At 48.8% G+C, this 205,786-nt stretch carries 188 protein-coding genes and 28 pseudogenes; 64 read left to right on the plus strand and 152 right to left on the minus strand.

The window, feature by feature from the left end; genetic code table 11:
* Positions 1-699 precede the first annotated feature (699 nt).
* The 7 genes and pseudogenes from ACMYSO_RS24985 to ACMYSO_RS25015 form a co-directional block, all read right to left on the minus strand.
* On the minus strand, positions 700-1,182 hold the full coding sequence (locus ACMYSO_RS24985) for a GNAT family N-acetyltransferase (protein ID WP_434670884.1): 483 nt from the start codon (positions 1,180-1,182) through the stop codon (positions 700-702).
* Positions 1,173-1,451 carry a DUF1778 domain-containing protein gene (locus ACMYSO_RS24990; protein WP_004902250.1) on the minus strand — a complete coding sequence of 93 codons (279 nt, stop codon included), beginning with the start codon at positions 1,449-1,451 and terminating at the stop codon, positions 1,173-1,175. Before ACMYSO_RS24990 ends, ACMYSO_RS24985 begins: the two co-directional genes overlap by 10 nt.
* Positions 1,452-1,572: 121 nt before the next feature.
* The gene (locus ACMYSO_RS24995) at positions 1,573-1,785 is read right to left on the minus strand and encodes a hypothetical protein (protein ID WP_434670885.1); all 213 of its coding nucleotides are present in this window, start codon (positions 1,783-1,785) and stop codon (positions 1,573-1,575) included.
* A gap of 107 nt (positions 1,786-1,892) precedes the next feature.
* Positions 1,893-2,234, minus strand: a complete 342-nt coding sequence (locus ACMYSO_RS25000) for a hypothetical protein (RefSeq protein ID WP_434670886.1) — start codon at positions 2,232-2,234, stop codon at positions 1,893-1,895.
* Between the two features lie 1,008 nt (positions 2,235-3,242).
* The gene (locus tag ACMYSO_RS25005; protein WP_434670887.1) at positions 3,243-3,800 is read right to left on the minus strand and encodes a thioredoxin fold domain-containing protein; all 558 of its coding nucleotides are present in this window, start codon (positions 3,798-3,800) and stop codon (positions 3,243-3,245) included.
* Positions 3,797-5,892: pseudogene (locus ACMYSO_RS25010) on the minus strand (peptidase domain-containing ABC transporter); the annotation flags it as partial. The pseudogene ACMYSO_RS25010 and the gene ACMYSO_RS25005, both read right to left, overlap by 4 nt.
* Positions 5,887-6,611 (minus strand): annotated as a pseudogene (locus ACMYSO_RS25015) (HlyD family secretion protein); the annotation flags it as partial. The pseudogenes ACMYSO_RS25015 and ACMYSO_RS25010, both read right to left, overlap by 6 nt.
* A gap of 188 nt (positions 6,612-6,799) precedes the next feature.
* On the opposite strand from ACMYSO_RS25015, the gene ACMYSO_RS25020 reads away from it, so the two are divergent.
* Both ACMYSO_RS25020 and hha read left to right on the plus strand, forming a co-directional pair.
* Positions 6,800-7,339, plus strand: a complete 540-nt coding sequence (locus ACMYSO_RS25020) for a hypothetical protein (RefSeq protein WP_434670888.1) — start codon at positions 6,800-6,802, stop codon at positions 7,337-7,339.
* A gap of 110 nt (positions 7,340-7,449) precedes the next feature.
* A pseudogene (gene hha, locus ACMYSO_RS25025) lies at positions 7,450-7,649 on the plus strand (hemolysin expression modulator Hha).
* A 71-nt stretch (positions 7,650-7,720) separates the two neighbouring features.
* On the opposite strand, the gene ACMYSO_RS25030 reads toward hha, so the two are convergent.
* The 5 genes and pseudogenes from ACMYSO_RS25030 to ACMYSO_RS25050 form a co-directional block, all read right to left on the minus strand.
* Positions 7,721-8,620, minus strand: a complete 900-nt coding sequence (locus tag ACMYSO_RS25030; RefSeq protein ID WP_434670889.1) for a DUF6685 family protein — start codon at positions 8,618-8,620, stop codon at positions 7,721-7,723.
* A gap of 328 nt (positions 8,621-8,948) precedes the next feature.
* The gene (locus tag ACMYSO_RS25035) at positions 8,949-9,200 is read right to left on the minus strand and encodes a colicin E3-like toxin immunity protein (protein WP_434670890.1); all 252 of its coding nucleotides are present in this window, start codon (positions 9,198-9,200) and stop codon (positions 8,949-8,951) included.
* Between the two features lie 12 nt (positions 9,201-9,212).
* Positions 9,213-10,105: pseudogene (locus tag ACMYSO_RS25040) on the minus strand (S-type pyocin domain-containing protein); the annotation flags it as partial.
* Positions 10,105-11,049, minus strand: a complete 945-nt coding sequence (locus tag ACMYSO_RS25045; RefSeq protein WP_434670891.1) for a hypothetical protein — start codon at positions 11,047-11,049, stop codon at positions 10,105-10,107. The gene ACMYSO_RS25045 and the pseudogene ACMYSO_RS25040, both read right to left, overlap by 1 nt.
* Positions 11,046-11,312 (minus strand): annotated as a pseudogene (locus ACMYSO_RS25050) (tail fiber domain-containing protein); the annotation flags it as partial. The pseudogene ACMYSO_RS25050 and the gene ACMYSO_RS25045, both read right to left, overlap by 4 nt.
* Before the next feature lie 299 nt (positions 11,313-11,611).
* On the opposite strand from ACMYSO_RS25050, the gene ACMYSO_RS25055 reads away from it, so the two are divergent.
* Positions 11,612-11,662, plus strand: a complete 51-nt coding sequence (locus tag ACMYSO_RS25055; RefSeq protein WP_434671033.1) for a hypothetical protein — start codon at positions 11,612-11,614, stop codon at positions 11,660-11,662.
* A gap of 73 nt (positions 11,663-11,735) precedes the next feature.
* Positions 11,736-12,170 (plus strand): cell envelope integrity protein TolA, encoded by a 435-nt coding sequence (gene tolA / locus ACMYSO_RS25060; protein WP_434671034.1) that lies wholly within the window; start codon positions 11,736-11,738, stop codon positions 12,168-12,170.
* Between the two features lie 226 nt (positions 12,171-12,396).
* Here tolA and ACMYSO_RS25065 read toward each other — a convergent pair whose 3' ends face one another.
* From ACMYSO_RS25065 to traM, 45 genes are all read right to left on the minus strand, one after another.
* Positions 12,397-12,882: a hypothetical protein gene (locus ACMYSO_RS25065; protein WP_434670892.1), complete on the minus strand. Its 486-nt coding sequence runs from the start codon at positions 12,880-12,882 to the stop codon at positions 12,397-12,399.
* A 170-nt stretch (positions 12,883-13,052) separates the two neighbouring features.
* On the minus strand, positions 13,053-13,310 hold the full coding sequence (locus ACMYSO_RS25070) for an immunity protein (protein ID WP_434670893.1): 258 nt from the start codon (positions 13,308-13,310) through the stop codon (positions 13,053-13,055).
* Entirely contained in the window at positions 13,310-15,706 is a 2,397-nt protein-coding gene (locus ACMYSO_RS25075) for a colicin-like bacteriocin tRNase domain-containing protein (RefSeq protein WP_434670894.1), read from the minus strand. The genes ACMYSO_RS25070 and ACMYSO_RS25075 overlap by 1 nt, the downstream gene beginning before the upstream one ends.
* A 106-nt stretch (positions 15,707-15,812) precedes the next feature.
* Complete coding sequence (locus tag ACMYSO_RS25080; RefSeq protein WP_434670895.1) at positions 15,813-16,964, minus strand: tail fiber domain-containing protein; 1,152 nt, start codon at positions 16,962-16,964, stop codon at positions 15,813-15,815.
* 894 nt (positions 16,965-17,858) lie between these two features.
* Positions 17,859-19,124 carry a type II toxin-antitoxin system HipA family toxin gene (locus ACMYSO_RS25085; protein WP_434671035.1) on the minus strand — a complete coding sequence of 422 codons (1,266 nt, stop codon included), beginning with the start codon at positions 19,122-19,124 and terminating at the stop codon, positions 17,859-17,861.
* The gene (locus ACMYSO_RS25090; protein WP_047722710.1) at positions 19,114-19,434 is read right to left on the minus strand and encodes a helix-turn-helix transcriptional regulator; all 321 of its coding nucleotides are present in this window, start codon (positions 19,432-19,434) and stop codon (positions 19,114-19,116) included. Before ACMYSO_RS25090 ends, ACMYSO_RS25085 begins: the two co-directional genes overlap by 11 nt.
* 162 nt (positions 19,435-19,596) lie before the next feature.
* Positions 19,597-20,457 (minus strand): plasmid replication initiator RepA, encoded by an 861-nt coding sequence (repA, locus tag ACMYSO_RS25095; protein WP_434670896.1) that lies wholly within the window; start codon positions 20,455-20,457, stop codon positions 19,597-19,599.
* A gap of 199 nt (positions 20,458-20,656) precedes the next feature.
* Positions 20,657-21,193, minus strand: coding sequence for a phospholipase D family protein (locus tag ACMYSO_RS25100; RefSeq protein WP_434670897.1), 537 nt, complete (start codon positions 21,191-21,193; stop codon positions 20,657-20,659).
* 3 nt (positions 21,194-21,196) lie between these two features.
* Positions 21,197-21,985, minus strand: coding sequence for a DsbA family protein (locus ACMYSO_RS25105; protein ID WP_434670898.1), 789 nt, complete (start codon positions 21,983-21,985; stop codon positions 21,197-21,199).
* A 118-nt stretch (positions 21,986-22,103) separates the two neighbouring features.
* Positions 22,104-22,697 carry a fertility inhibition protein FinO gene (locus ACMYSO_RS25110; RefSeq protein ID WP_434670899.1) on the minus strand — a complete coding sequence of 198 codons (594 nt, stop codon included), beginning with the start codon at positions 22,695-22,697 and terminating at the stop codon, positions 22,104-22,106.
* A gap of 156 nt (positions 22,698-22,853) precedes the next feature.
* On the minus strand, positions 22,854-23,579 hold the full coding sequence (gene traX / locus ACMYSO_RS25115; protein ID WP_434670900.1) for a type-F conjugative transfer system pilin acetylase TraX: 726 nt from the start codon (positions 23,577-23,579) through the stop codon (positions 22,854-22,856).
* Between the two features lie 83 nt (positions 23,580-23,662).
* Positions 23,663-28,921 carry a conjugative transfer relaxase/helicase TraI gene (gene traI, locus ACMYSO_RS25120; protein WP_434670901.1) on the minus strand — a complete coding sequence of 1,753 codons (5,259 nt, stop codon included), beginning with the start codon at positions 28,919-28,921 and terminating at the stop codon, positions 23,663-23,665.
* Positions 28,921-31,221 carry a type IV conjugative transfer system coupling protein TraD gene (gene traD / locus ACMYSO_RS25125; protein ID WP_434670902.1) on the minus strand — a complete coding sequence of 767 codons (2,301 nt, stop codon included), beginning with the start codon at positions 31,219-31,221 and terminating at the stop codon, positions 28,921-28,923. The genes traI and traD overlap by 1 nt, the downstream gene beginning before the upstream one ends.
* 246 nt (positions 31,222-31,467) lie before the next feature.
* The gene (locus tag ACMYSO_RS25130; RefSeq protein ID WP_434670903.1) at positions 31,468-32,139 is read right to left on the minus strand and encodes a hypothetical protein; all 672 of its coding nucleotides are present in this window, start codon (positions 32,137-32,139) and stop codon (positions 31,468-31,470) included.
* A 16-nt stretch (positions 32,140-32,155) separates the two neighbouring features.
* Entirely contained in the window at positions 32,156-34,981 is a 2,826-nt protein-coding gene (gene traG / locus ACMYSO_RS25135) for a conjugal transfer mating-pair stabilization protein TraG (RefSeq protein WP_434670904.1), read from the minus strand.
* Complete coding sequence (gene traH, locus ACMYSO_RS25140) at positions 34,981-36,351, minus strand: conjugal transfer pilus assembly protein TraH (protein WP_434670905.1); 1,371 nt, start codon at positions 36,349-36,351, stop codon at positions 34,981-34,983. The genes traG and traH overlap by 1 nt, the downstream gene beginning before the upstream one ends.
* Positions 36,338-36,907 (minus strand): type-F conjugative transfer system pilin assembly thiol-disulfide isomerase TrbB, encoded by a 570-nt coding sequence (gene trbB, locus ACMYSO_RS25145; RefSeq protein ID WP_434670906.1) that lies wholly within the window; start codon positions 36,905-36,907, stop codon positions 36,338-36,340. The genes traH and trbB overlap by 14 nt, the downstream gene beginning before the upstream one ends.
* Positions 36,882-37,118 (minus strand): type-F conjugative transfer system pilin chaperone TraQ, encoded by a 237-nt coding sequence (traQ, locus tag ACMYSO_RS25150; RefSeq protein ID WP_434670907.1) that lies wholly within the window; start codon positions 37,116-37,118, stop codon positions 36,882-36,884. The genes trbB and traQ overlap by 26 nt, the downstream gene beginning before the upstream one ends.
* Before the next feature lie 10 nt (positions 37,119-37,128).
* On the minus strand, positions 37,129-37,881 hold the full coding sequence (gene traF, locus ACMYSO_RS25155) for a type-F conjugative transfer system pilin assembly protein TraF (protein WP_434670908.1): 753 nt from the start codon (positions 37,879-37,881) through the stop codon (positions 37,129-37,131).
* Between the two features lie 20 nt (positions 37,882-37,901).
* Complete coding sequence (locus ACMYSO_RS25160) at positions 37,902-38,228, minus strand: hypothetical protein (RefSeq protein ID WP_434670909.1); 327 nt, start codon at positions 38,226-38,228, stop codon at positions 37,902-37,904.
* A gap of 44 nt (positions 38,229-38,272) precedes the next feature.
* Positions 38,273-38,515, minus strand: a complete 243-nt coding sequence (gene trbE / locus ACMYSO_RS25165) for a conjugal transfer protein TrbE (protein ID WP_434670910.1) — start codon at positions 38,513-38,515, stop codon at positions 38,273-38,275.
* The gene (locus ACMYSO_RS25170; RefSeq protein WP_434670911.1) at positions 38,505-39,116 is read right to left on the minus strand and encodes a hypothetical protein; all 612 of its coding nucleotides are present in this window, start codon (positions 39,114-39,116) and stop codon (positions 38,505-38,507) included. Before ACMYSO_RS25170 ends, trbE begins: the two co-directional genes overlap by 11 nt.
* Positions 39,109-39,369 (minus strand): hypothetical protein, encoded by a 261-nt coding sequence (locus ACMYSO_RS25175; RefSeq protein ID WP_434670912.1) that lies wholly within the window; start codon positions 39,367-39,369, stop codon positions 39,109-39,111. The genes ACMYSO_RS25170 and ACMYSO_RS25175 overlap by 8 nt, the downstream gene beginning before the upstream one ends.
* 31 nt (positions 39,370-39,400) lie before the next feature.
* Positions 39,401-41,356, minus strand: coding sequence for a type-F conjugative transfer system mating-pair stabilization protein TraN (traN, locus tag ACMYSO_RS25180; protein WP_434670913.1), 1,956 nt, complete (start codon positions 41,354-41,356; stop codon positions 39,401-39,403).
* Positions 41,357-41,670: 314 nt separating this feature from the next.
* Positions 41,671-42,081, minus strand: coding sequence for a hypothetical protein (locus tag ACMYSO_RS25185; protein WP_434670914.1), 411 nt, complete (start codon positions 42,079-42,081; stop codon positions 41,671-41,673).
* Positions 42,078-42,725, minus strand: coding sequence for a type-F conjugative transfer system pilin assembly protein TrbC (gene trbC, locus ACMYSO_RS25190; protein ID WP_434670915.1), 648 nt, complete (start codon positions 42,723-42,725; stop codon positions 42,078-42,080). The genes ACMYSO_RS25185 and trbC overlap by 4 nt, the downstream gene beginning before the upstream one ends.
* A gap of 12 nt (positions 42,726-42,737) precedes the next feature.
* Positions 42,738-43,697 (minus strand): conjugal transfer pilus assembly protein TraU, encoded by a 960-nt coding sequence (traU, locus tag ACMYSO_RS25195; protein WP_434671036.1) that lies wholly within the window; start codon positions 43,695-43,697, stop codon positions 42,738-42,740.
* A gap of 43 nt (positions 43,698-43,740) precedes the next feature.
* Positions 43,741-44,367, minus strand: a complete 627-nt coding sequence (gene traW, locus ACMYSO_RS25200) for a type-F conjugative transfer system protein TraW (protein ID WP_434670916.1) — start codon at positions 44,365-44,367, stop codon at positions 43,741-43,743.
* Entirely contained in the window at positions 44,364-44,753 is a 390-nt protein-coding gene (gene trbI, locus ACMYSO_RS25205) for a type-F conjugative transfer system protein TrbI (RefSeq protein ID WP_434670917.1), read from the minus strand. The genes traW and trbI overlap by 4 nt, the downstream gene beginning before the upstream one ends.
* Positions 44,753-47,392, minus strand: a complete 2,640-nt coding sequence (gene traC, locus ACMYSO_RS25210; RefSeq protein WP_434670918.1) for a type IV secretion system protein TraC — start codon at positions 47,390-47,392, stop codon at positions 44,753-44,755. The genes trbI and traC overlap by 1 nt, the downstream gene beginning before the upstream one ends.
* 91 nt (positions 47,393-47,483) lie before the next feature.
* Positions 47,484-47,870, minus strand: coding sequence for a hypothetical protein (locus ACMYSO_RS25215; RefSeq protein WP_434670919.1), 387 nt, complete (start codon positions 47,868-47,870; stop codon positions 47,484-47,486).
* A gap of 5 nt (positions 47,871-47,875) precedes the next feature.
* Positions 47,876-48,175 (minus strand): hypothetical protein, encoded by a 300-nt coding sequence (locus tag ACMYSO_RS25220; protein ID WP_434670920.1) that lies wholly within the window; start codon positions 48,173-48,175, stop codon positions 47,876-47,878.
* Positions 48,172-48,573, minus strand: a complete 402-nt coding sequence (locus ACMYSO_RS25225) for a hypothetical protein (RefSeq protein ID WP_434670921.1) — start codon at positions 48,571-48,573, stop codon at positions 48,172-48,174. Before ACMYSO_RS25225 ends, ACMYSO_RS25220 begins: the two co-directional genes overlap by 4 nt.
* 2 nt (positions 48,574-48,575) lie before the next feature.
* Complete coding sequence (locus ACMYSO_RS25230) at positions 48,576-48,854, minus strand: hypothetical protein (protein ID WP_434670922.1); 279 nt, start codon at positions 48,852-48,854, stop codon at positions 48,576-48,578.
* Between the two features lie 113 nt (positions 48,855-48,967).
* Positions 48,968-49,552, minus strand: a complete 585-nt coding sequence (traV, locus tag ACMYSO_RS25235) for a type IV conjugative transfer system lipoprotein TraV (protein WP_434670923.1) — start codon at positions 49,550-49,552, stop codon at positions 48,968-48,970.
* Positions 49,553-49,574: 22 nt separating this feature from the next.
* Positions 49,575-49,799 (minus strand): hypothetical protein, encoded by a 225-nt coding sequence (locus tag ACMYSO_RS25240; protein ID WP_434670924.1) that lies wholly within the window; start codon positions 49,797-49,799, stop codon positions 49,575-49,577.
* Positions 49,780-50,376, minus strand: coding sequence for a conjugal transfer protein TraP (locus ACMYSO_RS25245; protein ID WP_434670925.1), 597 nt, complete (start codon positions 50,374-50,376; stop codon positions 49,780-49,782). The genes ACMYSO_RS25240 and ACMYSO_RS25245 overlap by 20 nt, the downstream gene beginning before the upstream one ends.
* Positions 50,369-51,784 carry an F-type conjugal transfer pilus assembly protein TraB gene (gene traB, locus ACMYSO_RS25250; RefSeq protein ID WP_434670926.1) on the minus strand — a complete coding sequence of 472 codons (1,416 nt, stop codon included), beginning with the start codon at positions 51,782-51,784 and terminating at the stop codon, positions 50,369-50,371. The genes ACMYSO_RS25245 and traB overlap by 8 nt, the downstream gene beginning before the upstream one ends.
* The gene (gene traK / locus ACMYSO_RS25255) at positions 51,784-52,518 is read right to left on the minus strand and encodes a type-F conjugative transfer system secretin TraK (protein ID WP_032736867.1); all 735 of its coding nucleotides are present in this window, start codon (positions 52,516-52,518) and stop codon (positions 51,784-51,786) included. Before traK ends, traB begins: the two co-directional genes overlap by 1 nt.
* The gene (gene traE, locus ACMYSO_RS25260; RefSeq protein WP_423270206.1) at positions 52,505-53,071 is read right to left on the minus strand and encodes a type IV conjugative transfer system protein TraE; all 567 of its coding nucleotides are present in this window, start codon (positions 53,069-53,071) and stop codon (positions 52,505-52,507) included. Before traE ends, traK begins: the two co-directional genes overlap by 14 nt.
* 19 nt (positions 53,072-53,090) lie before the next feature.
* Positions 53,091-53,396 carry a type IV conjugative transfer system protein TraL gene (traL, locus tag ACMYSO_RS25265; RefSeq protein WP_053390196.1) on the minus strand — a complete coding sequence of 102 codons (306 nt, stop codon included), beginning with the start codon at positions 53,394-53,396 and terminating at the stop codon, positions 53,091-53,093.
* Positions 53,397-53,409: 13 nt separating this feature from the next.
* Positions 53,410-53,778 carry a type IV conjugative transfer system pilin TraA gene (traA, locus tag ACMYSO_RS25270; protein WP_060415470.1) on the minus strand — a complete coding sequence of 123 codons (369 nt, stop codon included), beginning with the start codon at positions 53,776-53,778 and terminating at the stop codon, positions 53,410-53,412.
* 60 nt (positions 53,779-53,838) lie between these two features.
* Positions 53,839-54,003, minus strand: coding sequence for a TraY domain-containing protein (locus tag ACMYSO_RS25275; protein WP_434671037.1), 165 nt, complete (start codon positions 54,001-54,003; stop codon positions 53,839-53,841).
* A gap of 195 nt (positions 54,004-54,198) precedes the next feature.
* Positions 54,199-54,873 carry a conjugal transfer protein TrbJ gene (locus tag ACMYSO_RS25280; protein WP_434670927.1) on the minus strand — a complete coding sequence of 225 codons (675 nt, stop codon included), beginning with the start codon at positions 54,871-54,873 and terminating at the stop codon, positions 54,199-54,201.
* A 200-nt stretch (positions 54,874-55,073) separates the two neighbouring features.
* Positions 55,074-55,469 (minus strand): conjugal transfer relaxosome DNA-binding protein TraM, encoded by a 396-nt coding sequence (gene traM, locus ACMYSO_RS25285; RefSeq protein ID WP_434670928.1) that lies wholly within the window; start codon positions 55,467-55,469, stop codon positions 55,074-55,076.
* A 424-nt stretch (positions 55,470-55,893) separates the two neighbouring features.
* Here traM and ACMYSO_RS25290 point away from each other — a divergent pair, with 424 nt between their 5' ends.
* Positions 55,894-56,373, plus strand: a complete 480-nt coding sequence (locus ACMYSO_RS25290; protein WP_434670929.1) for a transglycosylase SLT domain-containing protein — start codon at positions 55,894-55,896, stop codon at positions 56,371-56,373.
* Between the two features lie 37 nt (positions 56,374-56,410).
* Here the strand turns inward: ACMYSO_RS25290 and ACMYSO_RS25295 are convergent.
* From ACMYSO_RS25295 to ssb, 14 genes and pseudogenes are all read right to left on the minus strand, one after another.
* Positions 56,411-56,997 (minus strand): annotated as a pseudogene (locus ACMYSO_RS25295) (antirestriction protein).
* Between the two features lie 621 nt (positions 56,998-57,618).
* Positions 57,619-57,930 (minus strand): helix-turn-helix domain-containing protein, encoded by a 312-nt coding sequence (locus ACMYSO_RS25300; protein ID WP_434670930.1) that lies wholly within the window; start codon positions 57,928-57,930, stop codon positions 57,619-57,621.
* Positions 57,930-58,268 carry a toxin gene (locus tag ACMYSO_RS25305; RefSeq protein WP_047047906.1) on the minus strand — a complete coding sequence of 113 codons (339 nt, stop codon included), beginning with the start codon at positions 58,266-58,268 and terminating at the stop codon, positions 57,930-57,932. The genes ACMYSO_RS25300 and ACMYSO_RS25305 overlap by 1 nt, the downstream gene beginning before the upstream one ends.
* A gap of 128 nt (positions 58,269-58,396) precedes the next feature.
* A complete protein-coding gene (locus ACMYSO_RS25310) occupies positions 58,397-58,540 on the minus strand; it encodes a hypothetical protein (protein WP_434670931.1) in 144 nt (47 codons plus the stop codon).
* 13 nt (positions 58,541-58,553) lie between these two features.
* On the minus strand, positions 58,554-58,766 hold the full coding sequence (locus ACMYSO_RS25315; RefSeq protein ID WP_434670932.1) for a hypothetical protein: 213 nt from the start codon (positions 58,764-58,766) through the stop codon (positions 58,554-58,556).
* Positions 58,767-58,827: 61 nt separating this feature from the next.
* Entirely contained in the window at positions 58,828-59,100 is a 273-nt protein-coding gene (locus ACMYSO_RS25320) for a hypothetical protein (protein WP_434671038.1), read from the minus strand.
* An 818-nt stretch (positions 59,101-59,918) separates the two neighbouring features.
* The gene (locus ACMYSO_RS25325; protein ID WP_434671039.1) at positions 59,919-60,056 is read right to left on the minus strand and encodes a type I toxin-antitoxin system Hok family toxin; all 138 of its coding nucleotides are present in this window, start codon (positions 60,054-60,056) and stop codon (positions 59,919-59,921) included.
* Positions 59,995-60,135, minus strand: a complete 141-nt coding sequence (locus tag ACMYSO_RS25330) for a DUF5431 family protein (protein ID WP_434670933.1) — start codon at positions 60,133-60,135, stop codon at positions 59,995-59,997. The genes ACMYSO_RS25325 and ACMYSO_RS25330 overlap by 62 nt, the downstream gene beginning before the upstream one ends.
* Positions 60,136-60,293: 158 nt before the next feature.
* Positions 60,294-60,620: a theronine dehydrogenase gene (locus ACMYSO_RS25335; RefSeq protein ID WP_434670934.1), complete on the minus strand. Its 327-nt coding sequence runs from the start codon at positions 60,618-60,620 to the stop codon at positions 60,294-60,296.
* Positions 60,617-61,345 (minus strand): plasmid SOS inhibition protein A, encoded by a 729-nt coding sequence (locus ACMYSO_RS25340; RefSeq protein ID WP_434670935.1) that lies wholly within the window; start codon positions 61,343-61,345, stop codon positions 60,617-60,619. Before ACMYSO_RS25340 ends, ACMYSO_RS25335 begins: the two co-directional genes overlap by 4 nt.
* Positions 61,342-61,773, minus strand: a complete 432-nt coding sequence (gene psiB, locus ACMYSO_RS25345) for a conjugation system SOS inhibitor PsiB (protein WP_434670936.1) — start codon at positions 61,771-61,773, stop codon at positions 61,342-61,344. The genes ACMYSO_RS25340 and psiB overlap by 4 nt, the downstream gene beginning before the upstream one ends.
* A 43-nt stretch (positions 61,774-61,816) precedes the next feature.
* Positions 61,817-63,874 (minus strand): ParB/RepB/Spo0J family partition protein, encoded by a 2,058-nt coding sequence (locus ACMYSO_RS25350; protein ID WP_434670937.1) that lies wholly within the window; start codon positions 63,872-63,874, stop codon positions 61,817-61,819.
* Positions 63,875-63,946: 72 nt separating this feature from the next.
* The gene (locus tag ACMYSO_RS25355) at positions 63,947-64,180 is read right to left on the minus strand and encodes a DUF905 domain-containing protein (protein WP_434670938.1); all 234 of its coding nucleotides are present in this window, start codon (positions 64,178-64,180) and stop codon (positions 63,947-63,949) included.
* Positions 64,181-64,230: 50 nt separating this feature from the next.
* Positions 64,231-64,779, minus strand: coding sequence for a single-stranded DNA-binding protein (ssb, locus tag ACMYSO_RS25360; RefSeq protein ID WP_434670939.1), 549 nt, complete (start codon positions 64,777-64,779; stop codon positions 64,231-64,233).
* Between the two features lie 338 nt (positions 64,780-65,117).
* On the opposite strand from ssb, the pseudogene ACMYSO_RS25365 reads away from it, so the two are divergent.
* Positions 65,118-65,339 (plus strand): annotated as a pseudogene (locus tag ACMYSO_RS25365) (hypothetical protein); the annotation flags it as partial.
* Positions 65,340-65,612: 273 nt separating this feature from the next.
* On the opposite strand, the gene ACMYSO_RS25370 reads toward ACMYSO_RS25365, so the two are convergent.
* The 4 genes and pseudogenes from ACMYSO_RS25370 to ACMYSO_RS25385 form a co-directional block, all read right to left on the minus strand.
* The gene (locus tag ACMYSO_RS25370; protein ID WP_434670940.1) at positions 65,613-66,176 is read right to left on the minus strand and encodes a methyltransferase; all 564 of its coding nucleotides are present in this window, start codon (positions 66,174-66,176) and stop codon (positions 65,613-65,615) included.
* A gap of 47 nt (positions 66,177-66,223) precedes the next feature.
* A complete protein-coding gene (locus tag ACMYSO_RS25375; protein ID WP_434671040.1) occupies positions 66,224-67,606 on the minus strand; it encodes a DUF3560 domain-containing protein in 1,383 nt (460 codons plus the stop codon).
* A 50-nt stretch (positions 67,607-67,656) separates the two neighbouring features.
* Entirely contained in the window at positions 67,657-67,887 is a 231-nt protein-coding gene (locus ACMYSO_RS25380; protein WP_032700845.1) for a hypothetical protein, read from the minus strand.
* Between the two features lie 824 nt (positions 67,888-68,711).
* Positions 68,712-68,865, minus strand: a pseudogene (locus tag ACMYSO_RS25385) (DNA polymerase III subunit theta); the annotation flags it as partial.
* Between ACMYSO_RS25385 and ACMYSO_RS25390 the strand changes: the two are divergent.
* Positions 68,865-69,005, plus strand: a pseudogene (locus ACMYSO_RS25390) (DUF4113 domain-containing protein); the annotation flags it as partial. The pseudogenes ACMYSO_RS25385 and ACMYSO_RS25390 overlap by 1 nt on opposite strands.
* A gap of 80 nt (positions 69,006-69,085) precedes the next feature.
* Positions 69,086-69,199 (plus strand): annotated as a pseudogene (locus ACMYSO_RS25395) (type II toxin-antitoxin system Phd/YefM family antitoxin); the annotation flags it as partial.
* A gap of 815 nt (positions 69,200-70,014) precedes the next feature.
* Here the strand turns inward: ACMYSO_RS25395 and ACMYSO_RS25400 are convergent.
* The 3 genes and pseudogenes from ACMYSO_RS25400 to ACMYSO_RS25410 all read right to left on the minus strand — a co-directional run.
* On the minus strand, positions 70,015-70,923 hold the full coding sequence (locus ACMYSO_RS25400; RefSeq protein ID WP_434670941.1) for a LysR substrate-binding domain-containing protein: 909 nt from the start codon (positions 70,921-70,923) through the stop codon (positions 70,015-70,017).
* Between the two features lie 277 nt (positions 70,924-71,200).
* A complete protein-coding gene (locus ACMYSO_RS25405) occupies positions 71,201-71,395 on the minus strand; it encodes a hypothetical protein (RefSeq protein ID WP_434670942.1) in 195 nt (64 codons plus the stop codon).
* Between the two features lie 343 nt (positions 71,396-71,738).
* Positions 71,739-71,917: pseudogene (locus ACMYSO_RS25410) on the minus strand (IS3 family transposase); the annotation flags it as partial.
* 301 nt (positions 71,918-72,218) lie between these two features.
* Between ACMYSO_RS25410 and ACMYSO_RS25415 the strand changes: the two are divergent.
* Entirely contained in the window at positions 72,219-72,827 is a 609-nt protein-coding gene (locus tag ACMYSO_RS25415) for a glutathione S-transferase family protein (RefSeq protein WP_434670943.1), read from the plus strand.
* A 274-nt stretch (positions 72,828-73,101) separates the two neighbouring features.
* Here the strand turns inward: ACMYSO_RS25415 and ACMYSO_RS25420 are convergent, their stop codons facing one another.
* From ACMYSO_RS25420 to ACMYSO_RS25430, 3 genes are all read right to left on the minus strand, one after another.
* Positions 73,102-73,587 (minus strand): GNAT family N-acetyltransferase, encoded by a 486-nt coding sequence (locus tag ACMYSO_RS25420; RefSeq protein WP_434670944.1) that lies wholly within the window; start codon positions 73,585-73,587, stop codon positions 73,102-73,104.
* Complete coding sequence (locus ACMYSO_RS25425; RefSeq protein WP_132731181.1) at positions 73,575-73,862, minus strand: DUF1778 domain-containing protein; 288 nt, start codon at positions 73,860-73,862, stop codon at positions 73,575-73,577. The genes ACMYSO_RS25420 and ACMYSO_RS25425 overlap by 13 nt, the downstream gene beginning before the upstream one ends.
* Before the next feature lie 107 nt (positions 73,863-73,969).
* The gene (locus ACMYSO_RS25430) at positions 73,970-74,269 is read right to left on the minus strand and encodes a putative quinol monooxygenase (protein ID WP_434670945.1); all 300 of its coding nucleotides are present in this window, start codon (positions 74,267-74,269) and stop codon (positions 73,970-73,972) included.
* Positions 74,270-74,494: 225 nt separating this feature from the next.
* On the opposite strand from ACMYSO_RS25430, the gene ACMYSO_RS25435 reads away from it, so the two are divergent.
* Entirely contained in the window at positions 74,495-75,163 is a 669-nt protein-coding gene (locus ACMYSO_RS25435) for an epoxyqueuosine reductase QueH (protein WP_434670946.1), read from the plus strand.
* A gap of 321 nt (positions 75,164-75,484) precedes the next feature.
* On the opposite strand, the gene ACMYSO_RS25440 is transcribed toward ACMYSO_RS25435, so the two are convergent.
* Both ACMYSO_RS25440 and ACMYSO_RS25445 read right to left on the minus strand, forming a co-directional pair.
* Positions 75,485-76,009, minus strand: coding sequence for a cysteine hydrolase family protein (locus tag ACMYSO_RS25440; protein ID WP_434670947.1), 525 nt, complete (start codon positions 76,007-76,009; stop codon positions 75,485-75,487).
* 319 nt (positions 76,010-76,328) lie between these two features.
* Positions 76,329-77,765, minus strand: coding sequence for a PLP-dependent aminotransferase family protein (locus tag ACMYSO_RS25445; protein WP_434670948.1), 1,437 nt, complete (start codon positions 77,763-77,765; stop codon positions 76,329-76,331).
* A gap of 98 nt (positions 77,766-77,863) precedes the next feature.
* On the opposite strand from ACMYSO_RS25445, the gene ACMYSO_RS25450 reads away from it, so the two are divergent.
* On the plus strand, positions 77,864-78,652 hold the full coding sequence (locus ACMYSO_RS25450) for an arylamine N-acetyltransferase family protein (RefSeq protein WP_434670949.1): 789 nt from the start codon (positions 77,864-77,866) through the stop codon (positions 78,650-78,652).
* A 229-nt stretch (positions 78,653-78,881) separates the two neighbouring features.
* Positions 78,882-80,017, plus strand: a protein-coding gene (locus ACMYSO_RS25455; RefSeq protein ID WP_248228910.1) for an IS3 family transposase whose coding sequence is annotated in 2 segments (ribosomal slippage) — positions 78,882-79,128 and positions 79,128-80,017 — 1,137 coding nt in all. Because the reading frame shifts where the segments join, the coding sequence is not laid out codon by codon here.
* Positions 80,018-80,113: 96 nt separating this feature from the next.
* On the opposite strand, the gene dosP is transcribed toward ACMYSO_RS25455, so the two are convergent.
* Entirely contained in the window at positions 80,114-82,654 is a 2,541-nt protein-coding gene (gene dosP, locus ACMYSO_RS25460; RefSeq protein WP_434670950.1) for an oxygen-sensing cyclic-di-GMP phosphodiesterase DosP, read from the minus strand.
* Between the two features lie 1,401 nt (positions 82,655-84,055).
* Positions 84,056-85,819: an SgrR family transcriptional regulator gene (locus ACMYSO_RS25465; RefSeq protein WP_434670951.1), complete on the minus strand. Its 1,764-nt coding sequence runs from the start codon at positions 85,817-85,819 to the stop codon at positions 84,056-84,058.
* A 144-nt stretch (positions 85,820-85,963) separates the two neighbouring features.
* On the opposite strand from ACMYSO_RS25465, the gene ACMYSO_RS25470 reads away from it, so the two are divergent.
* Both ACMYSO_RS25470 and ACMYSO_RS25475 read left to right on the plus strand, forming a co-directional pair.
* The gene (locus ACMYSO_RS25470; RefSeq protein ID WP_434670952.1) at positions 85,964-86,788 is read left to right on the plus strand and encodes a shikimate 5-dehydrogenase; all 825 of its coding nucleotides are present in this window, start codon (positions 85,964-85,966) and stop codon (positions 86,786-86,788) included.
* A gap of 94 nt (positions 86,789-86,882) precedes the next feature.
* Positions 86,883-87,905, plus strand: a pseudogene (locus ACMYSO_RS25475) (fructose-specific PTS transporter subunit EIIC); the annotation flags it as partial.
* A gap of 36 nt (positions 87,906-87,941) precedes the next feature.
* On the opposite strand, the gene ACMYSO_RS25480 reads toward ACMYSO_RS25475, so the two are convergent.
* Complete coding sequence (locus ACMYSO_RS25480; protein ID WP_434670953.1) at positions 87,942-88,190, minus strand: Txe/YoeB family addiction module toxin; 249 nt, start codon at positions 88,188-88,190, stop codon at positions 87,942-87,944.
* Positions 88,187-88,438 (minus strand): YoeB-YefM toxin-antitoxin system antitoxin YefM, encoded by a 252-nt coding sequence (yefM, locus tag ACMYSO_RS25485; protein WP_434670954.1) that lies wholly within the window; start codon positions 88,436-88,438, stop codon positions 88,187-88,189. Before yefM ends, ACMYSO_RS25480 begins: the two co-directional genes overlap by 4 nt.
* Before the next feature lie 261 nt (positions 88,439-88,699).
* Between yefM and ACMYSO_RS25490 the strand changes: the two are divergent.
* Positions 88,700-88,801: pseudogene (locus tag ACMYSO_RS25490) on the plus strand (hypothetical protein); the annotation flags it as partial.
* Positions 88,802-88,839: 38 nt separating this feature from the next.
* Here ACMYSO_RS25490 and ACMYSO_RS25495 read toward each other — a convergent pair.
* From ACMYSO_RS25495 to uidA, 8 genes and pseudogenes are all read right to left on the minus strand, one after another.
* Positions 88,840-88,965 (minus strand): annotated as a pseudogene (locus ACMYSO_RS25495) (integrase core domain-containing protein); the annotation flags it as partial.
* A 71-nt stretch (positions 88,966-89,036) separates the two neighbouring features.
* Positions 89,037-89,825, minus strand: a complete 789-nt coding sequence (gene uxuR, locus ACMYSO_RS25500; RefSeq protein WP_044715335.1) for a Uxu operon transcriptional regulator — start codon at positions 89,823-89,825, stop codon at positions 89,037-89,039.
* Positions 89,826-90,042: 217 nt separating this feature from the next.
* A complete protein-coding gene (gene uxaC / locus ACMYSO_RS25505) occupies positions 90,043-91,473 on the minus strand; it encodes a glucuronate isomerase (RefSeq protein WP_434670955.1) in 1,431 nt (476 codons plus the stop codon).
* 19 nt (positions 91,474-91,492) lie between these two features.
* A complete protein-coding gene (locus ACMYSO_RS25510; protein WP_434670956.1) occupies positions 91,493-92,962 on the minus strand; it encodes a fructuronate reductase in 1,470 nt (489 codons plus the stop codon).
* 106 nt (positions 92,963-93,068) lie between these two features.
* The gene (gene uxuA / locus ACMYSO_RS25515) at positions 93,069-94,253 is read right to left on the minus strand and encodes a mannonate dehydratase (protein ID WP_434670957.1); all 1,185 of its coding nucleotides are present in this window, start codon (positions 94,251-94,253) and stop codon (positions 93,069-93,071) included.
* Positions 94,254-94,553: 300 nt separating this feature from the next.
* Complete coding sequence (uidC, locus tag ACMYSO_RS25520) at positions 94,554-95,819, minus strand: glucuronide uptake porin UidC (RefSeq protein WP_434670958.1); 1,266 nt, start codon at positions 95,817-95,819, stop codon at positions 94,554-94,556.
* A gap of 49 nt (positions 95,820-95,868) precedes the next feature.
* Positions 95,869-97,242 (minus strand): glucuronide transporter, encoded by a 1,374-nt coding sequence (uidB, locus tag ACMYSO_RS25525; RefSeq protein WP_434670959.1) that lies wholly within the window; start codon positions 97,240-97,242, stop codon positions 95,869-95,871.
* On the minus strand, positions 97,239-99,050 hold the full coding sequence (gene uidA, locus ACMYSO_RS25530; RefSeq protein WP_434670960.1) for a beta-glucuronidase: 1,812 nt from the start codon (positions 99,048-99,050) through the stop codon (positions 97,239-97,241). The genes uidB and uidA overlap by 4 nt, the downstream gene beginning before the upstream one ends.
* 374 nt (positions 99,051-99,424) lie before the next feature.
* Here uidA and ACMYSO_RS25535 point away from each other — a divergent pair, with 374 nt between their 5' ends.
* A complete protein-coding gene (locus ACMYSO_RS25535) occupies positions 99,425-100,033 on the plus strand; it encodes a TetR/AcrR family transcriptional regulator (protein ID WP_058656692.1) in 609 nt (202 codons plus the stop codon).
* Between the two features lie 208 nt (positions 100,034-100,241).
* On the opposite strand, the pseudogene ACMYSO_RS25540 reads toward ACMYSO_RS25535, so the two are convergent.
* A pseudogene (locus ACMYSO_RS25540) lies at positions 100,242-101,339 on the minus strand (IS3 family transposase).
* A gap of 375 nt (positions 101,340-101,714) precedes the next feature.
* Positions 101,715-101,945 carry a hypothetical protein gene (locus ACMYSO_RS25545; protein WP_434671041.1) on the minus strand — a complete coding sequence of 77 codons (231 nt, stop codon included), beginning with the start codon at positions 101,943-101,945 and terminating at the stop codon, positions 101,715-101,717.
* A gap of 202 nt (positions 101,946-102,147) precedes the next feature.
* Between ACMYSO_RS25545 and ACMYSO_RS25550 the strand changes: the two are divergent.
* A pseudogene (locus tag ACMYSO_RS25550) lies at positions 102,148-102,425 on the plus strand (S24 family peptidase); the annotation flags it as partial.
* Positions 102,426-102,488: 63 nt separating this feature from the next.
* Here ACMYSO_RS25550 and ACMYSO_RS25555 read toward each other — a convergent pair.
* The 5 genes and pseudogenes from ACMYSO_RS25555 to sopA all read right to left on the minus strand — a co-directional run.
* Positions 102,489-102,578 (minus strand): annotated as a pseudogene (locus tag ACMYSO_RS25555) (DNA-binding protein); the annotation flags it as partial.
* A 45-nt stretch (positions 102,579-102,623) separates the two neighbouring features.
* Complete coding sequence (locus tag ACMYSO_RS25560; RefSeq protein WP_434670961.1) at positions 102,624-102,914, minus strand: hypothetical protein; 291 nt, start codon at positions 102,912-102,914, stop codon at positions 102,624-102,626.
* 65 nt (positions 102,915-102,979) lie between these two features.
* On the minus strand, positions 102,980-103,498 hold the full coding sequence (locus tag ACMYSO_RS25565; RefSeq protein ID WP_434670962.1) for a hypothetical protein: 519 nt from the start codon (positions 103,496-103,498) through the stop codon (positions 102,980-102,982).
* 865 nt (positions 103,499-104,363) lie between these two features.
* On the minus strand, positions 104,364-105,335 hold the full coding sequence (locus ACMYSO_RS25570; protein ID WP_434670963.1) for a ParB/RepB/Spo0J family plasmid partition protein: 972 nt from the start codon (positions 105,333-105,335) through the stop codon (positions 104,364-104,366).
* Positions 105,335-106,501 (minus strand): plasmid-partitioning protein SopA, encoded by a 1,167-nt coding sequence (gene sopA, locus ACMYSO_RS25575; protein ID WP_418343676.1) that lies wholly within the window; start codon positions 106,499-106,501, stop codon positions 105,335-105,337. The genes ACMYSO_RS25570 and sopA overlap by 1 nt, the downstream gene beginning before the upstream one ends.
* Positions 106,502-107,277: 776 nt before the next feature.
* Here sopA and ACMYSO_RS25580 point away from each other — a divergent pair.
* Entirely contained in the window at positions 107,278-108,279 is a 1,002-nt protein-coding gene (locus tag ACMYSO_RS25580; protein ID WP_434670964.1) for a RepB family plasmid replication initiator protein, read from the plus strand.
* Positions 108,280-109,513: 1,234 nt separating this feature from the next.
* On the opposite strand, the gene ACMYSO_RS25585 is transcribed toward ACMYSO_RS25580, so the two are convergent.
* Entirely contained in the window at positions 109,514-110,272 is a 759-nt protein-coding gene (locus ACMYSO_RS25585; protein WP_418343678.1) for a tyrosine-type recombinase/integrase, read from the minus strand.
* Between the two features lie 599 nt (positions 110,273-110,871).
* On the opposite strand from ACMYSO_RS25585, the gene ACMYSO_RS25590 reads away from it, so the two are divergent.
* The gene (locus tag ACMYSO_RS25590; RefSeq protein ID WP_434670965.1) at positions 110,872-112,302 is read left to right on the plus strand and encodes a BglG family transcription antiterminator; all 1,431 of its coding nucleotides are present in this window, start codon (positions 110,872-110,874) and stop codon (positions 112,300-112,302) included.
* A gap of 63 nt (positions 112,303-112,365) precedes the next feature.
* Positions 112,366-112,776: pseudogene (locus ACMYSO_RS25595) on the plus strand (PTS sugar transporter subunit IIA); the annotation flags it as partial.
* A gap of 101 nt (positions 112,777-112,877) precedes the next feature.
* Here the strand turns inward: ACMYSO_RS25595 and ACMYSO_RS25600 are convergent.
* The 8 genes from ACMYSO_RS25600 to hpxD all read right to left on the minus strand — a co-directional run bounded on the left by ACMYSO_RS25600 (position 112,878) and on the right by hpxD (position 122,298).
* Complete coding sequence (locus ACMYSO_RS25600; protein ID WP_434670966.1) at positions 112,878-114,218, minus strand: carbohydrate porin; 1,341 nt, start codon at positions 114,216-114,218, stop codon at positions 112,878-112,880.
* 459 nt (positions 114,219-114,677) lie between these two features.
* On the minus strand, positions 114,678-114,938 hold the full coding sequence (locus ACMYSO_RS25605) for an HPr family phosphocarrier protein (protein ID WP_434670967.1): 261 nt from the start codon (positions 114,936-114,938) through the stop codon (positions 114,678-114,680).
* A complete protein-coding gene (locus ACMYSO_RS25610) occupies positions 114,931-116,379 on the minus strand; it encodes a glycoside hydrolase family 1 protein (protein WP_434670968.1) in 1,449 nt (482 codons plus the stop codon). The genes ACMYSO_RS25605 and ACMYSO_RS25610 overlap by 8 nt, the downstream gene beginning before the upstream one ends.
* Before the next feature lie 14 nt (positions 116,380-116,393).
* Positions 116,394-116,726: a PTS lactose/cellobiose transporter subunit IIA gene (locus ACMYSO_RS25615; RefSeq protein WP_434670969.1), complete on the minus strand. Its 333-nt coding sequence runs from the start codon at positions 116,724-116,726 to the stop codon at positions 116,394-116,396.
* Positions 116,727-116,765: 39 nt separating this feature from the next.
* On the minus strand, positions 116,766-117,974 hold the full coding sequence (locus tag ACMYSO_RS25620) for a PTS transporter subunit EIIC (protein ID WP_434670970.1): 1,209 nt from the start codon (positions 117,972-117,974) through the stop codon (positions 116,766-116,768).
* A gap of 1,095 nt (positions 117,975-119,069) precedes the next feature.
* The gene (locus ACMYSO_RS25625; protein WP_434670971.1) at positions 119,070-120,023 is read right to left on the minus strand and encodes an NAD-dependent epimerase/dehydratase family protein; all 954 of its coding nucleotides are present in this window, start codon (positions 120,021-120,023) and stop codon (positions 119,070-119,072) included.
* A 307-nt stretch (positions 120,024-120,330) separates the two neighbouring features.
* Complete coding sequence (locus tag ACMYSO_RS25630) at positions 120,331-121,305, minus strand: PDR/VanB family oxidoreductase (RefSeq protein WP_434670972.1); 975 nt, start codon at positions 121,303-121,305, stop codon at positions 120,331-120,333.
* A 12-nt stretch (positions 121,306-121,317) separates the two neighbouring features.
* Complete coding sequence (gene hpxD, locus ACMYSO_RS25635) at positions 121,318-122,298, minus strand: molybdenum cofactor-independent xanthine hydroxylase subunit HpxD (protein ID WP_434671042.1); 981 nt, start codon at positions 122,296-122,298, stop codon at positions 121,318-121,320.
* 184 nt (positions 122,299-122,482) lie between these two features.
* Here hpxD and hpxR point away from each other — a divergent pair.
* Positions 122,483-123,399 (plus strand): annotated as a pseudogene (gene hpxR, locus ACMYSO_RS25640) (LysR family hpxDE operon transcriptional regulator HpxR).
* Here hpxR and hpxO read toward each other — a convergent pair.
* A complete protein-coding gene (hpxO, locus tag ACMYSO_RS25645) occupies positions 123,380-124,534 on the minus strand; it encodes an FAD-dependent urate hydroxylase HpxO (protein WP_434670973.1) in 1,155 nt (384 codons plus the stop codon). The pseudogene hpxR and the gene hpxO sit on opposite strands and share 20 nt — an antisense overlap.
* A gap of 467 nt (positions 124,535-125,001) precedes the next feature.
* Here hpxO and uraD point away from each other — a divergent pair, with 467 nt between their 5' ends.
* A complete protein-coding gene (uraD, locus tag ACMYSO_RS25650) occupies positions 125,002-125,502 on the plus strand; it encodes a 2-oxo-4-hydroxy-4-carboxy-5-ureidoimidazoline decarboxylase (RefSeq protein ID WP_434671043.1) in 501 nt (166 codons plus the stop codon).
* The gene (locus ACMYSO_RS25655; protein ID WP_434670974.1) at positions 125,499-125,804 is read left to right on the plus strand and encodes a hydroxyisourate hydrolase; all 306 of its coding nucleotides are present in this window, start codon (positions 125,499-125,501) and stop codon (positions 125,802-125,804) included. Before uraD ends, ACMYSO_RS25655 begins: the two co-directional genes overlap by 4 nt.
* A 188-nt stretch (positions 125,805-125,992) precedes the next feature.
* On the opposite strand, the gene ACMYSO_RS25660 is transcribed toward ACMYSO_RS25655, so the two are convergent.
* Positions 125,993-126,610, minus strand: a complete 618-nt coding sequence (locus ACMYSO_RS25660) for a TetR/AcrR family transcriptional regulator C-terminal ligand-binding domain-containing protein (RefSeq protein WP_434670975.1) — start codon at positions 126,608-126,610, stop codon at positions 125,993-125,995.
* 51 nt (positions 126,611-126,661) lie between these two features.
* Between ACMYSO_RS25660 and ACMYSO_RS25665 the strand changes: the two genes are divergently transcribed.
* Positions 126,662-127,498 carry an N-acyl homoserine lactonase family protein gene (locus ACMYSO_RS25665; RefSeq protein WP_434670976.1) on the plus strand — a complete coding sequence of 279 codons (837 nt, stop codon included), beginning with the start codon at positions 126,662-126,664 and terminating at the stop codon, positions 127,496-127,498.
* Between the two features lie 194 nt (positions 127,499-127,692).
* Here ACMYSO_RS25665 and ACMYSO_RS25670 read toward each other — a convergent pair.
* The 4 genes and pseudogenes from ACMYSO_RS25670 to ACMYSO_RS25685 form a co-directional block, all read right to left on the minus strand.
* Positions 127,693-128,801 (minus strand): IS3 family transposase gene (locus ACMYSO_RS25670; RefSeq protein WP_434670977.1). Its coding sequence is split into 2 segments (ribosomal slippage): positions 127,693-128,540 and positions 128,540-128,801, totalling 1,110 coding nucleotides; the frame shifts between segments, so codons are not numbered across the junction.
* A 192-nt stretch (positions 128,802-128,993) separates the two neighbouring features.
* Positions 128,994-129,224 (minus strand): annotated as a pseudogene (locus ACMYSO_RS25675) (transposase); the annotation flags it as partial.
* A 332-nt stretch (positions 129,225-129,556) separates the two neighbouring features.
* On the minus strand, positions 129,557-130,822 hold the full coding sequence (locus ACMYSO_RS25680) for a hypothetical protein (RefSeq protein ID WP_434670978.1): 1,266 nt from the start codon (positions 130,820-130,822) through the stop codon (positions 129,557-129,559).
* 213 nt (positions 130,823-131,035) lie between these two features.
* Positions 131,036-132,283, minus strand: a complete 1,248-nt coding sequence (locus ACMYSO_RS25685) for an MFS transporter (protein ID WP_434671044.1) — start codon at positions 132,281-132,283, stop codon at positions 131,036-131,038.
* Between the two features lie 369 nt (positions 132,284-132,652).
* Here ACMYSO_RS25685 and ACMYSO_RS25690 point away from each other — a divergent pair, with 369 nt between their 5' ends.
* The 6 genes from ACMYSO_RS25690 to ACMYSO_RS25715 all read left to right on the plus strand — a co-directional run bounded on the left by ACMYSO_RS25690 (position 132,653) and on the right by ACMYSO_RS25715 (position 138,269).
* Positions 132,653-133,501 (plus strand): dihydroorotate dehydrogenase electron transfer subunit, encoded by an 849-nt coding sequence (locus tag ACMYSO_RS25690; RefSeq protein ID WP_434670979.1) that lies wholly within the window; start codon positions 132,653-132,655, stop codon positions 133,499-133,501.
* A complete protein-coding gene (locus tag ACMYSO_RS25695) occupies positions 133,494-134,435 on the plus strand; it encodes a dihydroorotate dehydrogenase (protein ID WP_434670980.1) in 942 nt (313 codons plus the stop codon). The genes ACMYSO_RS25690 and ACMYSO_RS25695 overlap by 8 nt, the downstream gene beginning before the upstream one ends.
* Positions 134,436-134,471: 36 nt before the next feature.
* The gene (locus ACMYSO_RS25700) at positions 134,472-135,728 is read left to right on the plus strand and encodes a Zn-dependent hydrolase (protein ID WP_434670981.1); all 1,257 of its coding nucleotides are present in this window, start codon (positions 134,472-134,474) and stop codon (positions 135,726-135,728) included.
* On the plus strand, positions 135,725-136,801 hold the full coding sequence (gene pyrC / locus ACMYSO_RS25705; protein ID WP_434670982.1) for a dihydroorotase: 1,077 nt from the start codon (positions 135,725-135,727) through the stop codon (positions 136,799-136,801). The genes ACMYSO_RS25700 and pyrC overlap by 4 nt, the downstream gene beginning before the upstream one ends.
* A gap of 164 nt (positions 136,802-136,965) precedes the next feature.
* Positions 136,966-137,862 (plus strand): helix-turn-helix domain-containing protein, encoded by an 897-nt coding sequence (locus ACMYSO_RS25710; protein ID WP_434670983.1) that lies wholly within the window; start codon positions 136,966-136,968, stop codon positions 137,860-137,862.
* A gap of 80 nt (positions 137,863-137,942) precedes the next feature.
* Positions 137,943-138,269 (plus strand): hypothetical protein, encoded by a 327-nt coding sequence (locus ACMYSO_RS25715; RefSeq protein WP_434670984.1) that lies wholly within the window; start codon positions 137,943-137,945, stop codon positions 138,267-138,269.
* A 440-nt stretch (positions 138,270-138,709) separates the two neighbouring features.
* Here ACMYSO_RS25715 and ACMYSO_RS25720 read toward each other — a convergent pair whose 3' ends face one another.
* The 6 genes from ACMYSO_RS25720 to ACMYSO_RS25745 all read right to left on the minus strand — a co-directional run bounded on the left by ACMYSO_RS25720 (position 138,710) and on the right by ACMYSO_RS25745 (position 146,437).
* Complete coding sequence (locus ACMYSO_RS25720) at positions 138,710-140,035, minus strand: alginate export family protein (protein WP_434670985.1); 1,326 nt, start codon at positions 140,033-140,035, stop codon at positions 138,710-138,712.
* A 49-nt stretch (positions 140,036-140,084) separates the two neighbouring features.
* The gene (locus ACMYSO_RS25725) at positions 140,085-141,527 is read right to left on the minus strand and encodes an aldehyde dehydrogenase (protein ID WP_434670986.1); all 1,443 of its coding nucleotides are present in this window, start codon (positions 141,525-141,527) and stop codon (positions 140,085-140,087) included.
* 9 nt (positions 141,528-141,536) lie between these two features.
* Positions 141,537-142,922, minus strand: coding sequence for a flavin monoamine oxidase family protein (locus ACMYSO_RS25730; RefSeq protein WP_434670987.1), 1,386 nt, complete (start codon positions 142,920-142,922; stop codon positions 141,537-141,539).
* Between the two features lie 20 nt (positions 142,923-142,942).
* Positions 142,943-144,415, minus strand: a complete 1,473-nt coding sequence (locus tag ACMYSO_RS25735) for an amidase family protein (protein ID WP_434670988.1) — start codon at positions 144,413-144,415, stop codon at positions 142,943-142,945.
* Between the two features lie 23 nt (positions 144,416-144,438).
* A complete protein-coding gene (locus ACMYSO_RS25740; RefSeq protein WP_434670989.1) occupies positions 144,439-145,794 on the minus strand; it encodes an APC family permease in 1,356 nt (451 codons plus the stop codon).
* A 139-nt stretch (positions 145,795-145,933) separates the two neighbouring features.
* Positions 145,934-146,437, minus strand: a complete 504-nt coding sequence (locus tag ACMYSO_RS25745; RefSeq protein WP_434670990.1) for a MarR family winged helix-turn-helix transcriptional regulator — start codon at positions 146,435-146,437, stop codon at positions 145,934-145,936.
* A 585-nt stretch (positions 146,438-147,022) separates the two neighbouring features.
* On the opposite strand from ACMYSO_RS25745, the gene ACMYSO_RS25750 reads away from it, so the two are divergent.
* Positions 147,023-147,355: a response regulator gene (locus ACMYSO_RS25750; protein WP_434670991.1), complete on the plus strand. Its 333-nt coding sequence runs from the start codon at positions 147,023-147,025 to the stop codon at positions 147,353-147,355.
* Between the two features lie 12 nt (positions 147,356-147,367).
* On the opposite strand, the pseudogene ACMYSO_RS25755 reads toward ACMYSO_RS25750, so the two are convergent.
* Positions 147,368-148,485, minus strand: a pseudogene (locus tag ACMYSO_RS25755) (IS3 family transposase); the annotation flags it as partial.
* Between the two features lie 64 nt (positions 148,486-148,549).
* Between ACMYSO_RS25755 and ACMYSO_RS25760 the strand changes: the two are divergent.
* Positions 148,550-149,635, plus strand: a pseudogene (locus ACMYSO_RS25760) (ISNCY family transposase); the annotation flags it as partial.
* On the opposite strand, the gene ACMYSO_RS25765 reads toward ACMYSO_RS25760, so the two are convergent.
* The 8 genes from ACMYSO_RS25765 to ACMYSO_RS25800 form a co-directional block, all read right to left on the minus strand.
* Positions 149,608-149,892 carry a type II toxin-antitoxin system RelE family toxin gene (locus ACMYSO_RS25765; protein ID WP_004187019.1) on the minus strand — a complete coding sequence of 95 codons (285 nt, stop codon included), beginning with the start codon at positions 149,890-149,892 and terminating at the stop codon, positions 149,608-149,610. The pseudogene ACMYSO_RS25760 and the gene ACMYSO_RS25765 overlap by 28 nt on opposite strands.
* Entirely contained in the window at positions 149,882-150,130 is a 249-nt protein-coding gene (locus tag ACMYSO_RS25770) for a type II toxin-antitoxin system Phd/YefM family antitoxin (protein ID WP_004187025.1), read from the minus strand. Before ACMYSO_RS25770 ends, ACMYSO_RS25765 begins: the two co-directional genes overlap by 11 nt.
* Positions 150,131-150,640: 510 nt before the next feature.
* Positions 150,641-151,840 (minus strand): alpha/beta hydrolase-fold protein, encoded by a 1,200-nt coding sequence (locus tag ACMYSO_RS25775; protein WP_434670992.1) that lies wholly within the window; start codon positions 151,838-151,840, stop codon positions 150,641-150,643.
* 217 nt (positions 151,841-152,057) lie between these two features.
* Entirely contained in the window at positions 152,058-153,587 is a 1,530-nt protein-coding gene (gene abgT / locus ACMYSO_RS25780) for a p-aminobenzoyl-glutamate transporter (protein ID WP_434670993.1), read from the minus strand.
* Between the two features lie 213 nt (positions 153,588-153,800).
* On the minus strand, positions 153,801-155,108 hold the full coding sequence (locus tag ACMYSO_RS25785) for a M20 family metallo-hydrolase (protein ID WP_434670994.1): 1,308 nt from the start codon (positions 155,106-155,108) through the stop codon (positions 153,801-153,803).
* 318 nt (positions 155,109-155,426) lie between these two features.
* On the minus strand, positions 155,427-156,299 hold the full coding sequence (locus ACMYSO_RS25790) for an ROK family protein (RefSeq protein ID WP_434670995.1): 873 nt from the start codon (positions 156,297-156,299) through the stop codon (positions 155,427-155,429).
* 18 nt (positions 156,300-156,317) lie between these two features.
* Positions 156,318-157,784: a glycoside hydrolase family 1 protein gene (locus ACMYSO_RS25795; protein WP_434670996.1), complete on the minus strand. Its 1,467-nt coding sequence runs from the start codon at positions 157,782-157,784 to the stop codon at positions 156,318-156,320.
* 179 nt (positions 157,785-157,963) lie between these two features.
* On the minus strand, positions 157,964-158,887 hold the full coding sequence (locus tag ACMYSO_RS25800; protein ID WP_434670997.1) for an AraC family transcriptional regulator: 924 nt from the start codon (positions 158,885-158,887) through the stop codon (positions 157,964-157,966).
* Positions 158,888-159,210: 323 nt separating this feature from the next.
* Between ACMYSO_RS25800 and ACMYSO_RS25805 the strand changes: the two genes are divergently transcribed.
* The 3 genes and pseudogenes from ACMYSO_RS25805 to ACMYSO_RS25815 form a co-directional block, all read left to right on the plus strand.
* Positions 159,211-160,386, plus strand: a complete 1,176-nt coding sequence (locus ACMYSO_RS25805) for an MFS transporter (protein WP_434670998.1) — start codon at positions 159,211-159,213, stop codon at positions 160,384-160,386.
* 86 nt (positions 160,387-160,472) lie between these two features.
* A complete protein-coding gene (locus ACMYSO_RS25810; RefSeq protein WP_434670999.1) occupies positions 160,473-161,615 on the plus strand; it encodes a porin in 1,143 nt (380 codons plus the stop codon).
* A 284-nt stretch (positions 161,616-161,899) separates the two neighbouring features.
* A pseudogene (locus ACMYSO_RS25815) lies at positions 161,900-162,505 on the plus strand (IS5 family transposase); the annotation flags it as partial.
* A gap of 16 nt (positions 162,506-162,521) precedes the next feature.
* On the opposite strand, the pseudogene ACMYSO_RS25820 reads toward ACMYSO_RS25815, so the two are convergent.
* Positions 162,522-163,046: pseudogene (locus ACMYSO_RS25820) on the minus strand (aldehyde dehydrogenase family protein); the annotation flags it as partial.
* A gap of 9 nt (positions 163,047-163,055) precedes the next feature.
* Entirely contained in the window at positions 163,056-163,232 is a 177-nt protein-coding gene (locus ACMYSO_RS25825) for an FAD-dependent oxidoreductase (protein WP_434671045.1), read from the minus strand.
* A gap of 319 nt (positions 163,233-163,551) precedes the next feature.
* Here ACMYSO_RS25825 and ACMYSO_RS25830 point away from each other — a divergent pair, with 319 nt between their 5' ends.
* Both ACMYSO_RS25830 and ACMYSO_RS25835 read left to right on the plus strand, forming a co-directional pair.
* On the plus strand, positions 163,552-164,304 hold the full coding sequence (locus tag ACMYSO_RS25830) for a response regulator transcription factor (RefSeq protein WP_434671000.1): 753 nt from the start codon (positions 163,552-163,554) through the stop codon (positions 164,302-164,304).
* The gene (locus ACMYSO_RS25835; protein ID WP_434671001.1) at positions 164,292-165,656 is read left to right on the plus strand and encodes an ATP-binding protein; all 1,365 of its coding nucleotides are present in this window, start codon (positions 164,292-164,294) and stop codon (positions 165,654-165,656) included. The genes ACMYSO_RS25830 and ACMYSO_RS25835 overlap by 13 nt, the downstream gene beginning before the upstream one ends.
* Here the strand turns inward: ACMYSO_RS25835 and ACMYSO_RS25840 are convergent.
* Positions 165,646-167,580, minus strand: coding sequence for a TonB-dependent receptor domain-containing protein (locus ACMYSO_RS25840; protein ID WP_434671002.1), 1,935 nt, complete (start codon positions 167,578-167,580; stop codon positions 165,646-165,648). The two genes, ACMYSO_RS25835 and ACMYSO_RS25840, sit on opposite strands and share 11 nt — an antisense overlap.
* Positions 167,581-167,916: 336 nt before the next feature.
* Here ACMYSO_RS25840 and ACMYSO_RS25845 point away from each other — a divergent pair, with 336 nt between their 5' ends.
* On the plus strand, positions 167,917-169,077 hold the full coding sequence (locus ACMYSO_RS25845) for an IS30 family transposase (protein ID WP_434671003.1): 1,161 nt from the start codon (positions 167,917-167,919) through the stop codon (positions 169,075-169,077).
* Between the two features lie 115 nt (positions 169,078-169,192).
* Here ACMYSO_RS25845 and ACMYSO_RS25850 read toward each other — a convergent pair whose 3' ends face one another.
* Together ACMYSO_RS25850 and ACMYSO_RS25855 are read right to left on the minus strand one after the other, a co-directional pair.
* The gene (locus tag ACMYSO_RS25850) at positions 169,193-169,507 is read right to left on the minus strand and encodes an ArsR/SmtB family transcription factor (protein ID WP_434671004.1); all 315 of its coding nucleotides are present in this window, start codon (positions 169,505-169,507) and stop codon (positions 169,193-169,195) included.
* Positions 169,508-169,522: 15 nt separating this feature from the next.
* The gene (locus ACMYSO_RS25855) at positions 169,523-170,641 is read right to left on the minus strand and encodes an alkene reductase (RefSeq protein ID WP_434671005.1); all 1,119 of its coding nucleotides are present in this window, start codon (positions 170,639-170,641) and stop codon (positions 169,523-169,525) included.
* 964 nt (positions 170,642-171,605) lie between these two features.
* Between ACMYSO_RS25855 and ACMYSO_RS25860 the strand changes: the two genes are divergently transcribed.
* The 9 genes and pseudogenes from ACMYSO_RS25860 to ACMYSO_RS25900 all read left to right on the plus strand — a co-directional run.
* Positions 171,606-171,800: an acinetodin/klebsidin/J25 family lasso peptide gene (locus tag ACMYSO_RS25860; RefSeq protein WP_434671006.1), complete on the plus strand. Its 195-nt coding sequence runs from the start codon at positions 171,606-171,608 to the stop codon at positions 171,798-171,800.
* Between the two features lie 88 nt (positions 171,801-171,888).
* Positions 171,889-172,524 (plus strand): lasso peptide biosynthesis B2 protein, encoded by a 636-nt coding sequence (locus ACMYSO_RS25865; RefSeq protein ID WP_434671007.1) that lies wholly within the window; start codon positions 171,889-171,891, stop codon positions 172,522-172,524.
* A gap of 14 nt (positions 172,525-172,538) precedes the next feature.
* Positions 172,539-172,805, plus strand: coding sequence for a hypothetical protein (locus tag ACMYSO_RS25870; protein WP_434671008.1), 267 nt, complete (start codon positions 172,539-172,541; stop codon positions 172,803-172,805).
* 230 nt (positions 172,806-173,035) lie between these two features.
* Positions 173,036-173,494, plus strand: coding sequence for an asparagine synthase-related protein (locus ACMYSO_RS25875; protein WP_434671046.1), 459 nt, complete (start codon positions 173,036-173,038; stop codon positions 173,492-173,494).
* 149 nt (positions 173,495-173,643) lie between these two features.
* Positions 173,644-173,952 (plus strand): hypothetical protein, encoded by a 309-nt coding sequence (locus ACMYSO_RS25880; protein ID WP_434671009.1) that lies wholly within the window; start codon positions 173,644-173,646, stop codon positions 173,950-173,952.
* A gap of 205 nt (positions 173,953-174,157) precedes the next feature.
* Entirely contained in the window at positions 174,158-174,952 is a 795-nt protein-coding gene (locus ACMYSO_RS25885; RefSeq protein WP_434671010.1) for an ABC transporter transmembrane domain-containing protein, read from the plus strand.
* Positions 174,876-175,859 (plus strand): ATP-binding cassette domain-containing protein, encoded by a 984-nt coding sequence (locus ACMYSO_RS25890; protein WP_434671011.1) that lies wholly within the window; start codon positions 174,876-174,878, stop codon positions 175,857-175,859. The genes ACMYSO_RS25885 and ACMYSO_RS25890 overlap by 77 nt, the downstream gene beginning before the upstream one ends.
* Before the next feature lie 842 nt (positions 175,860-176,701).
* Positions 176,702-177,049 (plus strand): annotated as a pseudogene (locus ACMYSO_RS25895) (helix-turn-helix domain-containing protein); the annotation flags it as partial.
* A gap of 1 nt (position 177,050) precedes the next feature.
* Positions 177,051-177,560 (plus strand): annotated as a pseudogene (locus tag ACMYSO_RS25900) (ISNCY family transposase); the annotation flags it as partial.
* 53 nt (positions 177,561-177,613) lie between these two features.
* On the opposite strand, the gene ACMYSO_RS25905 reads toward ACMYSO_RS25900, so the two are convergent.
* The 3 genes from ACMYSO_RS25905 to ACMYSO_RS25915 all read right to left on the minus strand — a co-directional run bounded on the left by ACMYSO_RS25905 (position 177,614) and on the right by ACMYSO_RS25915 (position 179,233).
* Positions 177,614-177,676, minus strand: a complete 63-nt coding sequence (locus tag ACMYSO_RS25905; RefSeq protein ID WP_434671047.1) for a DUF7706 family protein — start codon at positions 177,674-177,676, stop codon at positions 177,614-177,616.
* A 124-nt stretch (positions 177,677-177,800) separates the two neighbouring features.
* The gene (locus ACMYSO_RS25910; protein ID WP_434671012.1) at positions 177,801-178,445 is read right to left on the minus strand and encodes a hypothetical protein; all 645 of its coding nucleotides are present in this window, start codon (positions 178,443-178,445) and stop codon (positions 177,801-177,803) included.
* A complete protein-coding gene (locus tag ACMYSO_RS25915) occupies positions 178,445-179,233 on the minus strand; it encodes a hypothetical protein (RefSeq protein ID WP_434671013.1) in 789 nt (262 codons plus the stop codon). Before ACMYSO_RS25915 ends, ACMYSO_RS25910 begins: the two co-directional genes overlap by 1 nt.
* Positions 179,234-179,669: 436 nt before the next feature.
* Between ACMYSO_RS25915 and ACMYSO_RS25920 the strand changes: the two are divergent.
* The 3 genes and pseudogenes from ACMYSO_RS25920 to ACMYSO_RS25930 all read left to right on the plus strand — a co-directional run.
* Positions 179,670-179,849, plus strand: a pseudogene (locus ACMYSO_RS25920) (ISNCY family transposase); the annotation flags it as partial.
* Between the two features lie 213 nt (positions 179,850-180,062).
* A pseudogene (locus ACMYSO_RS25925) lies at positions 180,063-180,361 on the plus strand (fructose-specific PTS transporter subunit EIIC); the annotation flags it as partial.
* A 143-nt stretch (positions 180,362-180,504) separates the two neighbouring features.
* Entirely contained in the window at positions 180,505-181,155 is a 651-nt protein-coding gene (locus ACMYSO_RS25930; protein ID WP_434671014.1) for an HAD family hydrolase, read from the plus strand.
* Positions 181,156-181,183: 28 nt separating this feature from the next.
* Here ACMYSO_RS25930 and ACMYSO_RS25935 read toward each other — a convergent pair whose 3' ends face one another.
* The 7 genes from ACMYSO_RS25935 to ACMYSO_RS25965 form a co-directional block, all read right to left on the minus strand.
* Positions 181,184-182,425: a VWA domain-containing protein gene (locus tag ACMYSO_RS25935; RefSeq protein ID WP_434671015.1), complete on the minus strand. Its 1,242-nt coding sequence runs from the start codon at positions 182,423-182,425 to the stop codon at positions 181,184-181,186.
* An 84-nt stretch (positions 182,426-182,509) separates the two neighbouring features.
* Positions 182,510-183,085 carry a TerD family protein gene (locus ACMYSO_RS25940; protein ID WP_434671016.1) on the minus strand — a complete coding sequence of 192 codons (576 nt, stop codon included), beginning with the start codon at positions 183,083-183,085 and terminating at the stop codon, positions 182,510-182,512.
* Positions 183,086-183,162: 77 nt separating this feature from the next.
* The gene (gene terD / locus ACMYSO_RS25945) at positions 183,163-183,741 is read right to left on the minus strand and encodes a tellurium resistance membrane protein TerD (protein WP_434671017.1); all 579 of its coding nucleotides are present in this window, start codon (positions 183,739-183,741) and stop codon (positions 183,163-183,165) included.
* A gap of 59 nt (positions 183,742-183,800) precedes the next feature.
* Complete coding sequence (gene terC, locus ACMYSO_RS25950; protein ID WP_434671018.1) at positions 183,801-184,841, minus strand: tellurium resistance membrane protein TerC; 1,041 nt, start codon at positions 184,839-184,841, stop codon at positions 183,801-183,803.
* Between the two features lie 23 nt (positions 184,842-184,864).
* Positions 184,865-185,320 carry a tellurium resistance membrane protein TerB gene (gene terB / locus ACMYSO_RS25955; protein ID WP_069476615.1) on the minus strand — a complete coding sequence of 152 codons (456 nt, stop codon included), beginning with the start codon at positions 185,318-185,320 and terminating at the stop codon, positions 184,865-184,867.
* 22 nt (positions 185,321-185,342) lie between these two features.
* Positions 185,343-186,527: a TerD family protein gene (locus tag ACMYSO_RS25960; protein ID WP_434671019.1), complete on the minus strand. Its 1,185-nt coding sequence runs from the start codon at positions 186,525-186,527 to the stop codon at positions 185,343-185,345.
* Complete coding sequence (locus tag ACMYSO_RS25965) at positions 186,524-187,108, minus strand: TerD family protein (RefSeq protein WP_434671020.1); 585 nt, start codon at positions 187,106-187,108, stop codon at positions 186,524-186,526. The genes ACMYSO_RS25960 and ACMYSO_RS25965 overlap by 4 nt, the downstream gene beginning before the upstream one ends.
* A gap of 313 nt (positions 187,109-187,421) precedes the next feature.
* On the opposite strand from ACMYSO_RS25965, the gene ACMYSO_RS25970 reads away from it, so the two are divergent.
* From ACMYSO_RS25970 to ACMYSO_RS26005, 8 genes are all read left to right on the plus strand, one after another.
* On the plus strand, positions 187,422-188,480 hold the full coding sequence (locus tag ACMYSO_RS25970; protein ID WP_434671021.1) for an ATP-grasp domain-containing protein: 1,059 nt from the start codon (positions 187,422-187,424) through the stop codon (positions 188,478-188,480).
* A gap of 11 nt (positions 188,481-188,491) precedes the next feature.
* On the plus strand, positions 188,492-189,634 hold the full coding sequence (locus tag ACMYSO_RS25975) for a phosphoribosyltransferase domain-containing protein (RefSeq protein ID WP_434671048.1): 1,143 nt from the start codon (positions 188,492-188,494) through the stop codon (positions 189,632-189,634).
* On the plus strand, positions 189,627-190,400 hold the full coding sequence (locus tag ACMYSO_RS25980) for a hypothetical protein (protein WP_434671022.1): 774 nt from the start codon (positions 189,627-189,629) through the stop codon (positions 190,398-190,400). The genes ACMYSO_RS25975 and ACMYSO_RS25980 overlap by 8 nt, the downstream gene beginning before the upstream one ends.
* Position 190,401: 1 nt before the next feature.
* A complete protein-coding gene (locus ACMYSO_RS25985) occupies positions 190,402-191,481 on the plus strand; it encodes a cysteine protease StiP family protein (protein WP_434671023.1) in 1,080 nt (359 codons plus the stop codon).
* Complete coding sequence (locus ACMYSO_RS25990; RefSeq protein WP_434671024.1) at positions 191,481-192,437, plus strand: HpcH/HpaI aldolase/citrate lyase family protein; 957 nt, start codon at positions 191,481-191,483, stop codon at positions 192,435-192,437. The genes ACMYSO_RS25985 and ACMYSO_RS25990 overlap by 1 nt, the downstream gene beginning before the upstream one ends.
* Positions 192,438-192,447: 10 nt before the next feature.
* On the plus strand, positions 192,448-193,671 hold the full coding sequence (locus ACMYSO_RS25995) for a DUF4236 domain-containing protein (RefSeq protein ID WP_014839881.1): 1,224 nt from the start codon (positions 192,448-192,450) through the stop codon (positions 193,669-193,671).
* A 2-nt stretch (positions 193,672-193,673) separates the two neighbouring features.
* Positions 193,674-194,147: a tellurium resistance protein TerW gene (locus ACMYSO_RS26000; protein WP_069476609.1), complete on the plus strand. Its 474-nt coding sequence runs from the start codon at positions 193,674-193,676 to the stop codon at positions 194,145-194,147.
* Between the two features lie 116 nt (positions 194,148-194,263).
* Entirely contained in the window at positions 194,264-195,049 is a 786-nt protein-coding gene (locus tag ACMYSO_RS26005) for an ATP-grasp domain-containing protein (protein ID WP_434671025.1), read from the plus strand.
* Positions 195,050-195,291: 242 nt separating this feature from the next.
* Here ACMYSO_RS26005 and ACMYSO_RS26010 read toward each other — a convergent pair whose 3' ends face one another.
* Positions 195,292-195,912 carry a hypothetical protein gene (locus ACMYSO_RS26010; protein WP_434671026.1) on the minus strand — a complete coding sequence of 207 codons (621 nt, stop codon included), beginning with the start codon at positions 195,910-195,912 and terminating at the stop codon, positions 195,292-195,294.
* Between the two features lie 468 nt (positions 195,913-196,380).
* On the opposite strand from ACMYSO_RS26010, the gene ACMYSO_RS26015 reads away from it, so the two are divergent.
* The 6 genes from ACMYSO_RS26015 to ACMYSO_RS26040 all read left to right on the plus strand — a co-directional run bounded on the left by ACMYSO_RS26015 (position 196,381) and on the right by ACMYSO_RS26040 (position 202,735).
* Complete coding sequence (locus tag ACMYSO_RS26015) at positions 196,381-197,019, plus strand: vWA domain-containing protein (protein WP_069476606.1); 639 nt, start codon at positions 196,381-196,383, stop codon at positions 197,017-197,019.
* A 24-nt stretch (positions 197,020-197,043) separates the two neighbouring features.
* Complete coding sequence (locus ACMYSO_RS26020) at positions 197,044-197,685, plus strand: TerD family protein (RefSeq protein WP_069476605.1); 642 nt, start codon at positions 197,044-197,046, stop codon at positions 197,683-197,685.
* A gap of 1 nt (position 197,686) precedes the next feature.
* Entirely contained in the window at positions 197,687-198,325 is a 639-nt protein-coding gene (locus tag ACMYSO_RS26025; RefSeq protein WP_069476604.1) for a vWA domain-containing protein, read from the plus strand.
* Between the two features lie 94 nt (positions 198,326-198,419).
* On the plus strand, positions 198,420-199,460 hold the full coding sequence (locus ACMYSO_RS26030; protein WP_069476603.1) for a TerY-C metal binding domain-containing protein: 1,041 nt from the start codon (positions 198,420-198,422) through the stop codon (positions 199,458-199,460).
* Positions 199,460-201,208, plus strand: a complete 1,749-nt coding sequence (locus ACMYSO_RS26035; protein WP_434671027.1) for a PP2C family serine/threonine-protein phosphatase — start codon at positions 199,460-199,462, stop codon at positions 201,206-201,208. The genes ACMYSO_RS26030 and ACMYSO_RS26035 overlap by 1 nt, the downstream gene beginning before the upstream one ends.
* Positions 201,209-201,235: 27 nt before the next feature.
* The gene (locus tag ACMYSO_RS26040) at positions 201,236-202,735 is read left to right on the plus strand and encodes a helix-hairpin-helix domain-containing protein (protein ID WP_434671028.1); all 1,500 of its coding nucleotides are present in this window, start codon (positions 201,236-201,238) and stop codon (positions 202,733-202,735) included.
* Positions 202,736-202,869: 134 nt separating this feature from the next.
* On the opposite strand, the gene ACMYSO_RS26045 is transcribed toward ACMYSO_RS26040, so the two are convergent.
* The 4 genes from ACMYSO_RS26045 to ACMYSO_RS26060 all read right to left on the minus strand — a co-directional run bounded on the left by ACMYSO_RS26045 (position 202,870) and on the right by ACMYSO_RS26060 (position 205,437).
* Complete coding sequence (locus ACMYSO_RS26045; protein ID WP_434671029.1) at positions 202,870-203,517, minus strand: EcsC family protein; 648 nt, start codon at positions 203,515-203,517, stop codon at positions 202,870-202,872.
* 23 nt (positions 203,518-203,540) lie between these two features.
* Complete coding sequence (locus ACMYSO_RS26050) at positions 203,541-204,299, minus strand: DUF2971 domain-containing protein (protein ID WP_434671030.1); 759 nt, start codon at positions 204,297-204,299, stop codon at positions 203,541-203,543.
* A gap of 38 nt (positions 204,300-204,337) precedes the next feature.
* Complete coding sequence (locus ACMYSO_RS26055) at positions 204,338-204,793, minus strand: hypothetical protein (protein WP_434671031.1); 456 nt, start codon at positions 204,791-204,793, stop codon at positions 204,338-204,340.
* Positions 204,794-204,897: 104 nt separating this feature from the next.
* A complete protein-coding gene (locus ACMYSO_RS26060; RefSeq protein WP_434671032.1) occupies positions 204,898-205,437 on the minus strand; it encodes a hypothetical protein in 540 nt (179 codons plus the stop codon).
* Positions 205,438-205,786 lie beyond the last annotated feature (349 nt).

Here is a 205,786-nt window from a genome sequence, read left to right on the forward strand (position 1 = left end):
GCTATGTCGTTCACGTCTGACTAAGTTTAGTTGGATGGTAAACACAAGAGTGGGTACATACTCCCCTATTAATATCTGGCTCACTTAGAGGTTAAGCGTCAACCCATGGGAAGATTGTCTAATGCATTACTCATTTCCCTTATGTACACGGCACTAGTGATTATTTTTGATGCAGTTTCCATCTGCTATTTCAAGCTGAACGCCCCTGTAACTGTCGTAATTACGACGTTTTTGGCGGTATTCGGTTTAGCGTTCGAATACCTGCATGCGACAAAGAGATCAGAGCTGCGATTCGCTGAGAGACGTAAATCACAGGCGGAGGGCGCGAAATTTTCCATGATGTGGGATGTACTAGATTCGGACACGAAACTACGTTTTTACCAAAAAGTCGATGAGAATAGTGAATCCAGTGAGTTTAAGCACAGATACCAGCTATTGCAGAACGAAATTCGATATTGGGAAAAAGAAATAGAACGGCTACGTTAATCAGATTAAGAGTGACAGGGGTTCGCCTGACACTAAGCCCATTTCTTCCATAACGTGGATAATGTCCCACTCCATGCAGTGCAGAGGAAAATGCATCGATAACTTCAACGGCTCATTTCTCAACAGCACGCCGTGGACTCCGAGTCGCACCAGAAACGCCCGATCGTAAGAGACTGTTGGCCGTTCACGTACATACTCACCACAGAAAACCATTCAGACTTTTATCGGGAATAACAATGTCAGTGTGTTGACTATGGAAGGCTCAAAGCCAAAACGGGTGTAAAAACATTTAACTTCTTCATTCAGCGCATGCACGGCCAGTGCTCTCACCCCGACCTGAAAGGCAATGTTTTGCGTACGGTATATAGCATCCTTAAGAAGTGCGGCACCAAGCCCATTCCCGGACCAGGCCTGGTCGATGGCAAGCCGTCCCAGGACAATGACTGGAATGACATCAGGCGCGTTGCGTCTATAGGCCCCAGGCACTGTGTTACGGTGGACGCTACCCGAAGATAAACAATAATAACCGATGACTCGGTTCGTGTTTTCTGCGCAGACGACATAGACACGAGAAATGCCGGTACTGTGGTTTCTGAGAGCCTTCTTCTTTAACCACTCATTAAGGGCAGGTTCCTGGCAGCAGAACTCAGCGATGTTATGTTCAGTAGTCAGGGATTCAGGCGCTCTCATTCCCATGGTGATTTGCGGTTCATCAGGTTATCGATTCGCGCCTGGCGCTCCGGCGTTATTGGGGCGTCAAGCTCTTCAATAAACGCCTCAAACTGATTGTCATTGAGGAGGAACAGGCGTTGATCAAGCAGAATGTCCTGTGCTTCCCTGCAGGCAACCTCAAGCATAAAATCAGTCCGTGATTTTGAGACCAGGCTTGCGGCCATGTCGATCAGGTCACGCTGTGATGTTTTGGCCCGGATATTAATCGGAGCTTCACGAACGTCTGGTTTCATAGATACCTCATGTGTAGCAGATTTATATACGATTATAGCCTTTGTATATAGAAACGCTATACAAATCTGGCATGCTTTCGTCGGTTAGAAACACGAGCCGCGTTGTATCATCATGCATCATTCAGGACTTATAAAGTTGTATCCAGCGGATAATGTCATCGAGCTGCTGGTTGTCCAGTTGGCCGCAGTTTTCAAAAACAGCTGCAGCGACGTAGCCCTGCATTTTCTCGGTAGAAGAGCCTACACCAGCAACTGCTCCCATTCCCTGCCTGCCATCATCTGTCAGCACTCTTCTGCTGGTACTGGTAAGAAACTGCTTTGCTTCGATGCTCATATATTTTCTCCATGACACAGTCGTTGACGATTCTGTTAAGGCATTCGCACATCTGGCCTGTTCGCAACGTGAGGAGAGAAGCGTGAGAACAAGCCGGGTAGTCACATTCAGAGAGACGGGATCTCTGAAAATTTATCCATGGTTCGTTTTTTATCGATACGTGCCTGCCGCCACGCCTGAAAGTCCGGGCGTGTTTCCGCCATCCTGACATCCTCGACAGAGAAAACCTTATATTTGCCCTGCTGCAGGGGCACGCCAAGCCAGCGGCGTATGGCGGCGTCTGTCCACAGACGGGAGTTCTTAAGCCTGAAGACGGTGATCCATTTTTCTGACCATGCATCAAATTTCTGGCAACGCAGCTGATACCGTCGCTCTTCTTCCCGTCTTTTCCAGTCGCTGTCTACAGCAAACTTTCGGTGACCAACAAAAATCCCCTGGACTTTGCCCATGTCCTATCTCCCCCAATATGCAGTCATTATCCAGGGTAACAGTTCAGAGCCGTAACGACCAGCAGCTCCGGGCAGAATAGTCCGGTGGGTACCGGCACCTGATCCCGGGGAGGTGTCTACTGTATGCGACAAGGTGGGCAAACACGGAGATGGCCATCTCCATAATTTCTGAATGCCGGCACGACGATCAGTCGATAAAATAGCAAGCGTAAGACAACATACCTCAAAGTCTGTGGACCTTTACCGTGCCCGGCCCGCCCCTCGCCGCGCGTGTGAAAAAAAGAGAAAAATGAAAAAAAAGAAAAAAAGAATATGCCGAAAATGTGCACAGTCGTGACTCACGCAGAGCGTGACGCTCCGGGGCAAAGGCTTTGCAGGACTAAGAGGCATGTTGTCTTACGTTTTTGTGTGGTTGTCCGTCCCTCCCGTTTTCAGTGATTGTTTAGCCTGACCTCCCCCCTTTAACATTCATCGCTGGTGGTCCCGCCGTCCCCCGTCACGGCGAAATTTCTTACTGAGGGAGGTTTGTATGAGCAACAGAGGCAGAGAAGACAGCGATACCGATGTGTTTAAATCTCAGGTGAAGCAAAAGTTCTGAGGCCGGATCAGAAGCTTCAGACGGTGTATTTTCTGCGGGAGGCTTTTCGTATCAGTGTCCGACCTGGATGTGGACTGTTGATGCAGAACAGAACTGTTTACCACTGGCAGAGTCGTCGGGATGATCGGGCTATTGACCATGGCTTCGACGGTAGACTGATACTGCTGTCGGAGTGATTGCGGTAATGGGGGTCTGAGGACCAACTGTGCGAAAAACCACGTTAAGAGACTAACGTTCTGAAATATAAAATTTTTAGGCTTCTTATTTGGAGCAAAATCGGTTTTTATCCGTCATAACCGGCCAACTGGATGGCCGGGGCCGACGAAAAAACCAGTACTGCGCCAGTTCTCTTTCGTCTGCTATCCCGGATAGCCCTGTCGGCATCGCTATTGTCTCTCATTTTCTGTTCCTTACTGTTGTTTTACGCCTGAACCTAACTGCATTCTTAATATATTTTCTGGCTTAGCATTGCCTAAAAAGACGGTGGGAGGGGCCTTCAGTACAACCATTACGGGAGTGGCCTGAATGCCCAGACGATCTGACAGTGCCGACTGTTGTTCAATCAGATGCACGCATTTAGGAGTACTGTCATTGTCAGGCAGAAAAACTTTCATGGTGTTCTGAAGACTCCGGGCCGGGTCTGGCGCACACCAGACCCGGGACATATCTTCAATTACGCTGTCCCGAATGCTTTTAGGGGCTGCCGTCAGAAAAGACATTGTCAGTACGGCATCAGTGTATTTTTTAATGTTTTTAAGAACATCAGCACAGTATCCACACTGGTTTTCGATAAAAACCACAATATGGTATTTTTCATCTGAAGCCTGATAGGTGATGGGTTTGAGGGCTGGAAGTTGTTGTATGAGCGTCTGAACGTCCTCTTCCGGTGTCGAGGCGTACACACCAACCGGTAATGCCAGGGCTGTGAGCAGACAAAAAGAAAGAGTAATACGGTTACGTAGGATCATGTTTTATTCCTGTGATTATCTGAGCTGAGAGACATAGTGGTCTTTGTCGCAGGGTGGTTCTGGTCTGTATTTTCTGAAAGCGTCCCTGTATCCAGATAAAACACTCTGTCTGCAGAGGCGATCGTCTGAGGGCGGTGGGCGATAAGCAGTACCGGAATACCAAGTTGACGTAATGTCTGGCTGATGATGACTTCACTTTCCACATCCAGATGGCTGGTCGCCTCATCGAGCAGCAGAAAACCCGGTTTTTTGTACAGCGCCCGGGCCAGCAACAGGCGCTGCTTTTGTCCTCCGGATAATCCGCCGCCGGTTTCGCCAATCAGTGTCTGATAACCCATCGGCATCGCCATAATCTCGTGGTCAATCAGGGCCAGTCTGGCGCACTGCACCATCCGTTCATGACTGCGCTCATCATGAAAGAAGATGATGTTGTCCGCCACTGAGCCCCGAAACAGATGGTCATCCTGCAGTACGGTGCCAATCTGCTGGTGCACCCTGACGTAATCCTAGTGAGTATGTGCAATGCCAAACGCCCGGACGGTGCCGGCATCCGAGGTATGGATACCCAGAATGATATTGACCAGGGTGGATTTTCCGGTGATGGCCACCACTTCACCCGGGTTGAGAACCAGCGAAATCCCGTTAAGGAGCGGAGCATTACTGCCCTGGTGGCTGAAGGCAACCTGCTCCAGCGACAGAGGAGGCTGCCCCTCTTCAGCGAGCGCCGGTTGTATCACAGGGAATGTCCTGTCCTGCAGCGCCCCGGAGGTCTTCGGCTGCTGAGTACCTTCCTTCGGAGTCAGGACAATGTCAGCGAGACGTTCGTTATAGACATCGAGCATGCGCCAGGAAAAGAATTTATCCGTCAGGCTGCTGATGCTGTCCGAAAAACGCCCCTGATAGGACAGGTATGCCACGAGCATCCCGACGGTGAAGGTGCCGTTCAGCACCTCTCCGGCGCCTTTCCACAGCACAAGTGCCGAGACCAGACTGCCGGTCAGGGTATGGGCGATGCCATAACACATTCCGAGCCGGCTCTGGCGTAACTGGGTATTCCGGCGGCTGACATTGAGGTTAAGCCAGGTAGCTTCACGCTGTGCGGTGACGCCATTGATGCGCAGACTCAGTATTCCGTTGAGGGTTTCAAGAAAATGCCCGGATTCTCTGGCACTGGCATCCCAGGCGTCTTCGGTTGCCTGCAGGAGATGCGGGTACCAGAGGGCCCAGAGCAGTCCGTAAACAACAGAGGCCAGCACGGCAATCAGGGTCAGCAGCGGGCTGTAAAGCAGCATCATTCCCAGGGTGGTCACGACCAGAAGCACATCCAGAATGCCTTCCAGCACCAGGGTGGTCAGCGCCTGCTGAATGGTATCGACGGCGCCAAACCGGGCGCTGATACTGCCCTTACTTCGGGCGTCATACCAGCCAAGCGGGAGACGGATAAGGTGGTGAAAAAACCGGGCAGTCCACTGCATGTTGAAATTCACAGACAAGGTAATACTGGCCCACTGTCGGGCCAGGGACAGCAGCATCTGGGTCAGGGACAACAGCAATAAGGCAATGATGATGACGGTCAGCAGGCTTTTATCCGCGGCCACCAGAACCTCATCAATGACCATCTGGCTGATATCTCCAGCGCCAGCGCAAACACGATGATGCGCAGCATGGCCGGCATCAGACCAGGAGTTGCCCCGGTAAGCTCCCGCAGGCGGATTTTTTTCTTTTCATTGCGCGGCACAAAATCACTGGCGGGGGTCGTTTCCAGAGCTATGCCGGTGAAATGCTTTCCTGCTTCCTGCAGAGTGAGGATCAGCTTGCCGCGGCTTGGGTCATGTATGGTCAGCCGGTTACTGCGCACTTCGTGCAGTACCACGAAATGGTTCATGTTCCAGAGCAGAATGCAGGGAAGAGACAGGGATTTCAGGTATTCCGGATCCAGACGGACGGCCCGGGTGGTCAGTTTCATCCCGGCAGCACATTCCATCAGCCGCTGCAGGGTCATCCCTTGCGTACTGATGCGAAAACGTTCGCGCAAAGCGGGTAAATCAGTCTGCAAACCATGCCAGCAGGCCATCATCGCCAGGCAGGCCAGAATAAAATGATGCTCAGGGGCGACAATGACGCGATAGTGACCTTCATTCTCCTTCCTGGTGATGGGAGAAACGGAGAGCAAATCGGAAAGAGGTTAGCGTCGTGCGGCTGATTTCACTGATAGTGCCGTACTGGACGCCAAATTTCTGGTAAGGAAAGACGGCGAAACGCAGCGCCACCCGCTGTCCTGGCTGAATAAAACCGGCGTTCTGACTTGTTGCATAGAGCTCAACCTGCAGTCGGGCGTTATCAGGTACCAGAGTCATAACGGGTTCGGCTGCCTTGACTGACTGTCCCTGGTGAATAAGGACGGCGGCCACGGTACCGGAGACCGGTGAGGTCAGTGTGAAACGTTGCTGGCCTGCCAGCTCCACCTGCTGCTGCCGGATACCCTGCAGTTGCCGGTCCAGTTCGGTTTGCCGGCTTTTACCCTGGACGATGAGGTGCTTCAGGTCATCCTGCGCGGTATCCAGTGCCGTATGTAGCTGCAAAAGGGCCTGGCGCTGGTTTTCAACGTTCTCCTGTGCCGAAGACACCTCGATTTGCTTCTGCTGGTACTCAATATCGGAGACATCATGGGTGGCAATCAGTTTGCGGTAACGGCTCATAACGGCCGTAGTCAGACCAGCCTGACGTTGTGCCTCGGTGAGGCGCTGCTCTGCGCTGTCGGGTTGCCTGCTGCTGTTGCGTGTTATCGTGCTGTTCCAGTGTCTGTTGGGATACTTACAGTCCGCTCCGTGCCAGGAGCAGACGTCGGCGTACTATGACAATTTAACGATAATTAGGGGTGACCCTGGCTGCTGAGATAACGTTTCAACAGAATACCAGGTGCTTCGAAATGGGCTATTTAGTAATATGTCAATCAGATTACCAAGAAAGATGTCTCTGAATTCTCGAGGATTAAAACAATGCCACTGCCGGAAAGGATGAAACCAACCAAAGTCAGTAGTAAAAAGATTAATGAACTGGCAAAGAAAGCTGAAATGATACTTTCCAAAATTGATGAAGGTGCAGAACAGGACGATGCTGATCTGGCGGCTATGGTGGTCGAATGGAATAACCAGGTTGTGCACCCCTATACATTTTCTGATTTCAGAGACTTCTCCTCCTGGACCAATGCCAGAGAATTTACAAGGATGGCTTTTAATCTGGATAAATTTTACCCTGACTTTACGTGGGAAGAATTGCTTCAAACAATAACATTCATATGTGTCTGCGAGGGCAAGGAGTCCGAACAAAACTTCGCACTTTCATTACTTGAATGTAATTTTTCAGGTAATCCATCTGACCTAATCTTCTGGCCGGATAGTTGGTTCCAGAATCCTGAAATGTTACATGCTAACCTTAGTGTCGAGGAGATTGCCGGGTATTTAATGGCCCGCTCAGGGCGGAGTTTAACGGATGCGCCTGATATAGAGTTGAAATATTCAATACCGGATAATAATTGATTATTGCATAGCCGCTACACCTACATTTCCCTGGCTGTATTTTTGAGAATGGTTGCAGGGCAGCGTCCACTTCTCGCTCATAGCTGGTAAATTTAACCTGCAGAGAAAAAATGACCAAAAATGAATGGGTTTTACGATTGAGACGCTGTACTTCAGGGGAAACCCTGGAAAAGGTTATTGAAAAAAATAAGTATTTACTTTCAGATTCTGAACTTGAGCATTTTAACGCTGCCGTGGATCATCGCCTGGTAGAGCTGATAATGGGGAAATGGTATGACACCCCCCTGGTGTATGGAAATTTGTGAAATAGACTAAACACAGCGGCGACGACCTCGCCCCTGTGTTTATCCTGGTAAAAGTTACTTTTGCCCGTGCCCGGGACTATTTCAACTCACTCAACTGCTGGCTGAGTGAGGGAAATCCTGCCTGCGCCAGCAGGCGTGATACGCGCGCCGGAGTCGTTTGGTGCCGTTCCAGCCAGATAACCCGGAAACGCCGCTCATCTCCATTTTCCCACTGAGGTGGATTGGATACGCCAAACGGGCATTTCACCCGCAATAGAGCATCTTTAAATTCGCCATAGACAATTCCCTCCGGTACCAGGAACAAATCCCACTGCGCCGTCAGCTGCCGTATTTTTTGCGGATTTATACTATAGGTGTTCAACTGGCCTGTCAGAGAAACCGGCTGACTCAACTGTGTTGCCAGGAAACGGGCTGCTGCAAAATGGTGGGCGCCGTCGACATTGTTCCAGTAAAGCCGGGCAGGCATCCAGGTAAACTGGCTGAATACCATCTCTGACAGCCGTAAGCCGTGGTGGCTGAGATTACGGTTTAACCGATCTCCGGTCACTGGAATTGCCAATTCCTGGCAACACTGTTGCGCAAACGCATCCAGGCTGGAGAGCTCCTGGTCACAATCACTCGATGCACTCAGTCCCCCAACGGCCGTAATATCACAACAAAAACTTTCTGAGGTCTCACTGTTTATCAGACCATCCAGCTGGGGAATATGGCGCTGGAGGTAATTAAAATCACCGTCGTGGCCGAGACGCAGGTAGCGAATACAGTGTTTTTCGTATTCGAGCCAGGTTTGCCAACAAACCACAGAACGCAGCCAGAACGTGTTCCGCAGTTGCGGGTGACTTACTGGCAAGCTCCCGTTTTTTAAGCGACGGTGCAATGTTGCCGGATATCCCAGCGAATTTAGCAAGCCATCCTGGAAGCCCTGGAGGATTTTACGCCACAGGGGCGGTGAGCTGCTTATTTCGTTATCCATCATATCAATGATCCCAGTTCTCTTCAGTTGCAACGGACCAACAGTTGTTGCTGGCCACCACAACCAGACTACCGCAGAAAAATTTAGGCCGAAGGGCCTCCAGACTCTAAAAGTTACTTTTAGAGAAATTTATTTTTTGGCATTATGCAATTAACATAACTAGCTGATATTTAACATAAAACGAACTTATCGTACGATTTCGTACTGTTGGGCTTCAGACCCCATAAAGCCTCATACTCATTAAAATAGGAGCTAAAAAACCAGCCCGTCAGGACTGGCTTCTAAAATAAAGCATATCAAGGATATCTATAGGACTATTCGGTATTTACCATTAATCCAGGTAATCAAATGAAATCTGATAGAGGTATTTATTCAAATCTATTTTATGGTTTACATGTTTCTGAATTGCTGGAACCCATTCGATCCTCAAATCAAAAACCCCATTATTTATAACATTCTCATCATTCGGTTTTATCGTCTCATTAATAAGGGTGTCATTATCACCGAGGTCTTTTGAATATTCATCACCGATAATTTCCTCACTGACTTTATCAAACCATTGAGTATGTAATTTCAAGCCCATATTTCCAATCTCCTACAAATACTTTTTAATATTACGTTTAGGATCAGCGGGTTTTAATTGCTGACCCGTTTTCGGATCAAAAGCCCCCAGATGAGAGCCATCACTGGCACGGTAACCTTCCATCTCACCATGCTGAGAATCCCATTCGTAGATTTTTCGACCTTTATCGCCTTTCCAGCGATTACGCCTTCCAGCCCCACCTTGTTTTGGCGTCTTGCCAACAACAGCTATAAGCTCACCTAACCCTTTAATATCTTCGGCTCTAGGTGCGGGATGATACTCATGACCCTTTTCTTTAACTCCCTGGCGGGGCTTGCTCAGCATCACATAGATCGGCTCAACACCGCTTCCGGTCGCATCGGGCTGCCAGTAGATAAAGTCCTGCAGTGGCGGCATGTCTGCGGCCGGGAACGTGGTGGTGACGATACTGTCCGCCTGTTTCACCTCTGTCCCGGTGTGTACCGGCGTCACCGGAACCGGCGTACTGTTCCCGGTATGGGACGGTGCAGCAGGACCGACCGGTACGGGGTTCACCAGAATGGTCCGTGACGGAGCGCCAGCCACGGCCGGTACCGTGATTTTATCCAGGCCGGTGCTTTATCGCGAACGGCATTCAGGACAGGAACCGTGGGGGAAACACCGCCTGCGCCGGTTTTCACCAGTACCACAGACTGATTTCCGTCCTCATCCGTGGTGATAAAACCGCGGACTGGCAGTTCAACTGTCTTCGTTCCCGGCCCGATACCCCTCAAGCCAGCAGTGTACAGGCTGGCCTGGCTGGCCATCGCCGCAATATCACGCCCGGGAACCCGACTGTCTTTACCACCGCCTGCGCGAGGCGAAAAAAACAGCGTTGATGCAGCGGCCACCATCGGACCCACGGTAGTCGCTGTAGCTGTTCCTGCTACGCCCACAACACCCCGCCACAGGGCTGAGGACATCCAGCCCGCGAGAATTCAGCGGTTGCAGCCATCACGGCACTGATCGTACCGGGAAGTGTCGAATGGAGCTGAGCAGCCACGGCGGACAACTGTATCATACCCGGAACCCGGCTCAGTAACGCCACACCGGGAGTCATCATCAGCGTGGTGGCCGCCTTCACCATTTCCGGTGTGTAAACCGGGGTGTCCAGTATACCCGCCTTTGCATACAGGGCCTTTCTTGCTTTTTCTGCCTGTTCCCTGGCTTCAGCGTCGGCTTTATCTGCCGCCGCTTTGTCCGCATCGGCTTTGGCTTTTGCCGCCGCTTCACGCTCCTGCGCTTCTTTCAGTTTGCGGTCGACCTCTGCCTGCTGTCGCTGCGCTTCTTCCTGTGTCCGCAGAGCGGCCTGATATTCCTTTTCTGCCTTTTCTGCTTTTTTTCTGGCCTCCTCCTCTGCTCTTGCTGCCCCTTGCCGGGCAGCTGCAGCCGCCATCTCGGCGTTGTTAGCATGAGCAAGGTCAGTGACACTCGGTCCCTTGCTGTTATTCTGAAGCGCATTATTGACAATGTCTTTCAGACGCTGCGTGAGATTATCCCGTGATACCTTTGCCTTCTGCTGTGCCGCAATCGCAGCACTGACCTGCGCTGCCTGTGCGGCCTGTGATTTTTTCAGTTGTTCCGTTGACCTTTTAGCGGTGGAGTGAATAGCCGCTGAATTTTCTGCCTGAAGGCGGGAAAGCGTTTTGTTGCCCGTGTCGGCCTGCACGCTGCCGCTGCCCGGCACAATATTTGTCTGCGCCCCGGAAAAGCCTGTGCCACCATCCCCGCCAACAACGGTCATCTCCTCTTCACCGTCTGCGTTAACACCGAGGGAAACCATTCCGGGAGGCGCGGGAGTGAGCGGAACTGGTTGATTATCCGCCATCATTTAGTCTCCTGTCCGATACGGAGCTCCAGCTCATCCAGACGACGTTCGAGAGCCTGTCGCGACTCCCGCTCTTCTTTCAACGCTTCAACCAGCAGGGCCACCACGCCGTTGATGTTAACGGCACGCGCATCGTCAAGCATGCTGCCGTCATTGAGCGTCAGCGTTGTCTGTGTCACAGACTGTGGCAGTACGGTCTCCACTTCCTGGGCAATCACGCCGGCTTCCGGCACCCCCTGTTTGAGGTAGGTGTAACCGCTGATTCTGGGGTCCGCTTGGAATTCGGAAATTATCCTACGTTAAGCATTTTGAGCTTAACGGGTGATTTCGTTCCATTGAGCGCGAACCCTGACCGTTAGGGATGTACGGAACGTTCTGGCTGTCCGTTAAAGGTTTTGCTTACTTTCGTACACGGTATCCACATGGTGTACGCAATCGCTCGGTTTCGGACACAGAAACGTTGTAGCCCCGCAATCCGACGGATTGCCAATAGCTGCCTGGTTAAAAAATAGTCTTATCGTAGGTTGTTTTCCCTTTTCCAGGCGGACCCCTAGATCATTTCCTGGTGGAGCTGACAATGGGAAAATTGTATGGCAAGGTTCCCCAGGCGTATTGAAATTGGTGACGCAGGAAAAAGAGGGGCGATCTCGCCCGGATGGTTACCTATAGATGAAAACAGGAGTTATAACATGTATTTAAGAGTGTTGTCAGCGCCCATACTCACCCTTGTGCTACTTATAACAGCCTGTTCAAACCATACTCAAAAAACAAACGTCAGGGTTATGCCCGACAACGATAAATTAGCGGAAGTCGATGCTCTTTTAGGTGGCCTACGGTCTCCAACAGTTCCCCCAGAGCATTCAAAAATACTCGTATATGCAACACAAATACGGAATGCCATTTTTGCTGAAATGTACGAACCCGATGCGTATAAAGGAAAAACCTGCTCTATCCGTATCTCTCTTCAGCCAGATGGTTCAGTGAACGGTGCGACAGCAAATGATGGTGATGAAAAATTGTGTAAAGCGGCTATTGCAGCGATTACACGTGCAAAAATCCCAGCCGCACCAGATAACGAAACATACCAAAGGTTCAAAAATGCCGCTCTTGATTTCAGGCTATAAAATGAATTATTAGGTGGTTTTTGATGAAATACTTTGGTGTGGGTTGCCCATATTCCGTTTTTTCACCTTAAATGTGGAATTGTTGTGGCTACACCGCAATGCCGCTGCCAGTCTTGCGGCGATTATTCAACTTATTGATATTTAACACAAAACGCATTAAGCGCATCACTTGGAAGCAGCTAAATTGAGATGTCCGTCTCGGGGCTGCGGATGCTTTCCTGGACTGTTATGTTGTGATCCCAAGATGCTGTCGGTACTTCACGGGACTCATTGCACCTAATATTTCATTCTTTCCTCTAATCACATCAAAAAACTTATCCGCACCACTATCAGATAACATTCTTTTTCGCCCGTCAAAAGTTGTAATTTCAAGAGAAAGTGAATCTGTATCTTTTGGCAAATTCAACTTAACATCATCAGTCCAAGATATAACTCCTGACTCAGTGGGGTTTGTTGTGGTTGTAGAGGCCATCTGATAAATAGGCCCTACAACAGAACAATTTTGCCATCCAGGGCCATATACCCATCTTGTTAGATGGAATTCCTGTATTCTATCAAGATGGGCGGTATGAGTTATTCCACCTGGAGTAGATTCATTAGCCCTGATCCCATTACAATGTCCGGCTTCACCACCAGATCCTTTTTGGTGAAACGCATTTACTCCTTGTGACCAATCCCATCGCCAGCCCTCTGGAGGTCTCGCAATTTTCACATCATCTCAATATTGAGGGGTACCTTCAATTTGGTGTAAGTTCCGGAAGTGATCTACTATTAGGAACAGTTATTTAGTCACGAATTTTGCAACAGTGCCTGCGACAGAGCAGCTAACACAAAGAGAGCCAGCAGAAATCTGCCGGCTCCTCTCCACTTCATACGGAGAAATTATTTAATGCCATATTTTTTTTCAGTCACGAATTTGGGTTCTTTCCAGTTAGGCCCTTTCACGACTTTACCATCCTGATCCTGAAGCACGCCAGTTCGAAACAATTTATCGTACACTGACGAAAGCTCACCACTGGCGATAGCCTCAAAGTTATTATAAGTATACAATCGATCCAGCTTACGGTAGTCGGATGTTGGCCCAAGAAAAGTTAATACATCCGCTATACTTTCGTTTTTGACAATATCTTTCAGGGACATTATTTATTTCCTCCAAGAGCCTCTTTTAATTCCTGTTCATATGCGGCTTGTAGAGCCTCATCAGTATAAAGAGCCTGCTCTTTTTCGTTAATTTTGTAATCCTCAAGAGTCGCTGTATGCGTATTATTCCATACAGATTTTTGCTCCAGAACACTTTTAGGAATCTCGCCATCTTTTATGCCCAGGTTACGATAACGCTCAAGTTCCCTGATTTCGTGGGTATAAAAACGCTTGTCAGTGTCTGTTACTTGTAACTCACCCTTCAGGATTTTCTCCAGACGATCGATCATCACCTTATTTTCCGGTGTTGACTCAAAACGTCCGGTATGCAGTTTCACTTTATCCACACCCGCACGGTCAATAACAGCCGTTTTCCAGTCCAGATTCTGAATGGGACCGCCAGCTCTGTCGGTATGATAAGGGCGTCCACTGTATTTACCCTTTGCGTTAGTTTCACCATAAGGACTGTTCAGAATAACATAGATGGGCTCCACGCCCGTCCCGGTCGCATCGGGCTGCCAGTAGATGAAGTCCTGCAGTGGTGGCATGTCCGCGGCCGGGAACGTGGTGGTGACGATGCTGTCAGCCTGTTTTACCTCCGTACCGGTATGTACTGGCGTCACCGGCGCCGGCGTATTGCTCCCTGTATGGGACGGGGCCGTTGGACCGACCGGTACCGGATTCACCAGAATCGTCCGCGACGGGGCCCCAGCCACCGCCGGCACCGTGACTTTATCCAGGCCGGTAGCCTTGTCACGCACGGCGCTCAGAACCGGTACTGTGGCAGACACCCCGCCGGCGCCGGTCTTCACGAAGTTCACGGACTGTCGCCCGTCGCTGTCCGTGGAGATGAAGCCACGTACCGGCAGGTTGACGCTGTTCGTGCCTGGCTCGATACTGACCTTCCCGGCCGTGAACAGCCGGGCCTGAGCGGCCATCATACTGATATCACGCCCGGGAACCTCGCTGTCACTACTGTGTCCGGCCGGCAATGGCATAAACCCGACCACAAAGGCACCAACAGTCGCCCCTGCGGTACTGGCTGTAGCGGCTTCGGCCACCGCCACGGCTCCCCGCCACAACGCACCTGCTATGGAGCCCGCCCACTCGCCGACCGCCGTGATAACCCCCTCACCGACAGCGGACAACTGTATCCCGGCAGGGGCCCGGTTCAGCATCATCGCCGCCGGCGCCGCCAGCAGGGCATTAGCAGATTTCACCATTTCCGGCGTGTAAACCGGCGTATCCTGAATGCCCGCCTTCGCATAATTTTCCCGACGGATGGCTTCTGCCTGTCGCGCCGCTTCGGCTCTGCGGGCTTCTTCTTCCCGCCTGGCAGCATCTTCTTTCGCTCTCGTTTCAGCCTGATTCCTGAGCGTATTCTCTGCCAGTTGCCGCTGATTCAGCGCCTCCTGGTCAAGTACTTTAACAGTAGAAACATATACCGGACTGGCCCCGCTACCTGCCGGAAAACGAATTATTACATCTCCGTTATTTACTGCGGAGGTATAGCCAGTCGGACCATATTTACCGGTTTCTGCCTGCATTCCACTTGTATCCGGAGCGTATGGCCGGGGAAGGAGGCGAGTGTTGTGTAACCGGTCCGTGGCAAACATCATTGGCGGCAGACCCGGAGCCACGACAGCCTGCCAGACATCGGGAACATTTCGGTTAGTCTGCGGTGTCTGGTCTTTCACCGGGGCGGCATCCACGACGGGAACTGAAAAGGGTTTTCCACCATTCATCACCAGATATTGCGTACCATTCTGTACGATATCTGACACGCTGCGTTGTACATTCACCGTCCCCGGCATGGCCGGCAGGGAAGCCGCCGGCACATCGCTGACAACATTGAGTGGCAATACCGTCATTATCCGGGTGACTTTCTCAGGATTAGATGGGTCAGGTGTCAGACGGGCAAAGGGTACCACGCCGGCTCGCAACGGGTCCGGAAGACCGGACGCCAGTCCCTGCTCAAGCGCATTCCTGGCCGCAGCCGTCACATCATTTTCTGTTGTGCCTTCATAGAGATAGACCGTCCAGCCGGGTGGTTCGCCCAGCTCAACTTCCCGGTTAAGAGTCACGCGGAGCGGGAAACTTTGCACAACGGTGTACTGTGCGTTAGCTACCCCGTTCAGACTGTAGTCTGACCAGCCAAAGCCCAGTACACCGCCCTGATAGCCCTTAGGGTCATACCATTGCTTAATATCATCAGGACGTTTTGGCCAGACTATCATGCCCGGGTGATTAGTTCCCTGTCCCGGGGGCGTATCGACACCTGTCGTTTCCCAGCTCCAGCGCCCGGGCCCCTCGGCATCAGAAGGCTCCCACACCAGCCCGTTCCGGGGAGGGATGCCGTGGTTATAGTCGTACTCATTAAAATTACTGTCGCTCATAAAAACTCCCTGTCATCTTCCTTTGCAGGAGATGGCTGATAACCAGACTGTGATGTACAGGCCGCAACGGAGTCTGTACATCCTCCTTCATTTCAGATTTCTGGTGCTATTTCGCAAGACCGGCAGTCTTTTCAAGTTCAGCCAGGCGCAGTTCCAGCGATTCTCTGGCCTCCTGCTCTTTCCGGAGTGTCTGACTTGTTTCCTTGAGCGCTTCAACCAGCAGGGCCACCACGCCGTTGATGTTAACGGCTCGTGCATCGTCAAGCATGCTGCCGTCATTGAGCGTCAGCGTGGTCTGAGTAACGGACTGTGGCAGCACTTTCTCCACTTCCTGGGCAATTACGCCCGCTTCCGGCACGCCCTGTTTGAGGTAGGTGTAGCCCCCGATGCTGTCGAGTTTGTCCAGCGCATTGCCGATTTTTTCGATATCCGTTTTCATGCGGGCATCAGAGCTGCTGTGCCAGCCGCCATTGGCAAACGCGTTACCATCCTGGCGAAATTCGTACCAGCCATTAGCACCACCATTGCCGACATGGACCCCCATGAAATGGTTTTGTCCGATACGTTCATAGTGGTAGACGTTGGCAAACAGGTCGCCGGCGCCCTGCAGATGCACCCCGTTAGTCACCCGTTCAGTACTGCTGTTATTTTTGTTTCCCTCCGCCCAGAACCAGCCATCGGGATTACGTTTTTTAATCTGGCCAACCGTCAGCTCGGCACTGGGCTTCAACTGCAGTTCGTTCCAGTTTCCGCCCTGGTCACGGTATGAAATGAGGCCGCATTCCTCCTTCCCGGGAATAATCCTTGACCCCATCAGCATTCTTGTCGTGACATTTCCTGTCGTGAAATCGGTGAAGACAGACGCGGCATTATAAATCTGACCTGAAATGAGTGGAAAGGGGCCTGTGGTTGATGTACTGATGCCGGCGTTATGCGAGACCACTGCCCCGCCTGAAATATCGACACCGTTGCGCAGGGAGACGCGACCTGTGGACAGACTGAATGAAAACGGTCGAAGCGTGTTCCACCCTCCGTCCTGAGCCTGACCATTGCCCGTGGTCAGAGCGTAAAAATCGCGTCCATCGTTACGGAGAATGACGCCGGTATTGCCGTTAGCAAGCCGGAATCCGTTTGCCGCTTTTGACACGATTTCCTCATCGCTGACAAGTCGCTTGCGTAGTTTGCTCAGGGATTTGAGTTCAGTGATGTCATCGTTGACGCCATTCAGTACCAGGGCATTTGTCTTCTGTTCAGCCATTGTGAGGTCCTTTTTTTAGCTGGATAGGTGAGATAAACTTCATTAATGCTGTATAAATACACAGTATTTGAGTTACATTACTCCCGCCCTGTTGGGCTGTCAACAGATGAAACTCATTCGCATTTGCCAGTCGGGGTGTGCCGCTCAGCGGCACAGAAGGCGGCGCACAAAATTGAAAGAAAATACAGAAGTCAGTCCGCCGGAGCCCGGCGTAGCCGGCTGCCTTTTGATAGGTTCTGCCAATCCTCCACCCTGCCCTGATAAGCTATACCCGCGAATACCGCTTCAGGAGCCTCTGTACGCGGTCGGAGTGAGCTCGTCGAGGGTTTACCCGAAGACGGGCTGTATCTCCGCGTTAGCGCCGTTCAGGCGCTTACGAGCGTGTACCCCTGAATTCACCGCAGTACTACTTACAGAGATAACTAACTAATAGTTACAACACCCACTATTAAAAGCGATGTCTTTCCCCGGCCTTCGGCCGGGGGCGGCGGCGCTTTTCAGTGGTGGGATGGGGTCTGTGGTTGCAGCTGTGCTCGGTATTGGATTGTGGCCAGAGAGGGGCTCGGGGTTGAGAAAAGGCAGCGGGCTTTCAGGGTCAGGAATGAAAACTACTATATGAGTGTTGTAACTAATAGTTGTCCTCATAACGGACCATGAACAGGTACTTAGTTTAAAAGAATGCAGTTAAAGGGTTTTTAAAAGAATACTTGCAGCCTGGACAGGCCCCGGTTGTCAGTTAGCCAGTCTGGTCTCTTGCAGTTAAGAGTGGATATGTCATTCCGCAAAGAGAATTGAATGTGGACAGCCATCGATGCTGTTCTGTGACATGACTGAAGACGGCGGTGGCCCGAGATGCAGGAAGCCCTCGCCGTTTACCATGGATGTAGTAACAGTTCAGGATTTGATACTGCTAATGTTTTCATTAATGCGAGTCTGGATATAGCTCATGGTATCCCTGGTAACCTTTCCTGGAAGGAGCTCATGACATTTCTCCGAAAATGTCGTTGCCACACTGGCTATCCGGTCGATAACTTCATTCACCTGTTTTTCGTCCAGCTCAGCTTCCCGGATCCCCAAAGCCATCAGATGCTTATGTTCTATAGTAAGTGCTTCTCCCATGACATCCATCTGGTGGTATCCACCAGGACCGTCACAGAATGTAATGTCAAAGGCAGGTGCAAGCGACCAGTTCCCGTTTGCTGACATCAGGTAGGCAAAGTTTTTGGGATGATCATCTCTGTTATTAAATATGACGTTAAATACAACTCGTTCGAATGCGCGTTTTTTTTCACGGACATCATTTGTACAAAGCTGTGTCGCCCGAAGAAAACTAGCATAGTCCATTGAACCCGGAACCTGATAATTTGCACCAGTAAAAGCAGCAAGACTTTGCATAGGGACTTTCATTCCCCGTTCTCTGTCAAATCTCCTGGTTGCAAACGCAGCCTGCTCGCCAGGCAATTCAAAATATTCCGTCTCAGGAGTGTCAATCCCGCACTCTCTCAGACACTGTGCGTAAATCATTTCTACGGCACAAACTTCAGGATGTTCCTGCCTTGCCGGAAATTTTATTAGCCATGGTTCATGCCCCAGAGCAGGTACTGTTGTAAACTCACCGGTCCCGGAGTGCCGGTATAGAAGGGCTTTTGGCCTCGCTCCCTGGGGTGATCCCCCCATAAGCAGGAGTCGGTTGAGAAACTCGCCCCCTTCCCCCTTCAGAACTTCCTGGACCTCTGCTGCCAACTGACTAATCGGGATATTGTCCTGGACAGATAAGACGTCCGGTGATGCCGGCATATATGACATCGCGCCCATGGCATTGCTGCCGATGTACGTGAGACGTTCAAGAGGACCAATTCTTGCGCTGCTCAGTCCGCGTTTACGGAACAGTCTGTCCATAAGTAACATTCCCCACCCGTCAGGTAGTGAATCATAGACAGGTCCAGGGAGCCCCAGTTGGTGCTGTGGAAACTCTCTCCGGAGACTAGGACCAGAAAGCGGCAGCGTATAACGTGCCAGTTCCAGTCCTTTCTCACGGGCGGCAGGACTGTATTCAAAAACAATAACTGGTCGTCCCGTCAACGCAGTCGTACTGACCAGGGTACCCCAGAGCCAGCGTTCTCCCCAGCCTTCATAAAAAACCTCAATGCTATTCATTATGGCCTCCCTTACTTCTGATGCGTTTTCGGGTTAAGGTGGACTCATAGCGGCGTAGATCTTCGAGGCTTTCAAGTCTGGGTTTGAACAGTCCTTCCAGTTCGGCAGTTCGTCCCAGGACCATGGCTACACGGATAATATTCTCAAAACCAGTATTTTTACCCGACTCCAGATTTGACAACGTATTCACCCCAATGCCCGCCCTTTTGGCCAGTTCTGACTGGGTCATCTGCTGATTGATTCGTTCTTTGCGCAGTCGGTCGCACAAGAGAGAAACCATCTCGTCAGGCTTTGCAAACGATAAATCCAGCATAACGTGAACTATCTCTGAAAAATACGGTTAACACACAATATTATGGAATTATAACATGAGGAGCGGTGAGCGCAAACCTGAGCGAGGTAATGGCAAGGCAATAACAGTCGTTTGGTCATGGAGACCTTAGTGGCCATGAGGTGCCGAAAAAAACAGTTGGTTCTATATCCGTGTACATAGACTACGTGAAAGAATCATCCTCTCTTTTACTCTTTTCTTAATTTCATCGCGTATCCGGGATAAATCAGCAATAAACAGCCCTTTTGCAATCTCCAGCGTAAGCTCCTTCCTCACGCGTTCGGATATCTCCCGGAAGGTCAGTTGAGCTTCTTTTCTGGCTCTGCACCGTTTCTCTCCATAAGCTTTGCGCATTAGTCTGTACGCTTTAAACCGGGCACGGAATTCCCCCCAGGCAAAAGTGATTAACTCGCTGAGGCATAGTCTGCTCCGCCCTTCTGAAAGTCTCCGCAGATTAAGATATTCAGCCCGGCTTCTGCGTGCGGCATCAATCGATTCAGGCGAAACATCAAGAACCTCAAACAAGCGTGGCAGGAATGTAATATCCGTCGGCAAATAACAACCTGCATCTGAATCATACTCCGTACGATAAGTTATCAGCCCAAGCTCCTCTGCCAGGTAGCGTAAGGCCCGTGTAGCCCGACAGATTGATAAATTGCCCTGTTTCGATTCAGTAGCAAGTCCACATTCAGAGGCCAGTGTGGTCATAGTGACATTTACCCGATTGGCAAGGGGATCATAATGGAAGCACAATCCCTGTATTAGTGCGTCTATAGCGCGGCATCTGAGTGCTGGCGGTCGCCGTTTCCTGTAGCCGTTAGCTCGTGTATCAGCCACAAGCACAGAGAAGATAAATGTATCCGTAAAACCCACAACTTTTGACATCAGTTTCTTGTTAAACGGCAGTGTACGTTTAGGTGTTTGCGTTCCCTTCTTACAAGGTACAGTAAACACCGGATAAGGGTTATGTACTTGCATATAGTTAGAGCAGGAAACCTTATCCATTGACTACATCTCCCTTGCCAGATATATCATGCTCAAAAATCAACCGATATTCTTGTAATACCTTTTCCATGGGGGTAATCTCCGTACGTTGTGTTCATAAGCAACAGCATCCAACCCCGCTTATTTTTCCTGGTAGAAAAGTGGTAAGCGGGGTTTTTAAATGTCTTCTCAATTAGTTGAAATCTGCGGCAATGAAAAATCAGTATGCATACACCCAGTTAGTCCCCGTCTCCCATCTGGACTGCCAGTGCTGCAGGTAGGTATCCGCCAGCACCGGGTAATCCCGGATAACCAGCGCGTTTTCTGAGTTACTGCGCGCCGCAGCGCGGGAAAAGTTGAATGACCCAGTTTCCACATTACGGCCATCAGTGATGATGACCTTGTCATGCATAATGCTGAACTTGCTGACTGTGCGCACCGGAATGCCGGCGTTGACCAGCAGATTCATCGCCGCTGGGCCAGCACTGCCTTTTGCGCTGTTCGCTTTCCAGTCGACAACCACTTTGACATCGACGCCCCGCTGCTTTGCTGTTATCAGTGCCCGGGTAACTTCCGGCGACGTAAAGCTGTAACCCAGCAGACGGATGCTTTCCTCAGCGGTATTAATCGTGTTCAGTACCAGTTGCAGCGCGGAACCTTCAGGAGAAAAGCCAGCCTGCACGGTTGGCTGGGCCATCGTTTCGCCAGAAAAAAATAAGCAGACCACCAGAAGACCCGACAGAGTTGTCCGTCTCATTTCTTATTTTCCCTGCGCCTTATTTATTGCCCGCTGAATAGTTTCTGCCTCTGTCATCCCGGCGAATATCGTGGTGTTATTTTCGGAAGCCCCCTTAACCGGCATGATAATAACACCCGGCGTACCCGTTAATCCGATGGTAGTGGCAATATCATTGACATCTGCTAATGTGGCATTGATTTCATTAATTGTATATTTATTGAATTTCATATTCTCAGCATGTTTTTCGATGACATCCTTTGTCAGGTTTCCTTCATTCAGCCCGGAATCATAAATGCCATTGTGATATTTGAGGTAAGCATCGCTCCCCTTTTCTTTCCAGACCTGGAGTCCGGTTTTCGCAGCCAGCAGAGATTCTGGCCAGCGGTTGCCGAACACCGGCCATTCCATAAAGTAGTAGCGTACGTTTTTGTTCGCTTTCATGACCTTTTCCAGTTCCGGCGCTAGCCGGCTACACCAGATACACTGGTAATCAAAGAACTCAACCACCATGACGGCGCTGTCTGCAGCGCCCCAGGAAGGAATACCTTTATCCGCCACTATCCGGGCCTGTTGTGCCAGTGCGACCGGTATTAATCCCCGGGTTTGTTTTTCCTGCTGCTCCTGCTGTAACGTCTCACTCATCTGGATAATAATTTCCGGATGTGCACGCATATAGTCTGCGGCAATTTCGCCAATCCGGCTTTCCTGCTCAGGAGTAAATACAGGCGTTATTTCGCTGGCATATGACAAAGAATTATGAATTAATATCATGGAAACAGCCGAAGCTATTAAAGAAGTTTTAAGATTCATAAATATCCTTTTAAATAACAATATGTGACGGGCAGACAGTATCACTCCGCCAGCGTATTCATTGACACTGGCAGAGCTAAAGAAGTAATACAGATTAAATAAAGAGATTTGGAAATAATTAAACGGTCTGGCTCATCTTTCGTTCAGCGCGTAGCAGCTCTTTCATCATGCGTTCACTGGCGTAGCGCACTTCCTCAGAAGTGACGGTAGCGACCACATTCCCCTGCAGGTCATAGCGGGAGGCACCTTCCCGCATCCGGGACAGATAACCTGCAGACCGGGTCAGGCTTTTCAGGCACTTGATCACCTGTTTATGCGACAGCGGCAGGTCGCGCGCCGCAATATCGGCAAACAACTGTTCACGCATTCCCGTGGCCAGCAGACGTGGCGAGTTGCCATCGAACAGCTGTGGCCAGAACGCCTTCAGGGTCATGATCGCCTGCTCTGGCGGCAGCAGCCGGAGATAACGCACCGGAGGGGGAGCCTTTGTTGCTTTGACCGGTACGGGCTCAGCCTGACGCGCGGCGGCTTCCGCGGCCTGTTTCGCACGGTCAAGCTTTTCTTTCTTGACCTTCCAGGCGGGCGGCGCCGACACCACCACGACCTTTTTTCGGCGTACCACACCAGGAGTGGCCGTATCACTGTTGGGGGCAGCACTGTCTGCCGCGGGTTTTCGTTTCAGGCTCAGTACCGGACGTTTTTCTTCACTCATAAGGGGCCATATCAATTAAAGCTTCAGGTCTGGGGTATACGATACGCTAACGGCATCATCGTTTCATCTCAGGAAACTGTGGACACGGCGATGATGTTCCCTTTGTCACAATTGCGGGCACTATTTCTGCTCCCCGGATCTCTGTCCGGTTTTTTTTTACATTGAGACAACAATCCCCAGCACCGCCAGATGTACGGCATAGAACATCACGAAGAAATGCCGCGGCCAGAAGCGCCGAACAGAACGACCGATGTCAGAACAGACCGCCAGGGCCAGCAAGGCGACCATCAGGCCGGCGATGGCCTGGGTAATATCATGGGCATTCATCAGCAACACCATGACGGCCCACAGCACGCCATACCCGATTCGCTCTACCGGCTCTTTCGCCCGACACAGTCGCCAGCTGTTGATCAGCATAAAGACCCCTGCCAGACCGTAGCTGTCGGCAGACAGAGGGAGCCAGGCCACGACAATGGCGATCGCCAGCAGAATATCATTGCGGGTCTGCAGACTGAACCAGCGCAGAGCCTGACCGGTGACCGCAAAGCTAAACAGGATATTCCCCATGTACCACGGGTATCCGATGAGAATAAAGGAGCCCTGGGCGATCAACGCCCAGCACCAGAGCTGGTTCAGCTGAGACTGGCGGATTTCAGTGTGTCGGGCCAGATTCATTCCCCAGACCAGCCCGAACAGCGGAAAACAGCCCCTCCCCAGCAGACGCATCACCTCATTATTCCCGGCCAGCAGCAGGCCGGTATGGTCGATGACCATCAGAACCAGCGCGACGGTCTTGATGATATCCGTCTGTCCTGGCGTCCAGGTCAGCAGCCCCTGCAGCCAGCGATCGACAGCGTTGAGGCGGGTTTCATATGTTGTCATCTTCCTTTTCCTTTTATCAGCGCCCCGGCAGGGTGCCCGATTTTAATCGGGGAGGTTGCCGGGGCAGACAAGCCGCAGGCGCGTCAGTCGCCCCCGAGCGTTTTCTCACGACTGAGATCACGAACCATATCCCGTTCCATCTGCTGCAGACGGTCGCGCTGCAGGCTCTCTGTGGCCACCTGCTGAACGGCCGCTTCCTGACGCCGGGTCTGCGGGTCATCTGGCAGCACCGTTTTCTCCTCTCCCGGCCGGTCACGTTCGAGACCCCGAATGACGTCCCCGATAACCTCTTTTATCTGCTCGCCCGGCTCGCCCGCCTTCTTCTCCTCTCCGGACACTTCCCGGGTCGCCTGCTCCGTCTGTCTTTCCATCTCCCGGTGCTGTGCCTCTTCTGCGGCCCGCTGTGCCAGAACCTCTGGCGGGAGCGGGATGTCAGTACCGGTATCATTGATCGGAGGATTCGGCAGGGGATCAGCCCAGATGCGACCGCCGGTGAGGGCCTCCGGGTTCCAGGGGCGGTCATCACCGGCAAGCCGGACCACCACCCCGCTGTCGGGATTATCGCGTGCAATCCTGACGCCTTCGCCCATGTTCCCTGCCAGCAGACTCTCGCCGTTGCGGCTGTTCTGCAGTGCAACGAACCGGGCTGTCTCGTCCCCCATTATCCGCCCCTCACCGCCGATGGCTTCCAGCCGTCCATCCTTATCCGTCAGCGGGCTGAGCCAGATGCCGGCGTCTTTCCCGTTTTTGTCGAACGCCGGCAGCGCCACGTGCGGCTGCGGGTACTTTTTGCCCGGCGAAATAAATTTTCCCGGAGACTGCCCGCGCGCCAGACCGGACTGTTGCAGGGCGGCCCGGCCTGCGGCTGTCTCATCCAGTGGCTGCGCACGTCCGAACAGCTGACCGGCATTTTTGACAGCCCGGTCGTTACGGGGCTCCAGAATATCGTGCGCTGTGGCTTTCTCAGGTGAATTCCTGATAGCCTTTATCCAGCCCTCGCGACTGTCGGTATACACCTGAACATGCTGTTTCATACGCGATAGCCCGACATAGGCGGATTCAAAGCTGGCCATCCGTTCCCGACCACCGGCCACCCCCTCCAGTGCGATGGCATACGGTTCACTGGCCCCCTGCGCACCATGCGCGGTGATGGCATAGGCAAGGTCGATATGTCGCTGCGCCTCATCCGCCTTCGGGTCCATCGTGCGGGTGGTTTTGCCGTCAGACAGTGTGACACTGTCACCTGAAACGGATTTCACCTCCCACACACTGTTGGCCACATAGCCGCGTTCCGTGTCACTCTTGCTGAAGCGCATTTTGTCCCCCTGAGACACGGTAATCTCTTGCACGCGATAGAGCGTGACACCTTCTGCCGACGCCTCCCGGGGAGAAATCAGCCGTTCCTTTCCTTCACTGTCTGTCAGGGTGATAAGCTGGTTCTCCTTATCCACGCTCCCGATACGGTGGTAGACATTATCAACCAGGGCTATAGCCCCCTTGTGAGCCGTCCAGGTCGACAGTCTGCGCAGCTCTCCGTCACGGATGTTGCTTGTAACCAGCACCGGCAGGGTGACTTCTTCTCTGCCGGTTTCGCCATTCTCCCGCCGTGCGTCATGGATCAGACTGTTCAGCGCCCGCCGGTCATCATTCAGATGGGTGATAATCAGCGTCTGCGACTGCGCTTCGGGGGTTCGGCCGGTGTAATCCTTCACCAGTGCCTCATACAGCGTGGCAGGCTGACCTGCCGGCACGCTTTCGCCCTTGTTCAGCGCTTTCTGTATCGCCTCCTCCTGTGCGGGGGTGAATTCCACCACGGAATTGTCGGGTACCCAGGCGCCGTCCTGTCTCGGCACCTGCGCCGGGGTGACCTGTTCAATCGTGGTCAGCGCACTGTTGATATCCCGGTCAATCAGGCTGTAGACCGCCGGTCTCAGTTCCGGTACCTGGCGCACAATCTCTTTCATAATGGCGACGTCGGCCGCGCTGCGCTGCTGCATCAGCCGGAACGGCTGGCCCGGTGCAATGGACTGCAGCTGGTCGGTATCGCCGCTGAGTACCGCCCGTCCTCCCCCGGCCGCAATCAGGGAGAGCGCCTTCGCGGTATCGGCCAGCCCCACCATCGAACTCTCATCGAGCAGGAACAGCGTGTTGCTGAAATCCGGTGTCTGACCATTACGCTGCAGGAGCTGCGTGTCATGCAGGAACGAGGCTGTCGTCTGCGCCTCCACGCCGGCGCTCTGCATTTCCCCCACGGCGCGGTGTGTCGGCCCCAGACCGATGACCCGAGGCCGGGTTGCTTCCGGCAGCAGCCTGATGGCCCCCGTCACGGCCCGGAACTGGGTGGTTTTCCCCACCCCGGCATAGCCCTGAACCACCGTGAACCGGTCCGTCGTCTCCAGTATCATCCGGGTGGAAGCACGCTGCCCGGACGTCAGGTCCGTCATCAGGCTTCTCGGTACACTGTCCATCAGGGGGGCAACGGCCTCTTTGCCTTCCAGCACCTTTGTCAGAATGCTTTTCTCTGCATCCCAGGTCTGGCGGGAAATCAGCAGGTCATTGCCCTGACCGGGTGCCACCGGCACATTCAGCAGACTGCCCACCTTAATCTGCGCCTGAATGGTCGCGTCTATCTCCGTCATCGGAACCTTACCTCCGCCGGTTTCCAGCGCGGTGGCCAACAGTTGCGGGCGCGTGAAGGTCAGGTTCTCGCTTTCCAGCAAGGGAATGGAAAGGTGAATGGCCTGCTCTGCAGGAGTGTGCAGCCCGGCTTTCTGTGATGCGATGGCCGCATCCAGGTCTGTCTCGCCGGAACGGGCCTTCAGCTGCTCAGACACCACGCTGAAGGCGGTGTGTCGCGCCAGTTTTTCCGTGGTCCGGGCCACATCCTGGGCGGAATAAAGACGGATATGGCTCCCGCTCTGCGCCAGCTGGTTCAGCGTGGCGTTATCCAGCTCACGTTGCGTCACCGAGGCAAAGACCGTCGCCGTTTCGCTGACCGAGCGGCCAGGACTTTCCACCCATCCGTGCCCGACCTTGATACCGTCGAACGGGCTGCTGCCGACAGAAAGCGACTGGGTGGTTTTCTGGCCGGGACGCTGCACCGTCAGCTGACCGGCTTCCGCCTTCAGCACCGTGACGCTCTCGCCGCCTTTCAGGCGCGTGTCGGGTATCTTCCCCAGCACGGCCAGACGTTCACCTTCCGCCACCGGCAGTTTGTCGGCCCGGAATAACGTCCACTGGCTGTCGACGGCAGAAACTTTCAGGTCCAGACGTTCCCCCTCTTTGTCCCTGAGGGTCAGCATGTTGCTGCTGGCGGTCACCCGGTCGATGACAAAGCGGTCATGCTTCCGGGCCTCCGGGTCCCACCGCTCCATCACCATCCCTTCCCGGTAATAGTCCCGGACACCCCGGTTTTTACTGTCCAGCCATACCGGCGTCAGGGCAGTCACCGTCAACTCCTTATCTCCGAGCGCCCCTTCGTTTTTAAGGGTTTCACGGATAATGCCGTTCAGCACGCTCTGCTCACGCGTGCCGCTGATTTGCGCCACGCTCACCTGCCCTTCACGCACGCTGGCGGCGAACTCCTGTGCCAGCCGGCTGTAACGAACATGCTTGTCCGGCTCACTGATGATATCTGCCGTGGCCTGCTTTCCGCCCTGCCAGCGGTACGTGTTCACACCGCTGTCCTTCAGCACGGTCAGCGCACTCCCGGTCCCGCTGCGTTTGCCGCTGTCGGAGAGCAGGACCTGCACGTTATGGCGCATGGCGCCATCGAGCAGGGAAATCGTCTCCTTCAGGCTCAGCTTCTCCGCCTGGTCGACAATTAAGGTCCCGCCCGGGATAAATGCCGTCCCGTCCTGCAGGGCAGATTTGCCTGTGACGGTTTCTCCGGCCAGTCGCGTATCCCCGGCGAGAAAATCCCGTGAGCGGTTATCGGCCGCAATAATGTGCACGTCCCGACCCTGCTCCCGGGCCATGAGGGTCAGTTCCGCCACCCGCTCACGCTGGCCGGCCGCGCCGCCCTGACCGGAGACAATCCCCATTGCCGGCCGGTCCTGCGCCAGTACGCTGACGGCATCGCTGAAAGGCGCCTGACGCATCACTGACGCATCCGGCGTGACGGACACATGATTCTGGCGCTGCACTTCCTGGCTCAGGGCTTTGACTGACAGTTCGTCGAGGACATGGATGTTTGAGGTGAAGAGGCCTTTCTCCCGGTCGAGCGGGATCAGCTGCTCCCGTTCGATGGCCGCATCGATGCCCCCTCTGGCCAGCTCAAAAACGCCCGGCTTCGCCTCCAGCTGGCTGACCGTGCGGGCCAGCAGGTCGGCATAGGTGAACTGCACTTTGCGGTCGCTGAGACCGGCGATGGCTTTCGTGACCACGTCGCTGATATCCGGGCCGTCGGTTTTCACCGGACTGACGGGCGCACGGGCGATTTCTGCCGCGCGCTTATCGGCATCCTCGCGATAGCCACGGATGTCGAACCCGGTCTCTTTGAGGGTGTTCACCCACTCCACCATTTTTTCTGCCGGATCGAGGGTTTCTTTCGATTTACGGGTATCCAGTGTGGCCACATCGCGGGATTTCAGGGAGGCATCAGGGCCTGCAGCCTCCCTGACCTCCTGACTGCGGGTGGAAAACGGCTCAACCGGCACATCTTTCATCTCCCACATGCCGTGTTTGCCTGTCACTTCCGTCTCATAGCCGAGTTTCTCAACGAGAGGTTTGAGCACCTCCCGGTAGAGTTTCCCGAAGGCTATCTGACTGGCGTACACATTCTCGATAAAGCCCGTTTTACCCACCGTATCGGTGCCAAGAGACTGCCACTTGTCCCCGTTTTGCGTCGCATTGATGACCACGGCATGGGTGTGCAGTTGGGGCTCCTGATTGCGGTTTGTGTCGTGATTAAATTTCGCCACAATGAGATTGCTGGTCAGCACGGTTTCGCTTTTTCCGTCCGTCATGACCCTAGTCGCCGCCAGCGTTTCCACCTGTTTTACGGCTTCGGTGACGGCCTGATTATGGGCATCAATCAGGCGCTTATCCCCACCGATCATGGCCATGACAGACACGCTCTTAGGGGCGGAAAAGGTCAGGTCATAACCTGGCCGGTGTTTGTTCACACCATCCTGCATCCGGGTCAGGTCGCTGCCGTCAGGGAGTTTTCCTTTCAGCAGGTCAGTGAACACCTGCTTGTCCACCTTCCCGTCAAGGCCCAGCGCTTCCGCGCCCTTTCCCTGCCAGCGTTCATCCATAGATCCGATAACGTAATAGTTATCCTTGTCCGTATAGTAATTGCCGGCGCTCCCCGCCGACTTTACCGACCCAATCGACATCATCAGAAGTTTCCTCCGATTTCGATATCATCCTGCTCGCTGCGGCTGTGGTTGATATTGACCTCTTCGCGTCGCTGCATATCCCGCTGTATCTGTTCACCTTCCAGCCAGGCGTCATAAGCCTGCATGTCTTCAATTACGCCATCCTCGTTCATTCCGGCCGGCAACATATTCTGGTCCGCCCCGACAGGCTGCTGCGCCAGTTCCTGCGCCGTCCCCCCGGACGTTACAGCAGACACATCGGTGGCAGCGGCCACTGCTGTAGCACCGCTCGCCGGCACCACAGGCCGGGGCCGGGTTAACGGCACGGTTGTCACCCGCATAACAGGCGTAGCTGGCTGAGGTGTCACTGGCGCGTTACCGGACGCTTCAGCAGGTGGCGTTTTTTCTGGTGGCGTCGCGTTGACCGGCGTCGGTATACGGTCTCCCGCCGGCTTAATTGCTTCAGGCGAATTGCCGGTATCGCCTTCGTCTTTAGCGACCTCGTCCGGGGTAAACAGCATCCGGGCATGGCTGCCTTCAGCCTCGCGGGCTTCCAGCTGAGCACTGAGTCTTTCATCCATGCGAGTATCGAGGCGGCGCTGAATAAAGCCCTCGGCGATTTTCGGTCGGGGCTTGTATTTCAGGGCCAGTTTTACCGCCGGATACGGCCCTGGCAGGGTCACGTAGCAGGACAGGTCCGGGAGTGTCTGAATATCGGAGTAACTGACCAGTGTTTCTCGTTCTTTCTCCTTGCCTGTCGACACCCCGTCACGCACCGGGTCCGCACCGTAGGAATACTGCTCACTGGGTTTGAGATATTCCCTCTCTCCAATTTCGCCGGCGGCGAACTCGGCAATCACCTTACTCGGGGAACGGAAGAAAGCTCGTGTGTTCATCACGTCAAACAGCGTGGCGGCAGGCTTCACGCCGTAAATATCTTCCAGCTGGGCATAGGACTGGATTCCGAACACATAACAGCCACCAAATTTTCGGGCTTCCGGCAGAATTTCAACCAGGTCTGGCAGCTTGTGCAGCGTGGGAAGTTCGTCAGCAAAAATCCACACTCGCCGGTTACGGTTCTCCCCCATCGCCAGCAGACCACGGATGGCAATCGACAACCACATCGAGATAACCGGCTTCAGGGAGGCGTGCGTATCGGCATTCGAGGAGATAAACAGCCAGCCGTTGGGCTGGTCCTCACGGACACCGCGCATCCAGTCCCGGATAGTGAACGGCTCGCCATTCTTTTCAATCCCCTGCAGGTAGCGGATGGCCTTGACGTAGTTGGTCAGCACCGCACGGATGGAGATAGCTGTCTTCTCAATTTTTTCTTCAACCAGGTTAGCGGCCGGGGTGTTCTGCAGGTAGGCACGGAGCTTATCGATTTTGATGGACAGCATGGTATCAACCAGCTTCTCATAGCTGCGGTCCTTGTCCTCGCGCATCAGGTAGGCGCCCTCGGCAAAGATGGTGCGACCGGACCCCTGCCAGAACGGATCTTCTTTGGTCCCCATCGGGATAAGGGTGTTGGAGATATTGTCAAAATCCGGCAGCGTCAGGCACTCTTTCCACAGGTCCCAGGCCGCACAGCGCGAATCCAGCGGGTTGAGGATTTTATCCAGTGACGGGTCGTAATAGCTTTTGACGAATTCGCAGGAACGGTCGTAAATAATCGCCATATCACCACGTGCACGAACGTAATTCAGCAGACGGCGTATCACCTCGGATTTACCGGAGCCGACGGTGCCGTGGAGACAGAAGTTCTGGATTTCGGAGTTAAGTAATATCGGCAGATCGCCGATTTTAATATCAGAGGCCACCCCGTCGCGTTTTATCTGGCGGGCTACGTCTTTGGGTTTATCAGAAAGCTGGCGCCCCCCGGTATCTTCATCCTCGCTCTGCTGTTTCCCCTGACGACCCAGCACCCAGCTGGCGACAAAGAACGTCACCACGCAGACTGTCAGCGACACAATGGCGGCAAAAACAAATGCCGTCCACAGCTGTTCACCGCACCATATTGTATATTTATCGGCAAGAATTTGTTCCGCATTATATTCCAGCGACTTTCCGTAATAGTTAATCGTATAGACCGGCTGGGAACGAATAATATCGCGCATCGGCGCCAGCGTGGTACACCACCAGTAGACGCAGCCGTTCACAAAGGTCTGCCAGCTGAGCCGGTACATCAGCATCAGCCCACATAACACCCAGAATAAAATAAACAGCACGTAAAATATAATATTGGCAATCTGACCAAACATGCGAAAGCGCATATTGGCAATCTGACCACCTTGCGTCATATCTTTGGCATTAAAGCTCATAGTTATTGACCTTAAATACAAAAGCGAAGGAATGTTCCGTCCACGGTCGGCAACGCCTCACAGATGCACAAATAAATTGTGCAACTGCTCACCGTTCTGAGGAGAACTAAGTTGATTAAATGTCGATTTAACCTGAAAAATCAGGGGCAATATCAGTCTGACCCGGTATACCCGGGCCGTGAGATAGAAGACTTACAGAATATTAGCGATGGATTTCACATCCACCCCAGCATAGCATTAGCGGTTCTATTCATGTCGACTGTAACCATAGGGATTACCCCCAACGTCTACGCCCCCAATCATAGGAAGACCCGTAGCAGGATTGTGCTCATCAAGTTTTATGCTTTCATATCCGTCATCATTCCTCAATGCTTTAGTTTTACCTACGGATTTAAATGATGTAATAATAGAGGCCATTGCATTAAGTTTATAAGCATTAAACCCAATATTTACACATACGCTCAAAACGATTACAGACCCTATTGTAATCAATGTAAAAAAAACAAAACCAAAAGGAGCAAGAGCACAAAATACAACAACTAACAAATACCACAAAAGAAAGGTGGAGACATAACGCCTTAGTTTTTTAGAAAAAAATGAATACATCTCAGAATATATTATGAAACCGTAAGGAACAGAGAGATACAATGATCTTGCGTTGAATGAAAAAACAATCGAAAAAAAACCAAGAATAACAACAGCAATAGTTGAAACAAATAAACCAAGCCTCTCCTCACTAACCAACTCACTGAAATGCAGCTTTACACTAAAAATTAAAAGAGGCCACAGTGCAAACCAAAGACACATCATGATCCCTGGCCACAAACAATGCCATATTGAGAGTGTCCTTAAGCCTTTATAGCTCAACACCCTTTTTAAAATTCCCAATTCGCGATTAACAATATCATTTGTTATCATATTCCCCTCTTATGGTCTATGGAAGCTTATCATTTAAGTCCTTAGACCTTCTCAGTGCGTTCTCTCTAAGTTTTTCCGTTGTATCGCTTATTAACGTAGTTCTCTGACTATCAATTTCTTTATTATATTGACCTGTAAAATTATTTCCTGCTGTTTTGTGGTGGGTTTCCAGATCGGTCTGCTGTTTTTTGACCTCTCCCTCCTGCTGCTTAATTCCCTGTTGGCTTTCTCGGTGTGCCTCTTTGTTTTGAGAAACCATCGTATCGACTGTATGACCCACATTATCCTTAATTCCGGTATTATGCGTCATGTCATCAATGCTACCACTGTGCTGGCTATAATCAGCCTCTACGGAACCCGCACCTCCGCCACCAGATACATTAGGCATTCCCTGACCAATACTCCCTCTCGCCTCCTGATAGGCGCCATCCACTTTAGGCTCTACCTGCGTTTTAACAAATTCTCGCGCCAGGGCTTCGCGTTGTGCAGCAACTTCCGGAGAACTGGTGTTGGTCAGAATGGTTGCAGCGTCCTGTGGCGCACGTTGCTGAACAAAGCTCGCAAACTGCTGCGTCAGATTCTCGTTCATCTGACCACTTATACTTTCAGTACGTGAAGCCATTTCACTGTATTCATGGCTACGTGTACGACTATTCGTGTATTGATCATAACTGTTTTTTGCGCTGGAAAGTGATGCGGCAAACTGGTCAACACGCGAGCTGGCATTATTATCCGTAATATTGCCTGATGTAGTGGTTTTTCGGCTGGTAAAGTAATCTGATCCTTCTTTAAAATCTTTAGCTGCCTGACTACTTATATCATGACGACTGTCTTCTGAGTTACGCCCAGATTGTCCAACCGTATCCGTTGAGCCGGTACTAGCAGTTCCATTAATTGAAGCTTTTCCACCGACTTCCGCGCGTCCTCCTGTGCCGAAAATTTCAAAACCACCACTTGCTTTAGCGCTGCCATAAACTTCACCAGTGATCGAACCTCTTGTATTTTCATCCATAAGATTCTGGAAGGATTGCTCGTTACTGATGTTATTGGCTTTAGCATTATCAACAACTGCATTCCACATTTTACTTCTGGCCATTGAGTCCTGTGAGGACTCAGTAGTGTCGGCCCCACTCGTCGTCGATGCACTGCTCCCCATATTTGTGCCAAACTGTTTCAGGCTGTTCCATGCACTTGTCACACTGCTGTTATAGCCATGTAGTGCGCTTTCCGCCTGAACATCGGATTCCCGGGCCATCTGTTGATTGGCGCTGGCCAGTTGCCGGCTGACGTTAATTTCTACTGGCAGCTTAGAGGAACGCGCCTCCCAGAGCATGGTCCCGTCCCCTGTCTGTGTCTCCGTGCCCCCATTCCCCAGCTGTCGGGTCATCTGCCCAAACGCGGTGGAACTGTTGGTGCTCCAGCTGTTCCCGCTGACATTATCCGTCTGCATATTTGAGAACGAATAATTCCCGTCCACTACGCTGGAGGAGGCCTGCGACGTGGAACTGAGACCGGACGAAGCAAAGTGGCTGTAGGCGCTGGAGAAACCTGCTCCCATACTTTTAATCATCGCCCAACTGAGCGGGGGGATCATCATTGAGATATACCCTGCGGTGGTGGCAATATCCGAGTTTTTCAGCTGCAGCTGAGAGAGCTCTGAGAGGACCACCGGCACCCCATTTTGTTTCGCATAGTAAGCCATCGCGCTGTTCAGGATAGCGTACAGCAGAGGCCACGACTGCAGCCACATCAGGGCAAAGACGTAGCCCTTCAGCACCTGCATGGTCATCATGTTGAACATCGCCGCCATGACCATGATCGGGAACAGGCCAAACATAATACCCAGTATCACTGTCTGCATCATGGGCAGAGAACGCAGCGCCTGATGTCCCATTGTCGCCTGGGCCAGACGTTGTTTTTCCAGCGACGAAGTATTGGCAATGTTCACCAGGCTGGCCGTATCGCCACTGCGGGCTGCGTAGCTCTGGATACCGCTGCGCAGGGCATTCATCGTCACGTTCTGGCGGATAATCTGCCCCGCATTCTGCCCCGAGCTGTAGAAGAAGCTGTAGCTGTCACCGATCATCTGGCTGAACAGCAGGTCCGGGTTAGGTTTACCCCCAAAAAGCTGGCGCGCGTAGTAGTTCCAGGTCTTCCCGCCGGTCTGGGTATCCAGCGCCAGGGCTGATTTCAAATCACGGGAGGCTTCCTGGCAGGTTTTAAACTGATTGTTTTTGTCAAAAACGCCGCGAAGCGGGCTGGGGTTAGAAAAAATAATCGTGTAGGGGTCAGACGAGTTCAGTAGTTCCTCAAACGTATACTTGTGATTGAGGAAAATATCGCCCATCACGCAGTTCTGCACATAGTCTGAGAACAGGGTGGTGATTTCCGGATTCTGCGAGATAAAGTCCGTACTTTTCGCCACCAGGTTCCCGCCAAATAACATCCCCGTTTTGCTGTACGTCACACTGTCCGGCAGGGAGAAAATCATCTCATAGCTCTTCACGAAGGCATCCCCGACGCGTGTTGTGAGCGAGGCAGGAATAGCCAGCCCAATCGGCACGTTGTCAACCTGATAGACCTGAGACACATTGCTGTAGTCGATAATCTGCACCGGTTTGCGGATGACGACCAGCATCGAGACCAGTGTCAGCGCAAACACCCAGCCGACCAGGTCCATGATGTTGTGTTTTTTCACCCAGCTGCCGGCGACGATCAGCACGGAAAAAGCGATGCACATTTTCTCGATGGTGGACCAGGTACCAGTACTCATGAAAGCAGAAATGGCATTCAGGTTGCCCCGAAACCAGTCGCCACCGGCGATCGTGTAGATTTCCAGCATCAGAGGCTCCCCCCGAAGTGATAGTTGTTCTGGTAACGGGTCATCATGCGGGCGGATACCTGCTGACGCATATAACTCATCTGCCGGTCAACGACCAGCAATGCATCCTGCTGGACCTGTACCCGGGACTGGAAAGCGGCGATCTGCACACTGGCCTGGTTCAGGTTTTCGAGGATCATATCCATCGTCGACTGCGGGTAGTTCCCGGTTGCGACCATTGCACGGGCCTGCTGGATCAGCTCCTGGATGTACTGCAGCAGAATGTCGTAGCCGATATAATCCGTCAGCTGGTACAAAAGCGTGTTAGAGACCCCGAGCATCTGCGGATCGACCAGATATTTGAAGACAGGAATGGTGGTACTGGAGATAAACCCCTTCTCCTGCTCTGTCAGCTTCTCATCCGCCACAGCCTTGGTCTGGATACTGCTGAGCAGTTTTGAGATCTGATTTTTCAATGCCTTATCTGAGGTGATCGTCACTGTCGCATCTGCCACCACTTTCAGGCACTTGTCCGAATCATTGCAGTGGTAGATTTTGGCCGTGCCGCCTTCCATCATCACCTTAATCAGATCCTGGTCGGTGGTGCGTGCCGGCAGCGGCGTAATTTCGCTGTTCTCGCCAAAAATCAGGGTACCGGTCAGAGTCATCACAAACTCTTTCAGTTCCTTATTGCCGTCGAAGAGCCGGTTTTTGGACAAAGCATTCCACATAATGTTGATGTTTTTCATGACCCGCTCCTTGTCCTTGTCGCTGGCTTTGTCCTGCACCTTGTCCATCTGGCCACCAACCGAACACCCCTGACGGGAAGCCGCCCAGTCGGCAAAGATGTTGCTCTCACCGGCGATGTCCTGGCAGACTTTCTGCTGGGCTACCTGAGTGCGGGGAAACAGCCCCCCGACGATCCCCTGTGCCGCCTGGCAGCTGCTGAGGTTCATGCTGTTGATGTCGCTGGCCATCTTCTGCAGGAAGTCTTTTGCAGTTTTGATTTCCGGTACGGTCGTCTGCAGGGCGAGATCAAAGAAATACCCCGCTGCGTTGGACATGATTTGTTTGCCGAAGCGCTGCAGCTGCTCGCTGTTGATAAAAGAAAACGCGCCGAGGTAGGCATCGATACCGCCACAGCCGGCATTAATATCCGGCAGGGTCATACTGACCAGCTGAATGGTTTTCACCTGCGTCCGGGCATACAGCGAACCACCGGAGGCGTAACCCGCCGCCTGCCCCTGCCAGACCTGAGGCTGACTGGTATTGGACGCGAACCCCAGCTTGTTGAAGAAGTTGTTCATATCGCCGTTCACATCGGCGGCGGCCGGGAGAGAGATACCAAGCAAAAAACCTCCGGCCAGCGCGGCCCTTTTAATGTTGCTCATTCCCTGTCGCCCCCATCATCTGAAATACGGTATCCATTCTGGCCATAAACCCCTGCGCATCCGTGGCTCCCTGCAATATCGGGTATGCCGCCAGGGTGTTCACGTTGACCAGAAACGTGGTCGGCGTGGCCACCGGGATATTCGGGAAAAACGTCTGCATCACGTCAGGAGGAACCGGCAGTGCCTCCGGAAATGCCTCATCGCCCTGCCCGTCGATGGTGTAAGGGAAGACAGAGAAGCCGACCTGTGCGGACAGCTGCTTCAGCACCGGATCAAACTTATGGCAGTAAGGACAGTGTCCCTGCATAAACAACACCACTTTCCAGTCGCTGAGGTTGACCTGCTTACCGTTGCTGAGCCGGTACCAGCGGGCCTGAGAGACCGGCTTCGCAGACTCAGCTACGCCAGAAAATATCTCCGGAGCCACGCCAGTTATGCCCTGCGGGTCCCAGAGAGATTTCACTTCATCGAGTGTACCGGCACGGGGCGCAGACGACAGAGCCAGTAACAGAGACACACTGACGACGCGACTAAATATCTTCAGATTGTTTTTCACGGGCTTTCTCCTGTTTTTCTGCCTCAGCAATCAGGGCGTTGATAATTTTGTACCCGCCGAAAATAACCATACTTAACCCCAGAATTTCTCCGGCCTGAATGGCCATCTCAGGCTGTTTTCTGACGAGCCGGGCTATCAGATGGAAAAATACGCCCACCGCCAGTACCCACATTCCGGTAATGTCTAAATCGGGAAAACGAATCTTTCGCATGACACACTCCTTAAAAATTGGGTTTAAAGTCGCTGGAAACGTAGAGGAACTGTTTCGCCAGGTCGTCCTGGCTGATAAAGCCGTAACTGAGGGGTTTCACCTGCCCGCTTTTCGGGTTGACCAGCATCATTGCCGGGAAGTACTTCACGCCGAGCTGCTGTGACTGGCCCTGGTCCATCCGGCTGTCAGGGAGCAGGGGATTCACTACGCCATCGACAGAGACCGGTATCACGCTCAGGCCATAGGTCTCGCGGAAGTTTTTGATGACCTGGACCAGCTGGCCATCAATGGCCTCCCGGCCGCGGTAGAAAAACATCACGCCATAGTGCTGCGCCAGAGATGAGATGGCTTTACGCTGTTCGGCATAGTCGGCGGCCAGCTGGTTTTTCACGGTGCCGTTGTAGTGGCTGTACTGCAGGTTGTAATCGAGCTCCGGGTTTTCCAGCATGGCCTTCTTCGCGCTCATCGAGAACAGACCGGCCTGCTGCGTCCAGTAATTCTGCAGACGGAAATACTTCACAAAATTATCAGATGAGGGGTAAAGAATAGCCTCGTAAAGCGCCCGTTTAGTGGCGCTCTGCAGTTCGGCGAGTTTCGCCATAATGTCCATTCTGGCCGGTGGAACCGCAGGCGCGGGCGGCGTATCCGGCTCCGGTCTTTCCAGCTTTTCGTTGTACCACTGCCAGCCCGAATCTTTCGCCCAGGCTGGCATCAGGGCGCAGCAAAGGCACCCCGCCAGAATGGCGGCATGTATTGTTCGCATGGTAAATACCCTTTTATGAATTAACGCGGCTGGCGTGACAGATGCTGATAGACGCTGTACTTATCAAGAAGACGCCGTGTTTTTCCTGCGTCATTGCGGGCTTCAAAGCGATACCCGCTGCAGTACAGGGGAAGCGAATTCATTTCCAGGTTCACCCGCTCCCCTCCTTTAATCACCCACGCGGCCTGAGAAACCCGGTCACACTGAATACCCCAGGCCCGGTTGGTGGCCATAAACGCATTAATCTGCTTATCGCGCCACAGGCTGTAAGACATGACACAGACCAGGAAGACGACAAACACGCCGACAAACAGCATCACCACCCCGTATGATTTTTTCTCTTCCATGCCCCCTCCTGGTCACATCGTGAAAAACAGCGGCATAGGCTGAGTCATCTTTTTTTCTCCTTACGACTGGTTTTTATCAGTCCCGCCAGGGCAGAAAAAAACAGGTAACTCACCAGCCAGAAAAAACCAACCATGATAATAAAAACCACGCTCTCAATATAATCACTATCCGTCGTCCCTTTGACGGCATCCCATGAGAAATACAACACAGGAGATATAATGATTATCGTCAGAAGCAATCTCACCAGAAAATCGACAGTTGGATGTTTATGAAAATTAATTTTCATGGTTGATCTCCTTATGACTGTTATCTTCCTTCACCTTCAGTCCGGCCTTACCGGCGGGTAAACCGTCGGGAAAGCGAGTGGTGCATTCCTGTGCACCTTTTGATGTGAAGAATCCGGGGTCATCCTCCCCGATAATATAATCGGGGTAGGTAGTAAATCGAATATTAGAGTGTTCGTCATAGTTTAATTTGCTATTATCCCTGAAGAAATCAACTCCCCCCTTATTTTTAAAGCGTTTCGCATCCTCACCTGATACTTTCATAACCAGCGAGTCGGGGTCGACCTCCCACATATCTCGAGTATCCAGCATTGTCCGGGTAGCGTTAAATTCAGCTTCAAATCGTAACAATTTCAGACCTGTGGCGTACATGGCAACCCACCCATCCATTTTTGTTTTATTTCCACTTTGCTCTGTAACCGTATACCGGGAAATTATTCTTACTTTTGTAAAAAACGTCTCATCCGTTTTCTTACACTGAATGACAGTGCCGGGTGTCTGCATCGAATACAGTTTTCCGAGGTCCTCTCTGCTTACGGCGTTTGAAACTGGTATTGTTAGAATAAAAAATAAAACCGGGGCGGACCTGACCAGCCTATTCATTTAAACCATCCTTATTATTTTCAATACGGGACAACGTGATGACATAAAAAACAAGCGACAGCGCCCCCATCCCCATACACTCAGCCCATTCCCGACTGGAGAACAGAGAAAATGCGACAGCAACTGTTGCCTGTGATGTCAGAGCACCGAGAAATATCAGGAGCAGGCTGCGGCCTGACATGAACACAGCAATCATGAATGGAATTAAAAACAAGGTCAGCAGCTGAAATATCATCATAAATGACGCTGTCATTTCATCACCTTTAAATTTAATTATTCAGAAATCATTTTTCTGAAGACTGCGTGAGAAGTTCTTTTATGCGTTGTTTTGTTTTATCAGTCAGCTCACTGTTATCCGGTATTTTCTGGTTATTTATCAGGTCCTCCATGAAGTTAGTAAAGTCCAGCTGATTAAAGTTAATGCCTTGCAGTTCGGCTACCGTGATCCCCCGACAGTCCGGACTGCTGGCACCACCGAACCCAATATGCAGCTGTCCGTTACGGCCTTGCTCCTGGACTATCTGAGCCAGTTTTGAGTCAAACTGGCAGTAACTGCGTTTTTTCTCCAGGCAGATCCCCAGTACCTTCTTCGAGCAGAACTCACCAATACTGACTGTCAGCTTGTTGGTTTTCGCTTTGGCCAGCGCCTTCTCTTCGCTGCTGCAGCGTGCCAGGCCCACATCCTGGCCCCATCCGCTGTCCTTGCAGCAGTTGCTGAAGCCTGCAGCGAACTTCTTACAGAATTTTGCCTTGCCGGTGAATGCCCTGACGTCCACCCCGTTCAGCGCCGCAACATCTTTACCCGCAGCGGCCAGCGCCGCGAGCTCCGAAACTGCCTGTCCAAAGCCGTTGTTCGTGCCGCTGACCGCTTTATCACACTCGCCATCGAGGCAGAACACGTCCCCGCCGCAGATCATCTGCTTACCGCTGGTCCGGGTTTCACAGGAGTAGGTCGCATACTCATGCAGACAGGTCCCGTCTTCACCGGTGAAGGCACACTGGCGTGAAGAGAGCGTGCAGGCTGCATTGTTCATCAGGCTCTCACAGGAGCCGTGATCCGCAGGCTGTGTGAGCCAGGTGTCCTTGTATTTCCAGCATGCTTCTGTGAAGGAATACTCTTTGCCTCCCAGGGTGATCGTCCGGGTCCCGCCCGGGCTGATACATTCCTCCCCCGTTTTCGTGCCTTCGTCCTTGCTGAACGGACAGCTTTCAACCCAGACCACCTCTGGTGCAAATACGGTTTCCGTCTCTTCCATGACCAGAATGACCGTGACCTGAATGGATTTAACATTCACTGATGGCCGGGTTTTCGACGTTTTCGTTACCGCAAAGGTCTGCCCGGCGGCAACGTTCCGGTCCATGCTGAAAGACTGATGAATTTTCCCGGTGCCATCGTAGTAATGGTCAGTACAGTGCGTGTTCTGGCCCCCGGAGCACGTCGTCACCGTATTCGGCCAGGTCATCACATCGACAGGGAATGTTTTATCAAAGAGGCTGATGTTTTCGCTGACTGCAAGCTTACAACTGTCTCTGACCTTTCCTTCGTTGTCACATTCATTAATCCAGGGAACCGGCAGAGGTTCACCGTCAACAGACACGCTGAGCAGACGCCCTGTCGACGGGATGGTCAGCGTCCCGCTCCATCGGGTGCTGTTTCGGGTGAAATTCATCGGGACAGCCTGCTGGTAGGTACGACTGACCTTTTGCGTCGTGGCGTTGTCTTTCAGCGTCGCCTCCCGCGTGCAGAAGTTCTCCACCTGCAAATCCCGCTCGCACGTATGGTTCGTGAACTCGCTACGATTAACCACCTGTGCCGTACAGGCCTGACCGGTATTCCCCACGATGGAATCGGCCCTGGCCTCGGTCTCTTTTGCCGCCTGAATAAACGGCGAATCGGTTGAAATACTGTCAGGGGGCCGGTTGGTGAACGATTCTGTGATACTTTGTGCGGCCTCGTTCTGGCTGAACTCCGAGGCAGAGTCACTTTTCAGGGAACTGTCACCGCTGGCTGTCACGCCACCGTAGTATTTCGTCTGGTCGGGTCGGGAGGTATAACCGGGTAAGTTCTGCTCACCATTAAAGTTTTTCAGGGCATCCAGTCCGCCTCCCTGGACCTGTTTTGCAAAGTCTGAACCGGTTTTGTAATCTGCATTGCTGTCTGCACTGACCGGCGTCGTCAACCAGATAAATGTCACGAGCATCACAGTATGTATGGCCAGACCCGCCGGCAATATTTTCATAGCCCGCCTCCCGTAAGAGAACATTCAACCATTGTGCAGCCACCCAGCGCGGCTTCCTGAATGCCGACAGGGAGACTATTTTTATTGCTAAATATGTAAAAAAAGCATTTCATAAAAATCCATGTAAGAAGGGAGAAGTTGATATGACCGGGAAACTCAAACATTGCGTAGACTGCGATAAACCACTTAGCAGAACTGCTGTCGTGTGTAATGCATGTAACTCTACAGATCCGTTCGGGAAGAAAAGACTGAATGACAAAATCCATTTGTTTTTCTGCTTTGCCGTCGGCGTGCCGGTACTGACTGTCACTATTTTATGGGCTCTGGACCTGATTAATCCTTTCGACTTCTTCCGCTGATAACTTCACGAGTTTCGCGATCAACATAAAGTCCTGACGGAGAGACTCTCTGCGCCAACGACTTATCCTTTTGTGAGGTTTGATCGGACTCAGCCGATAACAGAGGGAATACACTGAATCAAAACTCCCGGTGATGTCCCATCCCCAGTTCAGCTCAGGCACTCCTGATTCGGCATCTTCACGCAGATGCTGGCTAAGCCGCGAGGCCTGGGCAACAGACGAAGTGAAAGCGACATAGGGCATAACAATATCGACGGGGTAGCCGTGCCCCTGACAGGATGCGTAGGTTCTGAACGCATGGGCGTTCATACAGGCCACCAGGTACCGGATATCCTTGTCGATATAATGGTACGGTTTCCCATTCATGGCTGGCTCCTGATGGCGCCTGAGGACAGGTCGAGCATCTGTCGGGCCGTCTGTGCGCAGTCCCCTTTCTCTGCGACCTTCTCCAGGGCCTGTTTCAGCCTGATATTGCCACGCACCACGTCGAAGCCGGCTTTACAACGCACCACCAGGGCCGGCACGCTACGGATGCCGTACTGTGTGTAGAGCGTCGGATCGATTTGCACACCGTCAGTCACCCCGTCGTTCACCAGGTGCATCACCGCATCGGTCGTCGCTTTCATATCGTTGTTGACCAGCCCTCGCAACGTGGCAGGAATGCTGTACTGCCGGGTCTCATGCAACATCCGCTTCAGACCTTCTTCCGGTATCGAGAAGGACACAAAGTACAGCGCCCCTTCAGTCGGTTTTTCCTGGTTAGCCTCCTTTTGTTGACTGGCCAGGTTATCAATAAACTGACGGTCAGCGCTGGCGAGTGGGTTACGGTTAATCTGCGCTTCCAGCTCCTGCTGCAGCTGTTTGTCCGGATGCTGACGTAACTGTTCACTGAAGTTTTCCTGCTGTTTCAGCCACTCCCTGTCTGCCGTAGTCGGACTGCCTGGGCTACCGGCAGCGACGACTGGGCCTGACAATACAACCAGCGTCATTAATACATTCTTTAACTTCATCAGGGACTCCGTTCAGAGGTAGACACAGTTACGTTTACGCCACATCAGGTAGCCGTAGTTTTTCCGCGTGTTGGGTGGATTTCTGCCCGCCTCCCAGCGCATCACACTGCGCCCGAGGGGGTGGCACTGACCGCTGTCCGGATACATATTCACCATCTGATAGCGCCACCGCTCTTTTGGGATGATCGGAGACGGGTATTCGTAGCAGACCGCCACATCTGCGCCGACGGTCTCCATAATTTGTCCCTGCCGATGAAGCTTGTAGGCCATTCGCTCACTGAGTAACAGCGATGACTGCAGGGGACTGGACTCATTGCTGGCCCAGCCGGAGAACGGGTACATCGAACCCTGAGAGCCGGCGCACCAGAACAAAATATCGAGTGGTTTGTTGAATGCACTGGCAATCGCATCTGCCGCACATGCGCCCTGGGCGATCGGGTTAGCAAACAAAATGGCTTCCGGATTCAGAATGGTGGTCAGGCTGCTGTCCACCCAGGTCGGGTCGATTTCGGATAAATAGGCAATATCCATATCGCCTCCTTCCAGGCACCCGGCTGAGGTAATGATGTTCAGCCAGTAGGTCAGCGGATACTTGTACCAGTGGACGTGATAGAAGGCCCCGTTCACCTGCTTGTCATCCTTCTTAGCCGTACCCATCCCGGTCTTGCCGAGATTAATACTGAATCCCCCGAGGTTCACCATGCAGCCAGGTGAACGGCTGACATCCGTCATGGCCATCGGCTCCCAGTAGCCAATCGCCAGACCGATACGAACAAATATCGGGGGCGGTGCGGGACAGTACTGAACCGGGCTGGACGGATTCACGGTATCCGGGCCGCCGCCGGATGCCACCGCAGTGCTTCCGATGGACATCGGGAAGATACATTGCCAGCAGACATCGGTGATCGGGTTAACAAAACGGCCCTCGCAGGAGGGGTCCGCAGCCGCACTGAGGCTGTATCCCCACATCATCAGGGCACTCAGAAACAGGGTCAGGGATTTCACTGAAACGTCCTTATTTAACAGGAAAGGTTTCGATATTCAGCCGCTCACCGGAGGGCGCCGGCGTAATACGCGCCGGTACACTGGTCAGGCCGAACCGTTTTGAAAGCACACCGTTCTGGTCAAAATAAATCCGGCTGTCCAGCGCGGCCGAGGTGTCAGGGACGCTGCCCCGGACCAGAATAATCTTACTCATCAGCGTTTCCGGCACCTGGCGTTTCATCCAGGCTATCTGGTCAGGATCGTCGCCGTTGATAAAGTACAGGGTCTGCATAAAGGGCACGGTTTTCAGGGGATTGATGAGCTCGCCCTGGTGAGCAAACACCCGCCCTTCGCTGTCCTTCAGGTCTTCCGTCAGGCGAATGCTGGGGTCAAACCAGCTCTGCGCATATTTCTCCGCCCTGTGCAGTCCCTCCACCGGGGCCGGGCGCTGGCTGTTTTCGATCACCCGCTGCTTAAACTCGCCCATTGTCTTATCCCACTGGCCGGATTGTTGCAGTCCCTGCAGCCGCTGCGTGATAAGTTCCAGCATGTCCTGCTCACGGACCGGCCATAAATCCCCCCAGGTACCGAGGTCGGCGGCCTGTGTCAGCGGCGAAAGCAGACAGCCGGCGAGCAGAAAAGCGCGTAGTGTTGTCATTCACGCTCCCCCTTCATCCGGCGGGCAATGTCGTGCTGAATGGTGCGGGTTACATCGGATGCGCCCTGAACCACTGCGGGCGAGACCAGAATGAGCACATGATGCTGCTGCTGGTAATCCGCCAGACTCTGCTCCAGCGCGCTGTTAAACCTTTCCGACAACGCTTTCGACTGCGCCTCTGACAGCTGTTTCTGACTGACACTGTCCATAAAACTGTCGAGCGTTTTCTTCATATCAAAGGCCACCACCCGCGGTGCGGTGTACTCCAGTACCACCCGCGAGAGAAAGACGTTGGTCGCCAGGACGAAGACAACAAGCGCGACGATGGCCAGCCCCCGTCGATACGGCCGGGGCGTCGTTTTCTGCTGTTCTGCGTGGTTTTCCATCAGGCTGCACTCCTTACGCCATCGTGTGCGATGCGGGCTTCCAGCTCAGCCATTTCCGCCGGGAAGTTAAGGCAGGCCAGCTCATACACCGCGTCATGAATATCGACACCCTCCTTCCTACGCGCCTGGATAAATTCAAAGTCCGCGCCTTTGGAGGAATACATGGCCCGGCTGAGCGGGTCGACGAACAGACGATGCCAGGAGCAGTTCGCTTCCACCTGCAGCATGAAAGAACTGAACCACTGCTCTTTTGCAGAGCCGAAACTGTTAATCATGTCCTGCTCCATCTTTGAGAACTGATCCGGATACAGCTGGTTATATTTGGCGAACTCTTTGGCTGACTGTTTGAGGATCGACTTGTACGAGGAGTTACCCCAGGCCGCCCGGGCTGCGGTGGATGCGGTGGGGGAATCGAAGTCGACAATATTCTGGGTGATGGTGATGTAGGCACCGGTATGCCGGCGCGCGGTCCTGTACCCTTTCTCAATGAACTGCCCCACTTTTTCATTTTTGAAATCGAGCAGTTTCCAGCCTTCGTCAATGACGTTGAGCTTTTTCAGGCTCCTGGGGGACTGGTACATCCGGTTCTCGATATAGATAATCAGCGAGAACATGACGGCAATCAGCAGAGACGGGCGCGATTCAAGTCCCCCCAGTTCCAGCACCACCATCCGGGCGTCATCGCGCAGGGTGGGTTTGTCCGAGTTAAAGTACTCCCCGTAAATCCCGTTCACCGTGTACTGATCGAGGAGAATAATCATCTCGTCCAGGCGGCTGCGGATGGTCGGAGAGTCGGCATATTCCTCACTGTCTTTGGCGCTCTGCAGGAACGCCACCACATCATCGATGCGGGCATGCGTCCCTTTGCTCAGCCAGGCCGCCTGCACAGCCTGCAACAGCAGGCCTTCGTGGACCTCATCCAGGTTACCGTTCGGACTGGCCATCACTGACATCTGGTCACGGATACGTTCCGCGGAGAGGTCAAAGTGCGCATCATCGAGAATATTGGCGAACGGGTTAAACTTCAGCGAATCACCATCGAGGTAGACCCCGCCCATGTTTTCGCACAGGGACTTATAGCCATCCCCCATATCGAACACCCAGGCAAAACCGCCGGAGTCCAGCACACTGCGGATCAGCGGCTGTATCAGCCCCGTTTTACCTGCTCCGGAGGTGCCGCAGACCGCCATGTTGAAGTTGGTGTTATCCATGCCTTCATAAAAAAGGTCGATATACGCCAGCTGGTTGCGGTAGGTCGGTGCGAGCAGACCGGCCGGGGCCTGCGGGCTGTCGGCCACGACCGGCAGCAGGTTGGCGACCTGGAACGTTTCGGCTCGTTTGACCACCCCGGCCGCCTGCAGCTCTTTGAACAGTCCCTCACCGGATTTGAAGGGCAACATGGCCAGAAAGTTACGCAGGTGATGGTAGCGGGCAGGGATCAGCTGGAAACCGCCTTTACGAAAACTGTTCAGCACCTGTTGCTCGGTGGTGAGTGAGGCTTCAACATTGTCCGGGGTATAGGTAGTGATGTTGAAAAAATACGACACAAGGCTGGTCTGGTTGGTCGCCAGACGCTGGCGGATATCACCCCATTCTTTGACTTCTTTCTCCACTGACGGGAAGTATTTGGCGTAAGAGGTTTTGCTTTTCTTCTCCAGGTCCATGAACTTCAGGTTGGCTTCATTCTGGGTCTTCACCTGGTCTTCCACCATCAGTGTCAGTGTGATCACAAACGGACAGGAGATGGAGAGCTCAGGGCTCAGTAAATTGGCGTAGTTATCCGCACTGGTCCAGAGGAAGGCGATTTCCGGGTCACGTTCAAGGTGATAGCTGGTCACCCTGGTGACTGTCTCTTTCCCGTTGTGACCAAGACGACCGATCTTCAGGTGCCCGGCCGTGACCTTCATGTCAAAACTGTCTTCCACACACTGATAGTTGAGGTCCTGATACGGGTCCAGTTTATAGGGTTTGTGATACATCTCGCCCGGATCAGGATTAATGACCTCGCGCATCAGTTCAACCAGCGCGGCACCGTCCATAACACGCGTGGGAATACAGGCGCCACCCAGTGAGGCGCGGATAATTTTGACCTGGTTCTCAAGCTCGACTATCTGTGCTTTGCTTTTCTTTTTTCTCGGGATACAGCAGGAAATAAAGACCCGGTAGTTTCGCAGGGTCAGGGGTAAATCCATGCTTTCCGGCAAAGGGAAGCGGGTTTCTGCCGCGCGGAGATAATAGGCACGGGTAATGGCGTTGAACTTCTCCGCCTCCTTACCGCTCCAGCTAAATTCACGCAGCCCGAACTCAATGTCGTTCCCGACGAGCTTACTGGACACCAGATTAATAGTGAACGGCACGCCACGAGGGATTTTAGTCCGCAACAAATGCTCCAGTGTGCCGACGATATCTTTGTTTGCACCCGGCAGGGGCCGGGCTTCCAGCATAAAGCCGATCGTTTTCGTGTTAATAAAAAGCCCTGTTTCAGAATCATAATCCTGATAGGGTAAAATCCGGCTGAACTGGGGGAAATTCATGCTGCCCAGCGTTTCATTCGCTTTCGCAGATTCGTCAGGCAACTGTAGTGCCGACACAAGCGAATTCACGGCCTGAGCGACTGTATCCATCAGGTTATTACGCATGTGAGCATTCCTTAATGAGCGTTTAAATAATAAAACAAGAGATGAAGCAGCAAACAACAGACATGTCAGACGCTGTATTTTTATGGGGTAATTAAGCATATTTAAAAGTGAGCACAGGGATGAGCACTAACATCAGCATCGAGGTGCCCAGTTGCCAGATAAAAATAACATCCGACAAAAGCGCCCCTTTCCACAAACAGATAAGAAGCGAAATAATTAACGCGGTAACATGAAAAAGAATAACAGCCCAAAAGAGCACCCCTGAAAGCTCTCCGTCACTGACATCAACGCTTAAACAGGCAATATAAAACACCAGTAAGCTGCAGATAATAAACACACCGTCATGACGTACACTCTGAATGAAATCAGGTGTGTACTCCCCAGTCAGTCCGTTGTAAGTCAATCTGGCACCCAGATAGATAAGCCAGTACAATGCAGGGATCAGCAGAAATCCATATTTTTTAATCAAAACCATCATGAACATCATTCCTTATCACTGAGTGCTTTACGTTGCTCATCGAGCGTGACTTGTTTTTCGTTTTCAGGTAACGCCACTTTATCCCTGCAGTTTCCTGCCAGCTTTCTGGCATCCCCGATGGTTAGCGGCTCAGGCTGATGATCCCCGTCAGGGTTCAGGGCCTTGCGAAACGCATCCTGCACACAAGGCGTGTCGCGAGAAAGGATTAACAGTTGCTCCTGCGTTGCGGGCAGACTGTCAACGTGGCCTCGCCAGATAAGGTAAACCATCACGCAAAACATGAAATTAATAAGAAATATTTTCATTTATTTTTAGCCTCATACCATTGCCACTCAGCGGTATAGCGATAATATGATTTGGCCGGTACATTAAGGATAACCCCGGCACAGTCCAGCTTATTCACAGGTTCTGAAAAAGTGCCTGCCTGAATATTTACCTCCATCAGCTGACATTCTGTTTTCCAGTGTTTCCCCGTCTCCAGATCATCCATTGACACGGTCATAATCAGAATGGTGAACATGCCGGCCAGGCCCACAATGGCGGCCAGCGCCCCCCAGATAAAGGTGTTTCCCTTGCTAAAACGAAAGTGATATTTCTCCGGAAGCACACACATGGCGGCGGCCAGGATGAACCCTGTAATAAAGAGAGCGATAAATACGCCAGCAACCCATCCCAGATTGATACCATAGTAAAAGGCCTGCATATTTACTCCTGCGATGTGGATTTGTTATACGCAGATACAGCCTGTTCATATCTGTCCGTCCTGACATGAACGATGACACCGGAACAATCCAGTCGGTTTGTATTACGGGTAAAAATACTGCCAGGAATATCAGTCTCCTTCAGGGTACAGTCCGTCGACCAATATTTACCGTCCTTAATTAACGTTTCATTGCCGGGCTGAGACAACCTGACGATTAATGAATAAGCCGCCAGTCCCACTAACAACACACAGAGAAAAGTTAACGCTTTGTCATTATCCATCACTCCTCCAGGAAGAAAAAACACGCTACCGCCCATCCCTTTCAACGCACAGGGCACTCGTTTTAAATCCGGTATTCATTGCGTCTTCACAGCGCCATTTACGGCGCTGTTGATTAGTTAATGCGGGGCTGACCCCATGCCGATGGTGTAACAACAAATACAACCGTTGTGGGCTGGTGATAAACATCATCTGAATCCACATACGGCGCTATCCACAAAGACGTTGTCTCCTCCCCTTTTCTCAATGGCCGGGGATAATTACCTGGCAGCGTTGACGGTGACGTAAACGTTGACGCGACCACCGGTAAAGACATTTTTACTACCGGCAAAGACTGGCTCCGTTTCTCGGTTTCGAAATATGCTGCTTCATTCTTTGCCGTTGGATTATTTAGGTACACTGCACGTGCTCGATCTGTTTCCTCGGCCACTCTGGCCCTAGTCAGGTTGGGCTGTGGCGGCAACGGGTACGAATTAACTGACGTTGTTCTGAAATTACCCTCAGCCAGTCGTGGCAACCCGGCCGCAGCCGGCTTTGCCGAAGCACTTTCCTCTTTTGCTTTCGCCTTTTCATTTGCCTGCTCCATCGTCATACAGGTATCCGATGTTGTGGCATTACATTCGAATTCCGTCTCTGTGCCCGCGCACCCGGTTAAGAGCAAAGCGCTGCCCAGAGGAATTAACAGCATTAATTCCTTCATGATATTTCTCGCTATTTATCGTTTATTTTTTCAGGTTCATCCTGAACAGGGTGTTTGCCTTAATCGTCCGGACAAATTTATCCCGCTCTCCCGGACTCATCGCACCGTAAACACGCTTAAGCTGAGTGACATCCGATCGGGCGAAAATCAGTTCTGATGAAAACGCTGTTTTTCCTGCACCAGGCTCCCCGACCAGAACCGCATTACCGGTTTCATCGGGGTATGGATTATTTCTCTTTGTTTTCATTTTTATCTTCCTCGCTGAATCTGGCGGAAGGGTCATAAATCACGATGGTCTCACCGAGTTTCTGATATCCGGCCAGTAACGGTGATATCGCGCCTTTTCCGGGTCTGCATCCGGGGAAGACATTCCCCCGCGCATCTCTCACCCACGTGATACCTGTTCTGCTGGCAGGGGTACGTCCGAAAACCACCGCGACACCCGTAAACACAACTGCCATCAGAAACCAGAGCCAGAAGATGTTTTTCGTGTAGCCCTGGTCGATATGTGCTGCATACCCTGCTGCATCCGTACTGAAAGAGGAGCAATCCTCCTGTAAAACAGGAGGCAGTAATGGCTTCACCGCATCACCATTGAGTGCTTCGCGCGAAGCGGGTCCCGTGCAGTCGTGAATGACATATCCTTCCCGCTGCACCGATTCGATGGTATTCACCAGCATCTGACCGGGCGTGATATGACCACGCCACAACGCTGTTACAATCAGCAGCATCATGGTGGCCATCGGGTACACCACTGCGTACTGAAAGAGCCAGCGAAGCCAGCGCAGCGCGGACAGAACGAGAGCGGTGAGGAACTTAACCATGGTTTTCTCCCTGCGCTTCTCCGCCAGGTGAGAACTGGCGAGGGTCAAGTTTGCCCAGCTTCTTCAGCATTTCGTCAGTGTTAAACCCGTTCAGGTTGCTGCCTGACTGCTGTGCTTCAGGCTGCGCGACCGGCTCCTGATTCTGCGCCTGCTGTTGCCCGTTCTTTTCCGCTTCCAGCTCTTCAATGGTTTTCAGCTGGAAACCATCCTGGAAAACAACAGTCACTTCGTTACCGGCACCAATCGGGATGACCGGGTGATACTGTTCAGCGCGTTTGATGTAATACTCACTCAGGGTCTGTGCGGCTTTGGATGCCCCACCGCCAATCCCCATTTTCAGCACGTCACCGGCGCCAACGGATGCCGTTGCACCCAGGCCAACAGCGGGTTGCGAAGCCCGCTCCATGCCCTGACCAATTCCGTCAACAAAGCCTGCGCCCCAGGCCCAGCCGAGGATTTTGCCGTTACGCATCACCACTTCGCCTTTCACACCGTTTTTGCCCATAAACGAGACGTGACCGTTAATCGGCTGGTCGATGGTTTTATCCCCTTTGATACAGCTGATATTGCGGGTCCGGACAATGGCGCGCTCACTGGAGACATCCCCCCAGGCTTCCAGGCCGACAAAGCAGCCGGTCAGGTCATAGGTTTTACTGTTCGGCATTTCCACCCGACCGATGATGCGTAACTGCATCGGTACGGTTGATTCATTCCCGGTCACGGAAGCATTCGCATCGGCGCCTTCGATCAGACTGCTTTTCGCAAAACTGCCTGACGGGATATACGGCAGCTCCCTGCCCTTTTTCCCTTTGTTGTAGATGAACGTTTTACGATTAATCTGGTTCGGTACCGGTACAGACTGATAACTGACCTGCGGGGGTTGCACAGCACCGTTGCCCGGATAGAAAGCGGTCGGCGGTGGTACCGCACCACCAGGCTGTGGCGGATAATTTGCCGGTTGCGGTTCACCTTCCGGCCCGGGTGCCGGAGAGGGAGGGGTCGGCGCCGGCTCTCCACCAGGAACGGATGGCCTGACGCCCAGCGTCCTCAGTTGCTCCTGCATCGCGGCATTCTCATTGCTGAGTTGCTCGATACGAACCTGATCGGCAGCACGGCCCTTACTCAGTATGTCCACTTCGCCCTGCAGCGCGCCAAAGCGCTTGTTCAGGTCCGCAGCAGTGGCCTGCATCTCCGTTGTCGCATGCTGCTCCACTTTGCTGTTGAAATTACTGTCAACCACACCGGTCATATCCGGGGCCGGCTCTCCCTGCGCGGGGGCCTCTTCTTCCGAACTCAGGTTCAGGTCAGAAAGATACATTCCCCCCCCGATGGCGCCCGCGCCACCGACCAGAATGAGGCCCAGCCACAGGTACTGTTTACGTTTGATGATCGTATTGAAGTTGGCCATCAGCGCCCCCCTTCAGAGGTGGTGATCCAGACCTGCATCCGGCCACCACCGGTCAGCTGACCAGCAGGACTGCTGAGCATGATGGCGCGGGTACCAGGTTGCCAGAAATCGCTTTCGCGGATCATTCGGGGCGAAAAGCTGATATTTTCGAGGCTGTAACGCACCACTTTCAGGTGATGCCCGGTCCAGACTTTTTCTGCTGTCGCACGCAGACCAGCGGGCACCTGCAGTGATTCTGATGTGACAGGAACAGCCTGGTATTCATCAGGGATCTGACCCTGACGAACAGCACGGTTCAGGGAAACCAGAATGCCTTCATACGGACCGGATTCTTCCCATGATTTAGCGGGACCCGGTGTCCCCACGAGCTCGGAAACCAGCTGGATAGTGCGCCCCACCCCGGCGCGTGGTACGGCCCGGATGGAGAAGTTCAGTCCGCGCTCGGTTTCCACAATGAAGGTGAACGGCTTTTTGCTGACCGTGGCCAGAATCGCTCCACCGCTGTCGGTCTGCTCCTGGTTTGTCAGACCACCGTCCAGACTGTTAATCGCAGTAATACGGTCACCGGAAACGGTGAAGAGGTTTGGGTCCGTGTTACTCACGGCAATGTTTGCCTGCCCGCCGTTCGCCAGGGGAACAACGGTCGGCGCCAGCGTACCGCTGAGGGTGGCCGATATCGCAGGTAGCGAAAAGAACAGGCAACCGGAGAGAAATAACGGGTTAATGTTTTTCATTATTTATTTCTCCAAAACGCGCCAGCCAGCTGACACCATCCACACGATTAAACTGCAGGACGTAACTTTTAATTTCACTGTAGGGGGCAGAATCCCCTATCCACGTTTTCAGTTCTCCGCGGATATCCACCCGATTTTCAGCCGGGTATGCACGGACAGACGTCATATAAAAAGAGGCATTCACATTGTTGTCTTTTATCCGCTTCGCATCTTCTGCCAGCTGGATTTTGAGGCTGTTCTGCGCCCCGGGAAAAACATACCGGAGCAGCTGGGCATGCTGGGCGTCGACCGTTTCCGGTGTGACGTTAAGACGTAATGCAATAAAGCTCAGGCCCAGCTGCTCCAGATATGACGCGTCCGCCTGATTCTGCGATACCGCAAATGGCGCGCTGAACAACATTGGGGTGACTGCTACTTTCTGTTCTGTCTGCAGGCGATAGTTATTAATGCCCTGTATGATATTTGTCGCAAGACTGAGGGTAAAAAGCGTCCCCAGACAGATAAACCCCACGGCGATAACACGCGTGGTACTTTGTCTGGCACCATGTTCCATATGTTATTTCCCCGTTGATTTATTTAATCCACTGCCGGAAACAGGAGTCCGGAACATCATGAAAGAAACCTTTAAGAAGGGAGGTGGGCAGATACCAGTAAATTAAATCGCGTAACCACGAACTGCCTCTTCCTTTTTTCAGTTTCTTGATACCCCAGAAAACCAGTGCCGCTGCAGCTATACCGAATAAGAACTTACTGGTCCAGAAACCCCAGCCGAGACAAATCACGGCCGGGATAAGTTCATCAAGATATAAGCCAAACCAGCGGCTCTGGTTAGTCAGTGTTTCCGGGAAACGGTATTGTTTTAATTCGTCTCCCGTCATCACGTATTTCCTGTCAGTAACCGGCGACCGACATACCGATGGTAATAAAGGTCGAAATGATGGCGAAGCCGAACAGGAACTTCACGTTTTTGGTCATCATGTACATGATGCCGCCTGCTACGACTTCAGCCAGAACCACCCACTTGACGACGCTGGAAGACTTACCGAACGTACCTTTAACGGTAGCATCCCCGGATTTCATCAGGTCGGTCGCCGTGGTGGTGGCCATCGCGGCGTCCGGAAAGAACGCCGCCAGAGCGGCTACCGGCAGCACAGCTTTAGTCATTTTCAGAGCGGACTTTTTGTTAAAAACACGGGACAGAACAGACGGCTTGTTTTTTTCAGAGACAGCAGTGCCCTGAACACTTAATACAGCATTCATGTTTATTTCCTTTAAATAGAATGGTTAGTGGAACAACTATATACCTTCAAAACAATTCAATTATTCTGTTTGCTTACCTCCTGATCCTGTAGTTTCTGAATTATAAAAATCAGGAAAGCGTTCAAGATGATCTTTTAAACGTAAATATGCTTCTGCCGTTTTGCTTCTTCGGCTACTGTCTTTTGCTTTAATTAGTCGTCGATTAGTCTCCTCATCTAGCCTCAGAAGCACGTGTTGTCCTGGCGCAGGTCGTGCGTTATTCCTCACAGATCTTTCCAATCGCCCTCCCCCAAAAAAATAGTTAATGAATTTAAATAAATTTTACATTGACAAGATTAAAAGTAAACCAATTATGGAGTGACTTTGAGTAAAGTATTTTTACATCCAGGCACACTAAAAGTGCGCTCAATCAACATCGATTTAACAACACGCGCTTAATATATCAATAACATTAAGCGCTAGCTTGCTATAATTAAGTGTATTTAAAACCGATAAAATCAGACTATCTCTATCATTAAATAATAGTTCGCCTTTAAATTTTTTAATCATCCTCTTGGTTTGATCTTCACTCAAACCTGTTACATCAGAAATTCTTGCATACGTAAATCCAATTGCATACAAATTAAACACTTTCCATGTTTGAGAGTTTTTATAATCATTGCAATATAAATATCTGTCAATCCGCCTTGAAGTCTGAATACATTCTTCAGAGGGTTTAAAAAAACTTTGTGTTTCTCTTATGAACACCCACTTACTAAACAGTTCTCCTTTGAAGGAAATACATTCAATAATTACGGTCCATACTTGATTGTGAAGTTGAACATTCCTGGAAAGACAAGTACTTCCCTCTGACAAAGAAATGATTTCAGATTTTATCAATACCAACCCAACATCCATGGGAATGGATGAGAACCATGATTGACGATCTTTGTTTGTTAAGAAAATTTTATCAAAAAATGGACTGGAGTGAATTAGCTCACCCCGGGAATTCCGAATGAAGGCAGGACTCGATGAAACATTAAGCATCTCGGTCAAGTATTGAATGGAATCTGTTTGACTGCATACAGCGATTTGACTACGATCCGTCGCACACATAGGCGCCTCCTCTTAAGGTCACTATGGATAGTTGGCGTCCGGGGGTACCAGCCCCAGGCGTCAACGCTTCAATAAATTTTGTTTAATTCGCAATACCTAGTTTATAGTCCATTACCTTCCTTGTCACTTCCAGTGACCAGATCTTTATTCTTTTTTAATACAAAACTAAAGATATAAACTCTATATAGAATAGACTAGACTTATTCATCTTCCTCAGCATCATCCTGCTTTGGAAAAAACTTCATTACGACTTCCCCTGCATCATCAATGATATCCCGGACCATATTTTTGAACTGGAATCTGTCGTCACCAACAATATGAGGACTGAGCGACTCCATAGCCAAAACTTTTGAAATGGAGAACTGCGTCTTCATAACATTCTCAAGTAATATTTTATTAAATTCCATTTGATTGAAACCTGAGTCTTTCCGCTCCATTTGTGCTTCATAGACCCGTAGGCCTAACTCAAGTAGCATCGTAGTAACACTTGAGAAGCTGACATCCTTCTCCTTAGCTCCCTCAGTTCTGCGCTTTTCGACTATCGCATTAATTTTCTGCACAACCTCATCACTTGGATATGCTTGCACCCTGGCCATGATTGTTCCTTAATTGAATTACGCTATAAACTGAATATTATAAGATGAAGATAACGCGTGTTTTTCGTAATTACAACTCTAAACTTAAGCCAGAACTCTAAACAACTTGCAATACAAGTCATATAGAGACTTAAGCTTAGACTTAAGTCCTCATAACCATTTGAAAATAAATGAATGAGTTGTATGCAAGTCTCTATAGACTTACCAACAACTCATTAGCGAATCGCCCGCAACTCGCATCCATATAAACTTATATAACATAAAATAATGTAGGCACACCTAACCTACTAAAGTTAAATATTAATCTGCAAAAATTTAATTTTGCGTGGGGTGTGGTGATTTTGTGGTGAGGAGTGCATATTTGTTGAGTCTGCATCTGGGATGGGTTAACGTAATTCCGGCATCTGGCCCCGGAGGGATAACCATGAAAGGAATGGCACTGGCATTCACTCTTTTTTTATTTTCCAGTTCGTCAATGGCGGCGGATTGTTTTGATATGGCAGGACGGGATTATCGAATAGATCCGGATCTGCTCCGGGCTATTTCATGGCAGGAGTCAAAATGGGTGGTGGGTGCCATCGGAAAAAATCCGGGAACAGGCTACGGTGCCGGACTGATGCAAATCGATTCGCAGCACCATACGCAACTGTCGCGGTACGGAATTAAACCGGAAAATCTTCTGACAGATGCCTGCCTGAATATTTACACCGGCGCGTATTATCTGGCACTGGCTTTTCAGAAATGGGGTATCAGCTGGGAGGCGGTCGGTGCCTACAACGCCGGGTTCCGCAGAACGGACAGGCAGGCCATGCGACGACTGGCATATGCGAGGAAGATTGAGGTTATCTACCGGGCCATCAAAACCAATAAAAATGCAGGACAACCCCATGCTGTTAAAAAGTAAAGGCCTCATTCGTGAGGCCTTTACTTTCATTACACGACTAACCAATCGCACGCCAGATTAAATGACGTTCGGGATGCTGGATAATGTTGACATAATTCTTCAACGCATCCTGCCGGGACTCAAGATGATGACAGACCCGTGCATATTCCGGCCCCATCTCTGACACCTGCCAGGACAGACATCTCATCACCATCAGCGTGGCAATAATTCCTGCTGCATCGGCGCTGACGTCATTCTCAAAATAGTTTCCGGGAATGTGCATCCTGTAACGTCCCTTACCTTCCGGCGCAATATATCCGGTCTGCGCGGTAATGAACTGGATACGATTGGGCGCAACATTTCCGCCAACACCCTGCGGAATAATCCAGTAAGACCAGAAACCGCCATTGTAATCGGAGTGCTGGCGCAACCAGTTATCTGTCATCATATCTGCTGACGGGGTAAAAAAGAGCAACGGGATTAATTCCAGACGTTCATCGTCATCTGTTACAGCATAACGAAGATATTTATCTGTCGGAAATTGTTCGTCTGATTCACGAGTGGCGGTGTTGACGTTATTTGTGTGCATGCTGGTTTACTCCTTCGTGGTTTATTAAATCGTTCGACTTCATCACTGAGCGGCAAAGGGCAATGTGCAGCTGACAGGGAGTAAATAAAGGGGCGCTTGCGTTTATATACCCCTTTATTTCCGCCACGGCTGATGCTAAAAGCCGCCCTCCGCGAAAAGATGATGTCGGGCGATATAACGCAGGCTGGAGCATGCACACAATCCGGAACGTCAATTCGGTCTGTATCGAATTCACGTTCCGGCCCTCAGAGTGGCGGGAATTTACCGCCACGGTGAAAGCGGTGCATCCTGATAAGGATGCAGCAAGCGCGATGTTGAATTTGCGTCAGGATGGACGCCCGCAGGGCAGAGACAGCTTGCTGGCTCTGTTCACGACAGCCGTGTCCCGACAGGGACGACGCCCGGGTCAGTATTTATTAAATCTCTCATCAGAGATAAATACCGGAAGAGATAAACAGCAGCATGCCGGATGAGATGTCACAGAGATGAATAAAGAATATTGATGAGATAACGCCGCGCCGGAGTAATACGGGCGGCGCGTAGCGCAGCCGGTATTATCCGGCACCGCAGGTGCGCGGCTTTTTCCTGCAGTCGGGCAGGTTATCCCCTGCCCTTCCGTTTATTTACGCAGCCTCCGGTATTTCACGCATAAAATTCCGCATCACCCTGAACCGGGGCTATAGCGCTGCCAGTTCAGTCAGAGTGTGCGGATTGCGCTCAACCATTTTCATCAGCAGGATGGCTTGTTTATTCGGTTTTGCCAGTCCCTGCTCCCAGTTCTGCAGGGTAGTGACACCGGTATGTAAATACTGTGCGAAAACAGCCTGTGAAAGCTTCAGTTTTTCGCGTAGCGCTTTCACTTCATCGGGTGTCATGGTGACGGGTTTTACGCTGACTTTGTGCGTTCGCAACGTTTTTTTGCCAGCATTAAACTCTGCCCACACAGCCATGCCTTCCTGCAGTTCGCTAAAAATATCACGCTCTTTCATCAACGCCCCCTTCTTCTGGCCTGTTCAAGCATTTCGCGCAAAATATCGCGCTGTGCTTTCGTTAAATCATCTTTCTGATCTTTGTCGTACAGGGTGAACAACAGAAAGTGGGACTTTTCCAGATACCAGTAGTAAATCACCCTGATGCCGCCGCGCTTCCCCTTGTTACGCCTTGCATCCCCAAACCGTACCTTGCGTAATCCTCCGGTATGCTGGATAACATCACCGCATACCGGATTTTTCAGCAACATCTGCTGAAACTCCCGAAACTCATCATCCGTGAGATATTCTGCACGATGACGCTCGAACGGCGGCAACTCGACAAAGAGTGCTTCCATAACACCTCACAAAATACCCTTTACCTGGGGATATTACAACCCCAACATGGGGACACTTCAATGACGTACAGGCAACCACCACCTGTCTCTGAATTGCTCGCAGGTGGTGGACACTGCCTGGGCGCGCCTTATCCGACTTTCACCACCTTGATATCAAGGATCAGCGCCATGTACTCCGCTTTATTCTGGATAAGCCCGATAGCACGCCACTGCATCCCCGCGTAATAGGCGTTTCCCGCCCCCTGCTGGATTTTTCCTTTCACGTGTTTCATTGCCCGTCAGACCTCATTTCACACCCAGACGGCGGAACATATCGGCGATGATATTCCGCCGGGTATATGAAGCACCTGCTGCTTTCAGATCGGCCAGCACGTTATAGGCGTAACTGGCTTCCTTACCGTGAAAAGCGATCACCTTTTCCGCTTTTGGTTCAAAACAGGATTGGGAAGTTTCCCGGGAAAAAGCCTCTGATGAGTGTTGATTGCCGTATGCTTTCATTTTGCATAACCTCTGCTCTGGTTAAGGGATGGCAACGATAAGCCCCATCCCTGTTTATTTCTCAGTAAATGTCCCGGATATCGACGCCTGAGCACTCAATCTGACGCAAAAATTGTTTGAAGTGATCGGCTTCAGCCACGTTGATATGACAGAACTGCTTATCCACGCCACGGCTGAGGGCATAGCCATAGCTGAAGCTCATTTTTTCCGGGTGGCTTCTGCGGTATTTTTTCAGCGCAACAAGGCTGCGGAATTCCATGACGTCCCACTCTTCCTCTGAGTTTTTTGGCTTATCAGCAACGAGGATCGTATATGACACGGCTTTTCCCCCCATCTTTCTGGAAGATTCCTGAGCGGCGGTCTTGACGTTTCGTGTGTGCATTCTGGTTTTCTCCTGTGGTGATGGTTGTCCATCTCCCTGGTGAGTTCTCTCGCGGCACAGGGCAAAGGAGCAACGTCGTAAGGAGGAGAACAAGGGGCGGAGACAAAAAGTTTTTGGCGGAGTTTACTTACCCCTTGTGCGACGACACGGCGGTGCTACGACCAGCCCTCCGCGTGAGGACACACGGGGGATGGCCTCACCGGGGGAACAGGATGCACACACCCGACACGTCGGAACGGCGTGGCGCCATAAAAGTGCCGGCAGCTTTTCGCCGGCACGGTGAAAGCGGCGCATCCTGACAAGGATGCAGCAAGCGCGGGGTTGACATCGGACATCAGACCCTAGCGTCAGCCCGAAACCGCTTGCGGGTTCGGCGGAGCTTACCGCATCATTTCGCGGTTAGCGGAGTGGGGCTAGACGACTGAGCAGCACAGCTGATCAGGAGCCGAAGGGGGACTTAAGTTATTTTGCAGTGAGCGTTTAAGCCGGAGCCTGGCAGCAGGGAGATAAGCAGGAAGCCGGTCAGCAGCAGGGATAAGACAGGGAAGTCATCGCGTAGAGGAAATTCGGGTGGCGCGTCAGCGCGGCCGGTTTTCCCGGCGCCGCAGGCGCGCGCTCTTTCAGGATTCAATAGGCAAGCCACAAATGGATCACATCTCACAGGAAAAAGGGGCTACCGGCGAACCGGCAACCCCTTCATAAAGGCGCTTCAGGCATGTCCAGACAGCTTCATCCCTTGAGTGGCGGGGGTTTCCCCCCGCCGGGGTTAGCTACTTAACGGATTCGTAGGCCATAAAAGCCGCCACCTCCCTGTTCGTGTCCCTGTACCGGATTTCACAGAGTGATTTACGGGTCAGGTAAGTGAATATCAGCAGTGTGAGACACACTATTAATACGCACCAGATCAGGGAACTTCGCGGCAGTTTCATGGCCTACTTCTCCTTGCCTTGCGGCATCTAAGAGGCTATCCTGATGTTGTCTAGGCATACAGGTGGCCTCGTGGGTTAATGAAAATTAACTACGGGGCTCTCTGCTTTCTGCCGCACAACACGGTAACAAACCACCTTCACGTCATGAGGCAAAAAGCCTCAAGCGCCACCGCCATTATACCTCACCCTCTGCCAGACTGACCAGGCATCCTGCCATCAGCATACTGATTTCCCGTGGAAATAATCGGGTCTGCTCTCTAACTCCCGCTCAATCAATTCATCGGCAAACAAGGGCGCAATCCTGTTGACCCGACGCTCAAGATTCCGGCGACGGGTGGCGGCTTTCCGTTCATCGCTCCAGCGTTGGATCTGTTTCTGACCGAGAAAATCCACGCATACAGCGTAACCGGAGCCAGCAACCCAGCGTGACATCACCTCTTCAGGTGCCACCTGCCCTGCCTCCACGACAACGGAAACCAGCTCCAGTGGACCCGGGCAGGGCCTGTGCGGCAGTTTCCAGCGCAGGGAATAACGCCACTTCATCCACGGCTCCGGTGTGTCAGCTTGTTCGGGACCTGCCAGCGTTCTGCCTGACGCACAGACTCCGGCGTCTCTCTTACAATGAAGCTGATTTCATACATGACACCATACAGCGGCTCCCCGGCATCCCGCAGCCAGTCCAGGGAGGCCAGCGAGGCAAACCGCGACCGCCAGTGCCAGAAGGCAGGCTCCAGGTCCCGCGCGTCAAACTCGTCAGCCCACTGGCGGTACCAGGTGTTAACGGTCTCCGGTGACTGAAAGTTAAGCTCCGTGATAGCCTGACCCAGCAGGTTCTGTCGCAGCAACCAGGTATGTGCTATCTCTTTACCTTCACGACGAACTCTCCGGGTGAACGCAATATTTTCGCGCTGCATCCGCCGATCGGTTCGGGTGTGAATCACTTCCGGAAAAAGTTCGGCCTGAACATCGGTTGTCAGCGGCAGCGGGCAGCATTCCCCCTGACTGGCAATCAGCGTATCCAGCGCCTCTTCCACCTGCTTCAGATTATTCAGCCGGTCTTTCGGATCACGGTGCAGGCCGGGAATACTCCGGGCGATGGCGCTGTTAATTCGACTGCAACCGGTCAGCATGCGCAGGAACGTGCGGACATGGGGCATCGAGGGCAAACGCGCTCCCCGAAACCGGGCGTCTTCCACGAACATGATGGCCTGCAAAGCAGCCTGGCGTGCAGGTTTCAGGGTCACAATGGCATGGGATGAGGGGATCATAGTTCGCCCTCCTGAGCCAGAGTGCTGATGATACTGGCAAAGGAATAGCCGTCAGTATCGAGACACGCTATCAGTGCCAGCGTGTGAGAGATCAACTCCGGGTTAAATGTTTCCATGCTACGAACAACGGAGAACGGCTGGCCGCCACGGGTCACAAAAACGACCATCCAGCGCGTACTCAGCTCTCCCGGACTGCAGACCGCCACGTCAAAATGACCGTGAGAGGGGGAAAAACGGATCTGTACCGGAAAGAATCCGCCGAATTCACTTTTGTACTCTCCGTTGACGTCCCAGCGCTCCGGACAGGACAGATCCCGCATCACGGCATGCGTGAGTTCACGGCGAAAATCTTCACCGGCGGCGCGGTAGTCTTCCAGCTCTCCGGCGAACATGGTTTTCAGGACATCGGTGGTAATGATCGTGTGCACAGGTTTCTCCTTACCGCCGCCCCGCAGGGCGGCGTCTCCGTTATCAGGCGGCGCAGGCCGGGTTGTTATGGTCGGTGACGTGGTCGACATCAGCGTCTGTATCGCTCTGACTCGTTGCCAGACTGAGTTCAGACTTTGCGGCAGGCTGTTTCTGGTTGTCGGCACTGGTCATCCATTGCGGAACCCACCGGGTTTTTGACAGGAAGTGATCTGCATGTTCAGCGGCATCCTTTTTCTTCATTTTCGCGGCGTCCTGTGCTGCGCCTGTCAGTCCGGCCTGAGAGAGTGCCTGTACAATGTGTGGCTGCTTCATGTGCGAGAAAAGGTTATCAGCCGTCGGTTTCCACCAGTCGCGAAGGTCAAACTGAATGGCGTTTTCCACCCCGTCCAGCGAACTCTGGTGTTTACGACCAAACTCATCCTTGCCCTGTACACCATCAATAGAACAGGCGGTGCAGAAAGCCATCAGCGCCATCAGGGTTGCGCCATCGAGCGTAAAGAAGGTGGTCATATCCTTTCGCCAGTTTTCCGGCAGCAGGGCTTCAAGGCGTTCTTTTTCAGCCTGGATTGCCTGAAACGCAACGCTGTTTTCACCGTCAGGAGCTTCACGGGTCAGCGCGTAATGCGACACACTCACGCTAATGCAGAACGGCTCTTTGACGGACGTCGTGGTATGGAAAACCGAGTTACACAATTTCCAGACCATCATCGCGACGGCTTTCTGCGGCTGCTGCAACAGGGCCGCCTGAACCGCCAGTGTGCGTTCAGAAGAAAGGCGGGTCAGCAACGGGACACTGACGGCGTCCAGCGGATCGACTTTTTCAGGAGCCTGATCGGTGGATGTATCCTTCTCCTGTATTTTTTCATCGGCGCACAGCACCACACCGCGCTGTACTTTCACCTCCTGACCAGTCCAGGAAACCACCACTCCGACGGATTGCTTCATTTCATCGGGCCATGTCCGGTGTTCAGCGCGAAACTCAATGGTCTGCTGTTCAAGCCAGACCTCATTGAGTTCACCTGCAACACGCCCTTCGTCATCCCCGGTTTTTTGTGCTTCAAGTTCTTCTTCGCGTTGTGTAAGGAAGGCAAGTCGTTCCGATTCGGCTTCGGTATATTCCACAGGCGGGACAGCATGCAGACGCCAGATTTTAGTATCCTTCCCGTAGTGAGAAATCGGTTCAAGGCGGCCATCGCACCATGACCAGCCTTCTGCTTCGCGAAGGTGTTCCGCGATACTCTGCAGTTTTTCCAGCAGGGCGGTATCGAGAGAAGCACTTTTGACATAGCCGCCATTTTCGCTGCTGAAGAGATCAACCCGGATTTCTTCCGGACTGAATGCGGCCTCTCCCACAAAGAGGAATTTGTCGCCGTTTGTGGAGACCTCTTCAGAGGTAATGAGGTTACGGATCGAGGACACTGATACTTCATTATTCCAGGACCGTTTGCGGGCGGATCCCAGCACTTCCACCTGGCGTTTCTGATCGCTTTCGAGCGCCAGTGCCTGGCAGTGTTCGGTGGTGATTTCATCCTTCGCCAGCGCCTCCAGAATGTCGGGAGCCAGTTCGGTCAGCTTCAACATACGCTGAACATGACGGGTACCGAACCCCAGCAAGTCACCAATCTGCGCGGGGGTTTTCCCCTGCGCTGCCAGCGTGCGGAACCCGGCGATCTGTTCAGACGGATGCATTGCCATCTGCTGTTCGTTTTCTGCCATTGATGCCGCAACAGCCAGTTCATCAGGTACCTTTTTCACCATCACCATATATCCGGCATCGATACGGTTTTCACTCTGCAGGAGCTGCAGAGCTTTCAGGCGACGACCACCTGCAGCCACACCACACTGCCCGTCATGAAGAGAATGAACGACCAGATTCTGCAACAGGCCAAGCGCTTCAATGGAGTCTGCCATTGAGCGTACCTTCTCCACCGGATAAGGGATGGTCCTGACGTTCAGGGGAGATTTCACCAATGCCGTCACCGGGACATACTCAATCGGCGCGGCATCGAGAGCCGCTTTCAGGGCGGCGGCTTCGGCAGGTTTCACCGATTTTTTGCTGGTTTTAACCGTTGCTTTTGCTTTAGACTCGGTCACTGACATAATTGATACTCCTTCAGATTATTAATAACTGTCTGCCGGACAGGCCCAATCCTGTCCGGTACCTCTTACTGCTTATTGCGTGTTACGGATGCCATAACGTTCGATATAACAGTTGAGCCATTTCCCGGCATCCGCTTCAAAATTCCATGCGCGCCACACCATGTCGCCGTTCTGACGAACGACCAGACGAAAATGCGAACCCTGATCGTCTTCGATGGCGACATTTTCAAATTGTGCCGCCACCGCTTCAGCCTGTGCTCTGGTGAAGGTGTCATCCGGTAACGGACCGTTATCGTAAATACTCATCTTTCTCTCCTTCCGGCCCCACCAGGGCAGGGCCGGCCTGAAACGGGTTATCAGAACGGGGCATCGTCATCCATCGGCGGGTAATCATCCGGGGACGGCTGCGGGGGTTGCTGAGACGGCGCGGCACTCTGACGGCCTTTTTTACCGCCCTTAGCTTTCGGGGATGCCACAGGGGGTTCAGCAGGTTGTGCCGGAGTCTGCGGCTGTGCGGGCTGATGAGGTGCGGTGCTCTCTGACGAACTGCCTTCACGGCGACCACCCAGCATCTGCATGGTGCCGTTCTGCCCGACCAGCACCTCGGTGACATAGCGTGTGGTTCCGGCCTCATCCTGCCAGTTGCGGGTACGCAGCTGGCCCTCGATGTAGACCTGCGCGCCTTTACGCAGGTATTCCCCCGCGACTTCCGCGAGCTTGCCGAACATGACCACACGGTGCCATTCGGTGTTTTCGCGCAGTTCCCCGCTCTGTTTGTCACGCCATGTCTCCGATGTGGCCAGTGTCAGGTTTGCCACCGCGCCCCCGCCGGGCATATAACGCACGTCCGGGTCCTGCCCCAGATGACCAACCAGAATGACTTTATTGATGCCTCGTGCTGCCATGATGAATCTCCTTACTCCGTTGTTTTGCTCTTAAAACCCCATCATCCGTTGAGTTACCGGAAGCCGCGGTTTTGACGTTTGCGGGAACCTGCTGTTTTGTTCCCGGAGGTATGACCTTCACCCGTTTGAGAACCTTCGCCGCAAGGGCGTCAACGAGCACGGCCCGGTGCAGATGTCCGGGGTGAGCGGGAAATTTTTTCCGGTCTAATGGAGAGAAGCGAAATGGCCGGAAAAAATTTATTGCGAAAGGCCACGCCGGCCCTGGACAGCCAGGCGGGTTGTGCTGGTCTCAGCCCCGGCGAAAGGGACTTAAACGGTGAAAAGGCACAGGAGAGGAAATGAGCAGGGACCCGCCGCAACGTCGGGGCGCGGCACGCGAAACGGCGTTGCCCCTTACAGCCCGGCGGTCACTGGCCGGGGTGCAGAAAGCGCAGGCCACGGCGCGACAGGGCGGCGCCTCCGGAACGGAGGCTGCAAGCCTGCCGTTGACGTTGCGTCATGGGATGGAAGCCCGACAGGGCGGAGACAGCCTGGCTGGCTCCGTTCACGACAGCCCGCCCGGACGCCCACTGCAGGACCTGAAATAAACGAAGAGCAAAAAGAAAAGCCGGCAGAAACAGATGGATGACCACGCTCCATCAACTACTCAGCCGGAACAGGAGAAAAGAAACAAAAGTAAACCAGAATACCAGAAGGAAGAGAGGGACAGGATGAACGCGGAGAGGGAGAGCCGGCGGCGCGTCAGCGCGGCCCGTTCTTCCTGCGCCGCAGGCGCGCGGTCTTTTCCGGCGCGGCCAGACGGGGACAGATGCCCCCGCCGGCTTAACGTGTTCTCAGACGGTTATTCTGAGGATGGCGGTCGCTACCCCGGTATACGTGAACGTTCCCCGCGGCAACGGCTCCCAGACGTCCGCCAGGGACTCCAGCGCCTTTTGCTGACGCGGCCCGTCCAGACATATGCCAGTCAGAATCCCGCCAGGCTCAAGCAGAGTTAATGCCTGCCGGATATGCCGGATATCATCACCGCGATTAAACGGTGGATTCATGATGATTCGGGTATACCGGCGATCCGGATGGTATTCGAGAAAATCCCCGCACCAGGTCCGGACCTCCGGGAAACGTGCCTGCAGATGGCGGACTAATCCGGCGTGCAGCTCCACGGCGTCACACTTCGCCCGGGGGACTGCATCCCTGATCGCCTCCAGTATGGCGCCCGTTCCGGCGCTGGGTTCCAGAATGCGATCGGTTTCCCGGACATCAGCCAGCTCAACCAGCCGTCGACATTCCGGGGCGGGGGTGACAAAAAGCTGAGAGCCCCCCTGAATTTCTGCGACAGGGGCGCGCCCCTCCAGTTTGTCCCGCATCGCCTGAATGCGGTATTTAAGGTCCTGATGCATGAATATACTCCCTGACCTCCCCGGCAAGAGGCCGGGGAGTCTGCCTGTCATTTTTTCGGAATTTCAACGGTTTTCATGTCAGTGATATAGACATTCACCAGCGTACAGCCGTGCGTCATGCAGCGGCGAAAGCGGTACGCGCCGTGCGTCTCATTTTCGGCCACGCCCCGGACAGCCTTATAATCCCCCGGCATTCTGGCCCATTCGGCTTTTGTCATCTCCCGGAATCCCTCCCCCGGATAGTTGACGATCGGCGGGCGCTTCGCCGCTTTCTTCGCGTCGCTGGCTTCCTCCGCTGTCGGGGCTTTATAGTCAGTGATACGGTCCGGGGTCAGTTTCATGGTGCCGCCGTAGCCCAGAAAACGATAACAGGGCGTTTCCACCGAGCTGACCTGACCATTGCTTTTGTTGATGCGGATGATGGTTAACCACTCGCCCCGGCTCTGAACCTGCCCGCCCGGTTCAAATTCCTGTGTCCGGGTGACGACGCCCCCGCTTTCGTCCAGCATGGCGCGCTCATAGCTCAGGCGGTTGCGATAATGGTTAACCCAGCGTTGCTGATGGCGGATCGCACGCTCGTGACAGCGAACTGCAATATCACGGGCCTGCTCAAAGGTGATAATGCTCTCTGTCAGCGCGGAATACAGGGACATCCGGCCTTCATACTGACTTTTCTCTGCCGGGCGCGGGTATTTATCGAGCGTGAAACAGGCTGAAATATGATCGTAATTACTGACCAGCAACGCCATGTTCAGATCCAGCGTCTGCGCCTGCCACATCGTCAGATATTTCTGTGACTGTGCAACAGCCTTTTCAGACTTGCGCAACTCTGCCTCAATCTTTTTAATACGGCGATAGCGGACATCCGGACGCTCCTTGTATTTCGCGTGACGCAGGGATGCCTGTGCCCGTTCCTCCCAGTATTCCGCGCGTTCAAACAACATCACGGCGCGTTTCATGCCGTTTTCAATTTTCTGTGCATCACGGCGCGCGCGGCGTTCGCTGTGATGGCCAACCAGGATCGGCTGACCGAAGGGGCTCGACGATGCCAGCACATCGACATGCGCAAGCTCCCGCTCAGATTCACCGGCGCGTTTATCGCTGTAGTCGTTAAAGCGTTCTGCGCGTTGCTCCTGACGGTCAAAAAGCGTGCTGTCTTCGTCCCCGATATCGCCGGCAAGGGACAGTAATACATCCTCGCGGCCCGGCGTCCAGGCTGGCGCAACAAACAGCCCCTGTTTCGGTGCCCACCGGAAACCGGCATCATGCACCCTTTTATACGTTTCCTCATCGAGGCGGAGCGAGGCATACAGCCGCAACTTGTTATCATCCGGGGAATAGGTCCCCCGGTACACCTGGCCGATCTCCTCTTCAGCGCCGGTCTGCGGGATAGTTTCAGCACTAAGTGCCTGTGCAAAAGCCTGAGTCATCATTTTTCTCCTTCCAGTTGTTGCCGCCCCTCGCGGGGCGGCTCACCTCATCAGTTAAATGCGCGTTTCAGTTCAAGGGTGCGGAGCACCTGCCCGAAAGCGGCGTTTTTCATCGCGGGGATATGCACGCCGCGCCCCTTGCGGTGACTTCTGGCGATATGGCGGCCAAAGGCCTTTAATGCAGGGTCTATCTCCGGCGCGGGAATATCGGCGCGGAAAATGCGCGGATGGCGGCGGGGCTTTACAGCCTCTGCGGAAGGTGAAACAATGGTCACGATCATAGCGTTAACTCCTTCTGGTAGTTAATGAAGCCGTAAAAACCGTTACCGCGATTTTTACGGCGTGGATTAAGCAGGGTTTACCCTGCTTTTTTCATTTCTGCGGTTCGCTGTCTGCTTCTTCAGCCTCCTTTAACCAGCCTCTTTTTTCCCGGATTTTTAAAGAACATCACCCGTTGAGTTTCGGGAGCCGCGGTTTTGACGTTTGCGGGAACCGGCTGCGATATTCCCGATGGTATAAACTTCACCCGTTTGAGAACCTTCGCCGCAAGGGCGTCAACGAGCACGGCCCGGTGCAGATGTCCGGGGTGAGCGGGAAATTTTTTTCGGTCTAATGGAGCCTGCGGAATGGCCGGGGAAAATTTATTGCGAAAGGCCACGCCGGCCCTGGACAGCCAGGCGGGTTGTGCTTGTCTCAGCCCAGGCGAAAGGGGCTTAAACGGGTGATGCACCAGGCGCGGAACAGAGCAGGGACCCGCCGCAGCGTCGGAGCGCGGCACGCGAAACGGCGGTGCCCCCTACAGCCCGGCGGGCGTTGTTTTTCGACGGGGTGCAGGGAGCGCAGGCCACGGCGCGACAGGGCGGCGCCTCCGGAACGGAGGCTGTAAGCCTGCCGTTGACGTTGCGTCATGGGATGGAAACCCGCAGCCCCGGAGGGACAGAGGGGCCGGGCAGAGACGGCGGAGCTGGCTCTGTGCGAAGCATGACAGCCCGCCCGGACGCCCGTCGCGAAAAGGGAACGTCAGGAACGGAAATTTTTTTCTTTTCTGTACAGCACAATGCTATACCAGGCTGAATTCAGGAAAGCAACCACTGGCCCACTCTCCTTAACTTTCTTCTGTCTTCTGATATTCAGGAGCATTTGCGCGCGGCAGCTGCTGACTGTTCAGCCTGCGAATACTTAACCTCTACCGGAAATACTCACGGAGATGCTCTGGCTGTTCACGCTCCGCGAGTTCGCGGCACAACAGGCTTGTTCATCAGAATGCCTCCTGGAAACCCCGATTTTCAGGCCGGGGAGGAAAGGAGGCAAGTTTCCAGGAGGCATTCTGATGAAACGGGAAATGCTGTCGCCGGCATATACCACCTACTGGAAGGAGCTGCCGGTTGCCCGTTTCTGATCGGCGAAAATGACAGACGGGACACGCCGCCCGCGCTTACTTTACCGACCATGCAGATGACTTGTCTCAGGGGGTGAACCATGACAAATATCATTCTGTGTGATGTGACTGCCAGCGTCAGCGAACTTAAAAATGATCCGGTGGCCACCGCCAGTGCCGGCGGCGGCTACACGCTACGCGCCATATCTCCCAATTTAAGGAACAATATGGGTAGAAAAATTGCAGGTTTGGTTTTCTTATTCTTCGCTGTCTGGGGAATGGCTTCAGTGATTGAATTACATTACTGGCGTAGCACTGACACCTATTCTGTCTGGCTGAAAAAACATCTCCGGATCTCTCCAGAATATAACGAAAAGAGCCTGATAGGTATAGAAATGGAAATTTTTGACAAGGCATGTAGTGATAACGGGAACTCCTTGCCGTCACCCAAAAACAAAACGGTATATTTATGCGCTGTGATGATTCCCCCGTGTTTTTCATGGTTCAGGGGCGTTTGCAAAGTCAATTAATCTGTTCTGGATTGAATAGTGGCCGCAAATGCAGCCATTACTCAGCTAATAACATACTGGATCATTGTCGCAAAAAACAAGACAATGACCACAACCTTAAAGATTAGATAAACCAAGCGAATATATCGCCAGTTGTATTGTTCTCTCGCATCAGCAGCTGCTACAGAAGGATCTGCGGGAGTTTTTCCCCTCTTCCGGCCTGGCCTGAATAAATCGAATAAAAATAACAGAATAATAAAAGTTACGATGAATTTTCCGAGTACTAAACAGTCCATATCACAAGACCCCGTTTTGCTCATTGCCAGCTCAACATACTCCGTTTTGCATCTGATAACCACTGCAAATTATAATAACTGCATTGACCCGCTCCCCGTTGATTAATACACCGCGATGTTAGTAATGTCTTCTAATTTATTAGCCAATTACAGGGAAAGCCTATACGAGTCAGATGAGCTAAATTTAGAAAAACTTGATTTTGTAGCAGACTTTTTGCTTTTCTGTTAGCCGTTACTTTCTGTTTCCCCAACCAGCAGACGCCAGGCCGCCACTTCCTCATTTAGCCACCCCACAAAGAGGGCTACCTCAGGCTTCGTCTCCGTTATCTGCGATGTCACCATCCAGTAAGGCCAGGGATACAGCGCGGTGAATGGGGTAAGCTGGACCAGTTCACCTCGGGTGATAGCATCATGAACCAGAGAGCGGCGCTCCAGCGCAATACCTTTACCGAGCCTGACAGACTCGAGGACTAAGTTTGAGTCGTTAATGCATAAACCACCTGGCATAATATATTTTTCCAGCCCCGCATTGAAACACCATGTTTTCCACGACTCCATGGAGAAAATTATTTGACTCTTAACCACCTCAGTCGGCGTCGCCGGGAGGACACCGCCGTTATAACCGGGCGCCGCAACAACAATCAGTTCATCTGAAAAAAGATAATGACAGTCACTTCCCTCCCAGTTTCCTTTCCCCATCCGTATCGCAATATCTATCCCTTCCTGTTGCATGCTGGTGATCGTCAGGCTGGCCTGGATCCGCAGCGTGATATGCGGATATTTTACCCGAAACCGTTCCAGACGAGGCAATAACCAGTGGCAACCAAAGGACGGCACCATCGCCAGCGTCAGTTCCTGTATTCTCGGTTTCACCTGCACTAACCGGGTAGCATCTGCAATATGGTTCAGCGCCTCGCGAACCTGCAATGCGTAGAGCCGCCCTTCTTCGTTGATCTGCACCCCTCGCCCATGACGAATAAATAGCTTCACGCCCACCATTTCCTCCAGCACTTTAATCTGCTGACTGATGGCGGAATGGGTCACATGGAGCTCTTTCGCCGCAAGCGTTACGCTGCCAAGGCGAGCCACGGCTTCAAAACTACGCAAACTTGCGATAGGTGGGAAATCCGACATGAAACCCTCCCTCAATATCGGTAGCTGTCAACAAAGTTGACACTCTTATTCATTTTTATGCTGCCGTTTTCAGCATAGTTTCTGGCTTCTCTGGATTCAACATCACCACCTCGACCCGCTGCCATTGACGGCATGAGGTTGACCAGCATTCCGGTCGGGCTTTTTGAGCAGGCTCATACAAGGCTTTTAGTTTTGCCAGCAGGCTTATATCTTCCTCTCGATACCGTTGGGCAGAGGTCACATAACCGATGGCTCCATGCCGATGCTCTTCGTTATACTACCGTCTGAACTCCTCGACCCAACGCCGCGCTTCATCCAGATCCAGGAAGCCTGATGACGGCCACGCCGGAACATATTTTAGCGTCATGAACAGCGACTCCACATAGGGATTACCGTTGCTGATTTGTGGGCGACTGCGCGAGCCGGTGATCTTCAGTTCTTCCCTTCTCGCTTTCAACGTCTGGGATTTCATTGGTATACCATTGTCAGCATGAAGCACTAACGGATATCGGTAGTACCCTTCATGTAATACCGTGCGGTAGTGCGGCGGCCCGCTGCCATTTTCCTCTTCATGAACCTCATAACCGACAATTTTTCGGCTAATAAAATCTTCGGTCATATACAGATAAAAATAGCGACCACAAACCCGCAAGGCTAATCAGGTGACGTCCCACACACACCTGGCGTGACCCAAGAGCCTGATAGCTGGCCGGTTTCTTCACTTTCAGCGGTGCCTTCACCTGTCCATTGGATAAGATCCGTGCGTTCATGAGCTGGGGTCAGTCCTCCTCGACCTCCACACCGGAATAATGATTCAGTTTTTTTCCTAAGACCAGCAACGCTACTGCCTCGGCCAGGGTCTTCCTTTGCGCACCAGTTCGCGCTCCGGCCCTTTAATTTTCTTTTGGCCAGCTTTGCGACGGCAGTATTCACTCAGTTTGGCTTCACTGAGTGTGGCGGTTTCAACAATGACTCCGAAGCGTGCTTCTGTCGAGCAAGTGCGGCAACGGCCATGTTGTAAGACGGCAGTCATTTGGCCAAAACGGCGGCTTTTCGTTCCGGTGAAAAACGTTTCATAACAGGCTCCGCTACCCCATAGATATGTTCAGTATGGGGTGTCACTACCCTGCCAGAGGTAGATATGCTTAATCTTACAAACAGCAACCGGCCAATATGTCAGTAATACTAACTCAGGCCGTAAGATACTGATGATATTCGCCATAATGAACTTATTGTAATGTCTGTTTATCATCTTAAATGAAGCATTCTTTCACACAGACAGGAAAACAGGAATCATGATAAAGCTGATTGGCATGATGGATTCTCCTTATGTACGTCGCGTGGCGGTCTCCCTGGAACTTTATGGTGTCGCGTTTGAAAGCCAGCCTCTGTCGGTGTTTAGTACATTTGAGGAATTTTCCCGGATTAACCCTGCGGTAAAAGCGCCAACGCTTATTCTGGATAATGGTACGCGTCTGATGGACTCCTCACTGATACTGAATTATTTTGAGGCCCAGGCAGCTCCCGAACAAAAACTCCTGCCCATGACGCCGGATGCGCTGGCAAAAGATCTCCAGACGCTGGGCTTTATCCTCGCCGCCTCGGAGAAAGCCGTACAAAATGTGTATGAACACAACCTGCGCCCGATGGAGAAGCAGTATAATCCGTGGGTAGAACGTATCACGCTCCAGTTGCTGGCAGCCTGCCAGGAATGGGATACATTGCTGGAAACGCGTCCGGCTAACGCTGTGGCCGATCAGGTTGCTGTCACCAGTACCGTTATCTGGACATTTATTCAGTCAATGATCCCTCACGTCGTTAACGCCGGTAATTTCAAAAAGATTCAGGCGGTTTCCGACATTTTCGAAAACCAGGCGGCATTTAAGAAATACCCTTTTAGTTAACGCTTTGTACTGCCCCAAACAGTTGGACAGATTAACCGAGGCATCAGAGAAAGGGTCCATTTAATACATGGACTCTTTTTTGTTTCTGGCTATAACTAAATAACATTTTCCACAATCGGATTATCCATTCCGTTGCTTTCTTACATCACGCTGATTCCCGTCTCATCAATATTTTGTTCGTCGTATTCTTTCCTGAAGGATTCCTACTGATTTAACCTTAGACGTACTATCAAATTATCGCTTATAGCGATTTGAACGTAACAGTCTTTGCGTTCTATTGAGGGAGCCTAAGGAACAATGTTCGCTGCTGAGTTTGTGATGATTTGAAACCATGGTGAATGTAGAAATTTTTGGCTTCTTCGGTAAGTGCATGAACCATGATTGCACGTACACCAATATTCTCGGCAACCCGATAGCAACGAAGTACTGCATCATGAAGTAAATCAGCACCAAGCCCTTTTCCATGGAATGAGAGATCGACAGCAAGACGGGCAAGTATAATGACGGGGATGGGATCTGGCATGTTACACCGAAGATTGCCTGTCGCTTCTGTATGGTTGACGCTGCCGGTGGCCAGAGAGTAAAAACCGGCTACTTGCTTCGTGTCTTTCTTGCACATCACAAATGTTCTGGCCGTTCCAAGATCCTGATTTTTGAGGCCCTTTTGCTTCAACCAGTCATCGAGCACAGACTCGCCGCTGACGAACTCAGCCACCTGATGAAAAGCTGACAAAGGTTCTGGTGCTGTTACACGTCCCACTGAGGTTTCCTTGCCAGCAGTTTTTCGATAACGGGATCATCTGCGACCGGTGCATCAAGCATATCGATGAACTCCGCATATTGCTCATCGTTAAAGTTAAATACACGGCGGTCAAGGATCACATTCTCGGCAGCCTGACAGGCCATTTCCAGAATGAAATCTGTACGTGACTTGTGAAGGATTTCCGCAGCTGCATCAATGAGCGCCCGCTGCGATTCCTTAGCTCTGAGGTTAAGTTGAACATCTGATTTCATGAGGCACCTCTTGTATAGCATTTGCTTTACAAGCGTAGCATAACCATCACGTATAGCAAACGCTATACATCAAGTCGTCGTTTTTCATTTTTTGAATATTGATGTCCGCTTTGTGCCAGGAGCAGACCTTACCTCTCAGGATCCACCTGACTATCCATTAGTATGTACTGCGCAGCTTTACGGGCGTATTGATCAATCAAAGGTACAAGCCGAGTGAAATGTTCGCTGGCACAATGTGCATCGAGTGCTGCCCGGTCAGGCCATTCTTCAATAAAAATAAAATGCCCCGGATCCCTTTCATCACGGTACAAATCATAAGCAATACACAGTGGCTCTCGCTTCGTCGCCGCGATGAGTTTGCGATATAGAGGGAGAACAGTGTCGACGTATTCGGGTTTGATAAAATCTTCGGCAATGACCTTTAGCATGCGAACTCTTTTATTGAAATGATCCAATGATTTATATGGATAATGCCAGCCTTCAGGCATTTTTCAAATCTAACTTCCGCTCCTCGCTCACAGCGGACCTTTAGCCCACTCAGCTTGTTCGTTTCGTGCCAGGAGCGGACATTGCTAGATTTGTACCGCTGTACCCGATAGTACTGCTCTGATGCTACACTCCTTGCAAGTCTCATTACCCCAACGAATACATTTATGACCGCCGCTGATTTCAAACGCCCTAAACTGGAACTCCCGAACGGGGCAAACAAACTGCTGTTGCACTCTTGCTGTGCCCCATGTTCCGGTGAGGTGATGGAGGCGATCCAGGCCTCGGGCATCGACTACACCATATTCTTCTATAATCCAAATATTCATCCGCAAAAAGAGTATCTGATTCGTAAGGATGAGAACATTCGCTTTGCTGAACAGAATGGTGTTCCGTTTATCGATGCGGATTACGACACCGATAACTGGTTTGAGCGCGCAAAAGGCATGGAATGGGAGCCCGAGCGCGGCATCCGCTGCACTGTGTGTTTCGACATGCGCTTTGAGCGGACGGCGCTGTATGCCGCTGAAAATGGCTTCAGCGTGATCAGTAGTTCATTGGGTATTTCACGTTGGAAGAATATGCAGCAAATCAACGACTGCGGACAGCGAGCCGCTGCACATTATCCGGGCATGGTGTACTGGGATTATAACTGGCGCAAGCAGGGCGGCTCGTCCCGCATGATTGAAATCAGCAAACGTGAGCAGTTCTATCAGCAGGAATACTGCGGCTGCGTTTATTCACTGCGTGACAGCAACCTGCACCGCAAATCCCAGGGTCGTCCTCTAATCAAAATCGGTCAGCTTTATTACGGAAAAGAAGAAGAGCAGGACTGATTTTTATGTCCTACCATCCGGGGCGTGGCAGCGTTTCTGTATAAAGTACGCCAATCGTAACTTGCAGGCCATCAAGATTAACGAGCATGCCATAGATGCTAGAAATGGCATGCTTCTTCGAGACTAACAACGATTTTGAAGTCATTAGATAGCTGAAAATAACGCTACATTCTTTTACTGAAGCGTCCGTTCTTCGCTCACAGCGGACCTTCAGGTCTGTCAGTGACCGCTTCGAACCAGGAGCGGACATTGAGATCTGCCCACGAATCTGAAGTATGGTTTTTATCGTGCCGAGGAGCTGTTTTCTGGCACTGATTAGTGTCAACTAAGTATTTCTGCGGACGTGGAGACATCTCTCCTGACACCAAAGCTAGTCAATTCAGGAAGCGTGGAATTTTCATGAAGAATAATGGCTTCGGCACTGGCATGTGGTTTATCGTGTGTTGTATGGGCATCACTGATAAGGGTAATGTCATAACCCAAAGCAGCCGCAGCACGGATAGTAGTGTCGATACAAAATTCAGAGGCATAGCCGCAAACCAGTAGATGGCTTGCTTTTACCTGCTCAAGTAAGGTGTTCAGTTCAGTGTGCAAAAATGCATTAGCGGTTGTTTTACCTATAAAAAATGCTTTGTCCGGAACAGAAATCTCATCCAGAAGTTTCCATCCTTCAGTGCCGGGATGAAGTGTTGGTGCTTCATGTTGAACAAAAATCACCGGATAATTGCATTCTTTTGCATGGAAAAGATGATTGTTAATGTTGCCGACGACTTGCTGGAGATTGAATGGCTGAGGAGGCAAGTTACATAACGCCTTCTGCAAATCAATAATGATGAGTGCTTGCATGATATAAAGTCCGTCAACTCAGAAAGGAGCATCTTGGCCCATCATGCCTCTTCACACAAATCAAATTATCATACCTTCCGCATACAACTCAAAACGTAATCGTATTTACCAAAATGGATCAACATCCGCTCCTCGCTCGCAGCGGATCTTCAGGTCTGTCAGGTGACCGCTTCGTGCTGTGAGTTCAACCGATGGATGCAACACATTGGCTAAACGCTCTGCGGGTGATTAATAGTATGGCGTTTTTCCTGGTCTCTGGTAGTGCGGCCCCACAGTCCCATGTTTATATTTTTTAAGTCTGGACTTAGGCAGGCATTCGTTATTTGCGCTGACCTGCCAGTTCCTGACAAAGCGCACCGATCTTTTCAACGGCATTGAGCAGCGTGGACGAGGGTTCATTCGCACAATTTAACCGCAGGAAGTTCTGAAACTCGGCCCCCGGGGAAAACAGGAGGCCAGGACTGACACCAATGCCCAGCGCCAGCGCGCGACGGTGTACCGCCAATGAATTCAGCGGATGTGGGAGTTCTATCCACAACAAGAAACCGGCTGTCGGCACGGTAACACGAGTGCCCTGTGGGAAGCTGGCCTTGACCCGGGCGATAACGGCTTGTACCCCCTCTGAGATCCGGAACTTCAAGCGTCGCAAATGACGCTCGTAGTCCCCACTTGCCAGTATATCGCTCGCGGCAGCCTCAAGCAGCGGTGCGCCAGCCCAATCCCCGGCCATGCGAGCCTGCAATACCTGAGTGTGATAGCGTCCTGCCGCAACCCACCCTATTCTCCAGCCCGGGGCAAGGGTTTTGGATAATGAACTGCAGTAGATCACACTCCCGCTCTGGTCGAACGCCTTGCAGGCCGGAGGACGCTGCCCTTCACCGGCCAGATCACCATACACATCGTCCTCAATTAAAGGGATGCCTGCACGTTCAATCAGAGCAACAAGTTCCTGCTTGCGGGTGACGGGCATACTGGCACCGAGTGGGTTTTGCACCGTGGGCGAAGCCAGCACGGCGGCGGGACGGTGGCGCTGAATAGCGTCATCCAGAGATGCCAGCAACAAGCCTTCAGCAGGATCCGTGGGGATTTGTAATGCCTTGAGGCCTAAGTCCTCAAGCAGCAGGAGCGTACCGAAGTAGGCAGGTTGCTCAATTGCCACTACCTCACCTGGCTGACATACAGCCCGCAGAGCCAGACGCAGTGCCTGCGTCGCTCCAGCCGTGATGACGAGATCATCCGAACCAAAACGGGCCCCCCACTGTGCAGCACGTACGGCTATATTTCTGCGCAGGTCTGCCCTTCCCGGCGGCAGGCTGTAGCTCTGCCCGTGCGCGTCCAGGCGGCGGGTTGCAGTCTGTAGCGCCCGCTGTAGCGTGTTTGTTGGCAACCATATTGGATCGGGCAGCGCTGCACCAAGCGGCACCAGACGGGCTTCTGCGCTACTGAATAGTGAACGGGCTAATGCTGACATTGTCACGGGGACTGGGCCAGGTAAATCCTGGGAAGATGGTATGTTCTGAGATGTGTTTATCTGGCAAACGAAGTAGCCCGAACGCGGACGCGCAACAATCAGGCCCTCGGCCTCGAGACAACGGAGTGCTTCCAGTGCCGTTGGGAGGCTAACCTGCTCTCGTTCGGCCAGTTTACGCGCGGAGATCATCCTGTCGCCGACTCGCAATACACCTGATGCAAGGGTAAGGCGCAGCATTTCAGCAATCCGGCGGTAATGTGGGGACAACAGACGTGGAGCGGACATTGCGAACTGTACAGTCTGATTTTCGATAGATCTGACTATACAGACAATGAGGTGGCCCTTCTATAGTGGTGCCGAACCCGCTCAGTCAAGGAGTCATTATGCATAGCGATAACTTCGATCTTTCTGCTTATTTCCGTCGCATAAACTACACCGGGCATGCAGCCGCCGATACCGCCACGCTGCACGCACTCATGCGCCATCAACTCTTTTCGGTGCCCTTCGAGAATCTGGATGTACAGGCTGGCAAAGTCGTATCCCTGGTACCCGAAGACATTGCAGATAAACTGCTCCACCGAGGCCGTGGTGGATACTGCTATGAGGTTAATGGGTTATTTGCAATGGCACTGGACGCTTTAGGTATTACCTACCGTTTCGTTGCCGCTCGCCCGATGTTCTATCCGGCACGTCGACCGAAAACGCATATGGCATTAATTGCTGAAGTTGATGACCGCCTGTGGCTTTGCGACCTGGGGTTCGGCAGCTATGGTATTCGTGCGCCGCTCGCCTTAGACATGACAGATACCGATATCGAACAGGATTTCGACACTTTCCGGCTTATCCGTAACGTTAATAGCGAGTACCTGCTACAAGCGAAGGTGGAGGGTGAATGGGCCAATCAATACAGTTTTGATCTGTCCCCCCAGGAGTGGATTGATTTCGTCCCGGCCAACTACCTCAACTCCACCCATCCTGATGCCATCTTTGTGCAGAAGTTACTGATCGTGCAGCACGGCCCCGAGGGTCGCCTGATTTTGCTGGGTAATTTGCTGAAGACGATCACCGCAGAGGGTGTAGAAACACAACAACTGACGGAAGACGGCATTGCCCTGGCCCTGAAAAATCGCTTTGCTCTGCCTGTACCGCAATACATCGGGAAGACAGGTTAATCCTGAGCACAGCCATCCCTCTTTTTACGCTAATAAAATATACAGAGGGCTGGCTGGCACGCCTGTCGCAGACTATTCATTCACAAATGTGGACTGACCCCGCCCCGATAGACGATCCTGCCCTATTGGTGGACTGACCCCGCCCCGGTAGACGATCCTGCCCTATAGTTGGACTGACCCCGCCCCGGTAGACGATCCTGCCCTATAGTTTTGAGCATAGGAGGAACGTATGGGCACACCACGATTTACACCTGAATTTAAGGAAGAAGCCGTCCGTCAAATAACGGAACGCGGTTATTCCGTTGCCGAAGTATCTGACCGTCTGGGCGTTTCTGCACACAGCCTCTACAAGTGGCTACGGGCTATCAAACCGGATAACAGCGAGCAGCATGCGCGGGATTTACTGGAAGCCAAAAGCGAGATACTGAAACTCCGGGCGCAGCTAAAACGTACCGAAGAAGAACGGGATATCCTGAAAAAGGCCGCGCGGTACTTTGCAAGGGAGCCCGACTGAAGTACCGCTTTATCAATGAGCACCGCACTGTATGGGGTGTGATGACGATGTGTCGGGTACTGAATGTCGCCCGGGCCGGGTTCTACGCGTGGCTGCACAACCCGGTCTCGGCGCGTGATAAAGATAACCAGCGTCTGCTGACGCTTATCCGTGACTCCTATTCACTGAGCGGAGGCGTATACGGTTACCGGCGGGTGCATGGCGATCTGAACGAAATCGGGGAAACCTGCGGTAAAAATCGGGTGGGCCGCATCATGCAACTGAACCGGATTAAAGCCGTACGCGGCTATAAAGCGCCGCGTCGTATCGCTGGCAGACCTTCAGTGGTAGCTCCTAATCGCGTTCAGCGGCAGTTTACCGTTGTCCGGGCCAATCAGGTCTGGGTGACCGATATTACCTATATCCGCACCTGGCAGGGCTGGCTGTATCTGGCAGTGGTCATCGATCTCTTCGCCCGTAATGTGGTCGGCTGGTCGATGAAACCCACGCTCTCACGCGAACTGGCGCTGGATGCGCTGATGATGGCCGTGTGGCGACGAAAACCGGACGGCGAGGTCATCGTACATAGCGATCAAGGTAGCCAGTACGGCAGCGACGACTGGCAACGGTTCTGTCGGGCCAACAATCTGGCACCGAGCATGAGCCGCCGTGGCAACTGCTGGGATAATGCGGTGGCTGAATCGTTCTTCAGTTCGCTGAAAAAAGAACGGATCAGAAAACGCATCTATAAAACCCGGGATCTGGCCCGGGCCGATATCTTCGATTACATTGAAGTCTTCTATAACCGGGCCCGGCGCCACAGCCACCTCGGCGGCGTCAGTCCTGAGGCCTTCGAACAGGCCTCGTCGTGAGGACAGAATTTGTCTACGGTTGTGGGGGCAGTCCATCATTGTGGGTAGTGTGTAAATCGAACTTGGGTCGTTAATTTATCGCATGAGTTTATTATGTTAATCCTGTTGTTCAACTTTTTTCCGGAATGAACGGATCCAGTCTGGAACTGCATCTGCCGGTAATGCTCCAGTAAAAAGGTACCCCTGTGATACCGGGCAGCCCATGTGTTTTAGACTATTATGCTGAGGGATACTCTCAACACCCTCTGCGACTACGACCATATCTAGATTACGTCCAATATGTACAACTGCTTCGACAAGGGCTTTCACTCTTCGATCATGTGTAAACTGGTCAATAAAGCTCTTATCAATTTTTACTTCGGTCACAGGTAAATAAGCCAGGCGAGACAGGCTGGAGAAACCAGTACCAAAATCGTCAACAGAAACACCCACACCGAGTTTTCGTATTGCATGAATCCTGTCAGGCATTTCGTCCGTTAAAGTCATCATGGTGCTTTCCGTGATTTCTACGGTAAGGGCATCACCTGGTAAGTTATATTCTGCCAGTAAAGCAGCAACATATTGCGGGAGCTGGGGATTGCTAAAACTACGGGCAGATAGGTTGACTGAAACAGCGGGCACATCCACGCTTTCCGCTCTCCACTGCGACAACTGACGACAAGCTTCGCTCAGAGCCCAATTTCCCATGTACTCAATTTCTCCGGTCTCTTCAGCAACAGGGATAAAAATTGCCGGAGAAATGTTGCCTGCGTCGGCGTCGTACCACCGTGCCAGTGCTTCGAAACCATAAATTTTTCCACTCTCTGAATATACTTGCGGCTGGTACTCTAGTCTCAGCTTTCCAGTTCTCAGAGCCCGGCTGAAGGCAAGCCTCAATTCGACTCGTTTTCTCGCAGACCGGTTAAGCTCAGGATCGAAGTACTGATAATTTTCATTATTACGTCGTGCACTTTCCATCGCATTTTCTGCACAGTGTAGAAGTGTTTCACCGTTCTTCGATGGCGAATGGCTGATACCAATACATGCTGAGAGCGTGAATGTATGCCCGGCTACTGTCATTTCGTCCATGACAGTTTTCAGCAGCAATGTTACCAGAGGAGAGGCCTTATCTGTATCGTAACCGGATGCTACAACGATAAACTGTGCCCCACTCAGCCTGCACACAAAATAGTGTCTGTCACCTGCTTCCTGTAACCGATTAGCCAAAGTGAGAATGACCTGGTCTCCAGCGGGATAGCCCAGCGATTCGTTAACTTTCCTGAATTCGTTGATGTGCAGAAAAAAGACCAGCAGAGATTTTGGAGAGCTTTCCGCCAGGCAGTTATCAAGGTAATGGATGAGGTACTGTCGGTTCGGTAGTCCGGTTAACCTGTCGAATCTGATCAGCCGGTCAATTTCCTGCTGTCCTTGCTCACGCTCAATCGCAAGTGCGCAAAGTCGCACACTAGTATCAATAATTTTCAACAGGAACGAGTGTGGAATATTCGGTGTGCTGAAATAAAATGCGAAAGTCCCAATTACATCCCCATCCCGGTTCTGAACTGGATAGCTCCAGCAGGACTGTATTTCCGGCGGCAACAGAGTGGTTAAACCCGACCAGAGTGGATCCGTGTTGATATTTTTGACGATAACAGGTTCGCCCCTTGCGGCACAGGTACCACAACTCGCCATGCCTTCCCCAATGGTAATCCCGTTCCATTGGTTATAATACTCTTCCGAAAAGCCCGGAGCGCCCCAGATATAAAGTTTGTTGTTAATTATCCGGCACGCTGAAACAAACACTCCTGGCGCGATATGTTCAATTCGTCGGCAGATATAATCACCGATTTCGCTGAATACCAAACGGCTTGTTAGTGCCGCCAGGACATCCCGTTCAAGTTCTCGAATATTCCGTTCTTCAGTGATATCCGTGAGGACCACAACCAAGTTTCGGGATGGTTTTTCCCCATCGCCTTCAGGAACAGAATTGACTGACAAACGGGTCCAGAAATTTTTACCATTGCTGCTGGTAGCCAGCATATCCTCATGAAAACTGTGATCTCTTCCCAGTTGGGAGACGATGTGATCCTGAGATGCATTTTTATGGAAAGAATCTATCAAAATATCAGGGAAATACTGGTTTACGGCGGTATCAGGCGCATAACCAAACATATCGGTAAATGCTCGGTTGATTTGCAGGATCTGACGACTTTCATCCAGAACAATAACAGCCCTGTTCGTATTGTTTACCGCCAGTAACAAGAGACGGTTTTCTTCCCGACGGTTTACGTCCTGGGTTACATCCCTCACAGAGGCCATGTAATAAATAAGGCCATTCACATTTATCTTTGAAAGCGAAAAACTGGCCCAGATGAAGGTACCGTCTTTTCGTTCCAACTGGAGTTCCCGGTTCATACCGGTTACACGTGATTTTCCACCATCACGATGGTGATGAACATAACTGGCATGAACCGGTTTCAAATTCCGGGGGATCAGGATATTCAGGTTTTTCCTCATCACCTCCTGCTTTTCATACCCCCAGAGTTTTTCTGCTGCGTCGTTAAAAAATAGGATCTCGTCATTCTCGTTAACGAGAACAACTGCCATGAATGTTTGTTCCAGAGCTGGAAACAGGATGCTGTTATCTTCAGTATTCACAGGTTAGACCCTTAATTTAAAAAGTGATGCCAACATGACAATTTTATGTCAGTTGAAAAAACAGTCTGAAAGATACCAGATAGACGGAGGGCCACTGGTTTGCGGATTATTCGGCTTAAACCTGAGTCTGCAGTGCCAGTGTTGTCCTCATAACTAAGCAATCAGGCATAACAATCCCATACATCATTGAGTACACCGTATGTGATGTCGCACTATAAATCTCAGTATGATCGTGATATTGTTGAAATCTCCATTTTATCATCACTTTAATGCGTTACGTTTCATTTTGCTTCGTGCTCTTAGGGTTTATCCTTTTACTGTACGAAGTCCTCTAAAAAAGTAACGTTCTATCTTTTCCCCTTCGGTGTGCCTGCCAGGGGGCTTTTTTCTTCAGTGCATTTCTCAACACAAAACCGAGCGAACGATTCTTCCAGTGTAATCCAGATAACCTCGTTCTCCCAGGAGCACGGACCTCAGAATGACCAGAAGACGCTGATGAAACGGATTATCCTCCTTCGCAGTAAAGAACATGTAACCCCCTCAAACCCGGCCAGTATCGCCTCATCCATCTGATGGCGGTGGTCCCATGTATCCAGTGGTGCGTAGGGGATTCTTGTCCGGTGCAGGCTTTCGGACTGGCGACGGGAAGTACACAGGTGGGGTAAGGGTGATACCTTTTTTCACCAACGTCAGGCGGATGATCTCCACTACGGTGTCTTCTGCTTCTGTAGCTTTGAACCACGCCCATAAATCACATCCCGCTGAAGGTAGATATCTGCGACGGATTTACCCCCAGTTTTTCAGTACACGATTAATATGGTCATAAGATGACCGCTTGGTGATTAATAATTCAGACGCTATGTGGCCACAAAGAACGAGACGGGCTACGGTGAATTCCAGATTAGTTAACCGGACAGTATTTACTGCTGGTGGACCGGCAGAGTTATTGATCTTTTCATAACTGTAGAGATAAAAACATTCATTTTCGGTTGTGATATCGATAAATTTACCAAAATCCTGCTATGGCCGAATAATAAAAGACAAAAATGAGGGCACAACGATCCTGCCCGAGTATTGATAGCACCCAAAAAAATGCCCGCTCCGAGAGGCGGGCTTAAAACTGCAGGTGGAAAGTGGTGACGACAAAGAATGGATTCCTGATAGTCCGAGCTACCGATTTACCAGAAAAATGTTAGATTTTTTGCCGTTACTATTACTAACAATAGTAAGGTAAATAAAGAGTGCAAGTATTCGGAGCATATTGAGGTCTATATCAGCCAGAGTGAAAACTGATTTTGTCACGCGAACACCGTTGTCGTCATCCCATACCCTGAATCAAAGAATGTGTCTTCTCAGAGTGTTACTTTCCGGACATCATGCAAAGCACAACCGATATGCAAGTTATTCAGGCTCCATCCATGTCGATTTAAAATCGAACCAGCCGAGATTGTTCAGGTGGATCCCCTGAGCCTGCTCAGGCCCTTTCAGGCGCATCCAGTGATGGAACAGCGGCTGCAACCACCCCTCACCCACCACATTTTGCACCAGTTGTTGAGAGGTCAATGTTTCTTCTCGCCATTGCTGCAACCACCGGTTGAAAATCACGGTATTACCACCAGAAATGTGGCCTCTTAACAAGGGCATACCCAACAACCATGCCCCTACGTTCCATGCTTCGGGAACAGGAAAGTTGACAGTTCCCAACCAGAGGTCCACTTTTGCCTCTCCCGTGGCCCAGCGTTCATATTCTAACTCAATGAGCTCAAGCTCGATGCCAGAATCGGCAAGAACATCTCTCATATCACCAGCCAACATTCGGTATTCAGGATGCTGTGCGTGATAAGCTAACTTTAAGCGGCAAGGTATCTTTGGCGGCTGCGATTGACCGGCATCCATGCAGTGAAACCATGCAGGTAACAGGCTCCCGGTCGGAACCCAAAATTGTCGAATCGGCTCGATCAGTTTCTGTATTAACAGGTTCGGATTGAGCTTTTCGCGCAGCCAGCGTCGGTTTTCAATGCTCTGCCACTGGCTGGAGCGGTTGTCACAAAGCAAAAAGTACCCGCCGCGCTCAAGAAACATCTCGCTTGAAAGATCAGACGGTTTACCTGTGAAATTAACAGCACGGCCGGCAGCATAATCCACGTCACTAATGCTTGAACTCAGCCAGGCGGCAGACTGCCCAGGCACGGCATTAACTGCTGTCGATTTGGCCGGTTTATCACCTGATGACAGTGTGGCAAGATCAGCCCACATCAATACTTCCACCTCATCAAGCAAGGCCCGAAAGCCGAAATAGCGGTCATAGGCTTTTAGAAGCAGACGCCAGTCGTTATTTTCACTCACCTGATATGGCCCGGTTCCGACGGGATGTGCGGCAAAATCGGCACGCAAGGCGTGGTCGGCAGGCAAAATCAGCGCTGTCGGGTGAGACAATAAAAGCGGAAGTTGTGGGTCTGCCTGGCTGAGCTCAACCACTACACTCAGTGCACCGCCCTGACAGATACGCTGAATATGAGAGAAAAGCGGATTGCTCGCGCAGCGGGTCAACGATTCAACCACATCCTCGCTGGTCAGCTCCCGTCCGTCGTGAAACAACACTCCTGGGCGCAAATAGAATCGCCAGTGCAGTTCGTCAACCTGACGCCATTGATGTGCGAGATCGGGCTCTGGTGTGCCAGTATTCTCATTGATACGGGTGAGCCCGTTAAAAATTTGTCTGACCAGATGCAGCTCCGAACGACGCAGCGGAGTGCCGGGGTAAAGATTAGGCATGGTGCGGTAATACGGCACGCTAAGCGACTGGTAGTCATTGCGGATGCTATAACCCAGCTTGCTTCGAAGCAGTGAAGTCACCAGTTGTTTTTCTTCGCCAAGCAGACTGAGTGCTTCGTCAAAACTGCCTTCATCGATAAGCTTGTCGGCTTTTTCAACCAGCATCTGATGGGAATTTCTCAGCAGATTCAACTGTGACCGATGCCCTCGTCCTGCAACCGATAACCAGTCAACCCAGCCCAATGTCTGCATCTGTACCAACAGGCTGCGCATATGCCTTTTACTGCAGTGAAGCTTATCCGCCAGTTCCTGCAGGGTCGTACTGCCGGTCTGTGCCGGGAAAATATCTAACAGGCGCAGATATTGTTGTTCAAGTCGTCGACTGGTCATAAAAGAGGAGCTCCGATGCATAAACTTCAGCCGTTTTTAATCTCATCTTTTTAAGCCATTATTTCCCAAACCGCAACGGGTGATGGTTAACCCAGGGGGTCCATCCCGTTTGATAACAGACGTATTTATCTGAAGGCATTCGTTATGACTAAACATTTGAACAAAGATACCACTATCTGCATGTCACTGGCCGCAAGACCAAGTAATTTTGGTACGCGTTTTCATAATTATCTCTACGACGCGATGGATCTCGATTACCTGTATAAGGCCTTTACTACCCGGGATTTGAAAGCCGCTATCGGCGGCGTTCGCGCATTAGGTATTCGTGGCTGTGCAATCTCAATGCCGTTCAAAGAGGAGTGTATTCCGATGCTGGATGAACTCGATGCCTCTGCAAAGGCCATCAACTCGGTAAATACCATTGTGAATAACGACGGCTATCTCAAGGCCTATAACACCGACTACATCGCCATAGCCACTTTGCTGAAGCAGTATAAGGTTCCCACCGACTTTACCTTTGCCCTGCGCGGCAGCGGCGGCATGGCGAAAGCGGTGGCCTGTGCACTCAAAGATGCTGGTTTCAGTAAAGGGGTTATAGTTGCTAAAAATGAAAAAACGGGCCCTGAATTAGCCGGACTGTATGGCTTTGACTGGCGCAAAGAGATGGGGGATCTGAACGCTGACCTTCTCATTAACGCAACACCTATCGGTATGGCAAATGGCGAGGACGCCGACAAACTTTCCTTTACGCAGCAGCAGATTGAACAGGCACAGATAATCTTCGAGGTCGTTGCTCTCCCGGCAGAAACTCCGTTGGTCTCCTGTGCCAAAAGTAAGAACAAGGTCGTCATTACTGGCGCTGAAGTGTTTGCGATTCAGGCCGTAGAGCAGTTTGTTCTTTATACCGGTGTCAGGCCTGATAATGAACTGTTTCTGCAGGCGGCCCGTCACGCTCGTGCCGGAGTCTAAAGCACCAAATCTCACCTCAGTCTTTAATATAAAAGCATATCGATACTCGTTATCCGATAACAAAAAATAGAAGGTGTACCCTATGAATAACAGCATTTATAAACATCTAATGACCGGCGTGTCACATATGCTTCCCCTTGTCGTCGCCGGAGGGCTGTGTATTGCCCTTTCCTTTGTTTTTGGTATACAGGCATTTAAAGAACCTGGCACGCTTGCCGCCGCATTAATGGACATAGGAGGTAAGGCGGCTTTTGCCCTGATGGTTCCGGTACTGGCAGGATACATCGCCTTTTCTGTTGCCGATCGCCCCGGTCTCGCGCCGGGTTTAATCGGTGGCATGCTGGCCAGTCTGGGAGGCGCAGGATTTCTGGGGGGCATTGTCGCTGGCTTTCTTGCCGGTTATACCGCTAAAGCCCTGATTGAGAAAATCAGGCTCCCTGCAGAGATGGATGCCCTGAAACCCATTTTGGTCGTCCCATTGCTGGCAACATTAATCACCGGGCTTATCATGATTTACGTGGTGGGTGGACCCGTTGCTGCAGCCATGAGTGCCCTCACCACATTTCTTGCCAGTATGACCACTGCCAATGCCGTGCTGTTGGGTATATTACTTGGTGCGATGCAGTGCTTCGACCTCGGAGGGCCAGTTAACAAAGCCGCTTATACCTTTGGCGTCGGTCTTCTTGCATCTCAAACATACGGTCCGATGGCTGCGATTATGGCCGCAGGCATGGTACCTGCCTTAGGAATGGGCGTTGCGACCTGGCTTGCAAAATCAAAATTCACGCAATCTGAACGTGAGGCGGGTAAAGCATCATTTGTCCTAGGACTGTGTTTTATCTCCGAAGGAGCAATCCCCTTTGCAGCTCGTGACCCTTTTCGGGTTATCCCGTCGACCATGGTTGGCGGTGCATTAGCAGGCGGTTTGTCGATGTACTTTGGTTGTACCCTGATGGCACCACACGGCGGATTATTTGTCCTGGCAATACCCCATGCGGTGGGCCACGTCGGGATGTATCTGTTTTCTATTATTGCTGGAACGGTAGCCACTGGCGCGATGTATTCGGTATTAAAACTATCAAGCGTTGCGAAGAAGGATCTGGTTATAGCGGAGTAAAGAATTGAGAAAACAATACCTGTCTTTGGCGCTACCTCAATAGCGGTAACGACATGCTGCAATTAGAAGTGAATTTTCAGTGACTGCGTATACGAACCGGTGCTTTTCTGTAATTCGTCGAGACCAGAACCCCGAGAGATGATGCTTTAGAGGTTCTGGTTTACCTTCAAAGGGGGTTCTACGGATATCTTTGATGAGATCATTGATCCTTTTAACCATTCGCTTATCTGTCTCCTGCCTGTACAGATAATCATCCCATGCTTCCTCAGACCAGGTTAGCTTCACTCAATGATATCCTTTTCCGTACCTCTTCCTGATTTCAGACTGTCTATTAAATCCATCAATCTCCGGGCGTTAGCCGGGGATCGCAGAAGATACGCAGTTTCTTTAAGAGAGTTACATTCTTCGAGCGACATAAGAACACAAGCTTCTCCGTTCTGACGAGTAATTAGAATTGGGACGTTATCTTCAATGGTTTTCAGCATAGTTGCTGATAAATTCTGGCGTGCTTCGCTATAACTGATTGTACGCATGTAAATCTGCTTTGTTGTACCGAACGTTGTACAATGATGATTGGCAAGTAATTATTTATTAAGTTAAATTAAAATCAATGAATTGAGTGATGCTAAAAAGAGTCCCAAGAAGAACAATGTCAGCGTGTTGATTATGAAAGGTTCGAAGCCAAAACGGGTACAAAAACCTTTAACACCTTCATTCAGCAGATCCCGGCCATTGCCTACCCCGACCTGAAGGGCAGTGTTTTGCGTACGGTAAATAGCATCCTTAAGAAGTATCCCATTGCGTCTCGTGACCCAATTCGGGGTATCCAGTCGACCATGGTTGGCGGTTCATCGGCTGGTGGTTTGTGTTTGTCAATGTTTTTTGGTTGTATCTTAAATAGTACTGATCCTGACTCAAAATCAGTGATCTTCGTCTTTTGCAGACTTCGGATAAATTCAGCCGGAGTCATGTCATTTAATGATGAATGCGTTCTCTCATGATTGTATTCCCTGCTCCAGTTGTTGAGTTTGTCCTGCGCATCTTCCAGTGACAGGAACCAGTAAGTGTCCATACGCCCATTTATCCAGAATTTTCGAGATAAAGCCGTTACTTTTTGCGGTTGGATTCTGTTCAAGCGTTAGCATCACGTAATGGCCAGGATTCGAAGAGGTAACCGTCGAAATTAAGATCATCAACATCTGAGAGTTCCAGCAGGCGGTTTTTCACATTCTCAAGATGCTGCCACATGGCTAATTTCGCGGCCCGTGCATCTTTTTTGATTAAAGCAGCAAGGATCTGTTTGTGATCGACCAACCATTCCTTACGGTACTGTGTATCACGTAAATGAAGATGGAGCTGAATCCACATGGGATTATTAACACGCCACTGCCAGGACTGCTTAAACAGCTCAACCAACATGCTATTATGAGTCGCTTCAGCAATTGCCAGATGAAATTGCATATCACCGACCTCGTGATCGTCAGAAACTGCCCCCTCCTCCTGCAACTGCAAAGCGCGGCGCATTTTTATGATGTCTTCACGGGTCGCCTGTAAGGCGGCGAATTCGGCTATGTTACTTTCCAGCAGTTGTCGGGCCTGGAGAAGTTCAAAAGGACCGGCATCATTACACTGGTTCGGTGTATTCTCGTCGCTGCTCTCTTCATCTCTGACAACACCCTCTTTCCCATCAGGAATGCGTACCACAAAAATACCAGCGCCCCGACGAACTTCAACGATGCCTTCGATTTCCAGCATGATCAACGCTTCACGTACGACCGTACGGCTGACTTCCAGCATGTCTGCTATTTCGCGTTCTGGTGGTAATCTCCCACCTACGGCATATTTTTTCTCAATGATCATCAGGCGCAGCATGGAGCCCACTTCCTGGTAGGGACGCTGCTGGAATAGAGCTTGTTTCATGGTGGCTGTGGCTTCACTTTTACCAAAATAACCCCGTAATATCGGGGATTACTCAGACTATAGCATAAGTTGTCAGTCAGCTATAGCCACACAAACCAAACAAGGACACCAATTAAATTCTGAACAAATACAATATTTTAACTTGATTTACAACATAGTAAAATGCACCGAAAGAAAAAATTGGCTGACCAATCACTGCCTGCGGTGCCTCACATTATTAGCTGACAAATAATGCCTGATCCACCGTAAAATAGCGCTGAGCATTATTGAAACAAATGTCCTGCACCATACGACTCAACATTACTTCATCATCAGGGATTTCGCCCTCTTCAGCCCATCGGCCAATCAGGTTACACAATAAACGTCGGAAATATTCATGCCGGGTATAGGACAGAAAACTACGAGAGTCGGTCAACATGCCGACAAACTGACTTAACAACCCCATCTGTGATAGCTGTTCCAACTGGCGCAACATGCCATCTTTCTGATCATTGAACCACCAACCAGAACCAAACTGTACCTTCCCGGAAATACCCGGCCCCTGGAAGTTGCCAATCATCGTCGCCAGCACTTCGTTATCACGTGGATTGAGGCAGTAAAGAATCGTTTTCGGCAGCTCGTTGGTCATATCCATGCTATCGAGCAACCGGGCAAGCGGCTGACTGATATTATTATCGCCAATTGAGTCAAAACCGCTGTCCGGCCCAAGTAAACGGAACATTCGCGTATTGTTGTTACGAATAGCCCCAATGTGCAGTTGCATCACCCATCCCCGTGCCGCATACTGGCGCCCCAACCAGACCAAAACCGCCGTAGAAAATTGCGCAATCTCCAGCTCGCTGAGTTCATTGCCCGCGAGACGTTTAGCAAGAATAGTGTCGAGCTGCGCGTCGTTCGGTATCTGGGCAAAACGCACCGTTTCAATACCGTGATCCGACGCGCGGCACCCATGTGCAACAAAATGATCGAGACGACGGCGCAGCGCACAGCGCAGATCATCGAAGCAGGTAATGCTAATATCCGCTGCAGCTTCCAGCTTATGCAGATAATCAACAAAACCCTCCAGCTCGATTTTAAAGACCCGGTCAGGACGCCAGCTCGGTGCAACATCGATATCAACGCTTGCATCCTCGGCGATTTGCCGGTGATACCGCAAATCGTCAATGGGATCGTCGGTGGTGCCGACCATTCTTACATTCATCTGTCGCATGATCCCGCGGGCCGAAAACTCTGGGGTAGCCAGCTTTGCGTTGCAGTGTTCCCAAATAGCATCAGCGCTTTGCGGATCCAGCAGCGTATTCGTGATGCCGAAGGGACGACGTAACTCGAGGTGCGTCCAGTGGTACAGTGGGTTACCTAGTGTTTTTGGCACCGTGTCCGCCCAGGCAAGATATTTTTCGTAATCACTGACTTCTTTCCCGGTAATGAGTCTCTCCTCTACCCCCGCAGTACGTAGAGCTCGCCACTTATAATGGTCCCCTTCAAGCCAGATTTGCCCAAGATTTTCAAAACGGCGATCCTGCGCAATCTCTTTCGGGCTCAGGTGGCAATGGAAGTCGTAAATGGGCATTACTGCCGCATACCTGTGGTAGAGCGTGCGGGCAGTCTCATTTTTGAGTAAAAAGTCTTCCGTCATAAATGCAGTCATGGTTTTTCTCCTTTATTAATCACTGTAGAGATTCAAGCACCGCGCGTGCCCCGCGCTGTTCCAGCCGGACGTACGTCTCCATGACCGCATTTACGAACGAGCTATTTTCTGGCAGATCGCGACCAAAAATTGACTCAATTGCCAGTAGCGCACGTACACGTTCTTGCGCGCTATGATACTGCTGATGGATGGCCTGATAGCGGGTAAAAAGTGGATCGACGATATCTATCTTTTGTCCTTTATCGTCAAGACCACGAACGTAGCGCATCCATCCAGCAACGCCAAGAACCAGATGACGATGATCGGTTCCCTTTGCCAAATGGATACGAATTGGATCAAGCAGGCGTTGCGGTAGTTTCTGACTGCCATCCATTGCAATCTGCGAGGTACGGTGCCTGAGTGAAGGGTTGGTAAAACGGGAGAGTAGTAAATCAGCGTAACCCGATAAATCAGTGCCCTCAGGCATCGACAACGTGGGAGCTTGTTCATTCAGCATCAACTTCCGTACCGCCTGACGATATTCTGGATTAGCCATGGTATCGGCGATTGTTTCATAGCCGGCCAGATAGCCAAGATACGCCAGAAAAGAGTGACTGCCGTTCAGCATCCGTAGTTTCATCATTTCAAATGGTACGACGTCTTCGACAAACTGTGCCCCGACGTTGTCCCACTCCGGTCTGCCATTGACAAAGTTATCTTCTATCACCCACTGACGGAAAGGCTCGCAGGCTATACCACAGGGATCGAACACACCAAGCTGATCGGCAATCAGTTGTAGTGTCTCTTCCGTTGCTGCCGGAACAATACGGTCAACCATGGTACAAGGGAATGTTACGTTTTGCGCAATCCACGTCGCCAGCTCCGTCGAACGTGCCTTTGCCAGTCCTATAACCGCCGCTCTGGCAACGAGACCATTCTCTCGAACGTTATCACATGACAGAACGGTAAATGGCCTTACCCCATGCAGACGACGCATGTCTAAAGCCTCAACGATGTATCCAATAGCCGACTTAGGTTGTTGTGGTGATGTAAGGTCATGTTTAATCAGAGGGTTGTTCAGATCCAACTTGCCGCTGGCTGCATCCGTGCAGTAGCCCTTTTCCGTCACTGTCAGAGAAACAATCGCCGTCTCGGGACGCGTCATGGCTTTCAGAATCCCGTCACATCCATCAAATTCAGGGTGCAGAGCTTCTTTCATTGAGCCAATGATCTTAAGTTCTGTTATTTCCGCTCCGCGTTCTGCGACGGTATAAAGCAGATTTTGTGCTCTAAGGCTTTCAATCAACCGTGCATCGTTCCCCGGCATCAGGTTAACTTCACAGATCCCCCAGTCGCTGTCGCTACACTCCAGCAAATGGTGAGTAAACAACGCCTGATGTGCACGGTGAAACGCCCCGCATCCCAGGTGGACGATACGGGAAACCAGACGCGAACCGTCCCATTGCGGACGGGTAGCGGAAAGCGAGCCGCTAACGATATTTTGTTCCATGGCAAACTCCTGTCGTGCGATGACTTCACCCACGAAATGTGGGTGAGTATGTGTCTACTGCAGTGGATATAAATGCTGAATGGCCGGTGACGCCATCGGCGGAAACTTAATGACTGAAGAAGGCGCGCTGAATCGCCAGTTCGACTCCTCGTACTTCAGCCAACCCTTTCAGACGGCCAATTGCCGAGTAGCCCGGATTTGTTTTCTTTTTCAAATCGTCCAGCATCTGATGCCCATGGTCAGGACGCATAGGGATCAGATCCTCGTAGCCTTCGGCTTTACGGCGATACTCTTCCTCGACGATGGCCTTCACCACGGCATACATGTCCACATCACCATACAGATGCGCAGCTTCATGGAACGTTTTTGGGTTATCTTCACGCAATGTTGAGCGTAAATGCGTGAAGTAAATACGTGGGCCGAACAGTTGAATCATACTGACCAAATCGTTATCCGCACGGACGCCGTAGGAACCGGTACACATGGTGAAACCATTCGCCATGCTGTTGACGGTCTCCACCATCCACTGCATATCTTCAATGGTGGAGACTATACGCGGTAGACCTAGGATCGGGCGCGGCGGGTCATCAGGGTGTACCGCCATACGAACGCCGGTCGCTTCGGCAACCGGAACGATGGCTTTGAGGAAATACGCAAAGTTGTCACGCAATTTTGCTTTATCAATATTTTGATAAGTCGTCAGATGGGCGCGGAACTGATCTAGCGTATAGCCCTCTTCTGCTCCCGGAAGACCAGCAATTATATTGCGAGTCAGGCGTGCTTTATCTTCTTCACTCATGGCAGCGAAGCGTTGGTTGGCCAGCTCTATCTCTTCTGCTGTGTAATCAGTTTCTGCCCCTAGGCGTTGTAAGAGGTGTAACTCAAACGCTGCGAATTCTATCTGGTCAAAACGCAACGCTTTTGAACCATCCGGCAAAACATATTCAAGATCCGTGCGAGTCCAGTCCAGTACAGGCATGAAGTTGTAGCAAACGGTGTAGATCCCGCATTGTGCCAGGTTACGCAGCGTCTGTTGATAATTGTTTATCCACAGATCGTATTGACCACTGTGGGTTTTGATATCCTCATGAATCGGCACGCTCTCGACCACAGACCACTCGAGCCCCGCCTCTTCGACAATAGTTTTACGCTCCATAATCTCTTCAACAGACCAAACCAGCCCATTAGGGATATGGTGTAATGCGGTTACCACGCCACTTGCGCCAGCCTGACGTACATCGGCAAGCGTTACCGGGTCATTAGGGCCATACCAACGCCAGGTTTGTTTCATATTTCAACTCCTCTCTTACGATGAGATCGCTGTTTTATACAGCTCAAACAGGCTATAGCCATGTTTAGGGGGGACGAGTCATACAGTCAAACAACCCGCCAAACAAGCCAACCTATTGGTCGACCAATTAATTTTTTAATAAATGCCAATCCGTTCTTCATCGCACATGCTTCGTCAGGAGTCTCAAGGCCATACTCAGGCAGGTGCTGATGAACAAGCTAAGCAACTACCGAAAGTCACAACACCCCAGCTATCCTGAAGCCATCCGATGTCGTAGTGAAAATGCCCCTCCCGTCAGCATTACCGCAGCATAAAGTCATACTGGATACTCATCTTCACATCCCAGTAATTAAGTCTGTCACCTAGCGAACTGCCGTCGCGCTTTTCACGGCCCTTATCGGCGGCAAGGAATATATTCATCCCGCTGAGCGGCCCCTCGGCAACCCGATAGTTAACCGCGCCGAGCAGCCCCATACCTTCAATTTGTACATCTCGCTGACTGGATTCGTAGCCACGGGTGACAACTGGTGCCAGTGTTAAAGTCAGCTGCGGTGTCAGTCGATAGTTGGCCCCCATCTGCCAGGACTGCATCCCTTCGCGGTTGCGATCGAGGCTGAGTGAGAAGGGATAGCCAATATCTGTATCAACCACTGCACCATTCATCGAATGGCGGAGATATCCACCGCTGGCGAAAAGACTTCCCCACGGCGCACTCCAGGTCAACTGACCGCTGACCAATGCAGTCTCATTCGGCTGGCTTGACGAGCGGCTCAACCCATCAAGTCCGGCATAGAAACCCAATAGCTCGCCCTTCAGGGCATATCCCGACGACAACGGGATTGTTTGTTCAATAATGCTCTGCAGCTGGTGAGATACATCTCTCTGTACTGAGCCTCCCAGTGAATAACGGCTACGATCATCATGCCAGCTGGCGGTTAAAAATGAGCGAGATCGATGCTTATCGTATTTTCCGGTCTTACTGTTATATACACCTTCATCACGAATACCGGTTGCCGAGTCGGTCCATTGAAATACTCGTGTGCGCCACATTGCCCAAAGTTCAAAATTCTCTGTCGGAGCGAAATAACCTAAAGCGCCTTCGGAAACCGTAGGTAATGTACGCTGTGAACTGCTACCGATAAGGGGGATTCGCCACGGTAAACTCCCGTAACTATAATCCGTTCCAAAACGCCCTATTTTCAATCTAACATTGTCACCAGATTTTATTTTTAGAGCTCCAAGTGCATAGCCAAAACTTTCATGGTCATCTAAGTACCAGCGCGTACTCATATTATCTCGGGCGCCAAGTTTATAAACGTAATAGGCTCCCCCCTCTACCCCTATAAATTGAGAGTAATAACCACTGTTAAAATCAACGAGCCCTCCTTGCACCCAGGCATATATATCGCTCCCAGTACCGGCGCTGGGCTTGTCCGCTCTGCGCAACTCATTTTTCAATCTAAATCTTAATGCTGCTTCATCGTCAGAGATTTGTTCCGCTAATACAGAGGTACACACCGAGGCCACGGCTATAGCAATAGCCGTCAAACGTGTTATTTTATTCATCGTTTAACCTTTGGTTTTGTAATTATTTTATAATAAAACTATATGGCTATTATTTTTTAAAGTCGTCGATTAGTTTTTGTTGCGTTTTTTTACGCGCATCAATCTCTAAAATAATTTCTTTGAATTTCTGATCTGTTAGCGGATAAAACCACATAATAATAAATGCTAATAATAAGAATCCACAAGGTACCAGCGCAATCGACATACGGATACCCATAATGACTTCCGGTGTTTGCGCTTGGTTAGCAATATATCCGCTTAGCCCCAGAATAAATGCCGGAATTGAACCGCCGATGGCCTGACCACACTTGCGAGTAAAGGAAAACAGTGAGTAGGTTAACCCCTCAATTCTCACACCTGTCAGATACTCGCCATACTCGACAGTATCCGCCTCAAGTGCCCACATCACCGTCATCGATATTCCCTGACCAACAGAAGCGATGGCCAGCGCGGTGAGCGCAACAGGAACGGAATGAGCCGACATATAAAAAAACAACAGATAACCGCTAGTTCCAAGCAATGAGCCAATCAGGAAGGTGTTCTTTTTCCCAACACAAGTGACCAATCGCGGAACCATCGGAGCCGAGGCAACAGTTCCTATCAACATCTGAACCAATACCATCACCGAGAAAAGTCCAGCATCATTTAAAACATAACGAACATAAAATAATGAAGATGCACTGACCGCAAAGGTCGAGATAAGTAAACACAGTGCCCCAGCACACAGCATAATCAAGGGTCGATTTTGCTTTACCGTCTGTAAACTTATCTTCATCGAAGGCTGCGCCACGATACGCACGACATTTTCTTTGGTCGATTTAAAACAGACGAAATATAGCACAGTACCTGCAACTGCCAGGATAATAGTCCAGAAGAGATAAACATCCTGCATTTCAGTCGGACTGGCACTGCTAATCCGTGGCCCGATGAGAAACGCCAGACAAACAAAGGTGAGTGAGGCCGCGATACTGCGCGCAGCGCCAAGCCGGGCACGTGATTGCGGCTGTTGGGTCATGGCCGTCGCAAGTGAGCCATAAGGGATATTCACAAGGCTATAGCAAATTCCCAGTCCCATATAAGTAATATACGCGTAAATAACTTTGCTGCTGTGGCTCCACTCTGCGGGGACACAAAAAACCAGAACGCTGAAAACCATTAAAGGTGCTGAGCCGAAAAGCAGGAAAGGACGGAATTTTCCCCAACGCGTATTAACACTGTCCACAATACGCCCCGCCGTGACATCAGCAAAGGCGTCAAAAACACGCACCAGCAATAGCATCGTTCCCGCAGCTGCGGCACCGACGCCTGCGACGTCGGTGTAGTAGCTCAGAAGAAATAGTGCCCCCATAGCGAAGGCAAAATTATTAGCGACATCACCCAGACTATAGCCGATGATGGCGCGCCAGGAGAGCTGCTGGCTCATAATGACTCTCCCTGCTGAGGTTTCTCGCCAAATGTCATGGTAGTCCAGCGTTTTTTCAGCAGGAAAGCAGCGGATTTCGGTTTTCTATCGCGGGTAAAAATCCCTTTGCGGTTGCCACCAACGCGCATAATTCCTTGAGAAGTAGAAAAATCAGCAAAATTCCAGACCTGTTCGCCCACCACGGCACTAACCCGATCGAAAACACGGTGGTACATATCGAGCCACGCACACTGAAACTCTTCGCTCCACATATCGGTGTACATCGAATGCAGTCCGGCCATGGTATCAACACCATATTCGGTAATAATGATGGGACGATGAAGTTTGTCCTGCCATGCCAGCAGCTCTTTTTCCAGCACACGTTCAGCTTTCTCAAGATCGCCACTTTGTAAATACCATCCGTAGTAGCGGTTAAGGCAAACCACATCGAAAAGATCGGTGATCGTATCGCTTTCAGCATCACAGAACATCACATTGACACAGGTAATAGGTCGGGTCGGATCAAGCTCGCGTGTCGCAATCGCCAGAGGCTCAAAGTATTCCCTGGCCCCTTCAGGACGTGTATCCGGTTCATTGGCAATACTCCACATGACAACGCTTGGGTGGTTTTTATCGCGTGCGATGAGTTCCCGAATAGCCTGAAGGTGCGCCTGTTGGGTCCGATCATTAATTGCGCCATCGCCGTACAATGACGTCGGTTTTTCGCACGCATCAAAGCCAATGCCCAGAGACAGGTTAAAGCCGACTGCAGCTGTCTCATCGATTATGACAATGCCCTGCTCATCCGCCCAGTCGAGCATCTCCTCAGCATAGGGATAATGTGATGTTCGATATGAGTTCGCACCAATCCATTCCATTAGCGCATGGTCGTGGACCATCAGGACGTTATCAAATCCTTTCCCTCGTAAGTCGGCATCTTCATGACGCCCAAACCCAGTGAAATAAAAAGGTTTGTTGTTAATCAGAAACTGTTCTCCCTTCACTTCAACTGAACGGATACCCACGCGCAGCGGGTATTCATCACGCTCTGCCGAGTCAGACAAAACCACTTTAAAATTATATAGATAGCCTTCACCAGGCTGCCACAAGCATGGGGAAGTCAATCGTAACTGGCCCTCAGCCCCTTGCCCTGAAGCGACAAGTTGCTGTTCCGCATCACGTAATTCAACAGCAATATTTCCCTTGCCCGTAACTTGCCAACAAATGGTGGCCTCTTCACCATTCTCACTGACATGGGTCACCACAGTGATATCTTCAACGAAAGAGCGTGGAGTGGTATAGAGCATGACACTGCGATGAATGCCGGCATAGTTAAAGAAATCATGGAAATAGGATTGTTGCTTCTTACCATTATCATCACATGTCACTATTCCTGGAGGAATCGTCTGCCAGTTGAGTTCGTTATTCACACAGACTGTGACCTGGACATTTTCACCCGGTGAAACAAGATGGCTAATATCAGCCTCAAAAGGTGTATACCCACCCTGATGTTCCATTAAAAAGTTATCGTTAACCCAGACCTTTCCATAATGCGTGACCGCGTCAAACCGTAGAACAATACGTTGGTTACCCCACCCATTCGGAATAAATACCTGCCGCTGATACCAGACGTTCCCAACGTAATTGCGAATATCAGCATCGGCGAACTGATCGTTAAAGCTACCAGGTACTGCAATCGCACGACTTGGAGAAAGCGGGCGCTTCCACCATTGCTGTGCCATGCCGCAATCAGCAGTATCCAGACAGAATGACCACAGACCATCTAGTTTCTTGATTTCTCGGGTTGAAGTTTCAACAGGACGTAACATCACAACTCTCCTTTTCTTTGTGGGTGATTGGTCAACCAAAAAAAGTACAAGTTAACCAGTTCATAGACCGCATTGTTATCACGGATGAATCACTGCGGAGAATCCACACCACAAAGAACTGAAGAGAATGTCATAAAATTAAAATTTGCAATGTAGTTTATGCTACACCAATCACATATACATAAAACCACCAATTGACATAGAGTGAAAAATACCCAACCGAACGTTCATTCTAATTTCCCTGCATGTGTTTCTCACTTCGGAAAGGCTACGCAACATAAAATATTGGTTGACCAAAAAAGTTAATTTGCCGGTAGGCGTCAATCTAATCACCGGTTACACTGTTGTTTTCGAAGAAGAATCGAGCAACCTTAATGGGTAAAACATTATCCGGAATGTCAACGCGTACCAGGATCCTGAAGGCCGCAAGAGAGTGCTTTGCAGAAAATGGTTTTCATAACACGTCAATGAAAACCATCTGCAAGGCCAGCGACATGAGTCCTGGAACCTTGTATCACCACTTCGTGTCAAAAGAGGCCTTGATTCAGGCCATAATCCTTGAAGATCAGGAAAGAGCCTTAACCCGCTTCCGTCATCCACTCGAAGGCGTTGGCCTGGTAGATTATCTGGTGGACTCTATGATTGACGTCACACATGAAGATTGCGCTCAACGCGCGTTAGTTATGGAAATAATGGCGGAGGGGATGCGAAATCCTCAGGTCGCGGACATGCTCAAAAGCAAATACCAGACCATCACAGATTTCCTCGTTGCACGTTTCAACGATGCGCAGGCCAAAGGGGAGATCGGCAATAATATCAATAACAGAAAGGCGGCCAGGTTACTGTTATCTCTGACCTATGGCATCTTGTCCGATATTGAAGCAGATGAAAATTCACGGGATGCTGATTTCGCAATGACATTTCGCGATATGATCGGCGGAATGCTGCATGTAGGAAACACCGTCAACAAACAAGGTACATGAGCGCATTTGTTCTGATCTGCAATTCTCAATTCAGAAACAAAATTTAGGAATGATGCCCCCCTCCCCTGAACCAAGGTGTGCAGGGTGATCCCAAAACACCGGTTTGTCATTCAGGGCCATTTTCAGGACCACACACTCAGTTCTGTCTGCGGTTTCCTTATGCCGTCGCCTTAGTCAGAAATGGACTTGTCTTCTAAGTATCCCAGCTTTAGTTCCATGCATTTTTTGAGTATTCCGGGCTTTCCGCCATCAGTCGGTACCCTTCCGGCGTCAGGTTGTTCAGGGATTCATGAGGTCGCTCGCTGTTATAATCCATCAGCCAGTGCTCTGTAATTTCCCTGGCTTCATTCAGGGTTCTGAACAGATAAAAATCCAGGATTTCTGTCCGGTACGTCCGGTTAAAGCGTTCGATAAACGCATTCTGCGTCGACTTACCTAGTTTGATAAATTCCAGCATCACACCATGTTCCTCAGCCCATTGTGCCAGCACCAGTGAGACCCGTTTTGGACCGTTGTCCATCCGCATCTTCAGCGGATAGCCCCGGTTTGCAACGATCCTGTCCAGCACTCTGACCACCCACTGCGTCGGGATATTCAGGTCGATTTCTATCGCCAGTGCTTCACGGTTAAAATCATCCACCACATTGAAGGTTCGGAAGCGTCTGCCACAGACCAGCGCATCGTGCATAAAATCGATGGACCAGCTCTGGTTCAACGCTCCTGGCGTCACCAGTGCCACCGGGTTGCGTACCGGCAGACGCTGCTTTCCCTTGCGGCAAAAATTCAGTTTCAGTAGACAGTAATGTGGTGAGCGCGTTTATGATCCCAGGCCTTACCCTGCCTGCGTAGCAACTGGAACAGCTTATTAAAACCATACCGTGGGTAGCGCTCTGCCAGCTAAGCCAGCAACTGGATCACCGGTTCATTACGCCGGGTATTGGGCTGTTAAAAATACACTGTCCTGCTCAGCGATAATGTCCTGCATGCCTTGCGTAAACTCATGGCAAATTGCGCCGTCAGATAGCTGACGAGTTTACGCTTTATCGCTGGTTTTAAACTTTTTTCGATAACGTCTTTCAGGGCCCGGTATTCAAGGCTGATATCGGCAAACATTTGTTTGAGACGACGATTTTCATCCTCGAGGTCTTTTATCTTTTAAAATCAGAGGCTGATATACCACCAAACTTCGCGTTCCAGTTGTAATAACTGGCTTCGGATATACCGGCTTCACGGCAGACATCCGTCCGGCTTCGACGGACTTCAGAACGGTAATGATCTGGTGTTCGGTGAATCGGGCTTTACGCATGGTGATCTCCTCAGAGGACATAATCAGTATGTCGGAAGATCTCCAAAAGTGAATGGTGCGGATTGCAGGGATGCTTACAGCCATCCATCCGATATCACCCCGGCAATCTGGCAGCCCAGACGCCCCTTAAAGCCAATGAGGTACGGAAGTTCAGTGACAATGAGGTCAACGGCGCAGTCGGGGAACCCACGCACGTGAGTCTGGCAGCGGGAAGCAGGCTACCTACCGCACCAGACTGAAGAAGGGGTACCCGCACATATATCCACAAAGGGATGGCTTAACTCTGTGGATAACCTGGAGGTAGGTGCCGGAGAAGAGCCGTAAAGCTGACACCATACCACCTGTTCGTTTTTTAACCTCAATGAAAAGGAAACATCAGCGGGGACGGAATTTATCTCCGACCAGGGACAGGCCGACATAAACGCCCGCTCCCCAGATAACTTGCGACAAGACAAAAATCCAGTGCGGGACTTCGAACACCAGAAGAGGAAGCAGGCATATGGTTACGATGCCAATCAGCCGACTGCCGTATTTTCTTCGTACAGGTTCACTGCTGTCTAACGGGACGCCGGCAAACCTGAGGATATTTCTGAAACCGGGTGGCATAAAGACCTCTTCGGCAATGAAATTCATTTGCTATTAGTATATTACAGGATAACTAGTTCAGTGCCGCCCTTGCATGCGTTTTTGTTACATGACACTTTTATCGCCATCACAGCAGTGGGTTTATCGAGGGGCGGCGTAAAGAGGCTTGCAAAAATAAGCTGTCGGAAACAATTCCTGTATATATACACAGCAAAAAAAGACAATGAAATTCACACCAGCAACACTCAACCCAGGAATACCAACTCTTCCGCTTTCACTGAACGATGAGCGGCAGGTTTTCCCTCCCCTGCCGCCGATTACACCGAATCAGAACTGGGCCTCTACGAGTATTGTATTCGCCGGCGTCTCTCGACCGATCTTGTCAGGACCATAGGAAATTCGATGACGGACATCGGTCTTTATTCCGGCGAACTGCTGGTCGTTGATAAAGCGGAAAAAATCCAGCATGGCAATATCGTTATTGCCGAGATTGAGGACGAGTCTTTTTTTCATGCTGACGCGCTCTTTCATGGCACCGATGATGACAGCTCGCATCAGGACCTAGCATTCTGCGCGCATCAGCAGGCTGTCCTCACAAATCATGGTATTCAGATTATCCATCAGGGTGTCCAGTCGGGTTTCCGTGACTTTCATGGTTCAGCTGTTGTTCCTTGTGGAGGTTGTGGGCGGTCCCGGTTCTCATGCACCAGGCCGGAGATCCACAGCCAGGGTTTTGCTACGCCTGTTGGTCACGCTCAGATGAACGTGGCCAGCTGAAGACAGCAGGCTCATTGCTCCGGCGTCATTCCACACCATCACCGTGGCCAGATGCTCCGCCACCTCCCGTCCCGTGTAACCGGCCAGGATAGCCAGAGCTCGGGCGGCCGCTTCACGGGACGGCGGACTGCGGAACCCAAATCCATCCGTAATCAGGAGCCACTGCAGACGTTCAGTCCAGCTCTCGCCGGGTTTGCGTACCGGCGAAAACACGATGTCCACCAGTTGATCACGCCTGCAGTACAGCTGCTGTCGTTCCAGGTCGTCCAGCAGACAGTTTAGCTCGCGCGGTCAGATGCTTCCTGACTCATCAGCGGCCAGCGGATGCGATGCCACTGCAGCTCCTGCACCTGGTCGGCGGTGAACCCCGCGCGGGACAGCAGGTCAGCCAGCGCGGCTTCCGTGTCATCATAGCTGGCAGCAGTGAGCGGGAATGCCTCCGGACTGTCGCGCAGAACCTGCATCAGGCGCGCCGGCGCCGGCAGGCCGCGGAGCGTTTCGTCAGGGGTGATAACGGCCTGCCTGACCTCCTCATTCAGACCGGTGATCCCCTCTGCCCGTAACGCGACGTCCAGCTGGCAGTACCAGGTCTCCGTCAGGTCCACCGGGTCGGTACCGTTCAGCATGCCTGACGATTTTTCATCAAACTGGAACTTCCGGATACAGGTCAAATCAAAACGGCGTAAACTCCAGGCGCCACTCCCGACCGCAGTGCCGGCGAACTTCCCGGTTTCACAATCTAGCTTGCAGCGCGTAGAAGATTGTTTGCTGTTATCTTTAGCTAGCCTGGCCTCCATCTGTAATACCTGTCCCTCCCTGCGTCAGTTTACGTTTGCTGATGATCCCCCCCCGGACGCGGATTTCCTGGATAAGTTATCCTACTCGCCCGGCGGACTCTATCGGCTCCGCCATAATCTAGTCTTCATAGCCGTCAAACTGAATGTATTGCGCGAACGATACTGACTGATACTTCCATAAAGCCGAATCTCCCTGTTCCCCCCAACAATCTGTCGTAGCATGCTCCCTATTGAACATAGATTTGTAGGTAGCAACAAGGTTCCTCCCCACGACGGCATATAGGCTTAAGTCCTGAAAGCTGACTACTTTCCCAGATGCAAACTAATGTTCAACTGACCCGTGGGACCGTGGTCCCAGTGATATACCGATGTTCAATCTGGCCCGTGGGACCATGGTCCCAGTGATATACCGATATTCAATCTGACCCGTGGGACCGTGGTCCCAGTGACATGCCAATGTTCAATCTGGCCCGTGGGACCGTGGTCCCAGTGATATACCGATATTCAAGCTAACCCGTGGGACCGTGGTCCCAGCGACATACTGATGTTCAATCTGGCCCGTGGGACCGTGATCCCAGCGACATACCAATGTTCAACTGACCCGTGGGACCGTGGTCCCAGTGATATACCGATATTCAAGCTGACCCGTGGGACCGTGGTCCCAGTGACATGCCAATGTTCAATCTGGCCCGTGGGACCGTGGTCCCAGTTGAGCTCAGGGTAGTATGAGCTCAACAAAAGTCATTGTAAGGAAGTGAATGAAGCAGCAGGCCAGGAAAGAATTCCAGAGCCCGCTCAGGAAAGAAGTGGGGTGAGGACAGAAAAAAGAGGAAACTATAATTGCATTACATACGGAAACTTCCTATCAGGACGCAGGTATCGCCAGTTCCTTCAGAATAGCTTCTATCTTCTCGATACATTCCACAGGAACTCGGGTCTTATCGAGACTCAGTATAACTTTATCACCCTTGTACAGCGCAGAAGCACCGGGGACAAACTGATGCCGCGTGCTCAGATTTGGTCTGCTGGCAGGTATCGGCTTCAGCGCGGAAGTCAGGAGTGCGATGACTTCATCCGGTTCAAATATCACGCCCGCTTTCTTCTGGTCATGCAAATCAGCAGCCTGCTGCAGGAGTAATGCTTCTTTATCTGAAAACGCCTTGTGAAGTGCTTCGCCAGCCCGGGCAGACAGTTCGCCAGGGTGAGAGAAGAGGGCAACGACGGACTTTGGTAATTTTGATGTATTGATACAACGGCTGATGATTTTCCGTGAAATGTTTTCTGCATCAGCAAGCGCTGAGACATTCCCGGAAAACTCGTTCTGCAGACGATATGCATAACGCTGACCACGTTCATACGCACTGGTTGGACGGTAGTCATTACCCAGTCTGGATAATGCTGACATCTGTTCATCGTCGAGATCACCAACCAGGATGCGATAGTCACTGGATGTCAGGATCGCTGCTTTACGACGGCGGCTACCATCAGCCACTTCAATAACACCGGAAACCCGACGGCCAAACGCCGGTGTTTGCTGGCCAGCCAGTAAGAATGAAGGGATCAGGTCATCAAGAGCATCTTCTGTCAGGAGTTCCTGGTCACGTTCATTGCCCGACCAGACCCGTGAGGTATTTTCAACAAGGCTACCCGGGATGGCTTCCAGAGTGAATTTGACCTCACGTCCGCATACGGGCAGCGCGATGGTGTTCCCACGAGCCATTGCGCCGACTCGGGCGATTAAAGAATCAACCATCGGTGCGGCCGGCGCCGGAGAAGAAGGGGTTTCCGCTGAAGGCGTAGTAACCGTATGTTTTGGAATGACTGGCGCACGTTTCATTATCTAATCTCCCAACGCGGTTTAATCAGGCGATCAAAAATTTCATTACAGACGGGTTCCCAGATAGACAGCGCATTTCTCCAGGCGCCGGTTGAAGAACGTTGATCAATAGCCTGCTCAAAAACAGTTCTCATGCGGATCTGCCCTTTGCCCACTTCATCTGTTTCACGGACGACATTCTTGAGAACCATACTTCCCCAGGCATCCCTGATTTGTTCTTCCATCCAGGGTGACTGCGAGCCGTTGTTATTGCTGTATTTGGTTAACAGGATCCGCACATCAGGTTCAAACCCTTTAAGGTCAACGTTCTTCAGCAGATCGCGCAGCATGTCGAAGAACTGCAAGGCAGAGGTGTAGTCAAACAATTCAGCAGGAGTCGGAACGATTAGTACATCGGCAGCACACACGACATTAATAGTACCAATACCCAGGTTTGGGGCACTGTCTATCACAATGACATCATAATCATGAGCCACGGTCTCAATCGCAAGGCGAAGCATCAGGTGCGGATCGGTGGGGAGTTTACCTTCATCGAATTTTCCCATCAGTTCTGTTTCGATACGATGAAGTGCCAGACAGGAAGGGATGATATCTAGGCCCGGCCAGCAGGTCGGTTTAACGGCATAGCCGGCATCATCTTTTTCCCCAAGATAGAAGGGGAGTAACGTATCTTCTGCATGAATATGAAGATCGGGCACCCATCCGTGGTACATCGATGCGGTACCCTGCGGATCATTGCCTTCAACCAGCAGAACACGTAACCCTTTCAGCGCGAGATCCTGAGCAAGGTGAACCGAGACAGAAGTTTTATAGACGCCGCCTTTATGGGCAGCGACACCGATCACCGGCGGGAAAGAATCTTCAGAACGACGCAGGCGGGTACCGAAGACATCCCGCATGTGGTTGATTTGTTCGATGGTGTAGCCAACACGCTGTTCAACCCTGCCACGGGTCTCCAGATCGGGGTGTGGCAGCCGGCCGGCTTTTTCTGCATCCCTGATAGCCTGAGAAGATACTCCGACTAAATCTGCTGCTTCGCCTATTCTCCAGCGGCGGGTAATTTTTCGTGCTTCCGGACTGTCATCATTAAACTGGGCAATAGCGATTGCCTTTGTCATTTCATGACCAGCCGTAATGCACTGGTTAAGTGTATCCATTAATCCCATTTGAGCATCCTTTAATCATCACTTTGCATTATTTTATTAAATCTTGGAAATTAATGCAAAGCAACAATAAAAAAGCAAAGCAAGGCAAAACATGCAAAGATGGTCACAGAATATACGGAAGTTGTATGTAGTCTCTACACAACCCATGTAGTTTGCATATCGCAGTCAATAATAATGACTGCCGCTCGCCGCAGTAAGTGATCTCACGAAGTGAGAAAGCGTCGAGGAAGCGGAAAAGTGCTGTGATGGCAGGGAGCAATGACGCGCAGGAGCTGGCTTCAGAGAGTGATTCAGGTGTATTTATAATATTGACTGCGGTATGCAGTATCTTGACTGTGGTGTGTTCACTGATTGTATTGAGGTAAACAGAGTATTCTATAAGGATCCTTTGCATACCGCAGTGAAGATAAGATCCTGCTCTGAGGTTCACTGGGCGCTATTCTTTTGGTCAAAGGGTATGTTCGTTGTGAGTAAGAGACTGTTTTTTGGTTCTGAAAGGTTTTGATGAGGGTTCTGGATCTTGTTATTCACAGGGCCGATCCAATAAATTGATCCAAAAGAGATCCCTAGTGAGATCAAAAGAGATCCCCGTATCGTCTGAGAGCCTGTGGTGACTGGGCTGAAGAGGGATCAGTATTGACTGAAGAGTGTAAAATGTTGACTGTAGTATGTGTTATCTAATACTGTGATATGTAAAGCATTCACTGTGGTATGTATTTCCATTGACTGAGGTATGCATTTATACTTTCCCTTGTGGATAACCGTTGGGATCTAAGATGACCAGTGAAAATAATAAGTTACCTCTGAATCTGCAGGAGGTTGATAAGACAACCGGTGAAGTTGTTAAGCTGGATGTCAACAGTACCAGCACGGTTCAGCCTGTGGCGCTCATGAGACTCGGTCTCTTCGTTCCTACGCTTAAATCGACAGCAAGGAGTAAGACGAACCGTAAAAACGTCACAGATGCCACTGAGGAGCTTGTACAGCTGTCCATCGCAAAGAGCGAAGGTTACAACGATGTCAGGATCACCGGATCGCGTCTGGATATGGATACCGACTTCAAAGTCTGGCTGGGGATCATCCGTTCCATGTCCGAGTATGGCGTAAAAAAAGACACGCTGGAATTGTCTTTTGTAGAGTTCGTTAAGATGTGCGGCTTTGACACACGTCGTTCAAACAAGAAAATGCGCGACCGTATCAGTAATTCTTTGTTTAAACTGGCCTCCGTTACACTGAAATTCCAGAGTGAAACGAAGGGCTGGACAACCCACCTGGTACAATCGGCTTTCTATGACATCACCGAGGATCGCATTGAGATCAAGGCCGAACCGAAACTCTTTGAGCTATACCATATGGACAGGCGTGTACTGCTTCGTCTGAAGGCTATTGACGCACTCCAGCGGAAAGAGTCTGCTCAGGCCTTGTATACCTACATTGAGAGCCTGCCACAGAACCCGGCGCCGATTTCGATGAAGCGTATGAGGGACAGGCTTAATCTTACCTCCAACGTCTACACGCAAAACCATACCGTCCGTAAAGCCATGGAGCAGTTGCGGGACATCGGGTACCTGGACTACACCGAATTTAAGCGTGGCCGGTCAACTTACTTTAGCGTGCACTATCGTAATCCTAAGCTCATCAGCAATACCAAAACGCCCCGGAATGACGAAGATGAAAAAGCGACCGAGCAGAATTATGACGAAGTCATTAATGCATTGAAATCTGCCGGGATTGACCCCCAAAAACTGGCTGAAGCACTCGCAAACATGAAGCAGTAAACTTGACTGCGGTATGTGAATGTTTACTGAGGTGCGCGCTTTTTCCCCTTATTGACTGCGATATGCATCACGCATACTACAGTCAATATTCTCCGTTCTTCTCTTATGACTTCCCCCCATTAAATTGACTGTGGTATGTGATAATTATCTGCAGCATGCAAATATTGACTGCGGTATGCATGCTGGTGTGTAAGCTTTCGGGGGTTATTGACTGCGGTATGAATACCAGCATACCGCAGTCAATTTTTATGGCCGTTGCTGAACTCAGACTCTGTCTCAGAGTGGAGTGGGCATAGTCCCGGGTTGACTCAGGGCAAGACACACATGTGGTGAATAGAAAGGTGTAGTGATGCGGAAGTCGCATCCTGCGCGGCTGAGCTGTTGAAAGTGACGCTGTCACCAGCATTCTCAGTGACTTAGCACTGGATTTGAAAGTGCGGGCGCAGGGTACGCTTTTCGGCGATCGGTATGGCCTGAGTATCAGGAACACATGGAACTACATACCGCAGACAAGATCTACGAAACAGGTTATGACGGGCATCCGGGTTGTGTCTACATCCTGGCATCTGCATACGACAGTGCATTTCTGAGGTGACGGAAAGGAGGGAGTATCAGTCTGAGTATTGATGATGAGCTTAATGTCCCCCCATATGCAGCGCGGTAGAAAAAGACTTAACACCTTCATATGTGCTTCGCGTCATACCTGATTTGTTTGCTCATGATGAGCATTTACCTGCCAGACAAACGATGAGCAGCGAAGAGGCTAGGCTGATGGAGAACGGCTTCACAAGACAGTTCCCGTTCGGGTCATCTTTGATGACGTATCCGCAAGAGTCTGATGTACGCGAAATAAAGGCATGATGCAGCCCCGGCTACGATAAAGAAGCCCCTCAAAAAGATACTGGCTGACACCCTGAATCTCTTTGTTCTTAAAAGAAAAAATCATGTGGGATACTGTGCCGGCAAAAATAAGACTCAGCTCACTCGCCTGTAAGGTACATGACTAAAGGTCGTTGCCTTCGTGGTTTCGCCCTGAAACAGAGAACACTCAGAGGTGTCATATCCTCTTGATCCGGAAGGGGCCTGTCGACAGCAACCCCTGATAAAACGGACTGACGCGCAGGGAACCTCCGGATCATGACTGTGGTATGCAACCGACGACAATATTGACTGCAGTATGCAAATCACCGTTTCTGCACACGGCAAAGGAACATCTGCGCCAGCGGATATCCCGTTATCGCTCCGGAGCCGGCTTATTTTCCGGAGGTAATGCGCGAAGGATCTCCGCCGCATCACGACCATCACCGGTGAAAGGTACTGCCAGTGTTGCCGCCAGTTCGAGTGCAAACACCCGGGTATACACTTCCATTGAGCGCGGATCCTTATGACCGACCAGTGCCTGAATAACCTTCTTCGGCTGGCGATGATAGAGCATGTGCATGATGTAGCTGTGCCTGAACGTATGTGGCGTCACCGGTATTGAAAAATACACCCCGTCAGCTTCCGCCCGTTTTACCGCCTGCTTCAGCCAGTTGCGCATGGTCTCATCGGTGACGGCCCACAACGGCTCCCGCCGGCGGGGACGGGTGGTCACCATCCAGCTCTCCATCTGACGGACAAAATCTCTGTCGGTCAGCGGGACCAGGCGAACCTCATCTTTGGGCGGGCGCCCGCGCCGGGCACGTACCTTTTCGGACAGCACCCGCACGAACGGCCGCAGTCCGTCAAAATCAAAGGATTCCGGGGTAAGCATCCTGGCCTCACCGATCCTGATGCCGGTGTTCCACATGGCGGCAAACAACATGTGGTGACGCTGATCGGGCATATAAAAGAGGAGGGCGCTCACTTCGGGGGCCAGCAGGTAGGCCGGCGTGACCCCGGTGGAGGTGGCCATCCGGCGAAGTGCGACCGCGGTCCCAAAGTCGACACCTGGCGCAATCGGTAATAATGAAACGCGTTCTGGTGAATTCTGCAGGGGAATGAGGTTGTTCATCTGTTATTTTTCACGTAGCGCACGCACTGTGTATGGATACAGGTATTCTGGCCTGAAATGCCGGATCCTGCCATGAGAATAAATCGCAGCGCGCGGATCCTTTTGTTGTCTTATCCGGCATTATTGCGGGTAAAACCAAATACGTAAAGGATCCTTTTACCGTTCAGATCCGTGCTGAAGCCAGGCATGACGTGGCCTGCAGGCACTTTCGTCGTTTTTGGGAGAAATGGGGTAATGCCAGGGTAACAGATAGAGGCCTGCAGACTTACAGGTGAGGATGCGCTACACGAAATTCGACCTGGTACACCCCTGTAACCCTGCCGGATTTCACGTAGCGCGATCTGGTGGACATCTGCACCCGTCCGTCAGGATAACGATGGGGCCCTAGTCGGATAAGAATAAAAATAATGGCACGATTTTGATTAAAACAAAGAGAAATTTTTAGTTTTAAAAATATCTCGCATATGATTGAAGCTAATGATATTTATTCATTGATTAGAATCTACCAGATATTGTGAGATTATTCAAATATAGGAAATTATAATTTGATAACAGGGGTTTTATTGTTAAAATACGCATAAAAACTGAAGGTCATAGTCATGGGCAAGCGACAAAACTTACGATATAGCCTGACAGCTGTACTCTCTGAACAGTTAAAACCAATTACGGCTGCTAATTTGGCAAAGAAACTGGATGTTTCTCTACGGACAGTCAAATACTGTGTGTCAGATATTAATGATCTGGCTGGGGAGAAAATAATCCACTCAGATAAAAATGGTTATTCCATTGTTAAAAATTCAACTGTGAAGGAAAAGTTTCGGTCAGCTAAGACGATTACCAGTGAGAATGAGCGATATTATCGTCTTATCAAAGAAGTTATTTTAGAACAGCGAAAAATATCAATAATACAGTTAGCTGATATTATGATGGTAAGTGAATCGTTGGCGAGAAAAACGATAAGAGAAATGAATTCGCGTGCAGCTGAATTTGATGTCCGCTTCTATGTGTCTGATGGCGTGATTTGTATCTCTGGAAATGAAGTGAAAATAAGAAAGTTGGTTTCAACTATCATTTTCGAAGAAACAAGCCAGAAGTTTTCTCTACGAGAATCTCTTGAGGATATTTTTGAAGAAATTAGCTTAATTAAAGTTAAGGATATAATCAAACAGTTTACTAATAAAAACAATCATCGTTATAACGACTATTCAATATACAATTTAACAGTACATGTTCTAATCATAATTGAACGAGTCAGGAATGGTTGTTTTTTACCTGGGGCTAATACTTCAGAATCAGATTTTAAAAAGTACGGTAGTTTTATTGAAAAAATAGAACATGAGTTGACAATAATTTTCCCCGAACCAGAAAAGAAAACCATATATCTACTTCTGGATGCTTATTTTGGTGTTCTTAATCAGAGGGATATAAATGATGAGCAAATTGCAGAAAACTCTGAGTGGTTTGATTTAGCGAATGATTTGGCCGAGCGGACAGAAAGTCATTTCATGATTTCACTGAGGTCTGATACTTTTATTTCTTTATTTTCTGCACATCTTAAATCATTAAGCCATAGAATAAATGAAAACAGAAAGCAATACAATACAATGAAAATAGACCTTAGAAATAACTGTAAAGTTATTTTTGATATTTCGATTTACATTGCATTCCAGTTAGCGTCTGTCAAAGGATGGATTTTAAATGAAGACGAGGTTTCATTTATCGCACTTCATATAGGTTCTGAACTTGAAAGGCAAAGAGAGCGCGATAAAGAATCATCAGAAAAGTTAAGTTGCGCTATCTTTTGTCCAAAATATAATGAATTATCACAGCAGGTTGAATCACAGTTAGTGCGAGACTTTGCTAAAAGAATTAATGTTGTTATAAATACTTCTGAGTTGAATGTGTTAAATAAAAACCATTATGATCTGGTTATAACGACAGAGATAATTGAACTTGTACATCCTTGTGAATTGATTAAAATACCTCCTTTTGGCATTGAAAAATATAGCTTACATATTGCACAAAAATAACGCAGATTGAATATGAAAAGAAAAAAGATTTTTAAAAGATAATATAGACATTTTTTTAGTGAAAGATTGTTCATTGCAGACGAAGAATGCTCGAACTCCAAAGAAGCAATAATCCGCCTGGCAAATAGCATGCTCAGCAACGGAATTGTTAATGAAAATTTTTTACCTGCAGTATTTGCTCGAGAAAATGCATCTTCGACAGCATTTGGAATTGTTGCTTTACCACATTCAATTCATATGGATGCGGCAAAAACTGCAGTGGCCATGATGGTTAATCCATTGGGAGTTGACTGGAACGAACATAATGATGTAAAAATAGTTATTATGATTGCTATTAATGAGTATGAAAGAGAGTTATATCAAGATTTCTACAATGCCCTCGTGGAACTCTTTTCTGATGAAAAAATACTTAACAGCATAAGCAAGATTAAAAATATAAATGAATTTTTTGACATCGTATCAAATGAATATTGAGCTGGCATATGGTAACATATTGGTAATGACACACTATACGTTAGTTGTAATCAACCAGCCCAATAATCTAGGGTTTACTAGTGTTTCTGAGAATAATATGATTAGAATAAATATTTAAAACGTAAACGTGCACCATAACGATCCTGTGATGAATCAGATGCCTCTGATTTTGAATTCAGCCATGATACATATGCCCCAAGATAGATATTGAAGTTTGGCATGTCCATAATATCTGGAATTTTCCAGGATGTGTGAATAGTATGAATGTCATAACGACCGGGAGATAAAAGAGCGCAGTTGCTATCACAGGAATCACTAATGGCTGATGAATCAAACTGCTCAATATTATTATGGGCATAGATATAACCTAGTTCTATATTTCTCCATAAACCATTAACTCCTACACTAAAATCTTTTTCGCTAACTGCATCCATATATGCGGTGCTGAAATTTATGGTCATCCCATTATCTGGATCTTGTTTTAACGTATCCCAGTTCATCGTCAACCCATAACCCGTACGCTGTGACTGGTCAACCCAGGTACCTGAATTATTTGTTGAGCCATAAGCATTTCTGACTAAGTTTTTTTCCATACCAACCGCAAAATTATAATTTCCATATTTCCAGGAAATAACAGGGCGAGTGTATATAACATTTTTCTGGTTATCCAGAGTCCTTCCATGATAACTGGAGTCTACAAACAAGGAGCTTCCATCTTCTACAAGAGTGTTCAACTCAAAATACCAGTTATCAATCTGCTTGCTTAAGAGAAAATTTCCGCCATCACTACTACGTCCCCGTCCTTCTTTCATCATATAAATATATCCATACCCATCACTATAAAGGTCGTTCGCAGTATTACCGGAGTATTCGACGAAAGTGTCTTGATTTAGTGGGAACATATCATAGGCTTCAAATCGCCCAACTTTAATCTTCCAGTCATCTTTTTGGCCAAAGTAAAAAACAGCATCGTCTAAGTTTACATCACCAGTCATGTCCGCTAAAGGCTGAACACTGAATCCTGAAAAATGGCCATTGTTACCAGTATAGCTACCATCAAATCCTAATAAAATACGTCCGTTGATATCCCAGCGTTCTTTTTCTCCTGGGGCCCATTCCTTATTTAAACTGGTTCTTACTGACGTCAAACTACCAGTTCGGCTGGCTGTATCCATATTAAATTCCACATCGCCATAAAATTTTATATCTGTGAGCCCTGTTAGCTGTAATTCCTTTGTCAGTAATGATTTTTTATCCGCCGTGGTGTCCGTAGCCTGCATTGGTTTTACTGACTGAGTTGTTTTATCTGCTTCTTTATTTTCTGCATCAGTTACCCTTTGTTCTAGAAGGGATAGTCTCTCTTCTATATTGTGTGAAGTTTCTGCATAAATATGAAAAGGATATAAACAAAAGATAATTCCTACAAAGTGATTTTTTTTCATCTGCAATGCCCTTATTAGATCAATTATTTTTATATCAGATAAACACAATGGTAATGTTTCTGTTATGCGATATATATATCCTCACGGATATCGTGCAAATAAACCAGAGGTATATAAATAACAAGGCCAGTGTTGTTTGTGTTATAGGATGTATTTATAGCTAAGCATACATTTACTATCCTTTTTTAGATGGTGATGATGTATAATATTTATATCTGCTGGATATTATTTGTGATTTTTATGGCGGGCTGGGTTGTCTGTTATTTATCTCCTGTGTTATGTTTTTTATAAAAATGGAAGTTGAATATCTACTTAAGTAAATAATAAGATTTTAAAGAGAATTTTGTGGTCTGAGTGAAATCTAAATAAAATATAAGTGAATAATAGATTTAGTTAGTGAGGTTTAAGCTCTCCAAAAAATGGAGAGCTTGCAGTTAAAACTAGCGCTAAGATATCATATTATTCTTTGATTTTTGTAATAATATCTGCTAATTCGTCTGCGACATACTCCGCATCATTACCTTCTACTTTTATGATTACCTCATTATTTTGTTTTACTCCAAGGAGCATTATCTTAAACATGTTTTTAGCATTTGCTTCTTTACCATCATGATGCAAGATAATAATTTGCTCGTGTTTTTTTGCATATTGGCAAATTATTGCACATGGCCTGGAGTGTAATCCGGCTGGTGCGTTAACCATCGCTTTTTTTTCAATCATTATTCTTGTGCTCGATATTAATATTACCGTTAGAAGAAATCACCTCTTTATACCAATAAAAAGATTTTTTCTTATGCCTGGATAAATCCATGAGGTTATCATCAGTCCTGTTAACATAGACTAATCCATAGCGTTTGCTATAGCCATTACTTGTTGAGAGAACATCAATAAATGACCAGGGATTATAAGATATAACATTTGCCCCCAAATCTATCGCATTTTTTATTGCCTGCAGATGATTTGCTATATATTCGATCCTGTAGTCATCTCTTATGCTACCATCCTCCTCTAATTTATCATATCCAGCGATGCCATTTTCAGTAATCATAAGAGGGACCTCATAACGAGTATGAAGGTCTCTAAGGATATATTCAAGCCCCAAAGGATCAATGGCCCAATCCCATTCTGTTGTATCTAAAAGCGGGTTTTTGCACATTTCATAAAAACCTGGTAAGTTTTCATATTGTTTCATGTTTCCTTTCGTTCCGGTTTTATTAACACCGGAATCAACCTTAGGTACATTTGGTGGACAGTGCTTCGCCGTAGAACTGTAATAGTAATTTACAGCCAAAAGGTCAGAGAATCCTTCCTGTATGATATCTTCATCACCTTCTAAAATATCCGGAGCCATTCCAAGAGATTTCAGTATTGCTAAAGATGTATCATTGTATTTACCTTTAAGATAAACATCAGTGTAGAAGGTATTGCGTATAAGATTAGCATTTAACGCTGCCAGATTGTCTTCAGCAGTGCTGGTTAGTGGATATACTGGTGAATATCCTAAAGCTGCACCGACCTTTCCATCCGGAATAAAATCATGTACAGCCTTACATGCATATGCATGTGCCAAATTCATATGATGGTTGATCTGATATCTCAACTGTTGGTTATTCTGCATCTCTTGAGGAATAAAGTTTTTGCTTGTCCAGTATTCTACAATAATGCTTTGTTCATTAATTGTTAGCCAGTACTTTATTTTCTCAGCGAAACTTTTAATGAGGTATTCAGCATAGTTTTTAAAATCTTCAACACTCTTTCTATCGACCCATCCATTATATTTATCCACTAAAGCCATTGGCATGTCATAGTGATATAAAGTAGCAATAGGAGTGATATTGTTGGCGATTAACTCATCCACAAGGTTATGGTAAAAAAGAATGCCTTCTTCATTAACCTTACCACTTCCTTCCGGGAAAATACGGGCCCAGCTAAAAGAAAAACGATAGGAAGTCAATCCTAGTTCTTTCATTAGAGCTACATCTTCTTGATACCTGTGATAGTGATCGCTTGCTACTGCTGCTTTATTGAGACCATTTACCGTGTTGAGAATGTCCTGTTGAGATGCAAGCTTACCATTAGATTCAGCAGCCCCCTCAACCTGATAGGCGCTAGTTGACGCTCCCCAAAGGAAATGCTCAGGAAATGATGTTGAATTTGACATAATTTACCCTTCGATTATTCATGATCTAATTTAATTAATTTGTATAGCTCGCTAATTTCACGGTGGAGATTAATTTCACTTTTGATAGTCATTAGAGTATCCTGTGCATGTATGAATAATAAACTCAGTTGAATGCTTTCATTTTCAAAAGAATTTTGAATGACTTCCGTCTGATATTGATGCGCTTTAGTAATAAGTCTTTTGGATAATATGAATTTCTCTTCAGCATCAATGAATTTTTTGTTCTTAGACAGAGCTAAAGCCTCTTCAGATGCCGTCCGCGCATTACCCGCCTCGACAATGATTTGCATGGCAACTTCTGTCATGTAATCGTTTGTTTCTCTCATAATACAATTCACCATAGATATTTTTTGTAATGAGGGGTACTACCGTGTTTTCTCATATGCTTTGAAGAATGGAAACCACGTCAACAAGTACAGGGTAAATAACAATGCATAACAAATCAGAGCTCTGAAATCTCCAGTTACGAGAACACTACCAAATGGCGGAGGGATTTGCCCAACCTGAATAATTTTGGCTGGAACATCCATCCATTCGAATTTCATAAAGGCCCAAACAACAACAGGACCTGTGATGGCATTAATCCACAGTGGGATCATCAGCATAGGATTAAAGATAACAGGACCGCCATACATTAATGGTTCATTGATGTTGAACAACGATGGGCCAATGCATACATATCCCAGTGATTTCAGATCCTTCTTCTTTGATAGCATCATTAATATATTCAATGCTAATGTACAACCAACACCTCCCATTGTGATTAAACCCGCAGTATAAAATATTTCAAACGTGACAAAATGGTCAGGAGTCAGGCCTGCTGCTGCTTGCTGAATATTACCATTTATTCCTGCCATAAATACAGGGATCTGGATGGCCTGAAAAGTCCAGGTTGAAATTCCCATTGAATAAAAAAATGCGGGAATTAGCGACAATAATATAAATCCAGGCAATGTTTGTCCGAAACTAATCAACGGGGAAAAAATCAATACAATTACATTAAATATATCAATGTTTAACTTAAACACAGCCAGTGTCGCAATTCCCAATAAAACACCAATTGGAACAATATTATCTATCCACTTATTAATGAAGTCAGGCATTGTAGACTTGCTGGTAAGTCCAAGTTTATTGTAGTTGCTAAATACCAACGCAACTATAACGCCAGTGATGATGCCAATCAAAATGCCTGTTGGTCCTAATCTTTCAAAATTGACGCTATATAATCCATTGCTGATGTTTGGATTGCAAAAAACAAGAAATACGCAAATAGAAGTCAAGCCTGCATTGACAGTATATTGTGGTAATCTTAATTTTTCCATTATCTGGTTGGCAATGAAAAATGCTGTAATAATCCCGAGCATGCCAAAGCTGAAACTTGCGATAATTCCTAAATCTGGTAGCGATAAGAAATGAGACCTTATCGCTTGATAGAAGTAAATGATAGAGCCTGTAAGGATAAACGGGATGTTCTTTTGCATTGCACTGGATAGGGCTGCTAGCCAGGGATTCGCAAACACCTTTTTCATTTTTGGCGCAAATGATTCAGAAAGCCATGTAATAAGTTTTTGCATCACTATACCTTGATGATAGTTTTACTTATTTGAATTGAAAGTAATTAAAGCATGATTAACTAAAGCTTTTCCATCCATGGCTCCATAGATCTCAGCATCAATAATATTTACGATATAATTAAAATTGACTGATTTTTCCCTGGTATTCATTTAAAAGTGAAGAATAATGAGGTCCAAAGTAGAGCAGGTCGATATATGGAAGGTATTCATCTACCTCACTTTCACTCCGAGCTTCGAATGAAATATCTGCATTAATTTCACGTGCGGCTTTTTTGCTTTCGACGCAAGTAATCCGCTAGAAATTCCTGCACCACAACACAACAGAACTTTAATCATTTTAACCTCACATTTATTTGATTTGTTAGCATCTAATCATGTCTGAAATATAAATCAAGACACTTTTTTGCCCCCTTAGGGGCAATTTCTTGCAGATACCATTAAGAGAATCGACGTTTACTGAGTCAACAGGTCTCTGGACCGGCTTGTAAAACGGCTATCACGACTCACAGCATTTCCTTATGGTTAGAGGAAGATATAGATTGCTGAGTAAGACTGATTTGTATTATGTGATACGGATCAAATTCTATTCTTAGTACCAATCTACTCTATTTCCTGATTTACATCCATCTATAGACATAATAATGACCATCCTTTATTACGTGAATGATGCTACAACGCCATTTGTTCCTAAAGAAATAACGCGAGAGTAACTCAGAACAAGGTTGTTTACTGATAAAATGGTAATCAACATTATTTGTATGGTAATAGCAGCTATGGGGAGGAGGGGGACTACTATTGTAGAAAGACAACATTTGCTAGCGGTAGATCAGGCATCTGGTGATGGGTTCGTGGTGAGAAAGTGCGGCCTGATGAATGATTATGCAGGTATGTACTATACCTGCAGGTTGCTTGGTTTGTATCTTTTGGTGTGTTACGTTGACGCTTTACATCGGCATTTGTGCTGATCATAGGTAGAGAGACTTAACGTGTTTCAGTCAAGTTGTTACTCACAATATCCTAATGACACCCTCAACCTAAATGGTATTGTGAGTAGACCATTTAGCACAGTTCAATTAGTTTATTCTTAATATCACTTTAACTGCGCAGTTCTTTTGTATGTGCTTCCTTCCATTCTATAAAAATGTTTTGTAAACCTTGATGATAGGTTGTGACAGCGAAGTCAGGGAAGCGACGTTTAAATTTTGTTGATTCAAATAAATTACTTTGCTCATAGCGGGTAAGTAACTCACACATTTCTCGTGCATCCTTTGAAAAAAGTCCAGCCATCGTCAGAATTACTTTACTAATTACAGAGTATTCCGCGCCAAGACCGAATACTTCGCAGGCAAGAGATACGAATTGCTTATAGGTGAGCCTGTTGTCGTCACAGGGTAAATGCCATGTCTGGCCAAATACATCCTGTGCATTACCAAGAGACGCAAGAGCACGACTAGCGTCTGGCGTCCAGATTAGAGTCCGCAAAGTAGAATCACTGACCGGAATACGTGGTTTTTTTTTTGTCTTCAATTGGTCAATAATCAGTGAGTTGGTGTAGCTTTGTGTTTTACCAGGTCCATAAAATTCAGGTGCACGCCCTATGACAACCGGCATTTCATTACGTTTCATTTCCTCCAGCACCATGCGTGCCATCAAGGCTCGAACTTTACCTTTACGCCCTTTTGGGGCGAAGTGTGTCTCCTCGGTCTGTGGGTTTCCATTCTGTGGATACATATAGGTGTTGTCGAAGTAGACAAAATGGGCTCCAGTTTTACGGCTGGCATCGAGTGCATTTTTCAGCATCGTTGGGAAATCTCTTTCCCACAATGCTGAGTTAGCTGGTAATCCAGCAGTAAAGTAGACTACCTGGCTACCCTTAACAGCATCCTGAGTTTGCAAAGTATCCAGCAAATCTGCTTTGACTATCGTATCGCTGTCATTAATTTTATGCGGATTACGGCTTACTAACCTCAGATCGTCTGTGTAAACCTGCTTCAACTCCCGTGCAAGTTCATGTGCAATCTGACCGCTGGCACCCAAAATCGTTTGCATTTAACTTCCTGTTTTTTATCGATGAATTAGTAATGTTTTTATTCTCATTGAGAATGGCAGATAGGTATTTTGGGGTTAGCTGGATAATGTTAAACCCATTGCAATGTAAACGTATACCTATTTTAATGTCATTATTTTACATTGTCTGCTCAAAAACCATCTTCAATTTTGTATCTACTTATTCCCATTCATACAAGTTAGAATTTTACCCTAATGCAGGCTGAACCAGCAAAGTCAATACATCATATCACTGTATAATGAAACCACGAGACGTCAGCAAAATATAAGTAAAAAATACAACGGTAACTCACCTGCCCATATCGATCACTAAGTTTGCCGAGTGACTTCGTGAGCAGCATATTGCAATATGTTGTTGCTTCGCATTCTTATCCGCTTCAGATTGAACGGTGTCCCTGTGGTCAACAATCCCTTCAACTACGGGCGTTAGACAGGCACCACAAATCCCCATTTCACATGATAGTGGTACAGCTACACCGTGTTGCTGCAATACCTGGGCAATGGTTCTATCGACAGGTACTGGCCAGCATTCTCCTGTGGAGGACAGTGTGATAGTAAAAGTATCGTCATTTTCTGATATACAGGCTGGTGTGTTGAGTTGGAAAGCTTCACTATGGAGTTGGCTAGTGTCCCACCCAACTTCTAGTGCGCTTTCATGGACCTGCGCCATGAACCCTTTAGGCCCACAATAATAGATCTGACCTCCGGGGCGTGGTAAACCAATGTCTCGAGAAAGCCTGATACGTGGGCTACTACCGTCGTTAGAATTATGCACATGAAATTCGTCTGCTGACAGTTGCTGTGAAAGCTCTGATATAAAGGCTGCACTTTCGGTTCGTTTTACATAGTAGTGCAATGTGAAAGGGGTTGCCGATTTTGCCAGCGACAGCGCCATTGCATACAGTGGAGTGATACCAATTCCTGCCGCAAGAAGAAGCACATGAGAGTTTTCCTGCAGCTTAAACAGATTTCGTGGAGAAGAGATCATCAAACGCTGGCCTGGACGAAGTTCATCATGGATATATTGCGATCCGCCTCGCGATGCTACCTCGCGTGATACGCAGAGAAGATAATGGTTTGTATCTTCACAACTTCCGGTTAGAGAATACTGTCGAATAAGACCGCCGGGTAAATGCACGTCAATATGTGCTCCCGGTTGCCAGAGCGGCAGTGGTTTCTTTTCGGCACTTACCAGTTTGACCGCAATATTTCGGTCACCCTGTAGCCAGAGACCGTCAACTATCATCGTTAAAATGTCGCTCATTACTACCTCAACTCAGACCAGGAAGAAATCACCAAAGCCCATCTTTTTTAAACTGCGACGATAGGCAATAGAACTGCGGTCTGCGGGAATATGAGCTTCCAGAGTCAGGTCTAGCGGCAATTTTTCTGGACGTTGGGTCTCCACCATCAAACGATCTTCTTCAAAAACCCGCAAGTTGAAGGCATGAACTTCTTCTACAGGTACGTGCAGGTCAAAATTTCTCACTATGGGCGCGAACATTCGTGTCACCCGTGATGAAACAGGTGAAGCCGCATTCATAATCACCAGTCGCTCTTCGGCAGGAAAATGAATAGTCAGAGTTGCTGTAAAGGGAAGGTGCATTTCAAAATGTCGTAACCATTTAAATCCTGGTGGTGCCTCGACATCGGATCCGGTTGGATAATTGCTCACCGAGCTCCAGTAATCGGCGATAAAACCAAACGGTGTCTCCTGGGGAGTATAGTCGGGAACCTGCTGATTATTTGGGTCTGCGAAGGTGTCTGTATGGATCCACGCAAAGTGGGCTACATCCAGAAATCCCTCCACCTGACGTCCAGCAAAGCCTTTTACTTCAAAAGCCGGGCAGTTAATCTGCTGAAAACCCTCGTCATCCCAGTTCGGCATTGTCGGTAGTGGCTGAGGGTTATCCGGATCATATGCGATGCAAGTCCAAATCAGTCCATAGCGCTCTTTTACGGCGTAACTGGTGAGGTTCAGTTTGGCTGGTACCTGTTGGTCCGGACTGGAGGGAATACGGTTACAGCGGCCATCTTCACCAAAACGCAGACCGTGATAAGGACAGACAATACCCTCTTCGTCATGAAAACCAAGTGTTAGCGGTACACCTCGGTGCGGACATACATCGCTTGCGACGACTACCTGACCCTTGATGCGATAAATAACTAACTGTTCGTCCAGCAAAGTCGCTTTGACCGGAGCTGCACCGATATCACTGGCGCGAGCTACCGGATGCCAGCAACGGGCCAGTCTCAGCCAGTCGTCCGGTTCAAAAGTACAATGTGCGGGAGGGGGTGGGGGAGGCTGCTTTCATGCTCTTCCTTTTGATAGCAATATTGTGATTGTTTAATTGTTGTGGCTTTATTGTTGTCATACTAAGGTGTTCACATCCATCGTCATTAATTCAGTATCTTGTTGCAAAAAAGAGTACACAGGTACCATGAGTCCATTTTCCCGTTTCGCGATCTATTTCGTAGCTGTTGCCCGCTGTGGTAGTTTGCGAAGGGCTGCAGAACACTGCACATCTCTGCTTCGGCAATTAATCGTCAGATACTGCAGGCCGAGGAATCTTTTGGCGCGCCGTTGTTTGAACGGCTGTCGGAGGGGTTGCGAATGACCACGGCTGGCGAATTGTGCTGGGAGAGAGAGTTTCGTCAGACTCGATAGAAATTCGATGAGTTGCAGGGGATGAAGCGTGGCAGCGTCAGTATTGGCATGGTACAGGCTCTGGCAGAAGGTGGTTTTTCTACTGCAATGGCGGAGATTATTGGCAACTGGTCCTGGCTGGAACTGGACCTGCATGTGGCGGATAGTCATATCGTAAGCCAGAAAGTTCGTCAGGGTAACCTTGATCTCGGCCTGATACTCGATCCACAGGAACAACCAGGAATCAGCGTACTTGCCTTCGCTGAACTGCAGATTGGAGTGGTGATGCGGCCAGAGCACCCGAAGGCGAGAGCCGAAACACTATCGCTGGGGGATCTAAGTTTGGAACGACACATTATGCCCGGAGCACCTTTAATCGTTCATGAGCGCATTGAGCTGCTGTATCGTCACTATGATTTTTCCCCAGCGAACGGTATCAGGTGTAATGATATTCTGCTGATTAAATCTTTAGTTCTGCGTGGCAGTGGTATTACTGTCCTTAGCCTGCTTGATGTGCTGAATGAGGTTCAGCACGGACTTCTGGTTGTTGTCCCGTTGCGGAGTATGCTATTGCGACCTTTGACTCTGGAACTATGTACTGCACCATCGCGCCAGCTCTCACGCCCGGCGCATATGGCTATTCAGAAACGGAGTGAGGTCATTGAGTCGATGACGACGTCGCCACCTTCGCTTAACCCAAAGGTCCACTGAGAATCGTGTCGCACATACTGTTGATAATGCGTTCCCCGGTCTCCTCTCGTAGGTCCTGATACCAGGCTTCAGTCAGCAACATATCCTTGCCGTGGGTAATATCGCAGCGTTTGCGGGCTTTCAATACGAGGTCACGTACCCTGTCACAGCGTTGAACTTCATACTGGCTCAGGGCAGAGTGGATATCCTTTGTCTGGCGAAAAATGTGACCTAATACAACAGCGTCTTCCATTGCTGCACATCCTCCCTGGCCAATGTCAGGGGTGGTGCTGTGGCCCGCGTCGCCCAGTAACGCAACCTTGCCACGAATCAGACGGTTGAAAGGTTCAATATCATGTATTTCAATTCTGTTAGTGGTATCCGGATTGAGGGCGGCTATAAGTTTCTGAACCGGTGATGCCCATCCATCAAAGTATCGAATGAGATCAGTACGTAAAGTGCTGCGATCTTCAGGTAAGCCGGCCGGAAGTGGGACGTCAAAGAAGAAATAGAAACGCCCATTAGAAACCGGCATCAGGGAGACGCGTTTACCTTCGCCAACAAAAGTAGTCCACTGGTCAGCTGGCGCGATAGTCTCATCAATAGTCACCAGGCCATTCCAGTTAACGTAGCCAGCGTAGCGTCGTTCAGGTGTGTAACCTAATACCCATGGGCGTAGCGCTGAGTGGCTACCGTCAGCGGCAATCAGCAGGTCACCACTGGCAGAGGTACCATCGGTGAATTTCACCGTGATGCCATTTGTATCCTCCGCACAATGGGTCACTCGTTTACCAAATTGTACTGACTCCGGCCCCCAGAAATTCAACATTTCACGCTGTAGCTCCGCTCGGGAAACCGGGCATGGGCGGCTGCCGGTGCGTTCAAATAGCGGCGCGAGGCTGAACTGAGTCATCGTTTCACCACTGCGGAAATCGCGATATGCCATATGGCGTAGTTGTCCTCCATATGTTTCCAAAATTTCACCCATTCCCAAGGATTCCATACATTTCACGCCATTGGGCCATACTGAAATGGCTGCTCCCACAGGCTTGATTTCTTTAACCGCTTCAAAAACTTCACAGCTGATGCCAGCGCGCTTCAGTGCAACTGCCGCACTCAGTCCGCCGATACCGGCACCAATCACAATTGCTTTCATTTCATTTCCTTTACAGATGTAGAGGCTGGGTGATGCAATTTTTGTACCAATTAGCAGGACATGTAAAACGGGGGGCTTATGTGCCAAAAATTGAATTTATTGCACTGTTTTGGTGCTTTTTTGGCTATTGTTTGCGTTTTTTTGAATCAAAAGTTTCTGTTTTTTAGTTTTGGGTTTTAATATTCCAGTTTCTGTCGTTTACTATGCTGGCCCATTTCGTGCTTATATGAGTACACATCTCATGGCTGGAGGACAGGATCATATGGGCAGAAGAGAACAACAGCAGATTACTTTCTGGCCAGGAAATTCAGATCTTACTCTGATCAATTTGTTTATCACGTTAAGACGTCTGGGGTTACTGGGCACTCTTTTTATTTAGTTACAGCCGGGCTGATTAGTAGCGCTTACGCTGAATCAGAGAATGCCAAAAGAGACAATGATCTAAATAACGGTAGAAGGAAGTAATGATGATCGCGTTGAACCGCTTTAACAGAATGGCTGAGGATGAAGCGATGGTGTTGTTGACTCCCTGTGTTGCCGTTCCCGAGTGGAGTACGCCACTGATCTGTCAGAGACCATATGCGAATCGTGCGGATTTATTGCAAGTTGCACGGCAAGCTATGCATAACTGGGGAGAAAAGGAACTGAATCAAGCTCTCTGTGCTCACCCACGTATAGGTGAAAAGCCAACAGAAACACAAGCACATGCTGTACTTTCTAGGCAGGAACAGTCAGGAGTGGATCACTCGGATGATATGCTCTCCCAGGCACTGAAGGAGGGAAATGCACTTTATGAGGAATGCTTTGGCCGGTTGTTTTTAATTCGCGCCAAGCGGCGCAGTGGGGAAGAGATTTTGCAGGCGCTAATGCGCCGGTTGCAGTACAGCAATGCTGAAGATATGCAAGAAGCCTTAGAACAGTTACGTGAGATTACATTACTACGTCTGGAAGGAATGATCAGCGAATGAGTTCATTGAGCACACATATTCTGGATGTCTCAACCGGCATGCCAGCAGAGGGCGTAGAGGTGCGTCTGGAGCGGGAGGGTTATACTTTAAGTATCAAGACGACTAATGATGAGGGCCGCGTCAGTGCATTTACCTGTGAGTTCCTGGGGCCAGGACGCTATAGTTTGACGGCAGAAACGGGGGACTGGTTCGATCGCAATGGGCGTAATAGCGTGTTCATCAGAGCGCAGATTGATTTTTTTATCAGAGGAGTGCCTGAAGAGCATTTGCATCTACCATTTTTAATTGCTCCTGGGGGGTAGTCCACCTATCGCGGGAGTTAATGATAATACTGTAGTAGTCCCGGTAGTGTTGTTCCTATCGAGGCCATATTTTTCTTCAATACTAGAGTGTCTACCACTATTAGGGAAACGTTGAGAGGGGGGGGCCATAAGGAGAAAAACTCCTGTTACTATGTTCTAATTTCAATAACATGATGTAAGCAGTGGCATTAATTTGAATCAAATGAAAATAATGCATTAATATTCTTCGCTAAAAACGCTTCATCTACGGGCATTGAAGTTATCAGCGTCCGAAACCATAAGGGCGCTATAAGCATTTCCATAAGCACCTGAGGTTCGATTAGGGTAGGGTATTTTTCCCCTCTTCGTTCTGCTCTCTTAAAAATTATTTCAGTTTGCTGGAAACGATCTTTCCAAAGATTTGTAATCGTATCTCTAACAACGTCATCTGCGGATGCAAGAGCGGTTACACAGCCCTGAGACAGTTTTAAACCTATGGGGGATGACAGCATAGATACTATAGCTAATAAAAACTGCATGAGATCCTCACGGAGGTTTCCAGTATTTGGTATCTGGATAAGGTCCTCTGCTGTAGAGCTTAGAACATCGGCAATCAACCTGTGGCGGTCAGGCCAGCGGCGATAAACTGTTGACGCATTTACTCCTGCTCGTTGAGCGATATTTCGATGAGTTAAGCCGAAGATCCCCTCATATACAAGTATTTCTTTAGCTGCCTCTAATACTGCTTTACGAACCCTATGGTTCCGTCCACCAGTCCTGATACGAACAGCATCTAGTGGTTTAATCATTTCATTATTTGATTTCACAGATAACTCCTCTTAGTATTAAAGCAACACTTGATGCTTTAAGAGGATCGCATGAAAATTCATTGCTTGCAAACCGGAGATGTTCAGATAAAAAGCCGCCATCAACTCGCTCGTTATGAATCACGGCCTGCCAGGGTTTTCGATGTGCTTAAGGACAAGTACTGGAGCCCTCGTTTACCTATAGGATGCTGGTTGATAGAGCACCAGGACGGTCTGATTCTTGTTGATACAGGAGAGAGTTCTCACGCGAATGATCCTGGTTATCAACCCTGGTGGCACCCATTTATGAAAAAATGTGAGAGGCGCTGGGTCAAACCTGAAGAGGAGGTCAATTCACGGTTGAATGCCTTGGGGTTTAAATCTTCGGATGTTAAGTGGGTCATCATGACACATATGCATGGCGACCATGCCGGTGGAATTCGTCATTTCCCGAACAGCGAATTTATTCTAAGTAAAACAGAAGCAAAAGATGCTTTATCCTGGAAAGGACCTGCTCAAGGTTTCCTGAATATGCACTATCCAAAATGGTTTAAACCAACAACAACAACGCATGATGATGGTCCTTTTGAAACATTTGATCGTAGCATGTCTCTCACCAGTAAGGGGGATGTGGTAATTGTTCCGACACCTGGACATACGCTTGGGCATCAGTCAGTTATCATTGATATGGGGGAGTATTATGTATTGATTGGTGGTGATGCATCCTATCAGGAAAGCTATTTGCTTGCTGGAAAACTGGATGGTGTTGCAGTTGATGGACGATTGCATCATGACTCAACCTGGCGCATGCGAGAGCTTTGCAAACGGAAACCTGTTATTACTCAGTTTGCCCATGATTTCGAAAGTGCGCGTCGTCTTGAAAATAAAATTTTTACTGTCTGCACTTAAAAATTATGTGCCCGGATAGAATGCATCATTCACCGGGCGCTGAGCCTCATAGATACAGGAATACACTTGTAATATTTGAATGAGTTACGATGGATCTGGCCCTGACCCTGAATATGCTCCATTCATAATCAGGAATAACCGGGTAGTGATCCTGACCCCGAATATGCTCCAGTCATAATCAGGAATAACCGGCTTCATATTGGTTGCGTATTCTGGCAACCGGCAGACTTCTCAGCAAATTCGGATGGCGTCATCCAGCCCAGTGCAGAGTGGGGACGCTTCTGGTTATAGTGTATGCGCCAGGCCTCGATTTTGCACCGTGCATCCTCCAGAGACATGAACCAGTTCTCGTTCAGACATTCCTGTCGTAGCCTGCCGTTGAACGACTCCACCGTGGCATTGTCCGTCGGTGTTCCCCGGCGTGAGAAGTCTATATGGATCCCCCGTTCATACACCCATTTGTCCAGCATTTTCCCTGCAAATTCAGAGCCGTTATCGGTTTTCAGCAATTGTGGTAAGGGCCGTCTGAGCGCAATAGTGTTCAGCATCTCTGCGACCTCCGTGGAGCGCAGATTCTGGCCCACGCAGATCCCCAGGCATTCGCGCGTGTACAGATCAATGACCGTCAGCAGGCGCAATCGCCTTCCGTCAAACAGCGCATCGGAGACAAAGTCCATACCCCAGACATGATTCGGATACATCCCCTGAGGCTGGGGCTGTCGCCGCTGGGCCGATTTATTCCGACGCGGACGTTTGAGACGCAGGGACAACCCCTGCTCGCTGTAGAGCCGGTAAATGCGTTTATGATTATCCCGCCAGCCCTCCCGCCTGAGCATGACGTGAACCCTTCGGTAACCATAGTGAACCCGGGTTTCGGTGATCTCCCTGATACGAAGGCGTAGCGCGCTGTCGTCTGCCGCCACAGCACGATACCTGAACGAACTCCGGCTGACCCGCAGAGCAAAGCAGATTTGCCTTTCGCTGGCCCCGTAACGTGCCTGCAGGTCCCGGACCCATTCGCGCAGGCGTACCAGCGTCAGGTCTTTTTTGCCAGCACATCCTGCAGCATCGCCTTGTCGAGGCTCAGATCGGCCACCAGTTTCTTCAGCCGCAGGTTTTCCTCTTCCAGCTGGCGCATGTGCTTCAGTTCTGAGGGCGAAATGCCACCGTATTTCTTGCGCCACGTATAGAACGTGGCATCCGAAATGCCCAGCTTGCGACAGACGTCCGGTACGGACGTACCCAGTTCGGCCTGCTTCAGGGCAAAGACAATCTGCTCTTCGGTAAATCGTGATTTTTTCATCGGCACCACCTCCGTTCAGGGAGTGTAGATCATGCCGGAATTCTGTTTCTGAATGGTGCAGGATTTTGGGTCAGGGTCAGTAGCGGAAAGAGCTGCGGCTGACCTGTAACGCAATACAGACCAGCCTCTCGCTGGCCCCGTAGCGTGCCTGCAGGTCCCGGAACCATTCGTGCAGACGCGCCAGCGTCGGTTCTTTTTTGCCAGCACGTCCTGCAGCATGGCCTTGTCGAGGCTCAGGTCGGCAACCAGCTTCTTCAGCCTGAGATTCTCTTCCTCAGGCTGCCGCATGTGCTTCAGTTCTGAAGGAGAAATTCCGCCCTATTTCTTGCGCCACGTATAGAACGTGGCATCAGAAATACCCAGCTTACGGCAGACCTCAGGCACCGGCGTACCCAGTTCAGCCTGTTTAAGGGCAAAAACAATCTGCTTTTCGGTGAATCGTGCTTTCGCATGGCTCCCCCTCCAGGAACATAAGCAGTATGCCGGAAGAAACCTAAAAGTTAATGGTTCTTTTTACAGCGATACTTACAGGAAAACAGAATAAAATGTAATTACTACCAAAGTAGCCGCCAGAAGGCGGCAGAATATATGGTAAATGAACTGTAGCAGTATATTATAATATGCTCTGTCAGATTTGAAAATATATATAATAAAAATTCAAGGTGGAATTTAATCGTATAAAAATGGTCGAAACTTACAGGTGTGTGTGATGTACTTAAAAATACAATACATACAACAAACTTATTAAATAAAAATCAAAAGTCATATGCTAACTGCAATCTATTTTGAATGAACTCTCGCTCATATAGTGGCGATGTCTGAAGGCCGAAATAATTTGAAATACTCAGTCCCTTCAGCACATTGCCAAAACTATAGCGTGCAAATACCAGGTATTCAGACTGGTTGATGCTTTTGGCATCTTGTGAGGATTTCACATCCAGAAAAGAATAACGAGATCCTAGCGTCCATTTGTCAGAATAAGACCATGTAAGTTGCGTCGAAAAGGCATTTCCGGCGCCGGTCATCGGGGTGCTGGTAAAATAGGGCTTTGCAAAATATGGGTCGGAAGAGGTTTTGTAGGCATAAGGCGTAACCAATGCGCCATTCTTGTAAGCGTCGGCTTCGGGAAATATTTTATCGTAGCCCACCTGCCAACTGAGCGTGTTCAGCGGGTAAACGACCAGCTGCATCCCGAGCGTGCGGTTCTTAATTTTTCCTAGCACACTGTCACCGGTATTTTTGCCATAAAATCCCTGTATCCCTAGGTCTGGCTTCCACAGCAGATCAGGGGCTACGTAATGCACTTCAGCCCAGACAATATTGGTAATATCAGCATATTTCTGACCCCATAGCTGCGAAGTGAGGTAGCGCTGACCAAGACCCCATTTGTTCGCGAGCCCCAGCGCGATCAGACCATCTGTTTTTCCGCTGAAGGTATTGTCCTGAGCCAGACGTGATGTGCGAGTGAAGGTCGAATCAGCATAACTTTTATAACTGAATACCCGTGTTACGCGGATAAAATCAGTGTCATTACCATACTTAACGTCAACTGCACGATACAGGTAAGGTAGTACCCGGGCATTGGAATAGTCGCCGAGGAAAGGCAAGTTAAGACGCTGGTTACCGGCGGTGATCGACAACAGTCCCTGGCGCCATTTGAGGTAAGCTTCATCAACGCCCCCACTGTCATGAGCCAGTTCAGCGACCGAGTCCGAGCCTGCCAGCAGGTTGGTTTGTCCTTCTACCCCCACGGCGGCCTGGAAACCATAAAAAGGCGCTGTGGTATACGTGATATATCCGCCAAGAGTGGTGGAGTCCTGATTGAGTCCGCGCGTGAAATAGGCGTTGTGGGTTGAGTAAGAAAACAGTCGGGCGCTGCCGTGAATACTGCCACAACCCATAGCCTGAATCAGGCTCTGGCTATCAGTTGTTGAGCACGTATTACTGTCAACAGGATCCGCAACCGCTCCCTGCATATAGAGAGAAAAAAATACAGCTGCTGATATCATTTTATAGTGCATTTATCACTCCTGATGGTGTTTTTTGATAATGAGTCATATCCCGAGAAAGTCATCCCGTTAATTAATTGCAAAAACATGCCGCCATAAGGATGGCTAAGCGCAGATGTTTTTCTGTTAATAACTATTGCGTGAGTGGAATACAGTGGCCCCGTAATGCCATAGTATAAATAGTACGGGGCGCTGTTGTTATTTAGACACAGAAGGCCTTATTGGTTAATCCAGTTCCTTACCTTTCAATTCAGGAATAAGAAATATCGTAGCAATAATATCGATAACATAAATCGATGCCAGGAGGGCAATCGCCAGATGAAAAGAATACATTGCGGCAATAGCACCGATCAGCACTGGGCCAAATCCGCCGACGCCTCGGCCAATATTAAATAATACGTTTTGGGCGGTCGCACGGGCAGCGGTAGGATATGCCTCAGAAATCAACGCCCCGTATCCACCAAGCATGCCGTTAACAAACATCCCCAGAAGAGCGCCGGCCCATAACATGGTTAAAGGATCGGCAAGCTGTGCATAAAACACAATAGATACCGCGGCGCCGGTCTGGAAAAGAATAAAAGCAGGTTTTCTTCCGATACGGTCGGCAAGCTGGCCAAAAACCCAAATCCCCGCCATCATTCCGAGAATCGTGACCGTGGTCCACATTGCCGATTTTGTCAGACCAAAACCTAGTTGTTTGGCGAGATAGGCAGGCATCCAGATCATGATCCCGTAATAGCCCAGGTTCTGGACTGAGGTCAGGATCGCAATCCCCGCGCTAATTTTGGTCGTTGCCTTGTCTTTTACCAGTAAACGGAACGACTCAAGCATGGAGGTTTTTTTTGCAGCGCTCTGGTTAACAAAAACATCAGGCTCATGCAGACGGTGGCGGATAAACCAGGCAATCAATGCCGGAATTACACCCACAATGAACATGCCGCGCCAACCGATAAACGGCAGGAGCATCGGCGTAAGCACGGCGGCAAGCAGGACGCCGGCCTGCCAGCCTAACGCAACATATGACGAAACGCGTGAGCGGTGACGTGCTGGCCATGCTTCGGCAGCCAGCGCCATCCCGATGCCGAACTCGCCACCAAGGCCGATCCCTGCAATGGTGCGGTAAATCAGTAGGTCCCAGTAACCGGTGGCGAAAGCACATAATCCGGTAAAGGTAGCAAATAGCACAATTGTCCAGGTCAGAACGCGGACACGGCCATAGCGATCGCTCAGGGCGCCAAAAATAATGCCTCCCGCAACAGCGCCAATCAGCGTCCATGTTACCAGGGAGCCTGATTGTGTAGGGGTCAGGTTAAGATCTGCTGAAATGGCATGCAGCATGAACCCCAGGATCAGCAGGTCAAAACCATCCATTGCATAACCGATCGCCGAGCCAAGCAGCGCTTTCCAGCTGTAACCGGTAATTTCCTCTGAGGAAGCTGTTCCGCATCCCTCCGACGAACGAACATTATTCATTGAATCCACTATTACGCTCCTTGGGACCATTTTGGTGCACACAAAATGAGGAATTGCTTCATCATGGTGCAGTCTTGTTTAATTATGATATAAATATCGTTTTTGATACGAATGTGTAGCAATTTTAATGCCAATAATGAGATGAAATAAGGGAGAGATGCTTGGCCTCAAAGAGATGTAAGAATTGAGTTCATAAATAACTATTTGAATTTATTTGTTATTTTATATTTTATGACTACCAATAAGAACCGATTTCAGATATTGATGCCGTCATTAAGGAAGTATAAAAATACGCTTGTATCTTTTTGATACTTGTGTCATATATAATACTCACAATCGTTCTATTCACCACGTAGATGGGTATTCAAAATGGGTGACACAAGCTGTTTCAATCGTCATGCCCGCCAGGTAGCGTCACATCGCTGTCAGGTGTCAGAGCATCGCTGGGTTAACAAACGCTATAAATATTTGCGCCTCACCGCAGCGGTGGATCTCCATAGCGCGACCCTGCCTGGGCAGTTTTATATGCTTAAATGCCCCAATGTGAAGTCGTTACATCCTTTTCTGCTCAGGCCCATGAGCGTTTACGGTACCGGGCCGGCGCCTGGAACCATCGAGTTTTTGTACAATGTCGCAGGGGCGGGGACACAAGGGCTGGCTGAGTTGCCTGAAGGTAGTGAGATGGAGATTGTCGGGCCACTCGGTAATACCTTCACTCTGAAGCCTGAATTCCGTCGGGTTATGGTGGTTGCACGAGGTGTGGGCCTTGCCACTATGGCTCCTTTGCTGCAGCAAGCTGCCCGTGCCGGTATCGTTCTCACCATTGTTATGTCGGCACGAACGCCGGAAGACCTGATGCGTAATGCGTTCCTGCGCGGCATCGATGCTGATGTTCATTGCCTTTATGACAGCGATGGCACCTCGGCAATGAGTGCGCTGGATAAGTTAGTGCATGATATTCTTGGCAGGCATCACCACGACATGGTTTATACCTGCGGCTCGCACCGTATACTTCGCTTGCTACAGTCCATCCTGGAGGGGTTCCCTGATACCGAAGGCGAGGTCGCGCTTGAACAACGTATGGCGTGTGGAATGGGCGTTTGTCTCTCTTGCGTGAGGCCGATCCAGCAGAACGGACAGATTGAATTTTTGCGAGTCTGCCGTGAAGGACCCGTCTTTCCTATTCGTTCTGTTGTCGGGGAGGTGGAGTTTGCCTGAACTTAATGTGAGTCTCGGCGCGCTGGCGCTCAAAAATCCGGTGATGCCTGCTTCCGGCTGTTTTGCAATTGAGTACAGTGAAGCGCTCGATTTTAACCAACTGGGCGCAATGGTGTTGAAGAGCGTCTCCCCAATATCACGCCCGGGTAACCCTGTACCTCGCGTCTGTGAGACTCGGGGGGGCATGATGAATGCCATCGGCATTCCCAGCCAGGGGCTTGAATACCACCGGTCGCAGGTCATCCCTGCCTATTCGGCCTTTTCAACGCCGCTGGTTGTGTCTATTTCCGCCGACACCTCCGAATCATTTGCCAGCGCAGTCGCCGAGATGGCGCTACCTTCGGTTGCGGCAATTGAAGTAAACATCTCCTGCCCGAATCTCGAAGCAGACGGAATGGCCTTTGCCATGTCTCCCGACACCACCTTTGACGTCATTAGCACTATCCGACGGAAAAGTGATTTTCCGCTTTGGGCCAAACTTACCCCGAACGCCGGTAACGTGGTTGACATCGCGCTGGCCGCAGAAGCTGCAGGTGCCGACGCGGTGGTGATGGGGAATACGATGTTGGCGATGGCAATTGATATCCACACTCGCAGACCCCGTCTTGGGAATGTGATGGGGGGATTATCGGGGCCGGCGATAAAGCCTGTCGCGTTGCGCATGGTTCATCAGTGTTATCGGGCTTTGAAGATCCCGGTCATTGGCTGCGGGGGGATCGCCTGCGCCGACGATGCGATTGAATTCATGTTGGCTGGCGCCACAGCAGTCCAGGTGGGAACGGCATCTTTTATCGATCCGGGGATACTGCAGAAAATCATTCATGGCATTGAGGATTATTGCACCGAACACGGCATCAGCCGCGTCCGCGACATCATCGGTCAGGTCGATATTGATGAGCAACTCGCCTCCCGCTGGTATGAATTTGCGCAGTGAGCCTCCAGGGCGTCAATGAAAGGTTAATGAGCTGAAATGTTTATTTCTGATTACCGACAGTTAGCAACGAATTTATTCTCAGATATTTACCAGCTGAGCTTCGATGGTGTGGGCGTCACTCGGCAAAGTTACGGACCAGGCGAGACGGCCGTAGCAGATTATCTTAGCCGGTTCGCCAGAGAAGAAGGGCTGAGCGTTCACATCGATCGTGCCGCTAATCTGATTTTTAGTCAGACGGGCGTCAATGAGGATACTCCTGCAGTCTGGATCGGTTCTCACATCGATTCTGTCCCCCAGGGGGGAAATTTCGATGGTCTTGCGGGCGTTATTGCTGGACTGCTGATTCTGGTTGCCAGCCAGCGAGAGAACCGCCGGCTGCCTGTGCCGGTTAAGGTGGCGGCCTTCCGAGGGGAAGAAAGTGCCTGGTATGGTCGGGCTTATATGGGATCCAGTGCGATATTTGGCCGCTTAACGGCGGACGATCTACAACGTCAGCAGCGAATCAGTGGTGAGACGCTTGGCGACAGCCTTGGAAAGCTGGGCGCTGATATCGAGGCTATCTGCGGCCAGCAACCGTTGGTTGAGACAAAAAATATTCTCGCCTGGTTGGAGTTACATATCGAACAGGGGCCGGTACTGGTTGAAAAATCGCTGCCACTTGCCGTGGTCAACGGGATTCGGGGGAATGTCCGCTTTAACGCTATTCACTGTTTTGGGGATGCCCAGCATTCAGGCGCCGTTCCTCGCTCTCTTCGCCACGATGCGGTCTGCGGCGTCTCCGACTTAATTATGCGTCTGGATGCACGCTGGCAGTCACGATTATCAGCGGGGGACGACCTTGTTGTCACATCCGGGATCTTTCAGACCGATGTGCAAGAACATGCGGTGACCCGAATTTCAGGGCATGTCAGTTTCAGCCTCGAGGCGCGAAGTCTTAATTCCGACACCCTGACTGCGTTTGCTGAGGAAATTATGGCTACGGCACATCAAGTGAGTCAGGCGCGAGGCGTGACATTCAGGTTTGACAGCCCGGTACTCACGGAGCCCGCTACGTTAGACCATTCCGTGTTTGCCGCCCTCAAACATAGCTGTGAGGCGCTGGCAGTCAATCACCTGGAGTTAGCCAGCGGCGCGGGTCATGACTCCGCCATTTTTGCTCGCCAGGGGATCCCGAGCGGCATGGTGTTTGTCCGGAATCAGAACGGGTCGCACAATCCGCATGAGGCAATGGAAATAGACGATTTTCTGCTGGGTGTCAGAGTCATTCAGCAGACGCTTGAGGAGTGGAAATGAACAAAACTCCAGCATCAGCAGAGAAAAACGGATTATTGACGTTGCGACGACCTGACGATTTTCATCTCCATCTGCGTGACGGTGAAATACTAAAGGCTGTTCTGCCCTTTACTACAAAGCAGTTTGCCCGTGCGGTGGTTATGCCTAACCTGAATCCGCCTGTCACAACAGTGGCGGCAATGGAAGCCTATCGCGAAAGCATCCTTGTTGCGGTGCCGCAGGGCCATGATTTTACGCCTTTGATGACGCTTTATCTCTGCGATGACACGCCACCGGAAGTCATCCGTGTCGGGCATCAGAAGGGCATTCTGAGCGCTGTGAAATGGTATCCCGCTGGGGCGACGACCCATGCAGAATACGGTGTCACGTCTGTTAGTAGAATACGCGGCTGTCTCGATATACTTCAGGCGTTGGGGATCCCACTTCTCATCCACGGCGAGAGCACCCGCCCTGACGTGGACATTTTTGACCGGGAACGCGTTTTTATTGAAGATACGGTGATGGAACTACGGCGTAATTATCCACAGTTAAAAATAGTGCTTGAGCATATTACCACCCAGGATGCTGTTCGCTATGTACAAGAGCAGGAGGATGGCCTGATTGCGGCAACTATCACGCCTCAGCACCTGCTTTTCAACCGCAATGCGCTGTTTAACGGGGGGATTCGGCCCCACTATTACTGTCTGCCGGTCTTGAAAAGAGAATATCACCGTCAGTCATTGTTGAAGGCCGCCACCTCTGGTGATCGTCGTTTTTTTGCCGGAACGGATTCCGCCCCTCATCCTCGTACGGCCAAACTAGCCGCTTGTGGTTGTGCCGGTATTTTCAATGCTCCATCAGCACTCGAATGTTATGCCACGGCGTTTGAAGCGGCGGGTGCACTGCCACATCTGCAAACCTTCGTCAGTGAATATGGAGCAAAGTTTTACGGACTGCCGTTAAACACGGGGACGGTCACCTTAGCACGACAACCGTTGATTCTGCCTGAGCCGCTGGTAGTGACTGAGCATGTTCAGATAGACCCATTTCCCCGCGAGATCGCCTTAAACTGGCGTCTGGTAGGCAACGGATAAACGCCACTCTGCGGGGAAATTGCTCCTGCAGGCAGTGGCGTTAGAGGACGGTTATTTTTGCTGATTCTGACCAGTCAGTGGATCCTTTTATTGAGCAGGGAGTTGTTATTCCTGAAAGGGGCTGTATTCTCTTTTTTGATACTACTGACATGAATTAAAACAAAATGGCTGATAACTGGAATTCATCGATTGATTATGTCGCGATAGGCGAGCGTCTCAAAGCGTACCGGATTGGCGCATCGCTCCAGGCTGAAGACGTTGCGGAACAGTTGGGTGTTTCCCGGGCGGTGATCTACCGTATTGAACGGGGGGATATTGTCAAAATTGAGACGCTGGATCGACTGGCTCAGGTTCTGGAAACGTCTTTGGCGTCACTGTTGGGGGTGGAATCGGAGTACTACCCCACGGCGCTGGGGTTGTTTGAGAGAATGCGCCAGTTGGAAAGTGTGAGCGACAGAATTTTAGCCCACTTCGAACCTGTTTCCTTGCTGCTGACGTCGGACAGTTACCTCGACGTCCTCAGGAAAATGTTAAAAGAGAGCAAAACCAGTGACAGTCATGGTGAGGCTGACGAAAAGAATATCGATGCGATCATTACTATTCTGATTGAACGGCGTACCTACTTTGAGCAACGTAAACCCCATATCATCAGCCTGGTTGGGTTACGTGAACTGGAGCGTTTTATTCACACAGGCATGGTAGGACGGCTTGATTTACCTGAAGATATCTATTCACAGCGGGTAAAAGCGGCACGCCATGAAGTGATTAAGCTGGCCGATCTGATGGAAAGTGAGCCACTGGATATCCAGATTGGCATCATTGATGAGGCCATGCCGTCTTCATCGTTTCAGGTATTGTCAGGCCCCTCGCACAGCGTGCTGGTAACAAGCCCTTTCAGATTGGGGGAAATGCCAAATGTTTACAATGGTATAGGTACCGTAACCTATGCGCCTGAAGCGGTAAAAAAACATGAAGATCTGATGATCAGATTGTGGAGAAAAGCCCATAAGGGACGAGAGGGGGCCGATCTATTGAGAAAACTGTTAAAGGATATCTGCTGAGACATGTGCTCTGAATTTCTTTCAGAAAACGTTGTAAACAGGTATGTAGAGATGATTGAAATTGAGGTACTGGAGGCACTATGACGTTTGATGAGATTAAAGAGCGATTTGCTGGAGCAGGCACGGGAACTGATGCTTTCCGCGGGCTGTACAACGAGACCTTCGAGTTAATGAACGAAGATAAGGAAAATGCCGCGGTCTATTTCTTAATCGGCGTAGCAGCACGGTCATACGTTCTCAGATATGACGATCAGGCCGTCGACCCTGATTTTGCAGAACAATCTAAACAAACAATGAGTGCTTTCGTCGACAAAATTGCCTTTGCACTTCACCAACCAGCGGAAGAGAAAATGAACATCGCCAGTGAAGTCGCGTCTGAGTATCACTGGAAAGTCACCAGTTTCTGAATTCATTGATAATATATGGTGGAATAAGCCGATCTTACTGATAGCGGAAGATCGGCTTATTGCCATACATTAATCCTGCGCGAAAAACGTGTTCTTCAGGGCCACTTCTATTCCACATCTCTGCCAGACCACGTAGACGAGCAATCACTGAATATCCTGGGCTGGTCCTTTTCTTAAGTTTGTCGGGCATTTTGGGGCATTGGTCAGAACGTATCGGAATAGCACGCTGATTGATTCCCCCTTACGGTGGCATTTTTAATCTTAGGCGAGGGCGGACTTTATCACGCCAAACTATATTGTTATCGGCATTCAGATACATGAATTGAATGCGTTCAGCGCAATTTCCATTATTTTTGTCAGCACGTAAAGTGAGATACATTGACCAGCCCCAGTACCCGATAAATATTCGATTATAGACCTCCTTATTTTCAAATCCTGACTTAATAGCGGTAGGTAAAATAGAGTTCCAGAGTATTGAAGTCGCGCTTGCCATTAAAAATTTGTTCCGCACCTCTTTTGGGCTTTACCCAGTTATATGACAAAGAGGTATAAAAAGCAGGAGTAGGCGTCCAGTCTAGATAAAGCGCATATTCGTCGGCAAAACGGCGATCGCTAACGGGGGTACCATAATAATTAGGCTTATCTAACCAGAATTGATAGTAGATACCGCCCAATGTCAGCGTATCGGTTAGCTGGGTTTTTAACGAAAATTGTTGTACACGTTGATTACTGTTGAATAGCAGGTAGTTACCTACTACGTCACCAATCAACCAGGTGCCCCAACCAATATATCCTTTGCTCAATGAGTCCCAGCTTCGCTTCTGGTTATCATTCAAATTGTCGTCACCAGAGAATGTGGCGTAACGATAACCCAGTGTCGGTTTGAGTGGCAGGCTGTCTAGGGCATAATCAGCCTGCGTATACCAGGCGTAAGCGTTGTAAGTGTAACCAGCGCCGTCGCCGCGTTGAATTGCATATTCACCATTCAGAGTTAGTGCTGGAAGCGCAGGGAACTTGCCGTTCAGCGCTCGCAAGTTATACACTTCCATTCCGTCACGTGTGGTGGTGCTGTTGTAAGGGGCGTTTACCTTCATTACCATAGCCCCCAGGGTGACCCAGTTATTTGCACTGTAATCCAGATTGATACCGTTCAGTCGAAAATCGCCGAAATGATCATCCGTTTTCAGTGTGAACGCCTGCATCTTTAGAGTATCGTGATCAATACCTAATACAGCCGAATCCCTGAACGCCGTTCGTGGAGCCAGAAAATAGGCTCCGTCTTTGAACTCATCGAGATGGCCATCCATCACAATAAATCCGGTTCCGACCATGTAATTTTGCCGTCCGGCGGTGAACGTCAACTCTCCAGCGCGAAAACCAGCGTAGAGCTCTTCTACAGCTACATTACCATCGGAACTGCGACTGTAGCCGCCTGCATCGCCATCTCCCCAGGTAGCCGCTCCAATCACACTTCCCCCAGCCAGCAGGTCGATTTCCGAGGTGGCCTTAAAGTCTAGAGTTATTCCGGGTTTGAGGAATGCTTCCTGCCAGAACGCCTTACTACCGGTATTTTTACCACTGCGCTGATCGACTCTCCCACTACCGAAATTAATATTGTTCGAGCTGATAGAGCCAGCCCCTGCACCTAACGTGACTTCTCCATTCATATTTTCATACTCGAACTGATAACCGGCAAGGGCGGCAGAGCTGCTACATGAAAGGCTGAGCGCAAGCGTTGCATGCGAAAAACGTGGGGAAGCAAACATACAATACCTCCTGAGTCATTGCTGTGTGTCAAAAGAGTAAAAACCGTGTTTAAACCGGGTAGATCTGTTGCCCTGATTGCAGGGTAATGGTGCGCAGATCGGTGAACTCCTGGATGCCTGCTTCACCGCCAAACCGGCCCCAGCCACTGGCATTAAGCCCTCCCATTGGCATTTGAGGTTCATCATGTAGTGTTGCCCCGTTGATATGGCAGGAACCGCTTTTAAGCTGTCGAGCCACACGTAAAGCACGTGATACGTCCTGGCTATATACTGCTGCGGTAAGCCCGTATTCACTGTCGTTGGCAATTCGTACAGCTTCTTCATCACTACTTACGCGCTGCACAGTAACAACTGGGCCGAAAGATTCTTCTGCGTATAACTGCATCTCAGGCGTAACGTTTTCAACAATGCAGGGCTGCATACAGGCACCTTCAACTGAGCATCCCACCGGTAGCACAGCCCCTAGGTCTCGTGCGTTTTCCACCAGAGACTGTATCCGTTGTGCTGCTCCTGAGCTCTCTAGCATTCCCAGTATGGTATTTTGTCCACCGGCCTTCAGGGCCAGGGTTTTGAGAGTAAGTTTTTTTACCAGTTCATCTGCTACTGATTCGGCTACTATCACTCGCTCAGTAGACATACAAACCTGCCCCTGATTAATAAATGCACCGAAAGCGATAGCGGAAACAGCGGCATCCAAATCTGCATCATCCAGTACAACGAGTGGTGCTTTGCCACCTAATTCCAATAGCGATGGTTTGAGATACTCCGCAGCATGCCGTGCAACGATACGCCCGACTTTCGTTGAACCGGTGAAGTTGATGCGCTTTATTTGTGGGGTGGAGATCAGATGCTCAACAAGAGCTGGAGCATCCTGAGGTGTACTGGTGAGTATATTGACCACGCCGTCACCTAACCCGGACTCCTGCAATATCTGACCTATCAGCATGTGGGTTGCGGGGCAGATTTCAGAAGCTTTCAGTACCACTGTGTTGCCACAGGCAAGGGGGGTTGCCAGAGCCCGTACGGCCAGAATCACAGGTGAATTCCAGGGAGCTATACCCAATACAACTCCACATGGGGCACGCACGGTCATCATTAGGGCATCATCGAGGTCGGAGGCAATCACATCGCCACGTATCCTGGTGGTTAATGCAGCGGACTCTCGCAGGAGATTGGCTGCATAGGCCGCGTTGAAGCCCATCCAGTCAGGGGTAGCGCCGATTTCCTCCATCCCTAATTTGATAAATTCTGGGATACGAGCTTCCAGTGCATCTGCTGCCCTGAGCAGCCGGGCCCGTCTTGCGGTCGGTCCCATAACAGACCAGACATTGAATGCATCAGCTGCTGCAGATACTGCAGCATCCGCATCAGCCAGACTGGCTGCAGCTGCTCGTGTTACCACTTCTCCAGTCCAGGGGCTGCGTCGTTCAAAAGTTCTGCCATCAATGGCAGCGCGAAGTGTACCGCCGATAAGTAAATTAATGTGATTCATGGGAGGACCTCAACGAGTCAGGGAACGGAGTTTGTGAAGAACTTCTTCGGCGACACGCTCACCAGATTGCAGCGCGCCTTCCATATAACCGCTCCATTCGGTGGCGGTTTCAGTACCGGCCCAATGGATCAGGTTGATCGGCTCACGTACTGCCTGCCCATAAGAGGTCCAGGCACCTGGTGGCAGGTAGCCACCGTATGCTCCACGTGTATAAGGTTCCTGAGACCAGTCAAACTCCTTATACTGGCTGTAGGTCTTCGCTGCCGAGCCAAAGTATTGAGACATACATGCCACGACCTCATTGCGTCGCTCCTCGGCACTATGTTGTCCCCATTCACGTCCGGCATCGGCTTCCAAAAAGCCCACCAGAACGCCCACAGAGCCATCTGCAGGGGAATTATCGTAAGTCAGGCTAACCGGTAGCTCCTGTGATGATGCCAGACCAGATAATCCTTGCTCACGCCAGAAGGGCCGGTCATAGATCAGCATGGTTTTGATCACTGTTCCCATTGCCGCTCGTTGGGTGTACTGATCGCGCAATCCGGGAAGGGGAGGGGTGTAACTGAGTCGACCGGCCAATGTAGGTGGCAACGTGACGATTACCCGTCTGGCATGTATCCTCTGAGTCGGGGTAAACACGGTTACACCATTGCTGTGTTGCTTGATATGGTCGACAGGGGCATTAACTATCACTCGGTCCCTCAACTTATCGGCCATTTTCACTGGCAATTGCTGAGCACCCTGCACAAACCGAAGGTCCTGCGCACCGCCGCGCGTGTTGATTAAATTATCGATACCGCCTGCTGCGGCGATGTAAAACAGGAAATGTAATAATGACAGGTCATGTGCTTCCACCGAGAATACCGACAGCGCAATATAGGCAAGTGAATCGCGTGCTTTAGGACTATGCACTCGTGAGTGGATCCAACTTGCGTAAGTTTGACTATCCAGTTCTCGACTATTTGTTGTTGTCCACGGTTTTTGTGGTGAGACCTGATATCGCAGATCATCCAGCTCCTGTAGCGCGTTATCTATTTCCTGTTGAGTTTCATCATCCAACTTAGGGAAAAGTCCGGGGTTACGCTGGAGCTGGCCATCGATAAGAAACAAAGAGTCGCCATCAATATAGGTTGGGAACAGTTCTAGTCCGTGGTCCTTTACGGCATTGAGCACACGATGATGCATCGGGCCAACCCACTGACCGCCGAGATCGATAGTTGTGCCACATTCCAGTGTCTCACTCAGCAGGCGCCCACCAACGCGTTCACGGGCTTCCAGTATGCCGACGTTGATCCCAGCATCAGCTAATTGCTGCGCGGCATGCAGGCCAGAAAGACCTGCACCAATCACAACTACTTCATATTCCAGGTCGCGTAATGATATGTCTTGAGTCATTTTTAGTTTCCCTAATAAAATTACAGATTCGAAAAGGTCGGATACAGTTTGTGTTGCAGTCGCTGTGCCACGAGTTCAGTAAACAGGAGTGGTGTGCGATCTTCCCCCAGAGGGCCGATTACCTGTACTCCCGCGGGAAGCCCCCGGACAAAATGACCACTGGGCATCGCGGTCGCAGGCAGATTGGCTACCGTAGCCAGGCCGGGCCATTGCAGATTGTCGAGATAAGGTCGTTGGAAACCGTTGACGGTGAGTACACGGCGCAATTGTGCCGCCGGACCATGGCCACCACTATGATCATGGGGAAAGGCTACTGTTGGTGTCACCGGACAGATAAGGAGGTCGTATGTATGAAAAAATGTTTGCCACATCAAACCGAGATACTTGCGTGCATTGAGAATGGAGGGTGAAAGATGTGCAGGGTTGCTAACATAGCGTAGTAATTTCTCGGCGTAAGGGGCTGTGCTGGCCGCGCTAACCTGCTCAGTAAACATTTCAAGTGCTTCAGCACTCATTCTGCTGCCAATCACACCAAATAGTGTTTCCATATAGATATCATTTGAGTGGACTGGATTGATATCTGGTCGCGCTGTTTCATCAACCTGTACACCGATGTGTTTCAGATCGTCGGCGAAACGGAGTATTGCGGCACGATATTCATCGTCGATTGGGTAGGCATCCAGCCATAGACCGACACGGAAATCTTCAAGGCAGATATGCCGTGAAGCTGGCAGTGGATCTGAAGTACCGCCATGCAAGCCGAGTAGTACATCTAATGCCAGCGACAAGTCTCCGGGAGTTCGTGCCAGCGGACCAACTACGCTCAGCTCTGATCGTGCCGTCGAATGAGGCGCTGGCGGCATGTGTCCAATGGCAGGCAGTAGCCCATGTGTTGTTTTGTGGCCGTATACACCACAGAAATGTGCCGGACAGCGAATGGATCCGCCGATATCACTGCCAAGTTCAAGCGCAGTAAGCCCGGAAGCCAGTGCAGCAGCTGAGGCACCCGATGAACCTCCAGGAGTGCACGACGGATCCCATGGATTAAGGCTGACACCATAGATGTCGTTGTAGGACTGATGGTCACCACACGCATATGGCACATTAGTTTTACCGTAAATCACTGCCCCGGCACTACGCAGGTGTGCCACAGTAATGGCATCGATTTGTGGGCGATGGTTGCTCATCTGTGGCATTCCACAGGTGGCAACCATACCCGCAACTTCAAAAGAGTCCTTAATGGTCATTGGTAAACCGGCAAGTACTCCCGGAAATCCACCATTAACGCGAGCTTGATCTATGCGTCTGGCATCAGCCAGCGCCGTATTCCGATTCTGTTCTACCACTAAATTTAATGTCGGGTTAAAGCGTTCAACACGCGCCCAGTGTAATTTCAGTAACTCTTCAGCACTGATGTCACCATTTTCCATTGCGCGTAACATGTCTCGTGCCGATCCCAGTAGCAGGGTGTCATCAGAAATGTTGTCAGTCATATTGATTAATTTCCTTTTGTTTCTCAGATATCCAGTCGTGCCCGGCCTTTGGCAAGCAACCAGAAGCCATATACCAGACCGATCGTCAGCCAGATGAAGCCAATTTCGAGTGCGTCACGTTGCATGCCTGAGAAAACTGCAAGCACGACGACGATGCCTGATAGAGGTACCACCACATGGGGCAGGAGACGGCGTGCCGGGTTTCGAAGCCCCAGCCGTACCAGCACTGAAAGGTGCAGCATCAGGAACCCTGATAACGCACCAAAATTGACAAAGGATGCCAGCGTGTCGATGCGATCGCGCATGGCCAGTGCTACTACCAGCGACAGCACGGTAGAAACTGCCATGGCGGTGTTTGGTGTATGGCGAGTTCGGTGCAAACGGGACAAACATTCTGGCAGTTGACGGTCACGTCCCATTGCGAACAGGACTCGTGCCACGCCAACCTGCATTGGCAATGCGTTAGCAAAGCCAACAGCAATTGCCATTAGCCAGGCTAACACTACTGCTGACCATGGACCGACCTGCACTGCAAGTAGTTCAAAAATGGCAGTTGCAGGATCGTGAATCTCCACGTCTACCATCAGATTGCCTAGTACCCAGGTAATAATGAAAAATACGACAGCACATATCAAAAGAACGGACATGATGGCGCGACCAACCACACGACGATCATCACTTTTGATTTCTTCTGTTAGTGTGGAGATAGCATCAAAGCCAAGAAATGAGAGAATACAGATAGATGTAGCGGAGAAGATTTTACTGGGGTCAAATGTGGCGGCGCTGTAGATAGGAGCCAGTGTCAGACCACCACTGCCTTTTCCCTGAGACAACGAGTAGATTGCGAGCCCCAGTACTCCTACGACGATAAAAATCTGAGCAACAACCGAGAGCATGCTGACTCGTGTTGTTACTGAGACGCCAAACCAGTTGATAATAAAAGCTATACCAACCAGAATCACCAGCCAGTATGCTCGATCAATACTTGGGATCAGCGTCTGCATTCCGACAGACATTAATGTGAACACTAGTGCCGGGATTAACAGATAATCCAGCAGGATCAACCAGCCTGCGAGAAAACCTGGCAGAGCACCCAGACTGTGGCGTGCATAGCCATAAACCGAACCCGCTTGCGGCAGAATCTCGCCCATCATGGCATAGCTTTTGGCAGTGAAATACATGCAGCAGGCCCCCAGCAAGTAGGCTAGCGCGATCAGCCCCCCTGATGCATTCCAGACAAAACCTAGTGTGGAGAATGGGGCAATCAGTGCGATATAGGCCAATCCATAAGCGATAAGATCTCGCAGAGTAAGCGTTCGCCGTAGAGTGGTTGGTGAGGCAGAGCCCGCTTGTTGCAAATGACTAAAAGATGCACTCATAAAAACTCCTGTGTAACGTGTAAAGGCCACCAGAAAATTGGCGCAGCAGTATCCAGTCCGCAGATTAAAAACCGCAGAGAAATCAAAAATCATGGAACCGTCATCAGTGACGGTAACTATTTAGATCAAGAGCATAAACTCATCGCCTCACCCTTTTCTCACCGGGTATCTGGTTGGCTTCCTCTTGCCGCATTTCCTCCAGATCAGCTCGGACTTTGGCCGTCATTTTCTCTAATGCGACTTCAAATACATCGCGCTCATGGGGCGTCAGAACCGACAGCATTCCACCAATCCCCTCCAGCGCAATGTCACTCGCCTTTCTGGCTGTATCCTGTCCCTTAATGGTGAGAGTTAGGCCTATCTGCCGGGCATCTGCGGTGATGATATTTCGATCCACTAATCCAAGCTGGCTAAGTTGGGTTATGCCTTTGGATACCATAGTGCGTTCCAGGAACGACATATCGACCAACTCGCTTACTGTAAGTCCCGGTTGCTCGTGGATAAGTAGCAACAATCGGACATCACGTAGTGACAACCCCAGTGCCTGTTCATGACTTCGTGAGCCAAGTTGTTTGGCCATGCTGTTGAGTGCGTCAAGACGCAATGTCATGTAGGTACGCGGTGGCATTTTTTTATCATCCATTTAACATTTCCCGATAAACATTGCGGCTGATGCGCAATTGAGTGCTTTTATCACTTATTGAATTATTCAAGCAATTAGTATGCCAGTATCGCAATGCCGCATTAGAGCTGGTTATTGCCAGTACGAAAGAGAGGAAGGTGCAAGTCATTGCCCTAATTAAGTGCAAATTGCACTATTTGTGATATGCATGTATTTGTGCAAGTGGCATGGGGGCCCGCATACGAACCATTCAAATGGTTCTAATGGTTCAAATGGTTGAAAGGAGACATCAGTGTGAGCTTCCGGAACAACATCACCGTTTTCTTCTTTCGGACTTAGCTCATCAGAAATTGGGAATCACGACTGACTTGTGGCTAGGTAGACGTTCTGGGTAAGGGAAGGACATAATGCGTCATAAAATACTTTTGGGTCAGACATCCCGTTATTGACCTGAGCCCAGGATTAGACAAGACCTTCAGGTAGTAATGCCGGTTGGAGTAAATTGATAATTTCGGCTCCAATAAGATTTTTTATTGAAAATAAAACTCATTCTCATTAATTTGTATAATTAGTATTCTTTCGGCCACGTCTAATTCGGCAGTTTTAATGAATGATTTTACCCTTCCTGTCAAAGTATTAGTGGTCGATGATCACCGCAAAATTCGCGAGCCGCTTGCTGCATGGCTGCGGCGTCAGCGTCTCAATGTCATCACGGCTGATAATGCCACTTCAATGTGGTCAATGCTGCGTTCAAACACCTTCAACCTGATCGTTCTGGATGTCATGCTGCCTGACGGTGATGGCATGTTGCTTTGCCAACAGATTCAGCGCAAATACAAAACGCCAGTCATCCTTCTTACGGCGAAGGACGCGCTTGATGACCGCATCAGTGGGCTGGAGATGGGGGCTGATGATTACGTGACTTGCCCCCAGTATTAAACACCATCGCCAGTTAGTAATGTCGGTTTGTTTACCTTCAATTTTTCCATTTCGCCAGCCCGCTGCAAATTCCGCTGGCGTCCGATAATTCAGTGAGGAATGAGGCCGGCACTCGTTATAGCCCTGCCGCCAGTCGTTAATGATTTTCCTGGCGTGAACGATATCGCTGAACCAGTGCTCATTCAGACACTCATCCCGAAATCGACCATTAAAGCTTTCGATAAACCCGTTCTGTGTCGGCTTACCCGGCTGAATAAGCCGAAGCTCAACGCCATGCTCAAAAGCCCACTGGTCCAGTGCCCGGCAGGTAAATTCTGGTCCCTGATCTGTTCTGATCGTTGCCGGATAGCCACGAAATAACGCAATACTGTCCAGAATGCGTGTGACCTGAGCGCCTGATATACCGAAGGCGGCAGTGACTGTCAGACATTCCTTCGTGAAATCATCGATGCAGGTCAGGCACTTTATTCTGCGTCCTGTAGCCAGTGCGTCCATGACGAAATCCATCGACCACGTCAGGTTAGGAGCAGCCGGACGGAGCAGTGGCAGACGTTCTGTTGCCAGTCCTTTACGACGTCGTCTGCGCTTAACACCCAGGCCACTGAGGTGATAAAGGCGGTACACGCGCTTGTGATTAACATGCAGGCCTTCCCGACGCAGTAGTTGCCATATACGGCGGTAACCGAAACGCCTGCGCTCAAGCGCCAGCTCAGTGATGCGTCCGGATAAATGCACATCAGCCGCCGGACGCTGCGCCTCATAGCGGCAGGTCGACAGGGACAAACCAACCAGCCTGCAGGCTCGGCGTTGCGACAGACCCGTCGCTTCACACATCACTACAGCAGCTTCCCGCTTGTGGTCTGTCGTCAGAACTTTCGGCTCAACGCCACCTGTAACGCCTCCTTATCCAGCATGGCTTCGGCAAGCAACTTCTTGAGACGGGCGTTCTCTTCTTCAAGCGACTTAAGGCGTTTTACTTCCGGTACTTCCATGCCACCAAACTTCTTACGCCAGGTGTAAAAGGTCGCGTCAGAAATAGCATGCTTACGGCAAAGCTCACGGGCGGGAATGCCAGCCTCGGCCTCGCGGAGAATACTGATGATCTGTTCGTCGGAAAAACGCTTCTTCATGGGGATGTCCTCATGTGGCTTATGAAGACATTACTAGCATCGCAGTGTGTTAATCAACGGGGAGCAGGTCAATGGCCTGGCTTTGTCGACCGAAACGTTGCGTAAGTGGATGGTTGAAGAAGGTTTATGGCGTGAGCGACGCCGAAAAATTGCCCGCATTTATCAGCGTCAGCAACGGCGCCCATGCTATGGCGAACTTATCCAGATTGATGGTTCCCCGCATGACTGGTTTGAAGAACGAGGTCCCCGCTGTACATTAATTGTCTTTATTGATGACGCCACCAGTGCACTTATGGCGCTCCGCTTCGCTCCTGCAGAAACGACCCGCGCTTACATGGAAACGTTTCGTGATTATCTCGGCAAATATGGTCGCCCACTTGCCCTGTATTCAGACAGACACAGTATTTTCCGTGTGAATAACCCGGAACGTGAAGGCGAATTAACACAATTTACCCGTGCAATTAAAACCCTTGGGATTGAGCCAATTCACGCTAACACCCCTCAGGCTAAAGGCCGGGTTGAACCAGCTAATCAGACCTTACAGGACAGACTGGTTAAGGAATTACGCCTCCGCAATATCAGTGATATCGAATCAGCTAATCTGTGGTTGTCTGAGTTTGTGAAAGATTACAACACTCGCTTCGCTTCTGTTCCCCGTGAAAATGGTAATGCTCACAGGGAGATTCTTCATTCTCCGGAAGAACTTAATTACATACTCTGTTATCAGTCCCGCCGTGTGCTTTCCAAAAATCTGACCTTTCAATATAAAACAAGCGCATACCAGATCCGTTCAGAAGGGCAGGGATACCGTCTCAGGCATGCACTTTTCACGGTTTGTGAGAACTTTAACGGTGAAATAACGGTGCTTCATGAAAGTCGGCCGTTGGGCTACGAAAAATATGTTGATGGGCCTGAGCCAATACCGCTCGATGATGAAAAGAGCGTGCATGAGCGTGTGGATAACGCGAGGTTTGATTTGTGCTCAAAATATTACGTAAAACCTGCTGCTGATCATCCCTGGATGACACGACGAACGCAAAGCAAAGATGATGTGAAGCCACCAACGTTACCAAGAAAGAAAACGGGCCGGATACCACTCCAAAATAGTGTTTACAGCGTTAGTCAATTGCGATTAAGGGTTGCATTATAAATGTCGTCGTTTTCGCGTTTGCCTACACCGATAACGGTGACTGTGACAATGTCGTCCTCTACACGATAGACAAGGCGATATCCGGCACCACGTAGCTTGATTTTATACTGGTCCTTACGTCCATGTAGCTGTGATGCCGGAACTCTGGGGTTCTCCAGGCGCTCTTTGAGCTTCTTTTTGAACTGCACCTGTAGTGTATGACCCAGTTTCTTCCATTCTTTCAACGCTGATTCGTTGAAAGCCAGCTTATAGGTCATCAATATTGACCTCTATAACCTTTTCTCCGCTTCGCTCATCAGCCATCCTTCCCAGCTCTTCATCTTCCAGGAGTTCCATCAACTGGGCATACAGTGCCGGTGGCACACAGTAGAATGCAGGCTCATTACGATTAAGAATGGCTACCGGAGCGCCATCTCCAGCGTGGAAAGTACCCATAGGGTCACGTTTAAGCTCAGTAATGCTGGCTGCCGTAGTGGTAAGAACCTGAAATGCCATAATGTTACCTCCTCATTTTGAGTGTTAATTGTAGATCTTTTAAGTGTGCTTTTAAAGGTGCTTTTTGTTGGGATTTATCCGGTAACAAGGCTGGAAAGAGTGATATGACTTACTGAGAAAAGTTGCGGAATTAGGTGTGAGGGGAGGCAAATGCACTGGAATCAGGGTCTAAGCACTTTTGTGCGTTTATAAGCATTGAGGTAAAATTCATCTCCTGAGTTTCTGGCGGCTTTCCGGGTGGTTTTTTGCCTGTTTTACCGTTCTGCCGTCAGAAACGCGCTGAGCGTGTTTTGGGAGGGCGCGTAATGCGACGTTATGGTAAATACCCTGAGGGCATGTCCGCTATGAGCTGTGAGTTCTGCTGTAGTTGAGGAGTGGAAGTTAGCTGCAGCTATTACCCATGGAAATTATCTGGAAAAGGATGGCATCCATGTTCTAACTCCTGCAGCTTAAGGGTAATAACACTGGTTATATCGCGTATCAACATTAGACCTCTGCATAAGGTGAAATCTATTGTTTCGGGTCGTTTGACTGAAATAGCTCTGTAACAAAAGAGATATAAGCTTCTCGCCACAGTCGCATTTCATGGTCATAACCGTGATATACTCTAAAAGTAAATATTACGTTATTTTTCTTAAGTTTTTCGATAAGCGCTGCCACATCTTTATCGACGACTTTATCTTGATCACCGATGATAATATCGAATTTTTTAAACTGACGATTTAAAGATGTATTGTCAGCCAGTCTCTCATTAATCATTGGGTCGGCTACCGAATATAACCCGATGCTACTAAACATCCCCAGGTGGCTGAAATAACCTAGATTCCCAATGCCACTCTTTAATACCTGATATCCACCCTGTGAAATACCGGCCAGAGCATGGCTATTAGAGTCGGGATGGATGGCAAATCGAGAGTTAATTAAAGGGATAATATCCTGAAATAATTCACGATTTGCAGCGTCTGCATTGCGCGGATAAAATACTTTTCTGCGCTCTGCGGGTAAATAGTTTTCTGGAATAGTATCTGGAGTATCCGTTTCAGTACCTGGCAGCACAACAATCATCGGTTTGACTTTTCCGGTTGCCATCAGGTTATCCATAATTTCAGGCAAACGAAGTTGTGCAATAGCAGACATGATGGTATCGCCAAAACCATGATATAAATAAAGAACCGGCAGTGGCTGGTTTTGTCCTGTATAACCAGGAGGAGTCCATACATAGAGTTCTCTCTCTTTTTGCAACGCCTTTGATGTATAGCTAATCAGATGCAACTCACCATGCGGAACGGATTTTCTATCCAGAATACTTCCCGGGACCAGGATAAGACTACCGGATACTTGACGTTGAGGCTTATTATAAGCACGACCGGTATCTGGTATGATAAATCCATCGATAGCGAAGGAATACTCATAGAGCCCTGGCTGCATTTCTCCTGTAGTTAATGACCATAATCCAACGTTGTTTCTGGACATTTTTTGTGCCTTTAAGCTGAATGGCGTCGCGCCAGTCACAACACTAACACTGTGAGCATTTGGTGCGAATAATCGATAGGTAATGGTTTTATCAGAATTGACTGTACTAATGAATTGTTGCGCCGGTGAATTAGTAGGATAGAAGGCAGGGGAAAATGGCAGGGCAGCATTTACTGTACTATAAGCAGCGGCGGTAACGAAAAGGCCGATGGTTAAGAATATTAATTTTTTTATCATATAAAATCCTTCACAAGTAATGTGAATAAAAGACATGTAAATTACAACATTAGACTGCTAAAGCTTCCACTACGGGCTAGGCGACTCCCTGTTGTAATTACAGAATATTGCTGAAATATACCTTCTGATAAACAGACCTGCCAGACGGCAGGTCATAACTCATTCAATGAGAGCATGTCATGCCCTTAGCCTGGATGTAAAATGTCTGTGATTCCTGTTAACCCGCAAGCTGCGGATAGATCCCAGGTCCAATCGGCAGACCAAGCGCATACCAAGCCAACAGTAGTAAGGTCCAGACGGTGAAGAACATCAGCGGATAAGGTAAAATTAACCGGTAATAGGTCCCCAACTGGGCATCTTTAATGTAGCGTTGCAGGAAACTGAGGAAAAGTGGCAGGAATGGCGACATCGGGGCCAGAGGGATCACCGCAGAATCGGAAATACGGAAGATTAACTGCGCGAATGCCGGATGGTAACCCAAGAGCATAAACATAGGGATAAATATCGGTGCCAGAATTGACCAAATAGCAGACCCACTGGCAATAAACATGCATAAAAACGCCGAAAGAAAAATTAACCCAAGGAATGCCGGAACGCCGTTGACACCCGCAGATTCAAGCAACTCTGTCAGGCCAATAGCCATAAATTTCCCCATGTTGCTCCAGTTAAAGAAAGCAACAAACTGCGATAATGGAAAGACCATCACAATAAAACCGGCCATTCCCTTCATAGGGTCAACTAATAATTTTGGGACATCATTAGCATTCTGAATCTGTCTGGTGGCAACACCATAGGCAATAGAGACAGAGAAGAAGAACAGAATAATGATCGGAACAATTCCTTTGATAAAAGGTGAGGGCACAATTGATCCGGTTTGCGGGTCGCGCAGTGGTGCATGTTCAGGTACCACCAATAATGCCATCAGTCCAATGAAAACCAGTGCTGCCAGTCCTGCGGCTTTCAGCCCTTTGTTTTCCTCAGGCGTTATTACATTCAACCGTTCCTCGCTGCCACCTTCCCAGCGGGGTAAACGCGGTTCTACAAATTTATCGGTGAGGAGTGCACCACCTATGGTAAGCACAATCACCGATACCGCCATAAAGAACCAGTTATCGATGACATTAACGTGCACGTTGTCACTGATGGATTTCGCCGCTTCGGTACTGATACCAGAAAGCAGGACATCTGTGGTTACAATCAGTAAGTTGGCGGTAAACCCACAACCCACACCTGCAATAGCTGTCAGTAAACCGGCAACCGGATGACGGCCTACCGCGATAAAGATCAATGCACCTAGCGGAGGCATGACCACTAGTGCGGCATCGGAGGAAATGTGGCTGAAAAAGGCAATAAATAAAACCATGTAGCTGGCAAAACGGCGGTTTACACGTGACGCCATCTTCACCATCAATGATTGCAGCAAGCCCACTTTTTCTGCTAGTCCGGCCCCAATTACTAAAGCCAGAATCGAAGCTAATGGTGTGAAACTACTGAAATTCTTAATAACATTAGGGAAGATCCATTGGATGCCAGCAGTACTGAGCAGGTTGTTCACTTTGACAATATCACCAGTGGCCGGATTTTTTACTGTTAACCCAATAGTGCTGATAATAGCCGTGGAAATCATTAAAACCACGATCAGATAAATAAACAGTACAAAAGGATTGGGGATTTTATTTCCGACACGCTCAATCCAGTTAAATATTTTCACCGAACTCTTGTTTGATGTTGTTACCGTATCGCTCATGATACTGGCCTCATTTAGTAGTTATGTTTGCATCATCTTTTATTATGGTGAGCTGCCTGGTTTCAGCTCACTCCAGGTTTGTATTACAGTCTGCATGGTTTTACGTCAGCCAGGTTTCCGGGCTATCCCAAATCGCGTCACTGATGGCTCTAAAACGCAATTACTGACCATCAATATAGTGGTCAATAAACTAGGTGAATCCTGCAGACTTACTCATCTCTTAAAGTTGGTAATATTTAATGCTAAGGTTGCCAAGGTCTTAACTGCTACCGGCATGATCCGTTCATCGAAGTCAAACTTTTCGTTGTGATGTCCTGCACTCAAGTCGGTGCCAAAAATAACGTAGGAGGATTGTCCGCCAAGTGTTTTCACACGCTCCATCATGTAGGTTGCATCTTCTGAGCCCATCGCGGTTGCAAGACTTTCGATCACGGAGGTAAATTCAGGCAGGGTTTCAGCCTGACGGCGGATATAGTCAACCCAGGGAGCTGTTGGCTGTGAACTGACAGCACCTCCCATTAAGGCGATATCAAGTTCCACGCCATACATAGTTGCCGCGCCATGAAGAACCTGTTGTGCCTGCTGATAGACAAAATCGTTGACCTCATTACTGGTACCGCGCGTTTCGACTTTCATCCGTGCAAAATCGGCCACCACATTGCGGCCAATACCGGCCTGTAAAACCCCCACATTGATACGGATATCGCCACCGCTATGCTGTGACAAACAGTGCAGAGCCAGGCTAGCCTGTGCTGCCGCTAACAGTGCATTCCGCCCCTCTTCCGGACGAGCTCCGGCATGGGATGCAACACCACGGAAAGTGGCATCAAACTTGGTGGTTGCCATAAAACCGTGACAGCCACAGACTATCTCTCCCGCCGGAATGTCAGTCCCGATATGCATTGCTGTAAAGAAATCAACATCATCAACCACACCAGCGGCAACCATCGATTTCGCCCCTCGTGTTCCTTCTTCAGCTGGTTGGAAAATTAATTTGATTGTTCCACATAGCTCCGATTTTAACTTCATGAATACATGTGCCAATCCCAGACCGATAGCAGTGTGTCCGTCATGTCCGCAAGCATGCATCATCCCTGGATTGCACGACGCAAACCCTTCGCGGAAAGGGCGGTGTTCGTTATCCTGTTGCTCATTCTGATCAAGCGCATCCATATCAACACGATAGGCGATGACTGGGCCAGGACGACCGGTTTCAAGGTTGGCAACTATTCCGCAAAACCCCCCAGAGAAATGGGGTAGCCAGCGCGCCAGTGCCCCTTGCTGTAGTGCACGGGATTCTTGTTCTTTCAGCGTATCTTCTGAAGGTAAACCCATGCGAGCATCAGCATTAATGACCTGTTTGCCTAATTGTAGTTGATAGCCTAAACGGTTTAGCTCTTCGGCAACCAGAGTAGCAGTACGGAATTCCAGCCAGCCCGATTCAGCATATAAATGAAAATCACGGCGCCAGGCTAGTAGTCGCGGGAATATATCATCTACGATGGTGGTTAGTGTGCACATCAATCTACTCCTTTCGTTTAATACAATAAATAAACCGCTATTCACAGGTTATCCCGATGGGATACAGAGATAAAGGATGGTAGATTATGTACTAAAAATTTTGCCAAAACACAAAACACAAAACACAAAACACAAAACACAAAACACAAAACACAAAACACAAAACACAAAACTGAATAGTGTGCCCACTTAGTGAAAGTCGCACATAATTAAAAGCTCAGTTCTTATTTCCTGGTGAGCACACTATTTTATTGGTACGGATTACTTAACCATTCACATCATCAGAGAATATGATAAAAGAGCATCATAAAACGCTATCTAATGTAATAATGCCCCAAGTAAATTAGCATCATTATAAAACTTACAGGGAGCCAGCCTGGTACTAAAGACTTGTGATTTAAAATATTCATCCGATATTATCGACACTTTCGCCGATACTGTTTCAATAAACCAGGGGGCTTTTGATATTTCACCACCGAAACAGATCACTTCAGGGTTGTAGAAACAGATAATATTGATTGCCATAATGGCAATGTTGTATATCCACTTATCTACTGCCTGACGAGCGATAGCATCACCCGCTAGATATGCGACAATGATGGTCTCACTATCAGAGGTTTCGATCCCTGCCAGTTTACAATAAATGGTGATAAGACCACGAATGGATGACTGGTTACCAAGCTTTAATAACTGCTGGCTTTCGTCATGCCAGAAAGGAATAAAGTGGAATTCTCCGGCAAATCCATCAGCACCATAAATCACGCCATTTTCATCGCACAGACAGCCTCCTGTTCCGGTACCAATAATGATACAGGCCGAGCTTTTACTTTTCCTCGCATTACCCAGACGAAACTCACAGACACCTGCGGCTTTGGCATCATTAATTGCTTTAGTTGGCCGCGCGACTCGTGCTTCAATTTCCTGCCTGATTGAGGTGCCAAACATAATTTTTACATTGGGTGCAGCATAGGACCGGACACAACTTTCACTATCGATCAATCCAGGTGCACTGACGCCAATACGTTCGACATTGCCGATATCTTCAATATTGGCACATAGATAATCATAAAATTTATCTTTATTATCGAAAAGTCGTGTCGGTACTTTCCATTTTTTTACTATAGTATAATATTCATTAACTAGGGCATACTTGATATAAGTTCCACCTATATCAATAGCTAAATTATACATGCTAATTCCTCTGCAAGATCAAATACCCAGGTTGTCACCATTACTGTTAATGACTTTTTGGTACCAGAAGAAGGAATCTTTTCGGTAACGAGTCTGACTTCCATTACCTGCGTTATCCTGATCGACATAGATAAAACCATATCGTTTGGACATTTCAGAGGAACCACAGGAAATAATGTCAATCACGCCCCAAGAAGTATAACCAATCAGTTTAACCCCATCGGCAATTGCTTCGCGTATCTGGTCTATATGTTGACGATGGTAGTCGATGCGGTAATCATCATGGATTTTGTTATCAGCGGTTAAATTATCTTCAGCACCTAGGCCATTTTCGGTAATGAATAAAGGAATATGATAACGGTCATAAAGCTGGTTCAGTGTAATACGTAAACCAATGGGGTCAATCTGCCAGCCCCATTCAGACTCAGCCAGATAAGGATTACGGTTACCACGGATTAGGTTACCAAAACTTTTCTCAAGATTTCCTTCATGACTGGAAATAATCGACATGTAATAGCTGAAGGATAGGAAATCGACTTTGTAGGTAGCAAGAATCTCTTCATCCCCCGATTCAAAAACCAGCTCAACGTTTCTGTCTTTGAAATAGCGGCTCATATACTCAGGGTAGAAACCACGTACCATAATATCGCTATAATAGAAGTTATTATATTGATCATCATGGATCATTTTCATCACATCTTCTGGCTTACACGTCGCCGGATAGGTGGTGAAGCGGGCAATCATTCCGCCCATTTTCGCTGCTGGACAGATTTCACGTGCGGCTTTGATGGTCAGAGCGTTGGCTATAAACTGGTGATGCAGAGACTGGAAACAAGCTGCTTCGTAGTGCTCTTCACGGTCAAATACCAAGCCTACACCATTATAGGGGTTGAAGCGAGATGCATTCATTTCATTGAAGGGCACCCAATAATTCACCACATCTTTGTAACGCGCCAGAATAGTTCGGGCGTAGTGTTCAAAAAAACCGATAACCTTTCTATTTTTCCAGCCACCATAATTTTCTACTAGGTAGAGAGGCATCTCGTTATGATGCATGGTGATTAACAATTCCATGCCGTATTTGCGGCATTCAGAAAACAGACGGTCATAGAATTCCAGACCTTGCTCATTCGGCATCGTTTCATCACCCTGAGGGAAAATACGTGACCAGGCAATGGACGTACGGAAGACTTTACATCCCATTTCTGCTAATAGCGCAATGTCATCTTTGTACTGGTGATAAAAATCGATACCGAAGCGCTTCGGATAGACAATAAAATCTTCATTTGGATTGGCTAATGCTTGGGCAATTTTTTCACTGTTGACGCGTCGGTTTTTATAAATATCGGCTTTATCCATACGTGTATCAATGGAGGTGATATCCGCAATGGATAATCCCTTTCCGTCGATATCAAATGCGCCCTCAGCCTGGTTTGCGGCTATAGCCCCACCCCATAAAAAATTACGGGGAAAATTATGACTCATCCCTAACTCCTTTTATGATAAATGAAATGATTGTTCAATAGTGACATAAGAATAAAGTCGTTGTTGAACTCAACTCTTAGCGTAATTCATACATGACCACAATTCTATATTAGTGAAAAACATATGCATTGTAAGGGCATAACTTGACTTGTTTAAGGGGTAATTTTGACATTTCCGCTTCATTGCGACAGTGGTTGGGAACAATACATTTTTTGAAAAGTGGAGTGATCATTGCTCACAATCACGACACCAAAATCACGTTCTGCGCTCAGTTTTCGACGGATTTCATGTGGGGTGTGATGATATCGATCTTTAAACAAGCTAAGGAAAAACTTATAGTTAGAGAAGCCATTTTTTTCTGCCAGCAAGGTAATGCTAAGATCGGTATTTAACAGACCAATATATGCTTTATTCAGACGATAGTAATTAAGATAGCGACTGAAGGTTTCACCTGCATATTTCTTAAAAAACCGTGAAAAGTAAGTTGGGTCAACATGGATCAGTTGGCTACAATCTTCCAGAGTTATCCTTTCACTATAGTTTTCTTCAATAAAACGAATCACCTTATTAATTCTGACAATATGTTTTTCACTTTTTGCTGTTACTTCGGCTTTCTTCAAGATAACCCCCGAACTCACCAACTGATAAATAAAATCAAAAATCAGTGATTTTATCTTCAGGTCATAGCCCAGGGTTTTGTCTTCATGCAGCTCATCGAGTTGCAGGAATAAATGGACTAATTTAGCGCGGACATCTTTTTTGTCACCTATGGCGTCGATAAAACAGCGTGAAAAAATAAACTGTTGTTGATCAGCATACTGATTGAAGAAGTGCTCCGGGATTTGCAGTAGCAGTGCACTGGTATTTTCTTCAATACAGCGATGCCCATGAACTTCTCTCGGATTAATAAAGATCAGATCATCTGGTTGCAGTCGATGTTGATTACCATCAAGGTAGAAATCCATCGCACCACCGGTGACAAAAAGGCATTCAAAGCTATCGTGCCAATGCTTCGGACATGGGCGTCCGTGGTAATTAATCTTACGGTACTTCACTCCAAGCACGCGATCGAACTCGATAGGCTCATGTAAAAGTTCGCTCATACTACAACCCTCAACTCGTTGTTAACACATGTTTATGCCCAATAAGATACGGATTTCTAACCACGGACCCTACCACTATCTACTAATAAATAGCACAATGCAAACAGACATGTAACACAGCAAGATTGAGTACACATTTACACCAAGATATCAATATTACCCATAGTAATAGACAAAAAAAACCATTGTCTATATATATGGAAGATATTAAAAGTAGTAAGCCGGAAATAAATAAAGCTCTCATACAATCAATCAACAATATTGAAAAATAGGTAATACTAATGCTTTCCTATATAAGAAAATATCATGTATTGATCATTCTTATGGCTGGTTACACCACCATGTGGATTGATAAAAACCTTATATCTTTAGTCGCTATACCGCTCAGTGAGGAGTTTAATCTCACTAAAACCCAACTTGGAATGTTGATGAGTGCTTACTCATTAGGCTATGCGTTAGTCAGTCTGCCTGGAGGAATGTTATCAGACCGTTTTGGTTATAAAAAAGTCATTCTAGGATGTATGATTATCTCCGCTATCGTTTGCGCAGTGTTCCCCTTTGCTTCAGTCCTTATTCTATTTATTTTAATTCGTTTCTTACTTGGTGTTGGTCACGGTAGTATTCCTTCTTCTTCTGCCAAAGCTATTGCACTTAACTATGACAAAGATAAGCGTGTTATGGTGCAATCGGTCTGGTTTATGGGGGGGAGTGTTGGTGGGTTGATTTCGGCTTATGTGGGCTCGCGCATTATCGCCGTTGACTGGCACTATGCTTACTATTCTGTAGCCCTCTGTTATGCAATTTCAGCCGTATTAATCGTTCTGTTCCTTAAAAATATTCAGTCTGCGGAACAGAATCATCAAATACAGCAGAAGAAAAAATCGGAAGTTAAAAACAGCGGTGCACTATCATTACTGAAGAACAAAAATGTATTGGTCCTTTCTATCGGTGTTTTTGCCTTCAATATGGTACTGAACGGTTCTATATGGTTCCCGACCTTTCTGAAAGGTAAGTTTGATGTGGATCTGGTAACTATCGGTTCGATTCAGACAACTATCTTTTTCCTTACTATCGCCACACCACCGCTTTGCGGCTATCTGTCCAGTAAATTTTTTAACAACCGTGAATCGCTGTTTATTTTCTTAAGTGCGATTGTGTCAGCCTGCTGCTATGCCTCTTTCGCCATAACACATTCCCTGGCGTTAGTAGTGATTGCCTTTGGCATCTCGTCATTTACCTCTATGTTCACCTTTATTACCATTAAGAACTTACCTCACAAAATTATTCCTGAGGCGAATATCGGCACAACCATGGGATTAATAACTGCTATCTCTTCATTAGGGGGGTTTACTGCTCCTATTGTCCTTGGATATATCGTTGATAAATCAGGGAGCAGCTTTGATTATGCTTACTACGCTCTGGCAGCGCTGATATTAATTGGTGGGTTTATTTGTATGTTGTTTATTAATTCAAAAACAAACAATGAAGAAATGATCTAGCTAAAAAACATCACGCAAACACATTTCAAATACACGCTAGCGTGTATTTGAAAAATATCCCCTATAGATAATAATGTTGAGATATTATGAATATAATACCTATTACTAGGTTTAATTTACCTCGAACCATGTTATTTCCTCTGCTGGCCGTAATTACATGTACATCATTTAGCAGTGGTGCTGTTGATTTATATCGTAGTGATACGCAACAGTTAGAGCTTCATGGTCAAGGTATTTTTATCTGGAATAACCATGTCAGAACCTACGGCAAAAAAGCAGAGAGCCTGGGACATCGTTTGCGGTTAGTTTATAAATATCAGCTGAATGATGAATGGAGTGCTGGTTTTGATACCGAGTGGGCCTATGACCCATTCTATCATCAAGGTGAACTGGCACTTACAAAACGTTTCCTGTTTTATAAATTAGACAGTGACAAATGGGGTGAATTCCGCGTTGGTCAACAAAAATCGCTAATATTTACCATGGTAGGAACAACAACCGACCGTTATATCGGTTACGGTACGAAAGCACAGGGTACCTTCAACGGTTATGGCAATAATACCGTCCTTGGTTATGCTCGTCCTAATCGTTCAGTTGCCTGGTATTCACATAGTAAACCTGTTATTTTTGGTCTTATGTATGGATACGAGACGGGGCATATCAATTATGGTGAAGCTGAACACCAAACGACCGAAGAGTATTTAGGACGAAAACGTAATTACTTCCTCCAGGCTGGCAGTGTCTGGCAAGTTGATAAAGACTGGGCACTACGTACGGCCTATGGTTATACGAATATTACCACAGCAACAAGTGATGGCTACGGTGAAAGTAATACAGTTCATCCCAATGTTAATGGATGGCTTGCTGGTGTGACTTATGACAAAGCACCCTGGTATCATGCAGTTGTTTACGGTGAATTCAGAAACTTAAACTCCATCTCTACCAGCAATTCTAGATATAAGAATGCACGTGGCCTCGAATCCTATAGCGGATACACATTTAATGATGTCTCCCCTATAGGATTTTTCAAGGTCTACGGCGGAATTAATCACTTTGAAGATAAAGATAGTTCAGGGCGAATCTCATATCTGTTAAGTGGCGTGGCATTGATTACGCTGAAAGACCATTTAGCCATTGCACTGGAAAAGAAAATGGACTATTCACGGACTAAAAGTGGCAAAGAAAATGGGACTGATGATTATCAGTTGACTGCAAAATATTATTTTTAATCCCAATGATAAATTCTGATGTGTAACTTGATATAATTGCATGCCTTTTTTCTTTTGATGCATTGAGTTATATGACAAGCTGTTGATTGGCGGAGGATAGCCTGTGCTCCGCAATCCCGGCTTGTCTTTTTTAAGATCTGATCCTTTCGCGATGACGGTTACCCATACCCAATGGACCAGATTCACGGTAACGCGACATAATAAGTTAGCATTGGCGATCTGATAGGGGTCAGTTTGGAGACCGGAAATTTTTGTACGTCAAGCGCATTATTTAACCAATCCCGATGCGTAACGGATTGATTTTACGTCAAGGGTTAATCAACCGTGGCTCCATTACTTTTTGGCTAGATGAAGAGGCGATTAAGTCGTGGTATGATACATCCTCGCCTTCAGCACGCGGAAGACTCCAGCGCCATTCTGACCTTGCCATCACTACCGTTCTGGTGATTTAACGCGCATTCCGTCTGACCCTGCGGGCCGCGCAGGGCTTCATTGATTCCAATTTTTTCCTGATGTGTGTTCCGCTTCGCAGTCCGGATTACAGCAGCGTCAGTAAGCCGGAATAATCGGTCAGTGTCACTTTTAAAGCGACCTCCGGGGTTGATATTGTGTATCTGGTGATTGATTCCACCGGTCTGAAAGCCTTCGGTGAAGGCGAATGGAAAGTCAGAAAGCACCGCAAAGAGCGACGCTGTATATGGCGGAAACTGCATCTGGCCGTTGATGCGAAGACGCACGACATCATCTTCGCTGACCTGTCGCTTAACAACGTGAGGGACTCAGAGGCGTTCCCCGGGTTAATCCGGCAGGCCCACCGGAAAATCAGGTCAGCCGCTGCCGACGGCTCTTACGAAATCCGGTTATGTCACGATGAACTGCGCCGTAAGAAATCAGTGCCCTTATCTAACCTATCAGCATGTGGGTTGCGGGGCAGAATTCAGAAGCTTTCAGCACCACTGTGTTGCCACAGGCAAGGGGGGGGGCCAGTGCCCGTACGGCCAGGATCACAGGTGAATACCAGGGAGCTATACCCAATACAACTCCACATGGGGTACGCACTCTCATCATCAGCGCATTATCGAGGTCGGAGGCAATCACATCGCCACGTATCCTGGTGGTTAATGCAGCGGACTCTCGCAGGAGATTGGCTGCATAGGCCGCGTTGAAGCCCATCCAGTCAGGGGTAGCGCCGATTTCCTCCATCCCTAATTTGATAAATTCTGGGATACGAGCTTCCAGTGCATCTGCTGCCCTGAGCAGCCGGGCTCGTCTTGCGGTCGGTCCCATAACCGACCAGACATTCGTATCAGCCAGACTGGCTGCAGCTGCCCGTGTTACTACTTCTCCAGTCCAGGGGCTGCATCGTTCAAAAGTTCGGCCATCAGTGGCAGCGCGAAGTGTACCGCTGATAAGTAAATTAATGTGATTCATGGGAGGACCTCAACGAGTCAGGGAACAGAGTATGTGGAGAACTTCTTCGGCGACACGCTCACCAGATTGCAGCGCGCCTTCCATATAACTGCTCCATTCGGTGGCGGTTTCAGTACCGGTCCAATGGATCCGGTTGATCGGAGCACGTACTGCCTGTCCATAAGAGGTCCAGGCACCTGGTGGCAGGTATCAGTGTGAGTTTCTGGAACAACATCACCGTTTTCTTCTTTCGGACTTAGCTCATCAGAAATTGGGAATCACGACTGACTTGTGGCTAGGTAGACGTTCTGGGTAAGGGAAGGACATAATGCGTCATAAAATACTTTGGGGTCAGACATCCCGTTATTGACCTGAGCCCAGGATTAGACAAGACCTTCAGGTAGTAATGTCGGTTGGAGTAAATTGATAATTTCGGCGCCAATAAGATTTTTATTGAAAATAAAACTCATTCTCATTAATTTGTATAATTAGCATTCTTTCAGCCACGTCTAATTCGGCAGTTTCAATGAATGATTTTACCCTTCCTGTCAAAGTATTAGTGGTCGATGATCACCGTAAAATTCGCGAGCCGCTTGCTGCATGGCTGCGGCGTCAGCGTCTCAATGTCATCACGGCTGATAATGCCACTTCAATGTGGTCAATGCTGCGTTCAAACACCTTCAACCTGATCGTTCTGGATGTCATGCTGCCTGACGGTGATGGCATGTTGCTTTGCCAACAGATTCAGCGCAAATACAAAACGCCAGTCATCCTTCTTACGGCGAAGGACGCGCTTGACGACCGCATCAGTGGGCTGGAGATGGGGGCTGATGATTACGTGGTAAAGCCATTTGAACCGCGTGAGCTACTTGCTCGCATTCATACCGTGCTGAGGCGTGCCCGGGGAACGGATGAGCCACAGCATGCTGCTCACCAATGGCACGATCGTACGATGAACTTTTCCGGGTTGAACTACAGGCCAGTCAGCGGCACGGTCACCAATCCACAGGGAATAACGCTGAAGCTGAGTACTGTGGAAGCGAGGCTCCTGACTGCTTTTCTCTCCAGCCCAGGGGCTGTACTCAGCCGGGAAGTGCTGATGGATCGCTGCATAACGCCCGGAAATGAGGTTTATGACCGGGCAATCGATCGACAGGTCAGCCGTCTACGAAACCGCCTACAACTGCTGCTTCCGGGCGTTGTTCTGCTGGATACGGTCTGGGGAGAGGGTTACCGTTTGGTTTCGCAAGTTGAGGCCCGCGACGAATGCCTCAGCTAAAACGCTTGCTGCCGCAGAGAATGATGAGCCAGCTTAGTTTGCTGATGGTTTCGGCAATTGTGATTGCCAATCTGCTCGCCGTTGGCGGCCTTCAGCTGATCGGTAATTTGCTCTCTCCCGCCACGCGTAATCTGGCTGTGGAGCGTATTGAACTGGCATATCTTGCTAGCCAACTGACTGCAGTTGATACGTTACATATTCTTCGTGAGGATGGTGCCAGATTCTGGATTGCAGATCATGCTGAAGTGGCGCCTTTCCACATGCGACGTGAAGAACGGCGCTTGCGTGATGCCATTTTGAAATTGAAGGGATTTACGCCGGACATGCAGGTGACGTTTCAGCTCGAGCGTTCCAATGGTGGGCCGGCGCGCTGGCATCTCTTTAGCACGGAAAATAGCGACCCTTTAAGGCTGCGATCGACGCTCTCTTTGCCTGACGGGACTTATCTGAACGGCATACAACCGCTTGATCCGGCATATGCATGGATACAGCTGCTCTCACTGTCACTGGTTATCATGACGGTACCACTGATCCTACTGAGTCTTTACTTCACTCACCGTGTTGTCAGGCCGATTCAGCGACTTGCCGCTGCCACTGATGCCCTTAGTCGGGGAGACTGGACCGGTAGTCTACCTCTCATTGGCCCGCGGGAATCGAAAGATCTGACGGGTAGCTTTAATCTGATGCAGCAACGTCTTGCCCGACATCTGGAAGGCAAGACCCGTATGCTGGCCTCAATGAGCCATGACTTCAATACGCCGCTGACAGAACTGCGCCTGCAGATAGAACTCATGGACGCCGGAGAGACTCGTGATGACATGCTGGAAAGTCTCACTGAATTGCAGAGTATGGTCAGTGAAACGCTGAACTTTATCCGTGATGAAACGCCGCAGGAGAAAACCTACAGCTGTAATCTGAGCAAGTTACTGAGCGATCTGACGCATCGTTATTGTCAAAAAGGCGAGTCAGTCAACTGGCAGGGAGAGGTAGAGATTACGATCAATTGCAGACCGCTGGCGATAAAACGGGTACTAAGTAATCTTATTGAGAACGCATTGAGCTATGCAGGCGAGGCATCTGTCATACTCACAACCGAGAGCAACAAGATAAGGATAGATATTCTGGACAACGGTCCTGGTATCCCTGAGAAACAGCTTGAGCAGGTCTTCGAACCCTTCGTTCGATTGAATGATAATCGTGTCGCCCGATACCACTTTGGCGTCGGGCTGGGTTTAGGTTTATCGATTGCCCGTGCTTGCGTCCATGCCCATGGCGGCGAGCTGAGCCTGAAAAATCGCTCGCCCACCGGTTTATGTGCAACGATTTTACTGCCAGGACCAATCAGAAGCTGAGTGTCACGCCCCCCCAGAAGGTTCTACCGTAGTTGACCGTACCGTAGGTTTCATCGTTCAGACGCTTATCGCCAATGTTGTAAATCGCGCCATTGAGAGCCAGATTCTGGCTAAGCTGATGAGACACGCCAGCATCTGCCGTGAGGTAATCGGGAGCCGATTCAGCGGTAACGGAGGTCCCGTACTCTTTACCGTAATAGTTAGCCGCTGCCCAAAACTGCGTTTGTCCCGTGTAATCCCATTCGCTGCGCAGGCTGGCTTTATGCTTAGCAGTTAAAGCAAGAGGTGCCCCCTTATTGCTGCCGCTTTTCTGTTCTGAATCCAGGAAGGTATAGTTAGCCTTTAACGATAGCTCAGGCGTTATCTCCCAGTTGCCGGTTAATTCCGCACCTCTGATGATCGCTTTATCGATATTGATACGCTCCATCACGATATAACCGTTCCAGCGGCGATCTGTCGTTATAGTGGAAAGCTTATCCTTGAAGTCGTTGTAGAAGAGCGTAGCGCTGGCAGATAGATCGTCACGATTCGACCACATTGCGGAAAGCTCGTAATTGGTACTGCTTTCAGGCTTCAGATTGGGATTACCGAGCATAGCCCAGGTATTGCGGCGCAGTACCGCGTAATCTTCAATTACCGCGCGAATTTCCGGGGCCTTGAAGCCTCGTGCGACGCCACCTTTCAGGGTCCACTCATCACTCACATACCAAACGCCATATAAGCGCGGGCTGTAGTGATTGCCGTATTGTTCGTGATTATCAAGGCGTAATCCACCAGTGAGTGAGAACGATTCAGCGAGCCGCCATTCGTCTTCGATGAACAGAGCTCGTTGCACCACGCTATAGCGATGATCCTGGCGTGTACCATCTCCCTGGTTCCAGTCTTTTAGCTCATTTTCCTGCCACTGTCCGCCCAGCGTGGCGGTATGGTACATGGTCGGCACGATCAGTTTTGCATCCAGAACGCTATTTTTGATGGTGGGTTTACGGCCGTAAATGTCACTTTGCGAAGTGCTGGCTAATCCTTCACGGCTGGTTTTTTCCTGAGCAAAAGAAACCGTCGATGTCCCCCAGTACCAGTGGCCGTCGTAGCTGACAGACCAGTGATCGCGATTATTTTTTTGTTCACGCGTCGCCCAGTTTGCACTCTCGCCGTCACCGTTCTTCAGGCGACTGATGCCGCCTTCAAGCTGCAACTCCTGATTATCGGTTGGCGCGAATGACAGCCTCCCGGTTACGTTTTTATGATCTGCTTTACTGAAGCCATTCGTGTTCTGTACATCATCATCGGCCTGACGATCCAGATAGTTTCCCCATAGCTGTAAGCCCAGCTTGTCATCGGCCAGGGGACCCGCCAGGTAAAACTGCGTGTTTGCCGCATTGCCCTGGTCGTCATGCTGGCGAGCAGCATAGTCCCAGGAGAGCGACCCGCCCCACTGCTTATTGACCTTACGGGTAATGATATTGATGACTCCGCCAATCGCATCTGACCCGTAAAGCGATGACATTGGACCACGAATTACTTCAATACGTTCGATGGCGGCCGCTGGTGGGATAAAACTCTGCTCATAGCCTGCATTGCCATTCACCCGGGAATCGCGACCACTCTGGCGCTTTCCGTCAACAAGGATCAGCGTGTAATCTCCCGGCATGCCGCGAATGGAGATGTCATTTTCATTGGCACCGCCGATGATGGCTACACCTTCAACATCACGAACGGCATCAGCCAAGTTTTGGATAGAACGTTTACGAAGATCCTCGCCTGAAATCACGGTCACTGACGCTGGTGCATCTTCCAGGCGCTGTTCAAATCCGGATGCTGTGACCACCATCGTCTCTGACTCTGCTGCGCTGGCCGCTGAGGTGAATAGCAGGATAAGACTGGCTAATTCAGTTTGTTTAAATTTAATAGTTGAGTTGTTCATGAGTGATTAACGCCCTAAATAAAAACGCTAATACTAATCATTCTCATCTATTGAGGTTGGACAAAGTTAGACAGATAAGTGAGCTCGGGACCAATGATGACCAGCGTATGCTACCGAAGATTACCAGGAAGTACTGAGGGCAATTTATTGGAACAGTTTTAACTGTATTGTATAGGCGAACAACACTATACACCTGCTTGTTGTAACACTGTTAATAGAGCTTCGGATGACCAACTCTAAATTGGTTCATGCATCTGGCCGTTAACAATGGCCGCTTTTGGCTGTGAGTTCAACGGGTCGATGCAACGCTATCCTTAATCTAGGGGGGACGTTGCCATGAAACGAAGAACTCGCATTTACTACACGCCAGAACAGAAAACGATTATCTGGGACAGGTACAAGCAAGGTGATTCCCTGCATGATATCGCCAGAATTTTCGACAGATATCATTCTTCTATCATGCCCACTATCCACCAGACTGGTGGATACCGTCCCCCTGTCCGAAAGCGACACCGGTTAGCACTTTCGCTTGATGAAAGGGAAGAGATATCCAGAGGGCTGGTAGCAAAACGTAGCATCAGGGACATCGCGGCCAAATTATCAAGAGCTCCCTCAACGATTAGCCGTGAGGTCAAGAGGCACGGAGGTGTAAAACACTATCGTGCAGCAAAAGCGTATGCTGCTGCGTGGGAAAGTGCCCTGAGACCAAAGCCTTGCAAGCTAATTGAAAGCCCCGCATTGTGTAAAATCATTGCAGAGAAGATGCATCAGGGCTGGTCACCGGAACAAATCGCCGGCTGGCTAAAACGCTGTTATCCGGATAACCAGGAAATGCATGTGTCACACGAAGCGATTTATAAAACGCTTTTTATACAAACCCGGGGTGCATTAAAAAAAGAACTACAGCAATGCCTCAGAAGTGGAAGAGCGGTGCGTAGATCCAGAACGTCATCACTTAAAGGGAAAGGATTAGGGTCAATCCCGGATGCGATACCTATCAGCGAAAGGCCGCCTGAAGCCACAGACAGAGCCATACCAGGTCACTGGGAAGGTGACCTGATCCAGGGCTCAAAAAACTCCTATATCGTCACCCTCGTAGAACGTCATTCTCGCTTTGTTATGCTGGCTAAAATCAGGGACAACAAGACCATAACGGTAATATCTGCACTCATCAGACAAGCCCGGGAATTACCTGCCGAGCTTTATAAAACATTAACATGGGATCGGGGGGCTGAGATGACCAGCCACAGGCGATTTACTGTAGCGACAGACATTCAGATTTACTTCTGTGATCCTCAATCCCCCTGGCAACGTGGATCAAATGAAAATACGAACAGATTGCTCAGACAGTATTTTCCAAAAGGAACTGACTTATCGGTTCACAGCCAGCAAAGACTAAACAGTGTTGCCAGACAGCTCAACGAGAGACCAAGAAAAACACTAAACTATGAATCACCCGCAGAGCGGTTCAACCAGTGTGTTGCATCCATCAGTTGAACTCACAGCACCAAGCGGACAAGTTTACTAGGTTGGAGCTCCGCTGTGAGTGAGGACCGGAAGTTCGCTGTAGCTATTACCGCTGGAGATTATCTGGAAAAGGATGGCATCCATGTTATAACTCCTGCAGCGTGAGGGTAATAACACTGATCATCTCGCGTATACGCTGTTCGCATCGACGGTAGTAAGTCCATTTACCCACTTTGCTGGCTTCAAGCAGACCCGCATCATGAAGACTTTTAAGGCATAATGAGGTGGCGGGTTGCGATAAACCCGCCTTGTCTTGGATGAGACTGGCACAGACGCCATATTGTTCGAATGGAAAGAGCTGAGAATAATCTATAAACGCTTCTTCAGGGTTTTTTAACCACTTCAGCACAGCAACTCGGGTGGGGTTGGCCAGTAACTTAATGGCATTTTCCGGTGACATGCCGCCTCACAAACATCAGGAAGAATAAACAGGATAATCAGTATACCCTTTCTCAGTACCACCATACAGAGAGGATTGGTCCACGTTATTTAACGGATAACCTGCCTTGATCCGATCTGGTAGATCCGGGTTAGCGATAAAAGAACGACCAAAGCCAAACAAATCACCCCAGCCTTTTTCCAGAATACGTTCGGCTTTTTCCTGAGTATAACGACCAGAATACATAATGGGAGACTGGAAAGTTTCACGAAGTGCAACTCGGAAACTCTCTGGCATCTCTGGGCTATTATCCCAGTCAGCTTCTGCGATTGACAGATAGCCTACTTCAAGCTCGTTCAGAACTTCTGCTGCACGGATGTAAGTAGTATGAGGATCGCTTTCAACCAGTCCCAGGTAAACCCGTTCCTCATCTGTGCTCGAAAACAAGGGGGCAAAACGTACGCCGACGCGATGGCTACCAAACACCGAACTGACTGCCTCGGTTACTTCGCGCAGGAAACGCAGTCGATTATCAAGTGAGCCGCCATATTCATCGTTACGGAAGTTAGTATGTTCAGAAATAAACTGGTTGATCAGATATCCATTAGCGGAGTGTAGCTCAACACCATCAAAACCCGCCTTTTTGGCATTTTCTGCTGCGATACGATAAAGCTCTACCATCTCTTTCACCTCCTGAGTCGAGAGTTCTCGTGGTTCACTGGGAGCAGTCAGCATACCGACTCCGGGTCCTGTTTCAATAAATACTCTTACACCGGTTGCAGCCACGACTGAAGGAGCGACGGGTGATTGCATCCCGGGTTGAAGAGTATTATGTGACACGCGACCGACATGCCAGAGCTGGCAAAAAATTGTACCGCCTTCCTGATGGACGGCATCAGTCACTTTTTTCCAGCCAGCGATCTGCGCTTCACTGTGGATCCCTGGAGTCCAGGCATATCCCTGACCACGAGGCTCAATCTGCGTACCTTCCGTGATCATAAAGCCCGCGCTGACACGCTGTCGATAGTACTCCATCATCAGATCATTGGGGATATTTCCCGGCTGATTGCTGCGGCAGCGGGTCAATGGAGGAAGAGCAATACGGTTGCGTAGCTGGAGGTCGCCAAGGGTTAAGGGGCTAAAAAGTGATGACATAACAAACATCCTTTGATGTGATAAAGTAGTGACATTGTATTTATACATTTAAATATGTAAATGTGTATTTTGTGCTGTTATCCTTCATTCATTGCCGATGTTTTTGCTTCAGAAACGATTTCAAACAGTGTATGTGAGACAGGGTCAGCATGCGAATATGCAGTTGAACGGACATTACACCTTTGTCACCAACGATGAAATTATTGACCTGGATATGCTGGTTACCGGGTTGAAACTGCGGTAACGGAAAAATCTGGGGTTCCGGCGTAGAACCCCAAAGACATGGACAGCGAACATCAAAAGAAAAAACAGCATGTTACCTGATGACTCCTTAATGCGGCAGAGCCTCATCAGCTGAAATCGGGAACATTTCATCCTGGGAATCACTTTTAAAAAATGAACTCAACGCGTTAGCCCACATATCGCGAGCGACATCGTTCTGCTCATCTCTCAATGCCAGCCTAGCCTGCGATCTGTATGACTGACCCTGCGAGTTATGCTTATTGTGTCGTTGAAAACGATAGCTAGTAGGTTCCAGCTACTGAGGAGTGAAAAGCGCGCATAGCACTAGTCCGGGTTGCACCCAAAGATTCGTTTCCCTGCTTAAGTTGAAGAGGCATTTCACTTAGTGAGCAAATCAGAGAATGCAAATGGCTCTACTGATGATTCTCCCTGTTCGTTTTTCTCTCAAGCTTATGGTCAAGAAGATGACTGCAAGTAAGGGGAAATAATATCATGAACTAACCTAACCAACTGTTATATATGTAATTTAAGACAGTTTTATTTTTTTGTTCTTTAAACTTACACTAAATTGAAATATATATCTTTTTTTAAATAAAAGAAACAAAAATAGCTCTTTTATACCAAATTATCTCCAAGCCGCAATTGAGAATGATAATCACTTGACTATGTCTGAATAATTTATAATAAGTAGATTGATTACTACAAATAAATGGAGGTCAGAATGAGTGTTGTAAAGAAAGACAAATATGAAAGCATCGATAAAAAGAATTCTCAAGTGTATTCTGAAAACATTATCGCATTCAAAGTAAATGGTAAAGCAAGCCTTTTAACGAAGGGAGGGGATGGCGGTATTCCAGAATATTTTTCAAACGGTGAAGGTCCTGTAGATGCGAGTCAAGGTAATCGATACGGTTGATTTTTGTAATGTGTTTTTTGACAACTAATGCAATCGTAATAAAAAAAGGCTGAAAATAATATTTGGCCTTTTATTACAAGGATATTGAATGTTAAGATTTGCAAGGTATAAAAAAGATGTCATAATGTTAGATGTTGTTAAAGATGAATTTACCATCATAAAAAACAACTCTGCGGCTGATGAAATATTCAATAGTGCATCCGAGTACCTGGGGTTAATTACTAAAAACAATCTTGAAAATACAGGGAGTTATCTTATATGTGCAAAAAAAAATGAGTGTTCATATGGTGGCTTTCTTGAGGAACGGTGGTTTACACCTCAACCAGATGTAAAGGGTTTAATTAAATTAGATTTATTAATTTGCATTATGGAGCTAAAATTTCGCATTAAAGAAATTGAAAGTCAAGGCCTGATTGGTGTTGTCGCAGGGTTAAATAAAACAAGGAAAAAAGCAAAAAAAAGAAATGTATCCATCAAGGAATTAACCGAAAAGTACAAAGCTTATCTACGGATAATTTTCCCATTAATATCGAAAAATAGTAATTGTTTATCATACTCATATTTTTTAGCTGATAAGCTCAATCAGTTTTTTATTCCGGCCGTTGTGGTTATTGGGGTAAGAACGCAGCCGTTTTATAGCCATGCATGGGTCGAAGTTGATGGTGTGATTATAAACGATGAGCCTGATTTAAGGGAGAGGTTGTCAGTGATATTAGTTGTTTAAAAAAGGGAGAGTGCATGCTTTTTATATCAAGTGGACATATTGAAAGTGATGAAGCAGACCTTAAGAAAAATTCGGGTTGGGCATATAAATCTGAAGGGTTTGAGACGTGCATAATAAATAATGAAATATATATGATTTTTGGGGTTGTTTCAAGTAATGGAATTCAGTTTAAACTGGAAAACTATGTGAAAGAACCATGTCCGTTGCAAAATATTGAGCGTGACTTGAAATCTTGTAGTGGTTTTTTTGTTTTGTTCATATCTCTGATTCGGTCCGGATAACCACAAGCTTGTATTGTGGGATTGAAATTTTTACTGCAAAGATAAAAATAACAACATATGTATATCTTCAAGTTTTCAATTATTAACTTCTTTATCAAAAAATAAAACTTTAGATATAGAGTATTGTAAGTACTTTATCTACAACAGAGATGGGTTTAATGAAAATACGCTTTATAATGAAATAAAAAAAACACACTCAGGAACAGTATATATATTTGATAATAAAAGCATTGTTATGCGGAAAGCCTTTTATCCAAAAAAAAACACCTGATGCTCTTACAGAGATTGTTTCGGACGCCGTAAAAACCATTTTGAATTCATATTCTGATATCAATCTTTATTTATCCGGTGGTTTAGATTCAACTTATTTGTTTTTTATAATTAAAGAGTTAAAGTATGATTTCACAACTTACCATATAGGTCCGGAAAATGATCAGAATGACTCTGAAATTGATGATTTCAGATATCTTTGTAATTACTACAGTGTAAATGGCCAAGTTTTACATACAAAGAGATCAGAGATAATACCGCTCAATAATAGATCCTTACTTAACAACCCTAGATATGTAAAATTATTTAATAATAAAGTCACAAATAGTGAAGTGTATATAAATAAAACTAAGAGTGTACAAAGTGTATTTTTAGTGGACATGGAGGGGATAGTGTTTTTGTTCAAAATCCTTCAATAAAGATAATCAGAGATTGTTTTCATAAAGGAAAATTAACATTAGCCTTTAAGAAAGCACATGAGATTTCAATATTAAAAGGTAAAAATATATTTGAAACTATAATTCACTCACTAACAAGCACAGTCTCTTCTGTGGAATTAGTAAATTGGATGGATGAAAATAAATGTGATATACCTATTTCCCATCCATGGCTAGAAAGCCTTGATCACAGAACCGCAAGGTTTGATTATTTTAGCGAGTTAATCAGTTTGATATCAGGGAGTCAGTTTACGATGGCTGATTATTCCCTTGTGGTTTATCCATATTTATTCAACAGCGTCATAGCATCTCAGATGTCTATGAAGTATGAAGATACTTTTGACTCTCATTTTGACAGAATTCACGTCAGACAGGAAGGTAATGATAGATTTAATTGTGGTTACTTTTATAAAAAAGAAAACGGTCATCATCAGAACTGATTTTTAAAATACTTATGGAAAGTAACTGTTATATTTCAACGTTATTTTTAGATAATAAAGAATTTATAGAGATGATAGGTGTTGATGTTCAACGCCTCTTGAATTCATTAGAATATAATTCAAGCGTGTCTTTGCAGAGTGATTATGAGTGTATAATTCGTATCGCGAAACTTGTTGTGTTTAAAAATGCGTTAGAGGAAAAGGAATGAAGGATTTAATTGTGATTTTTAAAGGGTTGTTTCCATTGCTTTCTAAGAAAGCAAAATTTTCTGTATTCGCAATTGTTTTTTTGTCTTTTGTTTCAATATGTTCAGTCTCTTTTTCTCCTGTGTTAATGTCTAAAATAACAAACGACCTTGCCAGCAGTCAATATATTAATGTTGGGGGGGTAAATTTCCTTCTTTGGCTTGGTATATGTTATGTATTTTTGATCACCATAACCAAAGTTGTAAGTTTTACATCTGTATTCTTACAAAGCATGTTAAGAATCAGTTGCTTATCATCAGTAAGCAATAAATTCCTGGCCGAGCTATATAATAAAGAACAGGTTAAAGATACTGACGAAAACATAGGAAGTGTGGCGCAAAAATTGAATAATTTAACAAATGATTTATACGCCTTAATAAATAACATGGCATTTAATATAATACCTCCTGCTTTTCAGTTTTTTTTTAGTATTTTTGTGATTGTGCTCTCCGGTGATCACTTGGTTGCAAGTATATTTTTAATTTATATATTATTTTTTATTTCAGTAAATCATATGTTAACTAAAGGGGTTATAAAGTTCAGGGGGGATTTAATGAAATCAGGGGTGCATGCGTATACTTTATTATCTGATAGTGTTAAGAACATTTCTGCTGCGAAATCTTGTAATAGCTTTGATTACTTCTTTAAAAGATATTCTAACTATCTCCTCGAAGACGTTGCAATCCAAAAAAATACTGGAAAAAAATTCACTTCTTATTGGTTCAACTTCACTTTTAACATTATTGTTTTTTAGCGCAACTTTTCTTTTGACTTTATTTAGAACTATAAATAATGAAGTGACTATAGGTCATTTCGTAATGATTTCATCATACATTTTTCTGTTGTCTTCACCACTGGATAATATAGGGGCCATGCTAAGTCAGGTTAAGCAATCTATTTCTACGTTAAGTCCTTTCTTTTCTAATAAAACCAATAAAGAGAGTTCGGAACTGACTGGCTTTAGCCATCACCTTGAAGGTGTTGAAATTGAAATAAAAAATTTATCTTTTCATTATGGCGACTTTAAATTAATTAATGATATGAACCTAAGTATTTCATCTGGTGATTTTGTTACTATCAAGGGGCGCAGTGGTTCCGGAAAAACAACGTTGGCAAATATTGTTTCCAGAAAGTTGCCATCAAAAGATGGAACTGTATTTCTTAATAATGTTGATATTAATTCAATAAGTGAAAGAGAGTTGAGTGATGTAATTTATTTCGTTACTCAAGATGAATGTATATTCATGGATACCGTGGAATTTAATTTAAGGATTGCAAAACCCACTGCTTCAAAAGAAGAATTGTTGGATGCAATTAGATTGGCAAGTCTCTCTAATGATTTTCTCGCAATAAACAATGATGTGTTATCATTGAAACTGGGGGATAATGGTGAAACCTTGTCGGGCGGGCAAAAGCAAAGACTATCACTGGCTAGGTTATTTCTTAGAGATCCTAAACTTATCATTCTGGATGAAATAACATCCTCACTTGATTCTTTTAATGAAGATAATGTTATGAGGAACATAAGGGAAAAGTTCCCGGCGGCCACTATATTGAATGTTAGCCATAAAGACATCCTTAATAATAATTCTGATTTGATTATAACAATTTCAGATGGTGAAATTATTGCATTTGATTGCAAGTCTCTAACAACGGTTTAGAAATAGTTCCGTTATATTAAGGGCTCTTTCTCCTTCAGAACTTAAGCTCACCTGGCAGCCTGAGGAAGAGAATCTCAATAAGGTGGTAGCCGATCTGAGCCTCGACAAGGCCATGTAACACGGTGTTCAGGGTGAAACCAAGGTATCTGGAGGAAGTGTAAGGTTGATGTATAAGTGCATCTACCTATCGTTCAGATATCATGGTAATAAAGTTACAAGGCCACTCGGAAACGGGTGGCCTTGACCCCACCGCATGTTCACATTTGTACCAACAAAATTCATGAATTAATCGTTAATTTCAGCCCTGCACGGCAGGTTATGAGGTGCGGCGCAACATATAGGCGCGTTGGTAGCTGAGGATGATTTTACATTTTGTGCCGTATGTCCCGGCGCGGCATCAATTATGTGCGTTACGATGAAAGGCTAATAAAATTCAGTGACAAGGAGAATACGTTGGCACAACTCAGTATCAGGGGAGTAAGAAGCTACGCGCCCGACAAGTATATTCACCAGCTGCAGGCAAACCACGGCCTTTGGCCGCGCTGGTTTCTGCAAAAAGTGTAGCGGTATTAGACGCAGCTATTTAGTATATGTATGAAGAAAGTAACCAACAAACAAACATCATGTCCTGCAAGAAGAAGATAGAGGGATCGGTAAGTGTATGATTAATCGTATTCTGTGGGCGGTTATGAACTAAATGAACGACGGACTAAATTTAACATAATCAATCTTATACGCACTTAAGGTGTAGCAGCTAAATTGAGATGTCCGCCTCTGACCAAATAGACATGTCCGCGCTACAGTCTCTCCACAGCGATCGCTGCTTTCAAAGGATGAGATTCATGACGGCATACGAAACGGAGTTTTTCTCAATGAACGATGTGAACCGACTCAGGATCCTTCAGGATGTTATCGACCGGCGACTCATTACGCGTCTCGCGGCCAGCCGGCTGGAGATTTCTGACAGACACTGCCGACGGTTACTGGAGCGCTACCGTGAACATGGACCACTTTCACTTGTTAACCGTCGGCGTGGCCAGCCTGGCAACCGGCAACTGATACCGGGCCTCGCTGAACGTGCACTTCGTATTATCCGCGAGCGCTACTCTGATTTTGGTCCAACTTTAGCCTGTGAGAAGCTCGCCGAGGTTCATGGGCTGTACCTGGCCAAAGAGACGGTACGCAAGCTGTATTGCTGACTTTAATCGTCGGTTTGCCAGACCTTCAAAATACCCCAAAGATCTGCATCGACCCGTGTCTGAAAGCCACGAAGAGTTGGATGATATCTTTGCCTGGCAGGAACTGCGTAAGCTGTCTAAATCGCTGACATTCCGCTATGACAAAATGATATATCTGGTTGAGTCTACTGAAGAAAATACTCGCATCGCTGGTGAGAAAATAACAGTCTACGACTATCCAGACGGCACGCTGGCATTCAAATACGGTTACCGTTCACTCAAATATCAGGTGTTCGACAAACTGGAATGTGTCGATCAGGGCCAAATCGTTGATAACAAACGCCTTGGCGCCGTTCTTAAACTGGCACAGAGTAAAATGGATGAACTTGAACGTGATGGTAAACGTGGCCGAAGTAAAAAGATGCCCAAACGACGTGCACAGGCCAGAATTCAGGAGCAGCTCAGAGCAATTAATCCGGTTCTGGTTAACCCGGAGGAATTCAGGACCAGTCTGAAACGCTAGTCCCCTGCTCTGCCTGATTAACCTAAAGCTCTGGCCGTAATCACTGTCTGGGTTTAACGTGGTGCGTAGCCTTCTTCTTTCAAGGCTTTCTGTAATTTATCGATCGCGTCTTTCATAATTTAGGTGCTATGGAATAATCTAGAACAAGGCGGTATTAAGTTTTTATATTTGTAATTCCCCTGCAAACTTAGCAGGGGAGTATATTATAAATTGGTTTGTGGTAGCTGTATCAAGCTATGGTTAGCCATTTTTTCTTTCATACTCAAAACAATATAACCATTCGGAAACATTTTTTATAGCCTCCGGGTGTGAGTGTGTTGAGTGTATTAGCATCCCATCGTTTTGTGGAGCAAACTTAATAATTTTATGATCTCCAACTGGAGTTTCAGATGAAAAAATAAAAACGTCGGGGCAAAATATCAATCGCAAATCCCCATAAGCTATGGCCTTGGCTACAGCCAACCAAAATGAAAAAATTGCAACTGGTATTGCGGCAATAAGTAAAACATGAGGGATATCTTTCGATGGTTTCAAACGTTGCCAAGTGTGTGAAATAATGGTTAGTAAAAGGCTTACTAAAAATACTAAAATCCATGATTTTTCTTCAGGATAGAAGAACCATATTAATATGCTCATGAAAGTATAAAGTAGATAGCTTAAAACTGCTGACCAATGCGTTAGCTTTTTATGACTTACTTGAGCTTTTTTTAACTGAGAAAGAATTGCAAAACATCCTTCATGAAGTGAACTTACAAATCTCAAGCCTGAGTCTGCTTCATCACCAATTGCGTGATAAATCTCAATTTTCCTAAAGTCAACCGCTTCACGGCACTCGCTATTCTCAACTTCCTGCAAAAATTCTCTTTTATATTTTTTGGAAATCATTATCTCTGCAAATAATGAAACAAAAAAATCGCTGCAGCATAATTAATATTATACTGATCGAAAGGAACTAAAAACACTGCAAGTAACAATTGAATAGCCAAAGCTCCGCTGATATCAATAAGATTAATTAAAGTACCTGACGTTCTTTTTATTCTACATCGAAAGATGAACGGTGGCGACAAGAGACATACGCCTTGTATTTTTTGTGCAATATCATCTCGTAAATAAGACATTTCTCTTACAATAGCTGCCCCATGGCTATGGGCAATAATATAGTTATATTTTGCAGGGGAGCTTTCAATATGCTTTGCTAATTGTTCTGCCGCTTGCTTACGAGATGATGCAGAGTTTTTGCCATCCCATATAAATCGAGATATACCAACATTGGGATTTCTTGATCTAATTGATTTACACATTTCCGACTCTGGTTGAGTCCAAGACGCATTCGGCTCGAATGTTCCATGAACAAGGTGAACAATCACATCTTCTGATTCAGTATTAGCACTTTCATTCACAGTTATTCCTTTAGTCGGGGATGATATAAAACGCCATGCCGCTAAAACCCCTTTTTGCCAGACAGCATAATAGACGAGTGCAACGATTAGTATTATTGCGACTGGAATAGTTACAAGGCCTATGGAAATAGTTTTAATTACATATTGAAGAACTCCTTTATTATGCGTAAAGAAATAATATGCTATGGAGGAAACAAAGAGCACTAGCATAGCTAACATTACCCCGGACAAACCAAACAATACGATATATTTAATAACCCCGTAGTTTCCCATTGAAATGCCTTATATTTGGATAATCGATTATGTAACCAATCGGTTTTGTTGTATCAATTTGAGTTTCAAAAGAACATTGCTTGCTAGCAGTTATAAGTGATCGTAATTTCAGCTATAGATGAGCTGGACTAACATGGGTTCTGACCCACTATCTTATTTTACATAATTGTATGGATGTCTGCTATTGCCACAGAGCGGACATTTCAGCTTTGTCCTACCCCTGACATCTGAACTTAGCTTCGACATAAGCTGTAGGATCTCAATGCTAATGTCTATTTGGGGGCTGCGGATGTTTTCCTGGACTGTTATGTTGTGAGACGGAATGCATTGGCAAGCTGCCGATATCTAGCAGCGTTACATTGATAATGTGGAAGACAGCATTTTGCGGTCTTCATAAAAAACAACGCAATTATCATTTAACCAACTATGACAAGGGCTTGGTGCAGTATTGAAGTCGGCGCAGGAAAAGATGGATGACCTGTCACGGGAGGGAAAACGGGGCAGGAGTAAAAAGATGCCCAAACGACGGGCACAGGTCAGAGTTCAGGAGCAATTCAGGGCCATCAACCAGGTACTGGTCAATCCGGCAGATTTCAGGGCCAGTCTGAAACGTTAACCCCTGCCCTATTAGTCATATCTATATTATTGTGAAAAGTTTTTGTCCGAAAAACAGTCGGGAAAAATTTACATTTTCCCCTAGGTCTCTGTTCGGTGATACTGCCAGATCACTGGTGTGTTAAAACAGATCAATTATTCTGGTGGTAAGACTTCGCTCAATTAGTCGTTCCGTCACAGAAGTGCAGATAGTGTCGGGTGCCATCCCTGATTCTCCGAAGGAGCAATCCCCTTTGCCGCTCGTGACCCTTTTAGGGTTATCCCGTCGACCATGGTTGGCGGTGCATTAGCTGATGGTTTGTCGTGTTCTTTGGTTGTACCTTAATGGCACCACGGCGGATTATTTGTCCTGGCAATCACCTATACGGTAGGTTACGTCGGATGTATCTGTTTTCTATTATTACTGGAACCGTCGCCACCGGCGCGATGTATTCGGTATTAAAATTGTCAAGTGCTGCGAAGAATGAGCCGGTGACAGCCGAGCGAGGAGTCGAGAAAACTGGGGGTAAGTGACGAACCTTTGCCTTGCTGAGTGAATCGAACATCAAAAAAGTAACTTTCTTCACCTTCTGTGGCCCAATGACGATAATATTGCCTGAATGGTATAGTAAACCTGTTGGAAGCAGTTCCGCCATTTTTCCAGGAAGAAGATTACGATGAATGTCATTCAGCCCCGTATGCTCTCTGTTTTTGATTTTGACGGCACACTAACACGGCATGACAGCTTTATCCCTTTCTTGCGCTTTGCATTTGGCTACAGAACATTCAGTCGCCGGATCGTCACAATGACACTGCCTGCGCTGAGATGCATGGGGAAGAGAATGACCCGGGATGAGCTAAAAGAAACGCTCATTACCACTTTTCTCACTGATGTTGACGAGAAGTGGGTATCAACAAAAGCTGAACAATTTTGCCAGGTCTACTGGGGGCGTCTGATGCGTCCTTCTGGACTAATGGCTGTGGCAAATGAAGTGACCTCTGGAGCGGTAGTGACCTTATGTTCTGCTTCACCAGAGATCGTGCTTCGACCCTTTGCTGAGCGTCTCGGTATCAGACTGATTGGCACGCAGCTTGAGGTCAACGAGGGTAAACTCACCGGTCGTATCAGCGGGCATAACTGTCGGTGCATTCAGAAAATAATCCGGCTGGAAAAAGAGTATGGACCACTGAAAGACTACCATCTGCGGGCATGGGGAGATACCAGGGGTGATTACGAACTACTGTCTGCCGCTACTGATCCCCACTGGAGACAGTTCCATTCAGGATGGCGTCGGGGGAAAGTGCCTTTAGAACTGACTATCAGATAAATTATCGCCCCTGTATCGGGGCGAATTCTTACAGAATACCTTCTTTCTTCGCCAGCTCCAGCCAGTCTCTGAACTCTTCCAGCAGTTTCTCGTACAGCTCTTCGTCCCGGATGTTGGCAAAGTTGTCGATGGCAAAAAAGTTGCTGTTATCAACGCGACGGTCGCTAAAAGTGTCCAGCTTTTCAAGGATCCCGTAATTTGACCCACCGAGTCCCACGAACTTCCAGAAGATGGGGTAATTGGCCGAGCGACGTATGGCCTCTTTAATTTCACGGGTTTTGCTAATACCTCCATCCGTGATACAGACGACATAAACCGGCAGTGTGCTGTCTTTAAAGAAATCAATCACGTCATTCATGACCGGCGGTTCATTGTTAGTTCCGCCCAGCCCTGGCAGGAGTTCCCAGGTTGACCGGTTTCCAGTACTCTGGATCCCGGCGATATAACCATCAAGATTGTCCAGAGTAACATCGGGATATTTCTTGTGGCGTTCTGCAAACCCCCACACATCCATCGCACCGTCATCATCGAACTGTACTGACAGGACTGCAATGCGATCGAGAACAGACTGTACATGTCCTCTTTTAAACTGACCCGTCATAGAGCCTGAGGCATCGAGTACAAAAGCCACTCGGGCTTCAACGGTATCCAGCTTATGTTTGGCAAGAGAAACACTGGCTTTTTTTGCCAGGCTGATGAGCGCTGGTGCTTTTCCTTCCAGCTTTTTCTCCAGACTGATCCGGACTGGTTGTGACGGGGTGTCTGCAGGTTGTGCGACATCAACACCGTAGCTGATCGCCAGAGGCTCCAGCCCGCCGTTAAACCCCAGCCCTTGCGCCCGAAGCTTCCAGTTACCCTGGTAGCGGTAAACTTCACCCATAACGACAGCTTTCTCAGAGCGTCCATTGAGTTCGACATTGAAATCAGCCACACCAGGAGATGACAGTCTGAGCTGCGACAGCCCGCTAATCGTATCATCGCCGTCTATCACCAGCGTGACAGCGATTTTCTGAATGGACGCGGGGATTCGCCCCAGATCAAATTGAATGCTCGAATGCTTGTCGCTGCGGAGCAGTCTTACGCTGCCATCAGCCGCACTGAGGTTGTTGTAAAAGAGAAAGTCATTATCTCCCGTCACTTTTCCGTCGGCATTCAGCATAAACAGACAGGTTTCGGGTTCACTCCGGAAGGTGGGTGAAGTCGGGTAATCAAGTCTGAGTTCAAGAGAGGAGGTGTGCAGCGGGATGTTCTGTCCTGATTGTAATTGCATTTTGGCCCTCTGTGGCAGTGATAAACGGTGACCCTATTGCGATAAAAAAACCCCGGTAAGCCCGGGGTTTCATTGGGGTATTTATCAGATGTTGATGCCATGCTGTTGTGCCAGCGCACCCAGGCCACCAGCAAACCCCTGCCCGACTGCTTTAAATTTCCATTCAGCGCCATGGCGATAGAGTTCGCCGAAGATCATCGCGGTCTCCGTCGACGCGTCTTCAGACAGGTCAAAACGTGCAATTTCAGCGCCGTTATCGTTGTTCACAACACGCATGTAGCTGTTGCTGACCATACCGAAGTTCTGTTTACGGGCATCAGCTTCATGAATAGTCACGGCAAACACCAGTTTTTTGACTTCAGCACCGACTTTAGACAGTTCGATTTTGACCTGTTCATCATCACCTTCGCCTTCGCCGGTACGGTTGTCACCCTGATGCTGAACTGCGCCGTCCGGGCTGGTGGTGTTGTTATAGAAAACGAAATGAGAGTCAGACAATACTTTACCATCGTCACCGACCAGGAATACTGAGGCGTCGAGGTCAAATGCCTGACCATCGGTGACTCGTGCATCCCAGCCAAGGCCTGCCAGCGCCACATTCATGGAAGGGGCTTCTTTGGTCAGTGAAACGTTACCGCCTTTTACGAGAGATACAGCCATTTTTTACTCCTGTTAATCGTCTATAACGGGGCCAGCAAACTGGCCCCTTAGAATTAAATCGGGAAAGTTACTTTTTATCAGGACGCGTTGATACCGTACTGCGCACAAACAGACGCCAGACCACCGGCATAACCCTGTCCTACTGCACGGAATTTCCACTCGCTGTTATGACGATACAGCTCACCAAACAGCATGGCCGTTTCAGTTGACGCATCTTCTGTCAGATCGTAGCGAGCTACTTCTGTCTGATTGTCATCGTTCACCAGGCGGATAAACGCACCTGAGACCTGGCCGAAACTCTGGCGGCGGGCCTGTGCGTCATGAATAGTGACAACAAAGATAATTTTGTCCACATCACCAGGAACGGCATCCAGTTTGATTTTCAGAGACTCATCGTCGCCGTCACCTTCGCCGGTACGGTTATCACCGGTATGAGTCACGGAGCCATCAGCAGATTTCAGGTTGTTGTAGAAAATAAAATCAGCATCGCCACGGACCTTACCGTTTGCCGCCAGCAGGAAAGCAGAGGCATCCAGGTCAAAATCCTGACCATCAGTAGAACGGGCATCCCAGCCGAGACCGACCAGAACGTTTTTCATCGTAGGCGCTGCTTTGCTCAGGGAAACGTTGCCGCCTTTTGATAGTGAAACACTCATCGATATATCCTCTTTCGTTAATCGCAAATTGATAGTTGCTAACTGTTAATGAGCAGAAATCAGCTCTCTTTGTTTTCTGCTTCCGGTTTTTCCGGGAAGATGACGCTGGCAAGGATACCCAGTGCAAGCACACCTAATACAACATACAGGCTGGTCGTTGCTGAGAGGCTGTAACCATGATGCCAGATATGATCTGAGGCGTTGAGGCCCAGCTTGAATGCAATGAAGAACAGCAGCACGATAACCGCCTTCTCCAGCTGAGACAGGTACTGTTTCAGGGCTTCCAGGACAAAATAAAGGGTACGCAGACCCAGAATAGCGAACATCATCGCGCTGTACACAATCAGGGGTTCACGACTGACCGCAATGATTGCCGGAACAGAGTCGAATGCAAACATCACATCAGAGAGTTCCACGACGGCCACACACAGCATCAGAGGCGTTGCATACAGAGCCGCCTTTTTAACCCGCCCAACAGTGACATCTTTGTTTTCAGGCTTAGCCAACTCGATGTCGACTTCTTTCTGGGTTAGCAGGAACGCATGCCCGTTAAGTTTCGGCCAGATAGGGAAGAAACGTTTGACCAGACGATAAGCGAGGTGCTGGGAGTAATCTTCAATTTCATCACCGTCATCACCACTTTTAAGCATCATAACAGCAGTCCAGGCAACGACGGCCGCAAAGACCAGCTCTACGTAAGGACCAAGGCTGAGCAACCCGGTACCGATCGCGACGAAGATGCCCCTGAATACGATGGCTCCAATGATCCCCCAGTACAGTACACGGTGGCGATAACGGTCAGGTACAGAGAACCATGAGAAGATGGCCATCATGACAAACAGGTTATCAACCGAGAGTACTTTCTCAAGCGCATACCCTGTGACAAACAGGCTGGCAACTTCCGCACCGTGATGGACGTAGAGGAAACCGGCAAATGCCATCGCAACGATGACCCAGAAAATGGACCATAAGGCCGCACTTTTCAGGGAAATTGGCTTGTCATGTCGGTGCATGAACAGGTCAATAAAGATGGCCCCGAGCGACAGTGCAATAAAAACAGTCACTGTTTCAGCCGGAAAACCGATGTGTGTGGAAACCATAGCGTACCTTTAACGGATGTTTATCAGAGGCCGAATTCAGCCGGGTCAAAGCCCAGTGAACGGGCAATTTCACGAACGGCACTTTTCTCATCATCGTCAAAATTGCCGTCACTTTTGGCGACAGCAATACCGACGCGAAGAGCCAGCTGTGCAGCTTCAGGCTGGTCTTTCAGAGCGAGAATGTATTTCATCGTCTCGCCTTTACCGATTTCCAGATCGAAGTCGAAGCTGGTCACCAGTTTGTTGAAGAATTCGATGACCTCAGAGGTATCGAAAACCTTCAGTTCTTCAGAGGAACGAAGGAAACCGATCATCTTCTGTTTTTCTTCCGCGCTGACACCGTCACTGGCAACGGCGATACGGGCACATACCGCGACGGTACCCTGCATAAATTTCTTGTTTTTGTACCGGCCAACCTGACGGGTCAGTTCCTCGCGTCCAGAGGTCAGCGCCCCTTTTACTTTGTCGAAAAAACTCATTTTCACATCCTCATCAATTCGGTTATTTGGAACCTTTAGACCAGCGAAATCCCCAGCCAAAGGCACGGTCCATATCCGCCTGGCCCCCGAAGAACTGATTAATACGCTCTACCCGGATTGACCCGTTGTCATTCACCAGACGGGCAATGGCACACATCGTGAGCTTGTTATCCCCTTCGGTCAGACGCGTTTCAATGGGAGGCTGCTCCGGTATATGGAGCGTCACCACACCATCGGTTTTATCCCAGCTGGGTACGCCCTGGTAGATAAAGGCATAAATCAGTACCTGGCTGATTTGCTTCCACTCACGGCCGTTAATATGCAGCCATTCGCCATCAGAGGCTTCCCCGGTACGATCATCGCCCTGAAGCTGAACATAGGGCTCGTTATGATAGTCACCAAAGGCATTGCCAAGTGCCTGGACAACGGACTTGTGACCGTCCTTTAGCTCGACGAAAGCCCCTAAATCAAGGTCAATCGCTTTATTCGAGCCGAACATTCCGCCGAGTAAGCCACCGGAAGCGGCTCCACGATGCCAGTTAAGGTTGATGCGGATCTCACCAAAGTTGTCCTTCTTGGCAAGGCTTATTGCCGGTTTTTCTTTGGTCAGCGTAACTTTACTCAGGTTGACCTTAGGCTGGGCTGGAGGTGCTGGAGGTGCTGGAGGTGCTGGAGGTGCTGGTGGAGGCGTTGGCGTCGCAGGAACTGGGTCATCCGCCACGTTCACACCAAAGTATTCGGCGAGAGGTTTCAACCCGCCGTTAAAACCCTGAGCGATAAAACGGAACTTCCACTCAGCATTACGCCGGTAGAATTCACCGAGGATAAGAGCGGCTTCCTGGCGTCCGGTCAGTTCAACGTGACCACTGATCAGTTCAGTAGTACCGCTTTCAACCAGGATAGAAAGATTATTCAGCGCTGAGACAGTGTGGCTACCGTCACAGGTCACCGTAAACGCTACTTTCTGCACCTCGGATTTGAGGCGGCTGAGGTTTACGATAAAAGAGCTGTTATTTCCCTCAGTTTGAAAACTGACAGTGCCGTCGTCGTTACGGGGCTGTCCGTAGAAGACCATATCTGCGTCACCCAGTACTTTTCCATTGGCGAACAGACGGAAAGCAGAAGCATCGACGGGGCCGCCGGAGAGGATCCGTACACGGAGTTCCTGTGTTGGGACGGGGGCATTTCCCCCTGGTGTCAGGTTCATGCGCTGACAACCGTTTTAACAATGTCAGAGTGCATATCGTCAATTGTACGGCCACTACTGGCTTTACCATGGGCAGTAAAATCCCAGTTACCATTATTGCGGCGCAGAGAGGCGATGATGATCCCGGTATGTGATCCCTGTTCGGTGAGTTTGTAGCGGGCCAGTTCTTTGTTGGTCTGATCAACGACGCGGCAGAATGCGTTATCTACATCGTTGAAGGTTTGACCACGGAAGCTGTTGACGGTGAAAGCAAGGTATTCAACCTTTACAGGCAATTTGCTGAGAAAGACATTAATGACCTCATCGTCGCCATCGCCGTCACCTGTCAGGTTATCGCCGGTATGCACCACGGAGCCGCAGGTTGATTTCAGTTTACGAAACCAGATCGTGTCAATTTTATTACCAGCACTGTCCAACAGAACGCAACCCGCATCCAGATCGATAGAATCATTGCCGCCAAATAAGCCCCCAAAAAGTCCCTTTTTCTTTAGAGGATCCCATCCAAGGCCAAACTGGAGTTGACTTAGCGCGGTAGATTGTTTGCTGAGTGATACCGTCTGGTTTTTACTTAAAGAAACCATATTCATTCCTTAAAAGGTATTGACTGAAACAATGAGTATTTAATAGTAAATCATGTACGATGAAAATCATATCATGACAAAGTTCTCTCGCAAGATAAAAACTGGTAGGTTTTTGTTATTTACCTTTCATTACATTGTGTTGCTGGCTGATTTTTAATGGTAATAATATGAATATATTGATATTTTGTATTTCCTTTGCTGTTCCATAAACAGCCAGTGTTTATCATATTATGATTGACATAGCACGGGGGTGTTCATAGACTCAATAATCTGTATTTAGCCCCCTTTCCTCTTCAGGAAAATAAAACAAAAGATGAAAAAGAAAATTTGGTTTATGGAAGGTTTGTCATCTCAGCGAGACATTATTCTGGGTGTGAAGTCTTTTGCAGAAAAAAACAAACAAGACATTGAGGTTTTTTCTTCTCACCGGAAAGAGCGAAATGAGATTCTGTCTGTTTCTGATGCATCATTTATCGAACCGAAAAATGAAGATGATCGTCTTTCCTTTATTCATTCAGTCACAACGCTTCATGGAATTAACGCAATTCATACCGGACGTAACTGTAAGTGGTTTGAAAGCCGTCGGGATGCCATTCAAAGCCCTTCTGTCAGTCTGACAACTGGGGCGACAGGAACTGAATGGTTCGAGGTTGCCGACGAGAAAGTTACTTTTTCTGAGTTCATGGAAAAAAACGGACTCCCGGTAGTGCCATCTGTTCGCGTTAGTTCCCCAAACGAACTTTGCACTCTGCTTATTCAATCACCCTTTCCTTCTGATTGTCTCTGCATTAAACCCGTGACCGGCATTTATGGCATGGGATTCTGGCGTTTTGATGACAACGTGTCCCCTGTCGCATTTTTGAATAATCCGGATAACCGGGTCATCCGCCCCTCACAGTATCTGGCCGCACATGCACAGGTCGAGACATTCACTCCTCAGATCCTGATGCCGTATTTACCCGGGCCTGAATATTCGGTGGACATAGTGGTCAGTAAGGGGGAAGTCCTTGCTGCTATAGGGCGGCGTAAGGAAGGTGCGCTCCAGTATCTGGAAAATGAAGGTGAGGCTATTGAGCTTGCCGCTACCTGCGCACGATTGATGCATGCCGATGGAATGGTCAATGTACAGACCCGCAATAATGCCGAAGGCAAACCTCTGCTGCTGGAAATTAACATGCGCCCGTCAGGAGGAATCGGTTATACGCGACACAGCGGTGTGAATCTGCCTGGCCTGTATGCCTTTCATACTCTGGGGCTGATGGATGCCAGTCAGGTCAGACAGTCAGCGAGAACTGATTTTTCTCCTGCGGTCGTCCGCTCTGTCACAGACACTATTCGGTATCCTGTGTCATTGACTAACAGAATTGATTAATGGAGATGAATATGTCGGTAATGGAAAATGATTTCGTTTACCAAAAGACATTATCCTGTGGGCGAATTGAGGTGAGCAGCGATACGTCCGGGTATCCCCTTTCCGACCTCTTTGATATTGCCGAGCGGCGGAATCCCAAACGCGCATTTCTTTTTGTCAGTAAAGTGCTGGGTCGCCACATTCCTGTCTCGCCTGGGGTGATGCGAGGTGTATACGCTCAACTGGCGGAGCAGTTCCTTGATGTTCTGGACGGGCCGGTAGTTTTTATCGGGATGGCTGAAACAGCAGTCGGTCTCGGAGCTGGGGTGTTTGATGAGGTACGTAAACACCGTGCCGATTGTGTCTATCTGACATCAACACGTCACCCCGTCGATGGCGAACTGCTGTGCGAGTTTAAAGAAGAGCACAGTCATGCCACTGATCATTTGATCTACCATCCATCAACGCCGGAGATGCGGCGCACAGTAGCAGAAGCACAGACGCTGGTGCTGGTGGATGATGAAGCCACGACAGGTAAAACGTTTCTTAATCTTCTGGCCTCATTGCGTGCATCCGACGCACTCCCGCAGGTACGGCAGGTTATTGCTGTCACGCTGACGGACTGGAGCGGAGAGGCCCTCAGTAAGGAGAGCCCCTTGCCCATCCACGCGGTATCACTCATTTCTGGTCACTGGCGTTGGACGCCTGACCCGGATGCCCCGCTTCCTGTCATGCCCCCGGTCAATGTGACCTGCAGAGGAAACATCCCGGTTACCGGCAAACAGTCCTGGGGACGGGTCGGTATGCAGACACCGGCCAGTGACCTGGGCCTTAAGGTTAAGGTCTCCCACGGGGAAAATATTCTGGTGCTGGGGACCGGCGAATTCGTCTGGGAACCGTTCCTTCTGGCTGAACGGCTGGAAACTGCAGGTGCTCAGGTACTATACAGTTCCACGACCCGATCACCGATTTCTACCGGCTATGCTATCCAGTCTGCTATTTCCTTCAGCGATAACTACGGTCTGGGGATCCCGAATTTTGTTTACAACGTCGCCCACCAGCGATTTGATCGCATCCTGCTTTGCACCGAAACTCCGGCGTCAAGTGTGGATCCCCGTCTCCTTGAGGCGCTTTCCGCAGTTGCACCAGCCGTAGAGGTGATTACCTATGAATAAACCTGTCGTATTCAGCGATCTCGATGACACCCTGTTTCAGACCCGCCGAAAAATGGTGGATGAACTAGCCCTTGAACCGTTCCGGACCGGTGCACTGGATCGCAGCCTTACGCCAAGGAGCTTTATGACCAAAGAGCAGGCCATGCTGGTGGACTGGTTGCTGGAACATGCGGACCTCATCCCGGTGACCGCACGAGGCACTGAGGAAATCAGCAGAGTACAAGTCCCCTTCCGCTCATGGGCTGTAACCACCCATGGAGCGGTGATCCTTCGCCCGGATGGCACGCCAGACAGCGACTGGAAGGCCCATATGCTGGAGAGCCTGTCCTCCTACACCGACCGGTTAACGTCGATGCAACACCTCATCACTGAGCTTATGGATGCCAGGGGGATTAATGCATGGGCACGGCTCAACTATGAATATGATGATACCCCGGTGTATCTGGTTATGAAGCACTGCGACAGCACGAAGCTTGATGAACTGAACGCCATTGGTGATGAGATCGAACACGTTTTCTCGACTGAAGGGTTCTACATTCACCGCAACAGTAACAACATCGCCTGGTTACCCTGCCCGGTTGAAAAAGGACTCGCTGTTTCCTGGTTACTGGAAAAACTCCGGCAGGAGCGCGGTGTGTTCCCGGTGATAGGGCTGGGAGACAGTCTGAGTGATCATCGGTTCATGAAACTGTGCAGCTGGTTTGGTGTTCCACGGCAGAGCCAGTTTGCTGAGGCCATTTCGCAGCGTATTTTTGGAGAGCAATAAGATGTCTCACTTCGCCCCGTTTTCTGGTTCGTATAAACCGGACGATGTTCATTTTTTGCTGAAACCCATTGCCATGGAGATGACGCCGGTTGAACTGAAGGAAGAGCTGATTCAGTCAGGGAAAATGCATTACTCCGACATGTTAAGTCAGGAGCCAGAACCTACCCGCTGGCACCTGGACCTTTTTGCTCGTGCGCTAGACACTGGAGCAGCCCGGCTGGCGCGAGAGGTTTCTCAGCTTGCCCGTGAAATGTCCTTGCGTGCCGGTGAAGAACCCATTGTTCTGGTCAGTCTGGTTCGCGCCGGAGTACCCCTGGGGGTGATGCTGCATCAGGCACTGCGGGCAATGGGAAAACAGTCTTACCATTATGGGATCAGCATTATCCGCGACAGAGGTATTGATGCCGCTGCTCTTGATTATATCGAATCACGCCATGGCACAGACGGAATTGTGTTTGTTGATGGCTGGACGGGGAAAGGAGCCATTACCGGTGAATTGTCCCGCACGCTGAAAGATCGTCCCGGTTATCCGGAACAGCCTCGCCTGGTTGTGCTGGCTGACCCCTGCGGATGTGCATGGCTTGCCGCCAGCGACGATGACTGGCTGATCCCGTTCGGTATCATGGGTGCGCCCGTTTCAGGTCTGATTTCACGTTCTGTCTGGGCCGAAGAAGGCCTGCACGGGTGCGTGGTATGCGATCACCTTCAGTCTTTTGAATGCAGTCAGATGCTGGTGGACACGGTAGCAAATTTCCGGGAACAGTTTGACGGACAAGACCTGCCACCTTCCGGCTGGGACGTCGGGAACAATGCAGCGCGCTGGCAGCTGAGCAGGGACGTCATCGGAGGGCTGGCTGAACAATATGAGGTGGACAGTATTAACAGGATCAAACCGGGCATCGCTGAAGCGACCCGGGCGGTTCTGCGTCGTGTGCCAGATCATGTGTTTGTCCGGCAGATGGATGACCCGGATGTCGCGCTTCTGGTCGGTCTGGCAAAAGAGAAAGGCATCGCGGTGACGGAAGCCGGGAATGCACTCGGCCAGTATCGTGCAGTTACCATCATCAAAAAGGTACGCTGATGAAAAAACAATTCACCCCATGGGAACTGGGCGCAACGCTGTACATGCCTGCAACCCGAAAGGATCTTGTTGAAGTGGTTCTGGACGGGAAAATACCCGGCCTGCGGTCTCTGGTGGTGTGCCTGGAAGATGCCGTCAGCGAACATGATGTTCCTTTTGCTCTTCAGAATCTCTCACTGTTTTTGCAACAGCTGAATGAATCTAAATTTCTCCACGGAAACGACGAATGGCCGTTGATCTTTATTCGCCCCCGTCATCCGGACATGGGGCGCTGGCTGACAACGAATGTGGATCTGAGTGTGGTCGATGGTTTTGTCCTGCCAAAGTTTACCCGCTCCACGCTGCCGGTGTGGTGGGACATTATGGCCGATACCGGGTTGAGCATGATGCCAACACTTGAAACCGAAGATGTCTATGACGTGCTGAAAATGCAGACTCTGGCCTCTGAGCTGTCGAACCACGCCTGTCGGGAACGTATTATTGCACTGCGTATCGGGGGGAACGATTTGATGAACGTGGTATCTCTGCGACGTCCACGGTCTTTGACTCTTTATGACACGCCGATGGGATATGTTATTAAAATGCTGGTTTCGGTATTTGCCCCGCGTGATTTTGCGCTGACGGCCCCCGTGTGCGAACACATTGATGACCACGGGATTATGGCGCGTGAGCTGGCGATGGATATTGCTCACGGGCTGGTGGGGAAAACAGCAATTCATCCGGACCAGATCAGTATAATTGAGGGGGCACTGAAGGTTTCTCCAGGCGAACATTCTGACGCACTGCGAATTCTGAACTCCAGGCAGGCGGTCTTTAAATCACAGGGTGCGATGTGTGAACCGGCGACCCACCGGCGGTGGGCTCAAGGCATCCTGGTCCGGGGCCAGGTTTACGGACTGACGACCGGACAGAACACAGACGGGATCAGGCTGCTCCCGTTCTCTCAACAGCAATAAGGGGCAGTACATGGGATTCAGATTCAGGAAGTCGATCAGCATCATTCCCGGCGTCAGGATAAACCTGAGTAACGGCACGCCCAGTCTGAGCATCGGCCCGCGCGGGGCGTCTCTTTCTGTTGGAAAACGTGGCACCTATGCCAATCTGGGACTTCCCGGTACCGGGCTGAGTTACCGTACACGAATAGACCAGACTGCACGGGGGCGTCAGGACAACAGTACGCAGACAGTTCCGGGGGTGAGGGAAGACCTTGAGCAGGAAGCTGAAAGACTGATGTCTGTCCTGAATGCCATCACGAATATTCATGAACTCTCCCCGTCTCCGGCTGACGGAAACACCTGGGCATCGCTCGAAGCGCATTATCTTCAGCTCCATCAGGGGGAATTCGACCTGCCCGCGCCCGTACGTCCGTCAAAACCTGAGTATTCCCCCCTCCCGCACGCTCCTGATGAACATTCCGGGCGAGGTTTTCTGGGTGGACTGTTTGAAACCGAATCCGCCCGGATTGAGCGACAGAATGCTAACCATAGTCGGTGGCAACAGGAAGTCGCAGATATTGATCGAGAAAACACGCTTCTTCAGCACCGGTATGAGACACAACGTGTGGCCTGGGCTGAACAGTATGCAGAATGGCAATTCCAGGCCCAGGAGCATAAGAAGAAATCAGCACTTTCGGTGGCCGGTACCCGTGCACAATTCCGTACTGACGCCCGATTCTTTGAAAACTGTCTCGCAGAGGTGTTCGCGCAGACGGAATGGCCGCGAGAAACCCTGGTGACCTTTGAGGTTCGACCTGACGAATCCACTATCTGGATCGATGTTGATTTACCTGAAATTGAGGATATGCCTGATAAGGTGTATGCCGTCAACGCCCGGGGTACGGATATTACGGAGAAAGCGATGACACAAAAAGCGGTCCGGGGAAATTATGCGAGACACGTCCACGGCATCCTGATGCGTTTAGCTGCTATCGCATTTCAGACCCTTCCGTTTGAGTTTGTCGTGCTTTCCGGCTTTACTCAGAGGGTCAGCAAACATACGGGGTACCTTGAGAATGAATACATTCTTTCCTGCAGGATAGACCGCCATCATATGGAAAAAATAAATTACACGAACCTTGAAGATGTGGATCCTATTGCGGTACTGAGTGTTCAGCCACTTATCCGGAAAATGAGTACCACTTTCCTGTTTCAGCCCATTGATCCTATTACGTTAAATGCAGGCTCCAGTTGACTATGCAACTCAATTCCCGACAGGAACGAATTTATACTCTGGCAAATTTACTGGGTACGGGAAAACCCGTTTCTGCGGAAAAAATCATCGGAACACTGGGTTGTTCCGAACCCACCCTTAGCCGGGCGCTAAAGGAACTTCGCGAATCTTATGCTGCGGATATCAAATACAGTAAGGCTGGTCATTCTTATCAGCTTGTGTCTTTCGGACAACTTGATAAAAAAACATTACGCCGGATGAATGAAGCACTCTCTCAACATGCTGAACTACGGTCTCAGGGTATTTCGACAAAAGTGTTGCTGGATAAAGACCTGAAAACGACGGTCTCATTATCCATTCGACGTCGGATACTTCGGAAAATCGATAGACTAGCGAAACTCACCGGCACATCCCGAAGCGAGGCGGTTGAGACACTGGCTGAAATGAAGATCGAGGACTTTATTAAGGTCCATCAGCTTAAGAACAGACCCGAGTAGGCCATTCAGGGAAGAAAAACGAACCATAAAAAGTGACTAAACCTTGCAGTTGAAAATTAATCTGTCAATGATCCATATTGCCAACTATCAACAATGGAATGTGAGAGGTGCTGACCATGCAAATCATTTACCCTGATAACTATCTCAACCAGAACAGCCCTGATGAGGCTTTCGAGCAGGAGTATTTCCGCGCACGTGAAAGAGGGATACATTGTGTGTTACTGGCATCTGAAAAAGTGGATGCAGGGAAATACATATTTTCAGATACTTTTGAATCGCATGTTCCCGTTATCTGGCGAGGGTGGATGCTTAGTAAAGAGGAATATTGTTGTCTGCATAATGCAGTGACGGAAAATGGTGGGAAAATGCTTGAGTCTACTGATGAGTATATACGCAACCACCACATAACAGGCTGGTATGAACATTGTAAGACATATACACCTGAAACCATATTCACGACTCCGGATGCTGATTTTGAAAGCGTGGTGAACCAGCTCAACTGGGGATCGTTCTTTGTTAAGGATTATGTGAAGTCTCTAACCACGTCTCGTGGTTCAGTGGCAAAAGATGCAGGAGAAATAAGAGAAATACTGAAAATGCTCGCTCACTTTCGGGGATGTATTGAAGGGGGAGTCAGTCTGAGACGTGTTGAAAAACTTGCAAGTAACAGCGAGCGCAGATATTTCGTGCTCAACAACCACGTTTTTTCTGCTGATGATCAGGTACCGGGAATAGTTCGGGAAATTTCAACATGTATAGATACCCCGTTTTATTCAATTGATATGGCAGAGGATATTGACGGCCAGCTGCGCCTGATTGAAATAGGTGACGGACAGGTGTCTGATACTAAGGAATGGAACGTTGAACGGTTGGTTGCAGCGTTTCAAAAGTCTGGAATTTGAACCACAGTACAGGCCGATTGTCGTTAATGGTACACTCTGGACTCAGAGCAACCGAAGTCCAGATTTTTTTCAGATTAATCATAATCTGTTTCTCCTGCATTACAGATTATACAGACAGATAATGATTCAGTCAGCTGAGAGTAGTATATGTTTGAAAACCATGTGACCCTACTGGTTTTATTATTTCTGTAAATAAGTTCTAAAGCATGTAGTGGCGATTTTGCTCAGGAAAAATGGAGTTTTCAAGGTTGATTTTTATCTTCCATATGACTTTCTCTTCTCTGGACATTGCCAGTATTCGATGTCATTTTATCTCTGTGCATTGCTGCATAGTATCCACTGTCATAATGAATAAGAGGAGGGAGGTTTTTAGAAGTGTGCTCTATATATGCACTAAGACTTTCGTAAACATCACATTGCAATATTTCATGAGGGTTATCAACAAATATACAATGCAGAATCTTATTTCTGACGTTTATTGCTTTCACTAAGTAAGGGGTTTCCAATAAATGATAATGTGTTCTTTTTGGCGGTGTCATCAACCCATAAGCAGAGTGGCGGAATTTATAACGCAATCTTGATTTCAAAGAAAGACTGAATTTTTTATCTAATTTGTGACTCACAATCATTTTGACGGAGGAAAAAGGCAAAGTATAGGTAGTAATATGAAGTTGTGGGAGGTTTTTGATTTCGTCAATTTTTAACTTGAGCAATGAGTGCCTGTAAATTTCCAGAATTTCGTGATGCAACTTTTCCGTGATTGAGATTTGATCAATGAATACGCGTCCCTCCGCAACATCATCGACTGATAAATTTCCAACTTTATCTTCTAGCGAATCTGGATAATACCTGACTGTCATCACATCCACTCCGACATTTACATATCACCATTAAAATCAATCATGGTATAAACTGCGCGTCTTAATTAGCGTGTTCTACCTCTGACAACTGTATATCTTTCCTGACATCCCAAGCCACGTTGCTAAAACTTTAGATTTTAAATTATTTACGCCATAAAGACCTTAACCCAATGCCAGTGAGACAACGTCCAGATTACAAAATCTTACTGTGAAGTTTCCACTCAGACAAGGGATGTAGTGTGTTTTCGTGGGGGGGCGTATGTACGCGCTTAAGTCAATGATACGTGACAAACGTATGAAGTGTGTCACGGCCTGATAAGCCTCAACGTTGACTTGATTAAACCATGCTATAAGGAGTTATAACTATCAGATTTAGGGCTGGTATTTGTGGCGTGCATGGGCCTATAGTCAGAGAAAAAACGGCCACACGCGCCGTTGTTTACCTTTCGTTTACCGCAAGGAACATTGATTATGAGAAGACTTCCCGTTTACCTGTTACTCGACACCTCAGGTTCAATGCATGGCGAACCCATAGAGGCTGTAAAAAATGGCGTTCAGACGCTACTCACCACATTAAAGCAGGACCCCTATGCTTTAGAAACCGCATTTGTGTCGGTGATTACCTTTGACTCCTCTGCACGTCAAACTGTCCCCCTGACGGATCTGCTTAGTTTTAATCTGCCCTCTTTGACGGCAAGTGGAACCACTGCACTGGGCGAAGCCTTATCTCTGATTGCTAACCGGATAGATTCGGAAGTCATGAAAACAACAGCAGACGCAAAAGGTGACTGGCGACCGTTGGTGTTTCTTATGACAGATGGCGCACCGACTGATGACTGGCGGAAAGGTCTCAATGACTTTAAGGCAGCCAGGAAAGGAATCGTCGTCGCCTGTGCGGCAGGGCATGATGCGGATACTAGCGTACTGAAGGAAATTACAGAGGTCGTTCTTCAACTGGATACCGCTGACAGTTCTTCTATCAAAGCATTCTTCAAATGGGTATCAGCAAGTGTTTCTGTAGGAAGCCAAAAAGTTGATGCCGGTAAGAAAGAAGTCATCGGCCTTGATGATTTGCCACCTCCACCACCGGAAGTAAACGTGGTTTTATAAAAAAATAACGATGGAGATGACTCTATGACAGTCAGCTTACGTAAAGGACAAGGCGTCAGCCTCAGAAAAAATGAATACGATCTTTCCACAGTCACTATTGGTCTTGGCTGGGATATTAATGAGGAAAAAAAAGGATTTCTTGGCGGGATTTTCGGTAAAAAGGAAGAGGAATATGACCTTGATGTCATCGCCTTCCTTTGCAACGATATGGGAAAAGTGACCGACCTCGGAAATGTTGAAAACGGAAAACCCTCACTGGTTAACGGCGATATTGTATTCTTTAACAGTCTTCGTCATAAATCAGGACAAATTTGGTTAACCGGAGACAACCGAACTGGGGCTGGTGACGGAGACGACGAGCAAATTATTGCAAAACTAAACAGCCTCGATCCGAAGTATCAAAAAATTATCTTTATTGTTCAAATCTACAACGGCGAAAAATTACAGCAGCACTTTGGCAAAGTACAAAATGCATTTATCCGGGCGGTGGATGGCAGAAATGTAGAAATGGCCCGATTCGACCTTTCTGGTGGTCCGAGCTTTAACGGTCAGCGATCTATGGTCTTCGCTGAGCTCGTTCGGGAAGCCACTGGCTGGAAACTTAATGCAATTGGTGAGCCGTCTGCATCTGACTCCTTTGTCAGCCATCTGAGGAATTATATCTAATATGCGCAGATTACCTGTTTATCTGCTCATCGATACTTCCGGTTCGATGCGTGGAGAATCAATACACTCAGTGAATGTTGGCGTCCAGGCGATGTTGAGTGCGCTTCGACAGGACCCCTATGCTCTTGAAAGTGTCCATATCTCAATCATCACGTATGACAATGAAGCGCGGGAATATGTGCCTCTGACAGCCCTGGCCGATTTCCAGTTTTCGGATATTCAGGTACCTAGTGCGGGCGGAACATTTACCGGCGCTGCGTTGGAATGTCTGGTTGCCTGTGTCGACCGGGATATCCGGCGTTCCGATGGTGAACAAAAAGGGGACTGGCGGCCACTGGTGTTTCTGATGACAGATGGTACGCCTTCTGATGCCTGGGCTTATGGTGAGGCTGTTAAGGAGGTACATCGTCGTCCTTTTGGGTCTGTTATTGCCTGTGCTGTCGGACCAAAAGCCGGTCACGAACACCTTAAGCAGCTGACGGATAAAGTTGTCGCACTGGAAACCCTGGACTCGACGGCCTTTTCTGGCTTTTTCAAATGGGTCAGTGCCAGTGTGGCATCGGGGAGTTCCAGTGCCGGGGTTAATACGCCGTCTGACTCGCTACCTCCTCCGCCACCTGAAATACAGCTGGTTCTTTAAGAACTCACCGTATGGCAAGGGGTACCTTGCCAGATACCTTTTAGTCCACGGCTGAAGTGGATATAACTTATAGCGCAACCCGATGGGAGTTCTTATGAGACGGCTTCCCGTATTCTTTGTCCTGGACTGTTCTGAGTCCATGATTGGTGAAAATCTGAAGAGAATGAATGATGGGCTTCAGATGATCGTAAATGATCTGCGAAAGGACCCACATGCGCTCGAAACAGCCTGGATTTCTGTTATTGCGTTTGCAGGTGTCGCCAGAACGATCGTTCCTCTTCATGATATTGTGTCATTTTATCCCCCTCGCCTTCCTGTCGGTGGAGGGACCAGCCTTGGCGCTGCATTAAGGGAACTGACCAGTCAAATAGATTCACAGGTACGTAAAACAACCCATGAAGAAAAAGGGGACTGGAAACCTGTGGTTTACCTGCTCACCGACGGACGTCCTACCGATGATATCTCACGTGAGGTACAACACTGGAATGATCATTACGCGAAAAAAGTGAATCTTATTGCGGTAGGTATGGGGAATTCAGTAGACCTTGGTGTGCTTCGCAAACTGACTGAAAACGTTTTACTGTTTACGGAAAGTCAGGAGGGAGACTTTACCCGCTTCATAAAGTGGATCACTGCTTCAGTCACGGCCCACAGCAGAAGTGTCGGGGAAGATACTCAACCGCAGCTGAAACAGACCGACTATATTGTCAAACTTGCCAAAGATGACATCGCCCGGTCTTATGATGAAAATTGCGTGGTTCTGACCGGACGTTGCAGCAAAACACACCGACCCTATCTCATGAAATATGAACGGCCACCGGCGAAGATATCAGGGCTTGCTTTTGAGCTGAACTTGAACTCCTTCAATATTGCTGGTTGCTATCCTGTCGATGAAGACTACTTCTCATGGACAGATATGGACGCACCGGATGTGCAGGTTAATACCAGCGAGCTCCATGGTGCACCCGGTTGCCCACATTGTGGTAACAGCAGCGCTTTCGCAATGTGCACTTGCGGCAAACTTCTTTGTATCGATGGTCCGGATGATGTTATCTGCCCATGGTGTGATAAAGGGTTGTCTTTTCAGAGTGAAGGTGGGCATTCAGATTTCAACGTTAGCAGAGGACGTGGCTGATGAATGCATTGAATACACTGGAGCATAAAATTGTTTCTCTGATTCTGGAAGAGTCAGCAGGAAAATCAGATCCTGAGGTCGCACTACAGCTAAGCAACGACCCGGCCATTTGCGGGCTTATAAATGGTTTAAGAGAGTGCGTGATAAACCAGGGGCCCGGTTTACCGTGGTCTGACGCTATAGCTAAAAACAAGTCTGACACCGCGAACGTCAGTCAGCAGGAAATAAGCTTAGCTCCGTTGAGTGATGAACTACCCTCTCCTCCTGAACAGAACAATGAAAGCCAAAATCACGACCGTGATGCACAAATGAATATTGTACAAATCAACCCAGAACCATCCAGGGAGGAGATGGAAGCCCCCCCTGTACATGAGATCGCCGACACGAATAATCTACAAACAGCAGTGACTGATGCACAACAGGCTTTATCAACCGCATCAGAAGCAGAGGTGCCATGCATTTCAGGTAGTGACGACACATCGGGAACAGCTGAATCTCCTCGTCAGTCTGAGGCGATCTTACTCAGACCAGGGGAAATACCCCACAAAAAGACTGAGGAGCGCTCTCCTGCCCCTCAGATAGCACCTGACGTATCCATTATTCTTGCAAATGCCAGGGTCGGTGAATCTTTTGACGCACTGGTAGATATCATCACTGACAGTGGCGTTAAGGCAGAAGTGACAGATATTCAGTTCTCCCAGGATATCGGTCTTCTCTTCTGTAAAAATGAGAAACGCCTGAAAGGAACGCCAGCATTCAGCGGAAACTTTGATATGACAGTTAAATGGTCATGCCCCTCACATCCGGATAATGAAAAAAAGTTACTTTTTGTTGTGAATCCAGACCCCAAAAGCCTCTGGAAAGTTATTGAGCCCCCAACCGATGCGCCTTTTTTCAAAAAGAGTATCGATCATCAGAATATCACCTCTGCAACTGTAAATATCGTTGCTGCAAGTCGACGTGGACGTTCCCACGAACATGCAGGTACTTTTCGCGACGATGATTTTTATATCAATGTCAGTGATGAATCCGGATGGAACGTGTTGCTGGTGGCAGACGGAGCAGGTAGTGCCAGATTTTCTCGTGAAGGCTCACGCATTGTGGCTGACACCGTTGGGAACTACCTTTTCAGTCAACTAAAAGCAGAAAAGGGTCATGAGATCAAAAACAGAGTACTGCGCTGGAACAGTGAAGATCAACGGGCTGTATGGGATTTCATGAATCACCATTTCAGGCAAGCTGCGTTGCTGGCTGTGCATAACATTAGCAGTGCAGCCATTCTGGCTCAGGACAGAGCAAAGTCATTCTCAACAACTTTACTGGCGACCGTAACTTTTCGTGAAGGCTCTGAACTGTTTGCTGCTTCCTTCTGGCTTGGTGATGGTGCTATTGCTGCATATGGACCAGCCGGAAAGATCAGGGTCCTGGGGGCTCCCGATAGTGGAGAATATGCCGGACAGACACGGTTCCTTGACGCTGAGGCCGTCAGTGATACAGGTTTCAGTAAACGCATCAGTATAGGTAAGTGGAATGATGTCTCTCACCTTGTTCTGATGACTGATGGTGTATCCGACCCGTGGTTTGAGACAGACAACGGACTACAGAATCCTACGAAATGGGACTCGTTAATGACGGAGCTGAATCCCCTTCTCTCTGTTCCTGATCTGGCCTCATCACAGCTGGTGGAGTGGTTAAACTTTTTCTCCCCTGGCAATCATGATGATCGGACAATCATTGTTCTCTGGTGAGCTTAATGGGACCACAGGTGGGTATTCATGGCAAATATTGTTACATGTAAAACTACGGATGGAAAAACCATCCAGTATGTCGATGAAGTTATCGGCTCAGGCTCAATGAAGGATGTGTATTTTTCTCCAGATAAATCGTACGTTGTGGCCTTCTATCATAAACCTCAGAACGAACAGGCCCGCGAACGTATCAATATGATAACGGGCAGGTACCGGCAAAATATTTTCGAACAATCAGGAGGAGATTACTGGAAAGGTCTTTTTTGCTGGCCTACAGATGTTGTCGAGCACGGCGACAAGGTGGGTATTGTGGTGCCCTCCTATCAGCAGCACTTTTTTTTCCGGTATGGATCCAAAAATAACGATTTTCTCGGGATCAAAGGACGGGAAAAAGAAGGGAAATGGTTCGCCAGCGCCAACAATCAAAATAAATTTCTCGATCCTCGTGAACGGGGCAATACTCTCAACTACCTCAAAGTTTGCTTACTGTTAACCCGGGCAGTCAGGCGAATGCATGCTGCAGGACTGTGCCACAGTGATCTGAGCTATAAAAATGTCCTGATAGACCCTGAACTGGGCCACGCGTGCATCATCGATGTTGACGGGCTGGTTGTACCTGGCAAATATCCCCCCGACGTGGTTGGCACACCAGATTTTATTGCCCCTGAAGTGGTCAAAACAAGCCACCTCCCCAAAGATGACCCTAAGCGTGTACTGCCAAGCATATCCACCGATCGGCATGCGCTTTCAGTACTGATTTATATGTATCTGCTTTTTCGTCATCCGTTACGTGGAGGAAAAATCCATGATATGGGCGATGAGGTACGGGATGAAGCTCTTGCAATGGGGGAAAGGGCTTTGTTCATCGAACATCCGACAGACCACAGCAACGCGGTTAAAATCAGCCAGGTCTCCTCATTTTCGCTTCCCTGGGCAGATCCTCAGAAAATCCCATACACCGTCCTGGGACCATATTTAACACCCCTTTTCGACCGGGCATTTATTGACGGGCTGCATGATCCGTCAAAACGGCCGACAGCGGATGAATGGGAAACCGCCCTGGTAAAAACGGTCGATTTAGTACAGCCTTGCCAGAATGATGCCTGTGAGCAGGAGTGGTACGTTTTTTCCGGCAAAACGAAACCGGCATGTCCATACTGTGGGACCCCCTACAAAGGTAAGCTTCCGATCCTGAATCTGTATTCATCCAGAAAAGCAGGGTCGTTCAGGCCTGATGACCACCGGCTAATGGTCTGGAGCGGGCAGTCTGTATATGCCTGGCATGTTAACCGGCTGGTTGCACCCAATGAAAGAACAACAGCTGACCAGAAAAAACGAGTGGGGTATTTCGTTTTTCATAATGACCAGTGGTGGCTTGTAAACGAGGGGATACACGGGTTGATGTCTCTACCCGACCGCAAAGTGGTAGCTATTGGTGATAAGCTCCGTCTGGATGACAATGCTCAGTTTATTCTCTCTCCTGAGGAAGGCGGGCGATTGGTGGTGGTTCAACTTTTGGATAATTAGATAAATTCTCGACCATTGATATCATAACGTTAATATGAGCCCACCTTTTGGTGGGCCATAAATATCACGGACAAAAAAACATTATGGCTATACTGTTTCTTCAAATTAAGTATCCCTCATGTTCAGCCCTGTCATTAGATATCATTAATAATATTACCTTCAATGAAGGTCTTTCTTGCTATGTTACCTACAATATTGGTTGAAACCCCATCAAAAGTCCCACCAATAACTCCGCCTACAAGTGGGATCATTTTACCTAAGTTAATAGCACCTTTTTCACCAAACTTAGTGAGGAGTCTGAAACCTACACGCCTATTGATAGCTGTTATTGTTTCTCTTGAAATGTTCTTAATTAACTGTGTGGATAGTTTTGAACCAATGACAATCCCTGTGCCCTTAAGAATGTCTTTTGCAGCATTACCAGCCAGGCACGAATAAACAAGTGCTTTTACACGATCGTCCTTTACGTCATAACCGCCCATGATGGCAATTGTTGTTATCATACTAATCTGGACATACATCACAGTCGCGATACTTGCTGGAATTGATACAGGTAGAGTAATAATACCTCCAAGTCCGGACACAAATCCGGTAGTGGCAGATTTTGTATTTTGCCATCTAATAAGGGAATTGACCTTTTTTGCTAAGTCCCCTTCACCCTTCAGGTAGTTTTCAGCCATCTCATAAGATGAGTTTGTTCCCGGAATGGTTCCATCCAGAGCTTTATCGTAGGCCCAGTTGAGAGCCTGCATGATTTTTCCTTCACTAAGTTTGTTCGCCATGTTCTCGTCCTGTTAATTTATTGTTAGCACATTTTTAATCGTGGAAGGTCCAATTTATAAAGGTCTGATTGTATTATATTTGTGGCGACTCCCATGCCCTGAATTTCCGCTCGAAGATTTACAAAATCTGAACTTGATAAACGTGGGTCAAGGCAGATTTCCTCAAAAAGTTCCTCAGGAGCTATGTTTATTTTATATAGCCCCTCCATCCCATTTTTATCACCTATATCATCGACAATCAGTCTGACTTCATTTTCATGGGAAAAGGCAGTTCTTTTTGTACATAACACCTCTGCGAACTGTGTGTTTTGCCCGCCGAGGATGAATTCAGAAAATGTGGTTGAATTCATGAATTCAATAATCTCTTCTTTATTTTTATAATTAACTTTCCCAATAAAATATTTTAGACTGCAATTTGTGTCAGAAGTGTCATATAAGGTCAAGAATAGTTTTCGAATGGTTGTTTTTACTCTCACACCTCGTTTTTCGGGGCTGTATATTCTCCACATTGCATCAGTGTCTTCGTTTTCAGTCCAGCACTGACCATACCATGAATTATAAAGGCTTTCCAAAGACCCTAATTCGCCATCATCAGAAACCAGTTCAGTTTTAAGGAAGAAGTTTTCGTATGGGTCATCCCACATAGAAGGTTGAACCAATACCAGTTGTTTTGTTGTAATTAGTTCAATAAAACGTTCGAAACTAAATATCCTATAGACAGGAGTGTCAAGATTATTAATGTTTATTGCGTTTTTAATGAATTTTTCTAGAGTGCTGGACATTAACACTATCCTTTTAGTTGTTATTTTTACCTATATCTTCAGGATGACTTAGAGATGGTTTGCGTACACTTATAAAGCTTCTCATCTTTACCTAGACTAGTTACGTTATAATTAACAAGGAGCGATGCTGTTTGCTCATATAATTTTTTTTGGGTTTCTGTTACGGGGTATTCAATTATATATGTATAGCTCATAACGTTACGATTGTTTTCCGTCGTATTAATCGCTCTTATAGGAGGTATACTAATATTTGTAACCTGAAGACCTCGAACTGTCCGGTTGTGTTGCGCCGACAGGCCCATCCCCTGAGCGACAGGAACACCGTCCTTTACCACAAAATATTGAATGGAATTTTCATCTCCTCCGGTATCGAGGATCGTTGTTGCGTAACCTCCTTCACAACTGGCAACTGCTTTTGTTAAATGTTCAGCCGCAAACACTGACTGGAATTTGCAGGTCAGTAAAACAACAACTATCGCGAGTTTTCTTTTCATTCCATTCTCTTATTGATTGTTTCTCATTGAGAATCGCCAAAAGGTCCGTGGTTTTAATGAGGCCAAGCCTTACTGCAAGGAAAAATGTGTTGGGTACAGTGGTGTCATTCCAGGCTGTCGATCACTTCCCCCCATTTTTCTGCGTTGTTGAAACTCCCGCTCGATATACAGTTGTTGTGATAGTGGACTGCATATTTGACTCGCAAATTCTTAATCATCTCAGCCTGTGCTGTACAAAAAACAAGATAGACAATAGCAACGATGACCTGTTCTGGACCAGTTCCAAGATGAGCGACTGCTTTTTTGAATGAGGGTGCTACATCTTCAAGAAGGTATGTGACGCCAGGGTTCTTCCTGCCCACATATGAGTTTTCCGACCTACGACCTTCATACTCCATATCAAACAGACGGAAAGGAAGATTACTCAACACCCCACGGGCCGAATGATTAAACGCAGACGCGCGATCGTAAAATTCAATGACAAACCAGTAAACATCTTGCTCGGTGGGGAGCTTACTGCCCAACTGTCGGGCCAGTTGTGCGGCCAAATCCATTGTCTGATCATCTGTCTCAGGCAATTTTGTTTTGACGCCACCAATTACAAACTCATTTTTATTCAAACCAAACCAACTTCCTATACCCATGTTGCCAGCCTCAGTAATATCCTAAGATAAATGTATCAGAACTACTTTTTCTGCCTACCTACCATAGTAGGTATCCTTGTGGGTACCGACGGAAAAGGTTCAAGCGCTCAGTACCTGGAGAATGGCTGAAATGAGCATTTTAAATGGTCTAAAACGGGTGCTGGTTACTTCAGAGTTAACATACCCCCAAATCGTACATAAATCAGCATTCATCCTTGAATAAAACGAGCGCCGCTAGTTAATCCGCCTGGAAGCATTGCTGTACTGGTTAGTGTTATCAATGAGCAGGTTTAATGCCTCAGGTTGCGATTTTCAACCTCCAAATTTTTCAATGAACGTCTTTTAGCGT

It is taken from the genome of Klebsiella sp. B345, assembly GCF_051131735.1.
Classification (GTDB): Bacteria; Pseudomonadota; Gammaproteobacteria; order Enterobacterales; family Enterobacteriaceae; genus Klebsiella.

Bases quoted from the DNA above. Each gene is read 5' to 3' on its own strand.
- traH (WP_434670905.1), bottom strand. From the start codon at position 36,351: ATGAGCAACATTAAAAGGGCCGCGCTGGCCGGAGGTTTTTTGCTTGGT.
- ACMYSO_RS25605 (WP_434670967.1), bottom strand. From the start codon at position 114,938: ATGATTGAAAAAAAAGCGATGGTTAACGCACCAGCCGGATTACACTCC.
- ACMYSO_RS25590 (WP_434670965.1), top strand. From the start codon at position 110,872: ATGGGCAAGCGACAAAACTTACGATATAGCCTGACAGCTGTACTCTCT.
- ACMYSO_RS25185 (WP_434670914.1), bottom strand. From the start codon at position 42,081: ATGAATGGGAAACCGTACCATTATATCGACAAGGATATCCGGTACCTG.
- ACMYSO_RS25930 (WP_434671014.1), top strand. From the start codon at position 180,505: ATGAATGTCATTCAGCCCCGTATGCTCTCTGTTTTTGATTTTGACGGC.
- ACMYSO_RS25830 (WP_434671000.1), top strand. From the start codon at position 163,552: ATGAATGATTTTACCCTTCCTGTCAAAGTATTAGTGGTCGATGATCAC.
- ACMYSO_RS25225 (WP_434670921.1), bottom strand. From the start codon at position 48,573: ATGCAGGCCTTTTACTATGGTATCAATCTGGGATGGGTTGCTGGCGTA.
- ACMYSO_RS25625 (WP_434670971.1), bottom strand. From the start codon at position 120,023: ATGCAAACGATTTTGGGTGCCAGCGGTCAGATTGCACATGAACTTGCA.
- traB (WP_434670926.1), bottom strand. From the start codon at position 51,784: ATGGCCAACTTCAATACGATCATCAAACGTAAACAGTACCTGTGGCTG.
- ssb (WP_434670939.1), bottom strand. From the start codon at position 64,779: ATGGCAGCACGAGGCATCAATAAAGTCATTCTGGTTGGTCATCTGGGG.
- ACMYSO_RS25735 (WP_434670988.1), bottom strand. From the start codon at position 144,415: ATGACTGACAACATTTCTGATGACACCCTGCTACTGGGATCGGCACGA.
- ACMYSO_RS25355 (WP_434670938.1), bottom strand. From the start codon at position 64,180: ATGAGTATTTACGATAACGGTCCGTTACCGGATGACACCTTCACCAGA.
- ACMYSO_RS25835 (WP_434671001.1), top strand. From the start codon at position 164,292: ATGCCTCAGCTAAAACGCTTGCTGCCGCAGAGAATGATGAGCCAGCTT.
- traQ (WP_434670907.1), bottom strand. From the start codon at position 37,118: ATGCGAAAGATTCGTTTTCCCGATTTAGACATTACCGGAATGTGGGTA.
- ACMYSO_RS25975 (WP_434671048.1), top strand. From the start codon at position 188,492: ATGTCGGTAATGGAAAATGATTTCGTTTACCAAAAGACATTATCCTGT.
- ACMYSO_RS25630 (WP_434670972.1), bottom strand. From the start codon at position 121,305: ATGAGCGACATTTTAACGATGATAGTTGACGGTCTCTGGCTACAGGGT.
- ACMYSO_RS26060 (WP_434671032.1), bottom strand. From the start codon at position 205,437: ATGGGTATAGGAAGTTGGTTTGGTTTGAATAAAAATGAGTTTGTAATT.
- ACMYSO_RS25840 (WP_434671002.1), bottom strand. From the start codon at position 167,580: ATGAACAACTCAACTATTAAATTTAAACAAACTGAATTAGCCAGTCTT.
- ACMYSO_RS25340 (WP_434670935.1), bottom strand. From the start codon at position 61,345: ATGATCCCCTCATCCCATGCCATTGTGACCCTGAAACCTGCACGCCAG.
- ACMYSO_RS25450 (WP_434670949.1), top strand. From the start codon at position 77,864: ATGCATAGCGATAACTTCGATCTTTCTGCTTATTTCCGTCGCATAAAC.
- ACMYSO_RS25240 (WP_434670924.1), bottom strand. From the start codon at position 49,799: ATGAAAACAAAGAGAAATAATCCATACCCCGATGAAACCGGTAATGCG.
- ACMYSO_RS26000 (WP_069476609.1), top strand. From the start codon at position 193,674: ATGCAACTCAATTCCCGACAGGAACGAATTTATACTCTGGCAAATTTA.
- ACMYSO_RS25070 (WP_434670893.1), bottom strand. From the start codon at position 13,310: ATGTCCCTGAAAGATATTGTCAAAAACGAAAGTATAGCGGATGTATTA.
- uxaC (WP_434670955.1), bottom strand. From the start codon at position 91,473: ATGACTGCATTTATGACGGAAGACTTTTTACTCAAAAATGAGACTGCC.
- ACMYSO_RS25720 (WP_434670985.1), bottom strand. From the start codon at position 140,035: ATGTTTGCTTCCCCACGTTTTTCGCATGCAACGCTTGCGCTCAGCCTT.
- traK (WP_032736867.1), bottom strand. From the start codon at position 52,518: ATGAAAAACATTAACCCGTTATTTCTCTCCGGTTGCCTGTTCTTTTCG.
- ACMYSO_RS26055 (WP_434671031.1), bottom strand. From the start codon at position 204,793: ATGAAAAGAAAACTCGCGATAGTTGTTGTTTTACTGACCTGCAAATTC.
- hpxO (WP_434670973.1), bottom strand. From the start codon at position 124,534: ATGAAAGCAATTGTGATTGGTGCCGGTATCGGCGGACTGAGTGCGGCA.
- traF (WP_434670908.1), bottom strand. From the start codon at position 37,881: ATGCGAACAATACATGCCGCCATTCTGGCGGGGTGCCTTTGCTGCGCC.
- ACMYSO_RS25690 (WP_434670979.1), top strand. From the start codon at position 132,653: ATGGGTGACACAAGCTGTTTCAATCGTCATGCCCGCCAGGTAGCGTCA.
- ACMYSO_RS25940 (WP_434671016.1), bottom strand. From the start codon at position 183,085: ATGGCTGTATCTCTCGTAAAAGGCGGTAACGTTTCACTGACCAAAGAA.
- uxuR (WP_044715335.1), bottom strand. From the start codon at position 89,825: ATGAAACAAGCTCTATTCCAGCAGCGTCCCTACCAGGAAGTGGGCTCC.
- ACMYSO_RS25750 (WP_434670991.1), top strand. From the start codon at position 147,023: ATGAATGATTTTACCCTTCCTGTCAAAGTATTAGTGGTCGATGATCAC.
- trbI (WP_434670917.1), bottom strand. From the start codon at position 44,753: ATGGAAAACCACGCAGAACAGCAGAAAACGACGCCCCGGCCGTATCGA.
- ACMYSO_RS25230 (WP_434670922.1), bottom strand. From the start codon at position 48,854: ATGGATAATGACAAAGCGTTAACTTTTCTCTGTGTGTTGTTAGTGGGA.
- ACMYSO_RS25435 (WP_434670946.1), top strand. From the start codon at position 74,495: ATGACCGCCGCTGATTTCAAACGCCCTAAACTGGAACTCCCGAACGGG.
- ACMYSO_RS24985 (WP_434670884.1), bottom strand. From the start codon at position 1,182: ATGGGAATGAGAGCGCCTGAATCCCTGACTACTGAACATAACATCGCT.
- uraD (WP_434671043.1), top strand. From the start codon at position 125,002: ATGATCGCGTTGAACCGCTTTAACAGAATGGCTGAGGATGAAGCGATG.
- ACMYSO_RS25970 (WP_434671021.1), top strand. From the start codon at position 187,422: ATGAAAAAGAAAATTTGGTTTATGGAAGGTTTGTCATCTCAGCGAGAC.
- ACMYSO_RS25805 (WP_434670998.1), top strand. From the start codon at position 159,211: ATGGCTGGTTACACCACCATGTGGATTGATAAAAACCTTATATCTTTA.
- ACMYSO_RS25280 (WP_434670927.1), bottom strand. From the start codon at position 54,873: ATGTGTGCGACGGATCGTAGTCAAATCGCTGTATGCAGTCAAACAGAT.
- ACMYSO_RS26050 (WP_434671030.1), bottom strand. From the start codon at position 204,299: ATGTCCAGCACTCTAGAAAAATTCATTAAAAACGCAATAAACATTAAT.
- ACMYSO_RS25570 (WP_434670963.1), bottom strand. From the start codon at position 105,335: ATGAAACGTGCGCCAGTCATTCCAAAACATACGGTTACTACGCCTTCA.
- ACMYSO_RS25620 (WP_434670970.1), bottom strand. From the start codon at position 117,974: ATGCAAAAACTTATTACATGGCTTTCTGAATCATTTGCGCCAAAAATG.
- ACMYSO_RS25915 (WP_434671013.1), bottom strand. From the start codon at position 179,233: ATGGGAAACTACGGGGTTATTAAATATATCGTATTGTTTGGTTTGTCC.
- ACMYSO_RS25885 (WP_434671010.1), top strand. From the start codon at position 174,158: ATGAAGGATTTAATTGTGATTTTTAAAGGGTTGTTTCCATTGCTTTCT.
- ACMYSO_RS25685 (WP_434671044.1), bottom strand. From the start codon at position 132,283: ATGAATAATGTTCGTTCGTCGGAGGGATGCGGAACAGCTTCCTCAGAG.
- ACMYSO_RS25880 (WP_434671009.1), top strand. From the start codon at position 173,644: ATGGATGAAAATAAATGTGATATACCTATTTCCCATCCATGGCTAGAA.
- ACMYSO_RS25795 (WP_434670996.1), bottom strand. From the start codon at position 157,784: ATGAGTCATAATTTTCCCCGTAATTTTTTATGGGGTGGGGCTATAGCC.
- ACMYSO_RS25680 (WP_434670978.1), bottom strand. From the start codon at position 130,822: ATGCACTATAAAATGATATCAGCAGCTGTATTTTTTTCTCTCTATATG.
- ACMYSO_RS25170 (WP_434670911.1), bottom strand. From the start codon at position 39,116: ATGAATAGGCTGGTCAGGTCCGCCCCGGTTTTATTTTTTATTCTAACA.
- traX (WP_434670900.1), bottom strand. From the start codon at position 23,579: ATGACAACATATGAAACCCGCCTCAACGCTGTCGATCGCTGGCTGCAG.
- ACMYSO_RS25090 (WP_047722710.1), bottom strand. From the start codon at position 19,434: ATGCTGGATTTATCGTTTGCAAAGCCTGACGAGATGGTTTCTCTCTTG.
- ACMYSO_RS25320 (WP_434671038.1), bottom strand. From the start codon at position 59,100: ATGGGGGGAAAAGCCGTGTCATATACGATCCTCGTTGCTGATAAGCCA.
- ACMYSO_RS25810 (WP_434670999.1), top strand. From the start codon at position 160,473: ATGAATATAATACCTATTACTAGGTTTAATTTACCTCGAACCATGTTA.
- traM (WP_434670928.1), bottom strand. From the start codon at position 55,469: ATGGCCAGGGTGCAAGCATATCCAAGTGATGAGGTTGTGCAGAAAATT.
- ACMYSO_RS25045 (WP_434670891.1), bottom strand. From the start codon at position 11,049: ATGATGGCGGATAATCAACCAGTTCCGCTCACTCCCGCGCCTCCCGGA.
- traW (WP_434670916.1), bottom strand. From the start codon at position 44,367: ATGACAACACTACGCGCTTTTCTGCTCGCCGGCTGTCTGCTTTCGCCG.
- ACMYSO_RS25215 (WP_434670919.1), bottom strand. From the start codon at position 47,870: ATGATGGTTTTGATTAAAAAATATGGATTTCTGCTGATCCCTGCATTG.
- ACMYSO_RS25405 (WP_434670942.1), bottom strand. From the start codon at position 71,395: ATGAAATCCCAGACGTTGAAAGCGAGAAGGGAAGAACTGAAGATCACC.
- terC (WP_434671018.1), bottom strand. From the start codon at position 184,841: ATGGTTTCCACACACATCGGTTTTCCGGCTGAAACAGTGACTGTTTTT.
- ACMYSO_RS25715 (WP_434670984.1), top strand. From the start codon at position 137,943: ATGACGTTTGATGAGATTAAAGAGCGATTTGCTGGAGCAGGCACGGGA.
- ACMYSO_RS25910 (WP_434671012.1), bottom strand. From the start codon at position 178,445: ATGATTTCCAAAAAATATAAAAGAGAATTTTTGCAGGAAGTTGAGAAT.
- traA (WP_060415470.1), bottom strand. From the start codon at position 53,778: ATGAATGCTGTATTAAGTGTTCAGGGCACTGCTGTCTCTGAAAAAAAC.
- ACMYSO_RS25100 (WP_434670897.1), bottom strand. From the start codon at position 21,193: ATGAGACGGACAACTCTGTCGGGTCTTCTGGTGGTCTGCTTATTTTTT.
- ACMYSO_RS25535 (WP_058656692.1), top strand. From the start codon at position 99,425: ATGGGTAAAACATTATCCGGAATGTCAACGCGTACCAGGATCCTGAAG.
- traN (WP_434670913.1), bottom strand. From the start codon at position 41,356: ATGAAAATATTGCCGGCGGGTCTGGCCATACATACTGTGATGCTCGTG.
- ACMYSO_RS26025 (WP_069476604.1), top strand. From the start codon at position 197,687: ATGCGCAGATTACCTGTTTATCTGCTCATCGATACTTCCGGTTCGATG.
- terD (WP_434671017.1), bottom strand. From the start codon at position 183,741: ATGAGTGTTTCACTATCAAAAGGCGGCAACGTTTCCCTGAGCAAAGCA.
- traL (WP_053390196.1), bottom strand. From the start codon at position 53,396: ATGACGGGAGACGAATTAAAACAATACCGTTTCCCGGAAACACTGACT.
- ACMYSO_RS25290 (WP_434670929.1), top strand. From the start codon at position 55,894: ATGAAAGGAATGGCACTGGCATTCACTCTTTTTTTATTTTCCAGTTCG.
- ACMYSO_RS25730 (WP_434670987.1), bottom strand. From the start codon at position 142,922: ATGACTCAAGACATATCATTACGCGACCTGGAATATGAAGTAGTTGTG.
- ACMYSO_RS25600 (WP_434670966.1), bottom strand. From the start codon at position 114,218: ATGAAAAAAAATCACTTTGTAGGAATTATCTTTTGTTTATATCCTTTT.
- ACMYSO_RS25000 (WP_434670886.1), bottom strand. From the start codon at position 2,234: ATGGGCAAAGTCCAGGGGATTTTTGTTGGTCACCGAAAGTTTGCTGTA.
- yefM (WP_434670954.1), bottom strand. From the start codon at position 88,438: ATGCGTACAATCAGTTATAGCGAAGCACGCCAGAATTTATCAGCAACT.
- ACMYSO_RS25775 (WP_434670992.1), bottom strand. From the start codon at position 151,840: ATGATAAAAAAATTAATATTCTTAACCATCGGCCTTTTCGTTACCGCC.
- ACMYSO_RS26045 (WP_434671029.1), bottom strand. From the start codon at position 203,517: ATGGCGAACAAACTTAGTGAAGGAAAAATCATGCAGGCTCTCAACTGG.
- ACMYSO_RS25710 (WP_434670983.1), top strand. From the start codon at position 136,966: ATGGCTGATAACTGGAATTCATCGATTGATTATGTCGCGATAGGCGAG.
- pyrC (WP_434670982.1), top strand. From the start codon at position 135,725: ATGAACAAAACTCCAGCATCAGCAGAGAAAAACGGATTATTGACGTTG.
- uidC (WP_434670958.1), bottom strand. From the start codon at position 95,819: ATGAATAAAATAACACGTTTGACGGCTATTGCTATAGCCGTGGCCTCG.
- traD (WP_434670902.1), bottom strand. From the start codon at position 31,221: ATGAGCTTTAATGCCAAAGATATGACGCAAGGTGGTCAGATTGCCAAT.
- ACMYSO_RS25315 (WP_434670932.1), bottom strand. From the start codon at position 58,766: ATGAAAGCATACGGCAATCAACACTCATCAGAGGCTTTTTCCCGGGAA.
- ACMYSO_RS25415 (WP_434670943.1), top strand. From the start codon at position 72,219: ATGATAAAGCTGATTGGCATGATGGATTCTCCTTATGTACGTCGCGTG.
- traC (WP_434670918.1), bottom strand. From the start codon at position 47,392: ATGCGTAATAACCTGATGGATACAGTCGCTCAGGCCGTGAATTCGCTT.
- traU (WP_434671036.1), bottom strand. From the start codon at position 43,697: ATGATGTGGGGATACAGCCTCAGTGCGGCTGCGGACCCCTCCTGCGAG.
- ACMYSO_RS25790 (WP_434670995.1), bottom strand. From the start codon at position 156,299: ATGTATAATTTAGCTATTGATATAGGTGGAACTTATATCAAGTATGCC.
- ACMYSO_RS25030 (WP_434670889.1), bottom strand. From the start codon at position 8,620: ATGATGGATAACGAAATAAGCAGCTCACCGCCCCTGTGGCGTAAAATC.
- traV (WP_434670923.1), bottom strand. From the start codon at position 49,552: ATGAAGGAATTAATGCTGTTAATTCCTCTGGGCAGCGCTTTGCTCTTA.
- uidB (WP_434670959.1), bottom strand. From the start codon at position 97,242: ATGAGCCAGCAGCTCTCCTGGCGCGCCATCATCGGCTATAGTCTGGGT.
- sopA (WP_418343676.1), bottom strand. From the start codon at position 106,501: ATGGGATTAATGGATACACTTAACCAGTGCATTACGGCTGGTCATGAA.
- trbC (WP_434670915.1), bottom strand. From the start codon at position 42,725: ATGAAGTTAAAGAATGTATTAATGACGCTGGTTGTATTGTCAGGCCCA.
- ACMYSO_RS25990 (WP_434671024.1), top strand. From the start codon at position 191,481: ATGAAAAAACAATTCACCCCATGGGAACTGGGCGCAACGCTGTACATG.
- ACMYSO_RS25700 (WP_434670981.1), top strand. From the start codon at position 134,472: ATGTTTATTTCTGATTACCGACAGTTAGCAACGAATTTATTCTCAGAT.
- ACMYSO_RS25300 (WP_434670930.1), bottom strand. From the start codon at position 57,930: ATGAAAGAGCGTGATATTTTTAGCGAACTGCAGGAAGGCATGGCTGTG.
- ACMYSO_RS26030 (WP_069476603.1), top strand. From the start codon at position 198,420: ATGAGACGGCTTCCCGTATTCTTTGTCCTGGACTGTTCTGAGTCCATG.
- ACMYSO_RS25080 (WP_434670895.1), bottom strand. From the start codon at position 16,964: ATGGCTGAACAGAAGACAAATGCCCTGGTACTGAATGGCGTCAACGAT.
- ACMYSO_RS26020 (WP_069476605.1), top strand. From the start codon at position 197,044: ATGACAGTCAGCTTACGTAAAGGACAAGGCGTCAGCCTCAGAAAAAAT.
- ACMYSO_RS25510 (WP_434670956.1), bottom strand. From the start codon at position 92,962: ATGGAACAAAATATCGTTAGCGGCTCGCTTTCCGCTACCCGTCCGCAA.
- traE (WP_423270206.1), bottom strand. From the start codon at position 53,071: ATGGAACATGGTGCCAGACAAAGTACCACGCGTGTTATCGCCGTGGGG.
- ACMYSO_RS25400 (WP_434670941.1), bottom strand. From the start codon at position 70,923: ATGTCGGATTTCCCACCTATCGCAAGTTTGCGTAGTTTTGAAGCCGTG.
- ACMYSO_RS25855 (WP_434671005.1), bottom strand. From the start codon at position 170,641: ATGTCATCACTTTTTAGCCCCTTAACCCTTGGCGACCTCCAGCTACGC.
- ACMYSO_RS25985 (WP_434671023.1), top strand. From the start codon at position 190,402: ATGTCTCACTTCGCCCCGTTTTCTGGTTCGTATAAACCGGACGATGTT.
- traI (WP_434670901.1), bottom strand. From the start codon at position 28,921: ATGATGTCGATTGGGTCGGTAAAGTCGGCGGGGAGCGCCGGCAATTAC.
- ACMYSO_RS25610 (WP_434670968.1), bottom strand. From the start codon at position 116,379: ATGTCAAATTCAACATCATTTCCTGAGCATTTCCTTTGGGGAGCGTCA.
- ACMYSO_RS25035 (WP_434670890.1), bottom strand. From the start codon at position 9,200: ATGGGCTTGAAATTACATACTCAATGGTTTGATAAAGTCAGTGAGGAA.
- traG (WP_434670904.1), bottom strand. From the start codon at position 34,981: ATGCTGGAAATCTACACGATCGCCGGTGGCGACTGGTTTCGGGGCAAC.
- ACMYSO_RS25110 (WP_434670899.1), bottom strand. From the start codon at position 22,697: ATGAGTGAAGAAAAACGTCCGGTACTGAGCCTGAAACGAAAACCCGCG.
- ACMYSO_RS25425 (WP_132731181.1), bottom strand. From the start codon at position 73,862: ATGCTATACAAGAGGTGCCTCATGAAATCAGATGTTCAACTTAACCTC.
- ACMYSO_RS25005 (WP_434670887.1), bottom strand. From the start codon at position 3,800: ATGATCCTACGTAACCGTATTACTCTTTCTTTTTGTCTGCTCACAGCC.
- ACMYSO_RS25800 (WP_434670997.1), bottom strand. From the start codon at position 158,887: ATGAGCGAACTTTTACATGAGCCTATCGAGTTCGATCGCGTGCTTGGA.
- ACMYSO_RS25745 (WP_434670990.1), bottom strand. From the start codon at position 146,437: ATGGATGATAAAAAAATGCCACCGCGTACCTACATGACATTGCGTCTT.
- ACMYSO_RS25765 (WP_004187019.1), bottom strand. From the start codon at position 149,892: ATGACCTATAAGCTGGCTTTCAACGAATCAGCGTTGAAAGAATGGAAG.
- ACMYSO_RS25655 (WP_434670974.1), top strand. From the start codon at position 125,499: ATGAGTTCATTGAGCACACATATTCTGGATGTCTCAACCGGCATGCCA.
- ACMYSO_RS25785 (WP_434670994.1), bottom strand. From the start codon at position 155,108: ATGTGCACACTAACCACCATCGTAGATGATATATTCCCGCGACTACTA.
- ACMYSO_RS25585 (WP_418343678.1), bottom strand. From the start codon at position 110,272: ATGAACAACCTCATTCCCCTGCAGAATTCACCAGAACGCGTTTCATTA.
- ACMYSO_RS25335 (WP_434670934.1), bottom strand. From the start codon at position 60,620: ATGAAGTGGCGTTATTCCCTGCGCTGGAAACTGCCGCACAGGCCCTGC.
- ACMYSO_RS25370 (WP_434670940.1), bottom strand. From the start codon at position 66,176: ATGCATCAGGACCTTAAATACCGCATTCAGGCGATGCGGGACAAACTG.
- ACMYSO_RS25580 (WP_434670964.1), top strand. From the start codon at position 107,278: ATGACCAGTGAAAATAATAAGTTACCTCTGAATCTGCAGGAGGTTGAT.
- ACMYSO_RS26040 (WP_434671028.1), top strand. From the start codon at position 201,236: ATGGCAAATATTGTTACATGTAAAACTACGGATGGAAAAACCATCCAG.
- ACMYSO_RS25995 (WP_014839881.1), top strand. From the start codon at position 192,448: ATGGGATTCAGATTCAGGAAGTCGATCAGCATCATTCCCGGCGTCAGG.
- ACMYSO_RS25175 (WP_434670912.1), bottom strand. From the start codon at position 39,369: ATGACAGCGTCATTTATGATGATATTTCAGCTGCTGACCTTGTTTTTA.
- ACMYSO_RS25960 (WP_434671019.1), bottom strand. From the start codon at position 186,527: ATGAACCTGACACCAGGGGGAAATGCCCCCGTCCCAACACAGGAACTC.
- ACMYSO_RS25850 (WP_434671004.1), bottom strand. From the start codon at position 169,507: ATGTCACCGGAAAATGCCATTAAGTTACTGGCCAACCCCACCCGAGTT.
- ACMYSO_RS25545 (WP_434671041.1), bottom strand. From the start codon at position 101,945: ATGCCACCCGGTTTCAGAAATATCCTCAGGTTTGCCGGCGTCCCGTTA.
- ACMYSO_RS25245 (WP_434670925.1), bottom strand. From the start codon at position 50,376: ATGGTTAAGTTCCTCACCGCTCTCGTTCTGTCCGCGCTGCGCTGGCTT.
- ACMYSO_RS26035 (WP_434671027.1), top strand. From the start codon at position 199,460: ATGAATGCATTGAATACACTGGAGCATAAAATTGTTTCTCTGATTCTG.
- uidA (WP_434670960.1), bottom strand. From the start codon at position 99,050: ATGTTACGTCCTGTTGAAACTTCAACCCGAGAAATCAAGAAACTAGAT.
- ACMYSO_RS25160 (WP_434670909.1), bottom strand. From the start codon at position 38,228: ATGGAAGAGAAAAAATCATACGGGGTGGTGATGCTGTTTGTCGGCGTG.
- uxuA (WP_434670957.1), bottom strand. From the start codon at position 94,253: ATGAAACAAACCTGGCGTTGGTATGGCCCTAATGACCCGGTAACGCTT.
- ACMYSO_RS25220 (WP_434670920.1), bottom strand. From the start codon at position 48,175: ATGAAAATATTTCTTATTAATTTCATGTTTTGCGTGATGGTTTACCTT.
- ACMYSO_RS25615 (WP_434670969.1), bottom strand. From the start codon at position 116,726: ATGAGAGAAACAAACGATTACATGACAGAAGTTGCCATGCAAATCATT.
- ACMYSO_RS25935 (WP_434671015.1), bottom strand. From the start codon at position 182,425: ATGCAATTACAATCAGGACAGAACATCCCGCTGCACACCTCCTCTCTT.
- ACMYSO_RS25870 (WP_434671008.1), top strand. From the start codon at position 172,539: ATGCTTTTTATATCAAGTGGACATATTGAAAGTGATGAAGCAGACCTT.
- ACMYSO_RS25075 (WP_434670894.1), bottom strand. From the start codon at position 15,706: ATGAGCGACAGTAATTTTAATGAGTACGACTATAACCACGGCATCCCT.
- ACMYSO_RS25445 (WP_434670948.1), bottom strand. From the start codon at position 77,765: ATGTCCGCTCCACGTCTGTTGTCCCCACATTACCGCCGGATTGCTGAA.
- ACMYSO_RS25310 (WP_434670931.1), bottom strand. From the start codon at position 58,540: ATGAAACACGTGAAAGGAAAAATCCAGCAGGGGGCGGGAAACGCCTAT.
- ACMYSO_RS24990 (WP_004902250.1), bottom strand. From the start codon at position 1,451: ATGAAACCAGACGTTCGTGAAGCTCCGATTAATATCCGGGCCAAAACA.
- ACMYSO_RS25130 (WP_434670903.1), bottom strand. From the start codon at position 32,139: ATGATAACAAATGATATTGTTAATCGCGAATTGGGAATTTTAAAAAGG.
- ACMYSO_RS25350 (WP_434670937.1), bottom strand. From the start codon at position 63,874: ATGTCAGTGACCGAGTCTAAAGCAAAAGCAACGGTTAAAACCAGCAAA.
- ACMYSO_RS25465 (WP_434670951.1), bottom strand. From the start codon at position 85,819: ATGACCAGTCGACGACTTGAACAACAATATCTGCGCCTGTTAGATATT.
- ACMYSO_RS26015 (WP_069476606.1), top strand. From the start codon at position 196,381: ATGAGAAGACTTCCCGTTTACCTGTTACTCGACACCTCAGGTTCAATG.
- ACMYSO_RS25020 (WP_434670888.1), top strand. From the start codon at position 6,800: ATGCCACTGCCGGAAAGGATGAAACCAACCAAAGTCAGTAGTAAAAAG.
- ACMYSO_RS25965 (WP_434671020.1), bottom strand. From the start codon at position 187,108: ATGGTTTCTTTAAGTAAAAACCAGACGGTATCACTCAGCAAACAATCT.
- ACMYSO_RS25305 (WP_047047906.1), bottom strand. From the start codon at position 58,268: ATGGAAGCACTCTTTGTCGAGTTGCCGCCGTTCGAGCGTCATCGTGCA.
- terB (WP_069476615.1), bottom strand. From the start codon at position 185,320: ATGAGTTTTTTCGACAAAGTAAAAGGGGCGCTGACCTCTGGACGCGAG.
- ACMYSO_RS26005 (WP_434671025.1), top strand. From the start codon at position 194,264: ATGCAAATCATTTACCCTGATAACTATCTCAACCAGAACAGCCCTGAT.
- tolA (WP_434671034.1), top strand. From the start codon at position 11,736: ATGTATTTAAGAGTGTTGTCAGCGCCCATACTCACCCTTGTGCTACTT.
- ACMYSO_RS25740 (WP_434670989.1), bottom strand. From the start codon at position 145,794: ATGAGTGCATCTTTTAGTCATTTGCAACAAGCGGGCTCTGCCTCACCA.
- ACMYSO_RS25430 (WP_434670945.1), bottom strand. From the start codon at position 74,269: ATGCTAAAGGTCATTGCCGAAGATTTTATCAAACCCGAATACGTCGAC.
- ACMYSO_RS25770 (WP_004187025.1), bottom strand. From the start codon at position 150,130: ATGGCATTTCAGGTTCTTACCACTACGGCAGCCAGCATTACTGAGCTT.
- ACMYSO_RS25665 (WP_434670976.1), top strand. From the start codon at position 126,662: ATGAAAATTCATTGCTTGCAAACCGGAGATGTTCAGATAAAAAGCCGC.
- ACMYSO_RS25330 (WP_434670933.1), bottom strand. From the start codon at position 60,135: ATGCCTAGACAACATCAGGATAGCCTCTTAGATGCCGCAAGGCAAGGA.
- ACMYSO_RS25565 (WP_434670962.1), bottom strand. From the start codon at position 103,498: ATGGAGGCCAGGCTAGCTAAAGATAACAGCAAACAATCTTCTACGCGC.
- ACMYSO_RS25725 (WP_434670986.1), bottom strand. From the start codon at position 141,527: ATGAATCACATTAATTTACTTATCGGCGGTACACTTCGCGCTGCCATT.
- ACMYSO_RS25860 (WP_434671006.1), top strand. From the start codon at position 171,606: ATGAGTGTTGTAAAGAAAGACAAATATGAAAGCATCGATAAAAAGAAT.
- trbE (WP_434670910.1), bottom strand. From the start codon at position 38,515: ATGAAAATTAATTTTCATAAACATCCAACTGTCGATTTTCTGGTGAGA.
- abgT (WP_434670993.1), bottom strand. From the start codon at position 153,587: ATGAGCGATACGGTAACAACATCAAACAAGAGTTCGGTGAAAATATTT.
- ACMYSO_RS25470 (WP_434670952.1), top strand. From the start codon at position 85,964: ATGACTAAACATTTGAACAAAGATACCACTATCTGCATGTCACTGGCC.
- ACMYSO_RS25980 (WP_434671022.1), top strand. From the start codon at position 189,627: ATGAATAAACCTGTCGTATTCAGCGATCTCGATGACACCCTGTTTCAG.
- ACMYSO_RS25440 (WP_434670947.1), bottom strand. From the start codon at position 76,009: ATGCAAGCACTCATCATTATTGATTTGCAGAAGGCGTTATGTAACTTG.
- ACMYSO_RS25380 (WP_032700845.1), bottom strand. From the start codon at position 67,887: ATGATCGTGACCATTGTTTCACCTTCCGCAGAGGCTGTAAAGCCCCGC.
- ACMYSO_RS25865 (WP_434671007.1), top strand. From the start codon at position 171,889: ATGTTAAGATTTGCAAGGTATAAAAAAGATGTCATAATGTTAGATGTT.
- ACMYSO_RS25375 (WP_434671040.1), bottom strand. From the start codon at position 67,606: ATGACTCAGGCTTTTGCACAGGCACTTAGTGCTGAAACTATCCCGCAG.
- ACMYSO_RS25845 (WP_434671003.1), top strand. From the start codon at position 167,917: ATGAAACGAAGAACTCGCATTTACTACACGCCAGAACAGAAAACGATT.
- repA (WP_434670896.1), bottom strand. From the start codon at position 20,457: ATGGATAAGGTTTCCTGCTCTAACTATATGCAAGTACATAACCCTTAT.
- ACMYSO_RS25105 (WP_434670898.1), bottom strand. From the start codon at position 21,985: ATGAATCTTAAAACTTCTTTAATAGCTTCGGCTGTTTCCATGATATTA.
- ACMYSO_RS24995 (WP_434670885.1), bottom strand. From the start codon at position 1,785: ATGAGCATCGAAGCAAAGCAGTTTCTTACCAGTACCAGCAGAAGAGTG.